This window comes from Streptomyces sp. VRA16 Mangrove soil, assembly GCF_017377775.1.
In the GTDB taxonomy this organism is placed as follows: Bacteria; Actinomycetota; Actinomycetes; order Streptomycetales; family Streptomycetaceae; genus Streptomyces.
In genome coordinates this window covers 1-224,274 of record NZ_JAFVLN010000006.1, presented here as the reverse complement: position 1 = coordinate 224,274, position 224,274 = coordinate 1, and the positions used below count along the sequence as shown (strand labels likewise).

Here is a 224,274-nt window from a genome sequence, read left to right as displayed (position 1 = left end):
GCACGAGCCCGGTGGCCAGGAAGATCGACCTCGGGAACTCGCCGCGCGGGTTGCGCAGGGACGACACGTGGACGCCGTTCATCTCCATGCCCGCGTAGGACAGGAAGTTGTTGACGATGAGCACGAGGCTGGCCAGGCCCGTCCACGGGGGCAGCCAGTGGGAGGCGGTCATCGGCGCGGCCGACGGGTTGCCCTGGCCGAGGAAGACGATGCCGAGGACGACGAGTACGACGCCGGGGATGAGCGTGCCGATGATGAGCCCGAACGACGACAGGCCCGCGATGGTCCTGGTGCCGCGCGAGCTGACGAAGACGCCGGTCCAGTACAGGACGATGATGCAGATCGCGACGTACAGGCCGTTCTCGGCGAGGCTCGGGTCGATGACGTACGCGAAGGTGGACGCGACGTAGGCGAGCAGGCTCGGGTAGTACGCGATGGTCATGGCGAACTGGCACCACACGGCGACGAACCCGAGCGGTTTGCCGAGCGCCTCGCTGACCCAGCGGTAGATGCCGCCGGTCCAGCCGGAGGCGAGTTCGGCGCCGACCAGGGCCGTGGGCAGCAGGAAGACGATGGCGGGGAGCAGGTAGAGGAAGATCGCGGCGAGGCCGTAGATCGCCATGGTGGGCGAGGGGCGCAGGCTCGCCACGGACGCGGTCGTCATCAGACCGAGCGTCACCCAGGAGATGAACTGCCGCCGGTCCCCCTCGGCCGCCGCCTCCGCGACGCCCCCCTGCCCCGGTTTGTCCGTAGTCGTCATGGGGTCATGATCGACGGAGTGTCCGTCCCCCGCATGTCGTCCGATACGGGGTGGGGGTAAGGTGCGGGCCATGACGACGTCGAAGGGCCGCACGGACCTCGGACAGCTGCTGCTGTTCGTGGCGCTGCTCTTCGGGATCGTCGGGATGCACACGCTGGGGCATCCGACGGGACACGGCTCCATGGCGGGGCAGGCGGCCCACTCGGCCCACTCGGCGCACGCGATGCCGTCGGCGCCCGTCCCCGCCCACGCCTCCTCCCCCGCCGCCGTGCACGAGCACCGGATGCCGGGCGACGGCGGGATGGACCCGCTGGGCGTGTGTCTCGCGGTGCTCGGCTCGTTCACCCTGCTGCTGTTGCTGACGGCGGCGGTCCCGCGGCCGCCGGGGTCGGCACTGCCCCTGGGCCCCCTGCGGCGCGGCCTGACGTACGCGCACCGCCCCAACCCGCCGCCGCCGCGCACGACGTTGTCCCTGCTGTCGGTGCTGCGTCTCTAGGTCTGCCCACCGGCCGCTCCGGCCTGCCCGGACGCGGTCGGCCCGCATGCCTTCGCACGCAGCACGACACCGACATCGAGGTGCACTCAGTCATGCACAACCACCAGCAGTCCCCCTCCGGTCCCGTCTCCCGTCGCACCCTGCTGGGCGCGTCGATCGCCGTGGCCGGCACGGGAGTTCTGGCCGCCTGTTCCGGCTCGGGTTCCGGGCACGGCGGTCACGCGGGACCGGGCGGCTCCGCCCCCGCCGGGTACGTCGATCCGCGGGGCGCCGAGGTCGCGGCCGCGGAGCGCGGGCGCGGCTCGGGCGGCCGGGTCCGCAAGGTCGCGCTCACGGCCGCCGCGACCCGCCTCGACCTGGGCGACCGCACCGTCACGTCCTGGTCGTACGGCGGTGACCTGCCCGGCAAGGAGGTCCGGGTGACCGCGGGCGACACCCTCGCCCTGACCCTCGCCAACCACCTCCCCCAGGCGACCTCTCTGCACTGGCACGGCCTGGCCCTGCGCAACGACATGGACGGCGTCCCGGGCGTCACCCAGAAGGCGATCGCCCCCGGCGGGGACTTCACGTACCGCTTCAAGGTCGCGCACCCGGGCACGTACTGGTTCCATCCGCACTCGGGCACGCAGCAGGACCGGGGCCTGTACGCGCCGCTGATCGTCGACGACCCGAAGGAGCCGCTCTCCTACGACAAGGAGTGGGTGATCGTCCTCGACGACTGGGTCGACGGGGTGGACGGCTCGACTCCGGACGCGGTTCTGAAGGAGCTGCGGGCCGGGATGGACATGGGCGGCTCGGACGGCGGCTCGGGGCACTCCGGGCACGACATGTCGGGGATGGCCGGCATGTCGATGACGGACGGCTCCGGCGCCTCCGCCGGGGAGTCCCCGTCGGCGAACGCGCCGTCCCGGATGATGATGGGCGCGACCAGCGAGCTGCTCGGCGGCGACGCCGGGGACGTGAAGTACCCGTACTACCTGGTCAACGGCCGTACGCCGCAGGACCCTTCGGTCTTCAAGGCGCGCCCGGGCGACCGCATCCGGCTGCGGATCATCAACGCGGGCGGTGACACGGCCTTCCGGGTGGCGCTCGGCGGGCACGGGATGACGGTGACGCACACCGACGGCTTCCCGGTGCGGCACGCCACGACGGACGCGCTGCTGCTCGGCATGGGCGAGCGCTACGACGTCCTGGTCACGGCGGGCGACGGCGTCTTCCCGTTCACCGCGCTCGCGGAGGGCAAGAAGGCCACGGCGCTCGCGGTGCTGCGCACGGGCTCGGGCGCGGCGCCGACCGCAGGGGTCCGCCCCAAGGAGCTGAACGGCCGGCTGCTGACCGCCGACAAACTGAAGGCGGCCGACTCGGTGGCCCTGGAGTCGCGCGAGCCCGACCGCACGATCCGGCTCCAACTGACCGGCGGGATGGCCGAGTACGACTGGGCGTTCGACAAGAAGCCGTACACGACGGACCAGCGGCACCCGGTGCAGGCGGGTGAGCGCGTGCGCCTGGAGTTCGCCAACTCCACCGCGATGTGGCACCCGCTGCATCTGCACGGCCACACCTTCGCCCTGGCGAACGTGGCGGGCGGCCCCCGCAAGGACACCGCGATCGTGCTGCCGAACGGGACCCTGACGGTGGACTTCGACGCGGACAACCCGGGCCTGTGGATGGTGCACTGCCACAACGTGTACCACTCGGAGGCCGGGATGATGACGGTCCTCGGCTACCGGGCCTGACCTCCGCGTGCGGGGCGCGGACCACGGTCCGCGCCCCGTCGCCGGTGTCTCAGCCGCGCACCGGCTCCGCCTCGGCCGGCACGTGCCCGGCGACGACCCGTCCGGTCGTCGCGGTGGCGCGGCGCCGGTCGACCCGGTACGCGGCCGTGGCCACCGCGAGGCCCAGCACGGCCAGGGCCGCGCCCGCCACCGCCGGGGACGTCACGCCGAAGCCGGCCGCGAGCGCCAGGCCGCCGATCCAGGCGCCGCCCGCGTTGGCCAGGTTGAAGGCGGCCTGGTTGGCGGAGGAGGCCAGGGAGGGCGCCGACGCGGCCTTCTCCATGACCATCAGCTGGAGCGGGGAGCCGGTCAGGAACGCGGTCAGGCCGAGCAGCAGCACGCCGAGCGGCGCGCTCCACTCCGTGCGCATCAGCAGCGGGAAGGCGGCCAGCACCACGCCCAGCGAGGTCAGTCCGCCGAAGAGCGTGCCGCGCAGCGAGCGGTCGGCGAGGCGGCCGCCCAGCAGGTTGCCCATCGTGGCGCCGACGCCGAACAGGGCGAGCAGCAGCGTCACGCTGGAGTCCGCGAAGCCCGCGGCGTCGGTGAGCATCGGCGTGATGTAGCTGTACACGGAGAAGAGCGCGCCGAAGCCCGCCACCGTCGTGCCGAGCGCCAGCCACACCGGCAGCGAGCGCAGGGCGCGCAGTTCGCCGCGGACCCCGACGCTCTGGCCGTGGCCGTGGTCGGCGGGGACCAGCGCCACGAGGGAGGCGATCGCGGCGAGGCCGATGGCGCTCACCGCGAGGAAGGTCGCGCGCCAGCCGAGCTGCTGGCCCATCGCCGTGGCGACCGGGACGCCGACGATGTTGGCGACGGTCAGGCCGAGGAACATCAGCGAGACCGAGCGGGCCTTGCGCTCGGGCGCGACGAGCGAGGTGGCGACGACCGCGCCGACGCCGAAGAACGCGCCGTGCGGCAGGCCGCTGACGAAGCGGGCGGCCAGCAGCCAGTGGTAGTCGGGGGCGGCGGCCGACACCGCGTTGCCGACGACGAACAGGACCATGAGGCCGATCAGGACGCGGCGGCGCGGCATCCGCGCGGTCAGCGCCGCCAGCAGCGGGGCGCCGATGACGACGCCGAGCGCGTACGCGGAGACGAGGTGCCCGGCGGTGGGGATGGAGACGTGCAGGTCGTCGGCGACGTTGGGCAGCAAACCCATCATCACGAACTCGGTGGTGCCGATGCCGAAGGCTCCGACGGCCAGCGCGAGCAAGGCCAAGGGCATGGAGGATCTTCCAACCAGAACGGGGGTGAGCGGAATCCGTAAGTTTACGTACGGAACAAAGTGGCGCGCACCCGGTATTCCGGCAGGTTGAAGCCAGGTGACCGGTCTCCGTCAGATCTGGACCCGTGCCGCGATCGGCAGATGGTCGCTGTCCGTCCTCGACAGCGTCCACGACGAGACCGGCTCCACGCCCTTGACCATGATCTGGTCGATCCGGGCCATCGGGAACGCGGCCGGCCAGCTGAACCCGAAGCCGCTGCCCGCCGCGCCCTGCGTGGAGCGCATCTGGGAGGTGACCGCGTTCAGGGCGCGGTCGTTCATCGTGCCGTTGAGGTCACCGAGCAGGATGATCCTGCCGAGCTGCTCGTCGGCGATGGCCTCGCCGAGCGCGTCGGCGCTCTCGTCGCGCTGGCTCGCGGTGAACCCGGAGTCGAGCTTCACGCGCACCGACGGCATGTGCGCCACGTACACGGCGACCTTGCCCTCGGGCGTCGCGACCGTGGTGCGCAGCGCCCGGGTCCAGCCCAGCTTGATGTCGACGGGCTGGGTGTCGGAGAGCGGGTACTTGCTCCACAGCCCGACCGTGCCCTTGACCGCGTGGTACGGATACGCCGACGCGAGCGTCTTCTCGTACGTCGGCAGCGCGTCGCTCGCCAGCTCCTCCAGGGCGACGACCTGGGCGCCCGACGCGGCGACGGCCCTGGCGGTGCCGGCCGGGTCGGGGTTGTCCGCGTTCACGTTGTGCGTGGCGACGGTCAGGTCGCCGCCGCTCTTCTGCTTGTCGGTGAGCAGCCCGCCGAAGAGGTTGAGCCAGACGATCGCCGGGACCAGCACCGCGATCAGGGCCGTCGCCGACTTCCGTACGAAGCCGAGGACGAGCAGCACCGGGACGAACAGGCCCAGCCACGGCAGGAAGGTCTCGGTCAGCGAGCCGAGGTTGCCGATGGTGTTGGGGATCTGCGCGTGCAGCAGCATGACCAGGGCGAGCAGGATCGCGAGCGTCGCGAGGACGATGCCGCGACGCCAGTACCCCCGGTCGTTGCGCAGCCGCTCCCCCAGGCGTCGCAGCCGGGTCCCCGGCCCTGCGTGCGCCGATTCCTCGGCGTCTCCGTTGCCAAACGCCTGCGCCATGCCCTCGTCGCCTCACTGCCTGCCGTGCCCGCCGTCGTCGCCCGTCCGACACTAGGCGATGATCAGCGGTCTTCCGTTCCGTCACACCCCCGGCGGTTGCGGTTCGGTGACGCCCGTACGGCCACGAGGACGAGCGGGGCGGCGTCCGGAGTTCCGGACAAGGAGGTCTCCGGGTCTGTCTGTGACGAAACCCGCACATTCGGACCCGCCCTACTCCACGGCTGTGACCTGCGCCTTCACACCCGCGAGCACGGTGTCGACGATGCGCTCGGAGAGGTCGTCGGCCAGCGGCGAGTCGACCCGCATCACGGAGCGCAGCAGCATCGGCCCGGTGAACAGGTCGCCGGTCAGTTCGATGTCGATGCCGGCCGGCAGCTCGCCGTCGGCCACGCCGCGCCGCAGCACGTCGTGCATGAGCCGGCGCCGGGGCTCGACGACGACCGCGTGGTACGCGTCCCAGAGCCGGGGCAGGGTCTTCATCTGCACGATGACGTTGTGCAGCAGGGCCGAGGTCCGCAGATTGAGGCCGCGCCGGCGCATGTGCTCCAGGAGCAGGATCAGGTCGTCGCGCAGGGAGGTGCCGGGCAGCTGCGGATCCGGCTCCTCGATGGAGGCGATCACGTCGACGAAGAGCTCCTCCTTGCCGGCCCAGCGCCGGTAGATGGTGGCCTTGCCGACGCCCGCGGTCCTCGCGATGCGCTCGATGGAGAGCTCGGCGAGCGGGACGCCCTCCTCCAGGAGCTTGACGACGCCCTCGACGATGGCCTGCTCGACGGCCTCGCTGCGCGGGCGGCCGCGGGCGGGTGCCGCGGCGTCGGCGGCCGGTCCGGGCGAGCCGCGCAGCGCGTACCGCCGCACCCGTCGCCCGCTCCGGTCCGCGTCGGCACCCACGGCACCCTTCACGTCGCCCACGGCCTCCATCTCGCGCACCTTCGCACCTTCCGCCACAGCCCCGGAACCTGGTCCTCCGACCGGGCTCCGGGGCGATTGTCTCAGCGCTGTCCGATCACGTACACGCAGGTCAGTTCCCCGCGCCCACCTTCTCCTGCGGCTCGCCGCTCGGGGCGAGCGGCGCGGCGGGCCGCTTGCCCGGCAGGAACAGCCAGGTGACCAGGGCGCTCACCAGGGCCACACCCGCACCGCACAGGGCGGTGATGTGCATGGCGTGCAGGAACGAGCCGTTGGCCGCGTCGACCAGGCCCTGCGCCCGCGGCCCGATCTTCTCGGCGACGCCGAGCGTGGCCTCGATGGACGCGCCCGCGGTGTCGCGCACCCCGGCCGGCAGCATGCCGAGCTTGTCCTCTATGCCGCTGCGGTACGCGGTGGAGAGCACGGAGCCGAGCACGGCGATGCCGAGCGCGCCGCCGACCTGCCGGAAGGTGTTGCTCAGCGCCGAGGCGGAGCCCGCCTTCTCGCGCGGCAGCGCCTGCATGATCACGACGCTGGTCGGGGTCATGACGTGCGCCATGCCCGTGCCCATGAGGAAGAAGATGACTTCCAGGATCCAGATCGGGGTGCCGGCGTCCAGCGCGGTGAACGCGGCGAGCATCGCCGCGAGCAGCACCAGGCCGCCCGTGGTGGTGGCCTTCACCCCGATCTTCTCGACGACGAGCCGGGCGCGCGGCGCGAAGATCAGCTGGGCCACGGCGAGCGGCAGCATCAGGGCGCCGGTCTGCAGCGGCGAGTAGCCGCGCACGCTCTGCGTGTAGAAGACCGAGAAGAACGTGACGCCCATCAGCGCAAAGAAGACCAGCGCGATGGCGCCGATGGCGGCCGAGAACACCTTGTTCTTGAAGTAGTCGATGTCGATCGACGGGTGGTCGCTGCGCTTCTCGTAGAGGACGAACCCGGCGAGCACGACGACGCCCGCGATGATCGTGGCGAGGACCTGGACGCTGGTGAAGTCGCCCTCGTCGCCGCCCTTGATGATGCCGTAGACGAGCAGGACCAGACCCACGATGGAGAGCAGGACGCCGACGAGGTCGACGCGGCCCGGCTTGGGGTCCTTGGAGTCCGGGACGAGCGCGAGCATCAGGATCACGGCGAGGATCACGATCGGCACGTTGACCAGGAAGACCGAGCCCCACCAGAAGTGGTCGAGGAGCAGTCCGCCGGTGATCGGCCCGATGGCGATGGCGAGGCCGACGCCGCCGGCCCAGATGCCGATGGCCTTCGGCTGCTCCTCGCGCTCGAAGACGTTCATCAGCACGGCGAGCGTGGCCGGCATGACGAAGGCGGCGCCGAGGCCCATCACCGCGCGGAACGCGATGAGCTGGACCGGCGAGCCGGACTCGGCGGCGAGCGCGGAGCCGAGGCCGAAGACGACGAGGCCGCCGATCAGGACCTTCTTGCGGCCGATGCGGTCGCCGAGCAGACCGGCGGTGAACAGCAGCCCCGCGAAGACGAGCGTGTACGAGTTGATGGCCCACTCGAGCTCGCTCTGCGTGGCGCCGAGGCCGGTGGGGGCGGGCGTCGAGATCGTCTTGATCGCGACGTTCAGGATGGAGTTGTCGAGGACGACGATCAGCAGGCTCAGCATGAGGACGCCGAGAATCGCCCAGCGACGGCGGTGCACGGCCTCGGGTATGCGAGGAGCCGCGGGAACTGCGGGTGTGGTCATGTGTACGACCCTAGCCCCATTTCGATACGGACCCGTCTCGTATTGAAACTATGGACCGATCTCTTACCCAGGCTTTACGAAAGGGCTCTGTGGCGGGCTTTACGCGAGGGCCCCTGGCGCCCGGTCGGCACGGGGTGCCACCATGGAGGCGATCCGGGGACGCCGTCAGGGCGCCTCGAGACGACGGAATTGAAGGAGCGGTTGCGATGACGCAACACACGCCACTCCAGGCTGCCCCGACGCGGTCGCAGTCCCCCGACAGCAGCACGGGCGCCCCGCAGGAGCGGGACCCCAAGGCGCTGTACGGAGGCACGAAGAAGAACAGCCCCCGGCGTATCACGGTCCGCGACATCACCCTCGCCAAGGAGCGGGGCGAGAAGTGGCCGATGCTCACCGCGTACGACGCGATGACGGCATCGGTCTTCGACGAGGCCGGCATCCCCGTGATGCTGGTCGGCGACTCGGCGGGCAACTGCCATCTCGGCTACGACACCACGGTCCCGGTCACCCTGGACCAGATGATCATGCTCTCGGCCGCGGTCGTGCGCGGCACCTCGCGCGCCATGATCGTCGCGGACCTGCCGTTCGGCTCGTACCAGGAGGGTCCGACGCAGGCGCTGCGGTCGGCGATGCGGCTGGTGAAGGAGGCGGGCGCGGGCGCGGTCAAGCTGGAGGGCGGCGAGCGCTCGCACACCCAGATCAAGCTGCTCACCGAGGCCGGCATCCCGGTCATGGCGCACATCGGCCTGACCCCGCAGTCGGTCAACACGCAGGGGTACCGCGTGCAGGGCCGCGGCGAGGAGGCGGCGCAGCAGCTGCTGCGGGACGCGAAGGCGGTGCAGGACGCGGGCGCGTTCGCGGTCGTCCTGGAGCTGGTCCCTGCGGAGCTGGCGGCCGAGGTCACGCGCGTGCTGCACATTCCGACGGTCGGCATCGGCGCGGGTGCCGAGACGGACGCCCAGGTCCTGGTCTGGACGGACGCGCTCGGGCTCACCGGCGGCAAGATGCCGAAGTTCGTGAAGACGTACGCGAATCTGCGTTCCGTCATGTCCGATGCCGCGAAAGCGTTTGCGGAGGACGTGATCGGCGGAACGTTCCCTCTGGAGGAGCACTCCGTCCACTGACCATCACGGCACCACCGCGGCCCGTCGATCTTCCCCCGTCGACGGGCTGCGGCCTTTTCGGGCGTGATCCCGGGGCGCACGCCGACGGGACGGTGACAGGGTGCCGACAGGGGGCTGTCGGTCGGCTGTCGGTGGATTGTCGGTGGCGGCTGTCACCTTGGTGGCATGACGCGAATCGACAAGAACCCCGCAAGCGACCGCCCGGTCGCCGTGTCCGTACGGGGACTGGTCAAGCACTACGGCGGTCCCCAAGGAACACGGGCCCTGGACGGCGTGGACCTGGATGTCCACGAGGGCACCGTGATGGGCGTGCTCGGGCCGAACGGCGCGGGCAAGACCACCCTCGTGCGCTGCCTGTCCACCCTCATCACCCCCGACGCCGGGACGGCGGTCGTGGCCGGCTACGACGCGGTGAAGCAGCCCCGCCAACTGCGCCGCGTGATCGGCCTCACCGGCCAGTACGCCTCGGTCGACGAGAAGCTCTCCGGCCGCGAGAACCTGTACATGATCGGGCGCCTGCTCGACCTGTCCAGGAAGGAGGCCAGGGCCCGCGCCGACGGCCTGCTGGAGCGGTTCTCGCTCACCGACGCGGCGACCCGCCCCGCGAAGACGTACTCCGGCGGCATGCGCCGCCGCCTCGACCTGGCCGCGTCGATGATCGGCCGCCCGCACGTCCTGTACCTGGACGAGCCGACGACCGGCCTCGACCCCCGCACCCGTAACGAGGTGTGGGACGAGGTCAAGCGCATGGTGCGCGAGGGCGTCACCGTGCTGCTCACCACCCAGTACATGGAGGAGGCCGAGCAGCTGGCCTCCGAGCTCACCGTCGTCGACCGCGGCCAGGTCATCGCCCGCGGCGGCATCGAGGAGCTCAAGGCGAAGGTCGGCGGCCGCACCCTGCGCATCCGCCCGGCCGACCCGCTGGAGCTGCGCCCGCTGGCCGCCTCGCTCGACGAGCTGGGCATCACCGGCCTGGCCACGTCCACCGTGGACCCCGAGTCCGGCACGGTCCTCGTCCCGATCCTCAGCGACGAGCAGCTGACCGCCGTCGTCGGCGCGGTCACCGCGCGCGGCATCACGATCGGCTCGATCGCCACCGAACTGCCCAGCCTGGACGAGGTGTTCCTGTCCATCACCGGCCACAAGGCGTCCGCCCCGCAGGACGTCAGGCCCGAACTCGAAGAGGTCGCCGTATGAGTGCCCGCCCGTCACCCACCGCCACCCTCATCGAGCCACTTCGCGGCGCCCCCTCTGATTCCGTGAACCCCACGGCGCCCACCATCACGGTCGACGCCGACCCCAAGATCGGCCTGCGCGGCCACCTGCGCCACACCGGCGCCCTGATCCGCCGCAATCTGCTGTGGATCAAGCAGGACCCCGAGTCGATGTTCGACGCGATCCTGATGCCGATCATCTTCACGCTGCTGTTCGTGTACGTCTTCGGCGGCTCGATCGGGCAGGCGCTCGGCGGCGGCCAGGACGCGTACGTGCAGTACGTGATCCCCGGCATGATCGCGATGATGTCGATGAACATCGCGCAGGGCGTCGGCACCGGCTTCAACGAGGACTTCCAGAAGGGCATCATGGACCGCTTCAGGTCGCTGCCCATCGGGCGGGCCTCGGTCCTGGTCGCCAAGGTCTCCGTCGAGCTCATGCGACTCCTGGTCGCCATCACGGTCCTGATGATCGTCGCGCTCCTCGTCGGCTTCGACGTGGAGAACTGGGGCGGACTGTTCGCCGCCATCGGTCTGTCGGCGCTGTTCGGCTCCGCCATCATGTGGATCTTCCTGGTCCTCGGCGTGACCATGAAGAACGCTCAGTCCGTGCAGGCGATGGGCTTCCTGGTGATGATGCCGCTGCAGTTCGGCTCGTCGATCTACGCGCCGCCGGCCTCGATGCCGGGCTGGCTGCAGTCCTTCACCGACTACAACCCGATGTCGAACCTGGCGGACGCCTGCCGCGGCCTGATGACCGGCGGCCCGGTCGCCCACGACCTGTGGATGACGCTCGGCTGGACCGCGCTGCTCACGGCGGTCATGGCGCCGGTCGCGATCCGCAAGTACACGAAGAAGAGCTGAGTCAGCCGGCTTCGCCGGACGTCGGCTCGCGTCGCAGCAGGGCGGTGGCCTCCTCCACGGAGAGGCCGCCGCCCTCGGCGTGTTCCCGTCCGTACGCGGCGTCGTCGAGCACGGCCCGTACGACCGTCTCGCCGTCGGCCCGCCAGTCCCGTTCGAGCCGCCCGGAGATGTGCCCTTCGGGCAGCGCCGCGTCGGCGGCGCCGATCATCCGCGCGGCGAGCGCGGCGTCGCCCTGCTGTACGAGGGCGTGGGCGGCGGTGACCAGGTGCAGCGCCGCGATGTGCGGCATGATCACCGACGACAGGGGGTCGCTGCCGAGGTCGATGGCGCGCACGGCGCCCGCGAGCGCGGCGTCGGACCGGCCGTCGACGGCGTCGAGCATCGCCTCCATGCCGACCGTCATGGCGTGGAAGAAAACGATGTCCGCGACCTTGAACTCGTGCCGCAGCGCCTCCAGGTGCTCACGTGCGGCGGCGGTCCTGCCGGTGGAGCCGAGCAGCCCGACGAGGAACATCCGGGCGGCGGGGCGCGCCTCGTTCGCATGACGGTGAGCCGTGTCGAGGGCTTCGCACAGCAGCCGCTCCCCCTCCGCGATGTCGCCCTGCTCGACGAACACCTGCCCGAGCCGGACCTGGAGGATCGACGCCTGGGCGTGGGCGCCCATCGCCTCGGCCAGGGCCCTGGCGCGGCGGTAGTCGGCGGCGGCCTCGTCGTAGCGGCCGAGCTTCTCGTACGTCTCACCGCGCGCCGACAGCGCCTCGGCGACGCCCCACTCGTCGCCGAGCCGGGTGAACAGCTCCAGGGACTCGTCGGCGTCGGGCAGCCCGCGGGCCGCCCATTCGCTGCGGTTGGCCAGGATGTTGGCGCGCAGCTGGAGGACGAGCGCGAGCTCCCAGTCGTAGCCGAGCTCGCGACAGGTGCGGACCGTGACGTCGGTGAGGTCGTGCATCTTGTCCAGCTGCCCCGACATCAGCACGGCGAAGTACCAGATGTTGCCGGGCGGACGGCAGGCCTGCGGCAGGTCGGCTCGGTAGGTCTCCCGGATGATCTTCAGCCGGGCCTGTCCCTCCTCGCTGTGCCACTGCTGCATCTCCATGTCCATGTAGCCGAGGCGGCTCAGGTGCACCTGGCGGCGGGCCTCGTCGAGGAGGTCGCCGGTGAGCGGCGGCGGGATGTCGGTGCAGCGCTGCTCGACGGGCGGGGCGGGGCGTGCGGGGCCCGCGAACGGGTCGGGGCCGAGGGCGGCGACGTCCCGCGTCCAGGACCTGGCGTCCATACGCAGGTCCCGCATCTGCCAGAACCAGGCCAGGGAGAGGACGAGGCTGAGGGCCTCCTGCTCGTCGCGGGTGGCCAGCGCGTGCCGCAGGGCGGTGCGCAGATTCTCGTAGTCGCGCTCGATGCGGGCGATGGCGGCGCGCTGGCCCGCGCCGCGCAGCAACGGGTCGGTGGTGCGGGCGAGTTCGCGGTAGTACGTGAGATGGGCGTGCGCGGCGGCGGGCCGCTCGGCGGCCTCGTCGAGCCGGTCGCCCGCGTACTCGGCGACGGTCTCCAGGAGCCGGTAGCGCATGCCCTCGCCGTCCTCCTGCGGGGCGGCGACGACGAGCGACTTGTCGACGAGGGAGCCGAGCAGGTCGAGGACGTCACCGCCGCAGGTGCCGCAGACCGCCTCGGCGGCGGCGAGGTCGCAGCCGCCGCTGAAGACGGAGAGCCGCATCAGGACGGCGCGCTCGGGGGCGTCGAGCAGGTCCCAGGACCAGTCGACGACGGCGCGCAGGGTCTGCTGGCGGGGCAGGGCGGTGCGGGCCCCGCTGGTGAGCAGGCGGAAGCGGTCGTCGAGGCGCTCGGCGATCTGGCGCGGGGTGAGCATCCGCAGCCGGGCCGCGGCGAGTTCGATGGCGAGCGGCAGGCCGTCGAGGCGGCGGCAGATCTCGGCGACGGCCGCCGCGGTCTCCTCGGAGTCGTCGACGGTGAATCCCGGGCGGACCGCGGCGCCGCGCTCGCCGAACAGGCGCAGGGCGTACGGCTCGGGCAGCGGCTCCACGGGATAGAGCAACTCCCCCGGTACGCCGAGGGGTTCGCGGCTGGTGGCGAGCACGGTGAGGCCGGGGCAGTGGGCCAGGAGATGCTCGGCGAGGGCGGCGGCGGCCTCGACGACGTGCTCGCAGTTGTCGAGGACGACCACCATGCGGCGGTTCACGCAGTGCTCGACGAGGCGGACGAGGGGGTCGTCGCCCTGGCGTTCACCGGCGATGCGCAGCTCTTCGGCGCCGGCGCCGCGCAGCACGGTCTCGCGGGCGCCGAGTGCGCTGACGACGGCCTCGGGGACGGCGTCCGGATCGCTCACCGGGGCGAGTTCGGCGAGCCATACGCCGTCGGGGGCGTCGGTGACGCCCTCCGCTGCCTCCTGGGAGAGACGGGTCTTGCCCGCGCCGCCGGGGCCGAGCAGGGTCACCAGGCGGGCCCGGGTGAGGTCCCTGCGGATGGCGTCGATGTCGGGGCCGCGGCCCACGAAGGAGGTGAGGCGGGCGCGGAAGTTGCCCGGGGGGCGCCGGGCGGGAACGGCCGGGGCCGCGGGGGCGGCGGGCGTGCTGAGCAACTCGGCGTGCAGGGCGAGGAGTTCGGGGCCCGGGTCGGCGCCCAGGCGGTCGGCGAGGCCGCGGCGTATCCCGTCGTACGCGGCCAGCGCCTCCGCCGCGCGGCCCGCGTCGCGCAGCGCGCGCAGCCGCAGGGCCTGGAGCGACTCGTCGAGGGGGTGGGCGTCGCAGAGGGCGGTCAGCTCGGGCAGCGCCTCGTCGGCGTGGCCGAGCGCCAGGCCGGCGGCGATCCGGGTGCGGCGCGCGTCCAGGTGCCGGGTGTCCCAGCGGGCGGCCTCCCCCGCCCGGTCGGGCAGGTCGGCGAGGGCGGGGCCGCGCCACAGCGTCAGGGCGTCGTCGAGCAGGGCGGCGGCCTTGGCCGGATCGCCGTCGGCGTGGGCGCGGGCGCCGTCCGTGGTGAGCCGCTCGAACCGGAACAGGTCGATGTCGTCCGCGGCGGCCGCGAGCCGGTAGCCGCCCTCGTCGGAGGCGATCGCCCCGGCACCGAGCGCGCGCCGCAGCCGGCCCACGAGCGCCTGCAGCGCGCCCTGCGCGTCCGCCGGTGGCTCGGTGCCCCACACCTCGTCGACGAGCACCGTCACCGGGACCGTGCGGCCCGGCCGGAGCGCGAGCACCGTGAGCAGGGAACGCAGCCTCGCCCCGCCGACGGGGACGGCCGAGCCGTCGTCGCGGAGTACTTGCGTGGTGCCGAGAATGCGATAGCGCACCGCCCCATTGTCCCCGCCCCACCCCCACGAGCAATCCACGCCCCCACCCCGGCCAATCCGCCGTGCCCCCTAGCCTTGGGCAATCTGCCGCCATGGGCGGCAGGGTGGGCCGGGGGTCCCCCCGGACGGAGTCTGGGGGAGGCACCCCGGCACGGGGCGAGCGCTCCAAGCGGCGCCCAGCTCGGTCCCGGTCGCGCCGTCGCCGGGCGCAGGCCCGGTGGGGGCTGGTCGCGCAGTTCCCCGCGCCCCTGCGGGGCACGACCACAGGCGGACATCGGCACAGCCCCGCCCCCGGAACTCCCAGGGCCGGGCGGCACGTTTCCCCCGTAGGCGGGTACGTTCTGTGCGACCCTGCCCTCCCTGTACGACGTACGACTCACGCACGACTCACGCACCCCGGGAGCCCCGCCCTCATGACCACCGCCACATCCCGACGCGGCGACAGCAGAATCAGCCCCGTCTTCATCGGCATCGCCGCGATCACGGCCGTGGCCGGCTGGGCGGTGTGGACGGACTACGCGTCACAGCCGGGCTTCGCGGTCTTCCTGTTCGTGACGGGCGCCTGGGTCGTCTCGCTCTGCCTGCACGAGTACGCGCACGCCCGCACCGCCCTGCACGGCGGCGACATCTCGGTCGGCGCGAAGGGCTATCTGACCCTGAACCCGCTGAAGTACACGCACGCGCTGCTCAGCATCGTGCTGCCCGTCCTCTTCGTGATCATGGGCGGCATCGGCCTGCCCGGCGGCGCCGTCTTCATCGAGCGCGGCCGCATCCAGGGCCGCTGGAAGCACAGCCTGATCTCGGCGGCCGGCCCGCTGACGAACCTGCTGTTCGCACTCGCGTGCACGGCCCCGTTCTGGCTGCACGCGCTGGACGGGGTGCCGGACACGTTCCGCTACGCGCTCGCGTTCCTGGCGCTGCTCCAGGTGACGGCGGCGATCCTCAACTTCCTTCCGGTACCGGGCCTGGACGGGTACGGGGTGATCGAGCCCTGGCTCTCGTACAAGGTGAAGCGGCAGCTGGAGCCGTACGCCCAGTTCGGACTGCTGATCGTCTTCGGCCTGCTGTGGATCCCGTCGGTGAACCGGGTGTTCTTCGACGTGGTCGACGCCGTACTGCGCGCGCTCGGCGTGAACGACTGGGACACGTACTGGGGACAGCGGTTCTACCGGTTCTGGGAGGGCACCCCCGAGATCCCCGTCTACACCCAGCCCTGACCCCGGTTCCGGCGGCGCCACAAGTGGACAACGACCTTCCGGTGACATGACCTGACATACGGGCACTCGATCTTCTCCGAAATCTCGACGATGGGAGAAGACGTGCAGCGGCGCACCAGGCTCACCACGAGAACGGCGGCAGCACTGGCGGGGCTCTCCGCCCTCGTGACCCTCACGGCCTGCGGCAGCGGCGACGGCGGAAGCGGCAAGGGCGGGGACGACCCGTTCGCGGGCAAGAGCGCCGACCGGATCGCGGCCGACGCGGTCAAGGCCACGAAGGACGCCGACTCGCTGCACATGAAGGGCACCGTGCGGCAGTCCGGCTCCACCGTCACCGTCGACCTGTCGGTGGACCAGGACAAGAACTGCGACGGCACCATCGCCACGGACGGCGCGCACGCCGACATCCGGCACACGAACGGCACGCTCTATCTGCGCGGAGACGAGCAGTACTGGCGCGCGGCGCTCAAGGAGCAGCCGGGCGCGGACAAGATCGTGCCGAAGGTGAAGGACAAGTGGGTGAAGGCCCCGGCGGACGACGCGACGACGGCGGGCCTGTGCGACAAGCAGGGTCTGGTCGCCTCGATGGACGAGAACAAGTCGGAGCGCACCGGCATGAAGAAGGGGCCGGCGACCACGGTCGACGGCACGAAGGCGATCAAGCTCACGAAGAAGAAGTCGAGCGGCGAGACCCTGGCGCTCTATGTGGCGGCCGAGGGCAAGCCGTACATCCTGCGCAGCACGTCGACGGGCGGCAAGGCGCCCAACACGGCGACCTTCAGCGACTACGGCAAGGCGGTCCGCCCGCAGACCCCGCCGGCCGACGAGACCGTCGACCTGAAGAAGATCGCCGGCGGCGGCGACCAGCAGGCCTGACCGGAGGCGGGCCGGGGCCGGGCCCCGGCCGCCTCAGTTCTGGGCCGCCGCCTTCTCGGCCTTGGCCTTGCGCGCGTAGAACCACGTCATGTTCGACGTGATGCCCGCGATCAGCACCCACACGATCCCGAGGAAACTGCCCTCGACGAAGGACACCACGGCGGCCGCGACGGCAAGGAGGCAGACGACGAGGGCGAAGAGTGCGATGCGGGGCATGGGGGTCGGCTCCAATACGGCACGGCGGTGTTCGCCGACCAGTGTCCCCCATGCCCCGCTGCCGCCTGAAGGCGCCCCGAACAACCCGGTAGAGGGTTATACGTCCGTGATCCGTTATACGTCCGTGATGCGCAGACCCGCGTGGGCCTTGTAGCGGCGGTTCACCGAGATCAGGTTGGCGACCAGGGACTCCACCTGGTGGGCGCCCCGCAGCCGGCCCGCGAAGACACCGCGCATCCCGGGGATGCGGCCCGCGAGGGCCTGGACGGTGTCCGTGTCGGCGCGGGACTCGCCCAGCACCATCACGTCCGTGTCGATCTCCTCGACCTCCGGGTCGGCGAGCAGCACGGCCGACAGGTGGTGGAAGGCGGCGGTGACCCGGGAGTCGGGGAGCAGGGCCGCGGCCTGCTCGGCGGCGCTGCCCTCCTCCGGCTTCAGGGCGTACGCGCCCTTCTTGTCGAAGCCGAGCGGGTTGACGCAGTCGACGACGAGCTTGCCCGCGAGTTCCTCGCGCAGCGCTTCGAGGGTGGCCCCGTGCCCGTCCCACGGCACGGCGACGATCACGATGTCGCTGCGCCGTGCGCACTCGGCGTTGTCGGCGCCCTCGATGCCGAGGCCGAGCTCGTCCGCGGCCGCCTGCGCGCGCTCGGCGGCGCGCGAGCCGAGGATCACCTTCTGGCCGGCGCGCGCGAACCGGTAGGCGAGGCCCTTGCCCTGCGGTCCGGTGCCGCCGAGCACGCCGACGACGAGGCCGGAGACGTCGGGCAGGTCCCAGGGGTCCTTGGCCGGGGCCTTCTGTGCAGTGTCAGTGGTGGTCATGGAGTGACCTTACTCAGCCGTACGGTCAGGACAGCAGGGCCACCGGGATCCTGCGGAAGGTGATCGTCTCGTACGCGGAGAAGTCCCCGGTCTCGTAGAGCAGCCCGACGGTGTCGTCGTCGATCCGTACGAGGTCGGAGTAGGCGGCGGGCAGTCCGTCGACGGTGTGCGCGCTCTGCCGGGTGACGCCGGCGTCACGGCTGCGGCGGACCGTCATCAGGGCGCGGGCGGCCGGGTCTGCAAGCCCCGAGTACAGCAGCAGGTCCGGTCCTTCGAGACTCAACAGGCTGCCCTGGACGACCGGTCCGGTCAGGCCCGCCTGCGGCCGGAAGCGCCGCACGAACCGCCGGCCGCCGTCGGCGGAGTACGCGTCGGCGCGCACGCCCGGCGCCGTGGAGTCGGTACGCGTGTTGAAGTGGAGCCGCCCGTCGGGGAGTTGGGCCGCGGTGGTCTCGTCGGGGCTGACGTAGCCGTCGCCGGGCGTGTCGACGTACCCGGTCCGCCAGGACGCGCCGTCGTCGCCGCCGAGGAGGCAGTGCCCGCCGTCGTACCTGCCCTCGGTGCCGTTGTCGGTGCCGGTGGGCGGCACGGAGTGCTCTGTTGTGGCGGACATGCCGTCCATGCTTCCCGCCGATGGAAACCTGCGGTGAACGCGGCCTTTCGCGGCCTTTCCCCGCGCACCCCGTACGGGCGGTCTTCCCGCGAACCCCCGGTCACGGTCCGGCACTTGAGGCAGCATGCACCCCCATGGACGCCGTACGAGTAGCCCTGCTGCGCGAGGTCCTCGCCGGAACCGAGTGGCCCGCCGCCACCCGCCGCTTCGCCGGAGCCCTGCGCTCCTCGGTGGCCGCGTACGGCGGCGGGCTGCTCCTGGTCGGCACCGAGGAGTACGAGCCCTGGCACCTGGCCGCGCACCTCGTCGACGAGGCCGCCTGGTCGGGCACGCCCGAACTCGCCCCGACCCTCGTCCGCCATGCGGCGCGCCCCGGCGACCCGGCCCATCTCGCTGTCGGCCTCGGCCGGCTGGCGGCGGCGCGGCGCGGCGAGACGCTGCTGGTGGTGACGCCGGACGCGGTGGGCGCGCCACTCCTCGAACGGGTTCACGACGCGCGCCGCTCCGGGGCGACGGTGCTCGCCCTGGACGCCGACACCGCAGCCAACGCCGATCTGCACGCGATGGCCCACGACGCGCTGACCGTGCCGGCCGACACCGATCTCGACCTGGACACCGTGCAGCATCTGGTGAGCGCGGCGGCGGGCGAGAACGCGGTGCCGCCTCCGCGGGGCCGCCGGAAGTTCCGCGACCGCCTGTCGCGCCTGGCCGATCAGTTGACGTCACCGCCGCCCTCCCGGTGGTGAGCGCCGGCGGGGGCGGGCCGCGCGGGGGCCGTCGCGGCTACGGCGTCTTGCCGCCCTCCTCGCCGGAGGCCTGGGCGTCGTGCCACCGCGGATCGTTCTCCCACTCGAGATTGCGCTCACGCGCGGTGTCCATCGCATGCTGCGCCTCCTCGCGGGACGCGTACGGGCCGAACCGGTCCTTGGCGGGGCACTCGGGCCCCTCCTCGACCTTCTTGTGCTCCAGGCAGTAGAACCACTCGCCCGGCTTCCCGACGGTCCGCTTCTTGAACAGGGCCACGTCAGACTCCTCTCCTCAGTGCGCTCAGGGCCATGGTCCCCCAGTCCCGCTCGTTACACTCGCTGGCATGTCTGGCCAGTCGCAGTCCTCGCTGCTCGTACCCGGGGAACTCTCCCCCACCCGCCCTGTGCCCGGAAACATCCGGCGCCCCGAGTACGTCGGCAAGCCCGCGCCGACCCCGTACAAGGGCCCCGAGGTGCAGACACCGGAGACCGTCGAGGCGATGCGGATCGCCGGGCGCATCGCGGCGCGGGCGATGGCCGAGGCCGCGAAGGCGATCGCGCCGGGCGTCACCACGGACGAGCTGGACCGCATCGCGCACGAGTACATGTGCGACCACGGCGCCTACCCGTCCACGCTCGGCTACCGCGGCTTCCCCAAGTCGCTGTGCACGAGCGTCAACGAGGTCATCTGCCACGGCATCCCGGACTCCACGGTGCTGCGCGACGGCGACATCATCAACCTGGACGTGACGGCGTACATCGGCGGTGTACATGGTGACAACAACGCCACGTACCTGGTGGGGGACGTCGATGAAGAGTCGCGGCTGCTCGTCGAGCGGACCCGTGAGTCCCTGAACCGTGCCATCAAGGCCGTGAAACCGGGCCGCCAGATCAACATCATCGGCCGGGTCATCGAGTCGTACGCGAAGCGGTTCGGGTACGGGGTCGTGCGCGACTTCACCGGGCACGGCATCAACTCGTCGTTCCACAGCGGGCTGATCATCCCGCACTACGACTCCCCGCACGCGACGACCGTGATCCAGCCGGGCATGACGTTCACGATCGAGCCGATGCTGACGCTGGGCACCCACGAGTACGACATGTGGGAGGACGGCTGGACGGTCGTCACCAAGGACCGCAAGCGCACGGCCCAGTTCGAGCACACGCTGGTGGTCACGGAGAACGGCACGGAGATCCTCACGCTGCCGTAGCCGAAGCGCAGCCGTGGCCGTGGCCGAAGCCCTGCCGCGGCACGAGCCCGCCCCTGTTGGGGCGGGCTCTTCCGTTTACGTTCCCTTGATCGGGAATCCGGGTACGTTTTTACCGACAGGACGTCGGGAAAGCTGTTAGGTTAGGTAACCCTAACCTAAGCAGAACGCGTTACCGGACCCCATTGGCGGAGGCCTCATGGACACCCCGTTCTCCACCCTGATCCGCACGGCCTCGCACGAGCAGCACACCGAGGCGGAGACGTCGACGTTCATGAGCGACCTGCTCGGCGGGGCGCTCGGGGTGGACGCGTACGCGCGGTACACGGAGCAACTGTGGTTCGTCTACCGGGCACTTGAGAGCGGCGTGGAGCGGCTGGCACAGGACCCGGTCGCGGGGCCGTTCCTCCGGGCCGAGCTGGCGCGCGTGCCCGAGCTGGAGCGCGACCTCGCGCATCTGCGGGGTCCGCGGTGGCGGGAGACGGTGTCGGCGCTGCCGGCGACCGCGGCGTACGCGGCCCGGATCGGGGAGTGCGCGCGGACCTGGCCCGCCGGCTACGTGGCGCACCACTACACCCGCTACCTGGGCGACCTGTCGGGCGGCCAGATCATCCGCGACAAGGCGGAGAAGACGTGGGGCTTCGCGCGCAAGGGCGACGGGGTGCGGTTCTACGTGTTCGAGGACATCGGCAACCCGGCGGCGTTCAAGCGCCACTACCGCGAGCTGCTCGACGCGATCGCGGTGGACGAGCTGGAGAAGCAGCGCGTGGTCGCCGAGTGCAAGCGGGCGTTCACCCTGAACACGGCGGTGTTCAGGGCACTGGGTGAGGAATTCCCGGCCGCCGCCTGACCGTTGCTCAGCGCGGACGGTCCGAGGTGAGCCGCACCCTGCCGCCGATCTCCACGAACCCCCCGGGCTGCGGCGCCGTCAGGATCTGCGAGCCGCGGCCCTGGCGGACGTTGAGAGCCCGCTCCAGCTGTCCGGTGAGCAGCAGGGCGGCGGCACCGGTCGCCTCGTCCTCCGCGATCCCGTCGCCGCGACCGGGGAAGCCCCGGGCGCGGACCCGTCCCGCGGCCTCGTCCTCCCAGGCCCAGGCGTAGATCCACTCCCCCTCCGGCGGCACGTCGAGGGCCTCGACCTCGGCGGCGGAGCCGAACTGGCGCAGGGTGCGCGGCGGCGCCCATTCGACCCGCGCCTCGATCCAGGTGAACTCCCCGTCGAGGCGCGTCCCGACGACCCCCGCGGGCACGACCAGTTCGGGCACGTCCAGGAGCCAGGCGGCACCCACGCAGGGGTAGCCGGCGAACGGCAGCCGGGACGACGGCGTGTAGATGTCGATGACTCCGCGCTCGGGGTCGTCGACGAACACGGTCTCGCTGAAGCCCAGCTTGGCCGCGAACGCCTGGCGTTCGCCCTCGTCCGGAATCCAGGAGCCGTCCCGCACGACTCCGAGCTCGTTGCCGTACCGGCCGTCGGGTCCGCAGAAGACGGTCAGCACGTCGTGGTCGCCGCACTCGTTCATGTCGGCAGTGAACCACGCGCCCCCTCAACCGCCTCCACTTGACCCTCCCTTGACCCTTCTCTGGGTCGCCCATGGGTCGGTCGTGTCCACGCCGCGACCAGCCGGTTTTCGTGAGAGGTGAATCACGGAAGAAGGGGGTAGCACTAAGGCAAGCCTCATATAAGTTAGGCCCGCCTTAGTCGAAAAGCTGTGTCTTTCCTGTATGCCTTGGAGCCCGCATGCGAGCCGTCCGTCTCTCCGTCGTCACCGCCGTCGCCACGGCGGCGGCCCTGACCGCCGTCACGGGCTGCACCGAGAAGAGCGACGCCAAGAGCGGCGACTCGGGCGCGATCAAGGTGACCGCCACCGACGACAGCTGCAAGGTGTCGAAGACCGAGTTCCCGGCCGGGCACGTCGAGCTGGCGGTGGAGAACAAGGGCTCGCGCGTCACCGAGGTCGAGATCCTCTTCCCGGACGACCGCATCGTCTCCGAGCGCGAGAACATCGGCCCCGGCACCCGCCACACCCTGACCGCCGAGGTGAAGAGCGGCGACTACCGCATCGCCTGCATCCCCGGCATGAAGGGCAAGGGCCACCGCCAGGACGTGAAGGCCACCGGCGGCAAGGCCACCGCCCAGCGCGACCCGCGCCTGGACAAGGCCGTCGCCGCCTACCGCCAGTACGCGCAGGAGCAGGCCGACGAGACGCTGCCGAAGGTGAAGACGTTCACCGACGCGATCCGCAAGGGCGACCTCGACGCCGCCAAGAAGGCGTACGCGCTCTCGCGCATCGGCTGGGAGCGGACCGAGCCGGTCGCCGAGTCGTTCGGCGACATCGACCCGAAGGTCGACGTGCGGGCCGACGGCCTCGAAGAGGGCCAGAAGTGGACCGGCTGGCACCGCCTGGAGAAGGCGCTGTGGCAGGACAAGAAGATCGGCAAGACCGAGAAGGCGCTCGCCACCCAGCTCGACAAGGACCTCGCGGACTGGCAGCAGCGGGTCGGCAAGGCGGAGATCACCCCCACCTCGATGGCCAACGGCGCCAAGGAACTGCTCGACGAGGTCGCCACCGGCAAGGTCACCGGCGAGGAGGAGCGCTACTCGCACACCGACCTGATCGACTTCAAGGGCAACGTCGAGGGCGCCGAGAAGGCGTACGACCTGCTCAAGCCGGTCGCCTCGGAGAACGACCCGGCGCTCACCAAGGAGCTCGACCAGCAGTTCGCCTCGCTCGACGCGCTGCTCGACACGTTCCGCAAGGACAAGAGCTCGTACGACTTCACCTCCTACGACAAGGTCGGCAAGGCGGACCGCAAGGAGCTCTCCGACGGCGTGAACGCGCTCGCCGAGCCGCTGTCCAAGCTGGCCGCGGCCGTCGTCAAGTGAGCCCCGAGAACCCCCGAGAGCACGAGCACAGGAGCGCCGCCATGCCGGAGACCTCCCCCGCCTCCCCCGCCCCGTCCCGCCGTTCGCTGCTCGCGGTGGGCGGTGCCGGGCTCGCGCTCGGTGCCGCGGCCGCGGGCGGCGCCGTCGCCCTGACCCGCTCGGGCGACGACGGTGACGCCATGCAGCCGGCCGCCGAGTCCGGGGGCGCGGTGCCGTTCCACGGCGCGCACCAGGCCGGTATCGCCACGCCGGTCCAGGACCGGCTGCACTTCGCCGCGTTCGACGTGAAGACGGAGGACCGTGACGCGTTCGTGCAGCTCCTCAAGGACTGGACGAAGGCCGCCGCCCTGATGGCCGAGGGCCGGCCGGTCGGCGAGGGCGCGTACGGCGGGCTCGCCGAGGCGCCGCCGGACGACACCGGCGAGGCGCTCGGCCTCAAGCCGTCCCGGCTCACCCTCACCATCGGCTTCGGGCCGTCGTTCTTCGAGAAGTACGGGGAGAAGTTCGAGATAGCCGACCGGCGCCCCGAGGCGCTGGTCGAGCTGCCGAAGTTCCCCGGCGACAACCTGGAGAAGACCCGCAGCGGCGGCGACCTGTGCGTGCAGGCCTGCGCCGACGACCCGCAGGTCGCGGTGCACGCCATCCGCAACCTCGCCCGGATCGGCTTCGGCAAGGTCGCCATCCGCTGGTCGCAACTGGGCTTCGGCAAGACGTCGTCGACGACGCCGGACGCGCAGACGCCCCGTAACCTCATGGGCTTCAAGGACGGCACCCGCAACATCGCGGGCACCGAGACCAAGCGGCTCGACGAGCACGTGTGGGTCGGCGGGAAGGACGCCGCGGACGCCGACTGGATGCGGGGCGGCTCGTACCTGGTCGCCCGTCGGATCCGGATGAACATCGAGACCTGGGACCGCACCTCGCTGCAGGAGCAGGAGGACGTCTTCGGCCGCGACAAGGGCGAGGGCGCGCCGGTCGGCAAGGCCAAGGAGCGCGACGAGCCGTTCCTGAAGGCGATGAAGCCGACCGCGCACGTGCGGCTCGCGCACCCGGACTCCAACGACGGGATCACGATCCTGCGCCGCGGCTACTCGTTCACCGACGGCACGGACGGGCTCGGGCGGCTCGACGCGGGCCTGTTCTTCCTCGCGTACATGAAGGACGTGCGCAAGGGCTTCATCCCGCTGCAGCGCAGGCTGTCGGCGCACGACGCGCTCAACGAGTACATCCAGCACGTGGGTTCCGCGGTGTTCGCGGTGCCGCCCGGGGTGCGGGACCGCGACGACTGGTGGGGCCGCGGCCTCTTCGAGAAGAAGGCGTGAGGCAGCATGTTCGCGAACTATCTGATCGGTCTGCGTGAGGGCCTTGAGGCCAGTCTCATCGTCTGCATCCTCATCGCCTACCTGGTGAAGACGGAGCGGCGCGACGCGCTCAAGCCGGTGTGGCTGGGCATCGGGGCCGCCGTGTTCGTGGCCCTGGCGTTCGGCGCGGGCCTGGAGTTCGGCTCGCAGGAGATGACGTTCAAGGCGCAGGAGGCGCTCGGCGGTTCGCTGTCGATCGTCGCGGTGGGCCTGGTGACGTGGATGGTCTTCTGGATGCGGCGCACCGCCCGGCACCTGAAGAGCGAGCTGCACGGCAAGCTGGACGCCGCGCTCCAGATGGGCACGGTGGCGCTGGTCGTCACGGCGTTCCTGGCGGTCGGCCGGGAAGGTCTTGAGACGTCCCTCTTCGTCTGGACGGCGGTGCACGCCACCAGCGACGGCACCACGGAGCCGGTGATCGGCGCGCTGCTCGGCCTCGCCACCGCGGTCGTCCTCGGCTGGCTCTTCTACCGGGGCGCCCTGCGCATCAACCTGGCGAAGTTCTTCACGTGGACCGGCGGCATGCTGGTCGTGGTCGCGGCGGGCGTGCTCGCGTACGGCTTCCACGACCTCCAGGAGGCCGACTTCATCGGCGGCCTGAACCATCTGGCCTTCGACATCAGCTCGACGATCGCCCCCGACGGCTGGCTGGGCACCCTGCTCAAGGGCGTCTTCAACTTCCAGCCCGATCCGACGGTCCTCCAAGTCGTCGTCTGGTGCGCCTACTTGGTGCCGACGCTGACCGTCTTCCTGCTGCCGTCCGGTCTGCTCACCCGTAGGGCCGAGGCGGTACAGGCTTCGTCTTCCCGGTAGGGTTCGGCCCCGGCAGGGGTCCGGGGAGCGGCCGGGGAGCCAGGGGAGTCGGAAGGTGAAGTCAACGTCATGAGCAAGGTCATGAACAGGCTCGGCAGGCCTGCCGCGATGTCCGCGGCGGCCGTCGTGCTGTCCCTCACGGCGAGCGGATGCGTGACCGTGCACGGGGAGCTGGAGGTCGTCCCGACGACGACGAAGGCCGAGGCCGCGCGCGCCCTCGACACGTTCTCGGCCGCGTACAGCAAGGCCGAGGCGACGTACGACCGCTCGGCCGACGCCGCGTACGTCACCGGGCCGCTCGGCGCGATCGACACGGCGAAGCTGAAGGCGGGGCACAAGCTCCGGCCGAACGGCAACCCGAACCACAAGGCGCTCAAGCTCACCGACGTGCACTACACCGTGCCGAAGAAGGCGGGCTGGCCGCGCTGGTTCGTCGCCGACGCGGACAACAACCGCATCGCCGGCTACCGCTGGGTCATGGTCTTCACCCGGAACGGCGAGACCGAGCCGTGGGCGGTGTCGTATCTGACGCTGTTCCGCGACGGCACGGTGCCGAAGTTCAAGACGGACGCGGACGGCTTCGGGGAGGCGGTCGACACCGACTCCGCGCAGCTCGCGGTGCGGCCCGAGAAGCTGAGCCAGGCCTACGCGGACTATCTCGACCCGAAGACCGGCGGCGGTGACACGTTCGCGGACGGCGTGTACACGTCCCAGTGGCTCGCCACCCGCAAGAAGAACCTCTCGCGGCCCGGCCTCGCCACGCAGTTCATCGACGAGCCGCTCACGTCCGGCGACTACGCGCCCGTCGCGCTGCGCACCGCGGACGGCGGGGCGCTCGTCTTCTTCACGACGCGCCGTTACGAGAAGCAGACCGCGTCCGCCGGGAGCGATCTGCCGACGATCAACCCGAGCGTGAAGGCGCTGATGACCGGGGACGCCAAGCAGTCGGCGACGTACGGGTACGTGTCGAACCAGGCCGCGCTCGACCCCGCCAAGGGCTCCGCCAAGTCCCAGGTCGACATCCTCGCCCGCGTAGAGGGCATCACCTCGGCCGTGGGTTCCTGAGCCCCCACCGCCTTGGGCAATCCGCCGCGGGTCGGCTGCCGCGCCGCCTCGGGCGATCTGCCGCCGGTCGGCTGCCGCGCCGCCTTGGGCAATCTGCCGCCTTGGGCGGCAGGGTGGGCAAGGCGGCACCCCGGCGCGGGGTGAGCGCTTCCATCCGGCGTTCAGCTCGGTCCTGGGTGCTTTGTTGCCGGGTGCAGCTCCGGTGGGGGCTGGTCGCGCAGTTCCCCGCGCCCCTGAGGGGGCACGAACTCAGCCGGTCGCGCCCGCGCGGCGGAGCCGCACCATGACACAGCCCCGCGCCCCTACGGGGCACAACCTCAGCCGGTCGCGCCCACGCGGCGGAGCCGCACAGTGACACAGCCCCGCGCCCCTACGGGGCACAACCTCAGCCGGTCGCGCCCGCGCGGCGGAGCCGCACCATGACACAGCCCCGCGCCCCTGAGACATGCGGCTCCGCCGCCGCCTCATCGGGCACGAGCCCCGCGCCCTGACGGCGCGGCTACGGCCAGGCCGACGTGAAGTCCGGTTCGGCTCCTGCGTGGCGGGCGCAGGCGTCCGTGAGGGGTTCGAGGAGGGTGAGCGGGTCGGGGAGAGGGTGCTCCGGGCCACGGAGCCAGCGGACCGACTGCCCGCCGGGCAGTCGAGCCGGCGGGATCAGGACGTAGGAACCGCGGCAGTGCCAGCGCAGCCCGGGATGCTCGTCCATCGTCTCGGGATGACAGTCCAGCTCGCACGGCCACCACTCGTCCTCGTCCTCGGGCGTACCCCGGGTCGCCGTGAAGAAGAGCATGCGGTCGGTACCGGAGAAGGCGACGGGGCCGACCTCGATGCCGGAGGAGAGGAGGCGGTCGAGCGCCTCCTGGCCGGCTTCCACGGGAACGTCCAGGACGTCGTGGACCATGCCGGTCGCGGTGATGAAGTTGGCCTGCGGCTGATGCCTGGCCCAGCGCTCGATCTGCGAGCGGTCCGTCGTGGACTGGGTCTGCCAGGCGAAGGAGACCGGGTGCCGGCCGGGCGTCGGACAGCCGATGCGGTTGCACGAACACCGGTAGTCGGCCGGGTACGCGGCCGGCGCGAGCGGCAGCCCGGCCCCGGCGGCGGCCAGGAGCAGGGATTCACGGTCGGTGTCGGCCGCGGGCTCCTTCGGGCCCCGGGCCCCCTTCAGCCACTGGGAGATCCGGCCCAGGCCGTACCGTCCGTTCCGCTCCGTGCCCATCTATCCCCTCACCGTCACCCTCGTACGAGTACCGGATGAATCCCGGACCCACATGGTCCCACCATCCTGCTCCTCGGGTGGCCACAGTCCACATCCGGGGTACCGGGGACAGCACGGAACTCAGTGTCATTGCCGGAATTACCGGCATTTGTGGGCCTACCTTGGTCGGCATGATCGCCATGACTGCCGTGGTCGCACCGGCCCGATCCCGGCTGCGGGTCGTCTCGCTCGCCGGTCTGCTCACCGTCACCGGCCTGGGATTCTCCGCTCCGCTGACCCCCGTGGAGTGGGGCGCGGGACCGCTCACCGTCGACGCCCTGCCCCCCATCACGTACACGGCCCACCGCGGCGGCGCCCTCGAGGTGCCCGAGAACAGCATGTCGGGGCTCGCGGCGGCGTACGAACGGGGCACCGCACAGGTGCTCGACTTCGATACACGGATGCTGCGCGACGGCACCCTGGTCGTGATGCACGACGCGGACCTGGACCGTACGACCTCGTCCACGGGGCCGGTGCGCGACCTCGACCGGCAGGACTGGGAGCACGTACGGCTGCGCCCGAAGGCGGCGCTGCCCGGTCACTGGCGCGCCGAGCGGCCGCCGACGGTCGCGGAGGTGCTCGACCGGTTCGGCGGCCGCATCGTGCTGATGCTGGAGGCCAAGGACCCGGACAGCCTGGACCGGCTCGCGCGGCTGATCCGGGACCGCGGTCTGACCCGCTCGGTCCTGGTCAACTCCAACCACCCGGCGGTCGCGCTCCGCGCCCACCGGCTCGGCCTGATCTCGCAGCTCTGGCGCTCCGCGCGGCAGATGCGCGAGGACCGGCCCGAACGCTGGGCGGGCTACGTCGACGTGCTCGACATGGACTACAAGGCGCGGGACGCGGATCTCGTACGGGCGGTCAGGTCGGGGGTGCCGCGGGTGTGGGCGCACACCGTGAACACGCCCCGGCAGCGCGACCGGGTGCTGCGGCTCGGCTGCGACGGGGTCATCTCGGACGCGCCGGGGCTGCTCGCGCAAACGCCTCAGCGGGGCGCGATGCCGTGAAGGGCGTAGTCGACGAGGGTGTCCGTGTACTCGTAGGAGATCGGGCCGGTGAACTGGAGCCAGCGCTGGGCGAGGGGTGAGACCCACAGTTCGAGGGCGATGCGCGGGTCGATCTCCGCGCGCACCTGGCCGGCCTCCTGCGCGCGGCGCACGCGGTCCGCGTAGAGCTGGAGCGACGGCATCAGCAGCTTCTCCGTGAAGACCCGTCCGACCTGCTCGTTGACCACGCCCTCGGAGGCCAGTGCGCGGGACGGGGCCTCGAAGCGGGGGTCCTGGAGCTGGTCGACGGTGAGCCGCAGCACCGTCTTGAGGTCGGCGGCGAGGTCGCCGGTGTCCGGGATGGCGTACGCGTCCTCCCCGCCGGCCTCGCGTGCCGCCTGCTCCCCCAGGTCGAGGAAGGCGTCGAGGAGCACCTCGGCCTTCGAGCCCCACCAGCGGTAGATCGTCTGCTTGCCGACGCCGGCGCGGGCGGCGATGCCCTCGACGGTGGTCCGCGGGTAGCCGATCTCGCCGACGAGGGCGAGGGCCGCGTCGTAGATCGCGCGGCGGGAGCGTTCGCTGCGGCGGGTGGAGTCCGGCGCCGGCTTCTTGTCGGGAGGCGTCTTCGTGGCTGACATGGTTCGAATGTAGCAGCAGACGAACCGAGACGTCCCGTCTCGTAAGTGGTTGACAAGACGCTCCGTCTCGCCCACAGTGGAGCACGTCACCGCAACGAGACGAGACGTCTCGTAGGGACATGGTCACTGTGTGAGCAGACGGAAGGAGCACGTGATGACCCGAGGCGGAGCAGGCGGCATGCTGGGCGTCGGCGGTACCCGGAGCAAGCTCTCCCGCAGGGCGCTGCGCGGCGGCGACCGGGGCGGGGTGGTCGGCGGGGGCACGGACCCCGTCGCCCAGAAACGGGAACTGCTGCGCAAACTGCAGGAGAAGCGCGGCACGCACAACGCGTCATGACCGGAGCGCGCTGTGAACCACCCGTTCGGTTCACAGCCCTGAGGGCTCCTCCGACCGCACCATGGGCGACAACAGCCCCTGCGGTCGTGAGGAGCCCTCATTGCGTAATCCGCGCATCGCCGAACGGCGCGCCACACCCCGGCGCTATCTGATGTGCCCACCGGCACACTTCAAGGTCACGTACTCGATCAATCCGTGGATGGACCCGGCGAAACCCGTCGACGTCCCGCTGGCCGTCGCGCAGTGGGAGGACCTGCGCGAGAAGTACCGTTCCCTCGGCCACACCGTCGAGGAGCTCGCCCCGCGCCCCGGCCTGCCCGACATGGTGTTCGCCGCGAACGGGGCGACCGTGGTGGACGGGCGGGTGCTCGGCGCCCGGTTCGCCCACCCCGAGCGGGAGCCCGAGGCCGCCCTGCACCTGGAGTGGTTCCGCGGCCACGGCTACCCGGACGTGCGCGAGCCCGTGCATGTCAACGAGGGCGAGGGCGACTTCGCCGTCACCGCCTCCTGGCTGCTCGCCGGACGCGGCTTCCGGGCCTCGCCGCTGTCGCACGGGGAGGCACAGGAGGTGTTCGGGCGGCCGGTGATCGGGCTCGACCTCGTCGACCCGCGCTTCTACCACCTGGACACGGCGCTCGCGGTGCTCGACGACACCGCGGACGAGGTCATGTACTACCCCGGCGCGTTCTCACCGGGGAGCCGGGCCGTGCTCGCGGCGCTGTTCCCCGACGCGCTCGTGGTGGACGAGCCGGACGCGGTGGCCTTCGGCCTGAACGCGGTCTCGGACGGACTGCACGTGCTGCTGCCGCAGGCGGCGGTCGGGTTGTTCGAGCCGCTGCGGGAGCGCGGGTTCGTACCGGTCGGCATGGACCTCGGGGAACTGCTGAAGGGCGGCGGCAGCGTGAAGTGCTGCACGCTGGAGCTGCGGGGCTGAGCGCGCCCCGTCAGCCGAGCGGGGTCCAGGCGTCGCCCCAGTCGGCGTCGCGGGCCTCCTTGTAGCGCGCCCCGTGCTTCTTCGTCACGGTCGTACGGGCCAGGGCCCCCTCCGCCTCGCAGAGGTCGAGGAGGACCTGGCCCTTGCGGATCTGGGGGCGCCTGACGACCCGGGCCGGGGCCGGCTCCGGGGCGAACCGGGTCGCCGCGACGTACGCGAACTTCTCGTCCTCGTACGCCAGCGAACCGCCCTTGACCTGCCGGTGCAGGGAGGAGCGGCTGACCCGCGCCGAGAAGTGGCACCAGTCCGTGCCGGGGACGATCGGGCAGGCGGCGCTGTGCGGACACGGGGCCGCGATGTGGAAACCGGCGGCGATCAGGCGGTCGCGGGCCTCGATGATCCGGGTGTAGCCGTCGGGGGTGCCGGGTTCGATGACGACGACCGCGCCGGTGGCCGCGCGGGCCGCCGCGTCGACCGCGGCCGCGCGGTCGGCCTCCGTCAGCTCCTTCAGAACGTACGAGATGGTGACCAGGGCAGCCTCGGGCGGCGTCTCCGGGCCGCCGATGCGGGCCCGCTGCCAGCTGACGCTCTCCTTCAACCCGGCGTCCGCCGCGGCGAGTTCGCGGCCCAGCGCGAGGGCCGCCTCCGACCAGTCGAGGACCGTCGTGGGGCGCGGCCCCGGGAAGACGTCGTACGCCGCCCAGACCGCGGCGCCGGTGCCGCCGCCGAGGTCGAGGTGGCCCGCGGGGGTCCAGTCGGGGGCCGCGTCGGCGAGGGCGTCCAGCGCCGCGCGGACCGCCTCGAAGGTGGCCGGCATCCGGTACGCCGCGTAGGCCGCGACGTCGGCGCGGTCGCGCAGGATCGGGGCGTCGGTGGGGGTGGTGCCCCGGTAGTTCGCGATGAGCCGGTCCACCGCGCGGGCCGCCTGGGTGGGCGGCAGGCCTTCCAGGAGGCCGGCGAGGGCGTTGCGCAGGGTGTCGGCGGGCTGCTCGATGGGGGCGTTCACCCCGCGATTTTACGGGGCGCGTGTGGTGGGTGGGGTTTCGTTGCGGGGTGCTGGCCGGTGGACCTGCTTCGCGCCCCGCGGCGGAGCCGCTGATGGGCACAGCCCCGCGCCCCTGAGATGCGCCCCCGGCGGCGGACCCGGTCCACCCGAGCTATCCGCCGGAAGGGCCCAGCGGAACCACGGCCCGGGCCAGATGGGAAGCGGCCGACGCGCGCGGGCCGCTGTCGGGCTCGCGGCGACGCGGGTGGACCGTGTTGGCGAGGAGGACCAGGAACGTGTCCGTCTCCGGGTCGAGGACCAGCGACGTCCCGGTGAACCCGGTGTGGCCGGCGGCCCCCCGTCCCGACAGCTCCCCCATGAACCAGGGCTGGTCGACCCGGAACCCGAGACCGGGAGCGCGCAGCATCAGCTCGACGTAGTCGGGGCCGAGGATGCGCGCGGTGCCGTACGAGCCGCCGTTGAGCAGCGTGCGGCACAGCACCGCCAGATCGTGCGCCGTGGAGAAGAGACCGGCGTGCCCCGCGACCCCGCCGAGCGCCCACGCGTTCTCGTCGTGCACCTCGCCGCGCAGCATGCCCCGGTCGGCCTTGGCCCAGGGCCGGCGCTGGTCCTCGGTGGCGGCGGCGCCCGCACGCGGCCCGAACGACGTCGCGGCCATGCCCAGCGGGCGCGTGATGCCGTCGCGGATCAGGGCGTCGAGCGGGCGGCCGGTGAGCCGTTCCAGGAGGTGCTGGAGCAGCAGCAGGTTCAGGTCGGAGTAGCGGTAGTGACCGGGCCGCGCCGTCGGCGTCTCCGTGCGCAGGGCCGCGAGCCGGGCGGCCGCGTCCGGCGCCTCGTACAGCGGGAGTTCGGGGCGCAGCCCCGAGGTGTGGGTGAGCAGCTGGCGGACGGTGATGTTGTGCCGGGCCGCGCCCGTGAAGTCGGGGAGGTAGGCGCCGACGCGCGCGTCGATGCCGAGCGTGCCGCGCTCCATCTGCTGCACGGCGGCGACCGAGGTGAAGAGCTTGGTGAGCGAGGCCAGGTCGAACACCGTGTCGAGGGTCATCGGGACCCGCGCGGCGAGCGGCAGTTCGACGCCGCGGTCCGTCGTCTCGTCGTACGCCGTGTGGCGCACGGCCCAGCCGCAGGCGGCCTCGGCGGCGATCACCGGGCCGCGCCCGGCGAGCAGCACGGCCCCCGCGCACCAGGGCGTCGGCCCCTCGGGCAGCTGCCGTACCTCGCGGACGAGCACGGCGAGGCGTGCGGGGTCGAGACCGGCCCGCTCCGGTGTGCCGTGGCGCAGTCGTGGGGAGCTCAGGCCTCCCTCACCTCCCGTGTGCGCTGCCAGGGGCGGCACAACACCACGAACGCGAGGGCCGCCGCAAGACCGGCGCCGAGCTGGACCAGCGCCATCGGCACGGCCGTGTGCTCCCCCGCGACCCCGACCAGCGGCGATGCCACCGCGCCGATGAGGAAGGACGACGTACCGAGCAGCGCGGAGGCGGAGCCCGCGGCGTGCGGGGTGCGCGTCAGGGCGAGGGCGTTGGTGTTCGGAGTGGCCAGGGCCATCGACGCCATGAGGACGAAGAGACCGGTGGCGACGGGCGCGATGCCCAGTTCCTCGGGGCTGCCGAAGGTGCCGGTGGCGACGAGGAGCAGGAAGACGGCGGCCAGCACGATCAGGGTGAGGCCGACGGCGAGGACCTTGTCGAGGTCGACCCGGCCGACGAGGACCTTGCCGTTGAGCTGGCCCATGGCGATCAGGCCGACCGAGTTGAGGCCGAAGAGCAGCGAGAAGGTCTGCGGGGACGCCCCGTAGATCTCCTGGATGACGAAGGGCGACGCCGCTATGTAAGCGAACAGCGCGGCGAACGCGAAGCCGCCCGCGATCATGTACCCGGCGAAGACCCGGTCCGCGAGCAGGGAGCGCATGGTGCGCAGCGCCTCGCCGACGCCGCCGCTGTGCCGCCGTCCCGGCTCCAGGGTCTCGGGCAGGCACTTCCACACCAGGGTGGTGAGCGCGAGGCCGATGACGGTGAGGACGACGAAGACGCCGCGCCAGTCGGTGACGCGCAGCACCTGGCCGCCGATGAGGGGCGCGACGATCGGGGCGACGCCGGAGATCAGCATCAGGGTCGAGAAGAAGCGGGCCATCGCCATGCCGTCGTAGAGGTCGCGAACGACGGCGCGGGCGATCACGATGCCGGCCGAACCGGCGAGGCCCTGGAGCAGCCGGAAGGCGATGAGCAGGGTGACGCTCGGCGCGAAGGCGCAGATCGCGGTGGCGGCGACGTACACGAGCAGGCCGATGAGGAGCGGGCGGCGGCGCCCCCACTTGTCGCTCATCGGGCCGACCACGAGCTGCCCGAGCGCCATGCCGGTCAGGCACGCGGTGAGGGTCAGCTGGGCGGTGGCGGCGCTGGTGTGCAGGTTCCCGGTGACCTCCGGCAGGGCCGGGAGGTACATGTCCATGGAGAGCGCCGGTACGGCGGTCAGGCCGCCGAGGACCAGGATGACGAGAAATCCGGCGCGAACTGCCGCGCGGGGCACGGTGGTTGATCCGTCGGTGCCGATCCCGGCGCCGACGCCGACGGCTCCTGCCGTGTCCCGCACCGCTCTGCCTCCGCTGTCCGTCATCCCGGCTCCCTCCCGTCCGTACGTGCGATTACCTATGCTCTCAGCTCGGCGGAGTGGTCGAGACCAAGTGGGAACGGACGGACATGGCAGCGGAACGCGTGCGGTGGGGAATTCTCTCGACGGGCGGTATCGCCGCGTCGTTCACGGCGGACCTGCTCGATCTGCCGGACGCCGAGGTGGTGGCGGTGGCCTCGCGCTCCGACGCGTCGGCGAAGGCGTTCGCGGAGCGGTTCGGGATCCCGCGGGCGTACGGCGACTGGGCCTCGCTCGCCGCGGACGAGGGCGTCGACGTCGTGTACGTGGCGACGCCGCACGCGGCGCACCGGCAGGCCGCGGGGCTCTGTCTGGAGGCGGGGCGCGCGGTGCTCTGCGAGAAGGCGTTCACGCTGAACGCGCGCGAGGCGCAGGAGCTGGTCTCGCTGGCCCGCGCGAAGGGTCTCTTCCTGATGGAGGCCATGTGGATGTACTGCAATCCGCTGGTCCGCCGGCTGAAGGCGCTCGTCGACGACGGGGCCGTCGGGGAGGTCCGCACGGTGCAGGCCGACTTCGGTCTCGCGGGCCCCTTCCCGCCCTCGCACCGGCTGCGGGATCCCGCGCAGGGCGGGGGCGCGCTGCTCGACCTCGGGGTGTACCCGGTGTCGTTCGCGCACCTGCTCCTCGGGGAGCCGGAGCAGGTCACCGCATCGGCGCAGCTGTCGCCCGAGGGCGTGGACCTGCAGACCGGGATGCTGCTGTCGTGGGCGAACGGGGCGCGGGCGCTGCTGCACTGCGCGATCAACGCGGGTACGGGCGTGGCGGCGTCGGTGACCGGGTCGGCGGGGCGGATCGATGTGCCCGGCGGGTTCTTCTATCCGGAGCGGTTCGTGCTGCACCGGGACGGGCGGGAGCCCGAGGTGTTCACGGCGGCGCCGGAGGACGGGCCGCGCGACTCGATGCGGCACGAGGCGCTCGAGGTGATGGGGCGGCTGCGGGCCGGGGACACCGAGTCGCCGCTCGTGCCGTTGGACGGGTCGCTGGGTGTGATGCGGACCTTGGACCGGGTGCGGGAGGTCATCGGGGTTCGTTACCCCGGGGAGGTGTGAGACGCGGGCGCGTCTGCCCCGGGGGGTCGTTGCCGGGGGCGGGCGGGTGGTCCTGCTGCGCGCAGCCTTCCCTGGAGATGCCGCACGCAGTGCGCATCTCCAGGGGCGCGGGGAACTGCGCGACCGGCCCCCACCGGCCTTACGCCGGACGCAGACCCTGATCGCCCACGGCGGTGACGAAGGACGCGGCCGTGATCAGCGGAGCGCCCGGCGTCGTCACCGCCGGGACCGTCTTGAAGTCGGCCCGGGCCGACTCCTCGCCCAGTTCCACGGTGACGTAGCCGCGCTGCCCGTTGTAGTGCTTCATGTGCGGGTTGCGGGCGAGGTAGGCGGCCCAGTTGGACGGCTTCGCCGAGCCGTCCTTGCCGCTGGTGATCGACGTGGTGACGATCTCGGTGCCGAGGGTCGCCGAGTCCGGGTCGGCGAAGTCCTGCTTGATGTCCATGGCGTACGAGACGTGGACGTCGCCGGTGAGGACCATCAGGTTCTCGACGCGGGCGGCGCGGGCGCCCTTCAGGATCCGCTCGCGGGAGGCCGGGTAGCCGTCCCAGGAGTCCATGGAGAGGGTGTCCGAACCGTCGGGGTTGTTGCGGCGGCCGAAGGTGACCTGCTGCGGGACCACGTTCCACAGGGCCCGCGAGGAGCGCCAGCCGTCGGTCAGCCAGCGCTCCTGGGTGAAGCCGGGCAGCGTCTGCGAGGCGGCCTCGGACTCGGGGGTCGGTGACTTCCAGCCGTCGCCGTTGGCCTGGTTGGTGCGGTACTGGCGGGTGTCCAGGATGTCGAACTGGGCGAGGCGGCCCCACTGCAGGCGCCGGTAGAGCTGGGCGTCGGGCCCGTGCGGCAGCTGCGGGCGGCGCAGCGGCTGGTTCTCCCAGTACGCGCGGTACGCGGAGGCGCGGCGCAGCAGGAACTCGGCGGGCGGGTCGTCGTTCTCGGAGGTGTCGTCCGCGTAGTTGTTCTCGGTCTCGTGGTCGTCCCAGGTGACGACGAAGGGGTGCGCGGCGTGCGCGGCCATCAGGTCCGGGTCGGACTTGTAGAGGGCGTAGCGCAGCCGGTAGTCGTCCAGGGTGACCGTCTCGCGGTTGAAGACGGCGGGCAGCACCCGGTCGGTGTACTTGCGGGCGCCGCCGACCGCGCTGACGGCGTACTCGTAGAGGTAGTCGCCGAGGTGGAAGACGACGTCGACGTCGTCGCCCGCCAAGTGCCGGTACGCCGTGAAGTAGCCGTCGTGGTACGCCTGGCAGGAGACGGCGGCCAGGGTCAGCGCGGAGGCGTGGGCGGCGGTGGCGGGCGCGGTGCGGGTGCGTCCTGTGCCGCTGACCCAGGTGCCGGCGCGGAAGCGGTAGTAGTAGACGCGGCCGGGCGCGAGGTGGTCGACCTCGACGTGCACGGAGTGGTTGAACTCCGGGTGCGCGGTGGCGGTGCCGCGTCGCACGACGCGCCGGAAGCGCTCGTCGAGGGCCAGCTCCCATCTCACCTCGACGCGCTCGGCGGGCAGGCCGCCACCGGTCTCGTACGGGGCCGGGGCGAGCCGCGTCCACAGCAGTACGGAGCCGGGCAGCGGGTCACCGGAGGCGACGCCGAGCGTGAACGGGTCGCCGGTGATCTTCGCGGGGTCCAGCTCCGCGGCGGCGGCCGTGCCCCCGAGGGGCAGGTTCGTGGCGAAGGCGAGCGCGGCGGCGGCGCCGGTGACGGTGAGGAAGCGGCGACGGCCCAAGTACTGGGCGGCGGCGCGGAGTTCGGGTGTGTGACGGGATGCGTGACGGGATGCGTGACGGGATGCGTGCGACATGGAGCCCCTCCCCTGACTGCTGCTGTCATGTGGTGTCAGGGGAATTGGAGTGGCCCGGGACGACGCTTGACTGTCGCGTACACAACAGCCACATGGCGGATCGGTGATCTCCGGATGGCCGGGGCCCCGTACGCTGCGGCCCCATGAGCACTGCACCGACATCGACACAGACCGCCGTGGTCACCGGCGCCGGTTCGGGTATCGGCCGGGCCGTCGCCCTGGAACTGCTGCGCGCGGGCTGGCGCGTGGCCCTCGCGGGGCGGCGCACCGAGACCCTGGAGGAGACGGCGGCGCTCGCCCCGGGCACGGCCGCGTTCACCGTCCGCACCGACGTCGCCGACCCCGACGCCGTCGCGGAGCTGTTCGCGGCCGTGCGCGAGCGGGCCGGGCGGCTCGATCTGCTCTTCAACAACGCGGGCACGTTCGGGCCCGGCGGCGTGCCGGTCGAGGAACTGTCCTACGACGCGTGGCGGCATGTCGTCGACACCAACCTCAACGGGGCGTTCCTGTGTGCGCAGGCGGCGTTCCGGCTGATGAAGGAGCAGGACCCGCAGGGCGGCCGGATCATCAACAACGGCTCGATCTCGGCGCACGCGCCCCGGCCGCACTCGATCGCGTACACGGCGACGAAGCACGCGATGACGGGCCTGACGAAGTCCCTGTCCCTGGACGGCCGCCCCTACCGGATCGCCTGCGGGCAGATCGACATCGGCAACGCTGCGACGGACATGACCGAGCGCATGCAGACGGGTGCGCTCCAGGCGAACGGGGAGGTCGTGCCGGAGCCGGTGATGGATGTCGCGGACGTAGCCCGGACCGTACGGCACATGGCCGAGCTGCCGCTCGGGGCCAATGTTCAGTTCGCGACGGTGCTGGCGACGAACATGCCTTATGTGGGGCGGGGCTGACGGTTCAGGCCCGCTCGTCCCGGTTGCGTCCGCCCGGTCGGGGTCGCGTCGCGGGCCGGGCGCCGGTGGGCACTGGTCGCGCAGTTCCCCGCGGCCCTGAAAGCGCGGCTTCGCCGCTGCCTTCAGCGAGGGAGATCGCGCACGAAGTGCGCATGTCCAGGGGCGCGGGGAACTGCGCGACCAGCCACGGCGAAAGCCGCACCCGCCCACCACGGATCGCCCCGCAACGGCGACAATGCGCCCATGACCACCGTGCTGCGCTACACCGCGTTCACCACCAGCCCCGCCGGAGGCAACCCCGCCGGCATCGTCCTGGACGCCTCCGCCCTGGACGACGACGCCATGCTGAAGATCGCCGCCGACCTGGGATACAGCGAGTCCGCGTTCGTGACGCCGAGCGCGGCCGACCGCACGTACGACGTCCGCTACTTCAGCCCCAAGGCCGAGGTCCCCTTCTGCGGCCACGCCACCGTGGCGACCGCGGTGGCGCTGGCCGAGCGGAACGGGCCCGGCGACTACCTCTTCCGCACCCGGGCCGGCGAGGTCCCCGTCACCGTCGAGGGCGCCGCGGGCGAGCCCCTGCGCGCGACCCTGACGAGTGTCGAGCCGCATCTGACGGACGTACGGGACGAGGATCTGGCCGAGGCGCTGGCCGCGCTCGACTGGCCGGCCGCCGATCTCGACCCGGCGTTCCCGCCGCGGATCGCGTACGCGGGCGCCCGGCACCTCGTCCTCGCCGCGGCGACCCGTGAGCGCCTCGCCGACCTGGCGTACGACTTCGACCGGCTGGCGGCGCTGATGCACCGCCTGGACCTGACGACCGTTCAGCTCGTGTGGCGGGAGAGCGAGTCGGCCTTCCACGTGCGCGACCCGTTCCCGGTGGGCGGTGTCGTCGAGGACCCGGCGACGGGTGCGGCGGCCGCGGCGTTCGGGGCGTATCTGCGCGCGCTCGGCCTGGTGCCGGACGCGGCCGTGCTCACCCTGCACCAGGGCGCCGACATGGGCCGCCCCGGCGAGCTGACGGTGACGCTGCGGGAGGGCGACGCCCGGGTGCGGGTGAGCGGGACGGCCGTGCCGATCGAGTAGCGGGCCGGGGCCGGCCGCGGCCCAGGACGGTCTCCGCCTGCGCCAACTCGCCCTCGGTCAGCGGGCCGTGGGCCGGCGCGCCCGCGTTCTCCTCGGCCTGCGCGACCGTGCGGAAGCCGGGGATGGGCACCGTGCGCGGGCTGCGGGCCCACAGCCGGGCGAGCGCGCCCTGGGCGAGGGCGCGGCGAACGGCGCGCACCGACTCCTCGTTGTCGACCTTGTGGTCGGCCCTCCCCCGGCAGGGCGGGTGCCCCTCCGGGGCGTCCTGGTGAAGGTGACCATGCCGTCGGCCCGGGCGGGCGGGGTGTTCAGTCCTGGCCGGTCTCGAACCTCGTGACCTTGCCGCCCTCGACCTGGAACGTCCAGCGGGTGCGCATCTCGCCCCAGGTGTCGTTGCGGTAGCTGGCGACGAGGCCGCGGCCCTGCGCCAGCTCCTTCTCGACCTCCATGTGGCCGTTCGAGTCGAAGATCTCGCGGTCCGTCCAGTCGGGGAGGTCGCGCTCGCTGCCGTCGTCGGCCATGGTCGCGCCGGGGGCGAGCACGGCGCGGAAGGCGTCCTTGTCGTGGGCGTTCAGCGCGGTGACGAAGGCGCGGACCGTCGGGTCGCTGAGTTTCGCGGTCTGGATGGGCATGCGGCCAGCGTGGCACCGGGCCCGGGAGGCCGCCACCCGGCCGGAACCGCCACTCGAACGGCCCTGTCCGCCGGGTGCGGGCCGGGCGCCCGGCGGACGGTGGACCCATGAAGAAAGCCTGCAGATCCTTTTCCCGCACCCCTTCTTCCTGCCTGGACCGCACCGGCCTCGGGCTGCTCGCGCTGCGGGTAGGCACCGGCGGGGTCCTGATGGCGCACGGCGCGCAGAAGCTGCTCGGCTGGTTCGGCGGCGGGGGCGTTTCCGGGACGGCCACCGCCATGGAGGCCATGGGGTTCACCCCGCCCAAGGCGAGCGCCCTCGCGGCCGGGGTCGGTGAGCTGGGCGGCGGCGCGCTGCTGGCGCTGGGGCTCGCGACGCCGGTGGGCGGGGCGGCGGCCGCCGGCACCATGGCGGGCGCGGCCGCCGTGCACGCCCCGAACGGGTTCTTCGCGATGAACGGCGGCTACGAGTACCCGGCGTTCCTCGGCTTCGCCGCCGCCGGGCTCGCGGTGACCGGGGCCGGTCGCTACTCCCTCGACCACGCGCTCGGCCACGCCCTCGACCGGCACTGGATGGTGCCCGCGGCGCTCGTCGGGGCCGGGGCCGCGGCCCTCGCGGTGGTCGGCTCGCGCGCGAAGCGCGTGAAGGAACCGGCGCCGGACGAGGAGTAGCGGCGGCGGCCTGGGCTGACCCGTGTGACCAACGACGACGCGGGCCTGGGCTCGCCCGTGTGACCAACGACGACGCGGGCCTAGGCTCGCCCGTGTGACGAACGACGACGCCGACGGCCACGCCGCCGCCGAGGACCTGTGGATCACCGTCGAACGGCTGCGTGCCTGGCTGGACGGGAACAATCGCCTCCCGCCCCAAGAGGCCCTTCTCCTAAGGGTGTTGAAGCTCTCGGAGGAGGTCGGCGAAGTCGCGGAGGCGGTGATCGGGGCCGTCGGCCAGAACCCGCGCAAGGGCGTCAGCCACACCTGGCAGGACGTCGAGTCCGAACTCTGCGACGTGATCGTCACGGCCCTCGTGGCTCTCGGCACCCTGAACCCCGACGCCCGTACGGCGCTCACCACACACGTGGCAAGGGTGGCGGACCGCTCGCTCGGCGCCGGTTAGCCCCGGGTTAGGCTGCGCGGGAGTCCGGCGATCAGGGGGCCACACCATGGACGACTTCGGCGGCGGCATCGTCGTGGCGGTCAGCAGCAACGACACGTACTCGTTCACCAAGCCGAACCGCGAGAGCATCACGCTCCTGGCGGGGCTAGGTGTCGAGGGTGATGTGCACGCCGGAGTCACGGTCAAGCACCGCTCCCGGGTCGCCCAGGACCCCACTCGGCCGAACCTGCGCCAGGTGCACCTCCTGCACGAGGAACTGTTCGCGGAGGTCGCGGGCGCCGGGTTCCCGGTGCGGCCGGGTGAGCTCGGTGAGAACGTCACGACCCGCGGCATCGATCTGCTGGGCCTGCCCACCGGCGCCGTGCTGCACCTCGGCGACGGCGGCGCGGTCGTCGAGATCACCGGCCTGCGCAATCCGTGCGCCCAGATCGACGGCTTCCAGCAGGGGCTGCTCAAGCAGGTCGTCGGGCGCGACCCGGAGAGCGGCGAGATCGTCCGCAGGGCGGGCGTCATGAGCGTGGTGCGGGCGGGCGGCCCGGTGCGCCCGGGGGACCGCATCCGCGTGGAACTGCCCGCGCAGCCGCACCGGCCGCTTGAGCGGGTCTGATGCCCGAGGACGAGAAGCCGGTCGTCGTCCCGCACGACTCCGGGTGGGCGGACGACGGAAAGGCGCTGTGCGCCCGGCTCGCCGCCGCCCTCGGCCCGTCGGCGCTGCACGTCGACCACATCGGGTCCACGTCCGTCCCCGGCATGGCGGCCAAGCCGATCTACGACGTCCAGGTGAGCGTCGCCGATCTGGACACCGCGGCCGAGGAGTTCGCCTCGCCGCTGGCCGCCCTCGGCTTCGTACGCTCCCCGTACCTGCGCGATCACGTGCCGGCCGGGCGCGAGGAGACCGAGGACCCCGCGGCCTGGGCCAAGCTGTTCTGGTCGCGCAGGACGGCGGACGCCCCGCACGTCAACCTCCATGTGCGCAGGGCGGGTTCGCCGAACGAGCGGCTGGCGCTGCTGTTCCGCGACTGGCTGCGGGCGACACCGAAGGCCGTCCCCGCGTACGCGCGCTTCAAGTACGTACTGGCCGACGCGGTGCCCGACACCGGGACGTACGCCGATGTGAAGGACCCGGTCGTCGATCTCGTGGCGGTCGTCGCGGAGCAGTGGGCGGCGGAGACGGGCTGGCACCCGCACGCGTAGCCGGGCCCAGGTGAACGGCTACCATCGCCGCCATGACAGACAGGCACCGAACCTCCGAACTCCCCCGCCTGGGCGTGGCCATCGTCACCATGGGCAACCGGCCCAAGGACGTGGACGCGCTCCTGGAGTCGGTGGCCATGCAGGATGCCGTGCCGACCCGCGTCGTCATGATCGGCAACGGCACGGTGCTGCCCGCGTACAGCGGCTACCCGTTCGAGGTCACGACGGTCGAGCTCGACGACAACCTCGGCTGCCCCGGCGGCCGCAATGTCGCGCTGGCCCGGCTGCGCGCGTTCGGTGACGTCGACGTCGCGGTGGAGCTGGACGACGACGGGCTGCTCGTCGCCTCCGACGTGTTCTCCACGATCCAGCGTCTGTACGCGTCCGATCCCGAGCTCGGCGTCGTCGGTTTCCGCATCGCCGACGAGCACGGCGAGACGCAGCGCCGTCACGTGCCGCGGCTGCGCGCCAAGGACCCGATGCGGCGCGGTCTGGTCACCGCGTTCCTGGGCGGCGGGCACGCCTTCTCGATGAAGATGCTCGCCGAGACCGGCGACTGGCCCGCCGACTTCTTCTTCACGCACGAGGAGACGGACCTGGCGTGGCGCGCGCTGGACGCCGGGTGGAAGGTGCTGTACGAGCCGTCGTTGCTGCTCCAGCACCCGAAGACGTCCCCGGCCCGGCACGCCGTCTACTACCGGATGACCGCCCGCAACCGGGTGTGGCTGGCCCGGCGGCGGCTGCCGGTCCTGCTGATCCCCGTCTACCTCGGGGTGTGGACGGCGATCACCCTGCTGCGCACCCGTTCGCTCGGTGGGCTGCGCGCGTGGGCTGCCGGGTTCGTGGAGGGCGTGCGCACCCCGGCCGGTGAGCGGCGGCCGATGCGGTGGCGCACGGTCTGGCGGATGACGCGCCTGGGCCGGCCGCCGCTGATCTGATCTGACCTGGTCTGCTCCGCAGCGGGCGGCCGTGCGCGAGGCTCAGCCCTGCCGCGTACGCCGCCTGCCCGCCGCGTACACCGTGCCCGCCCCCGCCGCGGCGGCGAGCGCGGCCGCCGCGGCGAGCGGGCCCGCCGCCGGGACGTCGGCGCCGGTGGACGCGAGGGAGCCGCCGGTGCCGCCGGTCGTCGAACTCGTCACCGCACCGGTGGAGCCGCCCGCGCCGCTGCCACAACCGCCGCCCGTCGTACCGCCGTCGGAGCCGGACGGCAGGATCGCGTTCTCGTCGAGGGAGACGGCCGCGGTGACCGGGTCGCGGTGCTGCACGCGGGCCGGATCGCGGCGGCCGGGCCCCCGGCCGAGGTCCTCGGCGGCATCCTGCTCAGCGAGGTGTACCGGCACCTCTTGGAGGTGGTGCCCCATCCGCGTACGGGAGCACCGATGGTGGTGCCGGTGCGGCCGTAGATGGTTGCCTGGCCGCATGGTTGTCGTCATCACGAGCGTCATCGCGGTCCTGGGCACGCTGCTGGGCGCGGCCCTGACCCCCGTCCTCCAGGGCCGGGCCACGGCCCGCTCCGAGCGGTTCGCCCGCGAGGAGCGGCTGAGGCAGGAACGGATCGACGCGTACTGCGCGTTCGGCGGGGCTCTGGCCAACTACCGCAGGGGGCAGCTGGACCGCTGGTTCCGGCGCCTTGAGGAACGGTCCGCCGACCCGGCCGACGTCCACGAACTGCGGCGCGAGGCGCAGCGGTTGCGCGCCGCCGCCATCGAAGCGATGTTCCGCGTGGAGCTGCTCACCGACGCGCCGGGCCTGATCGCCAAGGCCCGCGGCGCGTTCGCCGCGGTGGACGACCTGTCGCGCACCGACGACCGCAACGAACTGGCGGCGGCGCGTGCCGCGTCCCGCAATCTGCTCTACGAGTTCATCGCGGCGTCCCGCCCCCACGTCCGCCACCCCTGACGGCGCGGGCGCTCACCCCTTGGACACGCCCCTCAGATGGACTCCAGACTCCGCCCGGTGGTCCGCGGCCCCAGCACCCGTACGTTCACGCACAACAGCACCATGAGCACCCCGGACCCGCTGAACACGGCGGTCGCCCCGAGGTCGTCGAGCAGGTCGAGCGCCACGAACGGCAGCACGACCGAGGTGAGCCGGGACAGCGAGTAGGCGATGCCGATGGCGCTGGAGCGCAGGCCGGTGGGGAAGATCTCGGTCTGGTAGACGTGGTACGCGTTGGAGAAGACGTTGCTGCACACGGTCAGCAGGAAGCCCGCGCCGACGATCAGCCAGGACGCCCCGGCGAACCCGAAGACGAGCCCGCACACGGCGATGCCGAGCGCCGCGGCGATGATGAGCGTGCGCCGCTCGATCCGGTCGATGAGCGGCACCGACAGGGCGGAGCCGACCGGGTATCCCAGATAGCTCAGAGCCGCGTACGACAGGGACTCGGTGACGGTGTGCCCCTTGGCCTGGAGCACGACGGGGGCCAGCGAGCCGAAGCCGTAGTAGCCGACGGTCTGGAGCACCTGGAAGATCCACCACATGACGGTGCGCCGGGTGTAGGGCGCCTGGAACATCCGCTTGAGCGGAACGCGGGCCGGGGCTTCGGCGGCCTGTGCCGCCACGACCGGCTCCCCGGGCTCGACGCCCGCCTTCGTCTCGATCTCCCGCACGACCGCCGCCGCCTCCGCGGTCCGGCCCCGGGCGGCGAGCCAGCGCGGCGACTCCGGCAGCCCGGTGCGCAGCAGCTGGATGAACGCGGCGCCGAGCGCCCCCGCCACCAGCAGCCACCGCCAGCCGTCGATCCCGAGCAGTTCGTGCCGGGCGACGAGGCGCGCCCCGAGCAGCGCCGCCACCGGCACCCCGACGAAGCCGAAGGTGTAGGCCCAGGCGATGTAGCGGCCACGGACGGCGCGGGGCAGGAACTCCGCCAAGTACGTGTCCACGAGCACGAGTTCGGCGCCGAGGCCGAGCCCCGCGAAGAACCGCAGCACGGACAGCTGAGTGGCGTCCTGGGCGAAGGCGCAGGCGAGCGAGAAGAGCGAGTACATCCCCAGGTTGACCAGGAACATCCGACGCCGCCCGAGCCGGTCGGCCAGCACGGACAGCACATTGGCGCCGACGAACATCCCGAGGAACCCGGAGGCGATCAGCCACGACTTCTGGTGGGCGGACAGCGCCCAGGGCTCGGCGAGCGCGGCGGCGAGGACGCCGCCGAGGAACACCTCGTACAGATCGAAGAAGGCGCCGATGCCGACGATCGCGGTCAACCGCCGGTGCCACGGGCCGACCGGCAACCGGTCCAACCTGCTTGCCGTATCGACCGGTTCATCCGTTTCCGGGGCGGCCCCGGTAGCCTCGTGCACGCTCACGGCGCCAAGTTATCTGCACATGGCACGTAAATGAAGGGGCTGTTTCACCAGATGGAACGGGCCGCTCGCAGAGAAGCCCAGAAAGAAGAAGCGGGCAGACGAGTCGGGCTGTACGCCGGGTTCTGTACCCCGGGACCTCGCGGTCGTCGGGGCGACGGCCATCCATCTAGGGCCGGCGTTGCCACCGGCCTCGTGCGGTCTACCCGCGAACTCGGGCGGGCAGCCCTCGATCGTCCGCGCAGAGCCGTCTCCGAAGAGGCGGCTCCTCTTGACCTTGCTCCAGGTGGGGTTTACCTAGCCGCCTGAGTCACCTCAGGCGCTGGTGGTCTCTTACACCACCGTTTCACCCTTACCGAGGACCGAGGTCCCCGGCGGTCTGTTTTCTGTGGCACTGTCCCGCGGGTCACCCCGGGTGGCCGTTAGCCACCACCTTGCCCTGTGGAGCCCGGACGTTCCTCGGGAGGTTCCGGAGAACCCCACGCGACCGTCCGCCCGGCTCGTCTGCCGTGCCGACCATGGTACCGGGCCCGCGGGGGCGGTCATGCCCGCAGCGACTCGGTGCCGGAGCGCCAGGCCCGCTCCAGGTCGGCGCCGTCCGGAAACCGGCCGTGGATCTCCAGCACCACCATGCCGTGCGCGAACGCCCACGCGGCGCGGGCCAGATCGAGGTCGCCGCCGCAGGCCCGCACGAGTGGGGCCGCGGCCCGGTCCTCCAGGCCCTCGGGCAGGGCGTGGCGGGGCAGGGGGCGCTCGGTGGCCAGGCAGTAGAGGTGGGGGTGGGCGAGGGCGTAGGCGCGGTAGGCGCGGGAGAGGGCGAGGAGGGAGCCCGGCTCGGCGCGTTCCGCCCGCTCGCACGCCTCGGCCGACTCGGCCAGCAGCTGGGCGACGAGCTCGGCCTCGACGGCCGCCTTGTCGGGGAAGTGCTTGTAGAGGGACGGGGCCTTGATGCCGAGGCGGTCGGCGAGGGCGCGCATGGTCAGGGCGTCGGGGCCCGACTCCTCCAGGAGTGCCCGCGCCTCCGCCGCGATCTGTGCCGCTCGCGGGGTCAGCCGGTGGGCCGTCGCTTCAGGCGCCTCAGGCACGCTGGAAACCTTCCTTCGTCCGCAGTCCGTAGCCGAAGGCGCGATCGTACGAGATGTGGGCGAGCCAGCCGCACAGGGCCGCGAAGAGCGCGGGCATCTGGAGGAAACCGGGGCCCATCATGTACGCGGCCATGAGGGCCAGCGGGATCAGGGCGCGGTGGGCCGCGTTGTAAAAGGGGACGGCGCGGGGCGGCAGCTGCCCCTTCTCCAGGGTGACCGGGTCCGTGCCGATGCCCGCGAGGAACGTCAGGTCCGGCGCGATGAGGAAGGCCAGCGCGGCCGTCCCGGCGAGCCAGCCGTGGTTCACGCCTTCCAGGACCGCGAACGCCGACCAGAACAGCGCGTTCACCAGCCAGGCCGCGCGGCGGGCCACCCGCGCAAAAGACGTCGTCGGGGTGGTGGTGCCGGTGGGTGCGGTGGTGCTCATCGGGGCCTCCCGGAGAGTCCGTCGGTGTGGCTAACGCCGTTAGCCGGTGTGTACTGAGAACGTACGGCTAACACCGTTAGCCGTCAACCCCTTCGCCCGGCCGCCGCTTGACCCTCCCGTAGCGTCAACGTTTCTACTGAGGGCATGCGGATCGGAGAACTGGCCGGCATCGTCGGCGTGACCACGCGCGCCATCAGGCACTATCACCACCTCGGGCTGCTGCCCGAGCCCGAACGGCTCGGCAACGGCTATCGCGAGTACGGGGTGCGGCACGCCGTGGAGCTGGCGCGGATCCGGCGCCTGACCGAGCTGGGGCTCGGGCTCACCGAAGTGCGGGACGTGCTCGCGGACGACGCCGGGCGCGACCTGGTGGAGGTGCTCGCCGAGCTCGACGCCGATCTGGCCCGGCAGGAGGCCGCCCTCCACGAGCGGCGGGCCCGGCTGCGCGCGCTGCTCGGCGAGGCCGAGCGGGGGCGGCTGCCCGCCGACGGGCCGCTCTCGCCCGAACTGACCTCGCTCTTCGACGAGTTGGGCGCACCGCAGCTCGACTCGCCGATGGCGGTGAAGGACCGTGAGGTGCTCTCGCTGATCGACGCGACGGCGCCGCCCGAGGCCCGCGCGCAACTGATGGCCGCGCTCGCGTCCGCGCTGACGGAGCCCGGCGCGCTGGACACCGCCCGTGCCGCCTACGCCCAGCTCGACGCGCTGGCCGACGCGGAACCCGACGATCCCCGGGTGGCCGAGGCGGCGCGGGCGCTGCAGGCTTGCCTGCCACCGGACCTGCCGACGCCGCAGGGGCCCGATCAGCGCGTACTCCTCGACGCCTTCCTCCGTGAGTTCTCCCCCGCGCAGGCGGCGGCCGTACGGCTCGCCATGCGGCCGGCCGCGCAGGGGGGTGGCCACCGATGAGCGTCCGGCGTGCGCTGCGCCTGCTGGGCTGCGCCGTCGTCGCCGTCGAAGCCGCGCTCGCCGGCTGCCTGGCGGCCGGTGTCCGCCTTCCGGCCGCCGTGGAGGCCGTCGCCCTGGCCCTGGTCGCCGTCGAGCTGTGCGGGCTCGCCGTCCTGTACCGGCGCGGCGGCCGGTCCGCCGTCCGGGAGGCCGTGCCGGCGTCCGCGCGCCGGCTGCTCGGGCACGAGCTGCGGGTGATCGGGAGTTTCGGACTGTGGGCGGCCCGGCGGCGGCACGGCGTCCCGGCGGGGGCGAGGGCCTTCGCCTACGCGCGCGGGCAGGCGGCCATGATGTACGCCTTCGCGTTCGTCTGCGTCGTCGAGTCGTTCGGGATGTGGGCGCTGCTCAAGGACCATCCGGTGCTGCACCGCGTCGTGCTGGTGCTCGACGTGTACACGGTGGTGATGGTGCTCGGGCTGCACGCCGCGTCCGTGACCCGGCCGCACGTGCTCGGCGCCGACGCGCTGCGGGTGCGCCGCGGGGCCCATGTCGACCTGCGGATACCGTTCGAGCTGATCGCCGAGGTACGGCGCGAGAACCGGTTCTCGCACACCCCGGCCGACGGCGTGCTCAACCTCGACGTCGGCTCGCAGACCGGCGTGACCCTCGAACTCGCGGCCCCCGTACGGCACATCACGTTCCTGGGCCGGTCGCGGGAGGTACGGCTCGTGCGGCTGTACGCGGAGGAGGCCGACCAGCTGGCCGGGGCGGTGCGGGACCGGGTCACGCGGGCGCGAACCGCACCTTCGCCCGCCCCGGATCGGCCTGGGTGAGCCGGACCCGCAGCCGCTCGCCCAGCGGCAGGGCGGAGGAGCCGCCCTCGATGCGGGCGACCACGGCCGGTTCGGTCAGCTGCACGGTGCCGACCGCCGGTTCGTGGTCCTTCACGTCGACGACCACGGCGTCGAACATCTCCCCGATCCGGTCCTTCAGGAGCGCCGCCTCGACGATGTCGACGCACTCGCGCTCCACGGAGTTCGCGCGGCGTGTCCCCTCGGCCATCTCCTTGGGCAGCTCGGGCAGGGCCGCGAGCACCCACTGCGGCGGCTCCTGCCCGGCGCACGCGGCGAGGCACAGCTCGGAGGCGTAACGGTCGACGAGGCGGCGCAGCGGTGCCGTGCAGTGGGTGTAGGGGGCGGCGACGGCGGCGTGCGTGGTGATCTCGGGCCGGGTGCCGCCGCTGAAGACGCTGTAGCCCGCGCCGCGCAGCAGCGTCGTGCACTCCTGGAGGAACGCGGCGTGGTGCGGGTCGGCGGGGTCGAGGGAGCGGATGAGCGCGGAGTACGGGACATGGTGCGGCCAGTCGATGTGCAGCGCCTTCGCGGTGTGGTGCAGCCGGCCGACCGCGCCGTCGGGGGCGACGGGCAGGGTGCGCAGGACGCCGTTGCCGGAGGCGAGCATCAGGTCGGCGGCGGCCATGCCGGTGAGCAGTGAGATCTGCGCGTTCCAGGAGTCGGCGGGCAGGGGGCAGCGGTAGGCCGGCTCGTAGCCGCCGTCGCTGGTGACGATCTCCTGCTCGGGCACGTTCAGCGAGATGCCGCCGCGCTCCACCTCCAGGGCCTCGCGCAGCTTCCCGATGTCGCTGAGCAGCGCGACCGGCTCCTCGGCGCTGCCGTCGTCGATGGCCTTCTGCACGCCCTCGTAGTCGAGCTTGGCGCGGCTGCGCACAAGGGCGCGTACGACGTCGGTGGCGACGGTGCGCCCGTCCGCGTCGAGGTCGATCGTCCACAGCACGGCCGGGCAGGTCTGGTCCGGGAGCAGACTGGCCGCGCCCTCGCTGAGCACCGTCGGGTGCAGCGGGGTCTTCTCGTCGGGGAAGTAGAGGGTGGTCACCCGCCGGTGCGCCTCGGCGTCGAGCGCGCCGCCGGGCACCACGAAGGCGGCGACGTCCGCGATCGCGTACCGGACGCGGTAGCCGCCGCCGGAGCGCCGCGACAGGTGCATGGCCTGGTCGAGGTCGGTGGAGGTGGGCGGGTCGACGGTGAAGAAGGGGATCCCGGTCTCGTCCCGCTCGGGCAGCTTCGGCGCGCGGGCGGCGGCCTCGGCCTCCGCGAGCACCCCGGCGGGGAACTCCTCGGGCACGTCCAGCCGGGTGCGCAGGTCGCGCAGCACGGCGCCGAGCGGCTCGCGCGCGGCGCCGGTCACATGGAGGTGGCGACGGGGCATGGCACCGAGCGTAGGCGGCGGTGAGCAGGTCGGCACGCCGTACGCTGGGCGTCTGTTGTGACCTGTCGTTCCGTATGTGTCTGAGGAGAGCCCGTGCTTGTGCTGTTGCCGCCGTCGGAGGGTAAGGCCGCTTCCGGGCGCGGGGCGCCGCTGAAGCCGGAGGGCCTTTCGCTGCCGGGGCTCGCCAAGGCGCGGGCCGCGGTCCTGGACGAGCTGGTGGAGCTGTGCGCCGCCGACGAGGAGAAGGCCCGCGAGGTGCTCGGCCTGAGCGAGGGGCTGCGTGGCGAGGTCGGCAAGAACGCGGAGCTGCCCACGGCCGGGGCGCGTCCCGCTGGGGAGATCTACACCGGTGTCCTGTACGACGCCCTGGACCTGGCCTCCCTGGACGCCGCCGCGAAGAAGCGGGCCGCGCGCTCGCTGCTGGTCTTCTCCGGGCTGTGGGGCGCGGTGGGCGTGAGCGACCGCATCCCCTCCTACCGCTGCTCGATGGGCGTGAAGCTGCCGGGGCTCGGCGCGCTCGGCGCGTACTGGAAGAAGCCGATGGCCGAGGTGATGCCGGAGGCGGCCGGGAGCGGGCTCGTGCTCGATCTGCGCTCGGCGGCGTACGCGGCGGCCTGGAAGCCGAAGGGCGAGGTGGCGGAGCGCACGGCCGGGGTGCGGGTGCTGCACGCGCCGACCCGCAAGGTCGTCAGCCACTTCAACAAGGCGACCAAGGGCCGGATCGTACGCGCGCTCCTCACGTCCGGGGCCGCCCCGGCGAGCCCGGCCGAACTCGTGGACGTCCTGCGGGAGTTGGGGTACGCGGTCGAGGTCCAGGAGCCCGCGAAGGCCGGGCAGGCGTGGAGCCTGGACGTGCTGGTGGACGAGATCCACTGAACTCACCGAGGGCACGCGTTGCAACATGCGCAATGCCCTTTGCGCATGTTGCCGCGAACGGGGCAGGATGAGGCCATGACCTCGACTGCCCCGCACCGCGCTGCCTCCGTGCTCGATCTCGCCCCCGTCGTTCCCGTCGTCGTCGTGGAGGACGCCGCCGACGCGGTGCCGCTCGCGCGGGCGCTCGTCGCGGGCGGGCTGCCCGCGATCGAGGTGACCCTGCGCACGCCCGCCGCGCTCGACGCGATCCGGGCGATCGCGGACGCGGTGCCGGAGGCCGTCGTCGGCGCGGGCACCGTCATATCGCCCGCGAACGTCGCCGACTCGGTCGCCGCCGGGGCCCGTTTCCTGGTCAGCCCGGGGTGGACGGACGCACTGCTGGTCGCGATGAAGGGGTCGGGCGTCCCGTTCCTGCCCGGCGTGTCGACCACCTCGGAGGTCGTGGCGCTGCTCGAACGCGGCGTGACCGAGATGAAGTTCTTCCCGGCCGAGGCAGCCGGGGGCGCCGGCTACCTGAAGTCGCTCGCGGGGCCGCTGCCGCAGGCCCGGTTCTGCCCGACCGGCGGGGTCTCACCGGCCAACGCGCCCGCGTACCTGGCGCTGAAGAACGTCGGGTGCGTGGGCGGCAGCTGGATGCTGCCGGGGGACGCCGTCGCCGCCCAGGACTGGGGACGTGTGGAGGCGCTCGCCCGCGAGGCCCGCGCTATCGCAGGTGGGCTGTCTCGTTGAGCAGGCGGACGCTGGCGTTGCCGTCGGCGTAGTACGCGATCGCGGTGAGGGAGGCCGCCGAGAGGTCCATCTTGAACAGGGACTCCGGCGGCGCGGCAAGCGCCAGACGCACCAGGGTCTTGATCGGCGTCACGTGCGTGACCACGAGGACCGTGCGGCCTCTGTACGTCTGCGTCAGACGGTCGCGGGTCTCGGCGACGCGTGCCGCCACCGCCGCGAAGCTCTCGCCGCCGCCGGTGGGGCTCGCCTCCTGCGAGGCGAGCCAGGCGTCCATGTCGGCCGGGTGGCGGTCCCGCACCTCTGCGAAGGTCAGGCCCTCCCACGCGCCGAAGTCCGTCTCGCGCAGGCCCTCGTCGACGGTGACGTCCAGGTTCAGGAGGGTCGCCACCGCCTGGGCCGTCTCCCGGCAGCGCCTCAGGGGGGACGTGACGATCGTCTGGATCGTGCCGCGTCTCGCCAGGGCCCGCGCCACCAGGGCGGCCTGACGGTGGCCCGTCTCCGAGAGCTCGGGGTCCGAGCCGGTGCTGCCGCTGAAGCGCTTCTCGGGGGTCAGAGCCGTCTCGCCGTGCCGGAGCAGGACGAAGGTCGTCGGCTTTCCCAGGTCGGGGGCGGGCGTCACCACGGGGGTCGCCCCCTCCTCCTCTTCCCGTCCCGAAACCGGGGGCTGCGCCCCCGGACCCCCAGGGGTCTCGTTGTCGGGTGCGGGACGGTGGTCCGTCCGCGCGCCGTTCCCCGCGCCCCTTTCGCGGCTCTGCCCCTCGTCCATCGCCTTGTTCGCCAGGGCGTCCGCCTGCTTGTTCTGCTCCCGCGGGATCCACTCGTACGTCACCGCGTCCGGGCGGCTCCCGAAGACCGTCTGCGCCTCCAGGGCCAGCGGGCGCATGTCCGGGTGCTTGATCTTCCAGCGGCCCGACATCTGCTCGACGACGAGCTTGGAGTCCATGCGGACGTGGACCCGCGCCGTGGGGTCAAGGGCGTGCGCGGCGCGCAGGCCCGCGAGCAGACCCCGGTACTCGGCGACGTTGTTCGTCACCACGCCGAGGTACTCGTACTCCTCGGCCAGGGTCTCGCCGGTCGTCGCGTCGATGACCACCGCGCCGTAGCCGGCGGGGCCCGGGTTGCCCCGGGAACCGCCGTCGGCCTCGACGATGAACTCCCGCATCGCAGAGGGGCCCTAGATGCCCGACTCCGACGTGCGGACCAGGATGCGGCTGCAGTTCTCGCAGCGGACCACCGCGTCGGCGGCGGCGGCCCGGATCTCGTTCACCTCGGTGACGTCCAGCTCCAGGCGGCAGCCACCGCAGCGGCGCTGCTGCAGCTTGGCCGCGCCGATGCCGCCCGACTTCTCGCGGAGCCGGTCGTAGAGCTTGAGGAGGTCGGCCGGGAGGGAGGCCGCGACGGTCTCGCGCTCCTTGGTGACCTTGGCCGCCTCGGCGTCCAGCTCGCCCGCGGCCTGGTCGCGGCGGGCCGTCGCGTCGTCGATCTTCGCCTGGACGGAGGCGAGCCGGCCGGCCAGCTCGCTCGCGCGCTCCTGCGCGGACTCGCGGCGCTCCATGACCTCCAGGACGACGTCCTCCAGGTCACCCTGGCGCTTGGCGAGCGAGGCGATCTCGCGCTGGAGGTTCTCCAGGTCCTTGGGCGACGTGATCGCGCCCGAGTCCAGGCGCTGCTGGTCGCGGGCGGCGCGCTGACGGACCTGGTCGACGTCCTGCTCGGCCTTGGTCTGCTCGCGGGCGCAGTCGCTCTCCTCGGTCGTCGCGGCGACGTGCAGGTCGCGCAGCTGCGTGAGGTCCTTGGTGAGCGACTCCAGCTCGGCGTGCTCGGGCAGCGACTTCTTCTTGTGCGCGAGCTGCTGGAGGCGGACGTCGAGGTCCTGGACGTCCAGGAGACGGATCTGGTCGGCGGGCGCGGCGTTCAGTTGGGGGCTCCAAAGGTAGAGAGGGGGAATCAAGAAGGGGTGCGCGCAGCGCTCGCTGGAAGGGTGGTGGCGGGCGACGGGCGGGCGGACGCCGCGTGGGCGGTCCAGGGGTCGGTGACCGTCCGGGAGACGTGGACCCGCAGGCCCCAGCCCTCCCGGTCGGAGATGGCTTCGAGCTGGCTCGCCGCCTGCTCGCACCAGGGCCATTCGGTGGCCCAGTGCGCGGCATCGAGGAGCGCGAGGGGTGTGCGTTCGCGGGCCTCGCTGACCGGGTGGTGGCGCAGGTCCGCGGTGAGGAAGGCGTCGGCGCCCGACGCGCGTACGTCGTCGAAGAGGCTGTCGCCCGAGCCGCCGGAGACCGCGATCGTGCGGATCGTCGCGTCCAGGTCACCCGCGACGCGGATGCCCTGGGCGGTGGCCGGGAGGCGGTCGGCGGCGCGGCCCGCGAGCTCGCGCAGGGTCAGCGGGTGGTCGAGTTCGCAGATCCGGCCGAGGCCGCGGCGGCCCGCGGGGTCGGTCGGGTCCGGGACCAGGGGGCGGACGACACGGACGCCGAGGGCGCCCGCGAGGGCGTCGCTGACGCCCGGGTCGGCCTTGTCGGCGTTGGTGTGCGCGACGTGCAGCGCGATGTCGTGCTTGATGAGGGTGTGGACGACCCGGCCCTTGAAGGTGTCCGCCGCCACCGTCGTCGTACCGCGCAGGTAGAGCGGGTGGTGGGTGATGAGCAGGTCCGCGCCGAGCTTCACGGCCTCGTCGGCGATCTCCTGGACCGGGTCGACCGCGAACAGGACCCGGCTCACCCCGGCGTCCGGGTCGCCGGCGACCGTGCCGACCGCGTCCCAGCTCTCGGCGAGCGAGGCGGGCCAGAGGGCGGCGAGCGCGGCGGTGACTTCAGACAGACGGGGCACGCAGACAGGTTACCTGCGCCGCGCGCCCCGACCCTAAGAGCGGCTACTTGACCAGGTTCGCGCGGAGGTCCTTGAGGACCTGGTCGGCGGCCGTGACACCGAGGCCCAGGTACCAGGTCTCGTCCGGGACGTCCTTGGCCTGCCCGTCCTTCACGGCCTTCAGGTTCTTCCAGAGCGGGTTGTCCTCGGCGCTGGCGCGCTTCGTCTTGTTCGCGTCGCCGTAGACACCGGTGAAGATCCAGTCGGCGTCCGCGGAGTCGATCTTCTCCGGGCTGATCTCGGTCGCCAGGTCGTTGATCTGCTGGTTCTCGGGGCGCGGAATGCCGGCGTCGTCGAGGATCGTGCCGATGAAGGAGGCCTTCGCGTAGAGGCGGATGCGGTCCGGCATGTAGCGGAGCATCGTCACCGTCGGGGCCTTGCCGCCGTTCGCCTTCTTCACGTCGGCGCCGAGCCGCTCGACGTTCTTGTCGTACGCGGCGAGGTTCGCCTTCGCCTTCGCCGTCTCGTCCAGGGCGGAGGCGTTGAGGAGGTAGTTCTGCTTCCAGGTGAAGCCCGGGCGGATGGAGAAGACCGTCGGGGCGATCTTGGAGAGCTGCGGGTAGAGCTTGGCGGCGCGCAGCTCGCTACCGAGGATCAGGTCGGGGTGGAGGTTGGCGATGGCCTCCATGTTGAGGGCGTTGATCGTGCCCACGTTCTTCGGGCTGCCCGCGTCCTTCTTGAGGTAGGACGGAATGCCGTCGTCGCCCTCGGTGGGGGCGTAGCCGACGGGCTTGACACCGAGGGAGACGACGTTGTCGAGCTCGCCGACGTCGAGGACGACGACACGGGTCGGCTTCTTGTCGAGCTTCGTCTTGCCCATGGCGTGCGTGACGGTGCGCGGGAACTGGCCGGCCTTCGCCGTCGTGCCCATCTTCGCGGTCTCGTCCGCGGCCTTCGAGAAGTCGTCGCCGCCCTGCGCGACGGCCTTGGAGCCCGCGCCGTTGTCGCTCTTGCCGGAGGAGGAGGTGTCGGTGGACCCGGAGCCGCAGGCGGTGAGGGCGAGAGCGGCGGCCGCGACGGCGGCGACGGCCGCGACGCGGGTACGGGGGCGTATGAGCATCGACTTGCTCCAGGTCCGGGCGCACAGGACGTGCACAGTCATTGGTTAGGCAAACCTAACATCACCTTCACCGGGGGCTCGCCGCCACTCCCCCGACTCCCCCAGCACACCGGGCACTCCCTCTTCAGCGGATTCCGGACACCGCCACCCTTTGGTGTGAAGCGAGGGGTCGTGGATGCCACGGAGGTACGTACGAAAACTAGCTTCGGCCTGGAGAACGGTGGAGCACAGCTGTACTGCGGATGTACGGGGTGCTGTGCAGGAAGCAACCGGAGGTGGCAGACACCCATGACCGCCTTGGTCATCGAGAGCGCGCCAAAGACGCGGCCGCGACCGCCGCGCACCGGGTGCGTGATCGCGGCGGACGCGTCGTACGCGGCCCGGCTGGCGCACGACGGAACCTCGTGGTTCCCGCAGCGGTGGACCCTGGACGGGCCCGAGCCGTACGCCGTGCCGCTGCCGGGCAACCAGCCGGAGGAGCCGGACACCGACGTCCTGCCGCTGACCGACGGCCGGGTGCTGATCCGGCGCGGGGCCGACGGGCGGCGCCATCTGTTCGCGCTGCTGTACCCGACCGGGCCCGGCACCGGCGAGGTGCCGCTGGGAGCCGTGGAGTGCGGCGAATCGGCGGAGCTGCGGATGCTGCCGCCCGCGCCGGACGGGCGCAGCGCGTACGCCCTGGAGCGGGGCGAGAAGTCCACCCATGTGTGGCTGGTGGCGGGCGGCGCGTTCGGGCCCGAGCACGTGGCCGAGGTGCCGGGGCGCTGCACGGGCGGGGTGTGGCTGGACCGGGCGGGGCGGCTGCTGGCGCTCGACCGGGAGCCGTCGGACGGCGGGCCCGTGAAGACGGTCGCGGTGGATCTGGAGCGGGGTGGCGAGATGACGCCGCTGCTGCAGATCACGGAGGAGAGCGACGACCGGCTGCTCCTGGCCGACCTCGACAGCGGGCTGATCCTGGTCCGCTCGGACGCCGCGAAGGCGGGTGAACCGCGGCTCGGCTGGGGCGTGTTGGGGAGCACACTGCCGATCCGCTTCCCGCAGGCGCTGCGCGTCCCCGGCTGCACGGTGACGCCGTTCGCCGTGCAGCCGGGTCAGACGCTGCTGCCGGAGAGCTGCGCCGTGGCACTGCGCATCGCCGGCACGGCCGGGCAGGCGGAGGGGGAAGGGGAAGGGGAAGGGGTGCCGTGGCTCGGGCTGTGGCGGCCGCTGGACGGAACGATGCATCAACTGGCGGCGCCGCAGGGGTGGTTGACGGGGTCGGGGTTCTGGTCGCGGGACGGCGTGCTGTCCCTTCCTTATGTGACGGAAGAGGTGTCGTGCGGCCTCGCGCGGGTACCCGCACCGGAGCCTGCGGTACCGGCACCGGAGGCGGAACCCGTGCCCGAGACGCCTGCCGCGCCACGCCCCGTGCCCTTGGGGCAGGCGCCCCTCGGCGGTCGGACGACGGGCGGTTAGACTCGCCGGGCTGTAAGTCGACGATCTTGTAAGGGTTTACGGGGTGAGTTTTCCGATGACGGAAAGCAACGGCACGAACGCTGGAACGGAGACCATGGAGCGCGGCGAACGCGTCGAGGCCACGGGCTCCGGCGGTTCCGGGCGGCACCGTGGTGCGGTCGCCATGGGGGCCACGCAGGGCGAGCAGCCCGAGCCGCACGGGCGGCATCGCGGGGCCAAGGCCGACGAGATGTAACGGCAGGCGCCAGGAGAGGGGCCCGGTGACTTCGGTGAAGTCACCGGGCCCCTCTCGTGTCCGTAGCGCCCCTCGCGTCAGCCGTGCTTGAGGCCCAGCACCTCGGCCGCCGCGAACGTCTCGTTCGGGGGGCGGTCCTTGTAGTGCGGGGTGAGCAGGGCGTCGAGTTCGTCGTACGTGAACGCGTCCTTCTCCGTGTCGAACTTCGCCTGCACCTTGGGGCGTTCGACGATCGCGACCATGCCGCCGTGCACGACGAGCAGCTGGCCGTTGACGTTCGAGGCGGCCGGTGAGGCGAGGTAGCCGACGAGCGGGGCGACGTGTTCGGGGGCGAGCGGGTCGAGGCCCTCGTCCGGCAGGGCGAAGCCCGCGAAGACGTCTTCGGTCATCCGGGTGCGGGCCCGTGGGCAGATGGCGTTCGCCGTGACGCCGTACTTGGCGAGTGCCAGGGCGGTGGACGTCGTCAGGCCGACGATGCCGCCCTTCGCCGCGGCATAGTTGGGCTGGCCCGCGCTGCCCGCGAGGAACGCCTCGGACGAGGTGTTGACGATGCGGCCGTAGACCGGGCCGCCGGTCTCCTTCGAGCGTGCGCGCCAGTGGCGGGCCGCGAAATGGCTGGTGTTGTAGTGGCCCTTGAGGTGGACGTGGATGACGGAGTCCCACTCCTGTTCCGTCATCGAGAAGATCATGCGGTCGCGGAGGATGCCGGCGTTGTTGACCAGGATGTCCAGGCGGCCGTAGGTGTCGATCGCCAACTGGACCAGCTGCTCGGCCTGTTGGTGGTCGGCCACGTCTCCGGTGTGCGGGACGGCCGCGCCGCCCGCCGTCCTGATCTCCTGGGCGACCTGCTCGGCGGGGGCGGCGTCGGCCTCTCCCGAGCCGTCCCTTCCCGGCCGGCCGAAGTCGTTGACGACGACGTTGGCGCCCAGGCGGGCCAGTTCCAGGGCCTCGGCCCGTCCCAGGCCGCGGCCCGCTCCGGTGACTATGGCCGTGAGGCCCTTGAGGGGCGTGGACATCGTTGCGGCTTCCTCTCGCCGAAGGCAGGACAGTTCCGTTGCCGGGGCACCCCTCGCGGGGCCTAGATCTCGATGCAGGTGCGCAGCGCGGCGCCCGTCCGCATCTGGTCCAACGCCTCGTTGATCTCGCCCAGTTGGACCCGGTGCGTGATCAGGGACGCCAGGTCGATGCGGCCCGCCCGCCACAGGGCGATGGCGCGCTCGTAGCTCGTGAGGACGTCGCCGCCGCCGTACATCGACGGCAGGATGCGCTTCTCGTCGAAGAACAGCTCGAACATGTTGAGCTGGAGGTTGTCGTCCATGGCGCCGGCGCCGACCACGACGAGGGTGCCGCCGCGGCGGGTCGTCTCGTACGCGGTGCGGGCCGTGGCCGACTTGCCGACGACCTCGAAGACGTAGTCGAAGCCCTCGCCGGCCGTGATCCGCTGCTTGGCGTCGGCGAGCGCGTCCGGGGCCACCGCTTCCGTCGCGCCGAACGTGAGGGCCGCCTCGCGCCGCGACTCCACCGGGTCGACCGCGACGATCTGCGCGGCGCCCTTGAGGCGGGCGCCCTGGATCGCGGAGATGCCGACGCCGCCGCAACCGATGACCGCCACCGACGAACCGGCCGCCACGTCCGCGGTGTTGATGGCCGCACCGAGGCCCGTCGTGACGCCGCAGCCGATGAGCGCGGCGATGTCGAAGGGGACGTCGTCGGGGATGGGCACGGCGCAGCCCGCGTCGACCACGACCTCTTCCGTGAAGGTGCCGGTGCCCGCGAAGCCGAAGACGTCACCGCCGGGGCGCTTGAAGTTCGGGGTGCCCGCGTTCATGAACCCGGCGAGGCACAGCTGGGTCTGGCCGCGCCTGCACGCCGGACAGGCGCCGCAGGCCGGCAGCCAGCAGACCAGGACACGCTGACCCGGCGTCAGGTTCGTGACGCCGTCGCCGACGTCGAGGATCTCGCCCGCACCCTCGTGGCCGGGGATGAACGGGGCGGGCTGCGGCAGCACCCCGTTCATCGCGGAGACGTCGGAGTGGCACAGGCCCGTCGCACGCACCCGGATCCGCACCTTGCCCGGGCCGAAGCCGACCGCCTCGACGTCGTCCAGTACCTCAAGTTTGTCCTGGCCTATCTCGTGCAGTACGGCTGCTCGCATGGGGTGCGGCTCCTTCACGTGGACGTACGGGAATCAGGCGTACGGGAATCGGGCGTACGGGAATCAGGTGTGGTCGATGACGGTGTCCGCCAGGACCGGCGCCTCGTCGCGTTCCACCGCCGACACCGTCACCTGGATCCGGCCCGGCCCCTGCCACATGCGCACGCGCAGCGTCTCGCCGGGGAACACGATGCCCGCGAAGCGGGTGCCGTAGCGGGTGATGCGGGAGACGTCGCCGTCCAGGAGCGTGTCGACGACGGCCTTCAGCGTCATGCCGTAGCTGCACAGGCCGTGCAGGATCGGACGGTCGAAGCCGGCCAGCTTCGCGAACTCGGGGTCGGCGTGCAGCGGGTTCCAGTCGCCGGAGAGGCGGTAGAGCAACGCCTGGTCCTCGCGGATCGGGCGGTCGACCGTACGGTCGGGCTCGCGGGCCGGGACCTCAAGGCGCTCGGAGGGGCCGCGCTCGCCGCCGAACCCGCCTTCGCCGCGGACGAAGATCTGCGCGTCGGCGGTCCACAACGGCCCTTCGGCGTCGGCGACCTCGGTGCGCAGGACGAGGACGGCCGCCTTGGTCTTGTCGTAGACGGCCGCGACCCGGGAGGTGGTGGTCGCCCTGCCCTTCACCGGGATCGGGCGGTGCAGCTCGATCGTCTGACCGCCGTGCAGGACGTGTGCCAGGTTGACGTCGATGCCGGGTGCCGAGAGGCCGCCGACGACGCCCATGCCCGCGCCCGCCACCGTCGCGAAGCTGGGCAGCACGTGCAGCTTCGACTCCAGGGTGTAGCGCAGCTCGTCGGGGTCGGTGGCGGGGATCCCGGCGCCGAGGCCCAGGTGGTAGAGCTGGATGTCCTTGTGGTCCCAGGTGATTTCGGCGGACCTGGGCTCCGCGGCTACGGCCTGCGCTGCGTCGATGGGCATGGCGGCACACGCTCCTAAGGCTGGTCAAGACCTCGGTGCGGCCGTCCGCACCGTCGGCCGCACCGAGGTCGTCACGGGCCGGGCTAGAACGTGTTCTCATCCCCCGGCGATCCTCATGTATAGCCAAGCGGGGGTGGGTTGGGAAGGGCCGGGTCACGTCTTTCTGACTGAGCGTCAGATGACGGCGGGGCGGGCGGCCGTGACATTTGTACCGGCCGATCGTGGACAACCGCATCTGCCGCGCCCCCTCCCCCGCTCCATAGCGTTCTCGGTATGACGACAACGACACCGGCGGTGTCCTTCACGGGGGCCGTCAAGACATTCGGCGACGTACGCGCCGTCGACGGGCTCTCGCTGCGCATCGGCGCGGGCGAGACCGTCGCACTGCTCGGCCGCAACGGCGCGGGCAAGTCCACGACGATCTCGCTGCTGCTCGGTCTGGACGAGCCGGACGAGGGCACCGTCGAGCTGTTCGGCGCGGCGCCCGAGGCGGCGGTGCGGGCCGGGCGGGTCGGCGCCATGCTCCAGGAGGGCCGGGCCGTGCCCCGGGTGACCGTCGCCGAGCTGGTGGACTTCGTGGCCCGGCGCTATCCCGCCCCCATGGACGTACGGGAGGCGCTGCGGCTCGCCGGGATCGAGGAGCTCGCGGACCGCCGGGTGGACAAGCTGTCGGGCGGGCAGACGCAGCGGGTGCGGTTCGCCGTGGCGCTGGCCGGGAACCCCGCGCTGATCGTGCTCGACGAGCCGACGGCCGCCCTGGACGTGGAGGCACGGCACGCGTTCTGGGCGTCGATGCGGGCGTACGCGCGGCGCGGGCACACGGTGCTGTTCTCCACGCACTATCTGGAGGAGGCCGACGCGCACGCCGACCGGATCGTCGTCATCGACCACGGGCGGCCGGTCGCCGACGGCAGCGGCGACGAGCTGCGCCGGGCCGGCGGCGGCAGCCTCGTCTCCTTCGACCTCGCCGGGCACGGCACGGAAGGGCTCTCGCTGCTGCCGGGGGTCGGTTCCGTGGAGATCCGCGGCGACCGGGCCCGGCTGCGCACCGCCGACTCGGACGCGACCGTGCGGGCGCTGGCCGCCCTGGACCTCGTACGGAAACTGGAGGTCGCCCCGGCCTCCCTCGACGACGCCTTCATGGCGCTGACGTCATCCCCTCTCGGCCTGGAGCGTGTGTGATGTGGGACTACCTGCGGCTCGAAGTGCGGCGCACGCTGCGCGACGGACGGTTCGTGCTCGGCACCGTGGCGATGCCCGTCCTGATGTATCTCCTGTTCACCAACATCGGCGAGAACTCGGGGAGTTGGAAGACGGCGTCGATGGTCGGCATGGCCGCCTACGGGGCGCTCGGCGCGTCCCTGAACACGGCGGGCGGGGTCGCCGAGGACCGGGCGATCGGCTGGCTGCGGCAGCTGCGGATCACGCCGATGACACCGCGCCAGGGCGTGCTCGGGCGGGCCCTGACCGGCGCCGTCACCGTCCTGCCGGCGATCACGGCGGTGCTGCTCGCGGGGGCACTGGTGAACGGCGTACGGATGGACTCCTGGAAGTGGCCGGCCGTCGCGGTGCTGCTGTGGCTGGGCTCGCTGCCCTTCACCATGCTGGGCCTGGGCAACGGCTACCGGATGACGTCGCAGGCCATGGGCGGGGTGAACATGCTCTGCTATCTGGGGCTCGCGGTGCTCGGCGGGCTGTGGTTCCCGGTGGAGCTGTTCCCCGGCTGGCTGCAGCGGGTGTCGTCGTTCACGCCGACGAATCGGTTCGCGCAGCTGGGCACGGCGGTCACCGACGGGCACGCGCCCTCCGCCGCGGCCCTCGCCGTGCTCATCGGCTGGCTGCTGGTGTTCGGTTCGTACGCTGTGGTGTCGTACCGCAGGGCGGCAAGGACCATCTGAGAGAGCGATGGAGCAACGGGGAGTCGGGAACATGGCGCTGCAGCTGAAGCACCGGTGGCGGGCCTGGCAGATCGCCCGGGACGAGTGGAAGGCCGAGAACGAGCGGGTGAAGGCGGCCCGTAAGGAGTGCAAGGGGGGCAAGGAGGGCCGCCCGGCGGAGGAGCTGGGCCCGCCGCCCTCCGGCTTCGCCCTGCTGCCGTGGCTGCTGATGGGGCTCGGCGCGTTCTCCAATCTCATCAACGGCGAGACGCCGAACCCCTGGATCGCCGGGGTCGCCCTGCTCACGTTCAACTCGCTCTACATCTACGTGGTGTTCCGCGCGTTCGACAAGAAGAAACGGGAGTCCCGCCCGACGCTGGTCGCGCTGCTCCTGATGACGCTGCTGACTTGCGGGCTCGCGGGCGGCTACGGCGGCAACTGGCTGGCTTTCTTCCCGCTGCTCGGCCTCGCCGTCGGGTCGATCGTCCGGGGCCGCCACATCGGGAAGGTCGGCATCGGCCTGAGCGCGCTCGCCGGGATCATCGGCGCGCTGCGTGAGGGCTGGGACGCGGTCTCCGTCTTCTACGGCACGTTCCTGTCCACCATGGTGACGGCGGCGATCCTGTCCCTGGCCGAGACCGTGCGCGAACTGCGGGACGCCCGCGAGGAGTTGGCCCGCCAGGCCGTCGAGAAGGAGCGGCTGCGGTTCTCCCGCGACCTACACGACCTGCTCGGGCACACCCTGTCGGTGATCGTGGTGAAGTCTGAGGCGGCCCGGCGGCTCGCACCGCGCAGCATGGACGCCGCCCTGGAGCAGATCACCGACATCGAGGCGGTGGGCCGGCAGGCGCTCACGGAGATCCGCGAGGCCGTCACCGGGTACCGCGAGGGCAGCCTCGCCACCGAGCTGGACCGGGCGCGTTCGGCGCTCACCGCGGCGGGCATCGAGCCGGTCGTACGCCAGTCGGGGCCGCCGCCCTCGGCGCAGACGGAGGCGCTGCTGGGCTGGGTCGTGCGGGAGGCGGTGACCAACGCCGTGCGCCACAGCGCGGCCACCACCTGCACGATCACGGTCGAGGGGACGCGGGAGCGGGTGCGGCTGCGGGTGGTCGACGACGGGTCGGGGCCGGCGCCGGCGGCGGGCCCGAAGGTCGGCGGCACCGGTCTGAAGGGCCTCACCGAGCGGCTCGCGACGGCGGGCGGCTCGCTGACGGCGGGGCCGGGCGTGCGCGGCGGGTTCACCGTGACGGCCGAACTGCCCGTGGGGCAGGGTGAGTCGGCGCGGGACGCGGAGCTGGCCGAGACGACCACGTAAGGTCTGCTGCTGTGACGGAGATGCCTCAGGACCACCGGCCGGCCAAGAGCGTGCGGGTGCTGCTCGCGGAGGACCAGGGCATGATGCGCGGCGCGCTCGCACTGCTCCTCGGCCTGGAGGAGGACATGGAGGTCGTCGCGCAGGTCGCGGCCGGCGACGAGATCGTCGACAAGGCCCTGGAGTGCCGGCCCGACGTCGCCCTCCTCGACATCGAACTGCCCGGCCGCAGCGGGCTCGACGCGGCCGCCGAACTGCGCGACGAGGTGCCCGACTGCCGGGTGCTGATCCTGACGACGTTCGGGCGGCCCGGCTATCTGCGCCGGGCCATGGAGGCGGGGGCGGCGGGTTTCCTGGTCAAGGACGGCCCCGTCGAGGATCTCGCCGAGTCGATCCGCAAGGTGCTGCGCGGCGAGACGGTGGTCGACCCGGCCCTCGCCGCGGCCGCCCTCTCGGCGGGCCCGAGCCCGCTCACAGCCCGCGAGGCCGATGCCCTCCGGGCCTCGGCGGACGGGGCGACCGTCTCCGACATCGCCGGGAAGCTGCATCTGTCGGAGTCGACGGTGCGGAACTATCTGTCTTCGGCCATCGGGAAGACGGGGACGCGGAACCGCATGGAGGCGATGCGGTTCGCGCGGCAGCAGGGGTGGTTGTAGGTCGCGTGGGCGGGTGCGGGTTCGGTGGGGGCTGGTCGCGCATTTCCCCGCGCCCCTGAAGGCATGCGCTGCGCGCAGCCTTCCCTCATGGGGAGATGCCGCACGAAGTGCGCATCTCAGGGGCGCGGGGAACTGCGCGACCAGCCACGGCGGAACCGGCACCCGGCACCCGGCACCCGGCACCCGGCACCACGACCTCACCCCGCGACGGCGCGCTTCCGCCCCGGCATCCAGACGACCAGCACCACCACCGCCACGACCAAGATCCCCGCGCCGACCAAGAACGCCGCCGCATATCCCTCGGTCAGCGCCTCGGGATCCAGCCCTCCCGCGGAGCGGCTCGTCGCGACGGTCGACAGGATCGAGAGCCCCAGCGCACCCCCCAGCGTCCGCGACGTGTTGATGAGCCCGGACACCAGACCGGCGTCCTGCGGCGCCGCCCCCGACGTCGCCAGCGAGGCGAGCGGCGTCATGGCGAACCCGGCACCGGCCATCATCACGATCCCGGGCAGCATGATGGTCACGACGTACGAGCCGTGCGCGCTCATCGTGGACTGCCAGGCGAACCCGGCCGCGGTCACCAGCACGCCCGCCACCGCCACGTTGCGCGCCCCGAACCGCCGCATCATGCGCGGCGCGATCTTCGACCCGGTGACCACGGCGAGCGAGCTCGGCACCAGGGCGAGCCCGGCCTCGATCGGGGTGTAGCCGAGGACGTTCTGCGCGTACAGCGTCATGAAGAACCACATGGCGAACGAGCCCATGCCGCAGACGAACATCGCCGCGTTGGCCACCGCCACGGACCGTACCTTGAACAGTCCGAGCGGCATCAGCGGCAGCCGCGTACGGGCCTCCACCACCAGGAACGCGACGATCAGGGCGAGCGCGGCGCCGAGCGGCAGCAGGGTGTCGGCCGAGCCCCAGCCGGCCGCCTCCGTCTGCACGATGGCGTACGCGAGGGTCGCCGTGCCCGCGGTGACGAGCAGCGCGCCGGGCAGGTCGAGGCGGCGCTCGCCGCCCGCGCGGGACTCCTGGATCCAGCGGGCGGCGGCCGCGAGGACGACGGCGCCGAGCGGCACGTTGATGAGGAGCACCCAGCGCCAGTTCAGGCCCTCGGTCAGGACGCCGCCGACGAGGCCGCCCGCCGCGCCGCCGCCCGCGCCGACCGCGGTCCAGGTGGCGATGGCGCGGGCCCGCGCGGCGCCCTCGGGGACGGCCGAGGTCAGGATCGTCAGCGTGGAGGGCGCGAGGACCGCGGCGCCCAGGCCCTGCACGGCCCGCGCCACGAGGAGCTGCCAGTCCGCCTGCGCGAGCCCGCCCGCGAGCGAGGCCAGCGTGAACAGGCCGAGGCCGACGAGGAACATCCGCTTGCGGCCGAAGAGGTCGCCGGCCCGGCCGCCGAGCAGCATGAAACCGGCGAACGCGATCGAGTACGCGTTGACCACCCACTGCAGCCCCGAGGCGCTCAGGCCCAGGTCGGCGCGCATGGACGGCAGGGCGACGTTCACGACGGAGACGTCGAGGACGACGAGGAACTGTCCGGCGCAGGCCACCGCCACCACCAGCCAGGCGGGCGGGGCGGGCCTGCGCCCAGCTATGGACGCGCGGGCATGGGTGTCAGGGGAGGTCTGGGACATGGTGGTCATGGTCTCAGGCCGCGGACACCCCATACATCAGGATTTCGCCGCAGGCCCCCGGTCTTGCGGCCGTACGTCCCAGGCCCTAGGACCGGGTGAATTCCGTTGCCTGCGGATCCGCGCGGCACCGAGAATCCCCGGATGACCGCCACCGCCGCCTTCGCCCACAAGCCGGTCCTGACCGGGGAGCGCACCGTCCTGCGGCCCTTCACGGAGGCCGACGCCGCGACGATGGCGGAGATCGTCGCGGACCCGGAGGTGCTGCACGGCACCGGCGGCGGCTGCGCCGACGCGTTCCCGCCGGAGCGGCTGCGCGCCTGGTACGGGTCGCGCGGCGCGCAGCCCGACCGGCTCGACCTGGCCGTCACGGACCGGGCCACCGGTGAGCTGGTCGGCGAGGTGGTCGGCGAGGTGGTCCTCAACGAGTGGGACCCCGCCAACCGCAGCTGCACCTTCCGAACGCTGATGGGCCCGCGCGGCCGCGGCCGGGGCCTCGGCACCGAGGCGGCCCGCATGATCGTCGGGTACGGGTTCGGGGCGCTCGGCCTGCACCGCATCCAGCTGATGGCGTTCGCCGACAACCACCGGGCGCGGCACGTGTACGAGAAGGTGGGCTTCGTCCTCGAAGGCGTGCACCGCAAGAGCCGACTGCGCGACGGCGTCCGGGAGGACGAGGTCACCATGGCGGTCCTGGCCGAGGACTGGCCGACCTCCGCCTGACTCCAGGGCCGCCGGACCGCCCGCTGGGGCGTGTGTCGAAAGTCCCGCCTGCCCCGCGACGCCTGGCACGCCCTAGGGCCGCCGCACCATCGTCACCACCGCCGCGCCGCCGAGCCCGATGTTGTGCGCGAGTCCGACGCGGGCCCCGGTCACCTGCCTGCGGTCCGCCTCTCCCCTCAACTGCCAGGTGAGTTCGGCGACTTGGGCGATGCCGGTGGCGCCGAGCGGGTGCCCCTTGGAGATGAGCCCGCCGGAGGGGTTCACCACCCAGCGGCCGCCGTACGTCGTCGCGCCGGACTCGACGAGCTTGCCGGAGGCCCCTTCCTCGCACATGCCGAGCGCCTCGTACGTGAGGAGTTCGTTGATCGAGAAGCAGTCGTGGAGCTCGATCACGTCCACGTCCTCGATGCCGAGCCCCGACGCCTCGTAGACCTGACGTGCCGCCTCGCGCGACATCGGCTGTCCGACGACGTCGATGCAGGAGCCGGAGTCGAAGGACTCGGCGGTGTCGGTGGTCATCGACTGGGCGACGATCTCGACCGCCTTGTCTCCCAAGTCCCTTTCCTCGACGAAGCGTTCGGAGACGACGACGGCCGCCGCCGCGCCGTCCGACGTCGGCGAGCACTGGAGCTTGGTGAGCGGGCTGTGGATGGTCTTGGCGGCCAGGATCTCCTCGACCGAGTACGCGTCCTGGAACTGGGCGTTGGGATTGTCGACCGAGTGGCGGTGGTTCTTCGCGCCGACGGCCGCGAGCTGCGCCTCGGTGGTGCCGTACTTCTCCATGTGCTCGCGCGCCGCGTCCCCGAAGATCTGGGCGGTGGGCGGGGTCATCTCGAAGCCGTGCCGGGCGGCCATGATGCCGTAGTGCCGGGCGACGGGTGACGTCCTGCCGAATCCATCAGCCGCTCCGCCGCGGGCGCCGCCGTCGGCGCCGCCGCCGAGCGCGCCGCGCTGCATCTTCTCGAAGCCGAGCGCGAGGACGCAGTCGCCGATCCCGCCCTCGACGAACTGCCGGGCCATCATCAGGGCCGTGGAGCCGGTCGCGCAGTTGTTGTTGACGTTGTAGACGGGGATGCCGGTCAACCCCAGTTCGTAGACGGCTCGTTGGCCCGCCGTGGACGCCTGGAAGCAGTAGCCGACGGGCGCGAGCCGCACGTCCTCGTAGGCGACACCCGCGTCGGCGAGCGCGGCGCTCCCCGCCTCCTTCGCCATGTCCCAGTACTGCCAGTCCCGGGTCTCGGGCTTCTCGAACTTGGTCATGCCGACGCCGACGATGTACGACTTCATGGCTACGCAGCCCTCCTGCCACTATCTGACGGATCGTCAGATAGTGGCAGGGCGGGGCGCTTAACGGAAGGCCGCGAGCCCGGTGAGCGCCTGGCCGAGGGCGAGGGTGTGCATCTCGGTGGTGCCCTCGTAGGTCAGCACGGACTCCAGGTTGTTGGCGTGCCGGATGACCGGGTATTCGAGGGAGATGCCGTTGGCGCCGAGGATGGTGCGGGCCGTGCGGCAGATCTCGATGGCCTCGCGCACGTTGTTCAGCTTGCCGAAGCTGATCTGCGCCGGGTGCACCCCCTCAGGGCTGTCCTTGAGGGCCGCCAGCTGGAGCGCGGTCAGGGTCGCCTTGTGCAGCTCCAGGGCCATGTCGACGAGCTTCTGCTGGGTGAGCTGGAACCCGGCGATCGGCTTGCCGAACTGCTCGCGCTGAAGGGCGTACTCACGCGCCATCCGCCAGGCCGAGCGGGCCGCGCCGGTGACACCCCAGACGATGCCGTACCGGGCCTCGTTCAGGCAGGTGAGGGGCGCGCCCACGCCGCGGGCGCCCGGGAGCTCGGCCGACGCCGGGAGCCGTACGCCGTCCAGGACCAGCTCGCTCGTCACCGAGGCGCGCAGCGACATCTTGTGCTTGATGAGCGGCGCCGAGAAGCCGGGGGTGTCGGTCGGCACGACGAAGCCGCGCACCCCGTCCTCGGTCTGCGCCCAGACGACGGCGACGGCCGCGACCGAGCCGTTGGTGATCCACATCTTGCGGCCGTCGAGGATCCAGTCGTCGCCCTCGCGGCGGGCCCGCGTCGTCATGGACGCCGGGTCGGAGCCGTGGTCGGGCTCGGTCAGGCCGAAGCAGCCGATGGCCTCGCCCGCGGCCATCCTCGGCAGCCACTCCTGCTTCTGCTCCTCCGAGCCGAAGCGGTGGATGGCGAACATGGCGAGGGAGCCCTGCACGGAGACGAACGAGCGCAGACCCGAGTCCGTGGCCTCCAGTTCGCGGCAGGCGATGCCGTAGGCGCGGGCCGACATGCCGGCGCAGCCGTAGCCCTCCAGGTGCATGCCGAGCAGGCCCATCTTGCCGAATGCGCGGGCGAGTTCGGGAAGGTTCGGCAGCTCGCCCTGCTCGAACCACTCGCCGATGTGCGGCTCGACCTTGTCGTCGAGGTACTGGCGGACCGTGTCGCGCACGGCGCGCTCCTCGTCGGTCAGGAGCGCCTCCAGGTTCAGCGGATCGAGGGCGTCGAGTGCGGGGAACGGCATGGGGCGGATCTCCTTGCTGCGAGGGGCGTGCGGGGTCAGTCGTGCTGGCCGAGGGTGGGGGGTGCGGTGCGTACGGCGGGCCGTACGCCGTTGAAGCTGACGGGGAAGGCGACCTGGCGGACCGTGCCCGCGACGGGGTGCTCGACCTCCTGGACCATGCCGAGGGCGGCGGTCTGCGGGCAGGTGTAGACCTCGTCGAGGTGGCGGATGGGAGCGGCGGGCACCCCGGCCGCCTTGAGGATGTCGCACCACTCACCGACGGTGCGCCCGCCGAGCGCGGCCGTCAACTGTGCGTTGAGCGCGTCCCTGTTGGTCACGCGGGCGGCGTTCGTCACGAAGCGGGCGTCGTCGGCGAGCGCGGGCAGGTCCAGGGCGGCGCACAGCCTGCGGAACAGGGCGTCGCTGCCGACCGCGATCACGAAGTGGCCGTCCGCGGCCTCGTACGCCTGGTACGGGACGAGGCTGGGGTGGCCCGAGCCGAGGCGGGTCGGGCGCTCGCCGGTGGCGAAGTGGGCGGTGGCCCAGTTGGTGTGCAGGGCGAGCTGGGTCTCGTACAGGGACGTCGTGACGTACTGGCCGCGTCCGGTGCGGGCGCGCTCGACGAGGGCGGAGGTGATGCCGATGAGGCCGAAGAGCGCGGCGCCGAGGTCGCCCATCGCGAAGCCCGCCTTGACGGGCGGCCCGTCGGGTTCGCCGGTCAGGGACATCAGTCCGGCGGCGGCCTGGGCGACCATGTCGTAGCCGGGTTCGTCGCGCAGCGGTCCGGTCTCGCCGAAGGCGGAGATGTGCAGGACCACCAACCTCGGGTAGCGGTCGGTGAGTTCGCGGTAGTCGAAGACGCGGGCGAGGGTGGAGCCCGGCCGGAAGTTCTCCACCATCACGTCGGCGTCGGCGAGCATGCGGTGCACGGCCGCCCGCCCCGCGTCGGACTTGAGGTCGAGGGTCACGGACCGCTTGTTGCGGTTGGCGGCCAGGTAGTACGTGGCGTCCTCGCCCTGGAACGGCGGGCCCCAGCGGCGGGTCGGGTCGCCGCCCTCGGGGTGCTCGACCTTGGTCACGTCGGCGCCGAGATCGGCGAGCGACATGGTGGCGTACGGGCCCGCGAGGATCTTCGACAGGTCGACGACCTTGATCCCGGCGAGCGGCGCGGCGGACCCGTGGAGGTCGGTGGGCGGCTCAGACATGTCGATCACTCTGCCCGCGGGATTAAGTGCTGTCCAAGACCAATAACGGAAGCCAGTGAGCCGTTACTCCACATAATCGGCGGGTGTGGGCAGCACGCGCTCGGCGATGGCGAGGACGGCGGCCAGCGCCGCGCTGTCGTTCCCGGTGCGCCAGGCGAGCGCGATGGGCAGCACCGGCACGCCCTCCCCGGCCAGCGGCCGGAACACGACGTGCTCCAGATGGATCGACCGCGCCGATCCGACCACCACGGCCACGCCCACCCCCGCGCCGACCAGGGCGAGCAGGTTGTACGAGTCCGGCGCCTCCTGCGCGATCCGCGGCGCGAACCCGGCGTCGTGGCAGCCCTGCACCATCGCCTCGCGCACGGCCGAGCCACGGGCGACAGGGAACGTCACGAACCGCTCGTGCTGGAGCTCGGCGAAGGTGACCCCGTCCTGGGCGGCGAGCCGGTGCCCCTCGGGCAGCGCGCACACCAGCGGCTCGGCCCGTACGACCCGTGCGGTGATCCCGCGCCGGACGGGCAGCGCCGCGACACCGAGGTCGATCGTGCCGTCGGTGAGCCGGGCGAGCGCCTCGCCGGTGAAGATCTGACCCTCCAACACCAGCTCCACGCCCGGCAGTTCGGCGTTGACGGCGCGGGTGAGCGCGGGCAGCGCGGAGTAGGCGCTGGCCCCGCCGAAGCCGACGGTGACCCGGCCGGTCTCGCCGAGGTGGGCGGAGCGGACGGTGCGGCGCAGGGCGGCGGCGTCGGCGAGGAGGTCGCGGGCGGGTTCGAGAAGGGCGCGGCCCGCCGGGGTCAACCGGACGGTCCGCGTGGTGCGTTCGAAGAGCCGCACGCCGAGATCGCGCTCCAGAAGCCTGATCTGCTGGCTCAGCGGCGACTGGGCGATGTGCAGACGCTCGGCGGCCCGCCCGAAGTGCAGTTCCTCGGCGACGGCCACGAATCCGGTGAGGTGTTTCAGCTCCACGGGGGCGACGATACGTCGCCGTATGGGATGCTCCGGCCGTACATCAGTGTGATGAACGTGTGTTGAGTCGTGTTGAGTATGTGACGACGGTGATGGCGGAGGGGGCCTTTCCGTGGGAGATCTGATCAAGGGAGCCAACACGTTCGTGCCGACGGTGCCGTTGCGCATCGCGGTGCGCGGTGGGCTGCGGGCGTCGGCGCTGCTGCTGGCGGCGGACGGCAGGGTCCGGGGGGACCAGGACGTGGTGTCGGACGGCGCGCCCGCGCATGTGTCGGGCGCGGTGCGGCTGGCCGGCGGCGGGGACGGCACGGCGTGGCTGGAGGCGTCGATCGGCGAGGTCGAGGCGGACGTCGAGCGGGTGCTCGTCGTCGGGGCGACGGCCGGCGGGACGGCACGGGAGACCGGGGTGCCGTCGGTGGAGGCGTACGCCCCGGACGGGACGTCGGTCGCGCGGTACGACGTGACGGAGACCGGCGACGAGACGGCGCTGGTGCTCGCCGAGCTGTACCGGCGGGCGGGCGGCTGGAAGTTCCGCGCGGTCGGGCAGGGGTACGCGGGCGGGCTCGCGGCGCTGGGGACGGACCACGGGGTGGGCCGGATCCCGGTGACGCCGGTGACGCCGGTGGCCCCTGTGGCCCCTGTGGCCCCTGTGGCTCCGACGCCGCTGCCGCAGGCGGTGGCTCCCACACCGGTGGCCGTGCCCGCGCCCGCGCCGACCGTGGTGGTCCAGATGTCCGAGCCCGCGCCTGCGCCCGTGCCCGCACTCGCCCCCGCTCCCCCGGCCTGGACCTTCACGCCGTTCTTCGAGCCGCACGTCGAGACGGGCCGCGACAACGACGTGATCCACGTGGACGGGCTGCCGGCCGGCCCCGTGGTCGTCGAGCTCCTGGTCAGGGGCGACGGCTACACGGGGCTGTGGCCGCTCAACGGCCGCAACAAGAAGGGCGATTACCTCGCCAGCAGCACCGAGGAGGACTTCGAGGGCCGGCTGCTCACCCTCGTACCGGCGAACGGGCGGCTGCGGCTGCGGCTGGAGACCGAGGGGCCCTGGCAGGTGCGGGTGCTGCCGCTCGCGGGCACGCATCTGCTGAACGAGGAGTGGCGGGAGTCGCGCGGCCCCGACGTCATGCTGCACACGGGCGGGCCCGCCGACCTCTCCATCCGCTACAAGGGCGACGACAACTTCATCTGCTACCTGTACGAGCTGCACGGGCACACGGATCCCGCCACGCTCCCCCGCGGTGAACTCCTCTTCAACGAGATCGGCTCCCGCAAGGAGACCCACCCCCTCCCGGAGGGCCCGGTCATCGTCCGTCTGTCGGCGGCCGACGGCCCCTGGCGCGCCCGCCTCAAGGGCCTCCAGTCCCACCCCGTCACCCCGTCCCAGGGATCGGTCGTCCCGTTCCCCGAGCCCTCCAAGGTGAGCGACGGCCGCAGGTCGTCGCGGTGGGGGTGGCGGGGGCGCGGCTGACGCGTCCGCTCGGTGAGCCGGTTGTCAGTGGCGTCTGCTGCACTGTCCTCATGACCGCAGCAGACGCCGCCCACCGGCTCCCCGACGTCCCGACCCTGCGCGCCCGGTGCTGTGCCGTCCCGGCGGCGGAGGCGCTGATCAACCCCTCGGGCGAGTACGCGTACCACGTGTACTCGCCCGAGTGGAGCCCGACCGAGGAGGTGTTCTCCGTGGACAACGGCTCGGGGGACGACTACGCGGTCGTCTTCGGCCCCGCCGGTGTCTACCTGCGCTTCTTCAGCCACGAGTCGGTGATGAGCCCGTGGGGCGACGACGAGGAACGGCCGTGGCCCGGCATCCTGGACACGCTCCCCGCCGTCTTCCGTCCGTACGTGGACGAGCCCGCGTTCACCGAGGACGGTGTGCCGCGTCTGACCGGCTGCATATGGCGCGAGAGCGCCGACACCCGCTGGCACACCGGTGACATCGACTTCCCCGAGAACCCCGAGAACACGGACGAGTCCGACGACGCCGACGGCGCCGACCGGCTCCTCGGACTGCTCCTGGAGGGAACTGCGGAGGCGTTCCGGGACTGGGCGGAGGACTACTACGAGCGGCCGGTGGACCTCGACGCCGTGCGCCGCGTGTTCAAGGACGCCGCCTGAGGCCCCCACGCTCAGTCCCTGGGCAGTCCCAGGATCCGCTCCGCCACCACGTTCAGCTGCACCTGTGTCGTGCCGCCCGCGATCGTCAGGCAGCGGGAGAGGAGGAAGCCGTGCAGGGCCCGTTCGCCGGGGCCCTCGCGCAACGCGCCCGCGGGGCCCAGGAGTTCGAGGGCGAGTTCGGCGACCTTCTGCTGGTGCGGGGTCTGGACGAGTTTGCGGACGGAGGCGCCGGGGCCCGGCCCCTCCCCCGCCACCTGCCGCATGGTCGTGCGCAGACCGATGCAGGCCAGGGCGTGGGCCTCGGCGGCGAGGGCGCCGATGCGGGCCCGGTGGGCGCCGTCGAGCACCGCGGCCCCGGCCAGCAGCGCCTCCAGGCCGGTGTCGAAGGTCAACTGGTCGGCCATGTGGACGCGTTCGTTGCCGAGGGTGTGCCGGGCGACGCGCCAGCCGTCGTTCACCTCGCCGACCACGGCGTCCGCCGGCAGCACGACGTCGTCGAAGTAGACCTCGTTGAAGAGGGCGTCGCCGGTGATCTCGCGCAGCGGGCGGATGTCGATGCCGTCGGTGTGCTTCATGTCGACGAGGAAGTAGGTGAGCCCCTTGTGCTTGGGCGCGTCGGGGTCGGTGCGGGCCAGCAGGATGCCGTGGTCGGCCCACTGCGCGGCGCTCGTCCACACCTTCTGGCCGTTGATCCGCCAGCGGCCGTCGGGGAGCCGTTCGGCTCTGGTGCGCAGGGAGGCGAGGTCGGACCCGGCGCCGGGCTCGGAGAACAGCTGGCACCACAGGACGTCGCCGCGCAGGGTCGCCGGGAGGTGGCGGTCGCGCTGCTCCTGTGTGCCGAAGGAGATGAGGGAGGGGACCACCCAGGTGGCGATGCCGAGGTCGGATACCTTGACCCCCGCCTCCGTCAACTCCTGCTGGACGGCGAGCTGTTGGAGCGGGCCCGCGCCGAGTCCGTAGGGCGCGGGCAGGTGCGGGGCCGCGTACCCGGTGGGCGCGAGGGCGCGGCGCGCGGCGGCCGGGTCGAGGCCGCGGGCCGCCTCGATGACCGTACGGGCGCTCTCCCGGTACGCGTCCGCCCGCGCGGGCAGGTCGAGGCGCAGCTCCCTGCGCGCGCCCGACTCGGCGAGGCGCACGGCGCGCAGCCGGTGGGCGTCGCCCGCGCCGAGCAGCTGCCGGGCGACGACGGCCCGGCGCAGATGGAGATGGGCGTCGTGCTCCCAGGTGAAGCCGGTGCCGCCGAGGATCTGGATGCAGTCCTTGGCGCAGCCGTACGCGGCGTCGAGCGCGGTCCCCGCGGCGAGCGCGGCGACGAGGCCGCGGACGTCGGGCGCGTCCCGTTCGTCGAGGGTGCGCGCGGCGTCCCAGACGAGCGCGCAGGCCTGCTCGACGCGGACCAGCATGTCGGCGCAGAGGTGCTTGACGCCCTGGAACTGTCCGATGGGCCGCCCGAACTGCTCGCGCACCTTGGCGTGCGCGGCGGCGGTGTGCAGCGCCCAGGCGGCGCCGCCGCAGGCGTCGGCGGCGAGCAGGACGGCGGCGAGGTCGCGGACGAGGGTGGCACCGAGCGAGGTCAGGACGCGGTCGGCGGGGACGGTCGCCCCGGCGGCGGTGACCTCTGCGGTGGGCCGTGTCGGGTCGGCGCTCTCGTGCGCGCGCACGCCCAGTCCCGGGGTGTCGGCGTCGACCGCGACCCAGGTGACACCGTCGGCGCTCTCGGCGGCGAGGATCAGCAGGTCGGCGTCGGCGCCGGTGAGCACGGGCGGCGCGCAACCGTCGAGCACGAGCCCGTCGGGCCCGGCGACCGCGCTGAGCCCGCCCGTCCCGAAGGCGACCGCGCCGATCCGCTGCCCGCGGGCGAGGGCGGCAGCGAGCTCGCGCCGCCCGGCCCTGCGCAGCACCTCGGCGCCGAGCACGCTGCCGAGGAAGGGGCCGGGCAGCGCCGCCCGGCCCGCCTCCTCGGCGACCACGGCGAGATCCAGCAGGGTCCCGCCCCCGCCGCCGTACGCCTCCGGCAGGTGCACCCCGAGCAGACCCTGCCCGGCGATGCCGTCCCAGTACGGGGGCCGCTGCCCCGGGGTGGCCGGGGCGTCGAGCAGTTTGCGCACCTCGTCGGGCGGCACGGCGCGCGCGATCCAGCCGCGCACCGCGTCCGCGAGTTCCCGCTGTTCCTGCGTGATGGCGATGCCCATGCGGCGCACGGTAGAACACGTTCCAGTAGAGCGGAAGACCGAATCTGACGGCAAGTCAGAACTGGCCGCGGACGCGCACTCCTCCCGTATGCACGCTGCACATGTAATGAAAAGGTCAAGGTTCGCGCTCGTACGACAAACGTCGGAATAGTCGCCCGAGCGAACAGGTTCGACCTACACGCAACCCGCCCGCACACTGCTGTACGCGCGACCCCCGACCATCAGTTTTCTCTCCGGAGGCACGCCTCAATGTCCCAGTCGACGACCGCACCACGCCGCGCGAGCGGCGCCGTCGTCCCCGTCCTCGCCTTCGCCGGCATCGTCGTCGCCGTCATGCAGACCCTGCTCGTGCCGGTCATCAAGGACCTGCCCGAGCTGCTGAGCACCGCCCCCTCGAACGCGACCTGGGTGATGACCTCGACCCTGCTCGCGGGCGCCGTCGCCACCCCGATCATGGGCCGCCTCGGCGACCTCGCGGGCAAGCGCCGGATGCTCCTCACCAGCCTCGCCATCATGGCCGTCGGCTCGCTGATCTGCGGTTTCACCGACCAACTGATCGTCATGATCGTCGGTCGCGCGCTCCAGGGCTTCGCCATGGGCGCCATCCCGCTCGGCATCGGCCTGATGCGCGACATGCTGCCGCGCGAGAAGCTCGGCTCGGCAATGGCCCTGATGTCCTCCTCCATCGGCGTCGGCGGCGGTCTCGCCCTGCCGCTGGCCGCGCTCGTCGCCCAGCACGCCGACTGGCACGCGCTGTTCTTCGGCGCGGCCGGCCTGGGCGTCCTCTCGATCGTCCTCACCCTCGCCCTCGTACCGGAGAGCCCGCTGCGCGCGCAGGGCTCCTTCGACGTCGCCGGCGCGCTCGGTCTCTCCCTCGGCCTGGTCCTCTTCCTGCTCCCCATCACCAAGGGCAGCGACTGGGGCTGGAGCAGCGGCACCACGCTCGGACTGTTCGCGGCCGCACTCGTCGTCCTCGTCCTGTGGGGCCTGATGGAGCTGCGCCTGAAGGCGCCGCTCGTCGACCTGCGCACCACCGCCCGCCGCGAGGTGCTGCTCACGAACCTCGCCTCGATCATGGTGGGTGTCGCGTTCTACGCGATCTCCCTCGTGCTGCCGCAGCTGCTCCAGCTGCCCTCGGCCACCGGCTACGGCCTCGGCCAGTCCATGGTCGTCGCCGGTCTGTGCGTGGCGCCGCTCGGCCTGACGATGATGTTCACCGCCCCGGTCTACGCCCGCCTGTCGGCGAAGTTCGGCCCGAAGGTCACGCTCATCCTCGGCATGCTGATCATCGCGATCGGCTACGGCGCCGGGCTCGGCCTGATGAGCGCCGCCTGGCAGACCATCGTCATCGCGGTGATCGTCGGCGCGGGCATCGGCCTCGCGTACTCCTCGCTGCCCGCGCTGATCATCGGCGCGGTGGACGCGTCGGAGACGGGCGCGGCCAACGGCCTCAACACCCTGATGCGGTCGATCGGTACGTCCGTGTCGTCGGCCGTCATCGGCATGGTCCTGGCCAACACCGCGCACCACGTGGGCGCGGTGGCGGTCCCGACCATGCACGGCTTCCGCGTCTCGTTCCTGATCGCCACGGCCGCGGTCGCGGTGGGTGTCGTGCTCGCCCTGTTCCTGCCGAAGCGCCGCACGGTCACCGGTCCGCAGCTGCGCGCCAGCAGCGAGGAGGAGGCCCATCTGGCGCGCGCCGAGGAGGTGCTCGCCGCGGCCTTCCGCGGACAGGTCCTCGACCCGGCCGGTGCGCCGGTGGCCCGCGCCAAGGTCACCCTGATCGACCGGCGCGGCCGCCAGGCGGGTGCCACGCTGACCGACACCGAGGGGCACTTCGCGGTGACGGTTCCCTCCGGGGGCTCGTACGTTCTCGCGGCGACGGCCACCGGCCATGCTCCGGTCGCCTCGGCCGCCACGCATCACGGTGCGGCCGGTTCGGTGCGGGTGGATCTCTCCCTGGAGGCCGTGGGGGTTGCCTCCTAGAGGGGCCCGGCCCCTTCCTGAAGAGCCGCGGACGCGTCTGCTCGGTTGTTGCGAGCAGACGCGTCCGCGGCTTTTCCGTGGTGCTCGCGCGGTTCCCCGCGCCCCTTACGGGGGCTATCGTCCTGGCCATGCCCGGTACCACTCGCACGCGTTGACGACGTCCTTCCCCGTCTTCGCGTGCTGCCCTCGCCGCAGCACCGCCACCCCAAGGGGTTCTTTTGCTGTGGCACGACCTGTGGCACGACCGCGACTTCCGTCGCCTCTGGCTGGGCCAGACCCTCTCCCAACTCGGGGAACACACCAGCCTAGTGGTCCTTCCGCTGACCGCCGTGCTGACCCTCGGCGCCGGGGCCGCCGAGCTGGGCGCCCTACGGGCCGCCGGGCAGGCGCCGCTCCTGCTGCTGCCGCTCCTGGTGGGCGCCTGGGTGGACCGGCGCCGTACCGTCCCGCTGCTGGTCCGCTCCGATCTGGCACGGGCCATCGCCCTCGGTGCGGCGGCAGCGGCCGGGCTCGTCGGCGCACTGGGGCTGCCGGGCCTGTACACGGTCGCGATCGCCGTCGGGGCACTGTCCGTGCTCTTCGACGTCGCGTACCAGACCTCGCTCGTACGCCTCGTACCCGCCGGTCAACTGGCTTACGGGAACAGCGCGTTGGAGGCGAGCCGGTCCTCCGCGCAGACCGGCGGGCCGGCGCTCGGCGGCGCCCTGGTCTCGCTGGTGTCGGCGCCGATCGCGGCCGCGGCCTGCGCCGCGGCCTTCGCGGGGTCCGCGCTCGCGGCCGGCCGCATCTCCCGCCCGGAGGCGGCGCCCGTCGCCCCCGACGCCGTACGTCCCCCGATGGTGCGGCAGGTCGGGGAGGGGCTGCGGTTCGCGGCGCGGCAACCGGCGCTGCGGGCGCTGGGCCTCGCCTCGGCCGCGTTCCAGTTCACGTTCTCGGCGGCGATGACGGTCCAACTCCTCTATCTGCCGCGCGTGTTGCACCTCTCCGGCACCGAGATCGGTCTCGCGCTCGCCGCCACGGGTCCCGGCGCGCTGCTCGGCTCGCTGCTCGCGGCGCGGCTGCCGGGCCGCGTCGGGTACGGCCCGCTGCTCGTGACGGCGGCCGCCGTGGGGGACGGTGTGCTGCTCTGCGTACCGGCGCTGCCCGGCCCGTCCGCGCTCACCTTCCCCGCGCTGCTCGCGGTCCAGTTCGGCTTCGGCGCGGGCGGCCAGCTGGTGAACGTCATGACGATGGCCGTCCGGCAGGCCCTGGCCCCGGCCGGGATGCAGGGCAGGGCGGCGGCGACGCTCACGTTCGCGGGCATGGGCACGACGCCGCTCGGCTCGCTGCTCGGCGGGGCGCTGGCCCAGACGTGGGGGCTGCGCCCCGCGTTCGTGGTGGCGGCCGCGGGGATGCTGCTCTCCCCGCTCGTGATGGCGCTGTCCCCGCTGGCCCGGCTGGGCCGGACCCTGCCGGGCTGATTACCCTCAACCCACAAGATCCCAGGGGGTGTTCGGTCGGCTACGCTCGCTCACAGGCCCGCACCCCTTCACCGCCTGTCTTCGAAGGAGCGCACCGTGCAGCGTTACGACTGGGTACGAAGGATCAGGCAACTCGACCCCGAGCGCGACTACCACGAGATCTACCGGATCAGCACCGCGCACGAGTTCCCCTGGGACTTCATGCAGGCGCTGGGCTTCGCGCTCTACCGCACGTACGCGGTGCCGAGCATCGGCCGACTCCTCGCCCGGACGGGCGAGTTCACCTCGAGCACCCAGAAGCGCTACGACGACACCGTGCTGCTCCTCGACGCCATCGGCGAGCACGGCATGGACTCGGTGCAGGGGCGCACGGCGATCCGCCGCATGAACCAGATGCACCGCAGCTACGACATCCCCGACGAGGACTTCCGGTACGTCCTGTCGACGTTCGTCGTGGTGCCCAAGCGGTGGCTCGACGACTACGGCTGGCGGCCGCTGACCGAGCACGAGATACGGGCGTCGACGAACTACTACCGGGCGCTGGGCCGGCACATGAACATCCGCGACATCCCGGAGACGTACGCGGAGTTCGAGGCGCTGATGGACGACTACGAGCGCCGCCACTTCGCGTACGACGAGGGCGGGTTCGCGGTCTCGGAGGCCACCCTCGACCTGATGGCCTCGTTCTACCCGGGCCCGCTCGGTCCGGCGATGCGCCAGGCGTCGGTCTGTCTGATGGACCCGCCGCTGCGCGACGCGTTCGGCTACCCGGCGCCGCCCGCCGCGCTGCGGACCGCGGTGCGCGGCGGGATGCGGCTGCGCGGCCGTCTGGTCCGGCTCCTGCCGCCGCGCCGCACCCCGCACTTCGCGCGCGAGAGCCGCAACGTCCGGGGGTATCCGAACGGGTTCCGGGTGGCGGAGCTCGGCACGTTCCCCGGCGGCGGCTGCCCGGTTCCGCACGACGGCTCCGGGGCCCGCTGAGCCGTACCGGGAAAACCAGCTGGGTGGTCGCTCCCACCTGCCTTCAGAGGCTCACGCTCCTGGAGCGGGCGCACGTGCGCTCCGTCCGGCCCCGTCTGCCGGACCGGCCGCACGCCAACGAGCGGCCGATCGCCGAGGGCAGCGGTCTGCCGAGGGCCGGGGTCGAGCGTCTGGCGGCGGAAGGGAGACTCGTCCCGGGGGTCCGGCTGAGCGGCAGGGTCTGCGGCGACTTCACCTTCCTGCTCCCGTGCTGAACCGCTGAGCCGCGTCCGCATCCACCGAACCCGGAGACCGCAGTGACACCACGGACACGAGCCACCGCAGGCATCGAGGACAGATCCCGGCGCCCGGGCGGCAGGCCGCGCCTGACCGGCGTACTGCTGCTCGCGCTGGCCGTGGTGTCCGCGGTGCTCTGCTGTCTGGCGTTCACGGTGTGGCTGCCGCACGACCGGGAGCGGTACCAGGACTACCGGGCGTCGGGACCGTGCCCCGCCCACGTGACGGTCCGGGAGCAGCGGGCGACGGACTGCCGGTTCTCCTGGCGCTACACCGTGGTGAAGGCGGTGACCGACCACGGCGGGAAGACCGACCACTACAAGGTGACGGTGACGGACGGGGACGGCTGGCAGGGCACCGTCGACTTCGGCGACGACGGGCCGCTCTTCAGCCGTCTGTCGGCGGGCGACCGGGTCACCGGCGTCGTCTGGCGCCGCACCCTCGTGACGCTGAGCAAGGACGGCATACGTCAGGACACGTCCGACGCGCCCCGCGACGAGCTCCAGATGACCGCCGCCCTGGGGCTGCTGGCAGCGCTGCTGGCGGCCCAGGCGGCGGCGTTCGGCGCGGCCCGGCTGGTCAGCCCGCGCCGGCACGCCCCCTTCACCTGGGACCCGTACGGCAGGCGGCTGCTCATCACGATCCTGGTCGCCTGCTTCGGTGTGGGGCTGCCCGCGGTGTGGCTCGGTATCCCCTGGTGGACGGTGCCCGTCGTCGTCCTGCCGGTCGTCGCCTGCGTGGCGGTGACGCTGTACCGGCACACGATGGCGTCACATGATGCCAAGCGACACCAATAATTGACTCGACATGGCACCACTCATGCGCCATAGTGGCACCACTAGCGGCGCACGGTGATGCGCGCGCCGACGGGGAGTCATCGACGAGGCGGTCATGGGGGCGGTCATGGAGACAGCACAGGGCACCGAGCGCACAGCACCCGGCGCCGTCGCGGCCTTCGCCCGCTTCGTGCTCTGCGGCGGTGGCGTGGGCCTCGCGTCCAGCTTCGCCGTGGCGGCCGCCGCCTCTTGGCTCCCCTGGATCCTGGCCAACGCGCTGATCACGGTGGTCTCCACCCTGCTCGCCACCGAGCTGCACGCCCGCTTCACCTTCGGCGCGGGCGGGCGCGCCACCTGGAGCCAGCACATGCAGTCGGCCGGGTCCGCGGCAGCCGCGTACGCGGTGACGTGCGTGGCGATGTTCGTCCTGCACCAGCTGGTGGCGTCACCCGGCGCGGTCCTGGAGCAGATCGTCTATCTGTCCGCCTCCGCGCTCACCGGCATCGCCCGGTTCGCGGTGCTGCGCCTGGTGACGTTCGCCCGCGATCACCGCAGCCACCGGGAGCGGGCGCAGAAGACCCCGGCCGTTCCCGCACCGCTGGACGCGACGGCGCTCTGCACCGCCGCGTGAGCGGCGTACGGGACGTCAGCGGGAGGCGTCGAACCGCGGTCGGACGCCGAGGAGTTCGGACACGTCCGAGCCCACGGGCAGTTCACGCGGCGCGGTGCCCCGGCGGAACAGCCGGGCGTCGCGCGCGCCGAGCACCGTCGCGCGCCGCCCTTCCACCCGCAGCCAGGACCCCTCGCGCAGGCCGGGCACGGGGACGTCGTTCTCCTCCAGGAACTCGGTGAGCCGCTCCTCGCGGGTCCCGCCGGCGGGCCTGCGGTTCGGGGTGTGGGTGATGACCCGCCTGTGGCAGGGCTGCTGAGCGGGCGCTCGGCGGCGTACGGCAGCATGTGGGCATGACCACCACAAGCGCCCGTCCCGCCGCCGACGTCCTCGCCGCCTTCGAGAACGCCAAGGGGTTCATGCCGCTCGGTGAAGGGCTCGCGCTGTACGCCGCCGCCGTGGAGGCGGCGGCGCTCGGCCTTCCGCTCCTCGAAGTCGGTACGTACTGCGGGCGCTCCACGATCCTGCTCGCGGACGCCGCGCGCGCCGCCGGGGTCACCGCCCTCACCGTCGACCACCACCGCGGCAGCGAGGAGCAGCAGCCGGGCTGGGACTTCCACGACCCGCAGACCGTCGACCCGGTCGTCGGGAAGATGGACACCCTCCCCACCTTCCGGCGCACGCTGCACGCGGCGGGCCTGGAGGACCACGTGGTCGCGCTGGTCGGGAAGTCGCCGCAGGTGGCGAAGGTGTGGGGCGGGAAGCTCGGCTTCGTCTTCATCGACGGCGGGCACACCGACGAGCACGCCACCGCCGACTACGAGGGCTGGGCACCGCACGTCGCGGACGGCGGCCTGCTCCTCATCCACGACGTCTTCCCCGTCAAGCACGACGAGTGGACCGGGCAGGCCCCGTACCGCGTGTATCTGCGGGCACTGGAGTCCGGGGCGTTCACCGAGGTCTCGGCACACGACTCGCTGCGCGTCCTGAAGCGAACCGGCGCGGGGATCTGAGGTCGCGGTTAAGGTCGGACACGTGTCATACGTAGGCCCGGACCCTGACGACTTCGAAGACTTCTACCGCGACGACGACCCGCAGCGGGGTCACAACGGCCGCCGCTTCAGCGGCCGGCCGGTGCTGGTCACCTTCGCCGCCCTGGTGCCGACCGCGCTCGCGGCCTGGCTGCTGTGGCAGGTCGTGAGCGGTCCCGGCGAGAGCGAGCCGCCGAAGGTGCTCCCGGCGCCGGGCCAGTCGTCGACCGCGTCGCCCTCCCCCTCGGGGAGCGCCGAGGACGAGAAGTCCAGCGCCTCCCCGTCGAAGTCCCCGGCCTCCGCCTCCCCCTCCAGGTCGGCCTCCACGTCGGCCTCGAAGACGCCGACGAAGGCCCCCGGCGGCACCGGCCCGCTCGCCGGGAAGGTCGTCGTCATCGACCCGGGTCACAATCCGGGGAACTTTCGGCACACAGCCGATATCAATCGCACCGTGAACGTCGGCAACGGCAGCAAGGAGTGCGACACCACCGGCACGTCCACCAACGCGGGTTACACCGAGGCCCAGTTCACCCTGGACGTCGCCCGCCGGATGCGGACCCTGCTCGAACAGCAGGGCGCCACCGTGAAGTTGACGCAGAACGGCGACCGGGCCTGGGGCCCGTGCGTGGACGAGCGGGCCCGGATCGGCAACGCGGCACACGCCGACGCGGTCGTCTCCGTGCACGCCGACGGCTCCGCCGCGGGCAACCGCGGCTTCCATGTGATCCTTCCCGCATCCGTGCACGCCGGGGCCGCGGACACCCGCCCCATCGTCGGCACCTCGCGCGATCTCGGCGAGCGCGTCGCGGGCAAGTTCCTCCAGGTCACCGGCGAGCCCCCGTCGAACTACATCGGCGGCGGCACGGCCCTCGACACCCGCTCCGACCTGGGCGGACTCAACCTGTCGACGGTCCCGAAGGTCTTCATCGAGTGCGGCAACATGCGCGACAGCCAGGACGCCTCGCGGCTCACCTCCGGCTCCTGGCGGCAGAAGGCCGCGCAGGGCATCTCTGAGGGAATCGTGAGTTTCCTGCGCGGGTAGCCGTCACCCTGTGGATCTCGGCAGACACTCACCGGACGCGGACGATAGTGTCCTCCGTACGATGTGGGGCCACCCCCGCGCTCTGCGCCGCCTCCACCGATGACCAGACGACAGACGAAGGATCTCCTGAAGTGAATATCCGCTCCCTCACTCGAGGCGACGGCGTGGTGATCGGAGCAGCGGTGTTGCTGTTGATCGCCTCGTTCCTTGCCCTGTACGACGACAAGGGCTCCAACATCGACATGCCCAACGCCTGGGGCAGCGGTCCGCTGCTCATGAGCGTCGTGCTGTCGGGCATCATCGGCGCCGCCCTCATCGTCATCGCACGAGGCATGCCCGAGCAGCGCAGGGTGGCCGGCCTCGATCTGGGACAGTTCGGTGTCGCCGCGACCGTGTTCGCGGCGTGGGGTGCGCTCGGCAACATCTTCGACCCGGCCGGCGGTCTCGACAACGTGGGCAGCGGGAGCGGTGACGGCCCGGACAACGGCATCGGCGCCATCCTGATGCTGATCGCGACCCTGGTCATGGCCGCCGCCGCCGTCGCCACGAACCTGGTGCCCGCGCTCAAGGCCCCCCTCGTCGGCGCCCCGCGCCCGCAGCAGCCGCAGCCCTACGGCGGTCAGCCGCAGGGTGGTTACGGCTACCCGGGCGCCCAGCAGCAGCCGGGCCAGCCGTACGGTGCCCAGCCGGGTCAGCCCGGTCCGGGGCAGCCCTACGGCCAGCAGCAGCCGCAGCCGCAAGCCGCCGCTCCGGCGCCGCAGCCCGCCGCGCCGCAGCAGCAGGGCGGCGGGGACTTCTCGCCGTTCTGGTTCGCCGTTCCGGTGCCGCGCCCGCTGTACGCGGAGGACGGCTCCCCGACGCCGATCGCCGAACTGGCGCCGGGTACCTGGTACTTGGCCGTCGAGCAGCGCGGCCCCGGCCTGGTGGCCCAGACGCAGGACGGCCGTCGCGGCGTGCTGCAGGACACCACCGGTATCCAGCGCGGCTGATCCACGAAGCACCGCAAAGGCCCCTCGCCCGTCTTCTTCCGGGCGCGGGGCCTTTCGCGTACAGTCCAGCGGACCGAGCAGGACTGACACTTCGTCAGATACTCCGGAGGGCACGTATGCGGCTGGGCATCGCACTCGGTTACTGGGGGCGCGGACCGAACCCCGACCATCTCCAACTCGTCCGAGACGCCGAGGAGTTCGGGTACGACTCGGTATGGACCGCCGAGTCCTGGGGCAGTGACGCCTTCACTCCGCTCACCTGGTTCGCGGCGCACACCTCGCGGATCCGGCTCGGCACGGCGATCGCGCAGATGGCGGCCCGCTCCCCCACCACGACCGCGATGCACGCGCTCACGCTCGACCATCTGTCGGGCGGGCGGATGATGCTCGGCCTCGGCCTGTCGGGACCGCAGGTCGTGGAGGGCTGGTACGGGCGCCCCTTCCCGCGCTCGCCGCTGACGGCCACCCGCGAGTACGTGGACGTGGTGCGGCAGGTTCTGCGGCGGGAGGGCCCGGTCGAGGTCGACGGGCGCTTCCACTCCCACCCCTACCGCGGCGACGACGGCACCGGGCTCGGCAAGGCGCTCAAACCCATCACGCACCCCCTCCGCCCCGACCTGCCGGTCCTCCTCGGCGCCGAGGGCCCGAAGAACATCGCGCAGACGACGCGGATCGCCGACGGCTGGCTGCCGCTGTACTGGTCGCCGACGCGCACGGACGTCTACGAGGCATCGCTCGCCGAACTCCGGGAGGGGTTCATGGTCGCGCCGATGGCCCGCGCGAAGGTCTGCGACGACGTCGCCGAGGGGCTGCTGCCCGTCAAGGCGATGCTCGGCTTCTACATCGGCGGCATGGGGCACGCCACCCGCAACTTCCACGCCGACCTGATGGCGCGGATGGGGTACGAGGCCGAGGCCCGGCGCATCCAGGAGCTGTTCGCGGCCGGGCGGCGGGAGGAGGCGGTGCTCGCGGTGCCGGACGCGTTCGCCGACGAGATCTCGCTCGTCGGGCCGCGCGAGCGGATCGCCGAGCGCCTGGAGCTGTGGCGCAAGGGCCCGGTGACGGACCTGCTCGTCCTCTCCCCCGACCCGCTCACCCTGCGCACACTCGCCGAGCTCAGCTCCTGAACCCCGTTGTCAGTGGGGGCTCCTACTGTTCACTCAAGGCCGGGAGGACCGGCCGCGAGGACCAGGAGGAGTGCGTCATGGGTGGCAACGCGTGGGCGATGACGGGGCCTTACCAGGAGGACCTGGCGGCGGCGTTCCGGGCCGAGCAGGAGCGGGAGCTCGCCGAGGACGACCAGGGCTTCCCGGGCCGCACGCTCGACGAGCTGTGGAACGACGAGGAGTGGCAGGAGTACATCTTCACCGGTGGCACCTGCTCGGTCCTCGACCAGGCCTATGTGGTCGAGGCCGGGTCCCGGGACGACGGCCCGTGCATGAGACCCCTGACCGAGGCCGAGATACGGGCATGGTGCCCGGACGGGCGGCCCACGCACGCCGCGTGGGAGACCGCGCTGGGCACGGATGTCCTCGACTATCCGGATCGGGGCTGCGGCAACTGCACGGTGCTCTACGAGGACGGGCGGCCCGCGCGGATCGCGTACTGGGGGGTCACCTGCGACTGACCCCCGGGGTCACGAACCGGAGTTCAGCTGGGACAGGGACGGCACCTTGTCCGTCACCGTCGCGCCCGCGTCCTTGCCCGCGTTCTTCACGGAGTTGATGACGTCGTCGAAGGTGGACGCGACCGAGTCCGTGCCGTCGCCCTTGCGGAGCTTGCTCGGCAGGTCCTTGAGGGAGGCGATGCCCGCCTCCAGCGGGGCCACGGCCTTGGAGAGCAGCGGGTCGCCCTGGGCGTTCTTCGTCGCGGCCTTGAGTCGGTTGTAGGTGAAGGCACCGGCGAGGCCCGCCTTGACCAGGGCGAACTTCTGGCCGTCGGCGCCCTTCTTGAACTTGCCCGCCTTCCACGGCTTCACGATCCACTGGTAGGTGGCGCCGGCCGCGAGGCCCGCGTTCGCCACGAAGCGGGTCTTGGCGAGCTTCTGCCGCTCGGCGGTGCTGGTGGCGCTGGCCGACGCCGTGGTCGCGTCGTCGTCGGAGCCACCGCACGCGGTCGTTCCCGCCAGCAGGGCGCAGCTGACCACGAGGGCCACCAGCAGACGGCGCAGAGGATGGTGAGAGCTGAGCGGCACGGGAGACCTCCGGGACAGAACGGGCACAGCTTCCCGCAGCGTCACCCGGTGGCGGCGCCCCCGCCACCGGGGCGAGCCCGTCCGGGTTTCCCCGGGCCGAACCGGGAAACTCGGAAGTCATGTCTGCGAACCGTCATTACAGGGGCACCAACGAAGCGGCACGAGTCGTCATGGTCGTCGCCGATGTACTGGCGCTGATCCTCGGTCTATGGATCCTGATGTATCTGCTCGACGCGAACCGCGGGAACGATCTCGTCCAGTTCATTCACCACACCGCGTCGTGGCTCGCCGGCTGGTCGCACGACCTGTTCACGTTCGACGAGGCCTGGGCGCGGGTAGTTGCTGGTTACGGGCTCGCTGCCGTGGTCTATCTGTTCGTCGGGCACGCCGTGGCGAACAGGCTGCGCCGGTACTGACGCAGCCGGTCCTCTCATCCTGCGCATCTCTCCGACGTCCCGGTGGGACGCCTGCCCCCGCAACTGAACCGGCTGCCTCGTCAGTCGCAGCAATCCGGGTCGACCCCGGACGGGAGGGCTTCTCCGCCGAACACGGAACACGTCGCCTCGTCCCCGCCGAGCGCCGCCACGGCGAGCAGCACGGACCCGGCGGTCCACGTGGTCAGCTCCTCGGGCCAGACGGCCCGGTCCTCGAAGACGTAGCCCGTCCAGTAGAGGCCGGTCCTCGGGTCCCGCAGGTGCTGGATGTCCTGCAGGATCGCGAGCGCGCGGTCGGACTCGCCCATCGCCCACAGGGCGAGGGCGAGTTCGGCGCTCTCGCCGCCGGTCACCCACGGGTTGGGGACGACGCAGCGCACACCGAGTCCGGGCACGACGAAGCGGTCCCAGTCGGCCTCGATGCGGGCCTTCGCCTCCGCTCCGCGCAGCGCGCCGCCCAGGACCGGGTAGTACCAGTCCATCGAGTAGCGGTCCTTGTCGAGGAAGCGCTCCGGGTGGCGGCGGATGGCGTGCCGCAGCGCGCCGAGCGCCAGCTCCCAGTCGGGCTGCGGCTCCTCGCGCTGCTCGGCGATGGCGAGCGCGCAGCGCAGGGCGTGGTGGATGGACGAACTGCCGGTCAGGAGCGCGTCGTTGACGGGTGTGCCGTCCTCCTCGCGCTTCCAGCCGATCTGCCCGCCCGGCTGCTGCAGCCGCAGCACCCACTCGATCGCCGCGTACACGGTGGGCCACATGCGGTCCAGGAACGCGTCGTCGCCGGTGCAGAGGTAGTGGTGCCAGACGCCCACGGCCACGTACGCCACGAAGTTGGACTCGCGGCCGCGGTCGGTGATGTCGTGCGGGTCGCCGTCGCGGTAGGCGGCGTACCAGGAGCCGTCCTCGTTGCGGTGCCGGGCGAGCCAGTCGTAGGCGCGCTCGGCGGCCTCGTGCTCGCCGGCCACGTCGAGCGCCATGGCGGCCTCGGTGTGGTCCCAGGGGTCGAGGTGGTGGCCGCGGAACCACGGTACGGCGCCGTCGGCGCGCTGGACGGCGAGGATGCCGCGTACCGTCGCCGCGGCCTGATCGGCCGTCAGCACCCCTTGCAGGGTGAGGAGTTCGGTCCGCTCCGGGCTGCTCACTCAGCGACCTCGGCGGCCCCGGCGGCCTTCGGCAGGTGCGGCTTGGTGGCGTAGGCGACGAAGCTCTTGCCGACGACGGGGTTGAGCAGCTGCTCGGCGACCCGGGTCAGGGCGGGCTTCTTCATGATGTCCCAGACCAGGAGCTTGTGGTACGCCTTCACCGGCAGCGCCTTGTCGTTGTCGACGCCGAACGCGCACTTCAGCCACCAGTACGGCGCGTGCAGCGCGTGCGCGTGGTGGGTGCCGTACGGCTTCAGGCCCGCCTCGCGCATCTTGGCGAGGAGTTCGTCGGCCTTGTAGATGCGGATGTGGCCGCCCTCGACCTCGTGGTACGCGTCGGACAGCGCCCAGCAGACCTTCTCGGGGCCGTAGCGCGGCACGGTGACGGCGATACGGCCGCCCGGCTTGAGGACGCGCACCATCTCCGCGAGCACACCCTTGTCGTCGGGGATGTGCTCCATCACCTCGCTGATGATGACGACGTCGAACGACTCGTCGGGGAACGGCAGTTGGAGCGCGTCACCCTCCATCGCGGTGGCGGTGGCGCCCGCGGGGGCCTCGCCGGCCTCCTTCATGGCGGCGAACCACTTGGCGACCTCGGCGATCTCTTCCTTGTTCTGGTCGAGAGCGACGACCTGTGCCCCGCGCCGGTAGCACTCGAACGCGTGCCGTCCGGCCCCGCACCCGAGATCGAGGACGCGGTCGCCCGCGGCGAGCGGGAAACGGGTGAAGTCGACGGTCAGCACGTGGCCCTGCTTTCCTCTGGGGTTTCCTGTTGCGGGGTTTCCTGATGCGGTCGCACGGGCGTGGTGGCGGCGGGGGCGGCCGCCATCGCCTCGCGGTAGAGCTCGGCCGTGCCCTGCGCGGCCCGCGCCCAGGTGAAGCGGTCCAGGACCCGGGCGCGGCCCGCGGCGCCGAGCCTGCGGCGCAGTTCGCGGTCGCCGAGCAGCCGGCTCAGGCCCGCCGCGAGGGCGCCCGCGTCGCCGGTCGGCACGGACAGGCAGGTCTCGCCGTCGGGTCCGGCGACCTCCGGGATCGCGCCGCCCGTGGTGGCGACGAGCGGGGTGCCGGTGGCCATGGCCTCGGCGGCGGGCAGCGAGAAGCCTTCGTAGAGGGAGGGGACGCAGGCGACCTGCGCCGAGCGCACCAGGTCGACCAGTTCCCGGTCGCTGATGCCCTTGACGAACTCGACGGCGCCTTCGAGGCCGTAGCGCTCCATGGCCTGGGCGACCGGGCCCTCGGTGGGCCGCTTGCCGACCACCACGAGATGGGCGTCCGGCTGCTCGGCGCGCACCTTGGCGAGCGCCTCGACGAGGAAGACCAGACCCTTGAGCGGGACGTCGGCGCTGGAGGTGGTGACGATGCGGCCCGGGACCTCGGGCACCGCCGGATCCGGCGAGAACAGGTCGGTGTCGGCGCCGATGTGCACGACGCGGATGCGGTCGGGGCGCACACCGAGGTGCTGGACGATCTCGTCGCGGGAGGTGCCGGAGACGGTGAGGACCGACGGGAGGCGGCGCGCGACACGCTTCTGCATGCGCGTGAACGCGTACCAGCGGCGCTTGGAGAGGCGCTGCTGCCAGTTCTCCGCGGCGTCCAGCTCCAGTTGCCGGTCGACGGTGATGGGGTGGTGGATCGTGGTCACCAGCGGGGCCCCGACATCGCCCAACAGGCCGTATCCGAGCGTCTGGTTGTCGTGCACGACGTCGAACTGGCCGCGCCTGGCGTGCAGGTGGCGGCGGGCCCGCAGCGAGAACGTCAGCGGCTCGGGGAAGCCGCCGGTGCGCATGGTGCCGAATTCGAGGGCGTCGACCCAGTCGCGGAACTCGTCGCGCCGCGGCGTGCGGAAGGGGTCGGGGCTGCGGTACAGGTCGAGGCTGGGCAGCTCCGTGAGCGGCACGCCTTCGTCGAGCACCGGGTACGGCTGGGAGCCGAGCACCTCGACGCGGTGCCCGAGGCGGGCCAGCTCACGCGAGAGATGACGTACGTAGACGCCCTGGCCACCGCAGAACGGGTTGCCCTTGTACGTGAGGAGAGCGATGCGCAACGACTCCGTCGACTCCGCGGTCACTCCAGGCCACCCTTCTCTCCTGCTTGCCCGTGGACATCCCGGCCTGCCAGTGGACACTACGTGGGGACGCTAATCTAGAACAAGTTTCAGACTGGATCGTTCAAAGATCATTCAATGGGGATCGAATCTACCGGCTGGTAGCCAGGCTGTGGCAGGTGGATCAGGTGATTCGCGCCACGGGTCGCGGCCACCGGAGACCGAACCGGACGGATGCGGACGGAAGCAGGCAGATGACAGCTCCGGATGCCAGAGGCGGCGGCGCGCAGGGCGCTCCGGCGCTCACCGAGCGGCAGGAGGCGCGGCGCCGCCGGATCCTGCACGCGAGCGCGCAGCTCGCGGCGCGCGGTGGGTTCGACGCGGTGCAGATGCGGGAGGTCGCCGAGTCGTCCCAGGTCGCGCTCGGCACGCTGTACCGGTACTTCCCGAGCAAGGTGCATCTGCTGGTCGCGACCATGCAGGACCAGCTCCAGCACATGCACACGACCGTCCGCAAACGCCCGCCGGCCGGTGCCACCTCCTCCGAGCGGGTCGCCGAGACGCTGATGCGCGCCTTCCGCGCGCTCCAGCGCGAGCCGCATCTGGCGGACGCGATGGTGCGCGCCCTGACGTTCGCGGACCGCAGCGTGAGCCCCGAGGTCGACCAGGTTTCGCGTCAGACGACGGCGATCATCCTGGACGCGATGGAACTGGACGACCCGACACCCGAGCAGCTCTCGGCGGTCCGGGTGATCGAGCACACCTGGCACTCGGCACTGATCACGTGGCTGTCGGGGCGGGCGTCGATCGCCCAGGTGAAGATCGACATCGAGACGGTGTGCAAGCTGATCGATCTGACGGCGCCGGACAAGCCGTAGACCGCCCTGACTGCGTTGACTGCGCTGACTGCTCCGACCGCCCCGGACCGGCGCCCCTAGCGGACCGCTTCCAGGGCGCTCCACACCGGGCCGCCGGCGGCGCCCGCCGCCCAGGTGTCGAGCAGCCGCCGCACGTCGGACTCCGGGGCCGCGAGGGAGACGGTCTGGGCACCCGCGTGCAGGGCGCCGTCCTTCTCCAGGGTGCCCTCGCTGCAGCACTTGCAGATCATCTCCACGGACGACGTCGGCTCGGCGCAGCAGCCGTGCTCGTCGAACAGGTCCACCAGCGCGCGCAGTTCGGTCTCCTCGGCGGCGTGCACCGTCACCGTCCAGGTGGGCAGGTCCGAGGCCTCGAAGCGGAGCAGTTCGTCGAAGACCGGGTAGGTGGTGCCGTTGACGACGCGTTCGCCGTTGGGGGCGCCGTCGTGGACGACGACCTCTCCGTAGCGGCGTCCGCCGGTGACCGGGACGTTGAGGACCAGCGCCCGGGTCGGGCACAGTCTGCGCCCCCACACGACCTCCTGCTGTCCGTCGGTGTCGAGCCGGACGGCGACCGGCCCGAAGTCGTGGTCGATCGGCCCTTCGCCGTCCGGCACGGTGATGCCGTAGCCCGCCCAGGCGTCGCGCGCCGTCGCCCAGTCGCGCCGGATGGTGGCCGCGATGCCCAGGTTCCAGAACGCCGGGTCGCCGGTGCCGCGTTCGGCGCGGGCCGCGGCCTCCTTGCCCAGCGCGTACGCCTTGTCCCAGTTGCGCAGGAACTTGTGGGCGAGCGCGGCGTCGTACCACCACACCGCGCTCGGTTCCTCGTCGGGGAAGTGGGCGAGCACGCGCTCGTAGAGCTCGGCGGAACGCGCCCACTCCTCCCTCTGCCACGCCTCGTAGGCCTGGTCGATCAGCTCTGTGGCCTCGGACTTCTCCATCACGCTCCCACCCCTTGGTCCTGTGTTCGACAGCGGGTAGGAGCGTAATGGCGGCTTCCGGTCGCTCACTCCTCGGGCGGGAACACCGGCTCCCCGCTGTCGAGGAGCGTGATCATGATGGCCTCGACCGGGCAGCCCTCGGCGGCCGCGAGGACCTTTTCGTTGGCGTCCGTGTCCGGGGTCTCGGGGTGGGACTGCCGGGCCGTGTCGAGACGGAAGGCGTCGGGGGCGTGGTTCACGCACATGCCCGAGCCGATGCACACGCTCCGGTCGACCTCCACGTGCCACCGGTCGCCCATGGTCAGCCCTCCCAACCGGCGGGCAGGTGGATCATCTTGTGCTCCAGGTAGGCGCTGTAGCCCTCGGGCCCGAACTCCCGCCCCACGCCGCTGTTCTTGTAGCCGCCGAACGGGCCGAGCATGTCGAGGCTGAAGGTGTTCACGTTGTACGTGCCCGTGCGCACCTGCCGTGCGATGTCGATGCCGTGGGCGACGTCGGCCGTCCAGACGCTGCCGCTCAGGCCGTAGTCGGAGTCGTTGGCGATCTTCACGGCCTCGGTCTCGTCGCCGTACGGGAGCAGGCAGATGACCGGGCCGAAGATCTCCTCGCGGGCGATGCGCATGCTGTTGTTCACGTCGCCGAAAAGGGTCGGCTCGACGTACGCGCCCGCCTCCAGGCCCTTCGGCACGCCGCCGCCCGTGAGGATCTTGGCGCCCTCCTCCTGGCCGATACGGATGTAGTCGAGGTTGCGCTGCTGCTGGCGCTTGGCGACGAGCGGGCCGACCTGGGTGGCCGGGTCGAGCGGGTCACCGACGACCAGCGCGGAGGCGGCGGCGGTGAACGCCTCGGCGAACTCGTCGTAGCGGGAGCGGGGAAGGAGGATGCGGGTCTGGGCGACGCACGCCTGGCCGTTGTTCATCCAGGCGGCCGGGACGACCCCGGCGACGGTGGAATCGAGGTCGGCGTCCGGCAGGACGACGGCGGCGGACTTGCCGCCCAGTTCCAGGGTGACGCGGGTGAGGTTGCGGGCCGCGACCTCCATGACGCGCCTGCCGGCCGGGACCGACCCCGTGAAGGAGATCTTGTCGACGCCGGGGTGGCCGACCAGGTACTCGCTGACCTCGCGGTCGGCGGGGAGGATGGAGAGCACCCCCTCCGGCAGCCCGGCCTCCTGCGCGATCTCGCCGAGGAGGTACGCGTCGAGGGGCGACTCGGGCGACGGCTTGAGGACCACCGTGCAGCCGGCGAGCAGCGCGGGCGCGAGCTTGGCGGCGGCGACGAACTGCGGGACGTTCCAGGGGACCACGGCCGCGACCACGCCCACCGGCTCGCGACGCACCAGGAGCTTGCCGAGGGCGCCGTCACGTGTCTCCTCGTACGTGAAGTCGCGGGCGACGTTGATGGCGCTGTCCCAGACCATCATCGCGCCGAGCGCCTGGGCGAGCACGGACCAGGAGTAGGGGGAGCCGTTCTCCTGCGAGATGACCTTGGCGATCTCCTCGTGCCGGACGGCGATGGCGTCCTTGATGCGGCTGACGACGGCGGTCCGCTCGTCCAGCGACATGCGGGGCCAGGGGCCCTCGTCGAAGGCGCGGCGGGCGGCGGCGACGGCCCGGTCGACGTCGGCGGGCGCGGCGTGCGGCACCCGCCCGAAGACCTCGCCGGTGTGCGGGGACACGACCTCGATGACGTCCTTGCCGAGGGGGTCGGTCAACTCCCCGCCGATGAACAGTTGTCCGCGTTCCACGAGCTCGGTCATGGCTGACTTCCTCTTCCCCGGCCATTTCTGACGGTGTCTCAGAACTGATACCAGTTCTAGTTGCCGTACGGAAGGGTGGTGCGCGTCCGGGACGTAGGGTGCGACGGTGACCGCAGAACCGATCCGCACCGCACGCCTCACCCTGCTGCCGCTGGCCGTCGCGCACGCCCGGGAGATGGCACAGGTGCTCGCCGACCCCGCGCTGTACACCTTCACGGGAGGCGAGCCGCCGACTCCCGACGCGCTGCGGGCGCGCTACGCACGCCAGGTCGCGGGCCCGGACGACCCCGGCACCGAGTGGCTCAACTGGGTGGTGCGGGTGGACCGTTCGGGGCGGCTCGCGGGCTACGTACAGGCCACGGTGACGAACCGGGCGACGGGCGGGGCGACGGCCGACGTGGCCTGGGTCGTGGGCACCGAGTGGCAGGGACAGGGCATCGCGCGGGAAGCGGCGCTCGGGATGCGGCGCCTGCTGGCGCGGCACGGCGTACGGGACCTCACCGCCCACATCCACCCGGAGCACACGGCATCATCGGGAGTGGCGCGGGCGCTCGGGCTCACACCGAGCGGCGAGGCCGACGAGGACGGGGAGATCGTCTGGCGCGGACGGACGGACGGACGGCCAGCCATGAGGACGGACGGCCAGCCATGAGGACGGCCGACCAGCCATGAGGACAGCCGTAACGACCAAGACGGTCAGGACGGCCAGGGTGGAACCGATCCGGCGACCCGACGACCTGGGCGACCTGGGCAACCTGGGGCACCGCGGCAGCCTGGACGACCGGGGCAACCATTGAAACAAGTTCTACAAGTTCCCGTACAGTGACGGGAGTTCGGCGCGGCGACACACACTCTCGGCGGCGGAGGGGCGACCCCATGGCACGGGCGACACAAGCGACGCAGGTGACCGACCACGGCGGGGGTGTGCACAGCATCCGCGTCCCGATCCCCGACAACCCGCTCGGCCACACCCTCGTCTATGTGCTCGACACGGACGCGGGCCCCGTTCTGATCGACACCGGCTGGGACGACCCCGACTCCTGGGACACGCTCGTCGCCGGGCTCACCGCAGTCGGCACATCGGTCGGCGAGCTCTCCGGGGTCCTCATCACCCATCACCACCCGGACCACCACGGCCTGTCGGAGAAGGTGCGGAAGGCCTCCGGCGCCTGGATCGCGATGCACGAGGCGGACGTCGCCGTGGTGCGGCGCACGCGCGAGAACAAGCCGTCGCGCTGGTACGCGTACATGGTCGCGAAGCTCGCCTCGGCGGGGGCGCCCGAGGACCATCTGGCCCCGCTGATCGCGGCCCGCGACTCCGGCCGCCCGCGCGCCCTGCCCGGCTTCGCCCCCGCGCTGCCCGACCGCACCATCACCCCCGGCGACCTGCTCCCGCTGCCGGGCCGCAGGCTGCGCGCGATCTGGACGCCGGGCCACACGCCCGGCCATGTCTGCCTGCATCTCGAAGAGGAGCACCCGGCCCGACTCGCGGGCAGTGGGCGGCTGTTCAGCGGCGACCACGTGCTGCCGGGCATCACACCGCACATCGGCCTGTACGAGGATCCGGACGACACCACCGTCACCGATCCTCTGGGCGACTACCTCGACTCCCTCGAACGCGTCGGCCGGCTCGCGCCCGCCGAGATCCTCCCGGCCCACCAGCACCCGTTCACCGACGCGCCCGCCCGCGTACGGGAGTTGCTCGACCACCACGAGGAGCGCCTGAACGATCTGCTGTCCCTGCTCTCCGCCCCGCTCACGCCCTGGCAGCTCGCGGAGCGGATGGAGTGGAACAGGCCGTGGGCCGACATCCCGTACGGCTCCCGGAACATCGCCGTCTCGGAGGCCGAGGCGCACCTGCGCCGCCTGGTGAAGCAGGGGCGGGTGGAGGCGGTGCCGGGGAGCAGTCCCGTGGCCTATGTGGCGGCGCCCTGATACATCGGGTGACCTGGAAGGATCTTTGCCGCGCGGAGATGGCCGGGGTGCACGGGGCAGGCGTATGGTCTGGCTTCTCAGAGCTCTCATGAGCTGGAACGACAAGGGGGCGGCCGCCGATGGCGCCGGACGAGGCTGTGGTCGGCTGTACGGGGAAGCTGGTGCTCGGCACGCGTGGTGCCGAGGGTCCGGGTGAGGTGCTGGTCAAGGTCAGAGGCGGCACCGAGACGTTTCTCGCGTGGTCGGACGAGCCTTTGGCGCGCGGCACGACCGTGCTCGTGATCGAGTCGCGGGGCACCCGGCAGGTCGTGGTCATGGCCTGGACCGATCCGCTCCTCGACGGCGACGCAGGCGACGCCCGCTAAGGAGACGTAAGGGATGTTCGGATATCGCGTTCCCGCACCCGACGAGGCGATGCTGATCTCGGGCGGCAGGCGGGGACTTGGGGGAGCGCCGTTCCGCGTCGTCACCGGGCACGGAAAGTTCGTCCTGCCCGTGTTCCGCAAGACCCGCTTCCTGTCGCTCGCGATGGCGGAGGCGGAGGTCGTCGAGAAGTGTGTGACCAAGCAGGGCATCGCGCTCACCGTGCGCGCCGTCATCGCCTTCAAGGTCGGCAACGACCACGAGTCCATCGTCAACGCCGGGCAGCGGTTCCTGTCCGACCAGGAGCAGATGTCGGTCCTCACCGGGCGGATCTTCGCCGGGCATCTGCGGTCCATCATCGGGTCGATGACCGTCGAGGAGATCGTCACCGAGCGGCAGAAGCTGGCGACGGAGGTGCTCGACACCTCGAAGGCCGAGATGGCGAAGATCGGGCTGCACGTCGACTCGCTGCAGATCCAGTCCATCGACGACGGTGACACCGGGTACATCGAGGCGATGTCGCGGCCGCACAAGGCGGCCATCCAGCGGCAGGCGAAGATCGCGCAGGCGCAGGCCAACCAGGCCTCGGTCGAGGCGGAGCAGGCGGCCGCCCGCAAGCAGGCCGAGTACGCGCGGCAGACCGCGATCGTGCAGGCCGAGTTCAGCGCGGAGGTCGACCGGGCCAAGGCGCACGCCGACCAGGCGGGGCCGCTCGCGCTCGCCCAGGCGCAGCAGGAGGTCCTGGAGGCGCAGACCGAGCTCGCCCTGAAGCAGGCCGAGCTGCGCGAGAAGGAGCTGATCGCGGAGGTCGTGAAGCCGGCGCAGGCCGACGCGGAGCGCATCCGCGTGCTCGCCCTGGCCGAGGCGGAGCGGATGAAGATCCAGGCCGAGGCCGCGGCGTCGTACGACCGGGTCGCGCTGGACCGGATGCTCATCGATCAGTTGCCGCAGATCGTGAAGGAGGCGTCGGCCGGTCTCGCCGGGGCCAACGTGAACGTGCTGAACGGGGCGGACGGGCTCGGGGAGATCGCGGCCGGGCTCGTCGGCCAGGGGCTGACGATCCTCGACTCGGTCCGGAAGAATCTGAGCGGGGACGATGTCGGCTCCGCCGTCGAGCGGTACGTGGCGCCGCACAACGGGGACGACGGGCCGATCGATGTGAGGTAGGTCCCGCGCTCTCGCCGTAGGGGCGTGCGGGAACGTGGCGTCGGGCCCGCCGTCGTGGCTGGTCGCGCGGTGCCCCGCGCCCCTGGGATGCGCACCGGCGGTGCGGCCTCTCCCACCCGGCCCGCAGCCGGGCGAATGCACCCGTCCCCCGGTTCCGGCCGCCCGGTACAGTGAAGGTGTCGTCATAAAGCGCGTGTGAGGGGAAGCCGGTGCAAGTCCGGCGCTGACCCGCAACCGTGAAAGTCGGAATGCCTCACCGCGTCATGATCGGCCCAGAACCGTCGAGGCATACGGAGCTGGCGCCGCCCGGTATCCGAAGCGTGCCGTGCCGCCCGGCTCCCCGCAGGGAGAGGCACCCGCCCCAGCATGAACATTCGCCGTAGCGCCGCGCTCGTCGCCGCGACCGTCGTGATCGGCGCCGCGGCGGCGCCGGCCGCCGTCGCGGACAGTGCCTCGCCCTCGCCCAAGGTCGTCGTGCCCAGCGGTCTGTACGGGTCGAGCGACCCGACGTACGACGGCGTGTGGCGCCAGTCGCTCGCGTTCGTCGCCCAGAAGACGCAGGGCGTGCAGCCCGCCGAGAAGGCCGTGGCCTGGCTGACCGGGCAGCAGTGCGACGACGGCGGCTTCGCCGCGTTCCGCGCCGACCCGGGCACGGCGTGCGACGCGAAGACGGCGGTCGACAGCAACAGCACCGCCGCCGCCGTGCAGGCCCTCGTCGCCGTCGGCGGCCAGAAGGACGCCGTCGACAAGGGCGTCGCCTGGCTGAAGAAGAACCAGAACAAGGACGGCGGCTGGGGCTACAACCCGGGCGGCGCCAGCGACGCCAACTCCACCTCCGTGGTCGTCGGGGCGCTCGCCGCCGCCGGTGCGAAGCCCGCCGACGTGAAGTCGGCCGCGGGCAAGACCGGCGCCGACGCGCTCTCGTCCCTGGCGCTGCCCTGCTCCGCCGACGGGAAGGACGGCGGCGCGCTCGCCTACCAGCCCGACAAGAAGGGCAGGCTCGTCGCCAACGCCGACGCGACCGCCGCCGGTGTCCTCGGCGGGCTCGGGGTCGGCTTCGCCCCCGAGAAGGGCTCGGCCCCCGACGACTACACCTGCAAGGACGACGCGGGCCTCGCCCACAACGGCGCCGTCTACCTGCAGAACCAGCTCGCCACCCACCTGTACCTGAAGTCCCAGCTGGCCGGCGCCGCCGATCAGCCCGACTACGGCAACACCGCCGACGCGGTCACGTCCGTGGCCGCCGCCGAGGGCATCAAGTACACGAAGGACCCGTACGCCTGGCTGGAGAAGAACGCCGGTGGCTGGGCCAAGCAGTCCGGGCCCGCCGCCTACGCGCAGCTGATCTTCGCCGCCCACGCCACCGGCAACGACCCGCACGACTTCGGCGGCACCGACCTGGTGACCGCGCTCAACAAGACCGGCCCCACGCCTGCCTCCACCAAGGCGGCGAAGTCGGACTCCGCCAAGGACGAGAAGAAGGACGACGGCAACTCCGTGTCCTGGTGGATCGTCGGTGCCATGTTCATCGCCGCCGTCGGCGCCGGGTTCCTGATCAGCGGGCGTAAGAAGCAGCAGTCGTGAGCCGCCGCGCCGCCCGGTTCCTGCTCGTGGCGCTCGCCGCCGTGCTCGGTCTCGCCGTGGCCGCGCCCGCGCAGGCCACCGGGTACCGGTACTGGTCGTTCTGGGAGCGTGACAAGGGGGCGTGGACGTACGCGACCACGGGCCCCTCGCAGGCCGTGCCCGACGACGGCACCGCCGTGGGCTTCCGGTTCGCGGTGAGCGAGGACTCCAAGGACGCGGCCAGGCCGCGCGGCGCCGCCGACTTCGACACGATCTGCTCGGGCACGTCCGCGCAGGGCGGGAAGAAGCGGATCGCGGTCGTCGTCGACTTCGGCACGGCCGCGGACGCGCCGAGCGGGCAGACCCCGCCCGAGGCGCGGACGGACTGTGCGGTGGTCGGCGAGGACGCGACCGCCGCCGAGGCGCTGGCCGCCGTCGCGAAGCCGCTGCGCTACGACAGCAGCGCGCTGCTCTGTGCCATCTCCGGGTATCCGACGTCGGGCTGCGGCGAGCAGGTCGGCGGCGCGGACAAGAAGACCGACACCGCCGCCCCCTCCGCCCCCTCCGCCACGTCCAGCGGCTCCGGCTCCGCCGGTTCCGGGCCCTCGGTCGGGGTGATCGCCGGGGTCGCCGTCGTCGCGCTGCTCGGTGTCGGCGCGATCTGGCAGGCCAAGCGGCGCCGCGGCTGAGCCATGGGCGTCGACTCGTTGCGGGCCCCGAGGGCCCACCGTTCCAACAGCCTGCATCCGGGCGCCTGGTGGATCTGGGCGCTCGGCCTCGGCACGGCCGCGTCCCGCACCACCAACCCGCTGCTGCTCGCGCTGCTCGTCGGCGTCGCCGGGTACGTGGTCGCCGCGCGCCGCACCGAGGCGCCGTGGGCCCGCTCGTACGGCGCGTTCGTGAAGCTGGGGCTCGCCGTGATCGGCATCCGGCTGGTCTTCGCGGTCTTCCTCGGCTCGCCGATCCCCGGCTCGCACGTCGTCGTGACGCTGCCGGAGGTGCCACTGCCCGACTGGGCGCAGGGGGTGCGGATCGGCGGCCGGGTGACCGTGGAGGGTCTTGTCTTCGCCCTGTACGACGGTCTGAAGCTGGCCACGCTGCTGATCTGCGTCGGCGCCGCGAACGCCCTCGCCTCGCCGTCCCGGCTGCTGAAGTCGCTGCCGGGCGCGCTGTACGAGGCGGGGGTCGCGGTCGTCGTCGCCCTGACGTTCGCGCCGAACCTGGTCGCCGACGTGCGGCGGCTGCGGGCGGCGCGGCGGCTGCGCGGCCGTCCCGACAGCGGTCTGCGCGGGCTGCTCCAGGTGGGACTTCCGGTGCTCGAAGGCGCCCTTGAGCGGTCGGTGGCGCTGGCCGCCGCCATGGACGCGCGCGGTTACGGGCGCACCGCCGAGGTCCCGGCCGCCGTGCGCCGGGCCACCGCCGTGCTCACCCTGGGCGGCCTGATCGGCGTCTGCGCGGGAACGTACGGGCTGCTCGCCTCCTCCGGCGCCGGGTACGGGCTCCCGGTGCTGCTCGTCGGGGTCGCCGCCGCGCTCGGCGGGCTGTGGCTGGGCGGGCGGCGCTCGGTGCGCACCCGGTACCGGCCCGACCGGTGGGGGCCGCGGGCCTGGCTCGTCGCCGGGTCCGGGGCGTGTGCCGCGGCCGTGCTGATCTGGAGCGGCGGGCAGGACCCGGCCGCGCTGCAACCGCCCGTCGTCCCGCTGGCCGCGCCCACGCTGCCGCTGTGGCCCGCGCTCGGCATCCTCGTCGGGCTGCTCCCGGCGTTCGTCGCGCCCGCACCCGAACTCGCCCCCCGACCGCAGGAGACCTCGTCATGATCCGGTTCGAGGATGTCTCCGTGACGTACGACGGCGCCGCCGCGCCGACCGTACGCGGCATTCAACTGCACGTGCCCGAGGGCGAGTTGATGCTGCTCGCCGGGCCGTCCGGGGTCGGCAAGTCGACACTGCTCGGCGCCGTGAGCGGGCTCGTGCCGCACTTCACCGGGGGCACCCTGGCCGGCCGGGTCACGGTGGCCGGGCGCGACACCCGTACCCACAAGCCGCGCGAGCTCGCCGATGTCGTCGGCACGGTCGGGCAGGATCCGCTCGCCCACTTCGTGACCGACACCGTCGAGGACGAACTCGCCTACGGGATGGAGTCGTTGGGTCTCTCCGCCCCCGTCATGCGGCGCCGTGTCGAGGAGACCCTGGACCTGCTGGGCCTCGCCGATCTGCGGGACCGGCCCATCGCCACGCTCTCCGGCGGACAGCAGCAGCGCGTCGCGATCGGGTCCGTGCTCACGCCGCACCCCCGGGTGCTCGTGCTCGACGAGCCGACGTCCGCGCTCGACCCCGCCGCCGCCGAGGAAGTCCTCTCCGTGCTGCAGCGACTCGTGCACGATCTCGGAACCACGGTGCTGATGGCCGAGCACCGGCTCGAACGGGTGGTGCAGTACGCGGATCAGGTCGCGCTGCTGCCCGGCGCCGGGCAGCCGCTGGTCGTCGGGGATCCGGCCGCCGTGATGGCCGAGTCGCCGGTGTTCCCGCCGGTGGTGGGGCTCGGGCGGGTGGCCGGGTGGTCGCCGTTGCCGTTGACGGTGCGGGACGCTCGGCGCTCGGCCGCGGGACTGCGGGAGCGACTTGCCGCTCTCGGCTCCACTGCGGACCGCGGGCCGGTGGGGGCTGATCGCGCCCACGCGGCAAAGCCGCACATGTCACGGTCCCGCGCCCCTGGCGGGGCCGACCACCTGGCCTCCGTGACGAAGCTCGGCGTCCGGCGCGGGCGCGTGGAAGCCCTGCGCTCCGTCGACCTCAACGTCTCACCCGGCGAAATCCTTGCCCTCATGGGCCGCAACGGCGCCGGGAAGTCCACCCTGCTCTCCTCCCTCGTCGGCATGATCAAGCCGACCGTCGGCTCCGTCACGGTCGGCGGCGCCGTGCCGCACAAGGCCGCGCCCCGGGACCTGATCCGCAAGGTCGGCCTGGTCCCGCAGGAGCCCCGGGACCTGCTGTGCGCCGACACCGTCGCCGCCGAGTGCGCCGCCGCCGACCGGGACGCGGACGCCGAACCCGGCACCTGCCGCGCGCTGCTCGGCGAGCTGCTGCCGGGGATCGCCGACGCCACCCACCCCCGCGACCTCTCCGAGGGGCAGCGCCTCACCCTCGCCCTGGCGATCGTGCTGACGGCGGCCCCTCCCCTGCTGCTGCTCGACGAGCCGACGCGCGGCCTCGACTACGCGGCGAAGTCCCGCCTGGTCACGATCCTGCGCGGGCTGTCCCGGCGCGGGCACGCCATCGTCATGGCCACCCACGACGTGGAACTGGCCGCCGAGCTGACCCACCGGGTCGCGATCCTCGCGGACGGCGAGATCGTCGCGGACGGGCCGACCCCGGAGATCGTCACTTCCTCCCCGTCCTTCGCGCCGCAGGTCGCCAAGATCCTCGCGCCGCAGCAGTGGCTCACGGTCACCCAGGTACGGGAGGCCCTCGCATGAGCGGGGACCGCCGGGTCACCGCCGTGCGGCTCGGGCCGCGGTCCGTGGCCGCGCTGCTGCTGGTCAGCGCCGTCGGTGTCGTCGCGATCGGCTGGCCGCTGATCACCGGGCCCGGGTCGCAGGTGAACGCGCACGCCCAGGACGCGCCGTGGCTCTTCGCCGCGCTGCTCGTGCTGCTCGTCGCCGTGGTCGCCGCGACGATCTCGGAGTCCGGGATGGGCCCGAAGGCGGTCGCCATGCTCGGCGTGCTCGCCGCGGCGGGCGCGGCGCTGCGGCCCATCGGAGCGGGCACGGCCGGCATCGAGCCGATGTTCTTCCTGATGGTGCTCAGCGGGCGGGTGCTCGGGCCGGGGTTCGGGTTCGTCCTCGGCTCGCTCAGCATGTTCGCGTCCGCGCTGCTGACCGGCGGCGTCGGGCCGTGGATGCCGTTCCAGATGATCTCCATGGGCTGGTTCACGATGGGCGCGGGGCTGCTGCCGGGCGCCGATTCCCTGCGCGGCCGGGGCGAGCGGGTCATGCTCGCCGCGTACGGGTTCCTCGCGGCGTTCGCGTACGGCACGATCATGAACCTCGCGGGCTGGCCCTTCATGAACGCCCTGGCGTCCTCGGTCGCGTACCAGCCGGACGCCTCGCTCGGCGACAACCTGGCCCGCTTCCTCGCCTACTGCACGGCCACCTCGCTGGGCTGGGACCTGGGCCGGGCCGCACTCACCGTCGTCCTCACCCTCACCGCCGGCGGCGCCGTCCTCAAGGCGCTGCGCCGGGCGACCCGGCGGGCCGCGTTCGAGGCCCAGGTCACATTCGACGGCCCCCGCACCTGACGCGCCCGTGAAGCGCCCCACATGACCCAGGTCACTTACTAGGCGCGGTCGTAGAAAGCGGATCTTGATGCGGACCCGACGGCACCCCCTCTGACCTGGGAATTGAGACCTGAGCCACATAACGGACATTTAAACCAGATGCGACTTCCACTAGTAAAGGGGCTCATTGCATTCATCCATCGGTCCTGTTTCTGTGGAGCAGTCGCCGGACGTCGGGAAGCCCCGAAGCGCCCGGCGACTCCCTGTCCCCCACGGAAGGCTCCGTTTTGTCCGCCACGCTCCTGCGCCGCGTCGCCACTCCGAAGAAGGCCCTCGCCGGCGTCACCCTCGCCGCCGCCACGACCGGCATGATCTTCGCCTCGACCCCGGCCCAGGCCGCGACGACCTCCGCCAAGGCGATCGCCCAGGCGAAGATCTCGGACTCCGCGCAGTTCTCCTGCTTCGACAACATCGTGTCCCGCGAGAGCGGCTGGAACCCGAACGCGACCAACTCCTCCACCGGCGCCTACGGCCTGGTCCAGGCGCTGCCCGCCAACAAGATGGCGTCCGCCGGATCCGACTGGAAGACCAACCCCGAGACGCAGATCAACTGGGGCGTCAACTACATGAACGAGCGCTACGGCAGCGCCTGCGGCGCCTGGGCGCACTGGCAGGCCAACGGCTGGTACTGACCGGGACCGCGGTGAGGCGGCACCTTCTGGGTGCCGCCTCTTTTTGTCGCCCCAGGTCGGCTACGCCCTAGCGTTCCGCGAACCACCGGGCGATCTTCGGCGCCGCCTTCTTGAAGCTGCCGAAGTGGTCGACCTCGCCCTGGTCCAGCACCGGCGCTCCCCCGAGCTGCCGCGCGCAGCTGCGTGCGTTGCCGATCGGGACGTCCGTGTCCGCCTCCCCCGCGTACAGGCGCACCGGGACGTCGGGCTGCCACGCGCACGCCGTGTCGTTCGCGGCGACGGCCTCCTTCATGGCGCCCGTGGGGTGCCGGAGCCAGGCGTAGAACTTCGGGGTCAGCAGCTCCTTGGCCGAGGCCGGGAGCGCCTTGATGATGTCCTCCTCCGTGTGGTCGCCGTCGTAGAGGGCCTCGACGCGGTCCGCGTACGGGGCGCGGAAGGCTTCGGACGGGTCCTTGTAGAGGCCGTGCAGCCGGTTCTGTGCGACCAGGAAGTACGAGGTGTAGATCAGGCCGCTGGTGTCGTTGACCCGGCCGTCGTACAGGGCCGGGATCTCCTGGCCCGACAGGTCGTACGGGCCGCTGACCGGGGCGAGGGCCCGGAGCCTGAAGTGGCGGTCCGCGCCGTCCTGGAGCGCCTTGCCGAGCGCCGTCGCGACCTGGCCGCCCTGCGAGAACCCGGTCGCGTAGACGTCGCCGGTGAGCGGGCGGCCGAGGCGGTGCGCGGCCTCGCGGGCGGCGCGCAGCATGTCGAGGGAGGCCGTCACGGACGAGGCCGTGTCCATGTACGGGTGGGTGCCGGGGCCCTTGCCGAGGCCCAGGTAGTCGGAGGCGGCGACGGCGTTGCCCGTGGCCGCGTACAGATACGACGGGACGCGGCCGAAGTCGTCGGCGACGGACGGGGCGTAGTCCCGATCGACCATCGTGCCGTGGGTGTCGGAGACGAGGTCGGGGCGGTGGGCGCCGCCGTTCGGGAGGGTGAACAGGCCGGTGGCGGTGGTCGGCCGGCCGTACGCGTCGGGCGTGCGGTAGGTCAGGCGGTACGCGGTCACCCCGTACCGGACCGTGTCCACCGGCATGTCCACGTCCGCGAGCCGGCGGGTGACCGCGGCGCGGTCGAGGGTCGCGACGGGCTCGACGGAGACGAGCGTCCCCCACTCGCTCGTCCGCACGGGGGCATGTCCGGTGTCGAGGGCGACGGCCGCCGGAGCGGCGGCGGCGCCCGCGAGGAGCAGGGTCAGCGCCACGGCGGCGACCTGCCGCGCCGCCTTCGGCGTACCCCTGGAAGTGCCCCTGGATGCAAGCGTGTTGCTCGTGTCGTCAGTCATGGCACGACGGTACGAATCACCCCACGTCAGCCGACATCCGGGCATCCCCCGGGCCCGGGGTGGACTTGAGCCCACCCCGTCCCTGCGGCACTCCTCGAAATCTAGAGCCGCTGAATGATCGTGCCGGTCGCCAGCGCGCCGCCCGCGCACATGGTGATGAGCGCGAACTCCTTGTCCCTGCGCTCCAGTTCGTGCAGCGCGGTGGTGATCAGGCGGGCGCCCGTCGCGCCGACCGGGTGCCCGAGGGCGATCGCGCCGCCGTTCACATTGACCTTCTCCAGGTCCTGCTCGAAGACCTGCGCCCAGCTCAGCACCACGGACGCGAACGCCTCGTTGATCTCGACGATGTCGATGTCCTTGAGCGTCATGCCCGCCTTGCCGAGCACCGCGCGCGTCGCGTCGACCGGGCCGTCCAGGTGGAAGTGCGGGTCGGAGCCGACCAGGGCCTGCGCGACGATCCGGGCGCGGGCCTTGAGCTTCAGCGCCCGCGCCATCCGCTTGGACGCCCACATGATGGCGGCGGCGCCGTCGGATATCTGCGAGGAGTTGCCGGCCGTGTGGACGGCCGTCGGCATGACCGGCTTGAGCCGCGTCAGGCCCTCCATGGTCGTGTCGCGCAGCCCCTCGTCGCGGTCGACCAGGCGCCACATGCCCTGCCCGGCCGCCTGCTCCTCCTCCGTGGTCGGCACCTGCACGGCGAACGTCTCGCGCTTGAAGCGCTCCTCGGCCCAGGCGACGGCGGCCCGCTCCTGCGAGACGAGGCCGAGCGAGTCGACGTTCTCCCGAGTCAACTCCCGGCGGCGCGCGATACGTTCGGCCGCCTCGAACTGGTTGGGCAGGTCCACGTTCCACTCGTCGGGGAACGGCTTTCCCGGGCCGTGCTTGGAGCCGGAGCCGAGCGGGACCCGCGACATCGCCTCCACGCCGCAGGAGATACCGACGTCGATGACGCCCGCCGCGATCATGTTGGCGGTCATGTGCGAGGCCTGCTGCGAGGAGCCGCACTGACAGTCCACGGTGGTGGCCGCGGTCTCGTAGGGCAGCCCCATCGTGAGCCACGCCGTGCGCGCCGGATTCATGGACTGCTCGCCCGCGTGCGTCACCGTGCCGCCGACGATCTGCTCGACGCAGTCCGCCTTGATGCCGGTGCGGCCGAGGAGTTCACGGTACGTCTCCCCCAGCAGATACGCGGGGTGGAGATTGGCGAGCGCGCCGCCGCGCTTGCCGATCGGGGTACGTACGGCTTCGACGATGACGGGCTCGGCTGCCATGACAGTCGTCCTCTCCACGCAATCCCGGACGGATGGAACCCAGAACCGGCACGGTCGCAAGGGGCGGGTGCAAGAACTAGAACGCGTACCAGTTATGAGTGCAGTCTCCGTGCGCTTACCCCCGGTACGCAAGGGTCGTGCAAGCACCACACACGGAACCGACACACCCGTGCCCCTTGCCACTTCTAGAACCCGTTACTACCTTTCGAGCCATCGCCGTAGCTGACGGAGCGTCAGACAGACAGCATCTGGAGTGACCCATGCCGTGCCCCGCGCTGCCCGACGGGTTCGACTTCACGGACCCCGATCTGCTCCAAGAGCGTGTTCCCTACCCGGAGTTCGCCGAGTTGCGGCAGGCCGAGCCGGTCCGCTGGATCCCGCAGCGGCGCGGCATCTCCGGCTTCGACGACGAGGGCTACTGGGCGGTGACCCGGCACGCCGACGTCAAGTACGTCTCCACGCACCCGGAGCTCTTCTCCTCGAACCTCAACACCGCGGTGATCCGGTTCAACGAGTCGATCCAGCGCGACCAGATCGACGTCCAGCGGCTGATCATGCTGAACATGGACCCGCCGGAGCACACCCGGGTGCGCCAGATCGTGCAGCGCGGCTTCACCCCGCGCGCCATCCGCTCCCTGGAGGACGCGCTGCGCAGCCGCGCCCGCGACATCGTGGCCAAGGCGCTCGAACAGGCCGGTCCCGACGGGTCGTTCGACTTCGTCACCAACGTCGCCGTCGAGCTGCCGCTGCAGGCCATCGCCGAACTCATCGGCATCGCGCAGGACGACCGGGCACGGGTCTTCGACTGGTCCAACAAGATGGTGGCGTACGACGATCCGGAGTACGCGATCACGGAGGAGATCGGCGCCGAGGCCGCCATGGAGATCGTGTCGTACGCGATGAACCTCGCGGCCGACCGCAAGCAGTGCCCGGCCAAGGACATCGTCAGTCAACTGGTGGCCGCCGAGGACGAGGGGAACCTGTCCTCCGACGAGTTCGGCTTCTTCGTCATCCTGCTCGCCGTCGCCGGCAACGAGACGACCCGCAACGCCATCACCCACGGCATGCACGCCTTCCTCACCCACCCCGACCAGTGGGAGCTGTACAAGCGGGAGCGCCCGTCGACCACGGCCGAGGAGATCGTGCGCTGGGCGACGCCCGTCGTCTCCTTCCAGCGCACCGCCACCCAGGACACCGAGCTCGGCGGCCAGAAGATCAAGGCGGGCGACCGGGTCGGCATCTTCTACTCCTCCGCCAACCACGACCCGGAGGTCTTCACCGACCCCGACGTCTTCGACATCACCCGCGACCCCAACCCGCACCTCGGCTTCGGCGGCGGCGGACCGCACTTCTGCCTCGGCAAGTCGCTCGCGGTCCTGGAGATCGACCTGATCTTCCACGCGATCGCGGACGCCATGCCCGAGCTGCGGCTCGCCGGCGACCCGCGCCGACTGCGGGCCGCCTGGCTCAACGGGGTCAAGGAACTCCAGGTGGCCGCGCCCGCGAAGGGATGAAATCCGGCCCGATCCGTTCCCTTGCGACAACACTTCCGTTGCGTCCGGCGTCTTCCTCCGTGAAACATGCCGGAGCCCAGCATCCCGCAACGGAACGGATCGGTACTCGTGGCCACGGTCGACCTGCCCCTCGCACGCCGCCGCCCCACCCTTGCCGCACGCCACCGCACCCCGCTGCTCGCGACCGTGCCCACCCTGCCGCTGTACGCCGTGTGGGCGCTGTTCCTCGCGACCGGCGGCGGCGACCTCGCCGCCCAGGAGGCCTGGGCCCGGTTCGCCGCCGACCACGGGGCATCGGCGTACAACCTGTTCTGGTACGGCGGGATGCACACCGCCAACTATTCGCTCATCTCCCCTTATCTGATGGCCGAGTTGGGGGTGCGGCCGGTCACCGTGGTGTCCGGGCTGGCCGCCGCCTGGCTGGGCGCGGTCCTGGTGGTGCGCACGGGCATCGCCCGACCGCTGCCGCCCGCCGTGCTGCTCTCGCTCGCACTGTGGTGCAACGTGGCGTCGGGGCGCACGACGTTCGCACTGGGGACGGCGTTCGGGCTGGGCGCCTGCGTGGCGCTCACCGGCGAGCGCCCCCGGTACGCGGTGGCGATGCTGTGCGCGGCGCTCGCCACGACGGCGTCTCCGGTGGCGGGTCTCTTTCTCGCCGTCGTCGGCGCCGGATGGCTGTGCGTACGGGACTGGCGGCGGGCCGCCGCCCAGATGGCGCCGCCCGCCCTGGTGGTCGGCGCGACGACACTGCTGTTCCCCTTCAAGGGCGAGCAGTTGATGCCGATGGACCGGATCTGGCCGCCGGTGGTGTTCTCGCTCGCGCTGGCGGTGGCGGGGCCGCGGCGCTGGCGCGTGGCCCGCTGGTCCGCCTGCGTGTACGCGGCCGGCACCGTGGTCACGTATCTCGTCCCCTCCCCCATCGGCACGAACGTGGAGCGCCTGGCCGAACTGGCCGCGCCCGCAGTCCTGTTGGCGGCCCTCCTGGACGTCCGCGGGCACGCGCGCGTGAAGGCGGCCGTGCTCGCCGTCGCCCTCGTGCTGTCCTCGGCGTGGCTGGTGCAGAAGACGGTCGACGATCTGCGGGTGTCCACGACCGTGCCGACCTGGGCCGCCCGGACCCACGGTGTCGTACGGGAGCTGGAGCGGCTCGGCGCCGACCGCACGCGCGTCGAGGTGATCCCGGCCCGCAACCACCGGGAGGCGACGGCGCTCGCCCCGTACGTGAACATGGCGCGCGGCTGGAACCGGCAGCTGGACATCGAGCGCGGGCGGCTCTTCTACGACGGCACGTTCTCCGCGGCCACCTACCGGGCCTGGCTGGACCGGTGGGCGGTCGGCCTCGTGGTGCTGCCGGAGGGCAAGCCGGACGGGTTCGCCGAGCAGGAGGCCGCGTTCGTGCGCTCCGGGCCCGTCTATCTGGAGCCGGTGTGGCGCGACCCGCACTGGCATGTCTACCGGGTGCGGAACGCGGTGCCGCTGGTCTCCGCGCCCGCGACCGTCGTCCGCTCGGACGGCGCGCGGGTCACCGTCCGCTTCACCCGGGCGGGCACGGCGACGCTGCGGGTCGCGTACTCGCCCTGGCTGAAGCCGGAGACGGCGGGCGGCTGTCTGAAGGTGCGGCCGCAGCGCGCGGGCGAGTTCACGGAGCTGGTGGCGGCGGCTCCCGGCACGTACCGGATCGGTTCGGACTGGGAGTCGTCGCCGTCGCCGCGGCCGTCAGGCGCCGGGTGTCGCGCAGGGTGAGGCGGACTCGGTCGGGGTGTCGGTGGGGCTCGGCGTGTCCGTCGGGTCCGCCGTGTCGGACGGGCAGTCGGTCGGGTCGGGCGAGGAGTCGGTGGGCTCGTCGGTGACCGGGGGCTCGCCGGTCGTCGGCGGGTCGGTGGGCGGCTCGGTGGTGCCGGAGTCGCTGGGCCCCGGGGTGGGGCTCGGCTCGCCGCTGGTGGTGGGCGAGGGGCCCGGGCTCGGGCTGGTGGTCGGCTTGCGGGTGGGCGTGGGGTCGGGGCCGATGACGATGCCGCCGCCCTTGTCGCCTCCCCGGTCGCCGACGGGCTCGGTGGCCTGGGTGTCGGAACCCGCGCCGGGGCTGACCGGGATCGTGCCCTTGCCGTCGGCGACGGTGTGCACGCCCTTGCGGTAGAACTCCATCCAGTACAGGACCGTACGGAGATAGTCACGCGAGTAGTTGTAGCTGAGGATCGCCCGCTCAAGGCCCGCGGACGTGCCGACGTCGCGGCTGCCCGCGCACAGGTAGTGCCCGGCGGCGAGGGCGGCGTCGTAGATGTTGTTGGGGTCGGCGGTGCCGTCGCCGTTGCCGTCGGCGCCCCAGCGGCGCCAGGTGCCGGGCAGGAACTGCATCGGGCCGACGGCCCGGTCGTAGACGGGGTCGCCGTCCCACACGCCGTTCTCGGTGTCGCGGATGAGCGCGAACCCCTTGCCGTTCAGCGGCGGGCCCGTGATGCGGTGCCGTGTGGTGCCGTTCGCGTCGACGTCACCGCCGCGCGCCTGCCCCGACTCGACCTTGCCGATCGCGGCGAGCAGCTGCCACGGCAGCCGGCAGCCGGGGTCGGTGCGGCCGACGGAGGACTCGGCGCGGCGGTAGGCGGCGAGGACGGTCGCGGGGATGCCGGACTCGGCGCGGATCTCGGACGGCGTGTAGGTGGTGTCCGGTACGTCCGGGACCGTCAGGGGCGGCAGTTCCGTGTGGTACGAGTCGTCGCCCTGGGAGTCGACGTGGGGCAGCGGGCCTTCGGAGAGGGCGATCGGGTCGGTGCGGTTCCCGTCGTCCTGTCGGGTCGGCTTCCCCAGCACGTCCGGGGCTTGGGACGCCGTGAGCAGGGCTGTCGCGGCGACGGCGACCGCGGTGCCGCGCAGACCGCGCAGACTGCGGCGCAGCCGGGGGCGTGTGCTCGGTCTCGGGGTGCGCATGGGAACCCTTTCGTCGTCAGCTGCTGAAGGTGTCGATCGCGGAGACCAGCCAGTGGCCGTTCTTGAGGACCAGGTCGACGGCGAGCATGGCGCCGCCGTAGTTCGCCGCGCTGCCCGCCTTCGTCTTCGCCGCGGTGCTGGTGCTGGACTGGTCGGCGTAGACGAGGACCCTGGCCCGGTCGCCGTCGATCCGTTCGACCGCGCTGTCGGTGACGGTGGTGGTGACGACGGTCTTCTGCTTCTTCGCCCGGGTCAGGACGGGGGCGAGCAGGGTGCGGTGCTGGTCGACGGCCTTGCCGGTGAGGAGGGTGGCGGTCGCCTTCTCGTTGGACTGCGGATTGGCGTAGTCGTACGAGAAGAGGGCGTTCACGGCCTTCTCCGCCCGGCCCTTGACCTGGCTGGTGCGGGCGGGGTCGGTGAGGGCCGTGTTGCGGGTGGCCGAGGTGTGGGTGAGGGAGTGCGCTCGGGCGTGGGACCAGCCGGCGAAGGCGCCGAGCAGGAGGGTGAGCGCGCAGAGGGCGATGAGGAGTCTGCCGGGGTGAACGGTGCGCGGGGCCGAGGTACGGGCCGGTTGCGCGCTCGCCCCGCGCTGGGGGGCCGCCTTGCCCACCCTGCCGCCCTTGGCGGCGGATTGCCCAAGGCTGCGCTGCAGACGTTGGCGTTCACGGCTAATGGTGTGGCGAGTGGTCGTCGACGGCATCGGTGGCGTCCTTCGGTCAGTCGGTGGTGGTGGCCGTGTCACCGACCGGGGCCTGGGCCAGAGCGCTGAGTTTCCAGTGGCCGTCGGTACGGGTGAGTTCGCCGAGCATGCGGCTGTCCTTGTCGGTGGCCTTCTGGCCCGACGCCTTCACGGTGATCCGCAGCGCCACCATGACCCGGGCCTTCCCGGCCCGTTCGTCGAGTTCGGTGACGGCGCCGTCGAGGACCTTCGCCGTACTGACCGTCCTGGCCGTCTGCACCTGCTTCTTGAACTCCGCGCGTCCCTTGACGAGTTGGGAGTGCAGGGCGCCGGTCGTCGACGCCTCCCACAGGTCGAGGCCGTGGTCCAGCTCGCGGTGGTCGAGGGTGTTGAGGTTCTGCACGGACTGCTCCCCGGCCTCCAGGACGTCGTCGCGGGCGACCGCGAACGCGGCGGTGTCGTCGTGCGCGGCCCCGTACCAGGACCAGCCGCCCCGGACGGCGAAGCCGGCCGCGACGAGGGTGAGCACCAGCGCCGCGACGAGCAGAGGTCTTCTCATGGGATTCACCTGGTTCGACTGGTTCACCTCGTTCACCTCGTTCACCTCGTTCACCTGGTCCACCTCGTTCACCTGGCCTTGATGTCGACGATCTGCCATACGTCGTCGTGGAGTTCGGCGGTGACGGAGAGCTGCGCGGCCGACGTCACCGGCTTCCTGTCCCCGCGCTTCGCACTCTGGTCGAGGAAGACGAGCAGGTGCGCGGTGCCGCCGCGCAGGCTGACGGTGCCGACGCGCACGGCGTCGGTGGAGAGCGTCACCTTCTGCGTGCGGACGTTCTTGCGGACCTGCGCGAAGAGCTGCTGGTACTGGCGCGCGGCCTTGCCCGAGAGGACCTCACGGGCGGTGCGCTCGGTGGCGTCGGTGCCGTCCGGGGTGTACGAGAAGACCTTCGCGAGGGCGCTGCTGACGTCCCCGTTGACGCGGTTGGTGGCGTCGGCGTCGGTGAGCGCGTGGTTGTGGGCGGAGGGGGCGTCGCGCAGGGAGTGGGCCTTGTGGAGGAGCACGGCCCCGGTGGCGGCGAGCAGCAGGCCGAGGACGGCCGCCACCAGCGCCTTGGGCCATCTGCTGCCTGGGCCGGCAGGGTGGGCGGGGCGGCCCTCGTCGCCGGGCGTGTCGTCGTCGACCCGCACCACGGGCCCGACGTCCCCTACGTCCCCGACGTCCCCGACATCGGCGTCGACCACATCACGGCTCACTGCGCCACCCCCGTCACGGCCACCGCGTTCAAGGACTTCACCTTCCACTGCCCCTCGGAGGTCCGGCTGAGGACCGCCTCCAGGCGTTTGCGTTCCGCCGCCTGCGAGCCCGATCCGGTGGAGACCCGCACCGTCGCGATGAGCTTCGCCGTCCCGGCCCGGTCGTCGAGGGCGGTGACCGCCGCGTCCGTGACGACCCCGCGGGTCGACGTCCCGGCCGCCGGCGACACCCGCCCGAGCCGGGTGCGCAGCGGCCCTGTCGTCACCGCCTGCCACCGGCGCACCCCGGCCCTGGCCCGCGCCGCGGTCGACGCGTCCAGCGTCGTGAGCCGGGCGACGGCGGACCGGCCGTCGCCGAGGGCGGCGTCCCGGGCCCGGCCGTACGCGAGGTCGCCGTCACCGTGCGCCTGCGCGTACGACCAGACCCCCGTACCGCACAGCGCGAGCGCCGCGGCGAGTCCCACTCCCGCCAGGACCCGTTTGAGTCCCACTCCCGCCAGGACCCGTTTCACCGCTCGCTCCCTTCGGAGAGGCCGAGCAGCCCGGCCATCCCTGAGGACGACTCCGCGGCGCCGGCCCCGTCGCTCACCGAGGGAAGCGCGAGGGCCCCCGGCTGTGCGGGTTCCGGGACGGCGCCGCCGCGCGGGGCGTGCGCCGAGCCGCGTACGTTCACGCCGCTCGACGCGGCCGCCGTGCAGCGGGCGCCGGTGTTGAGGGCGGGCGCGGCACCGAGATCCGTACCGAGCCGGTACGTGGTGCCCGCGTAGCCCGCCGTGCAGGGCAGGGGCTGGAAGAAGGTGACCGCCATGCCGAAGTTGACCTTCTTTCCGTCGACGGCCGTGGCCCCGGCGGCGACCGCCGCGGGCAGTTTCACGAGCAGTTCCTCGGTGCCGCGCTGCCGGGTGACGGCGACCTCGGACGTGGTGAGGAGGTTGGCGAGGACCACGCCGACCTCGGGGTCGAGGTCCCGGAGCAGGCCGCTGACCTGGGTGGCCGCCGCCGGGGCCGCCATGACGAGGCGGCGCAGATCGGTGTCGGAGCCCTTCAGGGTGGCCGCCAGGTCCTTGGCGCCGGACGCGAAGTCCTTGATGGCGCGGCCCTCTTCGGCCTGGGTGCGCAGCACGACCTCGCCGTCGGCCATGAGTTTCGTGGTCTGCGGCAGGGCCCGGTCGGCGGCCTGGACGAACTGGGAGCCGTTGTCCATCAGCAGTTGCAGGTCCTCGCCGCGCCCCTCGAAGGCTTTGCCGAACTCGTCGACGACCGTGCGCAGATCGTCCAGCGGCACGGAGGTGGTGAGGTCGTCGACGCTCGACAGGACGTCCGTGACCGGGCGCGGCACGGAGGCCGCGGTCGGGTCGATACGGGAGCCGTCGGCCAGATAGGGGCCGCCGGAGCGCTCCGGGCGCAGGTCGATGTACTGCTCGCCGACCGCCGACAGGCTCGCGACGACGGCTTTGGCGTCGTCGGGGATGCGCGGCGCGGACTTCTTGATGCGCAGCTCGGCCTCGACGCCGTCGGCGGTGAGCCCGATGGGTCCCACGCGGCCCACGGAGACGCCCCGGTAGGTGACGTCGGAGTGGGTGAACAGGCCGCCGGTGCGCGGGAGTTGTACCTTCACCGTGTAGTAGTCGGCGGCGCCGACGTAGCGGCCGAGGTCGGCGTAGCGGATGCCGAGGTAGCCGAGGACGAGGACGGCGATGAGCAGGAAGGCGACGTTCTTGAGGCGGGTGGCGAGGGTGATCACTGGCCGCCACCCCCGGTCCCGGTCGTGGAGGGCAGCGGCAGCGGCGAGGTGGTGGACGCCTTCGAGGACGAGGACGTGGTGGAGGACTTCTTGGTCCGGGCGGTCGCCGTCGGGGTGGGGCTGCCGGTGTCCCGGGGCTGGACCGGTGGGATGAGCCGGGTGCCCGGCGCCGCGGTGACGTCGAGATACGTGTTGAGGTAGTCGCCCTTGATGCCGCGCAGCACCTCGTCCGTGAACGGGTAGGTGAGCAGCACCTGGAGGGAGTCGGGCAGATCCTGGCCCGAGTCGGCGAGCGCCTTGAGGGTGGGCGCGATGGCCTTCAGGTCGGCGACCATGTCGGCCTTGCTCCGGTCGAGGGTCTCGACGGCGACGCCCTTGAGCCGGTCGAGGGAGCGCAGCATCGTCATCAGTGAACCCCGTTGTTCCTCAAGGGTCTTGAGGCCCGGGGAGAGGCCGGACAGCACGGTGGCGACGTCCTCCTTGCGGTGTGCGAGCGTCGCCGAGAGCCGGTTGACGCCGTCGAGGGCGGCGGTGATGTCGCCCCGGTGGTCGTCGAGGTCGGTGACGAGGGTGTTGACGCGGCGCAGCGTGGAGCGGACCTGGCTCTCGCGGCCGCCGACGGCCTTGTTGAGTTCCGTGGTGATGGTCTTGAGCTGGTTGACGCCGCCGCCGTTGAGGAGCAGCGAGAGCGCGCCGAAGACCTCTTCGACCTCCGTGTTGCGTCCGGTGCGGGAGACGGGGATGCGGTCGCCGGCGTGCAGGCTCCCGGTTCCCTTCTCGGGCGCGACGAGCTGGACGTACTTCTCGCCGAGGAGGCTGGACTGCTCGACGCGGGCGCCGGTGTCGGCGGGGAGGTGGACGTCGCCGTTGACCTTCATGGTGACGCGAGCGGTCCAACTTCCCTTCCCGGCAAGGCTGATCTTCGTCACCCGGCCCACCGCGACGTCGTTGACCTTGACAGCGGACTGCGGCACGAGGCTCAGTACGTCCTTCATGTCGGCGGTGACGGTGTACGGGTGCGGGCCGAGGTCGGCGCCGCCGGGCAGCGGCAGCTCCTCGATGCCGCCGAAGGACGGGGTGGGCAGCTTGATGACGCCGAGGGTGAGGAGGAAGGCGACGGTGATCGACAGGGCGCAGCCGAGCCCGGCCCCCGTACGGACTCTCGACGTGTTCACTGGTCGCCTCCCACCGCGGGGAGCGGCAGCAGCGGCCCGCCCGAGCTCAGCTCGTTGAGGTCCGCCCGGCCGTCGAGGGTGCGCGTCTTGGGGTTGTACGCGTTGACGACGTTCTGCGCGGCCAGCGGTGCCACGTCCAACGCCTCGGCGAGGGAGGCCCGTTGTGCGACGAGGGCCTGGGTGAGGGGGACGAGCTGGTCGACGTTGTCCTTCAGTTCGCCCCGGTGGTCGTTGATGAACTTCTTGACCTTGCCGAGCGCCTTGCCCAGCTCCTTCAGGGCCCCCGCGAGGTCGTCGCGGTTGTCGGCGAAGTAGCCGGTGACGTCGGCGAGGGTCTGCTGCGCGGTGCGCACCCCGGTGTCCTTCTCCTTGAGCATCGTGGTGAAGGTCTGCAGCTGGGAGAGGGTGGTGAACAGGTCGTCGCTGCTGCCGTTGAGGGTCTTCGCGGCCTTGCCGAACTGTTCGATGCTGTCGCCCATCGCGCTGCCGTTGCCCTTGAGGTTCTCGGCGCCGGTGGTGAGGAGGCCGGACAGCGCGCCCTTCTGGTTGGCGCCGCCGGGGCCGAGCGCCTTGCTGAGTTCGGTGATGCTGTCGTAGAGCTGGTCGACCTCGACGGGGGTGCGGTTGCGGGCGGCGGGCAGCTTCGCGCCGTCCTTGAGCGTCGCCCCCGCCTCGTAGGCGGGCGTGAGCTGCACGTACCGGTCGGCGACGATGCTCGGCGCGACGGCCACGGCCCGCGCCCCGGCCGGCACCTTCACCCCGTCGTCGACGTCGAGGGTGACCCGCACCTGAGTGCCCTCGGGGTGCACGCCTTCGACCCGTCCCACCCGCACGCCGAGGATCCGCAGGTCGGATCCGGCGTAGATGCCGACGGCCCGGTCGAAGTAGGCGGTGATGCGCATCCCGCCGCGCCCGGTGGCGCCGACGCCGACGATCCCGGCGGCGATCAGCACGGCGAGCGCGAGCGTGCCGATCAACAGCTTGTTCCTGGTCCTCATACCGGCTTCAGCCCCCGTTCCCGTACGCGCCGTTCTTGGGTGGTCTGCACGACGTCTTCGGGAGCGACGACTCGGGCAGGTAGTTCCGCGGCACGACGCCGCAGAGGTAGCTGTCGAACCAGCGGCCGCTGCCGAGGGTGTTGCCGACGAGCCGGTAGTAGGGGCCGAGCAGGGCGAGGGTCTTGTCGAGCTTGCCCTTGTTCCTGGCCAGGACCGTCGTCACCCGGCTGAGCGCCTTCAGGGTGGGGCCGAGCTGCCGGTCGTTGTCGTCGACGAGGCCGCCGAGTTCCCTGCCGAGCGCCTCGCTGCCGCTGAGCAGCGCCTTGATGGCGGTACGGCGTTTCTTCAGCTCGGTGAGCAGGGAGCCGCCGTCGTCGATGAGCGTCTCGAAGCTGGACTTCTTCGTCTGGAGCGTCTTCGTCAGCTTCTTGCTCCCGGCGAGGAGCTGGGCGAGCTGGGTGTCGCGCGAGGAGACGGTCCTCGACAGCGCCGAGAGCCCCTTCACGGCAGCCTTCACATCGGGCGGCGAGTCCTTGAACGTCTCGGAGATGGTGTCGAAGCTCGCGGCGAGCTGCTGGGTGTCGATCTCGTCGATGGTGCCGCTGAGGTCCTCGAACGCCTGGGTGACGTCGTACGGGGACGTGGTGCGCGACAGCGGAATGCGGGATCCCGGGTCCTGGCGGGCGGCGCCGACCGGGTCGAGGGCCACGTACTTCTCGCCGAGCAGGGTCTTGATGGCGATGGCGGCGGTGGTGCGGTCGCCGATCCAGGTGCCGTCGTCCTTGATCTTGAAGGTGACCTTCACCTTGGCGCCGTCGAGGCCGACGCCGGTGACCTCGCCGACCTTCACGCCGGCGATCCGCACCTCGTCGCCGCCGCCGAGCCCCGCGGCCTCGCTGAAGTTCGCGGTGTACGTGGTCCCGCCGCCGACGTACGGCAGGCTGCTCGCGTTGAGCGCGGCGAGCGCGAGCAGGGCGAGGACGACGAGCCCGACGACGGCCACGGCGACGGGGTTGCGTTCCTGGACGGGCTTGAGCCGCGGCCGCCTCGGGAACGACGCGGTGCTCCGGGGCATCACTGGCACCTCGCTTCGGTGACGGTGATGCCGGTGGGCGGCTTCGAACCGTCGGACATGGTGACCCCGCTGACGCCGGCCTGGCAGAGGTAGAGGTTGAACCAGGATCCGTACGAGGCGAGCCGGGTCAGGGCGGTCAGCTTGCTCGGGGTCTTGTCGAGGAAGTTCTGGATCTGCGGCAGTCCCTGGCCCAACTGGCCCGACAGGCGCCCGAGTTGCTGGATGTCGCCCTTGAGCGGCTCGCGCGCGTCCTTGAGGAATCCGGCGGTGACGGTCGTCAGGTCGCCCATCGCGGTGACGGCCTCGCCGAGCGGCTTGCGGTCGTCGTTGAAGCCGGAGACCAGTTCCTGGAGGGTGGTGACGAGGTCGTCGAACTGGGCCTCGCGGTCGTTGATGGTGGTCAGCACGTCGGTGAGGTTGCCGATGACCTCGCCGATGACCTTGTCCTTGGCGGCGACGGTCTGCGTGAGCGATCCGACGTGCCGGATGAGGCTGTCGACGGTCCCGCCCTCGCCCTGGAGCACCTTGACGATCGATCCGGCGAGGTCGTTGACGTCCTTCGGGGACAGCCCCTCGAAGAGCGGCTTGAAGCCGTTGAAGAGGAGGGTCAGGTCGAGGGCGGGCGTGGTGTGCGCCAGCGGGATGGTGCCGCCGGGCCGCAGGTCGCCGGTGGCCGTGCCGGTGCCGCGCTCCAGGGACACGTACCGCTGCCCGACCATGTTGAGGTACTTCACGGCGGCCGTGGTGGTGGCCGGCAGGGCGCGATCCTTCTCGACGGTGAACGTCACCTGGGCGGTGCGGCGGTCGACGACGCGGACGTCCGTCACCTCGCCGACCTTCACCCCGGAGATCCGCACCCCGTCGCCGTCGATGAGCCCGGTGACGTCGGTGAACAGCGCCTTGTACGTGCGGGTGTCGGTGTTGACGCCGGTGTTGGCGATGCTCAGGCCGAGCACGGTGGTGGCGAGTGCGGTGACGAGGACGAAGATCAGTGACTTGGTCAGCGGGCCGGCCAGGGATCTGCGCCTGATGTGCCCGAACTCGTCGTCCTTGGCGGTCACTTGAGCTTCACCTCCGTCCCCCGGTAGACGGGTCCGACGAGCAGGCTCGACCAGTCGGGCAGGTCGTCGGGCGAGGTCTTGGCCGCGGGCGCGACGAGCTCGTTCACCAGGTCGTTCTCCTGCGGCGAGTTGGCGGGCCCGAGGTCCTGCCCGGCGACGGAGGCCGACGCGGTGGCGGCCGTCGGCGTACGGGCCGACGCGCTGCCGAGGTAGGGCACCGAGTAGCAGTGCGGGGTGCCGCCCGAGCCGTAGGACGGGGTGTCGCGCCCGGCGGCGTAGGCGCCACGGGAGGCGACCGTCGTGACGTCGATGTGCAGCCCCGGCTGGTCGGTGCCCTTGCCGAGCGCCTTGTCCATGCGGGGCACGAACTCGGTGAGCGTGCGCAGCGTGCACGGGAACGACGGTGCGTACTTCGCGAGCAGTTCGAGGGTGGGCCGCGAGGTGGCGGAGAGCCGGATGATGTTGTCCTGGTTGGCCCGCAGGAACGCGTCGAGGTCCTCGGCGGCGCGTGTCGTGTCGCCGTAGGCGGCGGCGAGGTCGCTCTGTTTCTCGGCGATCGTGCCGCTGGTGGTGGTGAGGTCGCGGAGTGCGTCGATGATGCCGGGCGCGGCGTCGGCGTAGGTGTGGGACACGGTGACGAGCTGCTTCAGGTCCTCGTTCAGGGTCGGCAGGTTCGGGTTGAACTTCCGCAGGTGGGCGTCGAGTTGGGTGAGCGTGTCGCCCAGCTGGGAGCCCCGGCCCTCCAGGGCCTGCGACACGGCGGACAGCGTCGCGGAGAGTTTCTGCGGCTGTACGGCGGTCAGCATCGGCAGGACGTCGTCGAGGACCTGTTGCAGTTCGACGGCGTTGGCGGAGCGGTCCTGCGGGATGGTCGCCCCGGCCGCCAGCATCCGCGTACTGGGATCGCTCGGCGCCACCAGGGCCACGTACCGCTCACCGAAGAGGGTGGTCGGCAGCATCTGGGCGCTGACGTCGTCGGGGATGTCGCGGAGCGCGCCGGGTTCGAGGGCGAGGGTGAGGCGGGCCCCGGTGCCGGTGGCGTCGATCCTGCGGACCTCGCCGAGGACGACGCCGCGCAGTTTCACCTCGGCGCCGATGTGCATCTCGTTGCCGACGTTCCCGGTCTCGACGACGACCTCGTCGGAGTCGGTGAAGTCCTTGCCGTAGACGGCGACGGCGAGCCAGATGAGCAGGGCGGGCACGAGCAGGAAGGCGATCCCCGCGAGTCTGCGGCGCACGGTCTCCATGTCAGCCCGCCACCTTCACGGTCGTGGTGGCGCCCCAGATGGCGAGGGAGAGGAAGAAGTCGGTGACGGAGATGACGACGATAGCGTTGCGCACCGACCGCCCCACGGCGACGCCGACCCCCGCGGGGCCGCCGCTCGCCCGGAACCCGTAGTAGCAGTGGGCGAGGATCACCATCACGCTGAAGATCAGCACTTTGAGGACGGAGAGCAGCACGTCGGTGGGTGAGAGGAAGAGGTTGAAGTAGTGGTCGTACGTGCCTTGCGACTGCCCGTTGAAGACGACGGTGACCAGGCGCGAGGCCAGGTAGGAGGAGAGCAGCCCGATCGCGTAGAGCGGGATGATGGCGACGACGCCGGCGACGATGCGGGTGGTGACGAGGTACGGCATCGACCGCACGCCCATGCCTTCGAGCGCGTCGACCTCTTCGTTGATGCGCATGGCGCCGAGCTGGGCGGTGAACCCGGCGCCGACGGTGGCGGACAGGGCGAGTCCGGCGACGAGCGGGGCGATCTCGCGGGTGTTGAAGTACGCGGAGACGAAGCCGGTGAAGGCGGCGGTGCCGATCTGGTCGAGGGCCGCGTAGCCCTGGAGCCCGACGACGGTGCCGGTGGCGGCGGTCATCGCGATCATCACGCCGATGGTGCCGCCGATGACACCGAGCCCGCCGGAGCCGAAGGCGACCTCGGCGAGCAGCCGCTGCACTTCCTTCGCATACCGCACGACGGTCCGCGGGATCCACACCAACGCCCTTATGTAGAAGAGGAGTTGGTCGCCGCCGCGGTCGAGCCAGACGAGTGGGGAGGCCATGAGAGTGCTCAGCCTCCCTTCGGTGGAACGATCTGGAGGTAGATCCCGGTCAGTACCGTGTTCACGAAGAAGAGCAGGATGAAGGTGATGACGACGGACTGGTTGACGGCGTCACCGACGCCCTTCGGCCCGCCTCTCGGGTTGAGTCCGCGGTACGCGGCGACGATCCCGGCGATGAACCCGAAGACGAGGGCTTTGAACTCGCTGATGTAGAGGTCGGGGAGCTGGGCGAGCGCGGAGAATGACTGGAGGTAGGCGCCCGGAGTGCCGTGCTGCATCACGACGTTGAAGAAGTAGCCGCCGAGCGTGCCGACGACGGAGACCATGCCGTTGAGCAGCAGGCTGACGAACATGGCGGCGAGCACGCGCGGCACGACGAGCCGCTGCACGGGCGAGACCCCCATGACGGTCATCGCGTCGAGCTCCTCCCGGATCTTGCGCGACCCGAGATCGGCGCAGATGGCGGAGCCGCCGGCCCCGGCGATAAGCAGGGCGACGATGAGCGGGCTGGCCTGCTGGATGACGGCGAGCACACTGGCCCCGCCGGTGAAGGACTGCGCCCCCAACTGCTGGGTGAGCGAACCGACTTGGAGCGCGATGACGGCGCCGAAGGGGATCGACACGAGGGCGGCGGGCAGGATGGTGACACTGGCGATGAACCAGAACTGCTCGACGAACTCCCGGAACTGGAACGGCCGCCGGAAGATGTCACGCACGACGCGCACGGCGAGAGCGAAGAGCTGCCCGGTCTGTCTCAAGGGGCCGAGGAGCGGGTGCGCCCCGTAGGGGCGCGGGGCCGTGTTCGCTGTGCTGCCGCCGCGTGAGCGCGGCAGGCCACGACGATGCCGCGCCCGGCGAGCACCGGAATCGGGCAGACGGGTATCCGCACTCACACGGCACCCCCGGCCCGGGGCACCACAGCGGTCGGCTCCAGCACATCCCGCCCGTACGCGGAGCGAATCGCGGCCTGAGCGGCACCGGGCAACGTGTCCAGCAGCCCGAGCACCCGCTCCCGCCGCCGCGCGACGGCAGCCCGCTCCCCGAGCCCCGGCGATGGCGCCAACTGCGGCACCAGCTCACGCGGGGTGGCCACCGCCCCGCCCCGGGAAGCCTCGGCGGCCAGCGCCCCCGCGTCCTTCTCCTCGGACATCCCGATCGGCCCCACCACGTCGGCGGTGAGGAACTGCCGCACGACGGGCTCCTCGCTGGTCAGCAGCACTTCCCGCGGGCCGAAGGTGACGAGGTTGCGCCGGAAGAGCATCCCCATGTTGTCGGGCACCGTCGCGGCGATGTCGAGGTTGTGGGTGACGATGAGCATCGTCGCGTCGGTGGTGGTGTTCAGGTCGATGAGCAGCTGCGAGATGAAGGCGGTCCGCACCGGGTCGAGCCCCGAGTCGGGCTCGTCGCAGAGGATGATCTGCGGGTCGAGGACGAGCGCCCGCGCGAGACCGGCCCGCTTGCGCATACCGCCGCTGATCTCGCCGGGCAGCTTCCCCTCGGCCCCCAACAGGCCCACCGCGTCGATGCGTTCCATGACGATGCGGCGGATCTCGGATTCCTTCTTCTTCGTGTGCTCGCGCAGCGGGAAGGCGATGTTGTCGAAGAGGTTCATCGATCCGAACAGGGCGCCGTCCTGGAACATCAGGCCGAACAGCTTCCTGGCCTCCATGATGTCCCGCTCGGGGCTGCGGGCCATGTCGACCCCGTCGACCAGGACCCGGCCGTGCTCGGGCTTGAGGAGCCCGATCAGCGATTTCAGGAAGACGGTCTTCCCGGTCCCGGAGGGCCCGAGCATGACGCTCACCTCACCGGCCGGCAGGGTGAGGCTGACGTCCTGCCAGATGTTCTGCTTGCCAAAGGACTTGGTCAGGCCCTCGACCTTTACTTCGATTCCCATGTCACCTCCAGCAAGCGCTCGTTGCTCATGTGCACCGGGAGGCGCACGTTAAGTGGGCTGATACCGCCACGACAAGCGGCGCGTAAGCTAATTCCGGGGCGCCGCCACTTCTTTGTCACCGGATGACAAAGCGGCGGGAATGACTTGTCGTCCGGTGAGTGATTCGCGTGCGGGGAATCGGGCGGGGCCCCGCGTCTCCGGGGGGTCGGAACTGCGGGGCCCCACCCTTGGAGACCCTGACCCGGAAGGAGGGATCGGGCCGGGTTCTCCCCAGGAACTCCTGGTCGACAGGGGGGTGTCGGCGAGGAGTCGAACGACCACACCTGGACGTTACGACCGAGTAACCTAGGGCCGCAATAGCCGGACAGGAAAATGCCGGGCGGCACCCGGCAACCCTTCACCGGGTAATAACTCAAGGCCCCCGCACACTCACTCGGCGACAATTTACGAACCGCCGGAGAGGAACTCGCGGCCGACGTTTCCAAATTCCTTGCCGGGTTAGTTACTTACCCGTAGCGTCATGGGCCGTCAGAGGCCGTCCACGCACGTCCGGCCGGCTGTCCCCACACCCGTGGAACGCTCCGGGTGCCGTCGAGAGAGCCCGAGGTCCCATGAATTCTGCATCCGTCATGCCCGCACGCAGACGGGCCCGCGCCGCGGTCCTGAGCGCCTCCGCGGCCCTGGCCGCCTTCGCCCTGGCCGGCACGTCGTCGGCCGCGACCGGGGCCGCTGCGGCCGAACTGAACGGCACCTGGGCGCCGTTCAACCGCTGCCCGGTCGACGCCGCCGGCATGCTGGCCGCGACCGGGCAGGAGACCATCGCCCAGTGCGTGGTCTCGCACGCGTCCAGCGGCTCCATCAAGCTCGGCAACACCACGGTGACCACCGGCGCCAGCGATCTCCAGATGGGCGTGATCCAGCGAACCGGTCAGACCCCGCTCCTGGTGCCACCGCCCGAGGGCACGATCATCGCCGACTCGGCGGACGTCCCGGGCGGCCTGCTGGGGCTGATGTGCCCGAGCGACATCCCCGTCATCAGCAGCATCTGCGCGCAGGTCAAGGACGGCGACCTGAACCGGATCACGGCCACCATCGAGTCCGCGGGCAGCCCGTCCGACTTCAACCTGGCCGCCGCCATCACCCCGGGCGACCCGATCCTGTCGCTGCCCGTGCGCATCCGGCTCAAGAACCCGTTCCTCAGCTCCGACTGCACCATCGGCACGGCGGAACACCCCGTCGTGCTGCGGCCCCGGACCCTCACCAAGCCGTCCGTGAAGGTCGTACGGTTCGACGCGGACGGCACCCCGTCCACGACGGGCGCGCTGACCAGCTTCCAGCTGTCGGGCGCCGACCAGGGCGACTCCACGTTCGCCGTGCCGGGCGCCAGCAACTGCGGGCTGCTGGGCCTCATCGACCTCGCGGTGAACCTGAAGACGGGGCTGCCGGCGGCCTCCGGCACCAACAGCCTGACGCTCACCAGCACGTCGACCGCGACGGCGAGCCTCACCAACTCGTTCGCGGCGTACCCGAACCAGGGCAGGACGCTGTCGGACGCGTGGCACTCGGCGGTGAAGTAGCCCCCTCGGGCGACCGCGACGGAGCCCCGGCCGGATCTCCGGCCGGGGCTCCGTGCCGGACTACTTCGCGCGCGGCAGCTCCGGGATGTCGGGCGGGCAGTTGAGCTTGGAGGTGGGGATACAGGTCTTCCCCTGATTCATCAGGACCAGGTTCCCCTTGCCCGAGATCGACGCGGTGAACAGGGCGTCGAGGTTCTCCCCGCTCTTCGTGCGGCATCCACTGAACCGCGGGATGTCGACCTCGCCCTGCAACGGGCCGCCGGAGAACACGTTCCCGTACTCGGGGAAGAGCCCGTTCAGCACCACGTCGAAGGACTCGGCGGTCCGGCAGTCGCCGCCCACGTCCAGCGGCGCCCCGTTCAGGGTGACGTCGTGCAGCCGCAGCGACTGCTTGAAGTAGACGATGGCGAACGGCGGGGCGGGCAGCGTGCCGGCGTTGCCCGTCGAGATCGTCACGGGCCCGTTGTCGTACGACACCTTCGCGGTCACCGGCTGGAACCCGAACCCCAGGAACGTGGACTCGGAGTCCGGCAGGTCCAGCGCGCCGAGCGAGTCGATCCGGGTGTACCGCCGCGTCGCCGGGACCTCGGGGAACTTCACGGTGTACGTGTGCTTGACCGCCAGGACGCTGAGCAGCGCGGGCTTCTTGGCCGGATCGTTGATGATCATGGCGCCGTGCAGTTTGGTGACGTTGGCGTACCCCACGGCGTAGGCGCAGCCCGGGGTGCCCGGGAGATTGCTCTCGGTGTGCGTGATGCCGTCGCCGGTCGGCGGTACGGGTACGTAGCGGTAGTCCATCTCGCCCGTGGGCAGCGGCACGGGGCAGGGGCCCTCGTCGTCGGCGAGGGTGCCCGGCTGCTCGGCGGTGATGCCATCCCGCTGCTCGCCCCGCCCCTGCTGCGCGGGGCCCGTGCCGTCGCCGCCCGGCGTCCCGCCGCCCGCGCCGCCGGTGACCGGTACGACGCCGAGCCGGCCGTTCTGTCCCGCGGCCGGTTCGCAGGTGAGGGTCGTGGTCACGGGGGTCACCTCGTCGGGCGTCAGCGCGAGCGTGAGACCGGTGGCGGTCAGTGACACGTCGCCGTCCGCCCCGACGGTGACGGACGGCACCGGGCCGGTGAACTCCGGCCGCACCTCTCCCTCGGCGGGCAGCGGCATCGGCTGCGCGGAGAGCCCCTGCCAGGTGGCGGTCGCGGACTCCTCGCCCTGGCGCACGTCGACACCGACCGTGGCCGTGCCCGCCACGGTGGTCGCGCCGTCCGGCAGCCAGGCGGCGAGGTCGGAGCGCTGGAGGACCGGCGTCACCGTCACGTCCTCGGGCTGGATGGGCTCGCCCACCACCCCGGCCGACGGGAGCCGGGCCGTGATGCCGACGCCGATGTCGCGGGCGGGACCGCCCGCCTTGCCGTCGTCCGCCTTGCACGCGTAGGTGATGGCGGTGTCGACCCGGGTCGTCCCGCCCGTTCCGTCGGCCGCCGACGACGCGGCGGACCCCGGGCTGACCAGCAGCCCCATCGTGAGTCCTGCCGCGCCGAGCAGCACCGGACGCCGCTTGCCCCTCATCTGTGCTCACTCCTCTAGCCCGCGGATCGCCTGAACGGCCCTGCGACGCCGTGTGCCGTCGCAGGGCCGGTGATGGACCGGTCGGATCACGCGGGCGTGATCGTCTGGATCGGGTTCGCGAGCTGGTAGACGGCGTTGAAGCTGGCCACGTCGCCGGGGTTGATCAGGCCGAGGCAGTCCGCGTCGGAGCCGGCGACCAGGTCCGTGCCGGTGCCGTCGACGGTGAGCTTGCCGGTGCCGTTCTGGTAGGTGCCGTAGACCGTGCCGCTGAAGGTGGCGGTGCAGCCCGGGCCACTGATCTTCGCCGAGATGGAGCTGATGGAGCCGTCCACCTTCGTGGAGTCGGTGGCGTTGACGTTCGAGACGTTCAGCTTCCACGGCGTGGAGGTCATGGTCACGTCGAACGGGATGCCGCCGACGTTGCAGTTCGTGAAGGTGACGGTGCCGATGTCGCCGATGCCGACACCGTCCGAGTCGGACGCCGAGAGGGTTCCGGACGCATTCGACGAGTCGCAGACGAGCTGGGCCAGCGGCACGTCGAGGGTCGGGTTGGGGGCCGTCGCGCTGAAGGCGCCGGCCGGGCTGACCGTCCACGCCGACTGGGCCGTGGCCGAGGCGGAGGTCACGGTGAATCCGACCGCGGCGCCGACCGCGGCGGTGACGACTGCGGCTCTGCGTACGAACTGGTGCATGGTGCTTGTCCCTTCGTGGGGCGCACGCCGTCCTGAGCCGGGCCCGGGGCTCGTCCGTGTCCGGGGCCTGACGTGGGGCTTACGCGGGGGGAGAAGACAGGCGGACCCATGATTTTCGGCCGCCTTGCGAGACCGTGCGCCGAAGACACTACGGACGAGTAACACCGCTCGGCAACAACTCCGGGGAATGTCCCGGGAATTCCGTACGGAAGCCCCGAAAATTGTCTCCGCACCCAGAACCGCAGGTCAGGAATTTATCGGCGAATGAGCAATGACGGGCCGTCGCCGACGATTGCTCACTCGTTGATAAATTCCGTCGGGCGACTTGTCGCATGGCGCACAACGGGACTGCGGCGGGGCCGGAGTGCACCGCTCCGCGGGGCTGTGCGGCGCACGTCCGGAACCTCTCGTGCCCCCTCCGTCGATCTGGGCACAAGTGGTGTACGGCACAAGCAAGTTGGTCTAGCTTCAGGACCAGACACTGGTATGCACCTGACGGCCGGGACTCGCCCTCCACGCTGGTGAAGGGCGGTCCGACGCCGGATCCCCCCACCGGGCGCCACGACCGCAAGGAACTCGGCCATGCCCCTGCCCGTGCAGCCCCCGAACATCAACGAGCCGCTGGGCCCGCTGCCCAGGGAATTCGCTGCGATCATGCGTCCGGAACTGCCCGGCCTGATCAAGGAAATCCGCGTCGAGGTCACCCGGGCCTACCCCGAGTACGCCCAACTCCTCAACGGCCCCAATGCCGCCGCCATCCGTCAGGGCGTCGAGAAGAGCCTCTCGGTCTTCGTCGACCGGGTGGCCGATCCGAAAGCGTCCACCGCCGCCCGCGACGAACTCCTGCGCAAATTCGGGCGAGTCGAGGCATATGAGGGACGGGATCTGGAAACGCTGCAAAGCGCCTATCGGCTCGGGGCCCGCGTCGCACTGCGCAGGGCCAAGACCATCGGCCGCCGCTTCGACCTCTCCCCCACCCTGCTGCTGACGTTCGCCGACGCGCTCTTCGCCTACGTGGACGAGCTGGAGTCGCTGTCCCGCGAGGGGTACGCGGAAGTACAGGCACGGGCGGGCGCCGCCGGTGAGGCGATGCGAAGACGGTTGCTGCACCTGCTCCTGGCCGGCACCCCGCTGACCCACACCACGATCCACGAACTGTGTGAGCAGCTGGGCTGGCCCCTCCCCGACCAGGTCACCCTGATCGCCCTGCGCGCCCCCGCGCCCGACCACATCCAGGCGGGGCTCCCCTCGGACGTCCTGGCCGACCTCGGCGCACCCCAGCCCCACCTGCTGATCCCGGGTCCGATGACGGCGGAGCGCACGGCCCTGCTCGAGGACGCCGTGGCCGGTACCCCGCTCGCCGTCGGGCTGACCGTGCCGACGGCGCGGGCCGCCGACTCGCTGCGCTGGGCCCGGCGGCTGCTCCAGCTCGTCGACGATGACATCGTTGCCGACGCCCCGGTCCTCGACACCGCGGACCACCTGGTGACGCTCTGGCTGCTCTCCGACCCGGCCCTGGTCAGCGAGATCGCGACCCGCGCACTGGCACCGCTGAACAAGTCGTCGGGCGCGCGCCGGGCCCGGCTGGTGGAGACCCTGCACGCCTGGCTGACGACCCGCGGCACGGCGGACCAGGTCGGCGAGGCGCTCGGGGTGCACGCCCAGACCGTCCGCTACCGGCTGCGGAACCTGGAGTCCCACTTCGGCGACAGTCTGGAGAACCCCGAGCGCCGGTTCGCCATGGAGGCGGCGCTGCGCGCGCTGCATCTCCACGGCGAGGTCACGGCCGGCCGGGCACCGGTCCCCGCGGGCACCGGCGACGCCTGACCGCCCGCCGGCTCACCCGGCACGAAGCCCCGCGCTGTCCTCCCGTCCGGCCCGGTCGCCCTGCCGGGCCGCAGCGCTGACCGTCCGCGCCCGCGGCCCCTGAAGCACGTAGGTGAGGAAGAACCCGGCACCGACGACCGTCGCCCCGCCCACCGCGTCGAGGACCCAGTGGTTCCCCGTCGCGACGATGGCCGACACCGTGCACAGGGGATGGACGAGGCCGAACGCCTTCACCCACCAGCTGCGCGCGAGGACGACGATCACGATGCCGCACCACAGCGACCAGCCGAAGTGCAGGGACGGCATGGCCGCGTACTGGTTGGTGAGCTGGGTCAGCGTGCCGTAGTTCGGCTTCGAGAAGTCCTGCACGCCGTGGACCGTGTCGATGAAGCCGAGGCCCGGCATCAGGCGCGGCGGCGCGAGCGGGTAGAGCCAGAAGCCGACGAGCGCGAGCAGCGTCGCGAAGCCGAGCGCCGAGCGGGCCCATCGATATTCAGCGGGCCGCCGGACGTACAGGAAGGCAAGCACGCTCAGCGGGACCACGAAGTGGAACGACGTGTAGTAGAAGTTGAAGAAGTCCTTCAGCCACGCCGCGTGCTGGACCACCGCGTGGTTGACCCAGTGCTCGATGTCGATGTGCAGGAACCGCTCGATGGAGTGGATCTGCCGGCCGTGCTCCTCGGCCGTGGCCCGGCCGCCGGAGATCGTGCCGCCCGTCGCGGCGAGCCGGACCTGCTGGTAGGCGGAGTAGCCGACGCGGATGAGGAGCAGTTCCAGGATCAGGTTCGGGCGGGAGAGCACCCGGCGCCAGACGGGCACCAGCGGCACCCACGACCAGCGGCCGGGCACGGGCGCCGCGTGCTCGGCGGGCGTCGGGGTCGCGTAGTACGGGGACGTGCGCGGCAGGAAGGGGACGGCGCAGGCCGCCGCGAGCGCCGCGATCAGCACCACGTTGTCCCGCACCGGCTCCAGGAACGTCATGTTGGGCAGCAGCATCGTCGACGGCAGCGTGAGCGCGAGGATCACGAGCACCGGCCACATGTAGCGGTCGGAGGCCCGCTTGCCGACCCGGCCGACGACGGCGAGCAGCACCCACAGGAGCTGGTGCTGCCAGGTCGTCGGGGAGACGGCGACCGCGACGCAGCCGGTGATCGCGACGGCGAGCAGCAGCTGTCCGTCGCGCGCGTAGGTGACGGCGCGGCGCAGGCCGAGCGCGGCGACGGCGACAGCGAGCAGCGCGAACAGGCCGATCTCCAGCGGCCCTTCGAGGCCGAAGCGGAGCAGCATGCCGTGCAGCGACTGGTTGGCGTTCGCGGCGGGGTTGGTGGCGAGTCCGGCGCCGGCCAGGTGGTGGATCCAGTACGTCCACGAGTCGTGCGGCATCGCGGCCCAGGCGAGGGCCGTCGCGGCGACGAAGGTGACCCCCGAGGAGACGGCGGCCCGCCGGCGGCCCGTGAACCAGAGCAGCGGGGCGAACAGCAGCACCGTCGGCTGGAGCGCGGCGGCCGCGCCGATCAGCGCCCCGGACGCCTTCTCGCCGCGTACGGCGAAGCAGCCGAGCAGGACGAGCAGGACCGGGATGATGCTGGTCTGGCCGGTGGTGAACGCGTTGCGCACCGGCAGCGACAGCATCAGCAGGCTGATCGCGACGGGCGCCGCGAACAGTGACGTACGGCGGGAGACGGGCTGCGGCAAGGCGCGGGCCGTGACCAGGCCGAGGGCCACCACGAGGGCGAGCGAGCCGAAGGTCCAGCCCCAGCCGAGCGCCTGCTCGGCGGCGCGGGAGAGGGGTTTGAGGACGAGGCCCGCGAACGGTGTGCCGGTGAACCGGTCGGGCGCGTCGTACAGGGAGCCGGTGACGTGCAGCACCCCGTTCGGCCCGATCCAGGTCTCCAGGTCCGTGAGGCGTTCACCGCGCGGGGTGCGCAGGACGGCCACGAGCTGACGCGCCGCGAGCACGGCGGCGATCAGCCACAGGCCCGCCCGCAGCACGCTCGTCCGTCCGCTGCCCGCTCCCGCGGGTCCGGTCACCGGTCCCCTGTGCTCGACATTCGCCACGCGCTGCCCGCCCTCCCGTCCTCTCCGAAGTCCGCACCGCCCCCTTCGGTGTGAGACGCAGGCAACCCCCGCTTCACCTGTCCTTCTATCCGGTTTTGACCGGAAGATGCCGTTGAAGACGGTGGCCGGGGCCACTTAGTTGCATGACCCACGGGTCCGGTTCCGCGACATAACTCACAGATAAGCCCGATGGACCGGTCTGCGACGTTCCGCGTTTTGCCTGACGGGAGGCGGTTTACGAACGGAGCGTAGCCGATCGGGCACGCTCCGCACGGAGCGCGTCGCCCCCTATGGTCGCTTTCGGCCGTTCCGCTGACGCGTGAGCGGCCTTGCCGTTGCCCCCGACGAAAGGCAGGCGAGCGAGACCTTGTCGAGCACCGCTTCCATCGTTCCCAGTACCAGCAGGCCCCCCGTCCAGGCGCGGGGCCGCACCAAGAAGGCCGAGCAGGACGTCACCGTCACCGACCCGGCGCTCGTGAAGCGCGCGGTCAAGGCGGCGGCGCTCGGCAACGCGATGGAATGGTTCGACTTCGGCGTCTACGGCTACCTGACCGTCACGCTCGGCCACGTCTTCTTCCCGACGGCGTCCAGCACCGCGCAGGTGCTCTCGACGCTCGGCACGTTCGCCGCGGCCTTCCTCATCCGCCCCGTCGGCGGCATGTTCTTCGGCCCGCTCGGCGACCGCATCGGACGTCAGCGCGTCCTCGCCATCACCATGATCATGATGGCGTCGGGCACCTTCGCGATCGGTCTGATCCCCTCCTACGCGGTGATCGGCGTGTGGGCGCCGGTGCTGCTGATCGTGGCCCGCATGGTGCAGGGCTTCTCGACCGGCGGTGAGTACGGCGGCGCGTGCACGTTCATCGCCGAGTACGCGCCCGACAAGCGCCGCGGCTTCTTCGGCTCGTTCCTCGAACTCGGCACGAACGCCGGTTATGTGGCCGGTGCCGCGCTCGCGACGGTGCTGACGACCACGCTCTCCTCCGACGCCCTGTACTCCTGGGGCTGGCGCATCCCGTTCCTCGTCGCCGGTCCGATCGGTCTGGTCGGTCTGTACGTGCGGATGAAGCTGGAGGAGACCCCCGCCTTCCAGAAGCTGGCGCAGGAGGCCGAGGCGAAGGAGAAGTCCTTCCCGAAGCCGAAGCTGAAGGAGATGTTCGTCGGCAACGCCGGCGCGATGGCCACCTGCATCGCCCTGGTGCTCGTCTTCAACGTCACCGACTACATGCTGCTCTCCTACATGCCGACGTTCCTGAGCGAGGAGCTGCACTACGACGCCACGCACGGCACGATCATCCTGATCGGCGTGATGCTGCTGATGATGGTCGTGCAGCTGCCGATGGGCATGGCCAACGACCGCTTCGGCCACCGCAAGGTGATCGGCGGCGCCTGCGCCGGCTTCGTGCTGCTGTCCGTCCCCGCGCTGCTGCTGATCCGGGCCGGCTCGACCTGGGGCATCACGCTCGGCCTCGCGGCGCTCGGTCTGCTCCTGGTGGGCTTCACGTCGTCGATGCCGTCGACGCTGCCGGCCCTGTTCCCGACGAAGGTCCGCTACGGCTCGCTGTCGGTGGGCTTCAACCTGTCGGTCTCGCTCTTCGGCGGCACGACGCCGCTGGTCGCGGCCGCGCTGATCGCCACCACCGGGAACCTGATGATCCCGGCGTACTACATGATGGCCGCGGCCGTCATCGGTGGCATCGCGGCGTGGCGCATGCGCGAGACCGCGGGGCGCCCGCTGCCCGGGTCGCCGCCCGCCGTCTGATCCGGCGGGGGCCGCGCGGGCAGGCGCCGCACAGCGTCCGCGCCTGCCCCCTGACGGTTCCGCGGCCCCTACGCTGACGTTCATGACGATGCCTTCGCACGAGACCACGACAGCGGTGGACGCCTATCTCGGCAGTCTGCTCGCCCCCGCCGACGACGCCCTGGCCGCCGCGCTCGCCGACAGCGACGCGGCGGGCCTGCCCGGCATCAACGTCTCGGCCGTGAACGGAAAACTGCTCCATCTGATCGCCCGCGTCCAGGGCGCCCGCAGCGTCCTGGAGATCGGCACGCTCGGCGGCTACAGCACCATCTGGCTGGCCCGCGCGCTGCCCGCCGACGGCTCCCTGATCACCCTGGAGTACAGCCCGAAGCACGCGGAGGTGGCCCGCGCCAACCTGAGCCGGGCGGGCCTGGACAAGACGGTCGAGGTGCGGGTCGGCGCGGCCCTCGACTCGCTTCCCCGACTGGTCGACGAGGGGCGGGACTTCGATCTCGTCTTCATCGACGCGGACAAGAAGAACAACCCGAACTACCTGGAGTGGGCGCTGCGGCTGACCCACCCCGGCAGCGTGATCGTCGTCGACAACGTGGTGCGCGGCGGCCGCGTCGCCGACCCGGAGAACACGGACGAGGACGTCATCGGCACCCGGGCCGCCCTCCAACTCCTCGCGGATCACCCGAAGTTGGATGCGACGGCGCTCCAGACGGTGGGCTCGAAGGGGTACGACGGCTTCGCGCTCGCCCGCGTACGGGACTGAGGCCGCCGCCCCCGGCAGGCGTCACGCCTCGTGGTAGAAGCCCACGTTCACGCTGCGCGGCCCGCTCCGGTCGAGGACGATCACCTCGCCGGAGCCACCGCGCGGCAGCTCCAACGCCCCGCCGTACGACAGTGGTTGACCGGGTCCGCCCTGCACCCCTGACCTGACCCGCACCTCGGAGGACGGGTCCGCCTGCGAGCCGCGCAGCCAGAAGACGCTCCACTCCCCGTGCGGCCCGCACCGGAACTCCAGGTGCACCCGGGAGACGAACAGCCAGTCGTCGGGCGTGACGAGCCGGCACACGCTCGCGTCGCGGCCCACGCGCAGCACGGCCCCCGGCTCGCTCGGCGCGTCGGCCATCGCCATTCCCGCCGTGGCCCCGGCATCGGCTCCGGCCACCGTGGCCATGGTCAGTTCGAGCACCGCACTCCCCCAGCGTTCACGTCGTCGCGACGATCGTTCGTAGCGGCCGCATCCTAAGCCCCCACGCTCCTCCCGGCGCGAGCCGCGGGACAATGCACGCATGACCGAACGCAAACCGCCCGGCGTCAGCTTCGAGTCATTCGTGGACCAGCAGATCCGCGAAGCGGAACGCCGGGGCGACTTCGCCGCCCTGCCCGGTGCGGGCAAGCCCTTCGCCCCCGACGACGACTCCACCACGTACGACGAGAACTGGTGGATCAAACGGAAGATGGCCCGCGAGGGCCTCTCCGTCCTGCCTCCCTCACTGGCCCTGCGCAAGGAGGTCGAGGACGCCTTCGCGGCCTTCCCGAGGACGGCCTCCGAGCACACGGTGCGCCGGGTGCTGACGGAGCTGAACGACAGGATCCGCGACATGATGTTCAAGCCGCCGCCGGGACCGCCGCTCGGCCTGAAGCCGTACACCGCCGAAGAGATCGAACAGGTGGTCCGGCAGTGGCGGATCGACCGCCAGGGCCGCCGTCTGCCCGTCACCGGGCTCGCGGTGCGGCAGGTGCGGGTGGACCGGCGGCTCACCCTCGTCCTGGACACCGGTGCGCAGATCGTCGTGGCGGGCCCGGCCCGCCTCGCGCTGCCGGACTCCGGCCCCGAGACCGTGCTCGCCCCGGCGGCCCAGCAGGTCGCGGCGGCCCTGGCGCTCTTCGGCGCGGAGACGGACTCGGCCGTCGTCCGGCCCGACGGCCGGCTGGTCGTGGAGTTCGCCGGCGGGGCCCGGCTTACGGTGCCTCCCGCCCAGGACGCCTCGGGTGCCTCGGGTGCCTCGAACGGGGCGGCCTGGAGCGTCCTGGACGCCGACGGGAACCCGCTCACGTGATCCGTACGGGCGCTGCGGCAGGATGACCCCATGAGCATCGTCAAGATCAACGCCCTCACCGTCCCGGACGAACAGCGGGAGATCCTCGAAAAGCGCTTCGCGTCGCGCGCGGGCGCCGTGGAGAACTCGGACGGCTTCGAGTGGTTCGAGCTGCTGCGCCCGATCGAGGGCACCGACCAGTACCTGGTGTACACGCGCTGGCGCGACGAGGCCGCGTTCCAGGCGTGGATGGAGGGCCCGATGAAGGCGGCCCACCAGGGCGGCGGCCAGGGCGGCGAGCGCCCGAAGCCGGCGGCGTCCGGGTCCTCGGTGTGGTCGTTCGAGGTCGTCCAGCAGGCGGCGCCGAAGAGCGCCTGACACACGAAACGGAGGCGCCCCGCCCTTCCGGGTGGGGCGCCTCCGTCATTCCTGCGGGGCCTCGGCCTCCCAGCGCAGCAGGTCGCTGGGCTGGCAGTCGAGGACCTCGCACAGTGCGGCGAGCGTGGTGAACCGGACCGCCTTGGCGCGGCCGTTCTTGAGCACCGCCAGGTTCGCGGGGGTGATCCCCACCCGCTCCGCGAGCTCGCCGACGGACATCTTGCGCCGGGCCAGCATCACGTCGATGTCGACGGTGATCGGCATCAGATCACCTCGTCCAGCTCGGCCCGCATGTCCGCGGCCTGGGCGAGCAGGGCGCGCAGCACGAGCACGACGAGCGCCACGCCCAGAACGGCCACGCCGATGCCGCCCATGACGAGGGTGACCCCCGGGTCGTCGCGCTGCCCCGGTGCGTTGACGGCGGTCACCGTGAACCACAGCAGGGCGACCGCCACGATCGCGCCGATCACCCCGTCCACGTACCGGAAGGCCGCGCGCGAGAAGACCGTGCCGCGGCGCACCATCCCCACGAGGCGCCCCACGCAGACCAGGGCGACCTGGACGGCCCCCATCCCGAGGACCGTGATCACGCGGAACGCGGTGAGCGGGAGCGACCCGTCCTCCGGGTCGTTCCCGCTCACCAGTGTCCAGACCATCAGCACCTGCACCAGCACGGTGCCGGTGAGCACCAGCGCGAGCACGGCGCGCAGCGCGCGCACAGCCGTCTTTCCCATGACGCCCTCACCCTCCCATCGAATCGCGATGGAAATCTATCGAAATTCGATAGGTGCGACAAGTGGGTGGGTGCGGGTGCCGGTGGGGTGGGTGGCGCGGGCGGCGCGGGTGACGCGCGGCCGGGGGTCACAGCTTGAGCAGCTTCTCCGCCGTCTCCCGGTAGTCGCGCAGCGCGAGCCGCAGCTGTTCCGTGTCGTCCGTGGACTCCTGCCAGGAGCTGCGCAGGGTGCGGCGGCGGCCCGCGAGGGTCTCGGTGAGGCGGGCCGTCAGGTCCTCCAGGACGTGGTCGGCCTCCTCGACGGCGGCGCGGGGTGCGTCGACGAAACCGGTGAGGGCGTGCCGCAGCCGGCCCGAGAACTCGTCGCGGGCGTCCGTGGGGACGATTCCCGTCGCCGCGCGGCCTTCGCCCTGACCGTGGTCATGGCGGTGGACGCTGCGTTCGTGACCCTCGGCCCCGGCGACCAGCGGGGACGGTTCGTCGGCGCCCCGGCCGACGGTCTTGTCCCGGCCCAGGGCCTCCTCCCGACCCGTGCCCATGCCCGTGCCCATGCCCGTGCCCGTGCCCATGCCCGTGCCCTTGTCCCTGTCCCAGTCCATCGACCGGCCCCGGTCCACGGACTTGTCCTGTCCCACGGTCCGGTCCCGGCCGGTGGCTGTATCCCTGCCGGTGGCCGTGTCCCGGCCGGTGGTCATGTCCCGGCCGGTAGCCGTGTCCCGGCCCGGCTCCCTGTCGAGGTCCGGGTCCTGCGGGATGCCGCTCTGTCGTGTGCGCTCGATGTCGGCCATCGTCTCCTCAGCTCCCCTCAATTGCCCTTGGCCAGGCGCCCCTTGAGGGCGTGGCCCTTCGCGTCAGGCTGCCGCTCGGCCGCGGCCGTGCGGTCCGTGGGCCGGTGCGCGCCGCGCGGGCGCTCCGTGCCGAGCAGCACCTCGAACAGGGCCCGCGCCTCGACCATCGCCGTGCGCAGCTCCTCCGTGCCGGCCCTGCTCTCCTCGGCGCGGCCGGGCCGGGCGTGCGCCGCCCGGTGCAGCCGCCGGTAGCCGTCGACCTGCGGGCCGTGGTGCACGGAGAGCGCCGCGAACTGCTCGTCGTAGCGGCCGCCGTCGGGGAAGCCGCGCTCCTTGGCGAGGCCGGCCAAGAGCCGGTCGGCCTCGGCGACGGCCTCCTCCGGGGACGTGACGAAATGTTCCTGGGCCCCGGCCCAGCGCACTTGGTACCGCTCGCGGGCCGCGGGCTCCAGCTCCTGCTCCTTGAGGGAGCCGTGCTGCCGCACCCGTTCGCTCAGTTCGTGCTCGGCGGCCTTGGTGTCGCCGTCGTGCCGTGCCACGACCCGGTCGTACTCGGGGCCGAACCGCCTCCTGAGCCCGCGTCCGCCGCGCGGCCCGGTGCGCGCGGCGAAGAGGCCCGCCGCGACGACGACCACGACCCCCACCACGATCAGAGCGATGATCACGCCTGTGGACATGGATGTCTCCCGACTCCCGTTCCGGTGTCCAGTTCGGTACTCCGTCTCCACGCCGGGTTACCGCACGTGACCGCCCCAAACAGATTGCGTCCCCGCCCGCCCGAAATCGCTTGCGTGCACTCGCCCCCGCGGCCCCACAATGCGCCATGCGCACCCAGCCGTCCCTGTGGACCGTCGCCCCCGAGCCCTACGACTCCCCGGTCGCCGCCGCGCTCTGGCGCGCGTACTACACGGAGGTGAGCGACCGCTGGTACCTGCTGCACGAGGGGCACAGCACCGAACCGGCCGAGCTGGAGCGCGGGATCGCCGCTGAGAGCGGGGACCGACTCGCGCCGCCCGAAGGACAGTTGCTGGTCGCCCGGTACGCGGACGAGCCCGCGGGGACCGCCGGGGTGCGCAGGGTGGACGCGGCCACGGCCGAGCTGAAGCGGGTGTTCGTGCGCAAGGAGCTGCGCGGCAAGGGCGGCGCGGCGCTGCTCGTGGCCGCCGCCGAGGACGCGGCCCGCGCGCTCGGCGCCACCGTGCTCCGGCTCGAGACCCGCACCGACCTGACCGAGGCCCGCGCCCTGTACGCACGCCTTGGCTACGAGGAGACCGAGCCGTTCAACGACGACATCTACGCCGAGCACTGGTTCGTCAAGAAGCTGACCTAGCGCTCGTCGCGGTGGCGCCGTCGTGCGGCCGTTCCGCGTCCGAGCCGCACATCTGCGCGTTCAGCTCGGACACCAACTGGATGAGATCCGTGGGGCGTTCGGCCGTCCACCAGTCGCCGAGCAGCTCGGCGAGGGACTCCTCGCGGGCCGCGCCGAGCCGGGCGGCGACCTCGCGCCCCTGATCCGTCAGGACCAGGTCGAGGCCCTCCCGGACGGCGAGCCCGCGCTCCTCGACCTGCCGGGCCGCCTCGATGATCACCGGCAGCGGTACGGCGCTGCGCTCGGCGAGGACGGCGGGCTCGGCCCAGCCGTAGCGGTTGATGCGCAGCACGAGCCAGCTCGCCGCGGGCAGCAGGTCGTAACCGGCCCGCGCGGTGATCTTCTCGTAGATCTCGCGCCGCCCCTCCCGTGTCCCGAGCGCCGACAGGGCCCGCACGCACTCGTCGTACGAGGACCGCTCGACGGGGTTGGAGGCGAGCGTCTCCGTCAGGTCGGGCGCGGTGACGGAGCCCCGCAACTTGTCCTCGCGCAGGAACCAGGACAGGACGAAGGCGACCAGCGCGACCGGCACGGCGTAGACGAAGACGTCGGTGATCGAGGTGGCGTACGCGTGCAGGACGGACGGCCGCAGGGCGGCGGGGAGCGCGGCGATGCCGCGCGGGTCCGCGCTCAGCGAGTCCGGGCTGACGCCGGGCGGCAGCTGCTGCCCGGCGAGCGCCGAGTCCAGTTTGCTGTTGAGGCGGTTGGTGAAGATCGTGCCGAAGATCGCGACGCCGAAGGAGGCGCCGATGGAGCGGAAGAACGTGGCGCCCGAGGTGGCGACGCCCAGATCCTCGTACGGGACGGCGTTCTGCACGATGAGCACGAGCACCTGCATGACGAGGCCGAGCCCGAAGCCGAAGACGAAGAAGTAGCCGCTCATCTCCCAGGTGGAGCTGGTCTCGGTGAGGTTGTGGAGCAGAAGCAGACCGAGCGTGGTGATGGCGGTGCCGGTGACCGGGAAGACCTTCCAGCGGCCGGTGCGGCTGACGATCTGCCCGGACGCGGTCGACGAGATCAGCATGCCGAGCACCATCGGCAGCATGTGCACGCCCGACATGGTCGGCGAGACGCCCTGGACGACCTGGAGGAACGTCGGCAGGTACGTCATCGCGCCGAACATCGCGAAGCCGACGACGAAGCTGATGACGGCGGAGAGCGTGAAGGTGCGCACCCGGAAGAGCTTCATCGGCAGGACCGGTTCCGCGGCCCGGAACTCGACGAACACGAAGGCGACGGCGAGCAGCACGCCGAGGACCGCGAGCCCGATGATCTGGGCGGAGCCCCAGGCCCAGGTCGTGCCGCCGAGCGAGGCCACGAGGACCAGGCAGGTCGCGACGGAGGCGATGAGGAAGGTGCCGAGGTAGTCGATGCGGTGCTTCTTAGAGCGGACCGGGATGTGCAGGGCCGCCGCGATCACGGCGAGCGCGACGATGCCGATCGGCAGATTGACGTAGAAGACCCAGCGCCAGCTCAGATGCTCGGTGAACAGGCCGCCGAGGAGCGGTCCGAGGACGCTGGTCGTGCCGAACACGGCGCCGAACAGGCCCTGGTACTTGCCGCGTTCGCGCGGCGGCACGATGTCGCCGACGATCGCCATCGACAGCACCATGAGCCCGCCGCCGCCGAGGCCCTGCAGCGCGCGGAAGCCGATCAGCTCGGCCATGTTCTGCGACATGCCGCACAGCGCGGAGCCGACGAGGAAGATCACGATCGCGATCTGGAAGAGCTTCTTGCGGCCGTACTGGTCGCCGAGCTTGCCCCACAGCGGGGTCGCGGCCGTCGACGCGAGCATGTACGCGGTCACGACCCACGACAGGTGCTCCATGCCGCCGAGATCGCTGACGATGGTCGGCAGGGCCGTGGAGACGATGGTCTGGTCGAGCGCGGCGAGCAGCATGCCGAGGAGCAGGGCGCCGATGGAGACGAGGACGCCGCCGCCTTTGGCTCCTTCCCCGGGCGGGTTCTGCCGCGTACGGCCGTCACTGTGCGCAAGGCTGCTCATGGCCACCTCCCGGGCCACCCCGGGGCCGACCGGCCGCGGGCTAGGTACTCTCCATCCTGGTAGGTGTGCCCCGGTTTGGCCTGTTGAGTCCCGCTCCGGCCTGGCCGATTCCCCCGGGGCGCGCGCCGCACCCGGGTCCCGGGGTCTGGATAATGCGCTGGAGCTCTCGGGGGAGGGCGATGCTCTCGGGGAGGGGGCGAACCATGCGCGAGAACGAGCACGGACGCCGTGACGATCAGGCCGCGGACCAGGGCACGGGCCCGGCCGACGGCGAGGGCGCGGACCGGGCGGGCGACGGGCCGGGCGGCCGGGCCGGCGACGGGGACGACTTCGCCCCGCTGCGGGTCCGCCCCTACGTCACGCTGCCCGAGCCGTCCGAGCCGCTGCCGCCGCGCGTCGCGGACCCGTACGCGCATCCGCCCGCGACCGCCGCCGCTCCGGCCGTCCCGGCCGCCCCGGAGCCGCCGTACGACGACGAGGACCCCGAGCCGCCCGCCCGACGCGGCCCGGTGCTGCTGCTGACCGCGGTAGCCGGGGTGCTCAGTGTGGCGGCACTGGTGACGGTGCTGATGACGTCGGGCGGCGGGGACACGACGACCACGGACGCCGCCGGTTCGTCGGCGACGCTCGCGGTGTCGGACACGGGGAGCACGGCCGGGCCGGGCACCTCGGCGGCGAGCCGTTCGGCGGGCCGCAGCGCGTCGCCGTCGGCGTCCTCGTCAGCGTCCTCGTCGCCGTCCGAGTCGGAGGAGTCCTCGGACAGCCCCTCCCCCAGCACCAGTACGAGCCCGTCGACCGGCCGCTCGTCCTCCGCGTCGGCGTCGGCCTCGCGCTCCGCGTCCCCGTCAGCGTCGCACAGCTCGGCGCCGACGGCGGGGACGGTGCTACGCAGGGGCGACCACGGCCCGGCGGTCTCCGAACTGCAGCGCAGGCTCAAGCAGTTGGGCCTGTACGTGGGTGAGCCGAACGGCAACTACAACGGGCCGACGGAGTACGCGGTCCGCAACTACCAGGTGGCACGCGGCGTGCAGGGAGACACCCCGGGCACGTACGGCCCGGCGACGCGCGAGGCACTGGAGTCGGAGACCGACTAGGGCGATACGCGCCCGGGGGGGCGGTCGGCCGGCCGCGGGGGCTCAGCGCGTGATGTGCAGCAGGAGCCCGCCGTCGGCCCCGGCCTCGATCCGTACGGCCGTGAGGTCCGGCACCTGGACGGTGGGGCCGTGCTGCGCCGCGCGCGGGCCGACGCCGACGACCCGCATCCCGGCGGCGAGCCCGGCCGCGATCCCGGCGCCGGAGTCCTCGAAGACGACACAGTCCGCGGGGTCGACGCCGAGTTCGGCGGCCCCCTTCAGGAAGCCCTCGGGGTCCGGCTTGCTGGCGCCCACGTTCTCGGCGGTGACGCGGACCGCGGGGTAGGGCAGCCCGGCCGCGGCCATCCGCCCGGTGGACAGGGCGACGTCGGCCGAGGTGACCAGCGCGTGCGGCAGCCGGTCGGCGAGCAGCGCCGCGAGGAACACGTCCGCGCCCGGCACGGCCACGACGCCATCCATGTCGGAGGTCTCCTCGGCGAGCAAGCGGGCGTTGTCGGCGAGGTTCTCCTCGACGGGGCGCTCGGGCAGCAGCTCGGCCATCGTGGCGTGGCCCTGGCGGCCGTGGGCGACGGCCATGACCGCGTCACCGTCGAAGCCGTGCGCGGCGGCCCAGCGCCGCCAGATCCGCTCGACGACGGCGTCGGAGTTGACGAGCGTGCCGTCCATGTCGAGAAGCAGGGCTCGCGCGGACAGAACGGTGGGCGTGGCCGTCATCACTGGCTCCAGAGAACGGAGACGGGAAGAGAAGAAGACAAGGCGGCCCCGTCCACCGGTCAGGGTGAGTGGACGGAAGCCACTTTGTTCCATCACGATACAAAACGCAGGGCGAAGATCGCCACCCGGCCCCCTCCAAGACCGTTCAGACCCCCTCCAAGACCGTTCAGCCTCCCTCCCAGACCGTTCAGCCTCCCTCCCCCCTCAAGACGGTTCAGACCTCGTTCGCCCTGCTCCTCACTCTCCCCGCTCCCCTCAGCCGACCTCGCCGCCCGACGGGGCTCCGCCCGTCGTCGGCGCCGACGACGGGAACGTCTTCGTGTACGGGTTCGCCAGGCCGGGCGGCGCGCTGACGACGACCTGGGGCGCGCCCGGCGGCGGCACCGGCGGGGTGAGCTGGGAGTCGGGCAGCTTGGGCGGCCCGGTCTGCTCGGCCAGCGCGTGGTCGAAGTTGACCAGACCGGTCTTCTCCAGAACCGTCATGTGGTCGCGCACCACGTCATTGGCCTCCTCGGCGAGCCGCCGCACCTCGGTGTTCTCGGTGGTGGCCCGGATCTGCCCGATGGCGGGGAAGATCTGCCCGTGCGTCACGCGCATGATGTTCGCCGCCGTGCTGTCGAACTCCTTGCCGTTCTTGGACTCCACGGTCGCGACGAACTGCTGCTGCTGGGGCGTCGCTTCGTTGGGCAGCGTGATGTTCAGCTCCTGGGCGAGCTTGCGACAGCTCTCGTCGAGCAGCGCGTGCCCGACGACGAGGTGCCGCCCGGCGTCCCGCATCTCCGGGCTCGCCCCCCGCTTCATGGCGTCCATGCCCAGCCGGCTCTCCCACAGGCCCGCCGCTCTGACCTTGACCACGAAGTTCCGGTCGGCCTCGGTCAGCGGCCCCCAGCGCGTGTTCGCGATGACGCGCGACTGCGCCGAGGCCGTCGTCCGCACACCGACCAGGGCCGGATAGGCCAAGGCGGCGATCGTCATGACGAGCGCGCCGATCACGAACAGGTTCCCGAACATGGAGCGCGAGAGCCGCATGGAGCCTCCAGAACGCGTGAGGGACTTGCCGGAGAGTACGGACGCACCGCCCGAATCCTTCAGCCCACCGGCCACAACTTCCGCCCAGGACAAGCCGATCGAGGCCGTACAACACGCAACTACGCCCCTCCTGAGGCCACTTGACGCGTCGTACCTCTTGCTCCGCACACCTCATTGACGCGACCCTGTCACCGCACGCACATCTCCCGGAAACCCCACCCCCACACCATGGCCGGGCACCGCACGGCCACCCGATCCCCACTCGGGCACCAGCAACACCCCCCACACACAAGGGAGTTCACATGCGCCTCGTCTCTCGTCGCACGTCCCGTATCTACGCGCGTCGACCGCTGGCCGCCGGCGCGGTCGCCGCCGCCTTCGCCTCGGCCCTCACCGTGCTCGGCGCCACCGCCCCCGCCCAGGCCGCCCCGCCCACCCCGATCGCCGCCTCCACCGCGCGCACGTACCTGTCCGAACTGACCGTGAAAACAGAGGGTTCGTCCGACGGCTACAGCCGCGATCTGTTCCCGCACTGGATCACCCAGTCCGGGACCTGCAACACCCGCGAGGTCGTCCTCAAGCGCGACGGCACGAACGTCGTCACGGACTCCAGCTGCGCGGCCACGTCCGGGAGTTGGTACTCCGCGTACGACGGCGCCACCTGGACCGCCTCCTCCGACGTCGACATCGACCACGTCGTCCCGCTCTCCGAGGCGTGGAAGTCCGGCGCGAGCAGCTGGACCACGGCCCAGCGCCAGGCGTTCGCCAACGACCTCACGCGGCCGCAGCTGATCGCGGTCACCGACAACGTCAACCAGTCCAAGGGCGACCAGGACCCGGCCGAGTGGATGCCGCCGCGCGCCGCGTACGCCTGCACCTATCTGCGGATGTACGTCCAGGTGAAGCACTACTACGACCTCTCGGTCGACTCGGCGGAGAAGTCGGCCATCCAGTCGGGCCTCAGCGGCTGCTGACACTCCGTCAGCAGCCGAGCGGGCTCCGGAACCTCCCCGCCCACCTCCGGCGTTCCGTACCGTACGGACGTCGGAGGTCTGGGGCGACGTACGAAGTACCGGGGAGGACATCACATGGCGAGGCTCCGTCTGGGCCCACTGCTGAGGTACGTGGACGAGGGGGCGGCGACCGTCTGGGTCGAGGCGAGCCGTCCCTGCGTCGCCGAGGTGCGCTGCGCGGACGGGGCGCGGGGCAGCGCGCCCACGTTCCAGATCGACGGCCACCACTACGCGCTCGTCCCGGTCACCGGCCTCACGCCGGGCACCGAGACCCCGTACGAGGTGATCCTCGACGGCGGCCGGGTCTGGCCGGAGCCGGACTCCCGCTTCCCGCCGAGCACGATCCGCACGCCGCGCTACGGGGACGAGCGCGAGGTCCGCGTCGCCTTCGGCTCCTGCCGCTGGGCCGCGCCGCCCGCCGCCGAGAAGGACCCGGTGGGCCCGGACGCCCTGGACAGCCTCGCCGCGGCCATCGCCGCCGCCCCCGACGGGCCGCGCCCGGACGTCCTGGTGCTGCTCGGCGACCAGGTCTACGCGGACGAGACCTCGCCCGCGACCCAGAAGTGGCTCGCCCGCCGCCGCGATCTGTCGGAGCCGCCCGGCACCCAGGTCGCGGACTACCAGGAGTACACGCACCTCTACTACGAATCGTGGCTCGACCCCGAGATCCGCTGGCTGCTCTCCACCGTGCCCAGCTGCATGATCTTCGACGACCACGACGTGATCGACGACTGGAACACCAGCGCCGCCTGGCTGGCCGACATGCGGGCGCTCCCGTGGTGGCGCGAGCGGGTGCTGAGCGGCCTGATGTCGTACTGGGTGCACCAGCACATCGGCAATCTGCCGCCGTCCGAGCTCGACGCCGACCCGGTGTACGCGGCGGTGCGCGCCACGCCGGACGGCACGGACGCGCTGCGCCGGTTCGCGGCCGAAGCCGACACCGACCCCACGTCGGTCCGCTGGAGCTACCGCCGCGACTTCGGCCGCGTCCGCCTGCTGATGGTGGACACGCGGGCGGCCCGGGTCCTCGACGAGGGCAGCCGGGCGATGCTCGACCCGGACGAGGAGCGCTGGGTGCGCGAGCAGGCGCTGGCGGACCCGGGCGCGTACGACCACCTCCTCATCGGCACGTCGCTGCCCTGGCTGCTGCCCCCGCTGATCCACGACGCGGAGCACTGGAACGCGGCGCTGTGCCGCGGGGAGCGCGGGGCGCGCTGGGCGCGGTTCGGCGAGGATCTGCGCAGGCGGGCGGATCTGGAGCACTGGGCGGCGTTCCCCGCGTCGTTCGACGCGCTCACGGACCTGATCGCCGAGGCGGGCTCGGGCCCGGCCGCGCCCGCCACGGTCTCGGTGCTCTCCGGCGACGTGCACCACGCGTACGTCGCCGAGCCCGACTGGCCCGCGGGCGCCGCGGCCCCGAGCGCCCGCGTCCTGCAACTGACGTGCTCACCGGTGCACAACTCCATCCCCGCCTCGATACGGCTCGGGTTCCGGTTCGGCTGGAGCCGCGCGGGGCGCGCCCTCGGCCGCCGCTTCGCCCGGCACGCGCGGGCGGCGGCGCCCCGGATCGGCTGGCGCAGGACCGGCGGGCCGTGGTTCGGGAACCAGCTGATGACACTGACCCTGCGCGGCCGCACCGGCCGGCTCGCCCTCGACCAGGCCGCCCCGGACGGGACCCTGACGCGGGCGACGGACCGCACCCTGACGTGACGGAATGGCTGAATGTTGAAGTTGCAAGCATTAGTTAGGTTCACCTAATCTGTGGCACTCCCCCATCGGTGGCAACGGCGGCAACGGCGGCGCCGACTACATCGGTGAACCCGGCCGTACCCCTGCGGCCGGGACAACCGACCGAAGGAGTCCCCACATGACTGGACGTCTCAACAGCGCCCAGCCCTACGTCCTCGGCCTGTTCCGCATCGTCATCGGCCTGCTCTTCGCCTGCCACGGCGCGGCCTCGCTCTTCGGCGTCCTCGGCGGCGCGCAGGGCGGCGGCACCGTTCCGGCCGGCACCTGGCCCGGCTGGTACGCGGCCGTCATCCAGCTCGTCGGCGGCGGCCTGGTCCTGATCGGCCTCGGCACGCGCCTCGCCGCGTTCATCGCGTCGGGCTCGATGGCCTACGCGTACTTCAAGGTCCACCAGCCGTCGGCCCTGTGGCCGATGGAGAACGGCGGCGAGGCGTCGGTGCTGTTCTGCTGGACGATGCTGCTGCTCGTCTTCACCGGCTCCGGCGCGCTCGGCCTCGACCGGCTCTTCGCCCGCGGCGGCGAGGACCGGGTCACCGAGCCGGCTCCCGGCCGCGAGACCGTGACGGCCTGATCCGCAGGTACGACGTGATCGTGCCCTCTCCCCCTCCCACGGGGAGAGGGCACGTTTCGCGCTCTACGACGCCTCGGCACCCACGAACGGGACCGTGAAGCAGGCGACCCTGGCGCCCGCGCCGCCCGGCACGTCGTGCAGCACGACCGACCCCGCCTCGCCGGGCCGCAGGCCCCACGCCTTGCGCACGCCGGCCACACCGTTGCCCGAGGCATCGACGGTGAAGTCCAGCCACACCTCGTTCTCCGCGCTCACGTGCCCCGGATCCGGCACGTTCTGGTAGTGCCCGCCCGCGTCCGCGGGGTCCGCGCCGCAGGGCTTTTGGTGAACGTGCGCTCCGTAGGCGTGACCGGGCACCAGACCGCTGACGCCGAGCCCCACCGTCATCCCCGTCCCGTCCCCGCGCTGCTCGACCGTGATCGACGCCGCCGCGGGCACCAGCTCCATGTCGTACGTGATCGCGGGCGAGGGCACGAAGGCCGTGGGCGGCGCGAACCGGGCCTCCTCCCGCACCCGGTAACAGTCCACGCCGCCACCGCCGCCCCCCACGGCGAACACGGCCGCCGCGAGGGCCCCGGCCACCATCCCTGTCACCATCACCGCTCCTTCTCCACTGCGTCGAGTCCTGGCTCGTTCGTACGGGAGCGGAGGCCGCGACACCGCACCGAATGCGGCATGCGGGTGAACGTGAGATGGAGAACATCTGTGCCCCTTTCGCCACATCCGCAACACCTGAGGCGTACGCTGTACAGCTGTCATGAAGCCGCTCCTGTGTGCTCCCGTGGGGAGGGAACGGCCGTAGATCGGTCCGTACAGGGAGTTGGCGCGCGGTGCTGGAGAGTCTGGGGTCGCTGGCCGACAGTCCATGGATCTACGTGATCGTGGCGCTCTCCGTGCTCTTCGACGTCTTCCTGCCCGTGCTGCCCAGCGGGTTCCTCGTGGTCACCGCCGCCACCGCCGCCGCGGCCGGCACGGCGGGCGCCGCCACGGGCCAGCTGCCGAGCAGCACCCCGGAACTGCTGGCCCTCACCCTGTGCGCGGCGACGGCCTCCGTCCTCGGTGACCTCGTCGCCTACCGTCTGGCCTGGCGCGGCGGCGAACGCCTGGACCGCGCCATCGCCCGTTCCCGGCGCCTGACGACCGCGCAGGAACGTCTCGGCGGAGCGCTCGCCCGCTCCAGCGGCGGACTCCTCGTGATCATCGCCCGCTTCGCGCCCGCGGGCCGCTCAATCGTCTCCTTCGCGGCGGGCACCGCCCACCGCCGGGTCCGCGAGTTCCTGCCCTGGTCGGCCCTCGCGGGCGTGGCCTGGGCGGCGTACAGCGTGGCCCTCGGCTACTTCGGCGCCCAGTGGCTCGGCGCGAGCTGGCTCTCCACGGGCGTCTCGGTCCTGGCCCTGATCGGCGCGGGCACGGTGGCGGCCTACGTCATGCGCCGCCCGGTCCCCCAGGAAGCCTGACCACAGCCCACCCCACCCAAGGCACTCCACCACCCACCACGAGGCCTTGGGCAATCCGGCGCCACCCGCCCCCACCCGCCTTGGGCAATCCGGCGCCACCCGCCCCCACCCGCCTTGGGCAATCTGCCGCCAAGGGCGGCAGGGTGGGCAAGGCGGCACCCCGGCGCCGGGCAGGCGCTCCCGCGGGCCCGCACTCCGGCCCAGCCCGGCCTCTCAGGCGCGACCCGCACCCCGGGAAACCGAACCCTGAACCCCGAACCCGAACCCGAACCCCGAGGATCAGGACGCCGAGGTCTTCGCGGCCCCCCGCACCTCAAGCCCGCCGAGCAGCGCAGCGGTAGCACGGGCAACCTCGTCGACGGCCCGATCGAACACCTCACGGTTGTGCGCGGCGGGCGCCCGAAAGCCGGACACCTTCCGCACATACTGCAGAGCTGCGGCCCGGATCTCGTCCTCGGTGGCCTCCTCGGGGAGCGCGGGCGGGCGAAGGGTCTTGATGCTGCGGCACATGCCTCCAGTCTGCCGCCACCCACCGACTCGGCCACACGTTCGCGTGAACTCCCCGAAGTTGCTCGCCCCGCGAATTCGAACAGACGTACCATTGCCGGGTGGCAGCGAACGATGACTCCGACGACTCCGTCCTTGGTTTCCCGAGCGACCTCCTTGCCGGGCAGGAGGAGCTGCATCAGGTGCGGGCCGAGCTGATAGCCCTGCTCAAGCGGCTCCCCTGGTCCGTCGAACCGGTCGACGCCATCAGCGACACCCAGGGCTGGCGCAGACTGGAGCGGCCGGCGTCCCCGGGCTGGAGCGAGGACGAGCAGGCCGAGGTGGAGAAGCTGCGGCAGCGCGAGCTGGAGCTGGCCGTCTTCGTGACATGCCACCGCCACTGGTCCGAGCTGTCGGGCGGCGACGCGGTGGCGGCCCGAGCCCGCCTCAAGCACGTACACGACCACGTACACGACGGTACGAACGCGGACACATCCGCAGACACGGGCGGGGACGGAGACGGGGACGGAGGCGGGGACGGGGATAGGCGCGAGGGCAAAGAGGTCACCGGCCCGGTCGAGAACGGGGCAGACACCCGGACCGATGCGTGATCGCCGCGACCGTCCGGGGGCTTCCGACGGGCCTGTTCACCGACGGACGCGAGCCTGAAGCCGAACTCGCCCGGTGGCCGCCGGCGAACCTCGCCGGACGGATACCGGCACGCTGCTGACGTTCCAGCACCTTCTCGCTACGCTCCTTGCCGGGACGGGGCGTAGCGCAGAGGTCGACGCGCGCGGTCTCCAAAATCGCGAGGACGCCGGTTCGAATCCGGCCGCTCCGCCCCACCCGGGCCCGCCCCGGGCCGGGGCTGCGATCACCTGTGGGTGCGCCGTCAGCAGCCTTCGGCAGTGACCGTCACGGGGGCGGGGTGAACCTTGAGCAGCCGCCCGTTGTCCGGGTTGACGACGCTCATGTCGATGTTGTCCAGAGTGAGGCGGTACTGTCCCGCTCCCGCACATCCCCAGGTGTTGGTGACGGAGGTGTGGCCCTCCCAAATGCGGTCGGTTCGCCTGCCGACGGTCTTCTTCCACAGTTCCTCGTCGCCCTTCTTCAGCGTGAGGTCTGCGGAGAACTCGCAATCCCGCTCGTTCCAGAAAAGGCCCTTGGTCCAGCACTTCGCAGCGACCCGTGCGGCCGGCACGAGGACCTCGCGCCCTTCGGAGTGCCGGTAAGCCTTGGCCTCGGTGAAGCAGACGGTGAGTTCACCGGAGTGCCACTCGTCTGTCGAGTAGCCGGTGGTCGAGGCGCAGCCCTTGGGGGGTGCGGCGTCGGCGTGAGCGGTCGCGGGAAGGGCGGTGAGGGCGAGGGCGGCCAGAGCGGCACTGCCGAGACGTCGCTTGTTGATCATGTCGTGCAAACGGTCGGCGACACCTTGGGGTTGTCACCGCCAAGGGTGAATGCGCACTACACCTGTCGCACGCGAAGATCTGTGGCGTCGCGGACTCCATGGGGACTCCGATCGCGGGAGAGGCCCCCCGGTGTTCCCACCGGAGGGCCTCCGACCTGCTACCTCATGATGTGGGCGCGGACGGTTTCGAACCGCCGACATCCTGCTTGTAAGGCAGGCGCTCTACCCCTGAGCTACGCACCCGAGATCCCTGGCGCTGTGACCAGGACGAGCCGACAGCCTACCTTGTCGATGCCCCTGCACCGCAAACCCGTAACAGCGCCGGTCAGCGCGGGGAGTTCGCCGCGCGCCACGCCGCGGCCGGCGGCCGGGACGGAAAAGTCACGCTCCGAACCGCGAACTAACCGGCCCGTGTGTTCGTCTTTAACCGGTGGGAGAATGAAGACCGGGCAAGGCTGATGACGGCACGGGCAGCGCGGGAGCGGTTAGTGACAATGACGGCAGACGAGCGCCCCCACGGGGCGCGGGGCATTGCCGATCAGCGGCTCCGCCGGAGCCCTCTGCGCGACCTCCTCACTCTGACGCTGCTCCCTGTCCCGCTGCTCGCGGCGGCGGCCACCGCCTCGTTCACCGGCGGCGGCACCCGCCGATGGTTCGGCGGCCGCTCCGAGACCCAGCGCGCCCAGGCCCAGGAGGCCAAGGACGCCGCTGCCGCCGCCTTCTACGAGCTGGACACGGCCCAGCGCGACCTGCGCATCTCGATAGAGACCATCACCGCGGTCGACGACAGCCCGGCCGCCCGCCGCGCCGTCGGCGACTTCCAGCAGCTCGGCACCCGGATCGACGAGGTCAGCGCGCAGTACATCACCGCGGTCGACGCCCACGACCTGGACCGGGACGACCTGGACGCGGGCACGGCCTCGCGTGCACGGAGTGAACTGACCGCGGCGAAGGACCAGTTGACCCGCGCCAAGCAGGACCTCGACCGGTTCGCGCAGGGTCTCGGCCCGCTGCTCGGCAAGGCCGAGACGCAGCTGGCACGGCTCGCCCCGGCCGTGGAGCGCGCCCGACAGGCCCTGCTCGCGGCGACGACGGCTCTGGACGGCGTACGGCAGGCGGGCCTGAAGGCCGACGACCTGGCCGCCCGCCTGGCCCGCCTCGGCCCGGAGCTGACGAAGCTGAACCAGGGCGCGGGCCAGCACGGTGTGCCCGAGACGCTGGAGCGCGCGGAGCGGGTCGCGCGGGACGCCGAGACGATCCGGGTGGAGGCCGAGCGGCTCCCGGAGAAGGCGGCGGAGATCGACCATCGCCTCGTCTCGCTGCGCACCCGCGCGCAGGCCCTGACCACCCGCGCGGGCCAGGTCGAGCCGGTCCTGAGCGAGCTGCGGCGGCGCTTCTCGGCCGCCTGCTGGCAGGACCTCCAGCGCGTACCGCAGCTGGCCTCGGACAACGTACGGCAGGCGGAGACCAAGATCGCCGAAGCCCGCAAGGCGCGCGACGAGCAGCGCTGGCCGGACGCGACGGCGCTGCTCTCCACGGTGCGGGCCCTGCTCAACACGACGGACGAGTCGGTCTCCGCCGCCTCCGACCGTCTGCAGCGGCTGAACGCGGTGGCGAAGGACCCGCAGCAGGAGATCGACCGCACCCGGTTCGCGATCCGGGACGCCCAGCGCCTGGCCATGACCGGTCGCTCCACCCCCGACCCGCGCCACGCCCGCCCGCTCGACGACTCCGTGGGCCGGCTCGACCGCGCCGTCGCGGGCCTGGAGGGCCGCCACCCCGACTACTGGCACTTCCTCACGGAGACGGAGGCCGTGCGGCAGACCGTGGCCCGGGTCGTGGCGCAGATCCGCGAGGAGCGCGGCGGCGGCGCCTGACCCGGTTGGCACTGTGCCCGCGCCGGGCGGACCCTGTAAGTACGTATCTCTGTACTTGGGGGGCTGGGAGGCGAGGCGATCATGGCCACGCACGTACTCCACCCGGGATCCTGGCACCGCGTCCAGCTCGACGAGCAGACGCCCGTCGATCACCGCCTCAGCATGGTGTACCGGGTCGGCGCCGGCCTGATGGGGCTGGTACTGCTGGTCTTCGGCATCCTCGGGTTCATCGACAAGATCGGCTTCTTCGACACCCGCGGTGACACGGTCGCGGGCCTGAACACGAACGGCGCGCTCAGTTTCCTGTCCGTCTGCGTCGGCGTGCTGCTCATCGCCGGCATGCTGGCCGGCGGCGCGGTGGCGTCGACGGTGAACATGACGCTCGGTGTCCTGTTCATCCTCAGCGGCTTCGTGAACCTGGCACTGCTCGACAGCCGCTACAACTTCCTCGCCTTCCGCATCCAGAACGTCCTGTTCAGCTTCGTGGTCGGAGTGCTGCTGATGTTCTTCGGCATGTACGGGCGGGTCAGCGGCGGCCTGCCGCACGACAACCCGTACTGGAAGGCCCGTCATCCGGGCGCCGGGTGATCCGGCGGCCGCACGCCGATTGATCTCTCACAGCCGGGCGTGCGAGATTTCTCCGCATGACCAGCTCACCGTCGGTGCCTGTGCCGTGGGCCGGGCTCGACACGCACCGCACCGCGGTGGAGTCCGTGGCACACGCCATCGCCGACGGCCGCTACGCGGCCGACTCGGCACCCGAACTGCCGGGCCTGGCCGCCCAGTTGAAGCTTCCCGAGCCGGTTCTGCGGGAGGCGCTGCGGGCCCTCGTGGCGAAGGACGTGCTGGACGGGTCGGGCCGGATCCGCCCGCGCTCCGCATGGAACCTGCTCGACCCCGACGTGCTGCGCTGGACTCTGTCCCCGGTGCCCACGGACCGGACGGACCGAACGGACCGAACGGACCGGATGGACCGGACAGACCGGACAGAACGGACGCCACCGGTCCTCTACGAGGATCTGCACGAGCTGCGCCGTTCCGTCGAGCCGTCGGCCGCCGCGCTGGCCGCGCAGCACCGCACGACCGCCGATCTCGCCGCCCTCGACGCGGCGTTGGCGGCGATGGCCCACGCGGAGCGTTCCGCGCAGGGCGATCCGGCGCGGGCCGCGCGCGCCGACGCCGATTTCCACACGGCGCTGCTGACCGCCTCCGGCAACCGTTTCTACGCCCAGTTGCCCCGGGTGATCGGTCCGGCGCTGTCCGCCCGCGCCCAGGTCGTGCACGCGGGCCCGCACCACCATCCGGTGCCGGCCCACACCGAAGTCGCCGACCGGGTCCGCGGCCAGGACCCCGACGGGGCGTACACGGCGATGCTGGACCTGTTGGACCTCTCGCTCCGTGACGATCCCCGACCCGTAATCTGAGGTCATGCCTCGCTACGAATACCGCTGCCGCGCCTGCGGCGACACCTTCGAACTCTCCCGCCCGATGTCCGAGTCCTCGGCCCCGGCGACCTGCCCGTCGGGCCACCCCGACACGGTCAAACTCCTGTCGACGGTAGCGGTCTCCACCGGCGGCAAGTCCCCTTCCCCCGCCCCGCCTTCCGGTGGATCCGGCGGCTGCTGCGGAGGCGGCTGCTGCAGCTGAACCTCCCCGCCCCACCTCGGGCAATCCACCACCCGCCACGGCCCGCCTTCCCCAATCCGCCGCCCGCTCCCACCCGCCTTGGGCAATCCGCCACCCGCCCCCACCCGCCTTGGGCAATCTGCCGCCAAGGGCGGCAGGGTGGGCAAGGCGGCACCCCAGCGCCGGGCAGGCGCTCCCGCAGGCCCAGGCCCACGGCCCCGGCCCGAGCACCACGGCCCCGCCCGGCCCTGCCTGGCCCCGCCAAAGGCCCCCTCAGAGCGCCCCGAGAAACCCCCGCAACACAGCCTCTCCCGCCAGAACCCCCCGCTCCCCGAGCACGGTCACCCCGTCACCGACCCACCCCACATCGGCCAACTCCCCATGCCCAGGCCGCCACCCCCGATCCACAGCCACCAAAAGATCCGCATCCAGCAACGAATCCCCGGCCCCGAACACCGCCGCCGCCCCGACCCGCCGAGCAACCTCCCGAGCCGCCGCCCCCTTGGTCAACGGCTTCGGCACGGCGTACACCTTCCGCCCCTGCAACGAAACCCCCCACCCGACCCCCGCGGCCCACTCCGAGAGCTCCTTGACCCACCCTTCGGGCAGCAGACCCCGGTCGACCACGAGGTAGGCGAACAGGTCCTCGGCGACCCGCTCCTTCAGCAGCCACTCCGGATCCGCGGCGGCGATCATCCGCTCCCGCACCTCCCCGAGCGGCGCGCACTCGGCCTCGATCCGCGCCTCGACCCCGCGCCGCCACTCGGGATCGGACACCCCGTCGACCAGCAGATGCCCTCCGTTGGCACAGATCGCGTACTGCGGCGCGGGCCCGGGCAACCGCACCCGCCCGTACTGCTCCCGCGTCCGCGTCGTCGTCGGTACGAACACCGCCCGCCGCCCGAGCTCGGCCAGCAGCCCGGCCGCGTCCTCAGTGACGTACGACAGGGGCTTGCCCTGGTACATCTCGACGCACAGCAGCCGCGGCGCCTCGGCGTCGGGCATCGTCAGCCCGAGCGCCCCGGCCGAGTAGATCAACGTACGGTCGAGATCGCTGGCGACCACCGTCGGGCTCACTGGGCGACCGCCTTGCCGTCGGCGCCCGTGGCCCCGCGGGTGAACCGTGGATGGATCAACCCCACGCACGTGTACGGCAGTTCGCCCACCACCTCCACCGGCACCCCGCGCTGCTCCGCGAGGAGCCGCACATGGTCCAGGTCGGCCCCGGCGTCCGCCCGCGCGAGGATCTTCCACGGCACGCGCCGCAGCAGCACGCGTGTCGTCTCGCCGACCCCGGGCTTGACAAGGTTCACGTCGTGGATGCCGTACTCCTCGCTGATCCGCTCGACGGCGGCCCAGCCCTCCCAGGTCGGCGTGCGGTCGGCGCCGAGCAGCTCCTTGACGTCGGCGTCCACCGCGTCGCCGACCTCGTCGAACCGCGCCTGCACCGCGTCGAGGAACCGCACCGAGACGTCCGAACCGGCCAGCTCCGCATAGAACTTGGCGCCGTGGAAGTCGTCGGGACCGACCAGGTCGGCGCGGAGCACCGTGCGCGAAATCAGTCCGGACACCGTCGAGTTGAGGCAGGCGGAGGGTATGAGGAAGTCCTCCCGGGTGCCGTACGTGCGCACGCACGAGCCGGGGTCGGCGAGCACCGCGATCTCCGGGTCGAAGCCGCGCGGCCCGCCGCCCTTCTCGAACTCCCGTATCGCGGTGGCGAGTTCGCGGGTGATGGCGCCCTTGCCGGTCCAGCCGTCGACGAACACCACGTCCCGCGGGTCGTGGTGGCCGGCCAGCCAGCGCAGCGCGTTCGCGTCGATGCCACGGCCGCGCACGATCGACACCGCGTAGTGCGGGAGCTCCACGCCGTGGCGGGCGAGCGCCCAGCGGCGCATCAGCACGCCGACGGGCGTACCGGCCCGCGCGAGCGAGACCAGGACCGGGCGGCGCGGGGCGCGCTCGGCGAGCACCGTCTCCGTGACCACGCCCACCGCCCGCGCGATCCGCCCGGCCGACGCGTCGAGCGCCGCGTGGAAGAGGTCCTGGTACTGCGCGCTGGGCTGGTACTCGACGGGCAGCGACTCCGCGTAGTGCGCACCGCCGCTCTGGATGGCCTCCTCGCGCTCCTCGGTGGGCGCTTCGAGGCGTACGCCGGACAGGTCCTGGAGCAGCCAGCCGACCTCGTCGGGCGCGTACGAGGAGAAGGCGGGGCCGCGCAGCGGCTCGGGCAACGACATGACGGACCTTTCCGGGGCGCCGGGCGCCGCGGCACCGGGCACGTACGAGGGGACAACCACGACCACGACCCGCGCGGCGTGCTCGGCGACGCGCTCCAACAACCCTCCGGGCGCGACCAGTTCGGCCGTGTCACCGGCCGAGTCGAGCACGACGACGACGGTGTCGAAGCCGCCCCCCGCCACGTTGTACGCGTACCGCTCGCCCGGCCCGTCGGCCGGGTCGTCGTGGGCGGGGAAGACGAGGCGGGTGCGTATCGCGTACCCCGGATCGTCGACGGCGAGGACCGGGGAACGGGTCGTGGTGGAGTACGAGACGTCCACGCCCGCCGACTCCAGCGTGGTGGCGAGGCGCAGCGGCGCGTACATCAGCTCCTCGTTGCCGAGGACCAGTACGCGGCCGTGGACGTGCCGGGCCAGCCGCTCGCCCATGTCGGGCAGAGCCGTCTCGAACCGCTCCCGGTGCTCGGGCCGGAACCCGTGCCGGCCGCCGTCGGGCACCCCCGTCGGCCAGCCGAGCCCGGACACGCGGACGATCTCGCCGCGCTCGCCGTCCGCGCGGCGCGGTCGCGGCACGGCGCTCGCGCGGCCGGTCCGCTCGTGCTCGGCGACCAGCGCCTGGCCCTTCTCCAGGACGCCGTCCGGCAGCCGTACGGACCCGCGCGCGGACACCACCAGGTCCACGCGCGCGCCGATCTCGCGCGCGAACGCGTCGAGCCGGCCCTGGTCGCCGGGCGAGCGCATGTCGACGAGGGCGACGATCACGTACCGCTCGCGCGCGTGCAGTTCGTGCAGCGCCCGGATCGTGTTCAGCACCGTGTTCCCCGTCGAGAACTCGTCGTCGACGAGGACCAGCGGGCCGTCGCCCACGAGCAGTTCGGGGTCCTCGGGCAGCAGCAGGTGCGAGGTGGCGTGCGAGTGGGACTCCTCGAAGCCGCCGGCGCGGGCCACGCCTTCGACGGGGCGGCGCGTGGAGTGCAGATACGGGGCGAGCGCCAGGCCGTCGGCGACCGAGTGGCCCAGGCCCGTCGCGGTCTCCGCGTAGCCGAGCACGACGGATGTGCGTGCCGCCTCGTCGCCGAGCAGCTCACGGACCCGTACGCCCAGTTCGTGCCCCGCGCGCCACACCACCGAGGGACGCTGCGGCACGTGCTTGCCCAGCACGTTCGACACCAGGAGGTGCGCGCGCTTGGGGTTGCGCCGCAGGGCGAGTCCCAGCAGCCCGGTCAGCTCCGCATCACCGTCCAGCTCGACACCCAGCCGCTCGGCGACCCACGTACCCGACCACACCACGTCGCTCGTATCCCTTGCCTCGGTTGCCTCGGTTGTTTCGGTTGCCTTGGTTGTTTCGGTTGCCTCGGTCATGCAGGCAGCCCCGCCGTCAGCAGCTCCACGAAGCCGACATCCTCCCGGGCCACCCCGAACGCCTCCGCGCGCTGCAGCGTCCGCTCGGCCCAGGCGCGGTGCGGCTTCACCTCGTTCATCTTGTTCGTGTACGCGGATCTGAGGACCCCGCCGCCGCCCCGCTCGGGGCGCAGGATGTCCTGCGCGTCGCCGTACTCCTCGTGGCTGACCACGGACAGCGCGTGCACGGGCAGCACGTGCGAGGGGTGGATGCAGGTCTTGCCGAGCAGCCCGTTGGCCCGGTCCAGGGCGATCTCGCGCAGCAGCCCGTCCATGTCGTGCTCGATGAGCGCCTCGCGCAGCGGCTCCGCGCCCTCCTCCAGGAAGGGGCTGCGGCGCAGCTGCGGCTTGAACATGCGCTCCTGGTGGCGGAAGTACTCCCAGACCGGCCCGGTCACCGTGAAGCCGGTGCCGTCGGCCCGGCCCAGGCGGTTGACGACGTCGGCGATGACGGAGGCCACGATCTGCACGTCGTACGCCGTCATGTCGGGCGGCCGGCGCAGCCCGTACGCGGAGCAGAAGTCGGTGACGCCGAGGCGGAGCGCGAGGACGCGGTCGCGGTACTTGTCGACGGTGCGGGAGATCCCGTCGAGCGTCTCGGTGCGTGTCTCCAGGTGCAGGAGCTCAGGTGACTCCAGGACCGGCATGGCGAAAAGTCGACGCCCGGACGCCGTCTCGGCGGCGGTCAGCGCCTCCAGGAACGGAACACCCCGCTCCTCGGTGAACTTCGGCAGTACGAATCCGGACAGCAGCGCCACGTCCGGGCCGAGGCGGCGGACGAGATCGGTGATCTGCCCCGGGGTGCGGACCCGGATGAACAGCAGCGGCGGCTCGGCCCCGGCGCGCTGCGCGAGCCGCGCGAACTGCCGGACGAGGTTGTCCTCCGCGCCGCTCACCTCGGCGTCGTCGATCGAGTCCTCCAGGCACAGCACCATGGAGACGACGCCGCGCCCGGCCTGCTTGAGGACGTCGTCGGCGAGGTGCGGGCGGGTGGCCGGGCTGTAGAGCGTGGCACCGAGTGCCGCCGAGAGCATGCGCGGCGCGGAGTCCGCGGTGAAGCGCTGCGGCTCCCGGTGGAACAGGCGCGCTCGCACCGCAGGGGCAAGATGCCCGAAATGACGCATGAGACTCCCCCGAGAATGGCGTGGGCGACCGGTCCGTCCGGCGCTGAGTGGCCGGTAATAGTACGTACAAAGCTGTGTCAAGGGTTCCCGTCTGCAATGAAATTCTGGTAACTCGTGCATGGCGAAGGGACTCTTCCGGACGCCGGACGGCCTTCGGAACGGCTGCGGATCATGGCACCCCGCGTTGTCCCGGCAGGGATCGGGAAGGCAGGATGACGACATGACGCACGCGATGCTCAAGGGGGCGAACGTCCCGCTCGACGCCACGGCGGTGCGCGCCGTGCTCCGCTGGTCCCCGGGGCAGGGCGTGCCGGACGTGGACGCCTCCGCGCTCCTGCTCGGCCCGGACGGCCGGGTCCGCTCGGACGAGGACTTCGTCTTCTACAACCAGCCCCGGCATCCGTCGGGCAAGGTCTGGCGGCTCGGCAAGAAACGGGTGGCCGAGGGCCTGACCGACACGGTCCAGGCGGATCTCTCGGGCATCACGCCGGAGATCGGCCGGGTGCTGCTCGTGGCCTCCGCGGACGACGTCGAGTTCAAGCACGTCCAGGCGCTGCGCATGTTCGTCTACGACGCCGCGTCCGAGGGCGGCGAACCGCTCGCGCACTTCGACATCAAGCCGGAGACCGGCGCCGAGACCGCGCTGATCTGCGGCGAGCTGTACCGGCGCGGGGACGGCTGGCGGCTGCGCGCGGTCGGCGAGGGGTACTCGAACGGGCTGGTGGGGCTCGCCACCGACTTCGGCATCTCGGTCGACGAGTCCAGCGAGCCCGCTCCGGCCTCCGCAGCGGCGCCCACGGCCCCCGTACCGGCTCCACAGCGGGCGCAGCAGGCCGCGCCCGCCTCGTTCCCGCTGCCGCCTCCGCAGCAGCCTCCGGCGTACGGGTACCCGCCGCAGCCCACGACGCAGCCGGCCCCGCAGCACCAGCCCGCCTACGGCTATCCGCAGCCGGTGGCGGCCCCGGCGTATCCCGATCCGTCCTTCCGGCTTCCGCCGCAGGGGCCGCAGTTCATCGGCAGGTGATCCGGTGGGCCCGTCGGCTCACCGCACGCTGGACTTGTAGCCGCGGCCCCACTGCAGGCCCCAGCCGTACAACCGGTCCAGCTCCGACTGGAACCCGTACACGAACTTGACCTCGCGCCGCACCACGAGGTCGCCCTTGACGTTCTCGACGGAGACGACGGCGCAGGAGCGGGCCTGCGGGTGCCGTTCGTCGAGGCTGATCTCGATCCGTGGGCCGTTGCTCGGGTACAGCGTCACGATCGCGTGCGTGCGGTCGAAGGCCGGTGTCTGGTCGTAGATGTAGACGAAGACGAGCAGCCGCTTGATGGAGTCCCGGTGATCGAGATTGACGTAGATGGTCTCACCGGACGCCGAGCCGAACCGGTCGTCGCCGCTGAGCTTCACGTACGGCGGTGTGTTCAGCGACCCGAAGAAGCTGCCGAGCGGCTGGACGACACCCTTGTCACCGCTGGTCAGTTCGTACAGACAGCCCAGGTCCAGGTCGACATTGACCATCGACTGGGTGTGCGCCTGCACGACATCGGGCTTGAACATGCTGAACGGGTGCCGCAGCAGACTGTTCCGCTCCGGCCCGCCGATGTCCGAGGTCCGCATCCGCCAGGACAGGTTGACGCGCAGATTGCCGGTGGCCGCGCCCTGTTTGGACAGCGAGACGACCGGGTGGCGCTTGGTGAGTTCGATGCTGTTGGTCGCCGCGCTGCCCGAATCGAACTCGAACTGCGCGGAGTTGCCCCGCCATAGCTTGTCCCAGAAGGACATACCGCCCCCATGCGTGTACGTGCTGCCCCGCCGCCTGCTGCCTGTTACTGCTTCGTACGCGTACGTCCCTGTACGCGCCGACGGGGCGGCCGCTGAGGACCCGTCCTCGTGCGACCGCCCCGCTCAGAGCGTTCCAGTAATGACCCCGGGGTCAAACCCCGGACGACACTTCAGCCTTGTCCGGGCTCCCCGCGTTTCCCTCCGCGTCCGCGAGCTTCTTGTTGCGGCGGACGGAGGAGAAGAACGACCAGCCGATCAGGACGACGCCGACGAGACCGGTGATGATCTCGTTGATCTCGTACTGGATGGTGACCAGCAGGATCACGGCCAGAGCGCCGATCGCGTAGTGCGCGCCGTGCTCCAGGTACACGTAGTCGTCGAGGGTGCCCTGGCGGACCAGGTAGACCGTGAGCGAACGGACGTACATGGCGCCGATGCCGAGGCCGAGCGCCATCATCACGATGTCGTTCGTGATCGCGAAGGCACCGATCACGCCGTCGAAGGAGAACGAGGCGTCCAGGACCTCCAGGTAGAGGAACATGAAGAACGCGGCCTTGCCGGCGAGCACGACCGCCGACTTCTCCTTGCCCTCGCGCTTGGCCCGCTCCTCCTCCTCGTGCTCGCGCTCCTCCTCTTCCTCAAGTCGGTTCTCGAAGAAGCCGGACAGACCGCCGACGACGAGGTACGTGATCAGACCCGCGACGCCCGCCAGGAGCACGGTCGCCTGCTTGTCGACGTGGGCGCCGCCGTGCTGGTGCGCGTTGACCGCGAAGGTCAGGGAGGCGACCAGCAGCACGATCAGCGCGATGCAGACCGAGAGCATGTCGACCTTGCCGAGCTTGGCCAGCGGCCGCTCGATCCAGCGCAGCCACTGGATGTCCCGCTCCTCGAAGATGAAGTCGAGGAAGATCATCAGCAGGAACATGCCACCGAAGGCCGCGATGGACGGGTGGGCGTCCGTGACCAGCTGCTGGTAGCGGTCCGGCTGGTTGAACGCCAGGTCGACGGCCTCGACCGGGCCCATCTTGGCGCTGATCGCGACGATCACGACCGGGAAGACGAGCCGCATACCGAAGACCGCGATCAGCACACCGACCGTGAGGAAGATCTTCTGCCAGAAGGCACTCATCTTCTTCAGGATTCCGGCGTTGACCACCGCGTTGTCGAACGACAGCGAGATCTCCATGATCGCGAGAATCGCGACCACCCCGAACGCGGTCCAGCCGTCGTAGAAGAACGCCGCGATCAAACCGAGCACGGTGATCGCGAACGACCAGCCGAAGGTTTTCAGAACCACTGGCTACCCCATCGTGTGTACGGGTTTCCCCGTGCTGGTTGTACGGGGCTCCCCCGCTCCGCGCACGGCTTTACGAAACATTGACTCCGAAGTCTAGAGCGATGCCCCGGAGCCCGGACGCGTACCCCTGGCCCACTGCACGGAACTTCCACTCGCCTCCGTAGCGGTACACCTCGCCGAAGATCATCGCGGTCTCGGTGGAGGCGTCCTCGGACAGGTCGTAGCGGGCGAGCTCCTGACCGTCGGCCTGGTTGACGACGCGAATGAACGCGTTGCTGACCTGTCCGAAGGTCTGGCCCCTGTTGTCCGCGTCGTGGATCGAGACCGGGAAAATGATCTTGTCGCAGGCGGCCGGGACCTTGGCGAGATCGATGATGATCGACTCGTCGTCACCCTCGCCCTCACCCGTGAGGTTGTCGCCGGTGTGCTCGACGGAGCCGTCGGGGCTCGTGAGCTGGTTGTAGAAGATGAACCACTCGTCGCCCATCACCCGGCCGCCGCTGCACAGCAGCGCGCTGGCGTCCAGGTCGAAGTCGGCTCCGGTGGTGGAGCGTGCATCCCAACCGAGCCCGACCAGGACCTGCGTGAGGTTCGGTGCGGCCTTGGAGAGGGAGACATTGCCTCCCTTGGCGAGCGTGACGCCCATGTTGGTGGTCCTCCCCGAGTTGTAAGGCTTTGCTGGTGTTGCTGGTGTCCAGCGCGTTCCCAGCGCGTTTCTAGCGCGTCCGGCGCCGCACTGCGAGAGTGCGACGCCGGACGGATGTGCGTGAAGGTGCGCTACGCGTCGGACGTTGACGTCTCAGAGATTGATGCCTCGGGCATCGCCGTCTCAGACATGGCCGTCCCAGGCGCTGACCACCGACTCAGACGTTGACGCCGAAGTCCTGCGCGATGCCGCGCAGGCCCGACGCGTAGCCCTGGCCGATGGCGCGGAACTTCCACTCGGCGCCGTGCCGGTAGAGCTCGCCGAAGACCATGGCGGTCTCCGTCGAAGCGTCCTCGGAGAGGTCGTAACGGGCGATCTCCGCGCCGCCCGCCTGGTTCACCACGCGAATGAACGCGTTGCGCACCTGGCCGAACGACTGCTGACGGTTCTCGGCGTCGTAGATCGAGACCGGGAAGACGATCTTGTCGACGTCGGCCGGGACCGAGGCCAGGTCGACCTTGATCTGCTCGTCGTCACCCTCGCCCTCACCCGTGAGGTTGTCACCGGTGTGCTCGACCGAGCCGTCCGCGCTCTTCAGGTTGTTGAAGAACACGAAGTCCTGGTCGTTGCGGACCTTGCCCTCGGCGCTCGTCAGAATCGCACTGGCATCGAGGTCGAAATCCGTACCTGTGGTGGTGCGGACATCCCAACCGAGGCCCACGACGACCGCCGTGAGGCCCGGGGCCTCCTTGCTCAGCGATACGTTGCCGCCCTTGCTGAGGCTGACTCCCACGAGTCCTCCCTGTGGTCATAGGGGCGGGGAGCCCCGTAGTACGTCTGGCATCGGATCAACGTCTGGATCCTAGTGACGGGTTCCCGCCCCCGGCGAGGCTTCCTACAGGGTGTCGCCCTGTAGAGGCTTCTTTACCGGCAAGCCCTAGAGGCTGTCGATCGCCTTGACGTACTCGTTCAGGTCGCGGGCGTCCGGCAGGCCGTTCACGACGGTCCAGCGGACGATGCCCTCCTTGTCGATGATGAAGGTGCCGCGCACCGCGCACCCCTTCTCGTCGTCGAAGACGCCGTACGCGCGCGAGGCCTCGCCGTGCGGCCAGAAGTCGCTCAGCAGCGGGTACTCCAGGCCCTCCTGCTCCGCGAACACGCGCAGGGAGAAGGGGGAGTCGTTCGACACCGCGAGCAGCTGCACGTCGTCGTTGACGAACTTCGGCAGCTCGTCGCGCAGGGCGCAGAGCTCGCCGGTGCACACGCCGGTGAACGCGAACGGGTAGAAGAGCAGCACCACGTTCTTCTCGCCGCGGAAGTCCGAGAGCTTCACGGTCTCGCCGTGCTGGTTCTTCAGCTCGAACTCCGGAGCCTTGGTGCCGACCTCGATCGCCATGGTGAAGCTTCCCTTCGATGGGGCTGTTCGGGTGGCTTCAGCCTAGTTCCCACCAGCGACACCTCACCTGCGGACCCGCCCCGACCGCCGCCACGGCCTCGGGCGATCCGCCGCCGAAGGCGGCAGGGTGCGCCCCGTGCCGGCTCCTCGCAGCCCCCGGCAGCCCACAGCAAGGCCCCCGCGGGCGCGCCGAAGCACGCCCGCGGGGGCCAATGACTCTGAATATCCCGTTCCGCCGGGACAGCTACGGCTACCGCTTCTTGGCGGCCGCCTTCGGCGTGGCAAGACGGCTGCCGGTCCAGTCCTTGCCCGCACTGATGCTCTTGCTCGCGGAGAGTCCGGCGGTGGTGGCGGCCTCACCGATCTCGCTCGGCTCGACGTACCCGTCACGGCCGGTCTTCGGCGTCAGCAGCAGGATGGACCCGCCGTCCTCCATGTACGCGATGGCATCCACCAACGCATCAGTAAGGTCCCCGTCGTCTTCACGGAACCAGAGCACCACGGCGTCAGCCACGTCGTCGTACTCCTCATCGACGAGCTCGGAGCCGATGGTCGCCTCGATGTCCTCGCGGAGCTCCTGATCGACGTCGTCGTCGTAGCCGATCTCCTGGACCACCTGGTCGGGCTGGAAACCGAGCCTCACGGCAAGGTTCGTCTCCGCGTGGTCCGCGGTCGCGCTCACGGATTGCCTCCTGATCATGTTTACGAAGTTGTCTGCAGCCTCGCGCGCACGCGAAGCGTTGGCCGTAGTCCACACGTGCGCGACGGATCGCGCAAGTACCCGGCCGCCGAGACCGCCGAAACGGTGACGTTCCCGGCGGTGTCACCGCAACTCCTGTCAAGGATCCCCCCAGGTCAGTGATGTATGCCACAGCGATCTGCCGGGTTTGCCCGCACTGCCCGGACACCGAGCGTGATCAGGGCCGAACGGCCCCACGGAACACCTGAACGACATGCGCGTATCGTTGCGATTTGTGAGCACCCGCCCCTCGGCGTCGAACGGAATCCGGATTACCTCTCGGTAGAGATGACGATTCCGATTCCGCGGTACACGATGGACAACGGCGTAACCGACAGTGCAACAGCGGCATCACCGACAGTGAGGGAAAAGCGTGGCTTCCGGATCCGATCGCAACCCGATCATCATTGGCGGTCTCCCCAGCCAGGTCCCGGACTTCGATCCCGAAGAGACTCAGGAGTGGCTCGACTCCCTTGACGCGGCGGTCGACGAGCGCGGCCGCGAGCGGGCCCGCTATCTGATGCTCCGGTTGATCGAGCGCGCCCGCGAGAAGCGCGTGGCCGTGCCCGAGATGCGCAGCACCGACTACATCAACACGATCGCCACCAAGGACGAACCGTTCTTCCCCGGCAACGAGGAGATCGAGCGCAAGGTCCTCAACGCGACGCGGTGGAACGCCGCGGTGATGGTGTCCCGCGCCCAGCGCCCCGGCATCGGCGTCGGCGGCCACATCGCGACCTTCGCCTCCTCCGCCTCGCTGTACGACGTCGGCTTCAACCACTTCTTCCGCGGCAAGGACGAGGGCGACGGCGGCGACCAGATCTTCTTCCAGGGCCACGCCTCCCCCGGCATCTACGCCCGCGCCTATCTCCTGGACCGGCTCTCCGAGAACCAGCTCGACGCGTTCCGCCAGGAGAAGTCGAAGGCCCCCAACGGCCTGTCCTCGTACCCGCATCCGCGCCTGATGCCGGACTTCTGGGAGTTCCCCACCGTCTCCATGGGCCTCGGCCCGCTGGGCGCCATCTTCCAGGCCCGGATGAACCGCTACATGGAGGCCCGCGGCATCGCCGACACCTCCAAGTCGCGCGTGTGGGCCTTCCTCGGCGACGGCGAGATGGACGAGCCCGAGTCCCTCGGCCAGCTCTCCATCGCCGCCCGTGAGGGCCTGGACAACCTCACCTTCGTCGTCAACTGCAACCTGCAGCGCCTGGACGGCCCGGTGCGCGGCAACGGAAAGATCATCCAGGAGCTGGAGTCCCAGTTCCGCGGCGCCGGCTGGAACGTCATCAAGCTGGTCTGGGACCGGAGTTGGGACCCGCTGCTCGCCCAGGACCGCGACGGCGTCCTGGTCAACAAGCTGAACACCACGCCCGACGGCCAGTTCCAGACGTACGCCACCGAGCCCGGCTCGTACATCCGTCAGCATTTCTTCGGCGGCGACCACCGCCTGCGCGCGATGGTCGAGAACATGACCGACGACCAGATCCTGCACCTGGGCCGCGGCGGCCATGACCACAAGAAGATCTTCGCGGCGTTCACGGCGGCCAAGGAGCACCGGGGCCAGCCGACGGTGATCCTGGCGCAGACGGTCAAGGGCTGGACGCTCGGCCCGAACTTCGAGGGCCGCAACGCGACGCACCAGATGAAGAAGCTCACGGTCGACGACCTGAAGGGTTTCCGCGACCGGCTGCACATCCCGATCACGGACGCCCAGCTCGAGGGCGGCGCCCCGCCGTACTACCACCCGGGCCGCGACTCCGAAGAGATCCAGTACATGCACGACCGCCGCAAGGCGCTGGGCGGCTATGTCCCGACCCGTGTCGTGCGCGCGAAGCCCCTTCAGCTCCCCGAGGACAAGACCTACGCGAGTGTGAAGAAGGGCTCGGGTCAGCAGTCGATCGCCACGACCATGGCCTTCGTCCGGCTCCTCAAGGACCTCATGCGGGACAAGGAGATCGGCAAGCGCTTCGTGCTGATCGCGCCCGACGAGTACCGCACCTTCGGCATGGACTCCTTCTTCCCGAGTGCGAAGATCTACAACCCGCTCGGCCAGCAGTACGAGTCGGTGGACCGCGAACTCCTGCTCGCCTACAAGGAGTCGCCGACCGGACAGATGCTGCACGACGGCATCTCCGAGGCCGGCTGCACCGCCTCCCTGATCGCGGCGGGCTCGGCCTACGCGACCCACGGCGAGCCGCTGATCCCGGTCTACGTCTTCTACTCGATGTTCGGTTTCCAGCGCACCGGTGACCAGTTCTGGCAGATGGCCGACCAGTTGGCCCGCGGCTTCGTCCTCGGAGCGACCGCGGGACGCACGACCCTGACCGGTGAAGGTCTCCAGCACGCCGACGGCCACTCGCAGCTGCTGGCCTCGACGAACCCCGGCTGTGTCGCCTACGACCCGGCGTACGCCTACGAGATCGCGCACATCGTCAAGGACGGTCTGCGCCGGATGTACGGCCCGGACAGCGAGGACGTCTTCTACTACCTCACCGTCTACAACGAGCCGATCCAGCACCCCGCGGAGCCCGCCGACGTCGACGTCGACGGCATCCTCAAGGGCATCCACCGCATCAGCGCCGGCTCCTCGGGCACCATCCCGGCCCAGATCATGGCGTCCGGCGTCGGAGTGCCGTGGGCGCTGGAGGCCCAGCAGATCCTCGCCCAGGAGTGGAACGTACGGGCCGACGTGTGGTCCGCGACCTCGTGGAACGAACTGCGCCGCGAGGCAGTGGAAGTAGAGCGCCACAACCTGCTGCACCCCGAGGAGGAGCAGCGCACGCCCTACGTCACGCAGAAGCTGTCCGGCGCGGAAGGCCCGTTCGTCGCGGTCTCCGACTGGATGCGCTCGGTGCCGGACCAGATCTCCCGCTGGGTGCCGGGCACCTACCAGTCGCTGGGCGCGGACGGCTTCGGCTTCGCCGACACCCGGGGCGCCGCGCGCCGCTTCTTCCACATCGACGCCCAGTCGATCGTGGTCGCGGTGCTCACCGAACTGGCCCGCGAGGGCAAGGTCGACCGCTCGGTCCTGAAGCAGGCGATCGACCGCTACCAGCTCCTCGACGTCACTGCCGCCGACCCCGGTGCGGCCGGGGGCGACGCCTGACGGCTCACCGGGCCGACGCCTCGTCCGAGGGCGGTGGGACCTGTGGTCCCGCCGCCCTCCGACTTTTCCTACGATGCGCGCATGAAGGAGCAACCGGCACAGATCCGATGGGAACGGCACACGCAGCGCCCGCTGTTCGCCCTGGCCCTGGCGTTCGCCCTGGCCTACGCGGTTCCCATCGTCCGGCCGGACGCCTCGCGCGCGGTGAACCACGTCTGCATGGTCGTCGAGTGGGCGGTGTGGGGCGCGTTCGCCCTCGACTACCTCGTCCGGCTCGGTCTCGCCCCTGACCGTCAGCACTTCGTACGCTCGCACCTCCTCGACCTCCTTGCCGTGGTGCTCCCTCTCGCACAGCCCCTGCGGCTGCTGCGCGTGGTGTCGACGCTGCTCCTGCTCGGCCGGCGGGCCCGGATGGCGGAGCAGATAAGGCTCACGACGTATGTGGCCGGAGCCGTGGTGGGCCTGCTGATGTTCGGCTCACTGGCGGTTCTCTCCGTAGAGCGGGACTCGCCGAACGGGAACATCAAGACGTTGGGCGACGCCGTGTGGTGGTCGTTCACCACCATGACGACGGTCGGCTACGGCGATCACGCGCCCACGACCGGAATGGGCCGGGCGCTCGCGGTGGGTCTGATGCTGTCCGGCATCGCGCTGCTCGGTGTGGTCACCGCCAATATCGCGGCGTGGTTCATCTCCCGCTTCGAGAAGGACGACGCGGAAGAGCGCCGTCAGACGGAGGCCATCGAGGCACTCACCCTGGAGGTGCGCGCGCTGCGGGCCCAAGTGGCAGTGCTCTCGGGGACGCCCGGATCATCAGGCGTGTCCGGGCAGTCGGACGGGGCGAGGGCACCGGGCGGGTCCGGGGAGCCCGACGGGTCCGGAGAGGTGGACGAGACCGGGCACCCTGACGGGTCGGGGAATCCTGACGGACCCGGGAATCCTGACGGGTCCGAGGCGAAGGAGATGCCCGGTCTGCCGGAGGCGCCCGTCAGGGGCGCTGCGCCCGCGGCAGTGGGCGTGAGTGCGGGGACGGGTGCGGACGAGACGGGAATACCGCGCCTCTCCACGGGTGAGCCTGCGGCCATGGACAGCCCCGGGAACTCGCCCGGGGCCGCCTGGAGTTAACCGCTCGGAACGGTCATCCGCTCGCGCTCAGAACATTCCTCCCGCGGTGGCTCCGATCCCTGAGGCGAGCCAGACGATCGCGAGCAGAGTGTCGATCGCACCGAGCACGACCGCGACCAGGGCCGGCATCGACTGGGTGCCGGTCCACCGACGGCCCATGGCCAGCCAGCCGCAGACGACGGCGGCCGGTCCGAGCACGATCTGCAGGACGAAGAACCCGGCGATCGCGCAGATGAGGCCGATGATTCCGAGCGACGCGCGATCCGGCCCGCTCCGTGACCACGTACGGCCACGTGAACGGGGGCGCTTGCGCGTGGTGTGTCCGAAGCCCGCCATCATCACTCCCTGAGTTCGTTCGGACTCGGGCCATGATTCGGGTACCCCGCTTGTCGCCGTCTACGTCTGCCGCGCGGCGCGCCGCCTCATCTCTCCCAGATCTTGAACGCCCGTACGCGATACGGAGCTTCGGGCGCCCAGGTACCGCTGCCGGGGTACGTCTGGAACTCCCCGGTCTCCGCGCACTCCGCGGACTGGTAGGTGGTGACGGGCCGGCCGGTCCGGTTGGCGAGGGACGCCGCGCTGCTCCCCTCCGGCAGCGCGACGCAACTCTCGATGTCGGTCCCGGACAGCTCGTAGGTGTGGCGGGCCCCCTTGAAATCGGTCTTCGCCCACAGGCACAGCTCCCCCGCCGCGCAGTTTACGAGCGTCGGCGGTGCGGCCGCGGTGGCGAGGCCGGGTGTGAGAGCCATCGTGGCGAGTGCGACCGTGGTCACCTTGGCCATCATGGACGTACGCATGTGCATCAACCCCCGTGTCATATCGACCAGTTGCGTTCGCGACTGATCGCTTGCCTGACACTCTGGCCCGGAAGGATCGGTTCCGGGAAGGGGTGTCGAGGGACGTCACCCGGATAAGCGAAAGCCCTCGGAAAGTTCCCGAGGGCTTCCCTCGCACGGGCGGTTTCACCCCCGCGTGCCCGGCTGAACGCGGCAGAGCCGAACGCGTCAGATGTGTGCGGCCCCCGCGCCCGCCTCCGCGTTCTCGCCCCGCTTGGTCAGCAGCGCGACGAAGATGGCGACGACCGCCACTCCCGCGGCGACCAGGCAGGCCAGGCTCATGCCGGAGATGAACGTGTCGTGGGCGACATCGGTGATCTTCGCGGCGATGGCGGCAGGAGTCTGGTCCGGGACCGGAGCGACACCGACCTGGACCGCCTCCGACGCCTGATCCAGTTGTCCGGCGGTGAGCGGCGGAAGCTTGGCGTCGGCCCAGTTGCCCGCCAGGTCGTTGTCGACCTTCGACGCCATCACGGCACCGAGCACGGCGGTGCCGAGGCTGCCGCCGATCTGCATCGCGGCCTGCTGGAGTCCGCCGGCGACACCGGACAGCTCCATCGGAGCGTTGCCCACGATGACCTCCGTGGCACCGACCATCACCGGTGCCAGGCCGAGGCCGAGCAGGGCGAACCAGACGGACATGATGCCGCTGCCCGTGCCCGCCTCCAGCGTGGACATCCCGTACATGGCGAGGGCCGTGCACACCATGCCGCCCGCGAGCGGGATGCGCGGGCCGACCTTCGTGATCATCGCGCCCGCCAGCGGCGAGGCGACGATCATCATGCCGGTCAGCGGAAGCAGGTGCAGGCCGCTGTCGACCGGGCTCATCCCGTGCACGTTCTGCAGGTAGAAGGTGACGAAGAACAGCCCGCCCATGAATGCGATGGCCATGAGCACCATCAAAACCACACCGGCCGACAGCGGCACCGAGCGGAACAGCCCCAGCGGGATGAGGGGCTCCGCGACCCGGGTCTCCCAGAGCGCGAAGAGCACGAAGCACAGCACCGCCGCCGCGAGGAACGCCCACGTCTTGCCGTCGCCCCAACCCCAGGCCGGCGCCTTGATGAGGGCCCAGACCAGACAGAACATCGCGCCGGAGAGCAGCACGATGCCGAGGATGTCGAAGGAGCGCGGCGCGTTCTCCGCACGGTGGTCGAGAAGGATGACGAGCCCGAGGACGAGCGCGATGACGCCGACCGGGACGTTGATGAAGAAGACCGACTGCCAGCTGACGTGCTGGACGAGCAGGCCACCGAGGATGGGCCCGCCGGCGGTCGAGGCGCCGATCACCATGCCCCAGATGCCGATCGCCATGTTGAGCTTCTCGGCCGGGAACGTGGCCCGCAGCAGGCCGAGCGCGGCCGGCATGAGCAGCGCGCCGAACAGGCCCTGGAACACCCGGAACGTGATGACGAAAGCGATGCTGTCGGACAGGCCGATGGCTCCCGATGCGGCGGCGAAGCCGACCACGCCTATGAGGAAGGTCTGTCGGTGTCCGAACCGGTCGCCGAGCTTGCCCGCGGTGATCAGCGTAACCGCGAGGGCGAGGAAGTAGCCGTTGGTGATCCACTGGACATCGGCGAAGCTCGCGCTGAGGTCCTTCTGAATGGCCGGGTTGGCGATGGCGACGATGGTGCCGTCGAGGGCGACCATCATCACACCGATAGCGACAGAGAAGAGGGTCAACCAAGGGTGGCCACGAAGTCCCTTGGCGGATGCCGGGGCGGGGCCGGGCTCCGGAACCCTGTCCGCCTTGTCGACAGTGATCTGACTAGTCATGCGTTCGAGGCTAGTGACAGCCCCTGACAGTTGACCAACCATTTCACAAGTCGGTAACTGTCGCTTCGCTCACACTATGCTGATCTGCACAAACGGCTAGAAAGAGGACCATGGCCGCCCGACCCAACCTGCGTGAACTCAAGAAGCAACGCACGCGAAACGCCCTGCTGCGTTCGGCACTTGAGCTCTTCACGGCCCAAGGGTTCGACCGGACGACGGTCGACGAGATCGTCGAGGCCTGCGAGGTCTCCCAGCGCACCTTCTTCCGCTATTTCGCGAACAAGGAGGAGGCCGCGTTCGCGGTGCAGGAGATGGTGGAGGGCCGTTTCGTCGCCGCACTGCGCGAACGCCCCGCAGAGGAAAGCCCGTTCGAGGCCCTGCGGCACACCGTCCTCGGCACCTGGGACGCCCTGAGCCGCTCCGTGGAGGAGGTCATTCCGGTCGAACTCCACATGCGGACCTACCAGATGATCGAGTCGACTCCCCCGCTGCTCGCCGCACATCTGCGCCGCTCGATCGAGCTGGAGGAGGAGATCGCGCACGTCATCGCCGAGCGTGAGGGCGTCGACGTGGACAGCGATCCGCGCCCACGCGTGGCCGTGGCCGCGTTCAGTGGCGTGATGCGCCTGAGCGGACGCCTGTGGGGCGCCGGCGAGGACGCCAGCGTCGACGCGATCCGCGCCCTCACGGAGACGTATCTCGATCACCTGAATCCGGCGCTCGGTGAACACTGGCGTCGCGATCACACGTGAACGGCGCACGAGTGCGCCGACGTGACGCCGGTCGCACTCCCGCGCACACGCAGCGCTTCGACTCCCTACGCAGCGTGAAGACTTGACCTCAACCGTGTCCGCTTTTACCTGAATGCACCGCGCAAAACGTGATCTGCCTCACCCGTGGCACGGAGCCTCATGCGCTTCTCCTAGGGTGTCCCGCAGTGACTTCCTTCGACTCGTCCCCCCAACTCAACGTCTGGCGCGCACTGCTTGCGCTGGCCGTCGTGTTCGTCATGCTGGCGACCACCGGCTGGACAGCGGTTCGTCAGCACCGCGGCGTCGCGACGCCGCTCCGGTCCGCACTCACCGCCTGGGAGCACGGTCGGATAGACGGGCACGCGCTGCCCTCCGCCGACGGCTCGCCCGCCCGGCTCGGGCACTTCTTCGCCTCGCTCACCCCTCACCAGCGCAGTCGCCTCGCCGCCCGCTATCCGCTCGCGGTCGGCAACATGAACGGCGCGCCCGTGGAACTGCGCTACCAGGCGAACCGCATCGCGCTGCACCAGGCCGCCAAGGTCGAGCGCGGGCGCATGCACGACAGCCGCCTGTCGTCGGTGGGTCATGCCGACGCGACGCAACGTAGGCAGCGTTTCGCGCTCCTGGCCCGGTCCGACCGCGACATCCTCGCCTTCGACCCCACCGGCGCCGGCCGGGTGGCCGAGGTGTTCGGCGACCTCGACAAGGCGCAGCGCGTCTCGGTCGTGGTGCCGGGTGTCGACACGAACGTGCTGACCTTCCAGCGCACGTTCCGCAAGTACTCCGCACCGGTGGGCATGGCCCGCTCGCTCTACGCGGCCGAGCGCACGGCGAGCCCGCACACCCGCACTGCGGTCATCGCGTGGGCCGACTACACGGCCCCCGTCGGCCTGGGCGTGGACGCCGCCACGGCGATGCGCGCGGACGACGGCGCGGTCCGGCTCAACGCGATGCTGCGCGGCCTGCCCGGCAGCTCGCCCGTCGCCCTGTACTGCCACAGCTACGGCTCGGTGGTCTGCGGCGTCGCAGCGCACAACGTGCCGTCGCGGGTCAGCGACATCGCGGTGGCCGGCAGCCCGGGGATGCGTACGCAGAATGTCGCGGGCCTGCACACCCGCGCGCGCGTGTGGGCGACTCGCGACAAGGACGACTGGATCCAGGACGTGCCGTACCTGGAGGTCGGCGGGCTCGGACACGGTGCGGACCCGGTCTCCTCGGCCTTCGGCTCCCGGGTTGTCGCCGCAGGAGACGCCAAGGGCCACACCGGTTACTTCGAACCGGGCACGGAGAGCCTCAGCAACTTCGCCGAGATCGGAACTGGCTCGTACCGATCGGTGGTCTGTGCGGACGCGGATCAGGACTGCCGGGCGGGATTTTCCGGCAGTACCTCCGCCTGACGCGCGTAGAGAACGGCGAAACAGTGGTCCGACGCAACAGGCGACGGAGGCGCGCGTGCCGCATACGATGAGCCGCATGGGTGACGTACTGGCCGGATTTCATGCCGCCTGGGAGTTCGAGTCCGACTCCGTGCGCATCCGCTTCGAACGGGGGATCCGCACGCCGAAGCTTCTTCAGGCGTTGGGCGAGCGCCGCATCCCCCTGGAAGCGATCGCGGCGGTGACTCTGACTCCCGGAAAGCGCGGGACCGTGGTGTTGCACGCTGTGCCGAGACCGGGCGCCGATCCTCTGATGGACGCCGCGGCCGGCCAGCTCAAGGAGGGCAGCGACCCCTATCGGCTGGTGCTGCCCGCCGAACGGGAGACCCTCGCCGAGTACTACGCGGACGAGCTGCGCGGGCAGCTCGTCGCCGACGACGACGTACGGACCGACGGCTATCTGGTGGCTCCGCCCGAGGCGCCGCTCCAGTTCAAGGCGTACGACGGGAAGGCCTCCTTCGACGGCTCGTCGGTCTCCTTCCGCTGGTTCTGGACCGGTGCGTCGTCCGCGAAGTGGAAGGCCGGGGACAAGACCTTCCCGGTCGGCGACCTGAGCGGCGTCGAATGGCGTTCGCCCGAACTGTTCGAGGGACATCTGCGGCTGCTGCACCGTGGCACGGTCGACGAGCAGCCCGGGCAGGCCGACCAGGACCCGGCCGCGGTCGTCTTCGGACTCGGCTACGGACCGGTGCACGAGTCGCTTCCGTTCGCCGCCTCCGTGCTCGCGGCCGTGCGCGCGACGGGTTCGGCCCCGGCCGTGACCGGACAACTGCCCGCCCAGTCGTCAGCACCCGCACGCCGTGACCCGGCGGACATCGCCGAGCGGATCCGTCACCTCGGGGAGCTGCACCAGGCGGGCCTGGTCACCGACGCCGAGTTCTCGACGAAGAAGGCCGAACTGCTCGCGGAGCTGTGACAGCGGGGCGCTCCGCTTCTCTGTGATACCTGGGTACGACGTGCGGTGAGCACCTCGGTATGACGTCATCGATCAGCGATGTTGCCTACGCTGATCCGGCCATGAGCAATGCATCGAGCTCCCCTGATCAGCCGCCCCGGCCGCCGGACGAGGCCCCCGGACGGACGGGGGCCCGGCGTGCGTCCGCCGCACTGCGCCGCGGCCTGGGCGAGGCGGCCCGCTGGTCGGCGGCCGCCGGCTCCGGGCTCGCGGCCGCTGCCGGCGACGCCCGGACGGAGCCTCTGTTCGCCCACGCGCCGAAGCGTTGGATGCGTGTGCTGCCGTACGTGATCGCGCTCGGGTTCACCGCGACCCTGATCCCGGTCACCACCCAGGTGCTGTCGAACGACTACGGGGTGGGCGGTGGTCTCGCCGGTGCGATCGGCGTCGCCCAGGCCGCCCCGCTGCTGCTGGCGGTCTCCCGGCCCCTGGCCGCCTGGTGCATCATGATCGTCGCCGACGTGCTGGGGACGATCCCCCTGTTCCAGGGAGACGCACACCATCCGTCGCCCTGGACCCCCATGGTCGTCGTGGGGTATCTCGCGCTGTGCATCGCCCTGGCCCTGCGGGAGAGCCGTCGCACGCTCATCGGCGTCTGGCTGGTCACCGTCGTCGCCAGTATCGGCGTCGGGTCCTTCCGGGACAGCACCAGCCAGGACACGGGTGTGCTGCTCATCGTCCTGAGCGGTGGGGTCCTGCTCCTGGGTGCTCTGCTGCGCGAGCGCGGGGAGGCTCAGCGCAGACTCGTCGAGCAGGAGACGATCAGCGAGGCCGAGCGGACGCGCCGCACTCTGCTGGAGGAGCGGGCGAGGATCGCCCGGGAGCTGCACGACGTCGTCGCCCATCACATGTCGGTGATCACTGTGCAGGCGGATTCGGCGCCGTACCGTCTGCCGGATCTGCCGGGCGAAGTGCGGGAGGAGTTCGCCTCGATCGCAGCCGGAGCCCGCCAGTCGCTGACCGAGATGAGACGTCTGCTCGCGGTGCTGCGCAGCGAGGAGGCGCAGGGAGATCTGACGCCCCAGCCGGGCCTCGCACAGCTGCAGCAGCTGGCGGAAGCGACGAGACGCGGTGGTGTGCCCACCGAGCTGTCCTACCCGGAGCTGGCGCTGGTCCGTCAACTGGCCGATGTGTCACCGGCGGTGGATCTCTCCGCCTACCGCATCGTGCAGGAGGCGCTCGCGAACGTCGTGCGGCACGCCCCCGGTGCGCGGGCGCAGGTCTCGATCGGGCTCGAGGAGGACGCCTTGCTGGTGATCGTCGTCAACGGCCCGGCACCGGGGCCGCTCTCCCCGCTCGAGTCGACCGGCACCGGACACGGCCTCGTGGGGATGGGCGAGCGCGTACGGTTGGTCGGCGGCACGCTGGACGTCGGCCCGCTGCCCGGCGGAGGCTTCCGTGTCGCGGCCCGCCTCCCGCTGACCGCGCCCGACTCCCCCACGGTGTAAAGGAATTCGGCACGCATGACCATCCGCGTGATCATCGTCGACGACCAGACCATGGTGCGGGCAGGCTTCGCCGCGCTGCTGTCTGCGCAGAGCGACATCGACGTCGTGGGTGAGGCTCCCGACGGCAGGAAGGGTGTCGAGGTCAGCCGCTCCACCCATCCCGACGTGGTTCTCATGGACGTACGGATGCCGGAGATGGACGGGCTGGCCGCCACCAGGGAACTCCTCGATCCGCCGCCCGGCGTGGTGCACCGGCCCAAGGTTTTGATGCTCACCACGTTCGACGTGGACGACTATGTCTACGCGGCGCTGCGGGCCGGAGCCTCCGGCTTCCTGTTGAAGGACGCGCCGCCGGCCGATCTGATCGCCGCGGTCCGCGTGGTCGCGGCCGGCGAGGCGCTGCTCGCTCCTACGGTCACCAAGCGCCTCATCGAGGACTTCACGAAGACCATGCCGGTACGCAAGGAGCGCTCGCCCCGGCTGAAGACCCTGACACCGCGCGAACTCGAAGTTCTGGAACTGATCGCACGGGGGCTGTCGAACCAGGAGATCGCGGAGAAGCTGGTCCTGGCCGAACAGACCGTGAAGACCCACATCGGGCGGGTCCTGGCCAAGCTGGGGCTGCGCGACCGGGCCCAGGCAGTGATCTTCGCGTACGAGTCGGGGCTCGTCACTCCCGGACAGCAGCAATAGCCCCTACCCGGGTATGACATCTCACGATCCGCAGGGCACGACCGGGCCGGGCCCTTCATCGCCAACTCCTCGGGTATCACGGCGTTCTGCCAGGTGAGCGCCGTGTCCGCCCGCCACCCCCTACTGCGGTATCAGTCACCGATACCCAGGTATCACCTCCGAGTTGGCTCCGTGGTGTGACGCCCCGCCTGCGATCACGTCCTTACCTTCCCTCTCGTCACGCCAACGGACGGAGGGGAGAGGGCGATGGTCCTGGGCTCAGGGAAACGACGCGCTCGGCGCACACTGGTCGCCGCCGCGCTCACGACGACGATGGTCGCGGGTACCGCGGGATGGGCATCGGGACACGAGCAGCGTCCACTCACCGGCCCACCGCCGGGCACCGCGTCCTGGCGGACCGACGACTCGCTGAGCGTCACGTTGCCCGATCCGGCGACAGCACGGCCCGATCAAGTCTCCGCCTTCTTCGCCACGTTGAGCGCGGCCGACCGGCATCGGCTGGTCGCTCGGCATCCTTCGGTCGTCGGCAACCTGGACGGTGCGCCGATCGCGCTGCGCTACGAGGCGAACATGCTGGCGCTGCGGTCGGAGCGGGCACAGGCTCTGGCCGCCGCCCGTGACACGGCGCGCTCCGAGCAGGAGCGGGCGAGCGCACGTGCCCGCTCGGAGCGCTACGCCGAGCTTCTCGCACCGGGACGGCGGATCATCGCCTTCGACCCACGGGGTCGCGGTCAAATCGCCGAAGTCTACGGGGACTTGACCGCAGCCCGGCATGTGTCGGTGATCGTGCCGGGGTCGGACATCGACCTGGACTCGTTCGACCGGGCCAAGGACGTGTACGGGACTCCCACCGGGATGGCTCGCTCCCTGTACCGGGCGGCGGACGCGCGGACAGCGGTGGTGGCCTGGGTCGGCTACACCACTCCGGTGGGGCTGGGCCTCGACGCGGCCACGGGGCGGCTGGCCGAGGCGGGAGCGCCACGGCTGGCCCGCTTCGTGCAGGGCCTCACAGCCGTGGGCGCCCCGGAACCGGCCGTCTTCTGCCACAGCTACGGGTCGGTGGTGTGCGGGCTCGCCGCCTCCCGGCTTCCGGCGTCGGACCTGGTGGTCTTCGGCTCTCCCGGATTGCACGCCGACAGCGTGGCCGATCTGCACACCCACGCCCGGGTCTGGGCCGCGCGGGACGACAGCGACTGGATCGCCAAGGTGCCGAACGTCGAACTGTTCGGCCTCGGTCACGGCGCCGACCCCGTCTCCTCGTCCTTCGGCGCCCGGCGCGTGCCGGCCGAGCGGGCCGAGGGCCACACCGGCTACTTCGCGCCCGGCACGGATTCGCTGCGCGCCTTCACCGACATCGCCATCGGAGCTTCGTCATGACCCTTGCCTCTCTGCGGAAATCCGCGTCAGCGGCCGTCGCCTCGATCGACGCCAAGACCCCCGCGCACCGCGACCGGGCGGTGGACGGGCTGCGGGCCCTGGCCCTGCTGGCCGTGCCCACCGGCCACTGGCTGCTCGGCGGGTTCACCGTGGACGCCCAGGGCGCCCTGCACAATGCGAGCCCGCTGTCCGCCTTCTCCTTCTTCGCGCCACTGAGCTGGGTGCTGCAGATGCTCGGCATCTTCTTCCTCGTCGGCGGCTACGCGTCAGCGCTCTCGTACAGCCGCGCACGAGAGCGCGGCACATCGACGAGCGAGTGGCTGCGCGGCAGACTCGCCCGGCTGGGCCGCCCGGTGCTGGGCGTGACCGCGGTCTGGGCAACCCTGCTCCCGGCCCTGCATGCCCTCGGGGTGCCCTGGCAGACGCTGCGCACCGGTTCCACCTTGGTCATACAGCCCCTGTGGTTCGTCGGTGTCTACGCGGCGATCACCGCACTCACACCGTGGTGCCTCCGGGCCGCGCGACGATGGGGAGCGTGGGCCGCGGCGCCGCTGATCGGCTCGGTCGCCCTCGTCGACTTCCTGCGGTACGGGCCCTTCGCCCCCTCCATGCCGTCGTGGCTGAGCCTGCTGAACCTGCTGCCGGGCTGGCTGTTCGCCTACCAACTGGGCGTCAGCTGGGGTGAGAAGAAGCTCGGACGGCGTGGCGCCTGGGCTCTGCTGATCGGTGGGGCCGTTCTGTTCGCGGCGCTACTCCTTGTGTTCCACTACCCGACGTCGATGGTCGGCGTGCCGGGAGAGGCGCGGACCAACTCGCATCCGCCGTCGCTTCTCGTGCTCGCCCTGGCGGCCGCACAGAGCGGTGCGGCGATCCTGCTGCACAACCGCATCGGCGCGCTCCTTCGGCGGCCCGCTCTCTGGGCACCTGTCGTGATCATGAACCTCTCGGCGATGACGATCCTGTGCTGGCATCAGACGGCGATGCTCACAGCCGCGATACCGGCATCCTTCGCCGGCGCGGTACCGGGGCTGACCCAGGCGCCCGACACGCTCGCCTGGGTGGCGACCCGCCTCGCGTGGCTGCCGCTGTTCGCGGTGCTGCTCGCCCTGACGGGCCGCTATGCGCGGGGGTTCGAAGCGCCGTGGACGCGGGCGCGTCGAGGGCGCCGGGCTCTGGCGGGGGTCCTTGCCGCAGGGTTCGCGGTCTTCGCCCTGGGGCTGGCGTGAGGCCTCGGCCCGGGCTTCGCCGCCGCGGCCGGTCCGGCGCGGCGGCGAGGGCGGGGCCCGGACCGCCGCTCGGGGGCGGTCCGGCGGCCGACCGCCCGGCTACTGCTCGCGGCCCGCCGAGGTGAAGCTCATGTCGGCATAGCGGTCACCGGAGACCTGGGCGGCGATGGGCTCCAGCAGCGCCAACTCGTCCTCGGTGAGGGCGATACGGGTCGCCGCGGTGTTCTCCTCGACGCGGCTGCGCTTGCGGGTACCGGGGATCGGAACGACAGCGAGACCGAACGTCTGCGCGCGGTGCTGCGCCCAGGCCAGTGCGATCTGGCCGAGGGAGGCCTCGTGGGCGTCGGCGATCCGGCGGACCGGTTCGAGCAGCGCCGCGTTGGCCGCGGCGTTGTCCCCGGTGAAGCGGGGCTGCTGGCGGCGGAAGTCGTCCGCGGACAGCTCCTTGTCGGCGCTGACGAAGGCGCCGGTGAGGAAACCGCGACCCAGCGGGGAGTAGGGGACGAGTCCGACACCCAGCTCGGCGGCGGTGGGCACCACCGACCGCTCGATGTCGCGGCTGAACAGGGACCACTCCGACTGGACGGCCGCGATCGGGTGCACGGCCTGCGCGGCCCGCAGTTCGGCGCCGGTGACCTCGCTGAGGCCGAGGTGCTTGACCTTGCCGGCCGTGACGAGCTCCGCCATCACGCCGACCGTCTCCTCGATCGGTACCTTCGGGTCGCGGCGGTGCATGTAGTACAGGTCGACCGAGTCGACGCCCAGACGCTGCAGGCTGGCGTCGATGCAGGTCCTGATGTAAGCGGGGTCGTTGTTGATGATGCGCTTGTACGGGGCGCTCGGATCGAGCCCGATGGCGAACTTGGTCGCCAGGACGATCTCGTCACGATGCGCTTTGACGAAAGGAGCAAGGAACCGCTCGTTCTCGCCGTCACCGTAGGCGTCGGCGGTGTCGTACAAGGTGACGCCGAGTTCCAGGGCCCGCTCCAGGGTGGCCCGGGCCTCGTCGGCGTCCGTCGGACCGTAGGCCCAGCTCATCCCCATGCAGCCGAGGCCCTGCACGCCCACCACGGGCCCGTTGCTTCCCAACTCAACAGTGGAGATACGCGGCTGGTCGCCGATCTGTGACGCCCTGTCCGTGCTGCTCATGCGGTTCATGCCCTCTCCGACGCCTCCCGGGCGCCCGCATAGAAATTGATCTTGTGGTCCAGCACGGCCAGGGTGTCCTGGAGTTCGGCCATCCTGTGCAGTACGTCGCGGCGGGTCGATTCGAGGAGTTCGCGGCGCTCGTCGAAGGTCCGCTCGCCCAGCCGCACGAGCTCGGCGTAGCGGACCATGTCCGCCACCGGCATGCCGGTGAGCCGGAGCTTGTTGACGAAGGCGAGCCAGTCGAGGTCGTGGTTGCTGTAACGGCGCTGACCGGTGTGCGAGCGGTTGATGTCGGGCATCAGGCCGATCCGCTCGTACCAGCGGAGGGTGTGCGCGGTCAGCCCGGTGAAGGCCGAGACCTCGCTGATGGTGTAGCGGTCCTGGCCGTCCGGACGCGGATGCACTTCAGGGGCCGCGACGCAGGCGTCGACCCTGGCCTGGGTGGGTGCGGGCGTGGTCTCCATCACCGTCATGGTCTCCACGCTAGAACCTTGGAGTGCACTCCAGGCAAGCAAATCGTGGCGAAATCCCGACGACAGCCGGGCGGCCCCCTCGCTACGGTGCGGATCATGAAGCCTGCCCGCCGTGCGGTCCCCGAGGACGCAGAGGAACTGGTTCGCCTGCGCAAGATCATGCTCGACTCGATGAGTCCGAGCGACGATGTGGACTGGCAGCAGCCCACGCTCGAGGCATTGCGGTGCCATCTCGCCGATCCGGACGGCGAGTTGACGGCCTTCGTCGTCGAGGACCCGAGTGGCTCCGGCGGCCTCGCGGCGTGCGCGACCGGGGTGATCCAGCGCAGCCTGGGCAGCCCCGGCAATCCGTACGGAACCACGGGACACGTCTTCAATGTGTGCACCGACCCGGGGCACCGCAGGCGCGGCTACTCGCGTGCCTGTATGGAAGCCCTCCTGGCCTGGTACAAGGAGCACGACGTCCGCCGGGTCGATCTGCACGCCACAGCTACCGGGGAGCCGCTCTACGCCTCGCTCGGGTTCACCCGCACCCCGGCGCCCGCGATGAGGGTGACGCTCTAGGTGTAGTGACCCGGAGCGTTGTTCACACGGCTGATGGGTGGCTTTCCGCCCCGGAACGCCCTAGGGACCGTCTGCCCAGGGACGCCTAGGGACTGTCCGCCCCGGGACGCTTCACGGGCGTCTCGGGGGAGGAATTAGGCTCGTAGGCATGCAGAGCCTCGCGTTGATCGAGAACTGGCCGGTCCCGACCGCCGCCGCAGCCGTCGTCCATGCGGACGGCACGGTGCTGGGGACCCACGGCCCCACGGCCCACCGTTTCCCCCTGGCCTCGGTCACCAAGCCGTTGGCGGCCTACGCGGCGCTTGTCGCGTACGAGGAGGGCGCCATCGAGCTCGACGAGCCCGCCGGCCCCGAGGGTGCGACGGTGCGGCATCTGCTGGCGCACACCAGCGGCCTCGCGTTCGACGAGCACCGGACGACGTCGGAGCCCGGCACGCGGCGGCTCTACTCGAACGCCGGCTTCGAGGTGCTCGGGGACCACATCGCGAAGGCGACGGACATCCCGTTCGCCGAGTACCTGCGCCAGGCCGTGCTCGAACCGCTGGGGATGACCGCGACCACGCTGGAGGGCTCCCCCGCCAAGGACGGGGTGTCGACGGTGGACGACCTGGTGCGGTTCGCCGCGGAGGTGCAGGCCCCGCGACTGCTCGACGCGCGCACCGTGGCCGAGGCGATGACCGTGCAGTATCCGGGGACGAAGGGTGTACTGCCGGGTTACGGACATCAGAACCCGAACGACTGGGGGCTCGGGTTCGAGATCCGGGACCACAAGTCGCCGCACTGGACGGGGAGTTCGTCGTCACCGCGGACGTTCGGCCACTTCGGACAGTCCGGGACGTTCCTGTGGGTGGACCCGGACGCCGGGGCGGCCTGTGTGGCGCTGACGGACCGGGCGTTCGGGCCGTGGGCGGCCGAGGTGTGGCCGCCGTTCACCGACGCGGTGCGCGCCGAGCTCTGACCGGGGACGAGGGCGGCGGCGCGGGCACGCCGCCGGGTCAGCCGCTCATCTCCCAGACCAGGAGCTGGGCCTCCACCGCGGCCAGCGCCTCCAGGCCCGCCTCCCCCGTGATGCGGGCCGCGTCACCCGGACCCAACTCGGCTTCCCCGAGCCGGACTTCGCCCCGCACCACGTGCAGGTAGACGTACGGCGCGGTCGGCAGTTCGGTCCGCTCGCCGACCGCGAGGCGCCGCACGTGGAGCATGGCGCCCGCCGCCGGGACGTCGTACGGGGTCGAGTCGGCGATGCCGTGCACCACCTCGTACGCGGGATCGCCACCGGGGTCACGGGGAGCGAGCCACATCTGGATGAAGACGAGCGGCTCGGTGCCGTCGTTGCGCTCGACGTGCCGGACCCCGCCGCCCGAGCTGAGGCGCTGCACGTCGCCGGGGCGCACGACGGATTCGCGGCCTGTGGAGTCCCGGTGGGTGAGCTCGCCGGTGGCGACCCACGTCACGATCTCGGTGTGGCTGTGCGGGTGCTCGTCGAAACCGGCACCCGGGGCGAGGTGTTCCTCGTTGCAGGCAAGGATCGCGCCGAATCGCAGATTGTCCGGGTCGTAGTGCGGACCGAAGGAGAACGCGTGGCGGGACGCGATCCCGGCCCCCGGTTCACCCCCGACATAACGGTCGCCGGAGCGGCGTACATCAATCACGCGCTCCACGGTAGCCCCCGTTTCCGGCCTCCTCCCCCGGTCCGGTCGGACCCTCCACTCCGCTGAGCCGTTCCGATAAGGCAGTCTTGTCCCCGTGCCCCAATCGGAATCAGCGAACGAACCAGCGGACCTCCGGCCGGACGTCCATGCGACGCCGCACCCGCACGCGGCAACCCTGAAGCGACTGGAGAAGTCGTCCGGGGCGCTCGCCGCGCAGGCGATCACGCGCATGGACGAGACGCTGCCCTGGTACCGGGCCATGCCGCCGGAGAACCGGTCGTGGATCGGCCTGGTGGCACAGGCGGGAATCGCCGCGTTCACCGAGTGGTTCCGGCACCCCGATGCCCCGCAGGCGATCTCGACGGACGTCTTCGGCACCGCGCCCCGGGAGCTGACGCGGGCGATCACCCTGCGCCAGACCGTGGAGATGGTGCGGACCACGATCGAGGTCATGGAGTCGGCCATCGACGAGGTGGCCGCGCCGGGCGACGAGAGCGTGCTGCGCGAGGCCCTGCTCGTGTACGCGCGGGAGATCGCGTTCGCGACCGCCCAGGTGTACGCGCAGGCCGCGGAGGCGCGGGGTGCGTGGGACGCCCGTCTCGAGTCGCTCGTCGTGAACGCCGTGCTGTCCGGGGAGGCTGACGAGGGCGCGGTCAGCCGGGCCGCGGCGCTGGGCTGGAACTCCCCCGAGCATGTGTGCGTGGTGCTCGGCACGGCCCCCGACGGGGACAGCGAGCTGACCGTCGAGGCGATCCGGCGGGCTTCTCGCCACGCCAAGCTCCAGGTGCTCACCGGGGTGCTCGGTGACCGGCTGGTGGTCATTGCGGGCGGCAGCGACAATCCACTGGCCGTGGCGAAGTCACTGATCGGGCCGTTCGCGGCCGGCGCCGTGGTCGCTGGGCCCGTGGTCCCCGACCTGCTCGCCGCCACGCGGTCCGCGCAGGCCGCGGCCGCCGGCCTCAAGGCGTGCGGCGCCTGGCAGGATGCGCCACGTCCGGTTCTGGCGGACGATCTGCTTCCGGAGCGCTCGATCGCGGGCGACCCGTCCGCGCGCGAGCAGTTGGTGGAGGAGATCTACAGACCGTTGGAGGAAGCGGGCTCGGCGCTTCTGGAGACGCTCAGCGTCTATCTGGAGCAGGCGAGCAGCCTGGAGGGGGCGGCGCGGATGCTCTTCGTGCACCCGAACACCGTCCGCTACCGGCTCCGACGTGTGACCGACGTCACCGGGTGGTCGCCATCGGATGTGCGCTCCGCGTTCACCTTGCGCATCGCGCTGATCCTGGGGCGTCTGGCCGACGGAGATCCCCAGTCGTAGGCTTTTGTCGGGGGCCTACAATTCCCCCTTCGGTTCTTCGTCCCTGTCCCCACGGGCGGCCCGACCCGTCCCCAAGAGAGAGTGTGAGAGTGCTCGTACTCGTCGCTCCCGGCCAAGGCGCCCAGACGCCCGGCTTCCTGACCCCCTGGCTCGACCTCCCCGGTGCCGCAGACCGCGTCGCCGCGTGGTCCGACGCCATCGGCCTCGACCTTGCCCACTACGGCACGCAGGCCGACGCGGACGCGATCCGTGACACGGCCGTGGCCCAGCCGCTGCTCGTGGCGGCCGGGATCCTGTCGGCGTCCGCGCTCGGTGAGGTCACGCCGGGCGCCGTCGCCGGTCACAGCGTCGGTGAGATCACCGCGGCCGCCTTCGCGGGCGTACTCGACGACACCGCCGCTCTGCAGCTCGTGCGCAAGCGTGGTCTGGCCATGGCCGATGCCGCCGCGGTCACCGCGACCGGGATGTCCGCGCTGCTCGGCGGTGACCCCGAGGTGACCGTGCCGCACCTGGAGAAGCTGGGCCTGACCCCGGCGAACGTGAACGGCGCGGGCCAGATCGTGGCCGCCGGCACGCTCGAGGAGCTGGCCGCGCTGGAGGCCGACAAGCCCGAGGGCGTGCGCCGCGTGGTGCCGCTGACGGTGGCCGGAGCCTTCCACACCCGGCACATGGCCCCGGCCGTGGCGACGCTGGAGGAGGCCGCCAAGGAGCTGGCCCCGGCCGACCCCACGGTCACGTACGTCTCGAACAAGGACGGCAAGACCGTCGCCTCCGGCGCCGAGGTGGTCTCCCGCCTGGTCGGCCAGGTCGCGAACCCGGTCCGCTGGGACCTGTGCATGGAGACGTTCAAGGAGCTCGGTGTCACCGCGCTCATCGAGGCGTGCCCCGGCGGCACCCTCACCGGTCTTGCCAAGCGCGCTCTGCCGGGCGTCAAGACCCTCGCCCTGAAGACCCCCGACGACCTCGACGCAGCCCGCGCCCTGATCGCCGAACACACGGCCTGAGAAGGAGATCCGAGCAGCATGTCGAAGATCAAGCCCAGTAAGGGCGCCCCGTACGCGCGCATCCTCGGTGTCGGCGGCTACCGGCCGACCCGGGTCGTGCCGAACGAGGTGATCCTCGAGAAGATCGACTCGTCCGACGAGTGGATCCGTTCGCGCTCCGGTATCGCCACCCGCCACTGGGCCAGTGACGAAGAGACCGTGGCGATGATGTCGATCGAGGCCTCCGGCAAGGCCATCGCGGACGCCGGCATCACGGCGGAGCAGATCGGTGCCGTGGTCGTCTCGACCGTGTCGCACTTCGCGCAGACGCCGGCCATCGCGACCGAGATCGCGGACAAGCTGGGGACGCAGAAGGCCGCCGCCTTCGACATCTCCGCCGGCTGCGCGGGCTTCGGCTACGGCCTGACTCTCGCCAAGGGCATGATCGTCGAGGGCAGCGCCGAGTACGTGCTGGTCATCGGCGTGGAGCGGCTGTCCGACCTGACCGACCTCGAGGACCGCGCGACGGCCTTCCTGTTCGGTGACGGCGCCGGTGCCGTGGTCGTGGGCCCGGCCACCGAGCCCGCGATCGGCCCGACCGTGTGGGGCTCCGAGGGCGACAAGGCCGGCACCATCAAGCAGACCGTGCCGTGGGACAAGTACCGCGTCGGTGACCTCGATCAACTGCCGCTGGACTCCCAGGGCAATGTCAAGTTCCCTGCGATCACGCAGGAGGGCCAAGCGGTGTTCCGCTGGGCCGTGTTCGAGATGGCGAAGGTCGCCCAGCAGGCGCTGGACGCGGCCGGAATCAGCCCGGACGACCTGGATGTCTTCATTCCCCACCAGGCCAACGAGCGGATCATCGACTCGATGGTGAAGACTCTGAAACTGCCGGAGCACGTCACGGTCGCCCGCGATGTGCGCACCACCGGCAACACGTCGGCCGCCTCGATCCCGCTCGCGATGGAGCGGCTCCTGGCGACCGGCGAGGCGAAGAGCGGCGACACCGCGCTCGTCATCGGCTTCGGGGCGGGTCTCGTGTACGCCGCCACGGTCGTTACCCTCCCCTAGGCATCCCGTCCGGATCTCCTGATCCGGACGAGCCCGCCTACCTGCCGCTGCCGCGGCGGGGCCACACCCTCTGGAAACACACCGAAGGAGCGCCACAATGGCCGCCACTCAGGAAGAGATCGTCGCCGGTCTCGCGGAGATCGTGAACGAGATCGCCGGCATCCCGGTCGAGGACGTCCAGCTGGACAAGTCCTTCACCGATGACCTGGACGTCGACTCGCTGTCCATGGTCGAGGTCGTCGTCGCCGCCGAAGAGCGCTTCGACGTCAAGATCCCGGACGACGACGTCAAGAACCTCAAGACCGTCGGCGACGCCACGAAGTACATCCTCGACCACCAGGCCTGAGCCAACCGCTCCGGACCTTAAAGGTCAGTCGCTCCGCCACCCGGCGGTGGCGCCGCTGAATCCCTCGCATCCGTTGGAGAAAGAATTCCTGTGAGCTCGACCAATCGCACCGTGGTCGTCACCGGTATCGGCGCAACCACACCGCTGGGTGGCGACGCGACATCCACCTGGGAGGGCCTGGTCGCCGGACGTTCCGGTGTCAAGCCCCTCGAGCAGGAGTGGGCCGCCGAGCAGGCGGTCCGCATCGCGGCGCCGGTCGCCGTGGAGCCGGGTGAGGTCATTCCTCGTCCTCAGGCCCGCAAGCTGGACCGCTCCGCGCAGTTCGCGCTGATCGCCGCCCAGGAGGCCTGGGCCGACGCCGGCTTCGAAGGCAAGGCGGGCGAGGACACCAGCGTCGACCCCGACCGTCTGGGCACCGTCATCGCGTCCGGCATCGGCGGCGTGACCACGCTCCTCGACCAGTACGACGTGCTGAAGGAGAAGGGCGTCCGCCGCGTCTCCCCGCACACCGTTCCGATGCTGATGCCGAACGGCCCGTCGGCCAACGTGGGGCTCCTCGTGGGCGCCCGTGCCGGTGTGCACACGCCGGTCTCCGCCTGCGCGTCGGGCGCCGAGGCGATCGGCTACGGCATCGAGATGATCCGTTCCGGCCGCGCCGACGTCGTCGTCTGCGGTGGCACCGAGGCGGCCATCCACCCGCTGCCCATCGCCGCGTTCGGCAACATGATGGCGATGTCCAAGAACAACGACGACCCGCAGGGTGCCTCGCGCCCCTACGACGTCGCCCGTGACGGCTTCGTCCTCGGTGAGGGCGCCGGCGTCATCGTCCTGGAGTCCGCCGAGCACGCCGCCAAGCGGGGCGCCCGCGTCTACGCGGAGGCGGTCGGCCAGGGCATCTCCGCCGACAGCCACGACATCGTGCAGCCTGAGCCGGAGGGCCGCGGTATCGCGCACGCCCTGCAGAACCTGCTGGACAACACCGACCTGGACCCGGCCGAGATCGTGCACGTCAACGCGCACGCGACGTCGACGCCCGCCGGTGACGTGGCCGAGCTGAAGGCGCTGCGCAAGGTGTTCGGTGACGACGCCGACCACATGGCCGTGTCCGCCACGAAGTCCATGACCGGGCACCTGCTCGGTGGTGCCGGTGGCGTCGAGACCGTGGCGTCGGTGCTCGCGCTCTACCACCGCCTGGCTCCGCCGACCATCAATGTGGAGAACCTCGACCCCGAGGCCGAGGCCAACGCCGACATCGTGCGCGGCGAGGCCCGGAAGCTGCCCGTCGAGGGCCGTATCGCCGCGCTGAACGACTCGTTCGGTTTCGGTGGGCACAACGTCGTTCTGGCCTTCAGGACGGTCTGACGCTCCGCTGAACCGGAAGCGGGCCCCAGCCGGATTTCCGGTTGGGGCCCGCTCCTGTTTCGCATCAGCGTCGACGTCGGCGCCCGCCGTGCGGTGCCGTCCCGCGGGCGCGGGGCGCGTGCGGCCGGTCGCGCCATCGTGGTGGAGCCGCACATCGGCACGGCCCAGCGCCCCGGGAACGACCCGGCGCCCTGGCGAAGCCGCACTACACAACCTGGTGGAGCCACCTCACCGGGGCGCCCTCGCCCGCGTAGCGGAAAGGCTCCAGTTCGTCGTCCCAGGGCTTGCCGAGGAGTTTGGCGAGCTCTGCTTCCAGGTTCGCCTCGCCGGCCGTGGAGCGGGCCAGGGCGGCGCGCAGACGGTCCTCCGGGACGAGGATGTCGCCGTGGATGCCGGTGACGGCGTGGAAGATGCCGAGTTCGGGGGTGGCGCTGTAGCGCTCGCCCTCGGCGGCCGCGCAGGGTTCGGCCGTCACCTCGAAGCGCAGCAGTTGCCAGCCGCGCAGCGCGGAGGCCAGCTTGGCGGCCGTGCCGGCCTCGCCCCGCCAGGAGAATTCGGATCTCCAGGTGCCCGGCGCGGCAGGCTGCCTGATCCAGTCGAGGCTGACGCGCGCGCCGAGTACGCCCGCGACCGCCCATTCGACGTGCGGGCACAGCGCGCGCGGTGCGGAGTGCACGTACAGAACTCCACGTGTCGTCACCGGGACCTCCAGTGTGGGTCGAGGTTCGCCTTCCCCAGCGGCCTCGCGCCCGTGCCGAGCCTTCTTCCCTCCGGGCCCGGACCGGGTAGGTCAAGACAAAAAGGGACACATCTGACGTGTTGTAATTTAGCGGAACCGGTACAGCGGGGTCTCACTGGGTCGACCGGGGACCCCGGGGCGAGGCTATCGCGCAGCGGTGCAAGGAGTGTGACGTACTGTCGGTCCGGGGGCACGCAAACGCCGAGCTTTCACCCGGCGGGGCGCACCGGCACGCCAAGGAGGGGACCACGGGATGCGGAAACGAAGTCACCGGTCGACCACCGTTCGGGCCACTGTCGCCACGGTGACGGCGGCCCTGCTCGGTGTCGCGGGGCTCACCGCGTGTGACGCCTCCGGTGACAACTCCCCCGGTCCTCAGGGCTCCGCGTCCTCCGCGAAGCCGTCGCCGAAGCCCACTCCGACGTGGGACACGAGTCCTCGTTCGGTTGCCGCCGTGGGTGACTCGATCACGCGGGGGTTCGATGCGTGCAGTGTGCTCTCGGACTGTCCCGAGGTGTCGTGGGCGACCGGCACGGACAAGGACGTCGACAGTCTCGCCGTGCGGCTGCTCGGCAAGAGCCGCGCCAAGACACACAGTTGGAACTACGCGCGGACCGGGGCGCGGATGGCCGAGTTGCCGCAGCAGATGAAGCAGGCCGCGGCGGTGCGTCCAGGGCTGGTGACGGTGATGGCGGGGGCCAATGACGCGTGCCGGGCCTCGGCCGGCGCGATGACTCCCGTGGCGGACTTCCGGGCCGACTTCGAGGAGGCGCTGCGGCAGTTGCGGCGCGAGGCGCCCAAGGCGCAGGTGTACGTCATGAGCATCCCGGATCTGAAGCGGCTGTGGTCCGAGGGGCGGCAGAACCCGCTGGGCAAGCAGGTGTGGAAGCTGGGCATCTGTTCGTCGATGCTGGCCGACCCCGATGACGTGGACGCCGCGGCGACCGCTCGGCGCGACTCCGTGCAGGAGCGCGTGGAGGAGTACAACCGGGTGCTCAAGGACGTGTGCGGCGCCGACAAGCGGTGCCGGTACGACGGAGGCGCGGTCTTCGGCTTCCGGTTCGAGGGGGAGCAGTTGAGCCGGTGGGACTGGTTCCACCCGAGTGTGGACGGGCAGGCGAGGCTCGCGGAGATCGCCTATCGCGGAGTGACCGCCGAGAAACCCGCCGCCTGAGCACCGGCGTGCGGGCGTAGGGTCTCGATCATGCGCAGTGAACTCTTCGGCACGCTGGCCGACGGCACCGACCGTATCGACGTCCACCGTTGGATCCTGGAGCGGGACGGGGTGCGGGTCCGCGTCCTGACGTACGGGGGCATCGTGCAGTCGGTGGAGGTGCCCGACCGGTCGGGCGGCGTCGCCGACATCGTGCTCGGTTTCCCTGATCTCGACGGGTATCTGGCGCACCCGGAGCCCTACTTGGGAGCGCTGGTCGGGCGGTACGCGAACCGGATCGCGGGCGGCCGGTTCACGCTCGACGGGCAGGAGTACACCCTCGCGCGCAACAACGAGCCGAACTCGCTGCACGGCGGTGAGCGCGGTTTCGACAAGCGGGTGTGGGCCGCCGAGCCCTTCGGCGTGTGCGGGGTACGGCTCAGCCGGGTGTCGCCGGACGGCGAGGAGGGCTTCCCGGGGCGCCTCGATGTCACGGTCACCTACGAGCTGGAGGCCGGGGGTGCGCTGCGGATCTCGTACGAGGCCGGGACCGATGCCCCGACGATCGTGAACCTGACCAATCACACGTACTGGAACCTCGGCGGGGCCGGTGCGGGAAACGCGGCGGGCGGGCACGAGCTGCGGATCGACGCCGGGCGTGTGAGCGCGGTGGACGAGAACCTGATTCCGGTCGGGGAACCGCGGGACGTGGCCGGGACGCCGTTCGACTTCCGGGAGATCCGGAAGGTCGGGCCCGGATACGACCACAACTACGTGCTCGACAAGGGTGTCGGTGAACAGGCAGTCGAGGTCGCCGAGTTGCACGATCCGGCGTCCGGGCGGGTGCTGAGCGTGGCCACGACCGAGCCGGGGCTGCAGCTCTACACCGCCGATCACCTCGACTCCTCGCTGCCCTTCGCGCCCGGGGACGGGATCGCCCTGGAGACGCAGCACTTCCCGGATTCGCCGAACCGGCCGGATTTCCCGTCCACCGTGCTGCGGCCGGGTGAGGTGTACCGGTCACAGACGGTGTACGGCTTCGGGGTCCGCTAGGGCCTGTCCAGCGGATCTTGTCGCGGGCGCGGGCCACACGGATGCGGCCTGATCCACCGGACATGCCCTAGCAGCGGTGACACCCCGTAGGGGCGGCGGGGTCAGGTGTCGCCGCCCCTGGTTCGAGGGGCCTCAGGCGACGATCGTCTCAGTGACGCGGCCGTCGGTGAGGGAGCGGCCTGCGGTGAGTTCGTACGTGCCCGGCCGGTGGGCCCAGGCGCCCGCGGTCTCGTCCCAGGTCTCGAAGGTGCGGCGCGGCAGTTCGATCACGGCCTCGACCGTCTCGCCGGGGGCCGCGGTCACGTTCGCGAAACCGGCCAGCCAGCGGGCCGGGCGGGTCGCGTCGGGCTCCCCCGGCGCCAGGTAGAGCTGGACGGTCTCGCGGCCGGGGCGTTCGCCCGTGTTGCGGACGCGGACGGTCGCGGTGGCGCCTTCGACGTGGAGCGACTCGTACCTCCAGTCGGTGTAGCCGAGGCCGTGGCCGAAGGGGTAGGCGGGGGCGGCGCCGGACCGGTCCCAGGCGCGGTAGCCGATGAACACGTCCTCGGTGTAGGCGAGTTCGCCGCCGGTGGGCGTCACCTCGGTGACCGGGGCGTCGGCGAACGAGCCCCAGGTGGTGGGCAGGCGTCCGCCGGGCTCCTCGGCGCCGGTGAGGACGTCGGCGAGGGCGTCGCCGCCTTCCTGGCCGGGGAACCAGCCGAGCAGCACGCCCGCGACCTCCTCGCGCCACGGGAGTTCCACCGGGGAGCCGGAGTTGACGACCACGACGGTGTTCGGGTTGACGGCGGCGACGGCGCGCACCAAGTCGTCCTGGCGGCCGGGCAGTCGGAGGTCGGTGCGGTCGAAGCCCTCGGACTCGACGCGCTCGGTGGTGGCGACCACGACCACGGCCGCTTCGGCGTCGCGGGCGGCTTCGACGGCCTCGGCGATCAGTGCGTCCGCGGCGCGGCGCGGGCCGAGGTGCACGAGGCTGAACATGACGGCGGGCAGCGGCATCGCGAGGGACTTGTCGAGCGGGTGGAGGAGGGAGACCTCGACCGGCCTGCCCTCGGTGAGCGCGACCTTGCCGCGCTCCAGCGGGGCGCCGAAGAACGCCTCGAAGGGGTCGGCCTCCTCGCCCATGGCCTGGACGCCGTCGTAGAGGACGGTGCCGTCGACGGTGAGCGTGAAGGCGCCGAGACCCCGGGTGCCGAAGGCGTGGTCGCCGCTCTCGCGCGGGGTGAAGGTGCCCTTGACCTCGATGCTGTGCAGGGCTTCGTGGGTGGCGCCCGCGGGGAGGTCGTCGCCGAGCCACTGGACCTGGCCGTTGGGCAGGGAGCCCTCGCCGATGACGTTGCCCTCGGCGTCGCGGCAGATCGCGCGCAGTTCGAACCCCTTGTCGGCGGGGGCGAGTTCGTCGCTCGGGTCGGCTCCGACCGCGTACGTCAGGGAGGTCAGGGCGCCGGAGAGGCCGTCGAGCGGGGAGACGATGCGGGCCGGGAAGACGGTGGCGGAGCCGCCGCCGAGGACGCGGGCGTCGCGGGCGGCGGCGCCGATGAGGGCGACCTTCGCGTCGGGCCGCAGGGGCAGTACGCCGTTGTTGCGGACCAGGACGAAGGCGCGGCGGGCGATCTCGCGGGCCAGGGCCTCGCCGTCGATCTCGGCGGGGGCGGTGGTGACGACCGGCTCGGCGCCGTCGAGGATGCCGACGCGGGCGGCGAGGCGCAGCACGTTGCGCACCGCGTCGTCGACCTCGGACTCCTCGACCTCGCCGGCGCGGACGGCGGCGGCGAGGGCCGGGCCGTAGACGGTCTGCGGGCCCGGCATCGCGACGTCGAGGCCGCCCTTGATGTCGCCGGTGGTGGAGCGGGCGGCCATCCAGTCGGAGACGTTGAAGCCGTCGAAGCCCCACTCACCGCGCAGCACCTCGTTCACCAGGTGGCGGTGCTCGGTCATCGTCACGCCGTTGACCTGGTTGTAGGCGGTCATGATGCCCCAGGGGTGGGCGCCCGCGACGATGGCCTCGAAGGGGGCCAGGTAGAGCTCGCGCAGGGCGCGCCCGGAGATCACGTTGTTCACGGTGAAGCGGTCGGTCTCCGCGTCGTTCGCCACGAAGTGCTTGACCGTGGTGCCGACACCGCCGGACTGCACGCCCTGGACGTAGCCGGTGCCGATGGCGCCGGTGAGGTACGGGTCCTCGCTGTACGCCTCGAAGTGGCGGCCGCCGAGCGGGGAGCGGTGCAGGTTCACGGTCGGGGCGAGCAGCACGTGGACACCCTTGCGGCGGGCCTCCTGGGCGAGCAGCGCACCCGCGCGGCGGGCGAGGGACGGGTCCCAGGTGGCGGCGAGGGCGGTCGGGGACGGCAGGGCGATCGACGGGTCGTCGGCGGTCCAGCGCACGCCGCGCACCCCGATCGGGCCGTCGGACATGACCAGCGACTTCAGGCCGATCTCGGGGATCTCGGGCAGGCTCCACATGTCCTGGCCGCCGAGCAGCCGGGCCTTGGTGTCGAGATCGAGCTTGCCGAGTGCGGCCTCGACGACCGTCTCGCGGGCCTGGGCCTTCTCGTCGCCATCCATGTTCTGCGCCATGCCGGCACCTCCTCGTCGAGGTTCATCAAGTCTGGGCGCCTCCATCCTGCACGCGCTACCTGGTAAACGGTAGGTTTCGTTATCGTGCCGTTATAAATGACGGCTCGGGGTGTCCCGGCCATGTCGTACGGTGACCGCATGAGCAGCAGCACCAGAAGCGTCAGGAGCGGGGAGCGGCGGGCGGAGATCCTGCGCGCCGCACTGGAAGTGATCGCCGAGCGCGGGTACCGGGGCGCGAGCCTGGCCGCCGTCGCCGAGCGCGTGGGCCTCACCCAGCAGGGGCTGCTGCACCACTTCCCGACCAAGGAGGCGCTGCTCGTCGCCGTCCTGGAGGAGCGGGACCAGTGGGACGCGGTGCCGGACAGCCAGTGGCGGCTCGATCTGCTGGGGTCGCTGGTGGAGTACAACGCGATGCGGCCCGGCATCGTGCAGACCTTCTCGGCGCTGCTCGGGGAGTCGGTGACCGAGGGGCATCCGGCGCGTGCGTTCTTCACCGAGCGCTACGTCGGCGTCCGCGCGTCGATGGCGCAGGTGCTGCGCGCCGAGTTCGGGGAGACACTGCCGAACGGGCTCACGCCGGAGCGGGCGGCGCCGCTGCTGGTCGCCGTGATGGACGGGCTGCAGTATCAGTGGCTGCTGGACCCGGAGTCGGTGGACATGCCGCAGGCGTTCCGGGACTTCCTGGAACTGCTGGGCGTCGAGGGGTAGTTACTGCTTCCAGTGCACGGCGAGCGCCTTGCTCACCGCGCAGAGGGCGGCGAAGGCGATCGCCCAGAGGTAGGCGCCGCTGAGCGCGAGGGCCGCGACTCCGGCGCCGAACCAGACGAGTTCGAAGGCGACGCGGGTCGCTCCGCGGGTTTTGTGGGGCGCCTTCTGGGAGCCGAAGAGGGCCCAGGCCGTGATCATCACCGCGAGGCCGGCCAGGCCCAGGAGCCAGGCGAGCGGGGTGGCGACGTCGCGGGTGAAGCCGTAGGCGCCGACCGCGCCGAGGGCGATGAGTTCTATGGCGAACAGGACGCCGAGGTTCGCTGTCTTCACCAGGTCGCTCCATGGGGAGGCGCGGCTGCCCCGTCGTCGTCCGACGCCGGGTGCTGATCATCCGTGGCCGGTCGCGCGGTGGCCCGCGTCCCGGGGGTCTCCTCCAGGTCCCGCACCATCAAGGTCGCGCCCGCCACCGCCCCCGGCATCAGGAACACCGCCACGAACGGGACCAGGAAGGCCACCGCGAGGGGGGCGCCGAAGCCCCAGGCCAGGCCCTTGCGGGACCTCAACAGGGCGAGCCGGTCCCGGAGTTCGACCTCGCGGCGCTGGAGGGCCACCGCCGTCAGTTCCTCCGTGAGGAAGAAGCCGGTGACGAAGAATCCGAGGACGGGGATCACCGTCTGGCCGACGAACGGGATGAAGCCGAGGGCGAAGAGGAGCACACCCCACAGGCCCGCGCGGAGCAGGATCCGGAGGCTGTCGCGGGCCGAGATCCACAGTTCGCGCCAGAGCGGCAGGCCGGATTCGGGGACGTCCCCGTCGCCCTCCGTCCGGTCGACCTCCTCGGAGAGGGACTCGTAGAAGGGCTGCCCGATCAACAGGGTCACGGCGGTGAAGGTGAGGACCGCGAGCAGCAGACCCAGGGCGAACAGGACCACGGTCAGGAAGCCGCGGAACAGGCCCTGCCAGGGCGACGTCCAGTCGTCGGCGAACGGGGTGGCCCAGGAGATGAAGTCATCGCCCCAGACGGCCAGGCAGACCAGGGCCGCCACGTACAGGACCAGGGTGATCAGACCGGGCAGCAGGCTCCATCCGTACTGCTTGCCGTGCTGGGCAACCCAGCGCTGCCCCTTCATCAGATAGCCGAAGCCCGCCCCGAGATCACGCATGGCGCAAACCTTACGGGACGGGCCGCGGGCCGCGGACGGTCAGACCGAGAGCGTGACCGTGATGTTGCCGCGGGTCGCCTTGGAGTACGGGCAGACCTGGTGGGCCTTCTCGATCAGGGACTTGGCGGTGGCCGCGTCCACGTTCGGGATCGACGCCGCGATCTCGACGATCAGGCCGAAGCCCTCGTCGTTCTTGCCGATGCCGACCTTCGCGGTGACGGTCGAGCCGGAGACGTCGGCGCCCTCCTGGCGGGCGACGACGGCCAGGGCGCCCTGGAAGCAGGCGCTGTAACCGGCCGCGAAGAGCTGCTCCGGGTTGGTGCCCGCACCCGAACCGCCCTGCTCCTTGGGCGGGTTGACGACGACGTCGAGCTTGCCGTCGTCGGTGGCGACACGGCCGTCACGGCCGTTCTCGGCGGTGGCTACGGCGGTGTAGACGACGTCGGACTGCGTGATGGCCATGACCGGCTCCCTCGTTCGCGCGTTACGTGAAGACACACTACGTATTTTTTCGTTAAGCGGAACGAGGTTACCGAATCATGGAATTAGACGAAGTGACCTGAGTCACAACTCAGAGCTTCACGACCATCTTTCCGGTGTTGTCGCCGCGCAGGACGCCCATGAAGGCCTCCAGGTTGTTCTCGATGCCCTCGACGACCGTCTCGCGGTACTTCAGCTCGCCGGAGCGCACCCACCCGCCGACCTCCTGCACGAACTGCGGCTGCAGGTCGTAGTGGTCGCCGACGAGGAAGCCCTCGATGCGGCCGCGGGTCTGGATCAGGCGGGCGAGGTTGCGCGGGCCGGGGGCCGGCTCGGTGTTGTTGTAGACCGAGATGGCGCCGCAGACGGCGATGCGGCCGTCCCGGTTGAGGTACTGGATGGCGGCCTCCAGGTGGTCACCGCCGACGTTGTCGAAGTAGGCGTCGATGCCGTCGGGGGCGGCCTCCTTGAGCAGCGTGTGGACGTCGCCCGTCTTGTAGTTGAAGGCGGCGTCGAAGCCGTACTCCTCCAGGAGCAGCTTGACCTTCTCGTCCGAGCCGGCCGAGCCGATGACCCGCGAGGCACCCTTCAGCTTGGCGATCTGGCCGACCTGGCCGCCGACCGCGCCCGCGGCGCCGGAGACGAAGACGCTGTCGCCCTCCTTGAAGGAGAGGGTGCGCAGCAGGCCCGCGTACGCGGTCAGGCCCGTCATGCCGAGCACGCCGAGGTACGTGGAGAGCGGGGCGGCCTCCGGGTCGACCTTGACGGCCTGCTTGGCGTCGACCGTCGCGTACTCGCGCCAGCCGAAGAAGTGCAGCACGTGGTCGCCGACCGCGACGCCCTCGTCGTTCGAGGCGATGACGACGCCGACCGCGCCGCCCTGCATGGCCTTGCCCAGCTCGTACGGGGCGACGTACGACTTCGCGGCGCTCATCCGGCCACGCATGTACGGGTCGACGGACACGTAGAGGTTCTTGACGAGGACCTGACCCGGGCCGGGCGCGGTGACCGGGGCCTCGCGCAGCTCGAAGTCCTCGGGCTTCGGCCAGCCGACGGGACGGCTGATCAGGGCCCACTCGCGGCCGGTGGCGGGGATCTGGGGGGTGTCGGCAGCCATGCGCTGATCCTTCGCGACAGAGGGGAATTGCAGGGGGAAACTATTTCAGTACCTGAAACAACCATGCGGCTGAATATTTCAGGATGTCAAGTAAGTGGGTACGCTGAAGAGCATGACCGCCAGACGTTCCGCCCGCATGGACCCGCTCACGCTCGAAGTCGTCGAGCTGATCGGATCCGTCGTCTCGCGCTACTACCAGGAGTACGAGGAGGCCGCCTCGCGGCACGGGCTCACCGGGGCGCAGGCGCGGGTGCTGAGCCTGCTCACGCTGGAGCCGCTGCCCATGCGGCAGATCGCGCAGCGGCTCAAGTGCGAACCGTCGAACATCACGGGGATCGTGGACCGGCTGGAGGGGCGCGGGCTCGTGGAGCGGCAGCCGTCCCCCGGGGACCGGCGCGTGAAGGTGGCCGCGCCCACGGACGAGGGCATCAGGGTGGCGCACGGCCTGCGGGACTCGCTCGACTTCGCGCGCGAACCGCTGGCGGGCCTGTCGCGCGAGGAACGTACGGCGTTCAGGGACCTGCTGCGCAGGATGCTCGGGGTCGACTGAGCGAGGCACCCCAACCGACCGAGGCACCCCAGCCGGACAGGCTTCAGGTGCACCACCACAGGAAGCGGTCGCACGTCTCCGAGGGGCTGGGGTTCGCCGTCGGGGCCGATGTCGTGGGGTGTGCGGTGGTGGTCGGGGCCGCCGGGGTCGACGACGGGGCGCCCGCGGGCGAGGTGGGCGCGGCCGATGTGGCGGCGGCCGGGGTCGTGCCGTCGGACGGGGAGCCGGAGTTCCGGGCGCTCTCGGTGGCCTGTGACGCGGAGGGGGTCGCGGAGGCGCGGGCCGAGGAGCGGGAGGCGGGCTCGGCCTGCGGGGCGGTGGCGGCGTCCGCGTCGGCGGAGGTCGCCTCGTCGGTTCCGGTGTCGTCCGTGTCGCCGGCGAGGTCGGGGGCGGCCTGGGCGCCCGCGCCGCCGTCACCGGGACCTTCCGTGCCGAGTTCGGCGAGCCCGAGGCCGCCGGCGGCGAGCGCGAGGCCCGCCGCGACCATGAGGACGCGGCGGCGGCGCGCCTTGCGGGCGCGGCGTGCCCGGCCGCGACCGCGTCCGCGGACCCGCGGGCCATGGACCGACTCGCCCTCGTCCGTCGCCGCGTCCTCGTCGACCGCCTCCTGGGCGGTGACGGATTCGGCGTAGGCGCGCACGGCCTCCGCGGGGGTGCCGCAGCCGGGGCAGGCCAGGGCGCCGTTGAGGTGCCTGCGGCACGGGTGGCAGTAGTCCATGACGTAGGGAGGCTAGAGGGGCAACGGTGACGGAAGATGCTCGCGCTGTGAAGCTTCTGTGCGGAAGGATGGGTTCCCGTTCCTCTCTTCCCGGATCCCCGTAGGACCCCAGTCTGTGCAGACCCATTGACACCCCCGCAGGTGCCTCCTTACTGTCACGCCAGCATTTCGAACGAGTGACGAAATATCGAACAGCACAGGGGGCAACTGCCTTGCGCATCACGGGAATCAGCACACACGTTGTCGGTACTCCGTGGCGGAATCTCACCTACGTCCAGGTGCACACCGACGAGGGGATCACGGGCGTCGGCGAGACCCGGATGCTGGGCCACACCGACGCGCTCATCGGGTACTTGAACGAAGCGAAGGCCAACCACATTCTCGGCTCCGACCCGTTCGCCGTCGAGGATCTGGTCAAACGAATGAAGTACGGCGACTACGGGCGGGCGGGCGAAATCGTCATGTCCGGCATCGCGGTCATCGAGATGGCCTGCTGGGACATCAAGGGCAAGGCGCTCGGCGTTCCGGTCTGGCAGCTGCTCGGCGGCAAGGTGACCGACAAGGTCAAGGCGTACGCGAACGGCTGGTACACCACCGAGCGGACGCCGGAGGCGTACCACAAGGCCGCGCGCGGCGTGATGGAGCGCGGGTACAAGGCGCTGAAGATCGACCCGTTCGGCACCGGGCACTTCGAGCTGGACCACGAGCAGTCGCTGTACGCGGTCTCGCTGATCGAGGCCGTGCGCGACGCGATCGGCCCGGACGCGGAGCTGATGCTGGAGATGCACGGGCGGTTCTCCCCCGCCACGGCGATCCGGCTCGCGAAGGACCTCGCTCCTTTCAAGCCCGCGTGGCTGGAGGAGCCGGTGCCGCCGGAGAACCTCAAGGCGCTGGAGAAGGTCGCCGCGAAGGTGGACATGCCGGTCGCGACCGGTGAGCGGATCCACGACCGGATCGAGTTCCGCGAGCTCTTCGAGAGCCAGGCCGTGGACATCATCCAGCCCGACGTCGGCCACATCGGCGGCATCTGGGAGACCCGCAAGCTCGCCGCGACGGCCGAGACGCACTACATGCTGGTCGCGCCGCACAACGTCGGCGGCCCGGTGCTCACCGCGGCCTCGCTCCAGGTGGGCTTCACCTCGCCCAACTTCAAGATCCTGGAGCACTTCAACGACTTCGCGGACGCCGACATCAAGAAGGTGATCAAGGGCGCGCCGCAGGTCGTGGACGGCTACTTCGAGCTGTCGCACGAGCCCGGCCTCGGGGTCGAGCTCGACATCGACGCCGCCGCCGAGTTCCCGCAGCAGCAGGCCCGGTTCGACCTGTGGGCCGAGGGCTGGGAGAAGCGCGACCCGAAGGGCGGCTCCAAGTGAGCAGCGCCGTCGTGATCGACTCCCCCGGGCAGCACCGGCTCGTCGCGCACGAGCCGGTGGCGCCCGGGGCGGGCCAGGCGCTGGTGAAGGTGCACGCGGTGGGGATCTGCGGATCCGACCGCGAGGTGTACCAGGGCAACCGGCCCGAGGGGTACGTCCGTTATCCGCTGACGCCGGGCCACGAGTGGTCCGGGGTCGTGGAGGCGGTCGGGGACGACGTTCCGGCCTCGCTCGTCGGACGGAAGGTCGTCGGCGAGGGGTTCCGCAACTGCCAGGTCTGCGACCGGTGCCACGCCGGTGAGACCACGTTGTGCACCGCCGGGTACGAGGAGACCGGGTTCACCCAGCCGGGCGCGATGGCCACGACGCTGACACTGCCGGCGCGGCTGCTCCACGTGCTGCCCGACGACGCCGATCTGACGGCCGCGGCGCTCCTTGAGCCGGCCGCGTGCATCGCCGCCGCCGCGCTGAAGGCCCAGGCCCTGCCGGGTCAGCGGGTCGCCGTCGTGGGCACCGGGACGCTCGGGATGTTCGCGGTGCAGTTCCTGGCGGCGGCCTCACCGGCCGAGCTGCTCGTGGTCGGCTCGCGGGACGAACGGGCCGCCATGGCACGGCAGTTCGGGGCGAGTGATTTCAAGCTGCGTACCGAGGAACTGCCGGACGACTTCGACGTCGTGATCGAGACCGCGGGGTCCGCATCCGCCGCGCGCACGGCGGCCGCGCTGCTGCGGCGCGGCGGGCGGCTCGTGCTCACCGGGATCCCGGCGGCCGGGGCCGACGGGCTCGACCCGACGGATCTCGTGGTGCGGCAGCTGGAGGTGCAGACCGTGTTCGGGGCCGCGCCGGACGCATGGGCGCACGCGGTGCGGATGTTCGGGGCGGGGTTGCTCGATCCGATGCCGCTCGTGACGCACGAGGTGCCGCTGGAACGGTTCGACGAGGCCATCGAGTGGGTGGGGGCCGGGGATCCGAAGGTGGGGAAGGTTCTGTTGCGGCCTTAGCTTTCGGGGCTTCGCCCCTCGTTCCCCTTCGCCGCAGGAGTGCGACTGCGTGAGCGGCCACCGGTTTCGTCGTGGCTGGTCGCCCCGTTCCCCGCGCTCCTGGCCGCGACTTCGCCCGACCTGCGTTCGAAATCTCGAACCGTGATGAGCGTAAAGGAAACTCGCGTGACCGACTCCCCCCGCCTCCCCGGCGAACCCGCCCTCTCCGCCCTCGGGCTCTCCGCCCCGGCGCAGGACCCGGCCGACACCTCCTCGCACACCTTCCCCGACGGCGGCACCTGGCGTGTCGAGATTCCGTCCGTCGAGGGGCCCGAGGCCGTCGGTGTCGTGCTCAAGGAAGCCTCTCGGCTCGACGTCCCCATCCACCGGATCAGCCAGGGCAGCGGCATCTGGATGCTGCGGGACGCCGAGATCCAGGAGATGGTCGAGGCGACCGCCGAACGCGACATCGAGCTGTGCCTGTTCACCGGGCCGCGCGGCACCTGGGACACCGGCGCCTCCGTGCGCACCGACTCCGGCGGCGCCGGACTGCGGTCGCGCGGCCACGACGCCGTCGCCGGATGTGTCGAAGACGCCGTCCGCGCAACGGAGTTGGGCGTCAAGTGCCTGCTCGTCGCCGACGAGGGCGTGCTGTGGACGCTGCACCGGGCGCGCGTGCGGGGCATCATCCCCGCCGACACCACCCTCAAGGTCTCCGCGCTCATCGGGCCCGTGAACCCGGCCTCGTACGCCGTGTACGAGATGCTCGGCGCCGATTCGCTCAATGTGCCCAGCGATCTGACGCTCGCTCATCTCACGGAGATCCGGCGGGTGTCGGGTGCCCCCATGGACATGTATGTCGAGGCTCCTGACGACCTCGGCGGCTATGTCCGGATGTACGAGATCGCCGAACTCGTGCGCCGCGGGGCCCCGTTGTACCTCAAGTTCGGGCTCGCCAAGGCGCCCTCGATCTACCCGTACGGGGCCCAGCTGCGCGACGTCACGCTCGACACCGCGCGCGAGCGGGTGCGCCGGGGCCGGCTCGCGCTCGACCTGCTGGAGCGGCACGGAGCGGCCGGCGGGATGTCCCCGCTCGGATCCCGGCTGCCCGGCGATCTCAAGCGGTTCGACACGGGCGAATAACGTTCCGGAAACACAACTTCACAGCACACAACAGAGCCGCGCACAATCCGACACACCTTCACTCGGTCAATTCCCTTCCCGCATCAGCGACTTCGCACCTCCGACCGAGCTCGCACACACACATCAAGGATGATGACCATGCGAAACCGCCGAGCCGCCCTCACCGCGATAGCCGCGACCGCCACCCTCGCCCTGTCCCTGACCGCCTGCGGCCAGGACAGCAAGGGCGGCAGCAACGAGAACAAGGGCAGCAGCAAGGGGTCCACCGTCGGTATCGCGATGCCGACCAAGTCCTCGGAGCGCTGGATCGCGGACGGCAACAACGTCGTCAAGTCGCTGAAGGCGAAGGGCTACAAGACCAAGCTGGTCTTCGGTGAGGACGACCCCGACCAGCAGGTCTCGCAGATCGAGAACATGATCACGCAGGGCGTCTCGGCGCTGGTCATCGCGGCGATCGACAACAAGTCGCTGACGAACGTCCTCCAGGAGGCGCACGACGCGGGCATTCCGGTCATCGCCTACGACCGCCTCATCCTGGACTCCAAGAACGTCGACTACTACGCGACGTTCGACAACGAGAAGGTCGGCGAGCTCCAGGCCACCTCCCTCGTCGACAAGCTGGGCCTGTCGAACGGCAAGAAGGGCCCGTTCAACATCGAGCTGTTCGCCGGCTCCAACGACGACAACAACACCAAGTACTTCTTCAACGGCGCGATGAAGGTGCTCCAGCCCTACATCGACAAGAAGCAGCTCGTCGTGAAGTCCGGCCAGACCAAGATGAACCAGGTCACCACGTTGCGCTGGGACGGCGCCACCGCGCAGAAGCGCATGGACGACATCCTGACCTCGACGTACTCCAGCGCCCGCGTCGACGCGGTGCTCTCGCCGTACGACGGCATCTCGATCGGCATCATCTCGGCCCTGAAGTCCGACGGTTACGGCTCCAAGTCGAAGCCGCTGCCGGCCGTCTCCGGTCAGGACGCCGAGGTCGCCTCGGTGAAGTCGATCCTCGCGGGCGAGCAGTACTCGACGGTCTACAAGGACACGCGCCAGCTCGCCAAGCAGGCCGTGACCATGGTCGACGACGTGCTGAACAAGAAGACGCCGGAGACCAACGACACCAAGACGTACGACAACGGCGCCAAGGTCGTCCCGGCGTACCTGCTCCAGCCGGTCGCGGTCACCAAGGACAACGTCCAGAAGGAGCTCGTCGACAGCGGCTACTACACCAAGTCCGAGATCGGCCTGAAGTAAGTCGACGGCACGCCAACCGACCGTCTCCGCACACTAGTTGAAGGGCACGACCATGGCGGGACCCGTCCTGGAAATGCGCTCGATCGTCAAGACCTTCCCGGGCGTCAAGGCGCTGTCGGACGTCTCCCTGAGCGTCCGCCCGGGCGAGGTCCACGCCATCTGCGGGGAGAACGGCGCCGGAAAGTCCACCTTGATGAAGGTGCTCTCCGGCGTCCACCCGCACGGAAGTTACGAGGGCGAGATCCTCTTCGAGGGTCAGCCCTGCCAGTTCAAGGACATCAACGCCAGCGAGAAGCGCGGCATCGTCATCATCCACCAGGAGCTCGCCCTGGTGCCGTACCTCTCGATCGCCGAGAACATGTTCCTCGGCAACGAGCACGCCTCGCGCGGGCTCATCAACTGGCACGAGACCCTCGGCCACGCGACGCGCCAGCTGCGCCGCGTGGGTCTGGACGAGAACCCGAACACCGCGGTCGCCGACATCGGTGTGGGCAAGCAGCAGCTCGTGGAGATCGCCAAGGCGCTCTCCAAGGAGGTGAAGCTGCTCATCCTGGACGAGCCGACGGCGGCGCTCAACGACGAGGACTCCGACAAACTCCTCGATCTCATCCTGGAGTTGAAGAACCAGGGCATCACCTCGATCATCATCTCCCACAAGCTCAACGAGATCCGCAAGGTCGCCGACTCGGTCACGATCATCCGCGACGGGCACACCGTCGAGACCCTGGATGTGAAGGCGCCGGAGACCACCGAGGACCGGATCATCTCGGGGATGGTCGGCCGGGACCTGGACCACCGTTTCCCCGACCGCACCCCGCACCACGCCGAGGCCGGCGCGGCGCCCGCCCTGGAGATCCGCGGCTGGACGGTGCACCACCCCATCGACCAGGAGCGCAAGGTCGTCGACGACGTCTCGCTGCACGTGCGGCGGGGCGAGATCGTGGGCATCGCGGGCCTGATGGGCGCGGGCCGCACCGAGCTGGCGATGAGCGTCTTCGGGCGCACGTACGGCCGGTACGCGGGCGGCACGGTCCTCAAGGACGGCACGGAGATCCGTACCAAGACGGTCTCCGAGGCGGTCGGGCACGGGATCGCGTACGCGACCGAGGACCGCAAGCACTACGGCCTCAACCTCATCGACACCATCAACCGCAACATCTCGCTGGCGGCGCTGGGCAAGGTCGCGAACCGCGGCATCGTCGACGAGCACGAGGAGCGGCAGGTCGCCGAGGAGTACCGCAAGTCCATGAACATCAAGGCTCCGACGGTCTTCGAACCGGCGGGCAAGCTGTCGGGCGGCAACCAGCAGAAGGTCGTCCTCAGCAAGTGGATCTTCGCGGGTCCGGATGTGCTGATCCTGGACGAGCCGACGCGCGGGATCGACGTCGGTGCCAAGTACGAGATCTACACGGTCATCGACAAGCTCGCCGCCCAGGGCAAGGCGGTGGTCTTCATCTCCTCCGAGCTGCCCGAGCTGCTCGGCATGTGCGACCGCATCTACACGATGGCCGCGGGCCGCCTGACCGGCGAGGTGCCGCGCGGCGAGGCGACGCAGGAATCGCTGATGCGCCTGATGACGAAGGACAAAGAGGTAGCGCGATGAGTACGGACGTGACGAAGACCCCGGCGGCGGCCCCGCCGGGCAAGGGCTCGGGCGCGAGCGCGGAGGGCGGGCTGCTCGGGCTCGGCGGCCTGGTTGTCGAAGGTCTGCGCCGCAACATGCGCCAGTACGGCATGCTGATCGCGCTCGGCCTGCTCATCGCGGTGTTCGCCGTGTGGACCGACGGCACCCTGATCACCCCGCACAACGTCTCCAACCTGGTGCTGCAGAACTCGTACGTGCTGATCCTCGCGATCGGCATGATGCTGGTGATCATCGCGGGCCACATCGACCTGTCGGTCGGTTCGCTGACGGCGTTCGTCGGCTCGACGGCCGCCGTGCTGATGGTCAACAACGACGTCTCCTGGCCGATCGCCCTGATCGTCTGCCTGGTGATGGGCGGCGCGGCCGGCGCGGTGCAGGGCTATCTGATCGCGTACGGCGGCATACCGTCGTTCATCGTGACGCTGGCCGGCATGCTGGTGTGGCGCGGTCTCACCGAGATCCTGCTCAAGGGGCAGACCCTCGGCCCGTTCCCGTCCAGCATCGGTGACCTGGGCAACGGCTTCCTGCCGGAGGTCGGCCCGAACACCAACTACCACAACCTCACCCTGCTGTTCGGCATCCTGCTCGCCGCCTCGGTGGTCTGGCAGGAGGTGCGCGACCGGCGCCGGCAGAGCGAGTTCTCGCTCGACGTGGTGCCGCGCAACCTGTTCATCCTGAAGCTGATCGCGATCGTCGCGGCCATCGCCGTGGTCACCCTGCTGCTCGCCAGCTACAAGGGTGTGCCGATCGTGCTGCTCATCCTGGGCGCCCTGGTCGTCGGCTACGGCTACCTGATGCGCAACTCGGTCTTCGGCCGCCACATCTACGCCATCGGCGGCAACCTGCCGGCGGCGAAGCTGTCCGGCGTGAAGGACAAGAAGGTCACCTTCTACGTCTTCCTGAACATGGGCGTGCTCGCGGCCCTGGCCGGTCTGGTGGTCGCCGCCCGGCTGAACGCGGCCTCGCCGAAGGCCGGCCTCAACTTCGAGCTGGAGGCCATCGCCGCGTCGTTCATCGGCGGCGCGTCCATGAGCGGCGGTGTCGGCACCGTGCTCGGCGCGATCATCGGCGGTCTGGTCCTCGGCGTGCTGAACAACGGCATGAACCTGCTGGGTGTCGGCTCCGACTGGCAGTCGGTGATCAAGGGCCTGGCCCTGCTCGCCGCGGTCGGCTTCGACGTCTGGAACAAGCGCAGGGGCGGGCGCTAGACGCTCCGCCCGGACCCCGGGCGGACGGCTCGTCCGGGAACCCGGTCGGGCCGTCCCCCGGCCTCGGCCGCGTCGTGGTTGCTCGCGCAGTTCCCCGCGCCCCGACGGGGCGCACCCCTGCACGACCGGTCCACGGGCGCGCCCGTGGACCGGGCACCCTCACCGCACCTTCGTCGACTGGAGAGCCGCTTCATGAGTACGAGCAGACGTGCAGTTCTGGCCGGGGCCGCCGCCGCCGGGATCGCCATGACAGCCGCGGGCACCGCATCGGCCCACGGACGCAAGGCCCCTTCCAAGGAGCTCTTCGGCAAGCTCGCCGACGGCACGAAGATCTACCGGTGGAGCCTGGAGAACGGCGGGACCCGGCTGAAGGTCCTGTCCTACGGCGGCATCATCCAGTCCCTGGAGATACCCGACCGGCACGGCCGGTACGCGAACGTCTCCCTCGGCTACGACAACATCGCCGCGTACGTCGCCGGCACCACCTTCTTCGGCGCCACCATCGGCCGCTACGGAAACCGCATCGCCAAGGGCCAGTTCACCCTCGACGGCAAGAGCTACCAGCTCTCCGTGAACGACGGGGTGAACTCGCTGCACGGCGGCGCCAAGGGCTTCAACACGAAGGTCTTCGACATCGAGGGCTTCGTCTCCGGCTCGGACGTCGGGCTGCACCTGTACTACACCTCGGTCGACGGCGAGATGGGCTACCCCGGCACGCTGAAGACCAAGGTCACCTTCACGCTGACGTCGGCCGGCGACTGGCGCATCGACTACGAGGCCACGACCGACAAGGCGACGGTCGTCAACCTCACCAACCACACGTACTACAACCTCGCGGGCGAGGGCAGCGGCTCGATCTACGACCACGAGCTGACGATCGCCGCCTCCCGCTACACGCCCACCGACACCGGTCTCATCCCGACCGGCGAACTGGCGAAGGTCGCGGGCACCCCCTTCGACTTCTCCCGGTCCAAGCTCATCGGCAAGGACATCCGGGTCGGCCACACCCAGCTGGTGACCGCCAAGGGCTTCGACCACAACTTCGTCCTCGACAAGGGCGTCACCGCCAAGCCGCAGCACATCGCGACGCTGCGCGACCCGAAGTCGGGCCGCACCCTGAAGATCGCCACCGACCAGCCGGGCCTGCAGTTCTACTCGGGCAACTTCCTCGACGGCACCCTGGTCGGCCCGTCGGGCCACACCTACCGGCAGGGCGACGGCCTGTGCCTGGAGACCCAGCACTTCCCGGACTCCCCGAACCAGCCGTCATTCCCGTCCACCGTGCTGCGGCCCGGTGAGACGTACCGGACGACGACGGTGCACTCGTTCAGCGCCTCCTGAACACTCCCGCACCACAGGCGTTGAACGCCGCCCCGCCCGTATCCGTACCTCCTGACACACGGATACGGGCGGAGGCAGTCGATGAGCACCCCTGCGACCAACGTCGTCTCGCTCTTCCAGAGCAGCACGGCCCACTCCCCCTCCTACGGCCAGCTCACGCGGGCCGGGGCGGGCGGGGCGAGCGGCGCCGTCACCGACTTCTGCATCCCCTGCAACCCGTACTTCCCGACGCCGGCGATGCTGGACGCGCTGCGCGGGCGGCTGCACGAGATCCTGACGTACTACCCGAGCGACGCGGCGACGATCACCGCCGAGCTCTGCCAGGTCCTCGGTCTGAACCCGCAGACGGTCGCGATGGGCAACGGCTCGACCGAACTCATCACGTGGATCGACCACTTGCTCGTACGGGAGTCACTGGCCGTTCCCGTGCCGACGTTCGGGCGCTGGACGGACCAGCCGATGGAGACGGGCAAGCGGGTCGACATGTTCCCGCTGCCGGAGCGTGACGGGTTCGCCCTGGACCCGGCGGACTACGCGGAGTTCATCCATGCACGGGGTTCGCGGGTCGCGGTGGTCTGCAACCCCAACAACCCCGACGGCGGGCTGCTGCCGCGCCGCTCGCTGCTCACGCTGATCGACGAGTTGCGCCATCTGGACCTGGTGGTCGTCGACGAGTCGTTCCTGGACTTCGCCGACGGCGCCGACAGCGCGGTCGGCGCGGCCGGCGCGGTCGGCGTCGATGGCCCAAGTGTCGTACGGGAGGCGGCACTTAGGCCCAACGTGATCGTCCTGCGCAGTCTGGGCAAGAACTTCGGGCTGCACGGGATCCGGTTCGGCTATCTGGTCGCGAACCCGGGCCTCGCCGGCCGCGTCCGCGCCGCGCTGCCCAAGTGGAACCTCAACTCCTTCGCCGAGACCGTGGTGTTCATGCTGCGCGACCACCGGCAGGAGTACGCCGACAGCATCCGCCAGGTGTGCCGCGACCGGCAGGACATGCGCTGGCACCTGTCCCGGCTGCCGGGACTGACCGTGTACCCGTCGCAGGGCAACTTCCTGTACGTGCGGCTGCCGGACGGCATCGACGGGGCCCGGCTGCGCGACCACCTCCTGGAGCGGCACGGGGTGCTGGTGCGCGAGTGCGGCAACAAGATCGGCTCCTCCAGCAGCTTCCTGCGCCTCGTGGTGCGCCCGCAGACCGACGTCATGCGCCTGGTGTCCGGTCTGGAGGGGGTACTCGGGGCCGGGAGGGGAGCCGCCGTGCCCGAGCTGGGCGGAGGGACCACCTACAGCTCGGGCACGGCGGCGGTGGACAGGCTGATCACAGGTTTCGCGGGGTGAGCGCACGACCGTTGACCGCTTCCGGGGTGGCTGAATAGGTTCGGCTCCGGATCTGCGAACACCGTTCGCCATGTCGAACGCTCGCCTGTGTTCTTCCTTCCGGTACCGCGTAACGAGCCACTCGGAGGCCCCCGTTGGAGCTCAGCAGACGCACCTTCACCACGCTGTCCGTCCTCACCGCCACCGCGGCGGCGGGCTTCTCCCGGCCGGCGTCGGCCGCGACGGGGACGGCGACGCCGCCCACGGCCGACGGGGCCGCGCACTCCGTCACCTTCGACAAGTACTCGATGCTCGTGGACGGCGAGCGGGTGGTGCTGTGGTCGGGCGAGGTGCACCCGTTCCGGCTGCCGAGCCCCTCGCTGTGGCGGGACGTCCTGCAGAAGCTGCGCGCCCACGGCTACAACGCGATCAGCATCTACGTCTCCTGGAACTTCCACTCCCCCGCCCCGGGCGTCTACGACTTCACCGGCGTGCGCGACCTCGACCTGTTCCTGCGCACGGCCGCCGAGTGCGGTCTGTACGTGATCGCGCGCCCGGGTCCGTACATCAACGCCGAGGTCGACGCGGGCGGCTTCCCCGGCTGGCTGACGGTGACGCCGGGCACGGCCCGCACCTCGAACGCCACGTACCTCTCGCACGTGGACGAGTACCTGACGGCGGTGAACGAGATCATCTCCCGCCACCAGTACACGTCGGGCGACGGCACGGTGGTCCTCTACCAGCTGGAGAACGAGTACGCCTCGTACGTCACCTCCGCCACCGGCAAGGACTACATGGCGCACCTGTACGCGAAGGTGCGCGCGGACGGCATCGACGTGCCGCTGTTCCACAACGACAAGGGGCGGAACGGCTATTGGGTGCCCGGGGCGTTCAGCACGGGTGACGAGTCGGGGCGCTATCTGTACGCCTTCGACGGCTATCCGTCCCCGTCCGCGACGCCGTACGACTGGGGCTACTACGGGGGCACGGTCGGCTCGCAGGCGTCGCCGGACACGCCGGGGTTCATCGCCGAGTCGGGCGGTGGCTGGTTCGACCCGTGGGGCGGCGCGCCGTTCGGCGGGAAGGGGTACGCGGCGGTGCGGGCGAGCCGGGACGCGGCGTTCGAGCGTCGCCAGTACCTCACCCACCTCGCCAACGGCATCAAGATCCACAACGTCTACATGACGTACGGCGGCACGAGCTGGGGCTGGCTGCCCGCGCCGGTCGTCTACACGTCGTACGACTACGGGGCGGCCCTGGACGAGGGGCGCGGCCTCACCGAGAAGCTGGTGCCGATGCACCAGATCGGCCAACTGCTGGCGTCGGCGCCCGAGTTGGCGAAGCTCGACAAGGCCGCGGACGTCACGGTGAGCGGCCTGAAGGTTTACCACCTGACCCACCCCGACACCGGCGCGCACGTCTACGTCGTCCGCAACGACACGTCCACGCCGGTCACCTCGCCGCTGCCGTTCACGCTCGCGGAGGGGGCGGGCGTGACGGCACCGGTCACCGTGGGCGGCAAGGACGCCAAGCTGATCGCCGCGGGGCTGAAGGTCGGGCGGACGACGGTGGCGTACTCGACCGTGCAGCCGATGCTGGGGGTGTCCGCCGGGCGCCGGGACATCGTGGTCTTCGCCGGGCGGGCCGGGGAGGCGGCCCAGGCGGCGTTCTCCTGCGACGGCGAGCCGAAGGCCGTCGTGCTGGACGGCGCGGCGACGGCCTCCTGCGCGGACGGGCTGCTGACCGTGAGCACCGAACTCGCAGGTCTGGTACGGGTGTCGGTGGACGACTCGCTGCTGGTGCTGTTCGCGGACGACGCCGCGTCGGCCCGGCTGTGGCGCCACGACACCCCGTCCGGCACGGTGCTCGTACGCGGGCCCGCGCTGCTGCGTACCGCCCGCCTGGAGGGCGCCACTGCCCATCTGGAGGGTGACACCGTCACGGAGGCCGACCTTGAGGTGTGGGCGCCGCGCGGGGTGCGCGAGGTGATGTGGAACGGCCGGCCCGTGCGCGTACGGACGACGGACTCGGGGAGCCTGGCCGCCACGCGGGCGCTGCCCGGGGTGGCGCCGGTGCGGCTGCCCGCGCTGACCGGCTGGCGGCACCGCGCGGAGAACCCGGAGTCCGAGCCGGGGTTCGACGACGCGGACTGGACGGTGGCCGACAAGGCGAGCTCGTACTCGACGACGGCCGTGCCCGCCGGCGGCCCGGTGCTGTTCGCCGACGACTACGGCTTCCACTACGGGGACGTCTGGTACCGGGGTTCGTTCGACGACGCGAGCGGCCTCGACTCCGTCGGCCTCGCCTACATCACGGGCACCCAGGGTCTGCTGATGGCGTGGCTCGACGGGAAGCCGCTTGGCACGCACCGGATGCCGGTGCCGACCAGCGCGCAGTCCACGACCGGCACCTGGACGGCGACGGCCACGTTCGCCGTGCCCGACGAGCTGCGCACGACGGGCGGGCATGTGCTGTCCGTGCTGGTGCGGCGGATGCAGCACGACGAGGACGGCGGCGCCCGTGACTCCCACAAGGCGGCGCGCGGGCTGGTCTCGTCGTCCCTGACGGACGTCACCTGGCGGATCCAGGGCCTGCGGACAGCCGACAGCGACCCGGTGCGCGGGCCGCTGAACTGCGGCGGTCTGTACGGGGAGCGGCACGGCTGGCACCTGCCCGGCGCCGAGGCGTCCGGGGCGGAGGGCTGGGAGCCGGTCTCCTTCCCGGTGTCCGCGCAGCGGCAGGGCGTCGACTGGTACCGGACCTCGTTCAGGCTCGCCGTCGACCACGACGTGGACGCGTCGATCGGCATCACGCTCACCGACGACGCGACCCGCGCCTACCGCGTCCAGCTCTTCGTCAACGGCTGGAACATGGGCCAGTACATCAACGACGTGGGCCCGCAGCACACCTTCGCCGTGCCCAACGGCATCCTGCGCACCCGGGGCCGCAACACCCTGGCCCTCGCCGTGCTCTGCGACGGGACGGCCCCGGCCGGGCCCGGCGCCGTGGAGCTGACGCTGCTGGGCAGCGCGGCGGGTGGTGTGCGGGTGGCGCCGGTGGAGTCGCCGGAACTGCCTTCCGGCCGGTAGCCACCGGTCAGGGGTTGTGCCAGGCCGCCGGGTCGTCGGCCAGCTCCCGGACGGGGGCCGGGAGCCGGTCGTGGGCGATGTCCGCGAGGGTGACGCCCTCCATGATCTTGCGGACGTTGGCGCGCAGGGCGACCCACAGCGGCAGGAGGGGTTCGGCGGGGCCGGTGTAGGTGAGCGCGTTCGGGCGCTCGCCGCGCACCGAGACGATGGGCCCCTCGACGGCGCGGACCACGTCGGCGACGGTGATGGTGTCGGCGGGGCGGGCCAGCAGATAGCCGCCGTTGCCGCCGCGCCTGCTGATCACGATGGAGCCGCGGCGCAGGTCGCTGAGGATGCCCTCCAGGAACTTGTGCGGAATGTCCTGTGCCGCGGCGACCGCCTCGGCCTTCACGGGGTCGCAGCCCTGCTCGGTCCGGGCGGCGAGTTCCAGGCAGGCGCGTACGGCGTAGTCGGCGCGGGCGGAGATCCTCATGGCTCCATTGTCATGGACGGGCGTACGCCCACGGCCCCCGACTGTCCACAGAGCGAGAACTTCCGGCACCTTCCTTCCATCCATACCTTTCCCATAGGAATAGTGCGTACGGTCTCTCCCATGGACTTCTCTTGGGCGATAGTCGTCGCGGGCGCCTTCGTCGGTGTGGCGGTGGGACTCACCGGCATGGGCGGCGGTGCCCTGATGACGCCGATCATGGTGATGCTGTTCGGGGTCAACCCGACGGCCGCGATCGGCAGCGACCTGGCCACCTCGGTCCTCATGAAGCCGTTCGGCGCCGCGGTGCACCAGCGGGCCGGGACCGTGCGCTGGGACATCGTGCGCTGGCTGCTGCCGACGGCGATGCCCGCCGCGTTCTTCGGCGCCCTCGCGCTGCAGCTGCTCGGGGACGGGGACACGCTCCAGGAGCGCGTGAAGTACGTGATCGGCGGAGCGCTCGTGCTGGCCGTCGTCGGGATGCTGGCCCGGATGTGGCTGGACGCGCGGCGTGGGACCGGGGCCGACGAGGCGGAGGACGCGAAGGTCGCCGTGCGCCCGCTCGCGACCCTCGCCATCGGGCTGGTCGGCGGCTTCATCGTGGGCATGACCTCGGTGGGCTCCGGGTCCCTGATCATCGTGATGCTGATGCTGGCGCATCCGCGTCTGAAGGCGAACCATCTGGTCGGCACGGATCTGGTGCAGGCCATCCCCGTCGTGGCGTCGGCCGCTCTCGGGCACCTGGTCTTCGGTGACGTCGCCTTCGGTATGGCGGGGACGCTGCTGATCGGGGCGATTCCGGGTGTGGTGGGCGGCGCGCTGCTGTCGACCCGGATCTCGGGGCCCGCGCTGCGCTGGGCCCTGGTGACGCTGCTCGCCGGGTCGGGACTGGCCATGTGGGGACTTTCGGGGACGCCGCTGGTGCTGGTCTGTGCGGGGTTCGCGCTGCTCGGGACCGTGGTGACGCTGCGGGGGCGGCAGGGGCGGGCCCGTTCGGTCGTGGTGGCGGGCTCTTCGGAGGGTGAGGGGGCGGCTGTGGTCCCGGAGGAGCGCGAGCGGGCGGGCGCGGGGCGCCACTGACTCGGGGGGCGCGGGACGGCTCCGCCGCGCGGGCCCGACCGACGGCGAGATGAGCCCCGCCAGGGGCGCGGGGCTGTGTCCATCAGCGGCTCCGCCGATGGTGGTCGTGCCCCGTAGGGGCGCGGGGAACTGCGCGACCAGCCGAGACGGCGCTGCACCCGGCGATGGCGCGCCCGGGACCGAGCTGGACGCCGCCCGGGAGCGCTCACCCCGCGCCGGGGTGCCGCCTTGCCCACCCTGCCGCCCAAGGCGGCAGATTGCCCAAGGCGGCCGTGGCGGGCGGCAAATGACCTGCGGCGGCGCGGCAGCCGACCGGGGCGGGAAACCCCAGGCGGCAGACTGCCCAAAGCGGCGCGGCAGCCGACCAGGGCGGGAAAGCCCAAGGCGGCAGACTGCCCAAGGCGGCACGGCAACCGACCGGGGCGGGAAAGCCCAAGGCGGCAGATTGCCCAAGGCGGTGGGGCACGCGGCGGAGGGACCAAGGCGGGGTGGGACGGCGGCGGGCGGATGCCCAAGGCGGCGCCGCTGTCGGTCCGGGGCTAGTCGGCCGGGTCCGCCGAGAGGAGCCACAGGGTGCCCGTGCCGCAGGGGATGCGGCGGGCTGTGTGGGGCGGGGGGCGGTGGAGGGTGGTTCTGCGGAGCTGCCAGTGGGTGCCGTCCAGAAGGGCGAGCGGGCCGCGGACCCGGGGGTGATGGCCCGCGATGTTCCAGGCCCGTACCTGGGTGTGGATGTGCGCGGCTGGTGCCGACCAGTCGACGTGCGCGTAGTCCTCGTCGAAGAAGCCGGCCCAGCTGCCCTCCCGCGCGGGCTGTTCCTCGCCGGGGTCGCCGGCGACGAGGCGGGCGAGGACGCCGGGCAGCAGGGCGGAGGCCGCGTCCAGGACCCGGGTGTTGACGCCGGTGAACGACCAGATCTCGTCGTCGAGGGGGATGGTCGTACGGGCGAGGACGCGCCCGGTGTCCAGGTCCGCGTCCATGCGGTGCCAGGTGACACCGATCTCGCGCTCCCCGTTGCGCACCGCCCAGCCGACCGGGTTGGGGCCGCGGTAGGACGGCAGGTCGGACGGGTGACAGTTCACGGTGCCCAGGCGGGGCGCGGCGACCGCGGCCGCCGGGAGCCGGCGCGGGTAGCCGTAGCTGACGGCCACGTCCGGGGCGTAGGCGCGCAGCAGCCCGGTGACGGCGTCGGCCCGGGCGGGCAGCGCCAGGTCGACGCCGGGCGGCAGGTCCCGTTCGCCGAGCAGGTGTCCCGGCCAGTCGTGCGGGCGGCGCAGGCCGATGACGACCGGGACCTCGTGGCCGAGGGCGCGGACCGCCGCCACCAGGGGCGGCGCGGTCTGCGGGAGCGCGGCGACGACGGCGACGCGCAGCGGTCCGGTCATCGGGCGGGCTCCTGTGCGCGCAGCGAGCGGGGGCGCAGGTCGGTCCAGTGCGTCTCGATCCAGGCCAGGCAGGCGGCCCGGCCGGCGCTCGGGTGGGCCTCGCGCCAGCCGTCGGGGACGGCCAGGTGGGCGGGCCAGAGGCTGAACTGGTCCTCGTCGTTGGCGAGGACGGTGAAGGTGCCGTCGGGGTCGTCGAAGGGGTTCATGCGGGGCTCCGTCGGGGGTGGGGTGTCAGGGGGGGGGGGCGAGGGTCGCTGCCAGGGCCGCGGGGGTGGCCCGCTCCATGACCTGGGTGAGCGTCGCCTCGGGGGCGAGGCGTTCGCGCAGCCGGTGCAGGAGGCGGGCCGCGAGGAGCGAGTGGCCGCCCAGGTGGAAGAAGTTGTCGTCGACGCCGACCCGGTCGAGGCCGAGGACCTCGGCGAACGCCTCGGTCACGACCCGTTCGGCGGGGGTGCGCGGCGCACGGATCCGCGCGGCCTCGCGGGTGGGCTCGGGCAGGGCGCGGCGGTCGACCTTGCCGTTGACGGTGAGCGGCATGCGGTCCAGGACCAGGATGCGGGCGGGGAGCATGAAGTCCGGGAGGCGGGTGGCCAGCCGGTCGCGGAGCAGCGCGCCGTCGAGGTCCGCGCCGACCGCGTACCCGGTGAGTTCCTTGCCGCCGCGGCCGTCGGGGCGGGCCAGCACGGCCGCCTGGGCGACACCGGGGAGCGCGGCGAGGGCGGCGCGGACCTCGTCGGGCTCGATGCGGTGGCCGCGGATCTTGACCTGGTCGTCGTTGCGGCCGACGAACTCCAGGCTGCCGTCGGGTCGTTGGCGGGCCAGGTCGCCGGTGCGGTACATGCGGGCGCCGGGCGGGCCCCACGGGTCGGCGACGAAGCGGGCCGCGGTGAGCCCGGGGCGGCCGAGGTAGCCGCGGGCCACCTGGTCGCCGCCGAGGTACAGCTCACCGGCGAGCCCCTCGGGCACCGGACACAGGCCGGCGTCCAGGAGCATGACCCGGGAGCCGGGCACCGGTGCGCCGATGCCGGGGCGGGCGGGCCAGGCGGCCGGTTCCCCGGCGACCTCGCCCGCCGTCACCACGTGCGTCTCGGCGGGGCCGTAGTGGTTGTGCAGCCGCTTGCCGTCCCGCGCGCACAGGGCGCGCAGCTGCGGGCCGACCACCAAGGCCTCCCCCGCCTGGACGAGGTGGCGCAGGTCGGGCAGCGACTCCCGTTCCCCGTCGGCGAATTCGCAGAGTGCGGCGAGGACGGGCGTGGGGGCGAGGAGTTCGGTGACCCGGTGCGCGCGCAGCCACTGCGTCCAGGCGGCGGCGTCCGCGCGGGTGTCGGCGTCGGGCACGGCCAGCGTGCGGCCGGTGCACAGCGCGGTGAGCACTTCCTGCGTGGCGACGTCGAACGCCATGGACGTGAACTGGGCGGTCACGGCGCCGGGTTCGGCGGGGAACCGCTCCTCGTGCCAGGCGACGAGCCGGTCCAGGGCGCCGCCCGGCATCACCACGGCCTTGGGTACGCCCTGCGTCCCGGAGGTGTGCACGACGTACGCCGGGTGCCCGGGATGCCGCGCCGGGCGCGGCGCCCCCGCGACGGGGCCCGGACGTCCCGGCTCCGGGCGTACGTGCTCCGGGCCGAGCAGCAGCCGTGGCACCCCGGCCGGGATCTCCGCCAGCGCGGCGTCGAACTCGTCCTGGTAAACGAGGAGTTGGGGGCGCCCCTCGGCGGCGAGGGCCGCCACACGCGGGGCCGGGTGGCGCGGGTCGAGCCACAGGTAGGCGGCCCCGGCCTTCAGGACGGCCAGCATCGCGGTGATCGCGTCGCGGCCGCGCCGCAGGCACAGCGCCACCACCTGCTCGGCGCCCACGCCGCGCGCGGTCAGCTCGGCGGCGAGGCGGTCGGCCGCGGCGTCCAGGCCCCGGTAGTCGAGGGTGCCACGGCCGTCGACGACGGCCGCCCGCTCGGGCACGTCCCGCACCTGCGCGGCGAACCGGTCGAGCACCGGGACCGGCGCCGCCGTCCTCGGCACCGGGCGTCGGACCGCGGACGGCACCGCGCCGACCGGCCGGTGCGCGGGGGCGCCGAGGTCGTCGGCGAGCGCGCCCAGCGCCTCGACGAACCGCTCCCCGATCTCCCGCGCCGCGCCCTCGGTCAGCCGTCCCGGCCGGTACTGCACGCGGACCCGGATGCCGTCCCCGATCGACACCAGCAGGCACAGCGGATAGTGCGTGCCGTTGCGGACCTCGCTCGACGTGACGCGCACCCCGGGCCCCCACTCGGCGGCGAACGCGTCCGTGTACGGCTCCAGGACGGCGACGGTGTCGAAGAGTTCGCGCAACCCGGCGGCCCGGGTGATCTCGGCGAGTCCCAGATGCTGGTACGGCATCATCGAGGCCCGCTGTTCCTGGAGCCCGGCGAACAGGGCGCCGCGGTCGACAACGGCCTTGAGGTCGAGGCGCACCGGCACCGCGTTGTTCATCAGCCCGACCATGGACTCGACGCCGTCCAGGTGCGGCGGCCGGTCCGCGACGACCGTCCCGAAGACGATGTCGTCGCGCCCGGTCAGCTGGGCGAGGACCAGTCCCCAGGCGCCGAGGATCAGCGTGTTCAGGGACAGGGCGCGTTCGCGGGCGCGGGCGCGCAGGGCACGGGTGCGTGCGGCGGGGACGTCGAGGACGACGACGTCCGGCCGTGCGTCCTCGTCGTCGCCCGCGGTGAGCAGGGTCGGTTCGCCCACCCCGTCGAGCAGCATCTGCCACGCCTTGGTCGCCACGTCCGTGCCCTGGTCGGCGACGTGGCGCAGATAGGCGAGCGCGGACGGGCGGGGGGTGGGTACCGGGGTGCGGCCCGCGGCGGCCTGCCCGTACAGGTCGGCGAGGTCGGCGAGCGCGACCTGCATCGACCAGCCGTCCATGAGGATGTGGTGGTAGCTCAGCAGCAGTCGGCTGCGCCCGGCGCCGATACGCAGCAACACGGCCCGCAGCAGCGGCGGTTCGGCCAGGTCGAACGGTTCGTCCCGGTCCCTGCGTGCCTCCTCCTCGGCCGCCCCGGGGTCCGCCACGTCGACGACGCGCAGCGGCACCCGCACCGTGTCGGACACGCTCTGCACGGCCTGTCCGCGGCAGCTCCACCGGAATCCGGCCCGCAGCGCGGGGTGCTGTGCGGTCAGCGCGGCGAGCGCGGCCCGCAGCGCGTCCTCGTCCACGTCTCCGGCGAGGTCGAGGACGGTCTGTACGTGGTAGGGGTCGGGGGCGCCCTCGGGGGCGCGGTGGGCGTGGTAGAGCAGCCCTTCCTGGAGCGGGGAGCAGGGCCACCGCGCCTCGCCGGGAGCGGTCAACTCCGCGAGTGCGGCCGCCCATTCGCGGGCCAGCGCGGCGACGTCGCCCGCGTCCACGAGCCGGGCGGCCCAGCGCCATTCGGCGGTGAGCACGGGCTCTCCGGAACGTTCGTCGACGACGGCGTTGATCTCCAGCGGGTGGGACAGCGGCTGCCGGGCGGCGCGGTGGATACCGAGGACGGGGGCCTCGGGCGCGTACGGCCACGGGTCGCGGCCCTGGACGGCGTACCGGCCCAGGTAGTTGAAGAGCAGCGGGCGCGGGGGCGCGGGGGCGAGGAGCCCGGCGGCCTGCGGGTGCAGTTGTCGCAGCAGCCCGTACGAGGAGCGGTCCTCGGGCAGCTTCCGCCACTGTGCGCGTACGGCCTCCACGGCCGCGGCGGGTCCCGCGCCGGGTGCGGGGCAGTCGAGGCGCACCGGGTACATGCAGGTGAACCAGCCCACGGTGGCCGAGACGTCGAGTCCCGCGGCGTGGTCGTCGCGGCCGTGGCCCTCGGTGTCGACGACCAGGGTGGGCGGTGCGCCGCACCGGGCGGCCGCCAGGGTGAGCGCGGTGAGCAGGAGTTCCTGGGTGGTCGCGCCGTAACGGGCCGGGGCGGTCGTGAGCAGGGCGCGTCCGACCTCCGGGGGCAGCGCGGTCTCCAGGGTCCGCGAGGCGGCGACGGTGTCGAGCTCCGGATCGACCGGGGCAGCGGCGGGCCACATCCGCCCGACGGGCGCGGTCGTCGCCCGCCAGTGCGGCAGGGTGGCCAGCACCTCGGGGCTCGTGGCGCGGGCGTTGTGGGCCTCGGTCCAGCGCCGGTACGGGGTGGTCGCGCCCCAGGCGGTGAGCGCGTCGGGGTCGTCGACGGCCCGCGCCAGGTCCGGCAGGAGCACCTGCCAGGACACGCCGTCGACGACGAGGTGGTGCACGGCGATCAGCAGCCGCCGCGCCCGCGGCCACCACACGGCACGCAGCACCTTGCCGGCGGGGAGGTCGAGGTGCCGCATGGCGCGGGCCACGGCCTGCCGCACCTCGGAGGGGCTGACGGATCCATCGCGTACGGACACGTCGTCACGTACGTCGATCAGCTCCTCCGCGTCGATCTCGCCGGGCGGCAGGATCTCCGGCTGCCAGACGGTGTCGGCGGACGGGTCGGGCAGGCGGGTGCGCAGGGCGTCGTGCCGGTCCAGGACCGTGCGCAGGGCGCGGACGAGGGCGCCGCGGCTCATTCCCCGCGGGGTCTCGACGAGCGCGGACTGCACGAACTCCTCGGTGCCAGGGCCCTGTTCGCGCAGCCAGAGCGCGATGGGCGGCAGCGCGAGCGGTCCGGTCGCCGTCTGGTGGAACAGGTCGGCCTCCGGCGCCGTCGCGCGGGCCGCTGCCGCCGCGAGGGCGGCCGGGGTGCGCAGCGTGAAGACGTCCTGCGAGGTGATCGCGACGTGCTCCCTGCGGACCCGGCTGACCAGCCGCATCGCCGTGATGCTGTCGCCGCCGAGCGCGAAGAAGTCGTCCGCGGTGCCCGCGTCGGGCACGCCGAGGACCTCGGCGAACGCGGCGCACAGCGCCTTCTCCTCCGGGGTGCGCGGCAGGCCGGGTCCGGGGCGGGTGGTGCGCGGGGCGGGGAGCGCGGCACGGTCGACCTTGCCGTTGACGCCGAGCGGCAGCGCGTCGAGGACGACCACGGCGGACGGGACGAGGTACTCGGGCAGGACGCGGGCGAGTGCGGTGCGCAGGGCCGTGCCGTCGAGGGCCGCGCCGACCGCGTACCCGACGAGCCGGCCGTCGCGGGCGACCACGACGGCCTGGGTGACGCCGGGCAGTGCGGCGAGGGCGGCGCGGGCCTCGCCGGGTTCGACGCGGTGGCCGCGGATCTTCACCTGGTCGTCGTCGCGGGCGAGGTAGGTGAGGGTGCCGCCCAGGCCGCGGACGGCGAGGTCGCCGGTGCGGTACATGCGGGTGCCCGCGGGTCCGTGCGGGTCGGCGACGAACCGTTCCGCCGTCCGGCCCGGCAGTCCGAGGTAGCCGTCGGCGACCTGCTCGCCCGCGACGTACACCTCGCCCGGTTCCCCGTCGGCCACCTCGGCGAGATCGGGGCCGAGCAGGCGCACCGTCACTCCGGGCAGCCCGGTGCCGATCGGGACGGCGTCGGCGGGGACGGGCTCGCCGGGCGGCAGCGGGTGCAGGGTCGTGAACGTGGTGCACTCGGTCGGGCCGTAGACATGACCGAGCGTCACCTGTGGGCAGGCTGAGCGCACTTGGGCGAAGGCGCGGGGGTCGCACGCCTCGCCTCCGGTGAGGACCGTGTGCAGTCCGCGCAGCGCCTTCGGGTCGTCCGCGGCGATCTGGTTGAACCAGGCCGTGGTGAGGAAGACGCCGGTGACGCCGTGCGCGGCGACCAGGGCGGCGAGCCGGTGGGCGTCCAGGCGGTCGTCGGCGGGCACGACGACGGTACCGCCGCGGGTGAGCGGCAGCCACAGGTCGTGGCTGACCGCGTCGAAGCCGAGCGCGGAGACGAGGGCGGTGACCCGGTGCCCGGGGCCCTCCCAGTGCGGGTCGGCGGCGAAGCGGCCCAGGTTGCGGTGGGTGACGCGAACGCCCTTGGGGCGCCCGGTGGAGCCCGAGGTGTAGAACACGCAGGCGGTGCGGTCGGGTTCGCCGTCCGGGCCGGTGGCGGACAGCCCGCTCGCCCGTCCCGCGCCGTCCGGGACCGTGTCCGGGGTCAGCACCACCGTGCACCCCGCGTCCGCCTCGACGGCGGCGAGCCGCTCCGCGGGCAGCCGGGGATCGAGCACGACGGCGGCGGCCCCGGTGTCGAGGACCGCGAGCAGCGCGGCGATCAGCCGCGCCGAGCGGGGCAGCCGCAGGGCGACGGACCCGCCGGGGCCGGCCCCGCGGGCGCGCAGCCCGTCGGCCAACTCAGCCGCCCAGCACGACATTTCACGGTAGGACCAGGTGCCGCCCGCCTCCTCGGCGACGGCGGTCGCGGCCGGAGACCTCTCGGCGACGGCGGCGAAGGCGCGGTGGACGGGCGGGGCCGGGGGCAGGCCCCGAGGGCCGCCGGGGGACGGTGCCCCGGCGGGGGCTGAGACGTTCATGGGAGCATGAAAACCGTCTCGTCAGAACGTCATCGTCCCTGGTCACCCGTGTTGCCGATCTTGATCACCCGATCGTGCGCGCCGCCCCCTCGTCCCTGACGCCCCCCCCTGCGAAGAACGCGGCGGCGTCGACGCGGCACGCCGAACGGGCCGCGGCGCGGTGCGCCACGGCCCGTCGGGATCACAGGTGCGTCAGCCGGTGAAGGCGCCCACGCCCTGCGGGGTACCGAGGCCGGTCGGGCCGTCGTAGCCGGTGCCCGCGGTGCACAGGTAGCTGCCGGAGCAGCTGCCGTTGGAGCCGCCGGTCACGTCGTTCAGGGACGAACTGGCGGCGCTGTACGGGAACTTGGCCGGGTACGAGCCGGACGACGGGACGCCGCCGAGCGCGTACACGCCCGCGATGATCGGCGACGAGGCGCTGGTGCCGCCGAAGGTGTACCAGCCGGCGGTGATGCCGTACGAGTCGTAGACGGCGACACCGGTGGCCGGGTCGGCGACCGCGGAGACGTCGGAGACCGTCCGCTTCGAGCAGCCGGTGTCGGTCTGCCAGGTCGGCTTGGTGTCGTAGGCGGAGCAGCCGGAGCCGGTGCCCTCCGTGCTGCTGGTGCTCCACACGGACTCGGTCCAGCCCCGGCTGGTGGAGGTGGACCTGGACAGGGCCGTGCCGCCGACGGAGGTCACGTACCGCGAGGCGGCCGGGTACTCGGCGCCGTAGCCGGAGTCGCCGGCGCTGACGGTGATGGCGACGCCGGGGTGGTTGAAGTACGACGAGTCGTAGGAGGAGTCCGAGGAGGACTCGGAGCCGCCGTAGCTGTTGGAGACGTACTTGGCGCCCAGGGTGACGGCCCGGTTGACGGCGGTGCCGAGGTTGGTCATCGTCGCGGACTTCGCCTCGACGAGCAGGATGTTGCAGTTGGGGCAGGTGGCGCTGGCCATGTCGAGGTCGAGGGATATCTCCTCGGCCCAGCCGGTGTCGGCCCTCGGCAGCGAGGTGGTGGCGCCGGTCTGGCTCACCTTCTTGAAGCACCCGTTGGCGGTCGTGCAGGCCGAAAGGCCGTAGTACGAGCGGTACTTGGCGAGGTCCGCCTCGGCGTTCGGGTCGTCGTAGGCGTCGACGATCGCGATCGTCTCGCCCGCGCCCTTCGAGGCGGCGGCGGAGGCCAGACCGTAGGCGGCCTGGAGGTCGCTGGGACCGTAGCCGGACGGGGTCGACGCGTCGGCCGCGTCGGGGGCGGCGTGCCCGGCCTTGGCGCGCTGCACCCCGTAGGCGGTGAGGCCGCTGGTCACGCGCTGGGCGTGGCAGGCCATTTCACCGGCCTTCGTGGCTTCGGCGCAGACGTTCTTCCAGGTCACGTGCGGCGACGCGGTCGAGGCCGACGAAGCCGCCGACGAGGCCGACGCGCCGGGCGCGGCGAAGGCGAGTCCGGCGAGCACGAGGCCGGCCGTGCCGACGAGCGCGGCGGCCGTACGGCGCCGTCTGTGGGGGTTGGTGTCACGCAACGTGGTGCCTCCTGAGAAGGGTGGACAGGGGCAGTGCGGATGCCTCACGGCGGCCGGTGCTGTGTCCCCGGCAGCCGCGGACGATCTTCACTTTGTTGCGTGCATTTCAACAAGGGGAGAAGGTGAGTCCTGGCCTCCGCTTTACCGAATCCGGTCCGGCCGACAAGCCGTAGATGAGAGGTAGATGACCACGGTCACAGGACTGTTCCGGATTCCGGACTCCCGCCAGGTCCGGGCGCGGCGGCGTGGCTCTCGGGCACGCCGCCGCGCGGTCCTGGCTCAGGCCAGCCGGATGACGTTCCAGGACAGGGGCTCCAGGGTCGCCTTCAGGACGCCGCCGTCGAGGACCGTGCCGGTCGCCGCGTGCGGGGCCACCCGCTCGGGCTCGGCGAGGGTGTTGCGGGCCTCGGGGTCGGCGTCGGCGAGCACCGAGTGCTCGGCCACCGACGTCAGGCCGAGGGCGCCCAGGGCGACTTCGAGGGGCAGGGCGTCGGTCTGGCTGCGGTTGACCGCGAAGACCGTGACGGTGCCGTCCTCGGCGCGCACGGCCGTCGCGTGCAGCAGGTCCGTCTCGCCGAACTTCTTGGTCTGGTACGTGGGCGAGTCGACACGCACATCGAGGACCTCGCCCTGGCCGTACCGCGCGGCGGCGGCGAACGGGAAGAACGTCGTCTGGCGCCAGGCCGCGCCGCCGGGCTCGGTCATGATCGGGGCGATGACGTTGACGAGCTGGGCGAGGCAGGCGACGGTGACGCGGTCCGCGTGGCGCAGCAGGGCGATGAGGAGCGAGCCGAAGACGACGGCGTCCGTGACGCTGTAGCTGTCCTCCAGGAGGCGCGGGGCCTCGGGCCACTCGTCGCGGGCGAACTCCTTGGCGCGGGCCTCCCACTCGGGCAGGTACCAGACGTTCCACTCGTCGAAGGAGAGGTTGATCTTCTTCGACGACTTGAGCTTGGCGCCGATGTGGTCGGCGGTCGCGACCACGTTCTCGATGAAGGACTCCATGTCGACGGCGGAGGCGAGGAAGGAGCCGGTGTCGCCGTCCTCCGGCCAGTAGTAGGCGTGGAGGGAGATGTAGTCGACGAGGTCGTAGGTCTCGGTGAGGACCTTCGCCTCCCAGTCCGCGAACGTCGGCATGGACTGGTTGGAGGAGCCGCACGCGACGAGTTCGACGTCCTTGTCCATCTGGCGCATGGCGCGGGCCGTCTCGGCGGCGAGCCGGCCGTACTCCTCGGCCGTCTTGTGGCCGGTCTGCCAGGGGCCGTCCATCTCGTTGCCCAGGCACCACAGCTTGATGTCGTACGGGTCCTTGTCGCCGTGCGCGGCGCGCAGCTCGGACAGCGCGGTGCCCTCGGCGATGTTGGCGTACTCCTGGAGTTCGAGGGCCTCGGCGACGCCGCGCGTGCCCAGGTTCACCGCCATCATCGGCTCGGCCTGCGGGCCGACCTTCTTCAGGAACGCGATGTACTCGGAGAGACCGAAGCGGTTGCTCTCCGTGGAGTGCCAGGCGAGGTCGAGGCGGCGCGGACGCTCCTCGACCGGGCCGACCGAGTCCTCCCACTTGTAGCCGGAGACGAAGTTGCCGCCGGGGTAGCGGATCGCGGTGACGCCCAGTTCGCGGACCAGGTCGAGGACGTCCTGGCGCAGGCCCGCCTCGTCGGCCGTCGGGTGGCCGGGCTCGAAGATGCCGGTGTAGACGCAGCGCCCGAGGTGTTCCACGAAGGAGCCGAAGAGGCGGGGGTTGACCGGGCCGACGGTGAAGGCGGGGTCCAGGGTGAAGCGTGCGGTGCGGGTCATGTCTCCCTCAAGAAACTCAGGGCGCGGTCAACTCTGTTCGGTATTACGTACATTGATCGAGACGTCGGACAGACGGTAGGGCGGGCGCCTCCCAAAGGTCAATGGGTGCGCCCGCCCCGAAATCAGTCGCTACCGGACGACGGGCCAGCCGTCCCTGCCCCAGTCCAGCTCGTTCAGGCCCAGCTTGGGGGTGCCGGAGTCCTCGGCGTCGTAGTAGTGGTAGGCGAGGACGTCGTGGCCCTGGTCCTGGAAGACGGACTCGCCGCCGGTGCCGATGAACCGGCCGTGCCCGGCGAGCAGCAGCGTGCCGCCGCCGTCGAGCATCGCCGTGCCGTCCTTGTCGACGTACGGGCCGGTGACCGAGGCCGAACGGCCGACGCGGATCTTGTACGTCGAGTTCACGCCCTGGCAGCAGGCGTCGTACGAGGCGAGGAGGTAGTAGTAGCGGCCGTGCCGGACGACGGAGGGGCCCTCGACCGCGTACGGGGCGTCCGGGCGGGTGGCCAGGTGCGCCACCGTGGCGCCCGGGATCGCCTTTCCCGTACGGGGGTTGAGCTCGACCATGCGGATGCCGGTCCAGTACGAGCCGAAGCTCATCCAGAGCTTGCCGCCGGCGCGGACGACCGACGGGTCGATGGCGTTCCAGCTGTCCGTGGTCTCGGACGAGAACACCTTGCCGTGGTCGGTCCAGGTGCCGGGCAGGCCCGAGTCGGAGGTGGCCACGCCGATCGCCGAGTGGTTGGTGCCCCAGGACGAGACGGCGTAGTACAGCCAGTACGTGCCGTCGCGGTACGAGATGTCGGGGGCCCACGGGTCGCCGGTGGCGTTGTACTCGTACCACCAGCTCGGCGGCTCGGCGAAGGCGTTGCCCTCGTCCGTCCAGTTCTTGCGGTCGGTCGAGAGGCGGGCGCCGATCACGCCGCCGGTGGAGTAGGCGACGTAGCGGCCGTCCTTGAGCTTGATGACGCTCGGGTCGTGGATGATCTGCTGGCCGGTGAGGAGCTGCGGGTCGGGGTAACTCTGGGCCGCCTGGGCCATGTTGGGGAGGACTGCGAGGAATGCGGCCGCGGCGACGGCGACGGCGGCGAGTCTTGCTCCGGTGGCCTTCACGTGGAGGTCTCCTGGGGAGTGTGGGGCTGGGCGGGGGC

General features: G+C 71.7%; 211 protein-coding genes, 2 tRNA genes, 1 other RNA gene, 6 pseudogenes and 1 riboswitch (1 of these 221 only partly in view). Of the genes and pseudogenes, 115 read left to right on the top strand and 105 right to left on the bottom strand.

Features of this window, described 5'->3' with window-relative positions; all coding sequences use genetic code 11:
* Positions 1-760, bottom strand: the 5' portion of a protein-coding gene (locus J3486_RS18590) for an APC family permease (RefSeq protein ID WP_207821472.1). It extends 683 nt beyond the left edge of the window; 760 of the gene's 1,443 nt are visible here — the first part of the coding sequence; its start codon is at positions 758-760; its stop codon lies beyond the left edge, outside the window.
* Between the two features lie 70 nt (positions 761-830).
* Here J3486_RS18590 and J3486_RS18585 point away from each other — a divergent pair, with 70 nt between their 5' ends.
* Both J3486_RS18585 and J3486_RS18580 read left to right on the top strand, forming a co-directional pair.
* Entirely contained in the window at positions 831-1,256 is a 426-nt protein-coding gene (locus tag J3486_RS18585; protein WP_207821471.1) for a DUF6153 family protein, read from the top strand.
* A 92-nt stretch (positions 1,257-1,348) separates the two neighbouring features.
* Positions 1,349-2,992, top strand: coding sequence for a multicopper oxidase family protein (locus tag J3486_RS18580; RefSeq protein ID WP_207821470.1), 1,644 nt, complete (start codon positions 1,349-1,351; stop codon positions 2,990-2,992).
* Positions 2,993-3,041: 49 nt separating this feature from the next.
* Here the strand turns inward: J3486_RS18580 and J3486_RS18575 are convergent, their stop codons facing one another.
* The 4 genes from J3486_RS18575 to J3486_RS18560 form a co-directional block, all read right to left on the bottom strand.
* Positions 3,042-4,256: an MFS transporter gene (locus J3486_RS18575; protein ID WP_207821469.1), complete on the bottom strand. Its 1,215-nt coding sequence runs from the start codon at positions 4,254-4,256 to the stop codon at positions 3,042-3,044.
* Positions 4,257-4,367: 111 nt separating this feature from the next.
* Positions 4,368-5,387, bottom strand: a complete 1,020-nt coding sequence (locus J3486_RS18570; protein ID WP_207821468.1) for an endonuclease/exonuclease/phosphatase family protein — start codon at positions 5,385-5,387, stop codon at positions 4,368-4,370.
* A gap of 210 nt (positions 5,388-5,597) precedes the next feature.
* Positions 5,598-6,308, bottom strand: coding sequence for a TetR/AcrR family transcriptional regulator (locus J3486_RS18565; protein WP_207821976.1), 711 nt, complete (start codon positions 6,306-6,308; stop codon positions 5,598-5,600).
* 100 nt (positions 6,309-6,408) lie between these two features.
* Positions 6,409-8,007: a DHA2 family efflux MFS transporter permease subunit gene (locus J3486_RS18560; RefSeq protein WP_207821467.1), complete on the bottom strand. Its 1,599-nt coding sequence runs from the start codon at positions 8,005-8,007 to the stop codon at positions 6,409-6,411.
* A gap of 206 nt (positions 8,008-8,213) precedes the next feature.
* On the opposite strand from J3486_RS18560, the gene panB reads away from it, so the two are divergent.
* The 3 genes from panB (at position 8,214) to J3486_RS18545 (ending at position 11,209) form a co-directional block, all read left to right on the top strand.
* The gene (gene panB / locus J3486_RS18555; RefSeq protein ID WP_229378210.1) at positions 8,214-9,131 is read left to right on the top strand and encodes a 3-methyl-2-oxobutanoate hydroxymethyltransferase; all 918 of its coding nucleotides are present in this window, start codon (positions 8,214-8,216) and stop codon (positions 9,129-9,131) included.
* Positions 9,132-9,296: 165 nt separating this feature from the next.
* Positions 9,297-10,328, top strand: coding sequence for an ATP-binding cassette domain-containing protein (locus tag J3486_RS18550; protein WP_207821466.1), 1,032 nt, complete (start codon positions 9,297-9,299; stop codon positions 10,326-10,328).
* Between the two features lie 62 nt (positions 10,329-10,390).
* Positions 10,391-11,209: an ABC transporter permease gene (locus J3486_RS18545; RefSeq protein ID WP_307804859.1), complete on the top strand. Its 819-nt coding sequence runs from the start codon at positions 10,391-10,393 to the stop codon at positions 11,207-11,209.
* A 1-nt stretch (position 11,210) separates the two neighbouring features.
* On the opposite strand, the gene J3486_RS18540 is transcribed toward J3486_RS18545, so the two are convergent.
* Entirely contained in the window at positions 11,211-14,510 is a 3,300-nt protein-coding gene (locus J3486_RS18540) for a BTAD domain-containing putative transcriptional regulator (protein ID WP_207821464.1), read from the bottom strand.
* A 413-nt stretch (positions 14,511-14,923) separates the two neighbouring features.
* Here J3486_RS18540 and J3486_RS18535 point away from each other — a divergent pair, with 413 nt between their 5' ends.
* Together J3486_RS18535 and J3486_RS18530 are read left to right on the top strand one after the other, a co-directional pair.
* Positions 14,924-15,727: a site-2 protease family protein gene (locus J3486_RS18535; RefSeq protein WP_207821463.1), complete on the top strand. Its 804-nt coding sequence runs from the start codon at positions 14,924-14,926 to the stop codon at positions 15,725-15,727.
* A 90-nt stretch (positions 15,728-15,817) separates the two neighbouring features.
* Positions 15,818-16,603, top strand: a complete 786-nt coding sequence (locus tag J3486_RS18530; protein ID WP_207821462.1) for a hypothetical protein — start codon at positions 15,818-15,820, stop codon at positions 16,601-16,603.
* Positions 16,604-16,636: 33 nt separating this feature from the next.
* Here the strand turns inward: J3486_RS18530 and J3486_RS18525 are convergent, their stop codons facing one another.
* From J3486_RS18525 to J3486_RS18515, 3 genes and pseudogenes are all read right to left on the bottom strand, one after another.
* Positions 16,637-16,819 carry a hypothetical protein gene (locus J3486_RS18525; protein WP_207821461.1) on the bottom strand — a complete coding sequence of 61 codons (183 nt, stop codon included), beginning with the start codon at positions 16,817-16,819 and terminating at the stop codon, positions 16,637-16,639.
* A 114-nt stretch (positions 16,820-16,933) separates the two neighbouring features.
* Positions 16,934-17,638, bottom strand: coding sequence for an NADPH-dependent F420 reductase (gene npdG / locus J3486_RS18520; RefSeq protein WP_207821460.1), 705 nt, complete (start codon positions 17,636-17,638; stop codon positions 16,934-16,936).
* Positions 17,639-17,663: 25 nt separating this feature from the next.
* Positions 17,664-18,233: pseudogene (locus J3486_RS18515) on the bottom strand (exo-alpha-sialidase); the annotation flags it as partial.
* 152 nt (positions 18,234-18,385) lie between these two features.
* Between J3486_RS18515 and J3486_RS18510 the strand changes: the two are divergent.
* Positions 18,386-18,997, top strand: coding sequence for a hypothetical protein (locus J3486_RS18510; RefSeq protein WP_207821458.1), 612 nt, complete (start codon positions 18,386-18,388; stop codon positions 18,995-18,997).
* A 37-nt stretch (positions 18,998-19,034) separates the two neighbouring features.
* On the opposite strand, the gene J3486_RS18505 is transcribed toward J3486_RS18510, so the two are convergent.
* On the bottom strand, positions 19,035-19,274 hold the full coding sequence (locus J3486_RS18505; protein WP_207821457.1) for a hypothetical protein: 240 nt from the start codon (positions 19,272-19,274) through the stop codon (positions 19,035-19,037).
* Positions 19,275-19,341: 67 nt separating this feature from the next.
* Between J3486_RS18505 and map the strand changes: the two genes are divergently transcribed.
* The gene (gene map, locus J3486_RS18500) at positions 19,342-20,208 is read left to right on the top strand and encodes a type I methionyl aminopeptidase (RefSeq protein ID WP_207821456.1); all 867 of its coding nucleotides are present in this window, start codon (positions 19,342-19,344) and stop codon (positions 20,206-20,208) included.
* A gap of 196 nt (positions 20,209-20,404) precedes the next feature.
* The gene (locus J3486_RS18495; protein ID WP_207821455.1) at positions 20,405-21,055 is read left to right on the top strand and encodes a heme oxygenase (biliverdin-producing); all 651 of its coding nucleotides are present in this window, start codon (positions 20,405-20,407) and stop codon (positions 21,053-21,055) included.
* Between the two features lie 7 nt (positions 21,056-21,062).
* On the opposite strand, the gene J3486_RS18490 is transcribed toward J3486_RS18495, so the two are convergent.
* Complete coding sequence (locus J3486_RS18490; protein ID WP_207821454.1) at positions 21,063-21,728, bottom strand: PhzF family phenazine biosynthesis protein; 666 nt, start codon at positions 21,726-21,728, stop codon at positions 21,063-21,065.
* 218 nt (positions 21,729-21,946) lie between these two features.
* Here J3486_RS18490 and efeO point away from each other — a divergent pair, with 218 nt between their 5' ends.
* The 4 genes from efeO to J3486_RS18470 all read left to right on the top strand — a co-directional run bounded on the left by efeO (position 21,947) and on the right by J3486_RS18470 (position 26,331).
* Entirely contained in the window at positions 21,947-23,092 is a 1,146-nt protein-coding gene (gene efeO, locus J3486_RS18485; RefSeq protein WP_207821453.1) for an iron uptake system protein EfeO, read from the top strand.
* Between the two features lie 41 nt (positions 23,093-23,133).
* The gene (gene efeB, locus J3486_RS18480; protein ID WP_207821452.1) at positions 23,134-24,414 is read left to right on the top strand and encodes an iron uptake transporter deferrochelatase/peroxidase subunit; all 1,281 of its coding nucleotides are present in this window, start codon (positions 23,134-23,136) and stop codon (positions 24,412-24,414) included.
* A gap of 6 nt (positions 24,415-24,420) precedes the next feature.
* On the top strand, positions 24,421-25,266 hold the full coding sequence (efeU, locus tag J3486_RS18475; RefSeq protein ID WP_207821451.1) for an iron uptake transporter permease EfeU: 846 nt from the start codon (positions 24,421-24,423) through the stop codon (positions 25,264-25,266).
* Positions 25,267-25,335: 69 nt separating this feature from the next.
* Entirely contained in the window at positions 25,336-26,331 is a 996-nt protein-coding gene (locus J3486_RS18470) for a hypothetical protein (RefSeq protein ID WP_207821450.1), read from the top strand.
* A gap of 499 nt (positions 26,332-26,830) precedes the next feature.
* Here J3486_RS18470 and J3486_RS18465 read toward each other — a convergent pair whose 3' ends face one another.
* Positions 26,831-27,547 carry a bifunctional DNA primase/polymerase gene (locus J3486_RS18465; protein WP_207821449.1) on the bottom strand — a complete coding sequence of 239 codons (717 nt, stop codon included), beginning with the start codon at positions 27,545-27,547 and terminating at the stop codon, positions 26,831-26,833.
* A gap of 170 nt (positions 27,548-27,717) precedes the next feature.
* On the opposite strand from J3486_RS18465, the gene J3486_RS18460 reads away from it, so the two are divergent.
* The gene (locus tag J3486_RS18460; protein WP_229378209.1) at positions 27,718-28,593 is read left to right on the top strand and encodes a glycerophosphodiester phosphodiesterase; all 876 of its coding nucleotides are present in this window, start codon (positions 27,718-27,720) and stop codon (positions 28,591-28,593) included.
* Here the strand turns inward: J3486_RS18460 and J3486_RS18455 are convergent.
* Complete coding sequence (locus J3486_RS18455; RefSeq protein ID WP_207821448.1) at positions 28,572-29,210, bottom strand: TetR/AcrR family transcriptional regulator; 639 nt, start codon at positions 29,208-29,210, stop codon at positions 28,572-28,574. The genes J3486_RS18460 and J3486_RS18455 overlap by 22 nt on opposite strands.
* Before the next feature lie 154 nt (positions 29,211-29,364).
* On the opposite strand from J3486_RS18455, the gene J3486_RS18450 reads away from it, so the two are divergent.
* Together J3486_RS18450 and ddaH are read left to right on the top strand one after the other, a co-directional pair.
* On the top strand, positions 29,365-29,547 hold the full coding sequence (locus J3486_RS18450; RefSeq protein WP_207821447.1) for a DUF6243 family protein: 183 nt from the start codon (positions 29,365-29,367) through the stop codon (positions 29,545-29,547).
* A 100-nt stretch (positions 29,548-29,647) separates the two neighbouring features.
* Positions 29,648-30,481, top strand: a complete 834-nt coding sequence (gene ddaH / locus J3486_RS18445) for a dimethylargininase (protein ID WP_374194742.1) — start codon at positions 29,648-29,650, stop codon at positions 30,479-30,481.
* Positions 30,482-30,491: 10 nt separating this feature from the next.
* Here ddaH and J3486_RS18440 read toward each other — a convergent pair whose 3' ends face one another.
* From J3486_RS18440 to J3486_RS18430, 3 genes are all read right to left on the bottom strand, one after another.
* Positions 30,492-31,487: a small ribosomal subunit Rsm22 family protein gene (locus tag J3486_RS18440; protein ID WP_207821446.1), complete on the bottom strand. Its 996-nt coding sequence runs from the start codon at positions 31,485-31,487 to the stop codon at positions 30,492-30,494.
* Positions 31,488-31,638: 151 nt separating this feature from the next.
* Complete coding sequence (locus J3486_RS18435) at positions 31,639-32,823, bottom strand: serine hydrolase (protein WP_307804858.1); 1,185 nt, start codon at positions 32,821-32,823, stop codon at positions 31,639-31,641.
* Positions 32,781-34,103: a multidrug effflux MFS transporter gene (locus tag J3486_RS18430; RefSeq protein WP_207821445.1), complete on the bottom strand. Its 1,323-nt coding sequence runs from the start codon at positions 34,101-34,103 to the stop codon at positions 32,781-32,783. Before J3486_RS18430 ends, J3486_RS18435 begins: the two co-directional genes overlap by 43 nt.
* 83 nt (positions 34,104-34,186) lie before the next feature.
* Here J3486_RS18430 and J3486_RS18425 point away from each other — a divergent pair, with 83 nt between their 5' ends.
* Positions 34,187-35,185 carry a Gfo/Idh/MocA family protein gene (locus J3486_RS18425; protein WP_207821444.1) on the top strand — a complete coding sequence of 333 codons (999 nt, stop codon included), beginning with the start codon at positions 34,187-34,189 and terminating at the stop codon, positions 35,183-35,185.
* Positions 35,186-35,324: 139 nt separating this feature from the next.
* Here the strand turns inward: J3486_RS18425 and J3486_RS18420 are convergent, their stop codons facing one another.
* Positions 35,325-36,977 (bottom strand): alkaline phosphatase, encoded by a 1,653-nt coding sequence (locus tag J3486_RS18420; RefSeq protein ID WP_207821443.1) that lies wholly within the window; start codon positions 36,975-36,977, stop codon positions 35,325-35,327.
* A gap of 143 nt (positions 36,978-37,120) precedes the next feature.
* Here J3486_RS18420 and J3486_RS18415 point away from each other — a divergent pair, with 143 nt between their 5' ends.
* Both J3486_RS18415 and J3486_RS18410 read left to right on the top strand, forming a co-directional pair.
* Positions 37,121-37,885: an SDR family oxidoreductase gene (locus J3486_RS18415; RefSeq protein WP_207821442.1), complete on the top strand. Its 765-nt coding sequence runs from the start codon at positions 37,121-37,123 to the stop codon at positions 37,883-37,885.
* 243 nt (positions 37,886-38,128) lie between these two features.
* The gene (locus J3486_RS18410) at positions 38,129-38,971 is read left to right on the top strand and encodes a PhzF family phenazine biosynthesis protein (protein WP_207821441.1); all 843 of its coding nucleotides are present in this window, start codon (positions 38,129-38,131) and stop codon (positions 38,969-38,971) included.
* Between the two features lie 16 nt (positions 38,972-38,987).
* Here J3486_RS18410 and J3486_RS44185 read toward each other — a convergent pair.
* Positions 38,988-39,155 (bottom strand): annotated as a pseudogene (locus J3486_RS44185) (aldo/keto reductase); the annotation flags it as partial.
* 124 nt (positions 39,156-39,279) lie between these two features.
* Entirely contained in the window at positions 39,280-39,603 is a 324-nt protein-coding gene (locus J3486_RS18405) for a nuclear transport factor 2 family protein (RefSeq protein WP_207821440.1), read from the bottom strand.
* Between the two features lie 107 nt (positions 39,604-39,710).
* Between J3486_RS18405 and J3486_RS18400 the strand changes: the two genes are divergently transcribed.
* From J3486_RS18400 to J3486_RS18370, 7 genes and pseudogenes are all read left to right on the top strand, one after another.
* Positions 39,711-40,274 (top strand): DoxX family protein, encoded by a 564-nt coding sequence (locus J3486_RS18400; protein ID WP_207821439.1) that lies wholly within the window; start codon positions 39,711-39,713, stop codon positions 40,272-40,274.
* Positions 40,275-40,368: 94 nt separating this feature from the next.
* On the top strand, positions 40,369-40,719 hold the full coding sequence (locus J3486_RS18395) for a MazG-like family protein (RefSeq protein ID WP_207821438.1): 351 nt from the start codon (positions 40,369-40,371) through the stop codon (positions 40,717-40,719).
* Positions 40,720-40,765: 46 nt separating this feature from the next.
* On the top strand, positions 40,766-41,326 hold the full coding sequence (locus tag J3486_RS18390; RefSeq protein ID WP_207821437.1) for an MOSC domain-containing protein: 561 nt from the start codon (positions 40,766-40,768) through the stop codon (positions 41,324-41,326).
* Complete coding sequence (locus tag J3486_RS18385) at positions 41,326-41,913, top strand: GrpB family protein (protein ID WP_207821436.1); 588 nt, start codon at positions 41,326-41,328, stop codon at positions 41,911-41,913. Before J3486_RS18390 ends, J3486_RS18385 begins: the two co-directional genes overlap by 1 nt.
* Before the next feature lie 32 nt (positions 41,914-41,945).
* Entirely contained in the window at positions 41,946-42,851 is a 906-nt protein-coding gene (locus J3486_RS18380; protein ID WP_207821435.1) for a glycosyltransferase family 2 protein, read from the top strand.
* Positions 42,852-43,157: 306 nt separating this feature from the next.
* Positions 43,158-43,316, top strand: a pseudogene (locus J3486_RS44180) (hemin ABC transporter ATP-binding protein); the annotation flags it as partial.
* A 16-nt stretch (positions 43,317-43,332) separates the two neighbouring features.
* A complete protein-coding gene (locus J3486_RS18370; protein WP_207821433.1) occupies positions 43,333-43,812 on the top strand; it encodes a hypothetical protein in 480 nt (159 codons plus the stop codon).
* Positions 43,813-43,844: 32 nt separating this feature from the next.
* Here J3486_RS18370 and J3486_RS18365 read toward each other — a convergent pair whose 3' ends face one another.
* From J3486_RS18365 to J3486_RS18350, 4 genes are all read right to left on the bottom strand, one after another.
* Positions 43,845-45,224, bottom strand: a complete 1,380-nt coding sequence (locus J3486_RS18365) for an MFS transporter (protein WP_207821432.1) — start codon at positions 45,222-45,224, stop codon at positions 43,845-43,847.
* A gap of 95 nt (positions 45,225-45,319) precedes the next feature.
* An RNA gene (gene rnpB, locus J3486_RS18360) (RNase P RNA component class A) lies at positions 45,320-45,724 on the bottom strand.
* 39 nt (positions 45,725-45,763) lie between these two features.
* The gene (locus J3486_RS18355; protein ID WP_374194741.1) at positions 45,764-46,306 is read right to left on the bottom strand and encodes a TetR/AcrR family transcriptional regulator; all 543 of its coding nucleotides are present in this window, start codon (positions 46,304-46,306) and stop codon (positions 45,764-45,766) included.
* Complete coding sequence (locus tag J3486_RS18350; RefSeq protein WP_207821431.1) at positions 46,299-46,733, bottom strand: DUF4260 family protein; 435 nt, start codon at positions 46,731-46,733, stop codon at positions 46,299-46,301. The genes J3486_RS18355 and J3486_RS18350 overlap by 8 nt, the downstream gene beginning before the upstream one ends.
* A gap of 144 nt (positions 46,734-46,877) precedes the next feature.
* Between J3486_RS18350 and J3486_RS18345 the strand changes: the two genes are divergently transcribed.
* Together J3486_RS18345 and J3486_RS18340 are read left to right on the top strand one after the other, a co-directional pair.
* Positions 46,878-47,642 carry a MerR family transcriptional regulator gene (locus J3486_RS18345; protein WP_207821430.1) on the top strand — a complete coding sequence of 255 codons (765 nt, stop codon included), beginning with the start codon at positions 46,878-46,880 and terminating at the stop codon, positions 47,640-47,642.
* Positions 47,639-48,454, top strand: coding sequence for a hypothetical protein (locus tag J3486_RS18340; protein ID WP_229378207.1), 816 nt, complete (start codon positions 47,639-47,641; stop codon positions 48,452-48,454). The genes J3486_RS18345 and J3486_RS18340 overlap by 4 nt, the downstream gene beginning before the upstream one ends.
* On the opposite strand, the gene J3486_RS18335 is transcribed toward J3486_RS18340, so the two are convergent.
* A complete protein-coding gene (locus tag J3486_RS18335) occupies positions 48,405-49,847 on the bottom strand; it encodes an RNB domain-containing ribonuclease (RefSeq protein ID WP_207821429.1) in 1,443 nt (480 codons plus the stop codon). The two genes, J3486_RS18340 and J3486_RS18335, sit on opposite strands and share 50 nt — an antisense overlap.
* A 93-nt stretch (positions 49,848-49,940) precedes the next feature.
* Here J3486_RS18335 and yaaA point away from each other — a divergent pair, with 93 nt between their 5' ends.
* Together yaaA and eda are read left to right on the top strand one after the other, a co-directional pair.
* A complete protein-coding gene (gene yaaA, locus J3486_RS18330) occupies positions 49,941-50,723 on the top strand; it encodes a peroxide stress protein YaaA (protein WP_207821428.1) in 783 nt (260 codons plus the stop codon).
* Between the two features lie 75 nt (positions 50,724-50,798).
* Positions 50,799-51,452 carry a bifunctional 4-hydroxy-2-oxoglutarate aldolase/2-dehydro-3-deoxy-phosphogluconate aldolase gene (gene eda / locus J3486_RS18325; protein ID WP_207821427.1) on the top strand — a complete coding sequence of 218 codons (654 nt, stop codon included), beginning with the start codon at positions 50,799-50,801 and terminating at the stop codon, positions 51,450-51,452.
* Here eda and J3486_RS18320 read toward each other — a convergent pair.
* The 4 genes from J3486_RS18320 to J3486_RS18305 are packed head-to-tail and all read right to left on the bottom strand — an operon-like array spanning position 51,427 to position 55,377.
* Entirely contained in the window at positions 51,427-52,614 is a 1,188-nt protein-coding gene (locus J3486_RS18320) for a bifunctional RNase H/acid phosphatase (RefSeq protein WP_207821426.1), read from the bottom strand. The genes eda and J3486_RS18320 overlap by 26 nt on opposite strands.
* Positions 52,615-52,626: 12 nt before the next feature.
* Positions 52,627-53,370: a zinc ribbon domain-containing protein gene (locus tag J3486_RS18315; protein WP_207821962.1), complete on the bottom strand. Its 744-nt coding sequence runs from the start codon at positions 53,368-53,370 to the stop codon at positions 52,627-52,629.
* Between the two features lie 29 nt (positions 53,371-53,399).
* On the bottom strand, positions 53,400-54,278 hold the full coding sequence (locus tag J3486_RS18310) for a Nif3-like dinuclear metal center hexameric protein (protein ID WP_207821425.1): 879 nt from the start codon (positions 54,276-54,278) through the stop codon (positions 53,400-53,402).
* 43 nt (positions 54,279-54,321) lie between these two features.
* Positions 54,322-55,377, bottom strand: a complete 1,056-nt coding sequence (locus J3486_RS18305; protein ID WP_207821959.1) for an ABC transporter substrate-binding protein — start codon at positions 55,375-55,377, stop codon at positions 54,322-54,324.
* Between the two features lie 288 nt (positions 55,378-55,665).
* Between J3486_RS18305 and J3486_RS18300 the strand changes: the two genes are divergently transcribed.
* Together J3486_RS18300 and J3486_RS18295 are read left to right on the top strand one after the other, a co-directional pair.
* Entirely contained in the window at positions 55,666-56,832 is a 1,167-nt protein-coding gene (locus J3486_RS18300) for a hypothetical protein (RefSeq protein ID WP_207821424.1), read from the top strand.
* Between the two features lie 55 nt (positions 56,833-56,887).
* Complete coding sequence (locus J3486_RS18295) at positions 56,888-57,067, top strand: hypothetical protein (protein ID WP_207822017.1); 180 nt, start codon at positions 56,888-56,890, stop codon at positions 57,065-57,067.
* 77 nt (positions 57,068-57,144) lie between these two features.
* On the opposite strand, the gene J3486_RS18290 is transcribed toward J3486_RS18295, so the two are convergent.
* The 3 genes from J3486_RS18290 to J3486_RS18280 form a co-directional block, all read right to left on the bottom strand.
* Positions 57,145-58,083 carry a 3-oxoacyl-ACP reductase gene (locus J3486_RS18290; RefSeq protein WP_207821423.1) on the bottom strand — a complete coding sequence of 313 codons (939 nt, stop codon included), beginning with the start codon at positions 58,081-58,083 and terminating at the stop codon, positions 57,145-57,147.
* Between the two features lie 62 nt (positions 58,084-58,145).
* The gene (locus J3486_RS18285) at positions 58,146-59,222 is read right to left on the bottom strand and encodes a Zn-dependent alcohol dehydrogenase (RefSeq protein WP_207821422.1); all 1,077 of its coding nucleotides are present in this window, start codon (positions 59,220-59,222) and stop codon (positions 58,146-58,148) included.
* 63 nt (positions 59,223-59,285) lie between these two features.
* Entirely contained in the window at positions 59,286-60,140 is an 855-nt protein-coding gene (locus J3486_RS18280) for a MaoC/PaaZ C-terminal domain-containing protein (RefSeq protein WP_207821421.1), read from the bottom strand.
* A gap of 273 nt (positions 60,141-60,413) precedes the next feature.
* Between J3486_RS18280 and J3486_RS18275 the strand changes: the two genes are divergently transcribed.
* From J3486_RS18275 to J3486_RS18260, 4 genes are read left to right on the top strand one after another with little or no spacing between them, the layout of a single operon-like run.
* On the top strand, positions 60,414-61,322 hold the full coding sequence (locus J3486_RS18275; RefSeq protein ID WP_207821420.1) for an ABC transporter ATP-binding protein: 909 nt from the start codon (positions 60,414-60,416) through the stop codon (positions 61,320-61,322).
* A complete protein-coding gene (locus J3486_RS18270; protein WP_207821419.1) occupies positions 61,322-62,038 on the top strand; it encodes an ABC transporter permease in 717 nt (238 codons plus the stop codon). The genes J3486_RS18275 and J3486_RS18270 overlap by 1 nt, the downstream gene beginning before the upstream one ends.
* Positions 62,039-62,069: 31 nt before the next feature.
* The gene (locus tag J3486_RS18265) at positions 62,070-63,332 is read left to right on the top strand and encodes a sensor histidine kinase (protein WP_207821418.1); all 1,263 of its coding nucleotides are present in this window, start codon (positions 62,070-62,072) and stop codon (positions 63,330-63,332) included.
* A gap of 20 nt (positions 63,333-63,352) precedes the next feature.
* Positions 63,353-63,985: a response regulator transcription factor gene (locus J3486_RS18260; protein WP_207821957.1), complete on the top strand. Its 633-nt coding sequence runs from the start codon at positions 63,353-63,355 to the stop codon at positions 63,983-63,985.
* Positions 63,986-64,182: 197 nt separating this feature from the next.
* Here the strand turns inward: J3486_RS18260 and J3486_RS18255 are convergent, their stop codons facing one another.
* Positions 64,183-65,631 carry an MFS transporter gene (locus J3486_RS18255; protein WP_207821417.1) on the bottom strand — a complete coding sequence of 483 codons (1,449 nt, stop codon included), beginning with the start codon at positions 65,629-65,631 and terminating at the stop codon, positions 64,183-64,185.
* 132 nt (positions 65,632-65,763) lie between these two features.
* Here J3486_RS18255 and J3486_RS18250 point away from each other — a divergent pair, with 132 nt between their 5' ends.
* Positions 65,764-66,342 carry a GNAT family N-acetyltransferase gene (locus J3486_RS18250; RefSeq protein WP_207821416.1) on the top strand — a complete coding sequence of 193 codons (579 nt, stop codon included), beginning with the start codon at positions 65,764-65,766 and terminating at the stop codon, positions 66,340-66,342.
* Positions 66,343-66,414: 72 nt separating this feature from the next.
* On the opposite strand, the gene J3486_RS18245 is transcribed toward J3486_RS18250, so the two are convergent.
* The 4 genes from J3486_RS18245 to J3486_RS18230 all read right to left on the bottom strand — a co-directional run bounded on the left by J3486_RS18245 (position 66,415) and on the right by J3486_RS18230 (position 71,024).
* Positions 66,415-67,629 carry a lipid-transfer protein gene (locus tag J3486_RS18245; protein WP_207821415.1) on the bottom strand — a complete coding sequence of 405 codons (1,215 nt, stop codon included), beginning with the start codon at positions 67,627-67,629 and terminating at the stop codon, positions 66,415-66,417.
* 60 nt (positions 67,630-67,689) lie between these two features.
* On the bottom strand, positions 67,690-68,871 hold the full coding sequence (locus J3486_RS18240; RefSeq protein WP_207821414.1) for an acyl-CoA dehydrogenase family protein: 1,182 nt from the start codon (positions 68,869-68,871) through the stop codon (positions 67,690-67,692).
* 35 nt (positions 68,872-68,906) lie between these two features.
* Entirely contained in the window at positions 68,907-70,055 is a 1,149-nt protein-coding gene (locus J3486_RS18235; protein ID WP_207821413.1) for a CaiB/BaiF CoA-transferase family protein, read from the bottom strand.
* 63 nt (positions 70,056-70,118) lie between these two features.
* Complete coding sequence (locus J3486_RS18230) at positions 70,119-71,024, bottom strand: LysR substrate-binding domain-containing protein (RefSeq protein ID WP_207821412.1); 906 nt, start codon at positions 71,022-71,024, stop codon at positions 70,119-70,121.
* A 112-nt stretch (positions 71,025-71,136) separates the two neighbouring features.
* Between J3486_RS18230 and J3486_RS18225 the strand changes: the two genes are divergently transcribed.
* Entirely contained in the window at positions 71,137-72,495 is a 1,359-nt protein-coding gene (locus tag J3486_RS18225) for a TerD family protein (RefSeq protein WP_207821411.1), read from the top strand.
* Positions 72,496-72,545: 50 nt separating this feature from the next.
* Entirely contained in the window at positions 72,546-73,139 is a 594-nt protein-coding gene (locus J3486_RS18220; protein ID WP_207821410.1) for a hypothetical protein, read from the top strand.
* Between the two features lie 11 nt (positions 73,140-73,150).
* Here J3486_RS18220 and J3486_RS18215 read toward each other — a convergent pair whose 3' ends face one another.
* Positions 73,151-75,331: an acyl-CoA dehydrogenase gene (locus J3486_RS18215; RefSeq protein WP_207821409.1), complete on the bottom strand. Its 2,181-nt coding sequence runs from the start codon at positions 75,329-75,331 to the stop codon at positions 73,151-73,153.
* A 249-nt stretch (positions 75,332-75,580) separates the two neighbouring features.
* Here J3486_RS18215 and J3486_RS18210 point away from each other — a divergent pair, with 249 nt between their 5' ends.
* From J3486_RS18210 to J3486_RS18185, 6 genes are all read left to right on the top strand, one after another.
* Complete coding sequence (locus J3486_RS18210) at positions 75,581-77,317, top strand: MFS transporter (RefSeq protein ID WP_207821408.1); 1,737 nt, start codon at positions 75,581-75,583, stop codon at positions 77,315-77,317.
* Positions 77,318-77,535: 218 nt separating this feature from the next.
* A complete protein-coding gene (locus tag J3486_RS18205; RefSeq protein ID WP_229378206.1) occupies positions 77,536-78,777 on the top strand; it encodes an MFS transporter in 1,242 nt (413 codons plus the stop codon).
* A 96-nt stretch (positions 78,778-78,873) separates the two neighbouring features.
* Positions 78,874-79,758 (top strand): oxygenase MpaB family protein, encoded by an 885-nt coding sequence (locus J3486_RS18200; protein WP_207821407.1) that lies wholly within the window; start codon positions 78,874-78,876, stop codon positions 79,756-79,758.
* 74 nt (positions 79,759-79,832) lie between these two features.
* Positions 79,833-80,012, top strand: coding sequence for a hypothetical protein (locus J3486_RS18195; protein WP_207821406.1), 180 nt, complete (start codon positions 79,833-79,835; stop codon positions 80,010-80,012).
* Positions 80,013-80,054: 42 nt separating this feature from the next.
* The gene (locus J3486_RS18190) at positions 80,055-80,831 is read left to right on the top strand and encodes a hypothetical protein (protein WP_307804857.1); all 777 of its coding nucleotides are present in this window, start codon (positions 80,055-80,057) and stop codon (positions 80,829-80,831) included.
* Positions 80,832-80,937: 106 nt separating this feature from the next.
* The gene (locus J3486_RS18185; protein WP_207821405.1) at positions 80,938-81,441 is read left to right on the top strand and encodes a GtrA family protein; all 504 of its coding nucleotides are present in this window, start codon (positions 80,938-80,940) and stop codon (positions 81,439-81,441) included.
* 15 nt (positions 81,442-81,456) lie between these two features.
* Here J3486_RS18185 and J3486_RS18180 read toward each other — a convergent pair.
* Positions 81,457-81,684: pseudogene (locus tag J3486_RS18180) on the bottom strand (dipeptidase PepE); the annotation flags it as partial.
* An 89-nt stretch (positions 81,685-81,773) separates the two neighbouring features.
* Between J3486_RS18180 and J3486_RS18175 the strand changes: the two are divergent.
* The 5 genes from J3486_RS18175 (at position 81,774) to J3486_RS18155 (ending at position 86,109) form a co-directional block, all read left to right on the top strand.
* Positions 81,774-82,433 carry a class I SAM-dependent methyltransferase gene (locus tag J3486_RS18175; protein ID WP_207821404.1) on the top strand — a complete coding sequence of 220 codons (660 nt, stop codon included), beginning with the start codon at positions 81,774-81,776 and terminating at the stop codon, positions 82,431-82,433.
* A gap of 22 nt (positions 82,434-82,455) precedes the next feature.
* Positions 82,456-83,493 (top strand): N-acetylmuramoyl-L-alanine amidase, encoded by a 1,038-nt coding sequence (locus J3486_RS18170; protein WP_207821403.1) that lies wholly within the window; start codon positions 82,456-82,458, stop codon positions 83,491-83,493.
* Between the two features lie 131 nt (positions 83,494-83,624).
* A complete protein-coding gene (locus J3486_RS18165; RefSeq protein WP_207821402.1) occupies positions 83,625-84,482 on the top strand; it encodes a DUF5336 domain-containing protein in 858 nt (285 codons plus the stop codon).
* 116 nt (positions 84,483-84,598) lie between these two features.
* Complete coding sequence (locus J3486_RS18160; protein ID WP_207821401.1) at positions 84,599-85,609, top strand: LLM class F420-dependent oxidoreductase; 1,011 nt, start codon at positions 84,599-84,601, stop codon at positions 85,607-85,609.
* Positions 85,610-85,686: 77 nt separating this feature from the next.
* Positions 85,687-86,109 carry a hypothetical protein gene (locus tag J3486_RS18155; RefSeq protein ID WP_207821400.1) on the top strand — a complete coding sequence of 141 codons (423 nt, stop codon included), beginning with the start codon at positions 85,687-85,689 and terminating at the stop codon, positions 86,107-86,109.
* Between the two features lie 9 nt (positions 86,110-86,118).
* Here the strand turns inward: J3486_RS18155 and J3486_RS18150 are convergent, their stop codons facing one another.
* Positions 86,119-86,676, bottom strand: coding sequence for a hypothetical protein (locus J3486_RS18150; RefSeq protein WP_207821399.1), 558 nt, complete (start codon positions 86,674-86,676; stop codon positions 86,119-86,121).
* A 119-nt stretch (positions 86,677-86,795) separates the two neighbouring features.
* Here J3486_RS18150 and J3486_RS18145 point away from each other — a divergent pair, with 119 nt between their 5' ends.
* Entirely contained in the window at positions 86,796-87,092 is a 297-nt protein-coding gene (locus tag J3486_RS18145; RefSeq protein ID WP_207821398.1) for a hypothetical protein, read from the top strand.
* 80 nt (positions 87,093-87,172) lie between these two features.
* On the opposite strand, the gene J3486_RS18140 is transcribed toward J3486_RS18145, so the two are convergent.
* From J3486_RS18140 to J3486_RS18130, 3 genes are read right to left on the bottom strand one after another with little or no spacing between them, the layout of a single operon-like run.
* The gene (locus J3486_RS18140) at positions 87,173-88,246 is read right to left on the bottom strand and encodes a prenyltransferase (protein WP_207821397.1); all 1,074 of its coding nucleotides are present in this window, start codon (positions 88,244-88,246) and stop codon (positions 87,173-87,175) included.
* Complete coding sequence (locus J3486_RS18135) at positions 88,243-88,992, bottom strand: class I SAM-dependent methyltransferase (protein ID WP_207821396.1); 750 nt, start codon at positions 88,990-88,992, stop codon at positions 88,243-88,245. The genes J3486_RS18140 and J3486_RS18135 overlap by 4 nt, the downstream gene beginning before the upstream one ends.
* Complete coding sequence (locus J3486_RS18130; protein ID WP_207821395.1) at positions 88,986-90,317, bottom strand: glycosyltransferase family 4 protein; 1,332 nt, start codon at positions 90,315-90,317, stop codon at positions 88,986-88,988. The genes J3486_RS18135 and J3486_RS18130 overlap by 7 nt, the downstream gene beginning before the upstream one ends.
* A gap of 230 nt (positions 90,318-90,547) precedes the next feature.
* Between J3486_RS18130 and J3486_RS18125 the strand changes: the two genes are divergently transcribed.
* Positions 90,548-91,171 carry a TetR family transcriptional regulator gene (locus tag J3486_RS18125; RefSeq protein ID WP_207821394.1) on the top strand — a complete coding sequence of 208 codons (624 nt, stop codon included), beginning with the start codon at positions 90,548-90,550 and terminating at the stop codon, positions 91,169-91,171.
* A 56-nt stretch (positions 91,172-91,227) separates the two neighbouring features.
* Here the strand turns inward: J3486_RS18125 and J3486_RS18120 are convergent, their stop codons facing one another.
* The 3 genes from J3486_RS18120 to J3486_RS18110 all read right to left on the bottom strand — a co-directional run bounded on the left by J3486_RS18120 (position 91,228) and on the right by J3486_RS18110 (position 93,850).
* Positions 91,228-92,091: a tetratricopeptide repeat protein gene (locus J3486_RS18120; RefSeq protein ID WP_207821951.1), complete on the bottom strand. Its 864-nt coding sequence runs from the start codon at positions 92,089-92,091 to the stop codon at positions 91,228-91,230.
* A 65-nt stretch (positions 92,092-92,156) separates the two neighbouring features.
* Positions 92,157-92,390 (bottom strand): ferredoxin, encoded by a 234-nt coding sequence (locus tag J3486_RS18115; protein WP_207821393.1) that lies wholly within the window; start codon positions 92,388-92,390, stop codon positions 92,157-92,159.
* 2 nt (positions 92,391-92,392) lie between these two features.
* Complete coding sequence (locus tag J3486_RS18110) at positions 92,393-93,850, bottom strand: aldehyde dehydrogenase (protein ID WP_207821392.1); 1,458 nt, start codon at positions 93,848-93,850, stop codon at positions 92,393-92,395.
* 106 nt (positions 93,851-93,956) lie between these two features.
* Here J3486_RS18110 and J3486_RS18105 point away from each other — a divergent pair, with 106 nt between their 5' ends.
* The 11 genes from J3486_RS18105 to J3486_RS18060 all read left to right on the top strand — a co-directional run bounded on the left by J3486_RS18105 (position 93,957) and on the right by J3486_RS18060 (position 103,845).
* A complete protein-coding gene (locus tag J3486_RS18105; RefSeq protein ID WP_307804856.1) occupies positions 93,957-94,502 on the top strand; it encodes a GNAT family N-acetyltransferase in 546 nt (181 codons plus the stop codon).
* 16 nt (positions 94,503-94,518) lie between these two features.
* A complete protein-coding gene (locus J3486_RS44705) occupies positions 94,519-94,647 on the top strand; it encodes a hypothetical protein (RefSeq protein WP_267878208.1) in 129 nt (42 codons plus the stop codon).
* A 79-nt stretch (positions 94,648-94,726) separates the two neighbouring features.
* On the top strand, positions 94,727-95,785 hold the full coding sequence (locus J3486_RS18100; protein WP_207821391.1) for an MBL fold metallo-hydrolase: 1,059 nt from the start codon (positions 94,727-94,729) through the stop codon (positions 95,783-95,785).
* A 119-nt stretch (positions 95,786-95,904) separates the two neighbouring features.
* Positions 95,905-96,150 carry a hypothetical protein gene (locus tag J3486_RS18095; RefSeq protein WP_207821390.1) on the top strand — a complete coding sequence of 82 codons (246 nt, stop codon included), beginning with the start codon at positions 95,905-95,907 and terminating at the stop codon, positions 96,148-96,150.
* A gap of 13 nt (positions 96,151-96,163) precedes the next feature.
* Positions 96,164-97,315: a flotillin family protein gene (locus J3486_RS18090; protein WP_207821389.1), complete on the top strand. Its 1,152-nt coding sequence runs from the start codon at positions 96,164-96,166 to the stop codon at positions 97,313-97,315.
* A gap of 160 nt (positions 97,316-97,475) precedes the next feature.
* A riboswitch (cobalamin riboswitch) is annotated at positions 97,476-97,588 on the top strand.
* 93 nt (positions 97,589-97,681) lie between these two features.
* Complete coding sequence (locus tag J3486_RS18085; RefSeq protein WP_207821388.1) at positions 97,682-98,899, top strand: prenyltransferase/squalene oxidase repeat-containing protein; 1,218 nt, start codon at positions 97,682-97,684, stop codon at positions 98,897-98,899.
* The gene (locus tag J3486_RS18080) at positions 98,896-99,567 is read left to right on the top strand and encodes an SCO2322 family protein (RefSeq protein ID WP_207821387.1); all 672 of its coding nucleotides are present in this window, start codon (positions 98,896-98,898) and stop codon (positions 99,565-99,567) included. The genes J3486_RS18085 and J3486_RS18080 overlap by 4 nt, the downstream gene beginning before the upstream one ends.
* Positions 99,568-99,570: 3 nt before the next feature.
* Complete coding sequence (locus J3486_RS18075; protein WP_207821386.1) at positions 99,571-100,695, top strand: CbiQ family ECF transporter T component; 1,125 nt, start codon at positions 99,571-99,573, stop codon at positions 100,693-100,695.
* Complete coding sequence (locus tag J3486_RS18070; RefSeq protein WP_207821385.1) at positions 100,692-102,353, top strand: ABC transporter ATP-binding protein; 1,662 nt, start codon at positions 100,692-100,694, stop codon at positions 102,351-102,353. The genes J3486_RS18075 and J3486_RS18070 overlap by 4 nt, the downstream gene beginning before the upstream one ends.
* On the top strand, positions 102,350-103,174 hold the full coding sequence (locus J3486_RS18065; RefSeq protein ID WP_207821384.1) for an ECF transporter S component: 825 nt from the start codon (positions 102,350-102,352) through the stop codon (positions 103,172-103,174). Before J3486_RS18070 ends, J3486_RS18065 begins: the two co-directional genes overlap by 4 nt.
* 266 nt (positions 103,175-103,440) lie before the next feature.
* Positions 103,441-103,845 (top strand): transglycosylase SLT domain-containing protein, encoded by a 405-nt coding sequence (locus tag J3486_RS18060; protein WP_207821383.1) that lies wholly within the window; start codon positions 103,441-103,443, stop codon positions 103,843-103,845.
* A 67-nt stretch (positions 103,846-103,912) separates the two neighbouring features.
* Here the strand turns inward: J3486_RS18060 and J3486_RS18055 are convergent, their stop codons facing one another.
* Both J3486_RS18055 and J3486_RS18050 read right to left on the bottom strand, forming a co-directional pair.
* A complete protein-coding gene (locus tag J3486_RS18055) occupies positions 103,913-105,169 on the bottom strand; it encodes an alpha/beta hydrolase (RefSeq protein ID WP_207821382.1) in 1,257 nt (418 codons plus the stop codon).
* A 101-nt stretch (positions 105,170-105,270) separates the two neighbouring features.
* Positions 105,271-106,440: a steroid 3-ketoacyl-CoA thiolase gene (locus tag J3486_RS18050; protein ID WP_207821381.1), complete on the bottom strand. Its 1,170-nt coding sequence runs from the start codon at positions 106,438-106,440 to the stop codon at positions 105,271-105,273.
* Positions 106,441-106,700: 260 nt separating this feature from the next.
* On the opposite strand from J3486_RS18050, the gene J3486_RS18045 reads away from it, so the two are divergent.
* Positions 106,701-107,954 carry a cytochrome P450 gene (locus J3486_RS18045; RefSeq protein ID WP_207821380.1) on the top strand — a complete coding sequence of 418 codons (1,254 nt, stop codon included), beginning with the start codon at positions 106,701-106,703 and terminating at the stop codon, positions 107,952-107,954.
* 66 nt (positions 107,955-108,020) lie between these two features.
* Complete coding sequence (locus J3486_RS18040) at positions 108,021-109,697, top strand: hypothetical protein (RefSeq protein WP_374194740.1); 1,677 nt, start codon at positions 108,021-108,023, stop codon at positions 109,695-109,697.
* On the opposite strand, the gene J3486_RS18035 is transcribed toward J3486_RS18040, so the two are convergent.
* The 14 genes from J3486_RS18035 to J3486_RS17970 form a co-directional block, all read right to left on the bottom strand.
* On the bottom strand, positions 109,671-110,879 hold the full coding sequence (locus J3486_RS18035) for a lytic transglycosylase domain-containing protein (protein WP_207821378.1): 1,209 nt from the start codon (positions 110,877-110,879) through the stop codon (positions 109,671-109,673). The genes J3486_RS18040 and J3486_RS18035 overlap by 27 nt on opposite strands.
* Before the next feature lie 16 nt (positions 110,880-110,895).
* On the bottom strand, positions 110,896-111,579 hold the full coding sequence (locus tag J3486_RS18030) for a hypothetical protein (RefSeq protein ID WP_207821377.1): 684 nt from the start codon (positions 111,577-111,579) through the stop codon (positions 110,896-110,898).
* Positions 111,580-111,595: 16 nt separating this feature from the next.
* On the bottom strand, positions 111,596-112,117 hold the full coding sequence (locus J3486_RS18025) for a nuclear transport factor 2 family protein (RefSeq protein WP_207821949.1): 522 nt from the start codon (positions 112,115-112,117) through the stop codon (positions 111,596-111,598).
* Positions 112,118-112,185: 68 nt separating this feature from the next.
* Entirely contained in the window at positions 112,186-112,815 is a 630-nt protein-coding gene (locus tag J3486_RS18020) for a hypothetical protein (RefSeq protein ID WP_307804855.1), read from the bottom strand.
* Entirely contained in the window at positions 112,812-113,327 is a 516-nt protein-coding gene (locus tag J3486_RS18015; protein ID WP_374194739.1) for a hypothetical protein, read from the bottom strand. The genes J3486_RS18020 and J3486_RS18015 overlap by 4 nt, the downstream gene beginning before the upstream one ends.
* Positions 113,324-114,559 (bottom strand): MCE family protein, encoded by a 1,236-nt coding sequence (locus J3486_RS18010; protein ID WP_207821376.1) that lies wholly within the window; start codon positions 114,557-114,559, stop codon positions 113,324-113,326. Before J3486_RS18010 ends, J3486_RS18015 begins: the two co-directional genes overlap by 4 nt.
* Positions 114,556-115,734, bottom strand: a complete 1,179-nt coding sequence (locus J3486_RS18005; protein ID WP_207821375.1) for an MCE family protein — start codon at positions 115,732-115,734, stop codon at positions 114,556-114,558. The genes J3486_RS18010 and J3486_RS18005 overlap by 4 nt, the downstream gene beginning before the upstream one ends.
* Complete coding sequence (locus J3486_RS18000) at positions 115,731-116,732, bottom strand: MCE family protein (protein WP_207821374.1); 1,002 nt, start codon at positions 116,730-116,732, stop codon at positions 115,731-115,733. The genes J3486_RS18005 and J3486_RS18000 overlap by 4 nt, the downstream gene beginning before the upstream one ends.
* A 7-nt stretch (positions 116,733-116,739) precedes the next feature.
* Complete coding sequence (locus J3486_RS17995) at positions 116,740-117,807, bottom strand: MCE family protein (protein ID WP_207821373.1); 1,068 nt, start codon at positions 117,805-117,807, stop codon at positions 116,740-116,742.
* Complete coding sequence (locus tag J3486_RS17990; protein ID WP_207821372.1) at positions 117,807-118,868, bottom strand: MCE family protein; 1,062 nt, start codon at positions 118,866-118,868, stop codon at positions 117,807-117,809. Before J3486_RS17990 ends, J3486_RS17995 begins: the two co-directional genes overlap by 1 nt.
* Positions 118,865-120,115 (bottom strand): MCE family protein, encoded by a 1,251-nt coding sequence (locus J3486_RS17985; RefSeq protein WP_207821371.1) that lies wholly within the window; start codon positions 120,113-120,115, stop codon positions 118,865-118,867. The genes J3486_RS17990 and J3486_RS17985 overlap by 4 nt, the downstream gene beginning before the upstream one ends.
* Before the next feature lies 1 nt (position 120,116).
* Positions 120,117-120,923, bottom strand: a complete 807-nt coding sequence (locus tag J3486_RS17980; RefSeq protein WP_207821370.1) for an ABC transporter permease — start codon at positions 120,921-120,923, stop codon at positions 120,117-120,119.
* Between the two features lie 8 nt (positions 120,924-120,931).
* Positions 120,932-121,681, bottom strand: coding sequence for an ABC transporter permease (locus tag J3486_RS17975; protein WP_207821369.1), 750 nt, complete (start codon positions 121,679-121,681; stop codon positions 120,932-120,934).
* Between the two features lie 131 nt (positions 121,682-121,812).
* Positions 121,813-122,820 carry an ABC transporter ATP-binding protein gene (locus J3486_RS17970; protein ID WP_207821368.1) on the bottom strand — a complete coding sequence of 336 codons (1,008 nt, stop codon included), beginning with the start codon at positions 122,818-122,820 and terminating at the stop codon, positions 121,813-121,815.
* A 629-nt stretch (positions 122,821-123,449) separates the two neighbouring features.
* Here J3486_RS17970 and J3486_RS17965 point away from each other — a divergent pair.
* Entirely contained in the window at positions 123,450-124,397 is a 948-nt protein-coding gene (locus J3486_RS17965; protein ID WP_207821367.1) for a hypothetical protein, read from the top strand.
* A gap of 60 nt (positions 124,398-124,457) precedes the next feature.
* Here the strand turns inward: J3486_RS17965 and J3486_RS17960 are convergent, their stop codons facing one another.
* Together J3486_RS17960 and J3486_RS17955 are read right to left on the bottom strand one after the other, a co-directional pair.
* The gene (locus J3486_RS17960) at positions 124,458-125,957 is read right to left on the bottom strand and encodes a DUF6801 domain-containing protein (RefSeq protein WP_207821366.1); all 1,500 of its coding nucleotides are present in this window, start codon (positions 125,955-125,957) and stop codon (positions 124,458-124,460) included.
* Between the two features lie 86 nt (positions 125,958-126,043).
* Positions 126,044-126,649: a hypothetical protein gene (locus tag J3486_RS17955; protein WP_207821365.1), complete on the bottom strand. Its 606-nt coding sequence runs from the start codon at positions 126,647-126,649 to the stop codon at positions 126,044-126,046.
* Positions 126,650-127,231: 582 nt separating this feature from the next.
* On the opposite strand from J3486_RS17955, the gene J3486_RS17950 reads away from it, so the two are divergent.
* The gene (locus J3486_RS17950) at positions 127,232-128,476 is read left to right on the top strand and encodes a helix-turn-helix domain-containing protein (protein WP_207821364.1); all 1,245 of its coding nucleotides are present in this window, start codon (positions 127,232-127,234) and stop codon (positions 128,474-128,476) included.
* A 12-nt stretch (positions 128,477-128,488) separates the two neighbouring features.
* On the opposite strand, the gene J3486_RS17945 is transcribed toward J3486_RS17950, so the two are convergent.
* Positions 128,489-130,534 (bottom strand): bifunctional glycosyltransferase 87/phosphatase PAP2 family protein, encoded by a 2,046-nt coding sequence (locus J3486_RS17945; protein ID WP_374194738.1) that lies wholly within the window; start codon positions 130,532-130,534, stop codon positions 128,489-128,491.
* A gap of 367 nt (positions 130,535-130,901) precedes the next feature.
* On the opposite strand from J3486_RS17945, the gene J3486_RS17940 reads away from it, so the two are divergent.
* Both J3486_RS17940 and J3486_RS17935 read left to right on the top strand, forming a co-directional pair.
* On the top strand, positions 130,902-132,296 hold the full coding sequence (locus J3486_RS17940; protein ID WP_207821363.1) for an MFS transporter: 1,395 nt from the start codon (positions 130,902-130,904) through the stop codon (positions 132,294-132,296).
* An 88-nt stretch (positions 132,297-132,384) separates the two neighbouring features.
* Positions 132,385-133,053 carry an O-methyltransferase gene (locus J3486_RS17935; protein ID WP_207821941.1) on the top strand — a complete coding sequence of 223 codons (669 nt, stop codon included), beginning with the start codon at positions 132,385-132,387 and terminating at the stop codon, positions 133,051-133,053.
* Positions 133,054-133,074: 21 nt separating this feature from the next.
* Here J3486_RS17935 and J3486_RS17930 read toward each other — a convergent pair whose 3' ends face one another.
* Positions 133,075-133,476, bottom strand: a complete 402-nt coding sequence (locus J3486_RS17930; protein ID WP_207821362.1) for an FHA domain-containing protein — start codon at positions 133,474-133,476, stop codon at positions 133,075-133,077.
* Positions 133,477-133,576: 100 nt separating this feature from the next.
* Here J3486_RS17930 and J3486_RS45220 point away from each other — a divergent pair, with 100 nt between their 5' ends.
* The gene (locus J3486_RS45220; RefSeq protein WP_374194737.1) at positions 133,577-134,347 is read left to right on the top strand and encodes a DUF6188 family protein; all 771 of its coding nucleotides are present in this window, start codon (positions 133,577-133,579) and stop codon (positions 134,345-134,347) included.
* A gap of 30 nt (positions 134,348-134,377) precedes the next feature.
* Complete coding sequence (locus tag J3486_RS17920) at positions 134,378-134,704, top strand: antibiotic biosynthesis monooxygenase (protein ID WP_207821361.1); 327 nt, start codon at positions 134,378-134,380, stop codon at positions 134,702-134,704.
* A 45-nt stretch (positions 134,705-134,749) separates the two neighbouring features.
* Here J3486_RS17920 and J3486_RS17915 read toward each other — a convergent pair whose 3' ends face one another.
* From J3486_RS17915 to J3486_RS17900, 4 genes are all read right to left on the bottom strand, one after another.
* Positions 134,750-134,968 carry a helix-turn-helix transcriptional regulator gene (locus J3486_RS17915; protein ID WP_207821360.1) on the bottom strand — a complete coding sequence of 73 codons (219 nt, stop codon included), beginning with the start codon at positions 134,966-134,968 and terminating at the stop codon, positions 134,750-134,752.
* On the bottom strand, positions 134,968-135,438 hold the full coding sequence (locus J3486_RS17910; RefSeq protein ID WP_207821359.1) for a DUF2975 domain-containing protein: 471 nt from the start codon (positions 135,436-135,438) through the stop codon (positions 134,968-134,970). Before J3486_RS17910 ends, J3486_RS17915 begins: the two co-directional genes overlap by 1 nt.
* Before the next feature lie 127 nt (positions 135,439-135,565).
* Positions 135,566-136,225 (bottom strand): hypothetical protein, encoded by a 660-nt coding sequence (locus tag J3486_RS17905; protein ID WP_229378205.1) that lies wholly within the window; start codon positions 136,223-136,225, stop codon positions 135,566-135,568.
* A 17-nt stretch (positions 136,226-136,242) separates the two neighbouring features.
* A complete protein-coding gene (locus J3486_RS17900; protein ID WP_207821357.1) occupies positions 136,243-136,902 on the bottom strand; it encodes a hypothetical protein in 660 nt (219 codons plus the stop codon).
* Positions 136,903-137,048: 146 nt separating this feature from the next.
* On the opposite strand from J3486_RS17900, the gene J3486_RS17895 reads away from it, so the two are divergent.
* Positions 137,049-137,555, top strand: coding sequence for a GNAT family N-acetyltransferase (locus J3486_RS17895; protein WP_207821356.1), 507 nt, complete (start codon positions 137,049-137,051; stop codon positions 137,553-137,555).
* On the opposite strand, the gene J3486_RS17890 is transcribed toward J3486_RS17895, so the two are convergent.
* The gene (locus tag J3486_RS17890; protein WP_207821355.1) at positions 137,539-139,599 is read right to left on the bottom strand and encodes an MFS transporter; all 2,061 of its coding nucleotides are present in this window, start codon (positions 139,597-139,599) and stop codon (positions 137,539-137,541) included. The two genes, J3486_RS17895 and J3486_RS17890, sit on opposite strands and share 17 nt — an antisense overlap.
* A gap of 203 nt (positions 139,600-139,802) precedes the next feature.
* On the opposite strand from J3486_RS17890, the gene J3486_RS17885 reads away from it, so the two are divergent.
* Complete coding sequence (locus J3486_RS17885) at positions 139,803-140,693, top strand: peptidoglycan-binding protein (protein WP_207821354.1); 891 nt, start codon at positions 139,803-139,805, stop codon at positions 140,691-140,693.
* Between the two features lie 42 nt (positions 140,694-140,735).
* Here the strand turns inward: J3486_RS17885 and J3486_RS17880 are convergent, their stop codons facing one another.
* Together J3486_RS17880 and J3486_RS17875 are read right to left on the bottom strand one after the other, a co-directional pair.
* Positions 140,736-141,407 carry an HAD-IA family hydrolase gene (locus J3486_RS17880; protein ID WP_207821353.1) on the bottom strand — a complete coding sequence of 224 codons (672 nt, stop codon included), beginning with the start codon at positions 141,405-141,407 and terminating at the stop codon, positions 140,736-140,738.
* A 255-nt stretch (positions 141,408-141,662) separates the two neighbouring features.
* The gene (locus J3486_RS17875; protein ID WP_207821352.1) at positions 141,663-142,436 is read right to left on the bottom strand and encodes a DUF4142 domain-containing protein; all 774 of its coding nucleotides are present in this window, start codon (positions 142,434-142,436) and stop codon (positions 141,663-141,665) included.
* Between the two features lie 302 nt (positions 142,437-142,738).
* On the opposite strand from J3486_RS17875, the gene J3486_RS17870 reads away from it, so the two are divergent.
* The 3 genes from J3486_RS17870 (at position 142,739) to J3486_RS17860 (ending at position 145,769) form a co-directional block, all read left to right on the top strand.
* Positions 142,739-143,410: an HNH endonuclease family protein gene (locus tag J3486_RS17870; protein ID WP_207821351.1), complete on the top strand. Its 672-nt coding sequence runs from the start codon at positions 142,739-142,741 to the stop codon at positions 143,408-143,410.
* A 114-nt stretch (positions 143,411-143,524) separates the two neighbouring features.
* The gene (locus J3486_RS17865) at positions 143,525-145,159 is read left to right on the top strand and encodes an alkaline phosphatase D family protein (RefSeq protein WP_207821350.1); all 1,635 of its coding nucleotides are present in this window, start codon (positions 143,525-143,527) and stop codon (positions 145,157-145,159) included.
* A 157-nt stretch (positions 145,160-145,316) separates the two neighbouring features.
* A complete protein-coding gene (locus J3486_RS17860) occupies positions 145,317-145,769 on the top strand; it encodes a DoxX family protein (protein ID WP_207821349.1) in 453 nt (150 codons plus the stop codon).
* 63 nt (positions 145,770-145,832) lie between these two features.
* Here the strand turns inward: J3486_RS17860 and J3486_RS17855 are convergent, their stop codons facing one another.
* Entirely contained in the window at positions 145,833-146,366 is a 534-nt protein-coding gene (locus J3486_RS17855; protein WP_207821348.1) for a superoxide dismutase family protein, read from the bottom strand.
* Positions 146,367-146,599: 233 nt separating this feature from the next.
* On the opposite strand from J3486_RS17855, the gene J3486_RS17850 reads away from it, so the two are divergent.
* Positions 146,600-147,226 carry a DedA family protein gene (locus J3486_RS17850; RefSeq protein ID WP_207821347.1) on the top strand — a complete coding sequence of 209 codons (627 nt, stop codon included), beginning with the start codon at positions 146,600-146,602 and terminating at the stop codon, positions 147,224-147,226.
* A gap of 279 nt (positions 147,227-147,505) precedes the next feature.
* Here J3486_RS17850 and J3486_RS17845 read toward each other — a convergent pair whose 3' ends face one another.
* The gene (locus tag J3486_RS17845; RefSeq protein ID WP_207821346.1) at positions 147,506-147,736 is read right to left on the bottom strand and encodes a DUF2277 domain-containing protein; all 231 of its coding nucleotides are present in this window, start codon (positions 147,734-147,736) and stop codon (positions 147,506-147,508) included.
* 98 nt (positions 147,737-147,834) lie between these two features.
* On the opposite strand from J3486_RS17845, the pseudogene J3486_RS17840 reads away from it, so the two are divergent.
* Positions 147,835-148,176: pseudogene (locus tag J3486_RS17840) on the top strand (hypothetical protein); the annotation flags it as partial.
* Positions 148,177-148,478: 302 nt separating this feature from the next.
* Positions 148,479-148,553, top strand: a tRNA-Trp gene (locus tag J3486_RS17835).
* 51 nt (positions 148,554-148,604) lie between these two features.
* On the opposite strand, the gene J3486_RS17830 is transcribed toward J3486_RS17835, so the two are convergent.
* Both J3486_RS17830 and J3486_RS17825 read right to left on the bottom strand, forming a co-directional pair.
* On the bottom strand, positions 148,605-149,120 hold the full coding sequence (locus tag J3486_RS17830) for a hypothetical protein (protein ID WP_207821345.1): 516 nt from the start codon (positions 149,118-149,120) through the stop codon (positions 148,605-148,607).
* 171 nt (positions 149,121-149,291) lie between these two features.
* Positions 149,292-149,363 (bottom strand) — tRNA-Val (locus J3486_RS17825).
* Between the two features lie 251 nt (positions 149,364-149,614).
* Between J3486_RS17825 and J3486_RS17820 the strand changes: the two genes are divergently transcribed.
* The 4 genes from J3486_RS17820 to J3486_RS17805 all read left to right on the top strand — a co-directional run bounded on the left by J3486_RS17820 (position 149,615) and on the right by J3486_RS17805 (position 152,644).
* A complete protein-coding gene (locus tag J3486_RS17820) occupies positions 149,615-150,997 on the top strand; it encodes a hypothetical protein (RefSeq protein WP_207821344.1) in 1,383 nt (460 codons plus the stop codon).
* Positions 150,998-151,078: 81 nt separating this feature from the next.
* A complete protein-coding gene (locus tag J3486_RS17815; protein WP_207821343.1) occupies positions 151,079-151,585 on the top strand; it encodes a DUF4383 domain-containing protein in 507 nt (168 codons plus the stop codon).
* 56 nt (positions 151,586-151,641) lie between these two features.
* A complete protein-coding gene (locus tag J3486_RS17810) occupies positions 151,642-152,421 on the top strand; it encodes a FadR/GntR family transcriptional regulator (protein WP_207821342.1) in 780 nt (259 codons plus the stop codon).
* A 4-nt stretch (positions 152,422-152,425) separates the two neighbouring features.
* On the top strand, positions 152,426-152,644 hold the full coding sequence (locus J3486_RS17805; protein WP_207821341.1) for a zinc ribbon domain-containing protein: 219 nt from the start codon (positions 152,426-152,428) through the stop codon (positions 152,642-152,644).
* A 252-nt stretch (positions 152,645-152,896) separates the two neighbouring features.
* Here J3486_RS17805 and J3486_RS17800 read toward each other — a convergent pair whose 3' ends face one another.
* From J3486_RS17800 to J3486_RS17790, 3 genes are all read right to left on the bottom strand, one after another.
* Complete coding sequence (locus tag J3486_RS17800) at positions 152,897-153,700, bottom strand: HAD family hydrolase (protein ID WP_307804853.1); 804 nt, start codon at positions 153,698-153,700, stop codon at positions 152,897-152,899.
* Positions 153,697-156,150 carry a phosphoribosyltransferase gene (locus J3486_RS17795; protein ID WP_207821340.1) on the bottom strand — a complete coding sequence of 818 codons (2,454 nt, stop codon included), beginning with the start codon at positions 156,148-156,150 and terminating at the stop codon, positions 153,697-153,699. The genes J3486_RS17800 and J3486_RS17795 overlap by 4 nt, the downstream gene beginning before the upstream one ends.
* Before the next feature lie 68 nt (positions 156,151-156,218).
* Entirely contained in the window at positions 156,219-157,385 is a 1,167-nt protein-coding gene (locus tag J3486_RS17790; RefSeq protein ID WP_207821339.1) for an HpcH/HpaI aldolase/citrate lyase family protein, read from the bottom strand.
* A gap of 220 nt (positions 157,386-157,605) precedes the next feature.
* On the opposite strand from J3486_RS17790, the gene J3486_RS17785 reads away from it, so the two are divergent.
* The gene (locus J3486_RS17785) at positions 157,606-158,409 is read left to right on the top strand and encodes a TerD family protein (protein ID WP_207821338.1); all 804 of its coding nucleotides are present in this window, start codon (positions 157,606-157,608) and stop codon (positions 158,407-158,409) included.
* An 18-nt stretch (positions 158,410-158,427) separates the two neighbouring features.
* On the opposite strand, the gene J3486_RS17780 is transcribed toward J3486_RS17785, so the two are convergent.
* The 6 genes from J3486_RS17780 to J3486_RS17755 all read right to left on the bottom strand — a co-directional run bounded on the left by J3486_RS17780 (position 158,428) and on the right by J3486_RS17755 (position 163,189).
* Positions 158,428-159,168 carry a Tellurium resistance gene (locus J3486_RS17780; protein WP_207821337.1) on the bottom strand — a complete coding sequence of 247 codons (741 nt, stop codon included), beginning with the start codon at positions 159,166-159,168 and terminating at the stop codon, positions 158,428-158,430.
* Between the two features lie 151 nt (positions 159,169-159,319).
* Positions 159,320-160,465: a DUF475 domain-containing protein gene (locus J3486_RS17775; RefSeq protein WP_207821336.1), complete on the bottom strand. Its 1,146-nt coding sequence runs from the start codon at positions 160,463-160,465 to the stop codon at positions 159,320-159,322.
* Positions 160,466-160,535: 70 nt separating this feature from the next.
* Positions 160,536-161,111: a TerD family protein gene (locus tag J3486_RS17770; RefSeq protein WP_207821335.1), complete on the bottom strand. Its 576-nt coding sequence runs from the start codon at positions 161,109-161,111 to the stop codon at positions 160,536-160,538.
* Positions 161,112-161,328: 217 nt separating this feature from the next.
* Positions 161,329-161,904 (bottom strand): TerD family protein, encoded by a 576-nt coding sequence (locus tag J3486_RS17765; RefSeq protein WP_207821334.1) that lies wholly within the window; start codon positions 161,902-161,904, stop codon positions 161,329-161,331.
* 144 nt (positions 161,905-162,048) lie between these two features.
* A complete protein-coding gene (locus tag J3486_RS17760) occupies positions 162,049-162,507 on the bottom strand; it encodes a peroxiredoxin (protein WP_207821333.1) in 459 nt (152 codons plus the stop codon).
* Between the two features lie 250 nt (positions 162,508-162,757).
* Positions 162,758-163,189 carry a DUF3052 domain-containing protein gene (locus J3486_RS17755; protein ID WP_207821332.1) on the bottom strand — a complete coding sequence of 144 codons (432 nt, stop codon included), beginning with the start codon at positions 163,187-163,189 and terminating at the stop codon, positions 162,758-162,760.
* A gap of 430 nt (positions 163,190-163,619) precedes the next feature.
* On the opposite strand from J3486_RS17755, the gene aceE reads away from it, so the two are divergent.
* Entirely contained in the window at positions 163,620-166,352 is a 2,733-nt protein-coding gene (gene aceE, locus J3486_RS17750; protein ID WP_207821331.1) for a pyruvate dehydrogenase (acetyl-transferring), homodimeric type, read from the top strand.
* Between the two features lie 81 nt (positions 166,353-166,433).
* Positions 166,434-167,156: pseudogene (locus J3486_RS17745) on the top strand (potassium channel family protein); the annotation flags it as partial.
* Between the two features lie 348 nt (positions 167,157-167,504).
* On the opposite strand, the gene J3486_RS17740 reads toward J3486_RS17745, so the two are convergent.
* The 3 genes from J3486_RS17740 to J3486_RS17730 all read right to left on the bottom strand — a co-directional run bounded on the left by J3486_RS17740 (position 167,505) and on the right by J3486_RS17730 (position 170,092).
* A complete protein-coding gene (locus J3486_RS17740; protein ID WP_207821330.1) occupies positions 167,505-167,816 on the bottom strand; it encodes a small hydrophobic protein in 312 nt (103 codons plus the stop codon).
* An 83-nt stretch (positions 167,817-167,899) separates the two neighbouring features.
* Positions 167,900-168,274 carry a peptidase inhibitor family I36 protein gene (locus tag J3486_RS17735; protein WP_207821329.1) on the bottom strand — a complete coding sequence of 125 codons (375 nt, stop codon included), beginning with the start codon at positions 168,272-168,274 and terminating at the stop codon, positions 167,900-167,902.
* A gap of 207 nt (positions 168,275-168,481) precedes the next feature.
* Positions 168,482-170,092: an MFS transporter gene (locus J3486_RS17730; protein ID WP_207821328.1), complete on the bottom strand. Its 1,611-nt coding sequence runs from the start codon at positions 170,090-170,092 to the stop codon at positions 168,482-168,484.
* Positions 170,093-170,202: 110 nt separating this feature from the next.
* On the opposite strand from J3486_RS17730, the gene J3486_RS17725 reads away from it, so the two are divergent.
* The 7 genes from J3486_RS17725 (at position 170,203) to J3486_RS17695 (ending at position 177,979) form a co-directional block, all read left to right on the top strand.
* A complete protein-coding gene (locus J3486_RS17725; protein WP_207821327.1) occupies positions 170,203-170,844 on the top strand; it encodes a TetR/AcrR family transcriptional regulator in 642 nt (213 codons plus the stop codon).
* Positions 170,845-171,029: 185 nt separating this feature from the next.
* Positions 171,030-172,241, top strand: a complete 1,212-nt coding sequence (locus tag J3486_RS17720; RefSeq protein WP_207821326.1) for an alpha/beta hydrolase — start codon at positions 171,030-171,032, stop codon at positions 172,239-172,241.
* Between the two features lie 76 nt (positions 172,242-172,317).
* A complete protein-coding gene (locus J3486_RS17715; protein WP_207821325.1) occupies positions 172,318-173,196 on the top strand; it encodes a DUF4429 domain-containing protein in 879 nt (292 codons plus the stop codon).
* Between the two features lie 101 nt (positions 173,197-173,297).
* The gene (locus J3486_RS17710; protein ID WP_207821324.1) at positions 173,298-174,683 is read left to right on the top strand and encodes a sensor histidine kinase; all 1,386 of its coding nucleotides are present in this window, start codon (positions 173,298-173,300) and stop codon (positions 174,681-174,683) included.
* Positions 174,684-174,698: 15 nt separating this feature from the next.
* Positions 174,699-175,376 carry a response regulator transcription factor gene (locus tag J3486_RS17705; protein WP_207821323.1) on the top strand — a complete coding sequence of 226 codons (678 nt, stop codon included), beginning with the start codon at positions 174,699-174,701 and terminating at the stop codon, positions 175,374-175,376.
* A 246-nt stretch (positions 175,377-175,622) separates the two neighbouring features.
* Entirely contained in the window at positions 175,623-176,753 is a 1,131-nt protein-coding gene (locus J3486_RS17700; RefSeq protein ID WP_207821322.1) for an alpha/beta hydrolase, read from the top strand.
* On the top strand, positions 176,750-177,979 hold the full coding sequence (locus J3486_RS17695) for an acyltransferase (protein WP_207821321.1): 1,230 nt from the start codon (positions 176,750-176,752) through the stop codon (positions 177,977-177,979). Before J3486_RS17700 ends, J3486_RS17695 begins: the two co-directional genes overlap by 4 nt.
* 99 nt (positions 177,980-178,078) lie before the next feature.
* Here the strand turns inward: J3486_RS17695 and J3486_RS17690 are convergent, their stop codons facing one another.
* Both J3486_RS17690 and J3486_RS17685 read right to left on the bottom strand, forming a co-directional pair.
* Positions 178,079-179,128, bottom strand: a complete 1,050-nt coding sequence (locus J3486_RS17690; protein WP_229378202.1) for an aldo/keto reductase — start codon at positions 179,126-179,128, stop codon at positions 178,079-178,081.
* A gap of 5 nt (positions 179,129-179,133) precedes the next feature.
* Positions 179,134-179,601, bottom strand: a complete 468-nt coding sequence (locus tag J3486_RS17685) for a MerR family transcriptional regulator (protein ID WP_207821935.1) — start codon at positions 179,599-179,601, stop codon at positions 179,134-179,136.
* Positions 179,602-179,697: 96 nt separating this feature from the next.
* Between J3486_RS17685 and J3486_RS17680 the strand changes: the two genes are divergently transcribed.
* Complete coding sequence (locus tag J3486_RS17680) at positions 179,698-180,165, top strand: GNAT family N-acetyltransferase (protein ID WP_207821320.1); 468 nt, start codon at positions 179,698-179,700, stop codon at positions 180,163-180,165.
* 148 nt (positions 180,166-180,313) lie between these two features.
* Positions 180,314-181,123, top strand: a complete 810-nt coding sequence (locus tag J3486_RS17675) for a serine hydrolase (protein WP_207821319.1) — start codon at positions 180,314-180,316, stop codon at positions 181,121-181,123.
* Positions 181,124-181,160: 37 nt separating this feature from the next.
* Here the strand turns inward: J3486_RS17675 and J3486_RS17670 are convergent, their stop codons facing one another.
* Entirely contained in the window at positions 181,161-181,826 is a 666-nt protein-coding gene (locus tag J3486_RS17670) for a pirin family protein (protein ID WP_207821318.1), read from the bottom strand.
* An 85-nt stretch (positions 181,827-181,911) separates the two neighbouring features.
* On the opposite strand from J3486_RS17670, the gene fasR reads away from it, so the two are divergent.
* From fasR to J3486_RS17645, 5 genes are all read left to right on the top strand, one after another.
* Positions 181,912-183,132, top strand: coding sequence for a fatty acid biosynthesis transcriptional regulator FasR (fasR, locus tag J3486_RS17665; protein ID WP_207821317.1), 1,221 nt, complete (start codon positions 181,912-181,914; stop codon positions 183,130-183,132).
* 89 nt (positions 183,133-183,221) lie between these two features.
* Complete coding sequence (locus J3486_RS17660) at positions 183,222-184,136, top strand: ACP S-malonyltransferase (RefSeq protein WP_207821316.1); 915 nt, start codon at positions 183,222-183,224, stop codon at positions 184,134-184,136.
* Between the two features lie 18 nt (positions 184,137-184,154).
* Positions 184,155-185,186 carry a ketoacyl-ACP synthase III gene (locus tag J3486_RS17655; RefSeq protein WP_207821315.1) on the top strand — a complete coding sequence of 344 codons (1,032 nt, stop codon included), beginning with the start codon at positions 184,155-184,157 and terminating at the stop codon, positions 185,184-185,186.
* Positions 185,187-185,283: 97 nt separating this feature from the next.
* On the top strand, positions 185,284-185,532 hold the full coding sequence (locus J3486_RS17650) for an acyl carrier protein (RefSeq protein ID WP_103834200.1): 249 nt from the start codon (positions 185,284-185,286) through the stop codon (positions 185,530-185,532).
* Between the two features lie 90 nt (positions 185,533-185,622).
* On the top strand, positions 185,623-186,894 hold the full coding sequence (locus tag J3486_RS17645; RefSeq protein ID WP_207821314.1) for a beta-ketoacyl synthase: 1,272 nt from the start codon (positions 185,623-185,625) through the stop codon (positions 186,892-186,894).
* Between the two features lie 205 nt (positions 186,895-187,099).
* Here the strand turns inward: J3486_RS17645 and J3486_RS17640 are convergent, their stop codons facing one another.
* Entirely contained in the window at positions 187,100-187,594 is a 495-nt protein-coding gene (locus J3486_RS17640) for a DUF3145 domain-containing protein (RefSeq protein ID WP_207821313.1), read from the bottom strand.
* A 292-nt stretch (positions 187,595-187,886) separates the two neighbouring features.
* Here J3486_RS17640 and J3486_RS17635 point away from each other — a divergent pair, with 292 nt between their 5' ends.
* A complete protein-coding gene (locus J3486_RS17635; RefSeq protein WP_207821312.1) occupies positions 187,887-188,807 on the top strand; it encodes an SGNH/GDSL hydrolase family protein in 921 nt (306 codons plus the stop codon).
* 30 nt (positions 188,808-188,837) lie between these two features.
* Positions 188,838-189,839 carry an aldose epimerase family protein gene (locus tag J3486_RS17630; protein ID WP_207821311.1) on the top strand — a complete coding sequence of 334 codons (1,002 nt, stop codon included), beginning with the start codon at positions 188,838-188,840 and terminating at the stop codon, positions 189,837-189,839.
* A 132-nt stretch (positions 189,840-189,971) separates the two neighbouring features.
* Here the strand turns inward: J3486_RS17630 and J3486_RS17625 are convergent, their stop codons facing one another.
* A complete protein-coding gene (locus J3486_RS17625; protein WP_207821310.1) occupies positions 189,972-192,410 on the bottom strand; it encodes a glycoside hydrolase family 3 protein in 2,439 nt (812 codons plus the stop codon).
* A 120-nt stretch (positions 192,411-192,530) separates the two neighbouring features.
* Between J3486_RS17625 and J3486_RS17620 the strand changes: the two genes are divergently transcribed.
* The gene (locus tag J3486_RS17620) at positions 192,531-193,118 is read left to right on the top strand and encodes a TetR/AcrR family transcriptional regulator (protein ID WP_207821309.1); all 588 of its coding nucleotides are present in this window, start codon (positions 192,531-192,533) and stop codon (positions 193,116-193,118) included.
* Here J3486_RS17620 and J3486_RS17615 read toward each other — a convergent pair whose 3' ends face one another.
* From J3486_RS17615 to J3486_RS17600, 4 genes are all read right to left on the bottom strand, one after another.
* Positions 193,119-193,448, bottom strand: coding sequence for a YrdB family protein (locus tag J3486_RS17615; RefSeq protein WP_207821308.1), 330 nt, complete (start codon positions 193,446-193,448; stop codon positions 193,119-193,121).
* The gene (locus tag J3486_RS17610; protein WP_207821307.1) at positions 193,445-194,281 is read right to left on the bottom strand and encodes an EI24 domain-containing protein; all 837 of its coding nucleotides are present in this window, start codon (positions 194,279-194,281) and stop codon (positions 193,445-193,447) included. Before J3486_RS17610 ends, J3486_RS17615 begins: the two co-directional genes overlap by 4 nt.
* A gap of 39 nt (positions 194,282-194,320) precedes the next feature.
* Positions 194,321-194,743: an organic hydroperoxide resistance protein gene (locus J3486_RS17605; protein WP_207821306.1), complete on the bottom strand. Its 423-nt coding sequence runs from the start codon at positions 194,741-194,743 to the stop codon at positions 194,321-194,323.
* A 109-nt stretch (positions 194,744-194,852) separates the two neighbouring features.
* On the bottom strand, positions 194,853-195,878 hold the full coding sequence (locus J3486_RS17600) for an NADP-dependent oxidoreductase (protein ID WP_207821305.1): 1,026 nt from the start codon (positions 195,876-195,878) through the stop codon (positions 194,853-194,855).
* A gap of 112 nt (positions 195,879-195,990) precedes the next feature.
* On the opposite strand from J3486_RS17600, the gene J3486_RS17595 reads away from it, so the two are divergent.
* Positions 195,991-196,428: a MarR family winged helix-turn-helix transcriptional regulator gene (locus J3486_RS17595; protein WP_229378201.1), complete on the top strand. Its 438-nt coding sequence runs from the start codon at positions 195,991-195,993 to the stop codon at positions 196,426-196,428.
* 43 nt (positions 196,429-196,471) lie between these two features.
* On the opposite strand, the gene J3486_RS17590 is transcribed toward J3486_RS17595, so the two are convergent.
* Positions 196,472-197,146, bottom strand: a complete 675-nt coding sequence (locus J3486_RS17590) for a hypothetical protein (RefSeq protein ID WP_207821304.1) — start codon at positions 197,144-197,146, stop codon at positions 196,472-196,474.
* A gap of 212 nt (positions 197,147-197,358) precedes the next feature.
* Between J3486_RS17590 and J3486_RS17585 the strand changes: the two genes are divergently transcribed.
* The 9 genes from J3486_RS17585 to J3486_RS17545 all read left to right on the top strand — a co-directional run bounded on the left by J3486_RS17585 (position 197,359) and on the right by J3486_RS17545 (position 210,496).
* Complete coding sequence (locus J3486_RS17585) at positions 197,359-198,519, top strand: mandelate racemase/muconate lactonizing enzyme family protein (protein WP_207821303.1); 1,161 nt, start codon at positions 197,359-197,361, stop codon at positions 198,517-198,519.
* Positions 198,516-199,520, top strand: a complete 1,005-nt coding sequence (locus J3486_RS17580; protein WP_207821302.1) for a zinc-binding dehydrogenase — start codon at positions 198,516-198,518, stop codon at positions 199,518-199,520. Before J3486_RS17585 ends, J3486_RS17580 begins: the two co-directional genes overlap by 4 nt.
* Positions 199,521-199,685: 165 nt before the next feature.
* A complete protein-coding gene (locus J3486_RS17575) occupies positions 199,686-200,642 on the top strand; it encodes a hypothetical protein (RefSeq protein ID WP_307804852.1) in 957 nt (318 codons plus the stop codon).
* A 138-nt stretch (positions 200,643-200,780) separates the two neighbouring features.
* Positions 200,781-201,896: a multiple monosaccharide ABC transporter substrate-binding protein gene (chvE, locus tag J3486_RS17570; RefSeq protein ID WP_207821300.1), complete on the top strand. Its 1,116-nt coding sequence runs from the start codon at positions 200,781-200,783 to the stop codon at positions 201,894-201,896.
* Between the two features lie 52 nt (positions 201,897-201,948).
* Positions 201,949-203,499, top strand: coding sequence for a multiple monosaccharide ABC transporter ATP-binding protein (gene mmsA, locus J3486_RS17565; protein ID WP_207821299.1), 1,551 nt, complete (start codon positions 201,949-201,951; stop codon positions 203,497-203,499).
* Positions 203,496-204,749, top strand: a complete 1,254-nt coding sequence (mmsB, locus tag J3486_RS17560) for a multiple monosaccharide ABC transporter permease (protein ID WP_207821298.1) — start codon at positions 203,496-203,498, stop codon at positions 204,747-204,749. Before mmsA ends, mmsB begins: the two co-directional genes overlap by 4 nt.
* Before the next feature lie 192 nt (positions 204,750-204,941).
* Positions 204,942-206,090: an aldose epimerase family protein gene (locus J3486_RS17555; RefSeq protein ID WP_207821297.1), complete on the top strand. Its 1,149-nt coding sequence runs from the start codon at positions 204,942-204,944 to the stop codon at positions 206,088-206,090.
* An 81-nt stretch (positions 206,091-206,171) separates the two neighbouring features.
* Positions 206,172-207,428, top strand: coding sequence for a histidinol-phosphate transaminase (locus J3486_RS17550; RefSeq protein ID WP_207821296.1), 1,257 nt, complete (start codon positions 206,172-206,174; stop codon positions 207,426-207,428).
* 134 nt (positions 207,429-207,562) lie between these two features.
* A complete protein-coding gene (locus J3486_RS17545) occupies positions 207,563-210,496 on the top strand; it encodes a beta-galactosidase (RefSeq protein WP_229378200.1) in 2,934 nt (977 codons plus the stop codon).
* A gap of 7 nt (positions 210,497-210,503) precedes the next feature.
* On the opposite strand, the gene J3486_RS17540 is transcribed toward J3486_RS17545, so the two are convergent.
* A complete protein-coding gene (locus J3486_RS17540; protein WP_207821295.1) occupies positions 210,504-210,968 on the bottom strand; it encodes an Rrf2 family transcriptional regulator in 465 nt (154 codons plus the stop codon).
* A 120-nt stretch (positions 210,969-211,088) separates the two neighbouring features.
* On the opposite strand from J3486_RS17540, the gene J3486_RS17535 reads away from it, so the two are divergent.
* Positions 211,089-212,045 carry a sulfite exporter TauE/SafE family protein gene (locus J3486_RS17535; RefSeq protein WP_207821294.1) on the top strand — a complete coding sequence of 319 codons (957 nt, stop codon included), beginning with the start codon at positions 211,089-211,091 and terminating at the stop codon, positions 212,043-212,045.
* A 539-nt stretch (positions 212,046-212,584) separates the two neighbouring features.
* Here the strand turns inward: J3486_RS17535 and J3486_RS17530 are convergent.
* The 6 genes from J3486_RS17530 to J3486_RS17505 all read right to left on the bottom strand — a co-directional run bounded on the left by J3486_RS17530 (position 212,585) and on the right by J3486_RS17505 (position 224,164).
* On the bottom strand, positions 212,585-213,427 hold the full coding sequence (locus J3486_RS17530; protein WP_207821293.1) for a methionyl-tRNA formyltransferase: 843 nt from the start codon (positions 213,425-213,427) through the stop codon (positions 212,585-212,587).
* Positions 213,424-213,633, bottom strand: a complete 210-nt coding sequence (locus tag J3486_RS17525; protein WP_207821292.1) for an MbtH family NRPS accessory protein — start codon at positions 213,631-213,633, stop codon at positions 213,424-213,426. Before J3486_RS17525 ends, J3486_RS17530 begins: the two co-directional genes overlap by 4 nt.
* A 25-nt stretch (positions 213,634-213,658) precedes the next feature.
* Positions 213,659-219,829, bottom strand: coding sequence for a non-ribosomal peptide synthetase (locus J3486_RS17520; RefSeq protein WP_207821291.1), 6,171 nt, complete (start codon positions 219,827-219,829; stop codon positions 213,659-213,661).
* 192 nt (positions 219,830-220,021) lie between these two features.
* Entirely contained in the window at positions 220,022-221,329 is a 1,308-nt protein-coding gene (locus J3486_RS17515) for a peptidase S8 (RefSeq protein WP_207821290.1), read from the bottom strand.
* Positions 221,330-221,608: 279 nt separating this feature from the next.
* Complete coding sequence (locus J3486_RS17510) at positions 221,609-223,126, bottom strand: alpha-N-arabinofuranosidase (protein ID WP_207821289.1); 1,518 nt, start codon at positions 223,124-223,126, stop codon at positions 221,609-221,611.
* Between the two features lie 129 nt (positions 223,127-223,255).
* On the bottom strand, positions 223,256-224,164 hold the full coding sequence (locus tag J3486_RS17505; protein ID WP_207821929.1) for an arabinan endo-1,5-alpha-L-arabinosidase: 909 nt from the start codon (positions 224,162-224,164) through the stop codon (positions 223,256-223,258).
* Positions 224,165-224,274 lie beyond the last annotated feature (110 nt).

Excerpts from the sequence above, each read along its gene's own strand:
- J3486_RS18585 (WP_207821471.1), top strand. The coding sequence starts at position 831 with ATGACGACGTCGAAGGGCCGCACGGACCTCGGACAGCTGCTGCTGTTC.
- J3486_RS18580 (WP_207821470.1), top strand. The coding sequence starts at position 1,349 with ATGCACAACCACCAGCAGTCCCCCTCCGGTCCCGTCTCCCGTCGCACC.
- J3486_RS18575 (WP_207821469.1), bottom strand. The coding sequence starts at position 4,256 with ATGCCCTTGGCCTTGCTCGCGCTGGCCGTCGGAGCCTTCGGCATCGGC.
- J3486_RS18570 (WP_207821468.1), bottom strand. The coding sequence starts at position 5,387 with ATGGCGCAGGCGTTTGGCAACGGAGACGCCGAGGAATCGGCGCACGCA.
- J3486_RS18565 (WP_207821976.1), bottom strand. The coding sequence starts at position 6,308 with ATGGAGGCCGTGGGCGACGTGAAGGGTGCCGTGGGTGCCGACGCGGAC.
- J3486_RS18560 (WP_207821467.1), bottom strand. The coding sequence starts at position 8,007 with ATGACCACACCCGCAGTTCCCGCGGCTCCTCGCATACCCGAGGCCGTG.
- panB (WP_229378210.1), top strand. The coding sequence starts at position 8,214 with ATGACGCAACACACGCCACTCCAGGCTGCCCCGACGCGGTCGCAGTCC.
- J3486_RS18550 (WP_207821466.1), top strand. The coding sequence starts at position 9,297 with ATGACGCGAATCGACAAGAACCCCGCAAGCGACCGCCCGGTCGCCGTG.
- J3486_RS18535 (WP_207821463.1), top strand. The coding sequence starts at position 14,924 with ATGACCACCGCCACATCCCGACGCGGCGACAGCAGAATCAGCCCCGTC.
- J3486_RS18530 (WP_207821462.1), top strand. The coding sequence starts at position 15,818 with ATGGGAGAAGACGTGCAGCGGCGCACCAGGCTCACCACGAGAACGGCG.
- J3486_RS18525 (WP_207821461.1), bottom strand. The coding sequence starts at position 16,819 with ATGCCCCGCATCGCACTCTTCGCCCTCGTCGTCTGCCTCCTTGCCGTC.
- npdG (WP_207821460.1), bottom strand. The coding sequence starts at position 17,638 with ATGACCACCACTGACACTGCACAGAAGGCCCCGGCCAAGGACCCCTGG.
- J3486_RS18510 (WP_207821458.1), top strand. The coding sequence starts at position 18,386 with ATGGACGCCGTACGAGTAGCCCTGCTGCGCGAGGTCCTCGCCGGAACC.
- map (WP_207821456.1), top strand. The coding sequence starts at position 19,342 with ATGTCTGGCCAGTCGCAGTCCTCGCTGCTCGTACCCGGGGAACTCTCC.
- J3486_RS18495 (WP_207821455.1), top strand. The coding sequence starts at position 20,405 with ATGGACACCCCGTTCTCCACCCTGATCCGCACGGCCTCGCACGAGCAG.
- J3486_RS18490 (WP_207821454.1), bottom strand. The coding sequence starts at position 21,728 with ATGAACGAGTGCGGCGACCACGACGTGCTGACCGTCTTCTGCGGACCC.
- efeO (WP_207821453.1), top strand. The coding sequence starts at position 21,947 with ATGCGAGCCGTCCGTCTCTCCGTCGTCACCGCCGTCGCCACGGCGGCG.
- efeB (WP_207821452.1), top strand. The coding sequence starts at position 23,134 with ATGCCGGAGACCTCCCCCGCCTCCCCCGCCCCGTCCCGCCGTTCGCTG.
- efeU (WP_207821451.1), top strand. The coding sequence starts at position 24,421 with ATGTTCGCGAACTATCTGATCGGTCTGCGTGAGGGCCTTGAGGCCAGT.
- J3486_RS18470 (WP_207821450.1), top strand. The coding sequence starts at position 25,336 with ATGAGCAAGGTCATGAACAGGCTCGGCAGGCCTGCCGCGATGTCCGCG.
- J3486_RS18465 (WP_207821449.1), bottom strand. The coding sequence starts at position 27,547 with ATGGGCACGGAGCGGAACGGACGGTACGGCCTGGGCCGGATCTCCCAG.
- J3486_RS18460 (WP_229378209.1), top strand. The coding sequence starts at position 27,718 with ATGATCGCCATGACTGCCGTGGTCGCACCGGCCCGATCCCGGCTGCGG.
- J3486_RS18455 (WP_207821448.1), bottom strand. The coding sequence starts at position 29,210 with ATGTCAGCCACGAAGACGCCTCCCGACAAGAAGCCGGCGCCGGACTCC.
- J3486_RS18450 (WP_207821447.1), top strand. The coding sequence starts at position 29,365 with ATGACCCGAGGCGGAGCAGGCGGCATGCTGGGCGTCGGCGGTACCCGG.
- J3486_RS18430 (WP_207821445.1), bottom strand. The coding sequence starts at position 34,103 with ATGACGGACAGCGGAGGCAGAGCGGTGCGGGACACGGCAGGAGCCGTC.
- J3486_RS18425 (WP_207821444.1), top strand. The coding sequence starts at position 34,187 with ATGGCAGCGGAACGCGTGCGGTGGGGAATTCTCTCGACGGGCGGTATC.
- J3486_RS18420 (WP_207821443.1), bottom strand. The coding sequence starts at position 36,977 with ATGTCGCACGCATCCCGTCACGCATCCCGTCACGCATCCCGTCACACA.
- J3486_RS18415 (WP_207821442.1), top strand. The coding sequence starts at position 37,121 with ATGAGCACTGCACCGACATCGACACAGACCGCCGTGGTCACCGGCGCC.
- J3486_RS18410 (WP_207821441.1), top strand. The coding sequence starts at position 38,129 with ATGACCACCGTGCTGCGCTACACCGCGTTCACCACCAGCCCCGCCGGA.
- J3486_RS18405 (WP_207821440.1), bottom strand. The coding sequence starts at position 39,603 with ATGCCCATCCAGACCGCGAAACTCAGCGACCCGACGGTCCGCGCCTTC.
- J3486_RS18400 (WP_207821439.1), top strand. The coding sequence starts at position 39,711 with ATGAAGAAAGCCTGCAGATCCTTTTCCCGCACCCCTTCTTCCTGCCTG.
- J3486_RS18390 (WP_207821437.1), top strand. The coding sequence starts at position 40,766 with ATGGACGACTTCGGCGGCGGCATCGTCGTGGCGGTCAGCAGCAACGAC.
- J3486_RS18385 (WP_207821436.1), top strand. The coding sequence starts at position 41,326 with ATGCCCGAGGACGAGAAGCCGGTCGTCGTCCCGCACGACTCCGGGTGG.
- J3486_RS18380 (WP_207821435.1), top strand. The coding sequence starts at position 41,946 with ATGACAGACAGGCACCGAACCTCCGAACTCCCCCGCCTGGGCGTGGCC.
- J3486_RS18370 (WP_207821433.1), top strand. The coding sequence starts at position 43,333 with ATGGTTGTCGTCATCACGAGCGTCATCGCGGTCCTGGGCACGCTGCTG.
- J3486_RS18350 (WP_207821431.1), bottom strand. The coding sequence starts at position 46,733 with ATGAGCACCACCGCACCCACCGGCACCACCACCCCGACGACGTCTTTT.
- J3486_RS18345 (WP_207821430.1), top strand. The coding sequence starts at position 46,878 with ATGCGGATCGGAGAACTGGCCGGCATCGTCGGCGTGACCACGCGCGCC.
- J3486_RS18340 (WP_229378207.1), top strand. The coding sequence starts at position 47,639 with ATGAGCGTCCGGCGTGCGCTGCGCCTGCTGGGCTGCGCCGTCGTCGCC.
- J3486_RS18335 (WP_207821429.1), bottom strand. The coding sequence starts at position 49,847 with ATGCCCCGTCGCCACCTCCATGTGACCGGCGCCGCGCGCGAGCCGCTC.
- eda (WP_207821427.1), top strand. The coding sequence starts at position 50,799 with ATGACCTCGACTGCCCCGCACCGCGCTGCCTCCGTGCTCGATCTCGCC.
- J3486_RS18320 (WP_207821426.1), bottom strand. The coding sequence starts at position 52,614 with ATGCGGGAGTTCATCGTCGAGGCCGACGGCGGTTCCCGGGGCAACCCG.
- J3486_RS18305 (WP_207821959.1), bottom strand. The coding sequence starts at position 55,377 with ATGCTCATACGCCCCCGTACCCGCGTCGCGGCCGTCGCCGCCGTCGCG.
- J3486_RS18300 (WP_207821424.1), top strand. The coding sequence starts at position 55,666 with ATGACCGCCTTGGTCATCGAGAGCGCGCCAAAGACGCGGCCGCGACCG.
- J3486_RS18295 (WP_207822017.1), top strand. The coding sequence starts at position 56,888 with ATGACGGAAAGCAACGGCACGAACGCTGGAACGGAGACCATGGAGCGC.
- J3486_RS18290 (WP_207821423.1), bottom strand. The coding sequence starts at position 58,083 with ATGTCCACGCCCCTCAAGGGCCTCACGGCCATAGTCACCGGAGCGGGC.
- J3486_RS18285 (WP_207821422.1), bottom strand. The coding sequence starts at position 59,222 with ATGCGAGCAGCCGTACTGCACGAGATAGGCCAGGACAAACTTGAGGTA.
- J3486_RS18280 (WP_207821421.1), bottom strand. The coding sequence starts at position 60,140 with ATGCCCATCGACGCAGCGCAGGCCGTAGCCGCGGAGCCCAGGTCCGCC.
- J3486_RS18275 (WP_207821420.1), top strand. The coding sequence starts at position 60,414 with ATGACGACAACGACACCGGCGGTGTCCTTCACGGGGGCCGTCAAGACA.
- J3486_RS18270 (WP_207821419.1), top strand. The coding sequence starts at position 61,322 with ATGTGGGACTACCTGCGGCTCGAAGTGCGGCGCACGCTGCGCGACGGA.
- J3486_RS18265 (WP_207821418.1), top strand. The coding sequence starts at position 62,070 with ATGGCGCTGCAGCTGAAGCACCGGTGGCGGGCCTGGCAGATCGCCCGG.
- J3486_RS18260 (WP_207821957.1), top strand. The coding sequence starts at position 63,353 with ATGCCTCAGGACCACCGGCCGGCCAAGAGCGTGCGGGTGCTGCTCGCG.
- J3486_RS18255 (WP_207821417.1), bottom strand. The coding sequence starts at position 65,631 with ATGACCACCATGTCCCAGACCTCCCCTGACACCCATGCCCGCGCGTCC.
- J3486_RS18250 (WP_207821416.1), top strand. The coding sequence starts at position 65,764 with ATGACCGCCACCGCCGCCTTCGCCCACAAGCCGGTCCTGACCGGGGAG.
- J3486_RS18245 (WP_207821415.1), bottom strand. The coding sequence starts at position 67,629 with ATGAAGTCGTACATCGTCGGCGTCGGCATGACCAAGTTCGAGAAGCCC.
- J3486_RS18240 (WP_207821414.1), bottom strand. The coding sequence starts at position 68,871 with ATGCCGTTCCCCGCACTCGACGCCCTCGATCCGCTGAACCTGGAGGCG.
- J3486_RS18235 (WP_207821413.1), bottom strand. The coding sequence starts at position 70,055 with ATGTCTGAGCCGCCCACCGACCTCCACGGGTCCGCCGCGCCGCTCGCC.
- J3486_RS18220 (WP_207821410.1), top strand. The coding sequence starts at position 72,546 with ATGACCGCAGCAGACGCCGCCCACCGGCTCCCCGACGTCCCGACCCTG.
- J3486_RS18215 (WP_207821409.1), bottom strand. The coding sequence starts at position 75,331 with ATGGGCATCGCCATCACGCAGGAACAGCGGGAACTCGCGGACGCGGTG.
- J3486_RS18210 (WP_207821408.1), top strand. The coding sequence starts at position 75,581 with ATGTCCCAGTCGACGACCGCACCACGCCGCGCGAGCGGCGCCGTCGTC.
- J3486_RS18185 (WP_207821405.1), top strand. The coding sequence starts at position 80,938 with ATGGAGACAGCACAGGGCACCGAGCGCACAGCACCCGGCGCCGTCGCG.
- J3486_RS18175 (WP_207821404.1), top strand. The coding sequence starts at position 81,774 with ATGACCACCACAAGCGCCCGTCCCGCCGCCGACGTCCTCGCCGCCTTC.
- J3486_RS18160 (WP_207821401.1), top strand. The coding sequence starts at position 84,599 with ATGCGGCTGGGCATCGCACTCGGTTACTGGGGGCGCGGACCGAACCCC.
- J3486_RS18155 (WP_207821400.1), top strand. The coding sequence starts at position 85,687 with ATGGGTGGCAACGCGTGGGCGATGACGGGGCCTTACCAGGAGGACCTG.
- J3486_RS18145 (WP_207821398.1), top strand. The coding sequence starts at position 86,796 with ATGTCTGCGAACCGTCATTACAGGGGCACCAACGAAGCGGCACGAGTC.
- J3486_RS18125 (WP_207821394.1), top strand. The coding sequence starts at position 90,548 with ATGACAGCTCCGGATGCCAGAGGCGGCGGCGCGCAGGGCGCTCCGGCG.
- J3486_RS18120 (WP_207821951.1), bottom strand. The coding sequence starts at position 92,091 with ATGGAGAAGTCCGAGGCCACAGAGCTGATCGACCAGGCCTACGAGGCG.
- J3486_RS18115 (WP_207821393.1), bottom strand. The coding sequence starts at position 92,390 with ATGGGCGACCGGTGGCACGTGGAGGTCGACCGGAGCGTGTGCATCGGC.
- J3486_RS18110 (WP_207821392.1), bottom strand. The coding sequence starts at position 93,850 with ATGACCGAGCTCGTGGAACGCGGACAACTGTTCATCGGCGGGGAGTTG.
- J3486_RS44705 (WP_267878208.1), top strand. The coding sequence starts at position 94,519 with ATGAGGACAGCCGTAACGACCAAGACGGTCAGGACGGCCAGGGTGGAA.
- J3486_RS18100 (WP_207821391.1), top strand. The coding sequence starts at position 94,727 with ATGGCACGGGCGACACAAGCGACGCAGGTGACCGACCACGGCGGGGGT.
- J3486_RS18095 (WP_207821390.1), top strand. The coding sequence starts at position 95,905 with ATGGCGCCGGACGAGGCTGTGGTCGGCTGTACGGGGAAGCTGGTGCTC.
- J3486_RS18090 (WP_207821389.1), top strand. The coding sequence starts at position 96,164 with ATGTTCGGATATCGCGTTCCCGCACCCGACGAGGCGATGCTGATCTCG.
- J3486_RS18085 (WP_207821388.1), top strand. The coding sequence starts at position 97,682 with ATGAACATTCGCCGTAGCGCCGCGCTCGTCGCCGCGACCGTCGTGATC.
- J3486_RS18075 (WP_207821386.1), top strand. The coding sequence starts at position 99,571 with ATGGGCGTCGACTCGTTGCGGGCCCCGAGGGCCCACCGTTCCAACAGC.
- J3486_RS18070 (WP_207821385.1), top strand. The coding sequence starts at position 100,692 with ATGATCCGGTTCGAGGATGTCTCCGTGACGTACGACGGCGCCGCCGCG.
- J3486_RS18065 (WP_207821384.1), top strand. The coding sequence starts at position 102,350 with ATGAGCGGGGACCGCCGGGTCACCGCCGTGCGGCTCGGGCCGCGGTCC.
- J3486_RS18055 (WP_207821382.1), bottom strand. The coding sequence starts at position 105,169 with ATGACTGACGACACGAGCAACACGCTTGCATCCAGGGGCACTTCCAGG.
- J3486_RS18050 (WP_207821381.1), bottom strand. The coding sequence starts at position 106,440 with ATGGCAGCCGAGCCCGTCATCGTCGAAGCCGTACGTACCCCGATCGGC.
- J3486_RS18045 (WP_207821380.1), top strand. The coding sequence starts at position 106,701 with ATGCCGTGCCCCGCGCTGCCCGACGGGTTCGACTTCACGGACCCCGAT.
- J3486_RS18040 (WP_374194740.1), top strand. The coding sequence starts at position 108,021 with ATGCCGGAGCCCAGCATCCCGCAACGGAACGGATCGGTACTCGTGGCC.
- J3486_RS18035 (WP_207821378.1), bottom strand. The coding sequence starts at position 110,879 with ATGCGCACCCCGAGACCGAGCACACGCCCCCGGCTGCGCCGCAGTCTG.
- J3486_RS18030 (WP_207821377.1), bottom strand. The coding sequence starts at position 111,579 with ATGCCGTCGACGACCACTCGCCACACCATTAGCCGTGAACGCCAACGT.
- J3486_RS18025 (WP_207821949.1), bottom strand. The coding sequence starts at position 112,117 with ATGAGAAGACCTCTGCTCGTCGCGGCGCTGGTGCTCACCCTCGTCGCG.
- J3486_RS18000 (WP_207821374.1), bottom strand. The coding sequence starts at position 116,732 with ATGAGGACCAGGAACAAGCTGTTGATCGGCACGCTCGCGCTCGCCGTG.
- J3486_RS17995 (WP_207821373.1), bottom strand. The coding sequence starts at position 117,807 with ATGCCCCGGAGCACCGCGTCGTTCCCGAGGCGGCCGCGGCTCAAGCCC.
- J3486_RS17985 (WP_207821371.1), bottom strand. The coding sequence starts at position 120,115 with ATGGAGACCGTGCGCCGCAGACTCGCGGGGATCGCCTTCCTGCTCGTG.
- J3486_RS17980 (WP_207821370.1), bottom strand. The coding sequence starts at position 120,923 with ATGGCCTCCCCACTCGTCTGGCTCGACCGCGGCGGCGACCAACTCCTC.
- J3486_RS17970 (WP_207821368.1), bottom strand. The coding sequence starts at position 122,820 with ATGGGAATCGAAGTAAAGGTCGAGGGCCTGACCAAGTCCTTTGGCAAG.
- J3486_RS17965 (WP_207821367.1), top strand. The coding sequence starts at position 123,450 with ATGCCCGCACGCAGACGGGCCCGCGCCGCGGTCCTGAGCGCCTCCGCG.
- J3486_RS17960 (WP_207821366.1), bottom strand. The coding sequence starts at position 125,957 with ATGAGGGGCAAGCGGCGTCCGGTGCTGCTCGGCGCGGCAGGACTCACG.
- J3486_RS17955 (WP_207821365.1), bottom strand. The coding sequence starts at position 126,649 with ATGCACCAGTTCGTACGCAGAGCCGCAGTCGTCACCGCCGCGGTCGGC.
- J3486_RS17950 (WP_207821364.1), top strand. The coding sequence starts at position 127,232 with ATGCCCCTGCCCGTGCAGCCCCCGAACATCAACGAGCCGCTGGGCCCG.
- J3486_RS17935 (WP_207821941.1), top strand. The coding sequence starts at position 132,385 with ATGCCTTCGCACGAGACCACGACAGCGGTGGACGCCTATCTCGGCAGT.
- J3486_RS45220 (WP_374194737.1), top strand. The coding sequence starts at position 133,577 with ATGACCGAACGCAAACCGCCCGGCGTCAGCTTCGAGTCATTCGTGGAC.
- J3486_RS17920 (WP_207821361.1), top strand. The coding sequence starts at position 134,378 with ATGAGCATCGTCAAGATCAACGCCCTCACCGTCCCGGACGAACAGCGG.
- J3486_RS17915 (WP_207821360.1), bottom strand. The coding sequence starts at position 134,968 with ATGCCGATCACCGTCGACATCGACGTGATGCTGGCCCGGCGCAAGATG.
- J3486_RS17910 (WP_207821359.1), bottom strand. The coding sequence starts at position 135,438 with ATGGGAAAGACGGCTGTGCGCGCGCTGCGCGCCGTGCTCGCGCTGGTG.
- J3486_RS17905 (WP_229378205.1), bottom strand. The coding sequence starts at position 136,225 with ATGGCCGACATCGAGCGCACACGACAGAGCGGCATCCCGCAGGACCCG.
- J3486_RS17900 (WP_207821357.1), bottom strand. The coding sequence starts at position 136,902 with ATGTCCACAGGCGTGATCATCGCTCTGATCGTGGTGGGGGTCGTGGTC.
- J3486_RS17895 (WP_207821356.1), top strand. The coding sequence starts at position 137,049 with ATGCGCACCCAGCCGTCCCTGTGGACCGTCGCCCCCGAGCCCTACGAC.
- J3486_RS17890 (WP_207821355.1), bottom strand. The coding sequence starts at position 139,599 with ATGAGCAGCCTTGCGCACAGTGACGGCCGTACGCGGCAGAACCCGCCC.
- J3486_RS17885 (WP_207821354.1), top strand. The coding sequence starts at position 139,803 with ATGCGCGAGAACGAGCACGGACGCCGTGACGATCAGGCCGCGGACCAG.
- J3486_RS17880 (WP_207821353.1), bottom strand. The coding sequence starts at position 141,407 with ATGACGGCCACGCCCACCGTTCTGTCCGCGCGAGCCCTGCTTCTCGAC.
- J3486_RS17875 (WP_207821352.1), bottom strand. The coding sequence starts at position 142,436 with ATGCGGCTCTCGCGCTCCATGTTCGGGAACCTGTTCGTGATCGGCGCG.
- J3486_RS17870 (WP_207821351.1), top strand. The coding sequence starts at position 142,739 with ATGCGCCTCGTCTCTCGTCGCACGTCCCGTATCTACGCGCGTCGACCG.
- J3486_RS17865 (WP_207821350.1), top strand. The coding sequence starts at position 143,525 with ATGGCGAGGCTCCGTCTGGGCCCACTGCTGAGGTACGTGGACGAGGGG.
- J3486_RS17860 (WP_207821349.1), top strand. The coding sequence starts at position 145,317 with ATGACTGGACGTCTCAACAGCGCCCAGCCCTACGTCCTCGGCCTGTTC.
- J3486_RS17855 (WP_207821348.1), bottom strand. The coding sequence starts at position 146,366 with ATGGTGACAGGGATGGTGGCCGGGGCCCTCGCGGCGGCCGTGTTCGCC.
- J3486_RS17845 (WP_207821346.1), bottom strand. The coding sequence starts at position 147,736 with ATGTGCCGCAGCATCAAGACCCTTCGCCCGCCCGCGCTCCCCGAGGAG.
- J3486_RS17830 (WP_207821345.1), bottom strand. The coding sequence starts at position 149,120 with ATGATCAACAAGCGACGTCTCGGCAGTGCCGCTCTGGCCGCCCTCGCC.
- J3486_RS17820 (WP_207821344.1), top strand. The coding sequence starts at position 149,615 with ATGACGGCAGACGAGCGCCCCCACGGGGCGCGGGGCATTGCCGATCAG.
- J3486_RS17815 (WP_207821343.1), top strand. The coding sequence starts at position 151,079 with ATGGCCACGCACGTACTCCACCCGGGATCCTGGCACCGCGTCCAGCTC.
- J3486_RS17810 (WP_207821342.1), top strand. The coding sequence starts at position 151,642 with ATGACCAGCTCACCGTCGGTGCCTGTGCCGTGGGCCGGGCTCGACACG.
- J3486_RS17805 (WP_207821341.1), top strand. The coding sequence starts at position 152,426 with ATGCCTCGCTACGAATACCGCTGCCGCGCCTGCGGCGACACCTTCGAA.
- J3486_RS17790 (WP_207821339.1), bottom strand. The coding sequence starts at position 157,385 with ATGCGTCATTTCGGGCATCTTGCCCCTGCGGTGCGAGCGCGCCTGTTC.
- J3486_RS17785 (WP_207821338.1), top strand. The coding sequence starts at position 157,606 with ATGACGCACGCGATGCTCAAGGGGGCGAACGTCCCGCTCGACGCCACG.
- J3486_RS17780 (WP_207821337.1), bottom strand. The coding sequence starts at position 159,168 with ATGTCCTTCTGGGACAAGCTATGGCGGGGCAACTCCGCGCAGTTCGAG.
- J3486_RS17770 (WP_207821335.1), bottom strand. The coding sequence starts at position 161,111 with ATGGGCGTCACGCTCGCCAAGGGAGGCAATGTCTCCCTCTCCAAGGCC.
- J3486_RS17760 (WP_207821333.1), bottom strand. The coding sequence starts at position 162,507 with ATGGCGATCGAGGTCGGCACCAAGGCTCCGGAGTTCGAGCTGAAGAAC.
- J3486_RS17740 (WP_207821330.1), bottom strand. The coding sequence starts at position 167,816 with ATGATGGCGGGCTTCGGACACACCACGCGCAAGCGCCCCCGTTCACGT.
- J3486_RS17735 (WP_207821329.1), bottom strand. The coding sequence starts at position 168,274 with ATGCGTACGTCCATGATGGCCAAGGTGACCACGGTCGCACTCGCCACG.
- J3486_RS17730 (WP_207821328.1), bottom strand. The coding sequence starts at position 170,092 with ATGACTAGTCAGATCACTGTCGACAAGGCGGACAGGGTTCCGGAGCCC.
- J3486_RS17725 (WP_207821327.1), top strand. The coding sequence starts at position 170,203 with ATGGCCGCCCGACCCAACCTGCGTGAACTCAAGAAGCAACGCACGCGA.
- J3486_RS17715 (WP_207821325.1), top strand. The coding sequence starts at position 172,318 with ATGGGTGACGTACTGGCCGGATTTCATGCCGCCTGGGAGTTCGAGTCC.
- J3486_RS17710 (WP_207821324.1), top strand. The coding sequence starts at position 173,298 with ATGAGCAATGCATCGAGCTCCCCTGATCAGCCGCCCCGGCCGCCGGAC.
- J3486_RS17705 (WP_207821323.1), top strand. The coding sequence starts at position 174,699 with ATGACCATCCGCGTGATCATCGTCGACGACCAGACCATGGTGCGGGCA.
- J3486_RS17700 (WP_207821322.1), top strand. The coding sequence starts at position 175,623 with ATGGTCCTGGGCTCAGGGAAACGACGCGCTCGGCGCACACTGGTCGCC.
- J3486_RS17695 (WP_207821321.1), top strand. The coding sequence starts at position 176,750 with ATGACCCTTGCCTCTCTGCGGAAATCCGCGTCAGCGGCCGTCGCCTCG.
- J3486_RS17690 (WP_229378202.1), bottom strand. The coding sequence starts at position 179,128 with ATGAGCAGCACGGACAGGGCGTCACAGATCGGCGACCAGCCGCGTATC.
- J3486_RS17685 (WP_207821935.1), bottom strand. The coding sequence starts at position 179,601 with ATGACGGTGATGGAGACCACGCCCGCACCCACCCAGGCCAGGGTCGAC.
- J3486_RS17680 (WP_207821320.1), top strand. The coding sequence starts at position 179,698 with ATGAAGCCTGCCCGCCGTGCGGTCCCCGAGGACGCAGAGGAACTGGTT.
- J3486_RS17675 (WP_207821319.1), top strand. The coding sequence starts at position 180,314 with ATGCAGAGCCTCGCGTTGATCGAGAACTGGCCGGTCCCGACCGCCGCC.
- J3486_RS17655 (WP_207821315.1), top strand. The coding sequence starts at position 184,155 with ATGTCGAAGATCAAGCCCAGTAAGGGCGCCCCGTACGCGCGCATCCTC.
- J3486_RS17650 (WP_103834200.1), top strand. The coding sequence starts at position 185,284 with ATGGCCGCCACTCAGGAAGAGATCGTCGCCGGTCTCGCGGAGATCGTG.
- J3486_RS17635 (WP_207821312.1), top strand. The coding sequence starts at position 187,887 with ATGCGGAAACGAAGTCACCGGTCGACCACCGTTCGGGCCACTGTCGCC.
- J3486_RS17630 (WP_207821311.1), top strand. The coding sequence starts at position 188,838 with ATGCGCAGTGAACTCTTCGGCACGCTGGCCGACGGCACCGACCGTATC.
- J3486_RS17625 (WP_207821310.1), bottom strand. The coding sequence starts at position 192,410 with ATGGCGCAGAACATGGATGGCGACGAGAAGGCCCAGGCCCGCGAGACG.
- J3486_RS17620 (WP_207821309.1), top strand. The coding sequence starts at position 192,531 with ATGTCGTACGGTGACCGCATGAGCAGCAGCACCAGAAGCGTCAGGAGC.
- J3486_RS17610 (WP_207821307.1), bottom strand. The coding sequence starts at position 194,281 with ATGCGTGATCTCGGGGCGGGCTTCGGCTATCTGATGAAGGGGCAGCGC.
- J3486_RS17605 (WP_207821306.1), bottom strand. The coding sequence starts at position 194,743 with ATGGCCATCACGCAGTCCGACGTCGTCTACACCGCCGTAGCCACCGCC.
- J3486_RS17600 (WP_207821305.1), bottom strand. The coding sequence starts at position 195,878 with ATGGCTGCCGACACCCCCCAGATCCCCGCCACCGGCCGCGAGTGGGCC.
- J3486_RS17595 (WP_229378201.1), top strand. The coding sequence starts at position 195,991 with ATGACCGCCAGACGTTCCGCCCGCATGGACCCGCTCACGCTCGAAGTC.
- J3486_RS17590 (WP_207821304.1), bottom strand. The coding sequence starts at position 197,146 with ATGGACTACTGCCACCCGTGCCGCAGGCACCTCAACGGCGCCCTGGCC.
- chvE (WP_207821300.1), top strand. The coding sequence starts at position 200,781 with ATGCGAAACCGCCGAGCCGCCCTCACCGCGATAGCCGCGACCGCCACC.
- mmsA (WP_207821299.1), top strand. The coding sequence starts at position 201,949 with ATGGCGGGACCCGTCCTGGAAATGCGCTCGATCGTCAAGACCTTCCCG.
- mmsB (WP_207821298.1), top strand. The coding sequence starts at position 203,496 with ATGAGTACGGACGTGACGAAGACCCCGGCGGCGGCCCCGCCGGGCAAG.
- J3486_RS17555 (WP_207821297.1), top strand. The coding sequence starts at position 204,942 with ATGAGTACGAGCAGACGTGCAGTTCTGGCCGGGGCCGCCGCCGCCGGG.
- J3486_RS17550 (WP_207821296.1), top strand. The coding sequence starts at position 206,172 with ATGAGCACCCCTGCGACCAACGTCGTCTCGCTCTTCCAGAGCAGCACG.
- J3486_RS17540 (WP_207821295.1), bottom strand. The coding sequence starts at position 210,968 with ATGAGGATCTCCGCCCGCGCCGACTACGCCGTACGCGCCTGCCTGGAA.
- J3486_RS17535 (WP_207821294.1), top strand. The coding sequence starts at position 211,089 with ATGGACTTCTCTTGGGCGATAGTCGTCGCGGGCGCCTTCGTCGGTGTG.
- J3486_RS17530 (WP_207821293.1), bottom strand. The coding sequence starts at position 213,427 with ATGACCGGACCGCTGCGCGTCGCCGTCGTCGCCGCGCTCCCGCAGACC.
- J3486_RS17525 (WP_207821292.1), bottom strand. The coding sequence starts at position 213,633 with ATGAACCCCTTCGACGACCCCGACGGCACCTTCACCGTCCTCGCCAAC.
- J3486_RS17520 (WP_207821291.1), bottom strand. The coding sequence starts at position 219,829 with ATGAACGTCTCAGCCCCCGCCGGGGCACCGTCCCCCGGCGGCCCTCGG.
- J3486_RS17510 (WP_207821289.1), bottom strand. The coding sequence starts at position 223,126 with ATGACCCGCACCGCACGCTTCACCCTGGACCCCGCCTTCACCGTCGGC.
- J3486_RS17505 (WP_207821929.1), bottom strand. The coding sequence starts at position 224,164 with ATGGCCCAGGCGGCCCAGAGTTACCCCGACCCGCAGCTCCTCACCGGC.